The organism is Actinosynnema sp. ALI-1.44, from assembly GCF_001984155.1.
GTDB lineage: Bacteria > Actinomycetota > Actinomycetes > Mycobacteriales > Pseudonocardiaceae > Kibdelosporangium.
In genome coordinates, this window is the sequence record NZ_MTQO01000049.1 from 230687 (window position 1) to 461372 (window position 230686).

The window sequence follows — 230686 nt, forward strand, 5'->3', positions numbered from 1 at the left end:
GGACAAGGCTTTCAAACATCTGGACATCGACGGCAACGGTCACGTGGAGCGCGAGGATCTGATCGCGTTGGCCACCAGGATCATGGCGAATTTCGGCGAAGCACCCACCTCGACCAAGGGCGTCACGATGCTGGACGCCTTCGAGACCTTCTGGCAGGAACTGATCGCCGCCACCGACACCGACAGGGACGGTCGCATCGATCCCGAGGAGTGGCGGGCCGGGATGGTCGGGGCGTTCGTCACCGAGCGCGGGGGGTTCGAGCGGGGCCTGCGGCCGGCGGTGAACGCGGTATTGCAACTGGCCGACACCGATGGCGACGGCGTGATGGGCGTCGAAGAGTTCGTGGTGTTGCAGCGTGCGTTCGGCACCCCGGAGGCCGAGGCGCGAGACGCGTTCCGCATGCTCGATGCCGACGGCAACGGCCACCTGGATGTGGACGAACTGGCGAACGCGGCGCGGCAGTTCTACACGTCGGCCGACGACAACGCTGTCGGGAACTGGTTCTTCGGCCCGGTCGCCGTGCCCGCATGACGGCACGCACCGCGCTGCTGTTTCCCGGCCAGGGTGGCTACGCACCAGGGGCACTCGCCGCGCTGGCCGGGGAATCCCGACAGGTGCTGCCGGTGCTGCAAGCGGTCGACGAGGTGGCCGCAGAGTATGGCCATGACACGATTTCGTCGCTGCTGGTTGAGGAATCGGCGGATGCGGCCGATGAACTGGCCCGCAGTGATCCCGCCCGGCTGGATCTGGCGATCTTCGCCTGTTCGGTCGCGGTGCACCACGTGCTGCTGGACAGTGGCCGAACGGTTGACGTGCTTGTCGGGCACAGCCTCGGTGAGATCGCCGCGCTGACCGCCGCCGGGGTGTTCACGGTGGCGGACGGAGCGCGCGTGGTGGCCGAGCGGGCGGCGGCGTTCACCCGCAGGAAGCCGCCCGATGGCGGCATGATCAGCCTGGGCCTCGACGAGGCGAGGACCGCGCACCTGCTGGCCGCGCTGGCCACCTGGCGGGTCGAGATCGCCGCGGTCAACGCGCCGACGCAGACCGTGGTGTCCGGGCCGACCGACGAGTTGACGGCGGTCGAGGCGGCGACGGTGGCCGTGGGTATCCCGTCCCGCTGGCTGTCCGCGCCGTATCCGTTCCACAACGCGATGCTGGAGCCGGTCGCGGCCGCTTTCGCGCAGGCTGTGGCAGGAATTCCGGTGCGTCGGCCACGGACACGGGTGTATTCGCCCATCGCCCTGCGGCCCTACCGGGCCGACACCGATGTCCTGGCCGAACTGGTGTCGCACCTGGCCCGGCCGGTGCGCTTCGCCGAGGCGGTCCGGAGGTTGCACGCCGACGGTGTCACCGCCTTCGTGGAGTGCGGTGCGGGCCGAGTCCTCACCGGCCTCGTCACCCGTGGCCTGTCAGGGGTGGATACCGAATCCCCGCTCACCTCGAGCATGCCGCGGGCCCGATCGAGCGCGCAGCAACCCGCAGCGGTACCGGTGCAGCGTCCGGCCGCCGAGAAACCGACGGCGCCGGAATCTCCCGACAGCCGTACGGCGACCATGCCCGCGGGCGACGCGTTGCTCGAGACGCTGCGGCAGGAATACGCCGATGCGCTCGGCTACCCGGCCGAGGTGTTCGTCGACGAGGCCGACCTGGAGGCCGACCTCGGCGTGGATTCGCTGAAACAGGTCGAGATCTTCGCCAGGCTGCGCAAGCGGTTCGACCTGCCCGCACCGCCGGACGGCAGGCAGATCAGCGCCTACCGCACGCTTCCGGCGGTGGCCAACGGACTGCGGGAACTGGCGGCCGACACCCCGGCCACACGGTGACCGTGCCCGGGGACAACACCCAGTCGGTGGCCGTGGTCGGCATGGGGATGGTGGCGCCAGGGGCGAACTCGGTGCCGGAGTTCTGGGACCGGCTGGTCTCCGGTGAGCCCGCGTTCAGCGAGCCCGGGGAGCGGTACCGGGTTGCCGACTTCCACGCCACCGACCGCAGCGCGGTCGATCGCGGCTATGCCCGGAGCACCGGGGTGATCCACGAGCACGATGGCGTGCCCGAGACCGACTTCGAGGTGCGCTGGCTGCGACGGGCGCTGCGCGAGGCGGCCGCCACCACCACCAGTCGAGCAGGCGACCGGTTCGGCATGTTCGTCGGTGCCTGGGCGGATGGCAGCCAGCACCTGGAGGAGTCGATCGCGGTCAGCACGGCAGCCCGGGAGATCGGAGCCCGCACCGGGATGGATCCGTTGGAAGTGTGGGAGTTGCTTCGGCCGCACTACCGGTTCGCCGACCCGGTGCTCGACCGGCACCTCGCGCACATGGTCCCGCGGTTGGCCACCGAAGGCATCCTGCCAGCGGACACCGCGTGCCTGACCGTCGACACCGCGTGCGCCTCGTCGCTGTACGCGATCGACCTGGGTACCCACGCGCTGTTGGATGGCGAGGTGGACATCGCCTACTGCGGCGGTGTGCTCAGCCTGGGTCCCCGGATCCTGGTGCTGTTCAGCAAACTCGGTGGTCTGGCACCGCGCGGGCGGGTGCGCTGCTTCGACGCCGAGGCTGACGGCACCCTTTTCTCCGACGGCGCCGCGCTCGTCGCGTTGAAGAGGCTCGACCGCGCACTGGCCGATGGTGACAAGGTGCTGGCTGTGCTGGCTGGGTTCGGCGCCGCGGCCGACGGCAAGGGCAAGGCGATCTACGCACCGAATCCGGTCGGTCAGCGCCTGGCCATCCGAAGAGCACGTGCGGTCAACGACATCACGGCGAAGCAGGTCGACCTGGTCATCGCGCACGCCACCGGTACACCAGCCGGGGACGGCAGCGAACTGGGTGTGCTCGCGGGTGTCGCTGGTCCGCGACCCCTGCGGTGCGTGTCGAACAAGGCGGTGGTCGGCCACACCGGCTGGGCGGCGGGCGTGGTGTCGGTGATCCACGCCATCTTGTGCCTGCGCAACGACAGCGTGCCCGCACAGCCCGGGGTGACCGCGTTGCCCGCTCACTGCCGGGATCTACCGGTCACAGTGCCCGCAGAGCACACCCCGCTTCCCGGTCCGGCCAGGACGGTCGGGGTATCCGCGTTCGGTTTCGGTGGCACCAACGGACACCTGATCATCCAGGACGCCCCGACCGCGTCGAGCGGCCCGATCGCCGCGCCGCCCTCGGCCGACGAGGACATGGTGCTGGTGGCCTGGAGTGCCCACCTCCCAGGCCAACCCGACCGCACGCTGGTCGCCGCGCGGCTGGCGGCCGGATCCGCACCGGCGGAACAGGCGTGTTTCGGTGCCGACTATCCATCGCCGCCGTTCCACGAGGCGCGGTTGCCCGCTCGCACGATACGGGCCGTCGATCGCTGCCAGCTGATGGCGTTGTCCGTGGCCGGCCGGTTCGCCGCAGATAGTGGTCCACTATGGACTAATCGGGTTGATCGAACCGCGGTGATCGCCGCTCACACAGGGCCCACTCTCAGCTCGATGCAGGCCACCTCGCGCTGCTACGCGCACGGCATGGCGCGGATCTTCGCGGACACCCCACACCAGGACGCCTGCGCCGACTGGCTGCGCGCGCTGCGCGACGAGGTACCACCGACCAGCGAGGACACTCAACCGGGCACGATGGCCAACATCATCGCGTCCCGCATCGCCAACCTGCTCGACCTGCACGGACCGGCCATGCTCACCGACGCCGGGCCCGCAGGTGGCTTGGCCGCGCTCCACATGGCGCGCGGCCAACTGCTCCGACGGACGGTCGACCTCGCGCTGGTACTCGGCGTCAACGGCAACCCGCATCCCCTGATACCGCGCTTCGGAGTCGTCCCGGCCGAGGGCGCCTTTCTGCTGGCGCTGGCCCGTTCGAGCACGGCCAACGAGCAAGGCTGGCCGGTGCTGGCCCGGATCGACACCAGGCTGCGTCCTCGCGACGACGCCGCCGGCGAGGTGTGTCCTGTCGACGGGGAACCTCTCGACTACGGCGGCGCCACCGCGCTGATCCCGTTGCTGCGCGCAGTTTGTACCCACGCTGGCCCGTTGCGGATCCACGGCACCGAGCATGATCCGGAAGTCACGGTAACACCGGTCAGGCCTCGGCAGGCCGCACGGTGGCGGCACGTCCTGCGCCCGAGGTCCACGCCACTGGTCACGCTGACGGCCATCCCGCCGGGGTGTCTGGTCCTAGCGGGGTCCGCCGAGTTGGCCAACGCGTTGGCCGATCAAGTGCGTAGGCACGATGCGCGACTGCTGTGCACCGACCCGACCACTGCGGGTTCTGCGACAGTCGTACCCACTGTGGATGACAGTAGCCAGCTGCGTGGGCTGGTCGCCGACACCGACCACATCAGAGTGTTCGCCACTACCGAAGGCTGGGACTGGCCAGCGGTGCCGACCCGACCCACCGTGGCGCTGCGCGATCTGCTCTTCCTCGCGACCAAGCACAACAACCGCAGGCTGGCCGAAGGAAGTGTCGCGATCGGACTGATCGACCGCAACACACGTCCACATCCGCACACCGCACTGTTCACCGGCTTCATCAAGAGCCTGGCCTGGGAACTGCCCACCGCACGGGTACACGCGCTGATCACCGACAGCCCCGATATCGACGCGTTGGTCACCAACACCGCAGTTGTCCCCGCCGACGGTGTTCCGGTGACCCGGATCAGCGACGGCGTCCGGCACGGCCCGGTACTGGAACCGATCGAGGCTGCGGTAGGCCCCGCTGTACTCAATCCGGAATCCACAGTGCTGGCCATCGGCGGCGCGAGAGGAATCACCGCAGCCGCGGTCGCGGCGATCGCCCGCCGCCATCGGCCGCGGCTGTGGCTGGTCGGCAGTCTCGACCTGGACGTCTTTCCCGCCGACACGCTGCGGATGGACCCCGTCGTCCTGCGCGCCGGTCGCGCCGATTTCATCGCCGACCACCTGCGGAGCGGTCAAGGGTTGTCCGTCGCGCAGATCAACCACCGGTTTGAGCGACTGTTGTCAGCCAACGAAGCCTGGCACACACTGGCGCAACTGCGCGCACTGTGCGGCGACGACAGGGTCGACTACCTGTGCTGCGATATCACCGCCCCGGCCGCGACCGCCCGTATGGCAAAAGCTGTCCAGAGCGGACATGACCGGCTTGACCTGCTGCTCAACGGCGCGGGCCTGCACCGGTCCGGTTCGGTGGCCACCAAGAGTCTCGACTGGTTCCGTCGCGTGCAGCAAGTCAAGATCAACGGATACGTCAACCTCCGTGCCGCCTTCGCATCCAGCCTGCCGCGCCGATGGTGCAATTTCGGTTCGCTGGCAGGTTTCTCTGGATTGCCTGGCGAGACCGACTATGCAGCGGCCAACGAACTGCTCGCCCAATCCGCCCGGTGGGCACCGTCAGCCGAGTTCACCATCGAGTGGCCGCAATGGGCGCAGACCGGTATCGCGACCAGGTCGTTCCTGCCCGGATCCGAGCGGGCCGCCAGTTTCTCCTCGATCAGCAACGCCGAGGGCGAGGAGCACCTGTTCGCCGAGCTGGCTGCCGACCGCGACCCGGAGAACGCCGTGATCACCGTGCTCGGTGAGCGCGACGTGAACACCATCCACCGCCAGTTCTCCACTGCGGCTGACGCCCGACCGGTGTTGCCGTACCTGCGTTCCCCCGACAGCCGCACCGACGCCATCACCGTCTGGACCCTGACCCTCGACGGTGCGGACGACCCCGCACTGCGAGATCACCTCGTCGACGGCAGACCCACCTTGCCGGGCACCTTCGTCCTGGAGATCGCCGCTGAGGCGGCCCTGCAGGTGCTGCCAGGCCACCACATGTGTGCCCTTCGGAACGCCAAGTTCTCCGCGTTTCTGCGCACCCCGGCCGACCGCGCCAAGGACTACACCGTCCGCGCCTCACTGCTGCCCGGAACGGGCGAGCTTCGCACGGTACGAATCACCGTCACGTCCGACGTCATCCACAATGGACGGATTCTTCGCGCCGACCGTGAACACGCCAGCGTCGAAGTGGTATTGGCACCTACTGCGCAGCCGCCTGCCCTGCAACCGTTCGCGGGCACCCCGGAGCCGGTCCGACAAACCGACGATCCCTACTACTCGCCGGACTTCCCGGTGCACCTGCGTGGAATGTACCGCAACACCGTCGACTGCCGAACAGACTTCGCCCGCGCCCGCGCACGTTGGTGGGTGGCCCCCAATCTGATCCCCCCGGCCCAGCGCGGTGCGGTCCTGCCAGCACTCGTGCTGGACGCACTGATCCGTGTGCTCCGGCTGCCGGGCGACATGCCGCCCACCGCAGCGGTTCCCGACCGGATCGGTGAGATCCACGTGAACAAATCCGTATCGGACTACGCACTGGCCGTTGAGCACCCGGACGGGATCATTCTGCGCGCGGACACCGCCACCGCTGGCGGCACGGCCACAACCACCTCAGGAGACCAGATCGTCACCATCTCAGGTGTGCGTTTCGCCGAACTCGACCCGACCGCGAGCGTGCCCGCCCAGGTTCAGTCGCCGACGCCGGAGTCCGCCAACGCGTCCGCCGCGACGCGCAACTGATCGCACGCAGCGGCCAATCGCTGCCCTGGCAGGATGACGGCCAGCGTGGTCACTCCCACCTCGGCCAGCGCACGCATCCGTTCCGCGATCCGTTGCCGGGGGCCCAGCAGACACACGTCGTCGAGAAGCTGCAAAGGGACTGCGGCCAACGCGCCGTCGTAGTCCTGTGCGGCCAAGCAGTGCCGAACCAGCTCAGCTTCGGACTCGTAGCCCATCCTGGCCACCATGTCCCGGTAGAAGTTGGACGTCTCGCTTCCCATCGCCCCGAGATACCGCACGATGTACGGCCGGACCGAGTCCGCACACGTCCGCCAGTCCGGCCCGGTCACCAGCGGCGCGATCTGCACCACGTCGAAACCTGCCATGTCTAGCCCAGCGCGGCTTCGCCCTGCCGACACCCTGGCCAGGAACTTCGGCGTGTCCCGCAGGGTAAGGAGCAACCCCAGCCACCCGTCGGCGATCTCGCCGGCCAGCTCCAGGTTCTTCGGTCCCAACGCGGCCAGGTAGATCGGCACTCGCGTGCGCTCGGCTCGCACCGCCAACCCGAGCACGGCCCCATCCGGCGACGCCATCGAATAGTGCGCACCCCGGTGCTGGGTCGGCCGCCGGGTCAGCACCTTGCGCACCAGCTCGACGTACTCCCGAGTTCGTTCCAGTGGACGGGAAAACGGCACCCCGTACCACCCTTCCGAGACTCGCGGGCCGGATATCCCCAGTCCTAGCCGAAAACGGCCCCGCGACACAACATCCAACGACGCCGCGGTCATCGCGGTCATCGCCGGAGCCCGTGCCGGAATCTGCAGCACAGCACTGCCCAACTCCATCCGCGAGGTCCGCGCTGCCAACCAGGCCAACATCGACACCGCATCCGACCCGTAGGCTTCCGCGATCCAGACCACCGAACACCCCACGCGCTCGGCTTCAGCAGCCACCTGCCCGGCGTAATCGGGACTCCCGGAATACTCGTACCCCAGATGCAAGCTCAGTCGCACGCCTGGCTCCGTCCCACGGACATACAAGCCACTATGCGCCATCGACCACAGCTCCGCCATGACGCCGACTCCGCACCCCGGAACTTCACTCCATCAGGGAGCTGAGCTGCGTCCGAACGATGCCCAAGAAGGCCACTGATCAAGACGCGAGCCGATGGTAGCTCGGATTACTCGAGGGATTCGAGACCGCTCAGTCAAGTTGGTTCAGCTCCGACTGTGCCAAGGCCATGGAGGTGCACGCGGGCGACACGTCACCAGTGGCCAACCGCGCGAACGCGTCGCGCAGATAGCTCATCGCGGTGGCCAACGGTCCGCCGGGCTGTTGGGCCGCCCGCGCGGCGAGCTCGTTGCCGAAGGGAGCGGCGGCTCTGGTGAACGCGAGCAACACCGTGTTGACCGTTTCCGTCACCATTTCCGCTGTGTTTCTGCCCGAAGTCAGCTCGTTGGCGTCGGACTCGACGGTTTGCAGTCGCGGTAGCGCTTCGACGATTGCCTGCCGTAGAACTTGCACGGGGTCGGCTTCCCTCTCCTGAGCGGTCACGAGGCGCAGCTTAGGAGAAGTGGGTCATCGACTCGATCGGGGCACAAAGCAGAGTCAGTCCGGCACCAGCGGGTATTCCGGCGACCTTGTTCAGTACCTCGTCGTAGCGAGCGGACACCGTGTCCGTTTTCGCGCGTTCGGCCTTGGAGTTCTCGGTTCCAGGTGCAGGAATCGCGACTCCGCCTGCGTCTGTCCTGCCGATCCGGGGTAGCTTGTTCTCGACGCGGGTACTTACACAAGGTGACGGACAACGACCGGCTAGCCCCGTATCGAGCGAAACGCGACTTCTCGACGACCGCGGAACCGGCGGGCGGGCGACCTGCGCACGGGTCGAGCAGGTATGTGGTGCAGCGACACCGTGCACGCCGGACGCACTACGACTTCCGGCTCGAACTGGACGGCGTCCTGGTCAGCTGGGCAGTCCCCCGCGGACCGACCCTCGATCCGAAGGCCCGTCAGCTCGCCGTGCACGTCGAAGATCACCCGATCGAGTACTTCGACTTCGAAGGCGTGATCCCGAAGGGGCAATACGGCGGTGGCGACGTCACCGTCTGGGACTGGGGAACCTGGGAACCTGCGAAGACGAAGGATCCGCGTAAGGCGATCGCCAACGGTGAACTGCACTTCGACCTGCACGGCGACAAGCTCGCCGGGCGGTTCGTGCTGGTCCGCAGGGACGACGAGAAGAACTGGATCCTGATCCACAAGAACGACGAACACGCCCGACCCGGTTGGAACCCGGACGACCTGCCGAAATCGGTGAAGACCGGCCGAACGAACGACGAAGTGGCCCACGCGCCGGACGCACTGTGGCGAAGCGACGTCCCAGCCGAGGAAGCCGAGCAACTCCTTGTACCACAACCAGTCCGGTCATGGCCCGCGTTGACCGACGACGAGCTCGCGGCGCTCGACGAGATGAAGACGACCGGCCGATGGTCCATCCAGGGCCGCGAGGTGCGACTGACCAACCTGGACAAAGTCCTGGTCCCCGCCGATCCGCCCATCACGAAACGGGAACTGATCCGCTACTACGCGCTCATCGCCCCGTTCATGCTGCCCTACCTCGCCGAACGACCGGTGAACACCCACCGGTTCCCCGACGGGGTGGACCAGCCGGGATTCTGGCACAAGGAAGTACCCGGCCACGCCCCGGACTGGCTGACGCAATGGCACAACCAGGACGCCGACGACGGCGAAACCCAGTGCTACGCCATTCTCGACAGCATCCCCGCACTGGTCTGGATGGCCAACTTCGGCGGGATCGAACTGCACCCGTGGACCTCACGTCTGCCCCACGTGCACGAACCCAGCTGGGCACTGATCGACATCGACCCCGGCACCGGCACATCGTTCGACGACGTGCTCACCCTCGCCCGGCTGTACCGGACAGCCCTCGACCACCTCCGTGTCTCGGGCATGCCCAAAGTGACCGGCCAACGCGGCATCCAGATCTGGGTCCCCGTCCAGCCCGGCTACACCTTCGACGACACCCGCGACTGGGTGCGCAAGGTGTCCCGCGCCGTCGGCGCGACACTCCCGGACCTGGTCAGCTGGCAGTGGTACCGCAAGGACCGAGCCGGGCGCGCCCGCCTGGACTACACGCAGAACGCCATCAACAAGACACTTGTCGCACCCTTCAGCGTGCGTCCGTCCCGCCACGCACCGGTGTCGGTACCGATCAGCTGGGACGAACTGGACGACCCCGGCTTGCGTCCCGACCGGTGGACCATCCGCACCGTCCTCGACCGTGTCCGGCAGACCGGTGATCCACTTAGGCCTTTGCTCGAAACCGCACAGCGTCTACCGAAGCTGTAGGCGAAACGTAGGGTCGGCTCCGGTCGTGTCCGACGTGGCATTCCGGGTCCTTCTCGTCGCACTGTCGCCGCCAGGCCGGTAGCGTCCGGCGCCGAGATCGTCGTCGCTCCCATCCCCACCGGCACCGAGCGGCACAGGCGGCGGGCTGCGAAGGATCGATTAGCCGCTAGTGGCGATCGAGTGAGCGGGGAACGGCAGTACCGGCACCGAAGCGCCCGCGTTGACGGTGTACCGGTCGCCGGTGTAGTTCGTGCCGGAGTAAACCACCACCCACGATCCTCGTTTGTTCCAGATGGAGCGGACGGGACCGCCCGTATTGCCGGTGGAGTATCGCCACGCGTAGGTGTTGTCGGAATAGCCGGTTCCGCTCCAGCCGCAGACGACGTTCACGGCAGCGTCGCATTGGGAATGGGACATGGGACGGAGACCGGAGTTCTCCGACGCGGCGGTAGCCTGGCTCGTCAGTGACAGGCCGAGAACGGCGGCGATGGCTCCGATTTTGAGAGTCGAACGCAAGTTTTCTCCCCGGTTCATCGGTATGTAGGACAGGTTCCAGTCTGCCGGGCTCACCTGTGGTGTGTGCCCAGTCGTCGACCGGGCCGTGGCCCACGGTAACCACACGGCATTTCACCGCCTTTTCACCGGCCTTTCGCGGCACTGGTCTCAGTGGTCACGCATTGCGCGGAGTTCTCCGCCGGAGAGCACGCGGCATGGCTGCGCAGGTGTGCTCGAGCAAACGCCCAGCTGCCGTGCGCAGGGCCATGAAGGTGTGCCGCTTGTTCCAGATCGGGCAGAATGCCTGGATGCGCGACGCCTTCCAGGGAGCTGTGGCCCAACTCGGTACCGACCTCGCCGCCATGAGCGCGGCCGGTGCCGCCGCGATGCGGCACGCCACCCGGGCGCTGCTGGAGGCCGACCTACCGCTGGCCGAGCAGGTCCTCGCCGACGACGCCACCATCGATGCCCAACGCACCCAGTGCGAGGAACACGCCCACAGTCTGCTGGCCCTGCAAGCCCCGGTCGCCAGCGACCTGCGCGCGGTGCTCGCAGCGGTCTACTGCGCCGAAAAGATCGAGCGAATGGGCGACCTGGCCGCACACCTGGCCGACACCGCCCGCGTGGCCCACCCCAGCCATGCCGTCCCGGTTGACCTGCGGGACACGGTCGCCGAACTGGGCCGGCTCACCGCGAGCATGGCCGATCGGCTGACCACATCCATCACCGCTCCCGAGCCGGGGGTGTTCACCCAACTGGCCGACATCGACAGGACGGTCGACGACCTGCACGCCGGCGTCCTGACCCAGATCACCGACCCGGACTTTCCGCACGGTCCGCGGGCGGCGGCCACCCTCGCCCTGGTGACCCGGTTCTACGAACGGTTCGCCGACCAGGTCGTGTCCGTGGCCCGACGCCTTGACTTCGTCACCACCGGCGAGCTACCCACTTGACCCCGTGCGCTCCGTCGACGAACAGCACCGCGGCGCGCCGAACCTGTCCACAGTGGAGCCAGCCATGTCATCCGGTCGGGGGATCGCTACGCTGGCCGAGGTGGCGGGGCGCTGCCGACGATGGGGCGCCACTGGCGCAGGCTGTCGACGCACACGCCGGGAGCCCGGTAGTGCGGGTCAGCGGCCATGATCGCTTCCACTTCGGCCTGGTCGCCGCGGAACACCAGCAGCGCCCCCGAATCGTCCTGCCAGGGCTCGGCCATCACCAGTCGCCCCGCGGCGTGCAACTCAGTCAAGTGCTGCCGGTGCGCCACACGCGCGGCCAACCGGCGGGGATTCTCGTACTGCGGCGTGGTTGTCGCGCGCGACCAGCCAGTCAGCCACCACGACTGTGGTGTTGCCCGGTGCACAGCAAGGACTCGCCGAAGCGGTCGGAGCGACTCGCGTGTCGGTCCATCGCGCGCTGCGGGCACTGGCGGCCGAAGGCGTTGTCCACATCGAACCGGGCCTTGTGAGGATCCTTGCTCCCGAACTGCTGGCCCGCCGAGCCGAGCCCGATGCCGTAGGGCACGACGGGAAGGCGTGAACGGTGCCGATGGCAGGCGCTGGTCCCGGGTTTCGCCGAGTGCCCCGGCGGGTAACGAGCACCTTGACAGCGTCGGCAATGGAGGTGCTGGGTGGTCGACACGCTCGTCGTGCTGGGTGCTTCGGGTGATCTGGCGGGGCGGTACCTGCTCCCGGCCGCGGCACGGTTGCACGCGGCAGGCATGCTCGATGATCGGGTGACGATCGTGGGCGTGGATCGCGGCACGGCGGACGACGACTCGTTCAGAGCCGAGGCGGCCAAGCGGCTGGAGCACCACGCACCGGACCTCCCCGCGCCGGTGGTTGCCGAATTCGTCAGACGACTGCGATACCACCCCGCGGACGTGACCGACCCCGGCGATCTCGGGTCGGCGCTGGGCAGTCTGCGCGGACCGGCCGTGATCTACCTGGCGCTGCCCAATGCGATCTTCCTGGACACGCTCCGCGCACTGGCACACCATCCGCTGCCGGCGGGCAGCAGGCTCGTGGTGGAGAAGCCGTTCGGTGCCGACCTGGCGGACGCCCGACGGCTCAACGAGGCGATCCACTCCTGCTTCGACGAACGGGATGTCTTCCGCGTCGACCATTTCCTGGCCAAGCAGACCGTGTTGAACGTGCTCGGGCTGCGGTTCGCCAACCGGATCTTCGAACCGGTCTGGAACGCCCTGCACGTCAGCTCGGTGGACATCGTCTGGGACGAGACGCTCGCGCTCGAAAACCGCGCTGGCTACTACGATTCCGCGGGCGCGCTCAAGGACATGATCCAGAACCACCTGCTCCAACTGCTGGCGCTGGTCGCCATGGAACCGCCCACCAGCATGAGCGAGCGGGACCTGCGCAACGGAAAGGTCGACGTCCTGCGCGCGGTCAGGGCGCCCGACCCCGCCCGGATGGCCCAGCTCACCCGCCGAGCCCGATACACAGCCGGTCAGGTCGACGCCCGGGACGTTCCAGCGTACGCGGACGAGTCCGGTGTGGACCCCAGCAGGGAGACCGAGACGTTCGCGGAGGTCACGCTGTTCGTCGACAACTGGCGATGGGCCGGGGTGCCGTTCCGGCTGCGCAGCGGCAAGGCGCTGGGCCGTGACCACCGGGCGATCCTCGTCCACTTCAAACCCACGCCGCACCAGCCGTTCCCGGACACCGCACCGGCCGACGTACTGCGCTTCGCACTCGACCCGGACCGGGTCGAACTCGCCGTGAACCTCAACGGTGCCGGTGACCCGTTCGACCTGGAGCGCGCCGAACTGGCCGCCCGGTTCCCGGCCAACGACCTGCCCGCCTACTCGCGGCTGCTGGTGGAGGTACTGCGCGGCGACCAGACCCTGGCCATCCGCGCCGACGAGGCCGAGGAGTGCTGGCGGATCGTGGAGCCGATCCTCGACGCATGGGCGGCAGGCGCGGTCCCGCTCGAGACCTACCCCGCCGGTTCAGCCGGTCCAGCGTAGGCGCGGAATGAGCGAGACGCCCGCACTGCGTCCCGACGAGTGCGCCGACAGAAAGCTTGTTCTTCCCACTGCGGCAAAGCGGACTTTTCTCTGAGCCTCACGGTCGGCCCGGTTTGCGGTTGATCCATTTTTGCGGCATCTTTACGCGCGGTGCGCCGGGAAGTCTGGTCGGCACTTCGCTGCACGGTGGAGCGGAGTTGAGGCGAGGGGAGACTTCTACGTGGCGCTGGTGCTGGCGTTCGGCGTGGTGTTGTTGATCAGCGTGTCGCTGTCGGGAGTCGCCGCCAGAACCGTGCTGTCGACCGCGCTGATGTTCCTCGTCGCCGGTGCCCTGATCGGCCAGGGCGGTTTCGACCTCGTCCAGATCTCGCCGACCGGACCGCTGGTCACCGGTCTGGCTGACATCGCGTTGTTCACGGTGTTGTTCACCGACGGCCAGCGGGCCAGCCTGCCCGCGTTGAAGGAGGGCTGGCGGCTGTCGGGCCGCGCGTTGGGTCTGGCGATGCCGCTGACCATGATCGGCATCGCGATCCCCGGCCACTTCCTGGCCGGGCTGGACTGGCCGACCGCGCTGCTGCTCGGCGCGATCCTCTCCCCCACCGACCCCGTGTTCGCCTCCGCGATCGTCGGCCGCGACGACGTCCCGCTGCGCCTGCGCCGCCTGCTGAACGTCGAATCCGGGCTCAACGACGGACTCGCGCTCCCGTTCGTGCTCATCTTCCTGGCCACCGCCAATGGCCAGGAGTCCGACCTCGGCAAGGTCGGCATCGAGTTGGCGCTCGGCCTGGTCCTCGGCGTCGTCATCCCCGCCGTCGTCGCGCTGGCCTGGCGGCTGCGCGTCCTGACCGCCGAGCCGCGACTGCAGGCGCTCGGACCGTTGGCGATCGCGGTCGCGCTGTTCGCCGCCTGCCACCTGACCCACGCCAATCCCTATCTGGCCGCGTTCATCGCCGGGTCGACCCTGGCCACGCTGGACCGCACGGCTGCCGAGCACTTCGAGCCGCTCGGTGACCTGCTGTCCGAACTGACCAAATTCGGCGCGCTCCTGGTCTTCGGCGCCCTGATCACCCCGGAGCGGATCTCTCACCTGAGCCTGGGCGACTGGACTGTCGCCGTACTGGCCATCCTGCTCGTGCGCCCGGCGAGCATGCTCCTGTCGCTGGTGCGCACCCGCCTGCCCCAACGAGAACGGACCGCCGCGGCGTGGTTCGGCCCGAAGGGCTTCGCGTCCGTGGTCTACGGCCTGCTCGCCCTCCAGTCCGGTATCCCGGCCGGTGAACACGTCTTCGACCTCGTGGCCATCACCATCGCCGTGTCGATCGTGCTGCACTCCTCCACCGACGTCCCCGTCGCCAAGGCCCTGCGGGTGGAATGCCCCGACAACCTGCCGACCGGCGCGCGTCAAGACCACGACAGGAAATCGGCATGAGCTGCCCCACGGTCGTATTCTGCGGGTGTGCGAGCACGGGACATGGCCGAGGAGTACCCGGTCACCAGCCTGGACGCCGACGCGCTGGAAGCCGCTCGGCTGATGGGCGAGCACCGCATGCCCGGACTGGTGGTGACCGACACCGACGGCTGCCCGCACTCAGTGCTGGGCGCATCCCAGGTAGTGCGCTTCCTGGTGCCGAGCTACGTCCAGGACGACCCGGCACTGGCCGGGGTGATCGACGAGCAGTTCGCCGACAAGGTGGCCGACAAGCTCTCCGGACACATCGTGCGCGAGTTGCTTCCCAAGGACCGTCCGGAGTTGGCGGTCGCCGAGGCGGACGACACGGTCATCGAGGTGGCCGCGGTGATGGCCCGCATGCGCTGCCCGTTGGTCGCGGTCGTCGAGAACAAGCAGCTCATCGGCGTGATCACCGCATCCCGGTTGCTGGAGTTCGCCCTGGCACGCTGAGGAGCACGTGGTGATCGCCGTCGCGGTCACCGTGTTCGTGGTGGCCTACATCCTCATCGCGACCGAGAAGGTCCACCGCCTGATCGCCGCACTCGGCGGCGCCGCGGTGCTGATGGCCATCGGTGTCGTCGGCTCGCAAGACGCCTTCTACTCGCACGACACCGGCATCGACTGGGACGTCATCTTCCTGCTGCTCGGCATGATGATCATCGTCGGGGTGCTGCGCAGGACCGGCGTGTTCGAATACGTCGCGATCTGGGCCGCCAAGCGCGCGGGCGGGTCACCCCTCAGAGTCATGATCCTGCTGGTCCTGATCACCGCGATCGCCTCGGCGTTCCTGGACAACGTCACCACCGTGCTGCTGATCGCGCCGGTCACCCTGCTCGTGTGCGACCGGCTCGGGATCAGCCCGATCCCGTTCCTGATCGCCGAAGTGCTCGCCTCGAACATCGGCGGCGCGGCCACGTTGATCGGCGACCCGCCCAACATCATCATCGGCAGCCGGGCGGGCTTGTCGTTCAACGACTTCCTCGCCCACATGACGCCGATCATCGCCGTCGAGCTGATCGTGTTCACACTGATCCTGCCGTTGCTGTTCCGCGGCTCGTTCACGGCCGACCCCGACCGCGTCGCCAGTGTGATGGCGCTCAACGAGCGCGAAGCGATCCGCGACACCCGGCTGCTGGTCAAGTGCGGCGCGGTGCTCCTTGTGGTCTTCGTCGGCTTCGTCGGGCACTCGGCGTTCCACATCGAACCCTCCGTGGTCGCGCTGCTGGGCGCCGGGGTCTTGGTCCTGATCACGAACCTGCGACCACGTGACTTCATGGGCGGTGTCGAGTGGGAGACGCTGCTGTTCTTCGCCGGGTTGTTCATCATGGTGGGCGCACTGGTCAAAACCGGTGTCATCGGCACTCTCGCCACCTGGGCCGCCGATGCCACCGGCGGTGACGCGCTCGTGGCGGTGATGCTGATCCTCGGCGTGTCCGCCCTGCTGTCCGGGGTCATCGACAACATCCCCTACGTGGCCACCATGAGCCCACTCGTGCACCAACTGGCCGCGGGCATCAGCGACCCGACCCACTCCCAGGCATTGTGGTGGTCGTTGGCGCTCGGCGCGGACCTGGGCGGGAACATGACCGCCGTCGGCGCCAGCGCCAACGTCGTCGTACTGGGCATCGCCGCTCGTGCCGGATCCCCGATCAGCTTCTGGGAGTTCACCAAGAAAGGCTCGATCGTCACAGTGATCACGATCGCGGTCGCCGCTCCGTATCTCTGGTGGCGTTACTTCGCCTGACAGCGCCGTGTCAGGGCGCTGCGTTGTGGTCTGGCTCCGCGGCCAGCCACCCGAAGTGGCGAGCGGTGTTCGCCAGGATGTCCATCAGCTGTGGTGCGATACCGAACCGTTCGCGGTTGATCGTCAGGCTGTCCGCGAGGTCGCCATGCGAGGTGCGTTCGGTGGCCGCCTTCCAGTCCGCCAGCATCTCGAGCAGGTCGACGAGGGTCATGCCGTTGATCCCGTCGGCGAAGTGCTCTGGGTGATGACGGTTGTGCGCGTAATGGTGTCGCAGCCCCTCGCCCATCGCGTCGACCAGAGTCCGATACTCCACGCTGCCGTAGGTCGCGGTGCGCAGTTGCGGCACGACCTCGTCGTAGACTGCCCGCTCCGGCTCGCGGGTCTTGCTCAGGTCGTGTCGGACCGACCGGTCAAGCAACTCCTTGATCAGCTCGCCCATCAGCTCGGCGACTCGCAGGCTGTGCCGAAGAGTGTCTGGCGTGGAGTCGAACGACATGGTCATGTACCCCCTGGTGTGGGCCGCCCGTGATGTGATTGCCGACGGGCAGGATCGATCGTGCAGCCTGCACGCACCTAGGTACTCCTGAACAGCCGGTCCAGGTGCACGTCGATCGCGGCGAGCGCGTCCTGGGGCTCGATCACGTCGAGTTCGATCAGGGAGGTGAAACCGGTGAGGGCGAGGAGCAGGTTGATCTCGGTCGCCGGGTCGCAGCCGGGGTCGATGTGCCCGTCGGCGATCGCCTGGCGGACCAACTGCTCGACGAGGGCCCGCCCTTGGACGAGGCCGCGGCGCGCATGCTCGTGTACGGCCTTGTCGTGCAGCGCCTCCAGGACGTAGGCGGCGCTCATCCGGCTGGTCGCGCGGGCGTCGGCGTGCAGGGGAAGCATTTCTGCGAGCGTCAGTCGCAGCACCTCACGGGGGTGCGGACGGTCACCGAGCTTTTCGAGCCCCTGGTGTACCCGCAGCGAGGTCTGCTCGGACGCGAAATCCATGGCGAAGGAGAGCATCGCGGTCCGGGAGGCGAAGTAGTGCTGCAGCTGCCCGAGTGACATGCCCGCCTCCTGCGCCACCACGCGCATCGTCAGCTGTGTGACGCCGCGCTGCTCCACCACCCGCCACAGTGCGCGGGCGATCGCTTCGCGGCGTCCGCGGTGATCCACCTGTTTCGGCATCGCCGACCCTTCCCTCGTACCCCGGGACCGTTCCAATACAGTTGACATAATACACTTGACCTACAACTCTGTGGTCCACTCGAGGGAAGGAATCGTCATGTCCGAACAGCCGAAGGTACGGACCACGGAAGGCGTGGTGCAGGGGCGCTGGCAGCAGGGGCACGCGGTGTTCCGCGGCATCCCCTACGCCCAGCCTCCGGTCGGAGCGCTTCGCTTCGCCGCACCCGCGCCGCCGCATCGCTGGGAGGGGACGAGGCAGGCGGTCGAGTTCGGCCCCATGGTGCCGCTGTCCCTGCCGGTCGACGTGACCCCGCAGGGCACCGACTGGCTGACGCTCAACGTCGGCACTCCGGATCCCGGCGCGGCGGGCCTGCCGGTGCTGGTGTGGATCCCCGTGGGCGGCTACCTCTCGGCGGCGTCGAGCGACCCGATGTTCGACCCGGCAGCGCTGGCCGAGGCGGGCGTCGTCGTGGTGACCATCAACTGCCGCGTGGGCGCGGAGGGATTCGCGTTCCTCGACGACGCGCCGCCCAACCGCGGCTTCCTCGACCAGATCGCGGCGCTGGAGTGGGTGCAGCGCAACATCGCCGCTTTCGGAGGCGACCCCGGCCGGGTCACCGTGGGCGGGGTGTCCGCCGGGGCGGGCTCGGTCGCCGCCCTGCTGACGATGAAGTCCGCGCGCGGCCTGTTCCGGCGGGCCATCGCCCATTCGGTGCCGGGGCTGTACAGCACTCCCGCGCTGGCACGGCAGGTCACCGCCGTGTTCGCGGACCGGCTCGGCGCGGCGGCCCCCACCGCCGAGGCCCTGCGCGACATCGACCCATGGCACCTGGCCGCCGAGCTCACCTCCTTCAACGCCGGCCTCCACGCGCACCGGGAGAGCTGGGGACGCCTCACCCAGACCGGCACCGCGCTGTGCCCCGTCGTCGACGGCGAGGTCCTCGCGGAAACGCCTTGGCCCGCGCTGACCGGCGCGCGCGCGAGCGGGACCGAACTGCTCGTCGGCCACGCCCGGGACGAGTTCCGGTACTTCAGCGTCATGAGCGGACGGTACGGCACCTTCACCGAGGAGGACGCCCACGCAGCCCTGGAACTGCTCGCCCCGCAGCCGGACGGCGCGCGGGCCTACCGTGCCGCGTTCCCGCAGGCAGGCCCGGAGCAACTGGTGGAGACGGTGTACTCCGACGCCCTCTTCCGCATGCCGTCACAGAAGCTGGCCGAGGCGAACGCCGCAGCCGGCGGCACCTCGTACCTGTTCGAACTGTGCTGGGTCGCCCCGGTCCGCGGCGGCATCCTGGGCGCCTGCCACAGCCTCGACATGCCCTTGGCGTTCGGCACGCTGGACAGCCCTGTCGGCACCCAGCTCATCGGCGAAGAGCCCACTCCCGAGGCCGTCGCGCTCTCCCGCGAACTCCAGGAGACATGGGTCCGGTTCGTCACCACCGGCGACGCGGGCTGGTCCGCTCACCGGCCGGGCGGGCACCTCACCCGCGTCCTGGACACCGAGTCGAAGACTCTGCCCTACCCCGAACAGGAATCCCGCAAGATCTGGGAAGGCCACTCCCCCGCACCCTTCGGGACGCTGTGAAGTGGCATGCAGCCGGATCAGATGGTCCTCAGTGGACGGGAGGGTGGTAGGCGACGGTGGGGGCGAGCAGGGTGAGCAGGCCGAGTACGAGTGGCAGCAGGATGATCAGGTAGGTGAAGGTGAATCCGACGATGTCGCGGGCTTTGAGCGAGAGCACGCCCAGCAACGGGAGCATCCAGAACGGGTTGATCAGGTTCGGTAGCGCTTCGGCGGCGTTGTAGATCTGCACGGTCCAGCCGAGGCTGACGTGAGCGTCGTTGGCGGCCTGCATGACATACGGTGCTTCGATGACCCATTTCCCGCCGCCGGAGGGGATCAGGAAGCCCAACACGATGGAGTAGCCGCCGATGAGCAGCGGGAACAGCGCGGCGGATGTGGCTCCGGTGAACGCGGCCCCGAGGTGGTGGGACACGCTCTGCCCGGTGCTGTCGGTGGCTTTGGTCAGGATCGCCGCGATACCGGCGTAGAAGGGGAACTGGATGAGCACGCCGCCGGTGGCGGGAACGGCTTTGGTGACCGCGGCGAGGAAGCGGCGCGGGCGCCAGTGCAGCAGCAGGCCGAGCGTGAGGAACAGCAGGTTGTAGGTGTTGAGCCCGGAAATCGCGACGATCGGGTCCTTGCTGCCGAATTCCCGTACCGCCCAGCCGCCGACGAGCGCGACCACGACGATCGTGAGCAATGGGCTGTACTCCAGCCATTCCCCGGGCCGGGTGCGGGGCGGGTCCTGCTCGACGGGATCACGGGGGTCGACACCGAGATCGTCCGCTGTGCGGATGAGATCACCGCGTGGGGCGGAGAAGAACGCCACCGCGACGCAGACGGCCACGACGACGGCGGCCAGCAGCAGCGACTGCCAGCTGAAGATGGTCTCGCGGAACGGGATCACGCCGGTGACCGGCAGTAGTGAGGAGGGGATGCTGGCGCGGTTGGCCTGAAGCTGCGCGGCCGAGGAGCTGAGCCCGAGTGCCCAACTGCCGCCGAGGCCGAGGTAGGCGGCGGCCCCGGCGGCGCGGTAGTCCATCCGCAGTCCGGGGCGTTCGGCGAGGCGGCGGACCAGCAGTGCGCTGAAGATGAGGCTGAATCCCCAGTTGAACAGCGCGGAGACGAGGCTGAGTGCGGCGACCAGCGCGATCGCGCCGCGTCCGGTGCGGGGCCGCCGGGCGAGCCGGTCGATCACCCGCCGGATCGGCCCGGCGGTGGCGACGACGTAGCCGCCGATGGCGACCATGGCCATCTGCATGGTGAACGGGATCAGATCCCAGAACCCGCCGCCGAAGGCCGTGGCGACGCTCATCGGGGAAGCGCCGACCGCGACCGCGGCCACGGCGACCAGCGCCACGACGAGCAGGGCGAACACCAGTGTGTTCGGGAACCAGCGTTCGGACCAGTTCGCGGCGCGGACCGCCGTCCTGGCGAGGAAACCGGCTTTCGGCGCGGCGGAGGTGGGCTGGGACATGGCAGCTCCTTTGCTGCTCGGTGAGTTACGCGGCGGCGTTGGTACGCAGGACGTGTTCGGCGGCGGCGAGGTCGGCCAGGCCGCTGCCCACGGCTTTGAAGACGGTGATCTGGTCAGGATCGCGGCGTCCGGCGACCTCGTCGCGGCAGAGCTGGCTCAGGGTGCCCGCGATCGTCGCGGGATCGAAGGCCCCGGCTGAGACGGGCTGGACGAGGTCGCCGGATTCCGCCAGCGCGGTCGGGGTGTCTATGTACACGGTGGACAGTCGGAGGCAGTCGTCGTCGGCCTCGCGCATGTGCGGCCGGAAACTGCCGATGAGGTCGAGGTGGGTGCCGGGGCGCAGCCATTCGCCGCGGATGATCGGTGTGGTGGCCAGGGTGGCGCAGCTGATGATGTCGGCGCGCGCGGTCGCGGCGGCGAGATCCGTGACGACCTCGGTGCCGAGTCCGTTGGCGCGCAGGGTGTCCGCCAGCCGCTGCGCGGCCGCCGGGTCGGTGTCGTGGACCAGGACCGTGTGCAGGTCGAATCGGCTGCGGTAGGCGGCGGGGAGCATCCCGCCGATGTGCCCGGCGCCGACGACGAGCAGGACCTCGCTGTCGGGACGGGCGAGGTAGGTGGCGGCCAGTGCCGAGGTGGCTGTGGTGCGGCGGCGGGTCAGCTCGTCGCCGTCGAGCACGGCGAGGTGTTCACCGGTGGTGGCGCTGCTGAGGATGTAGGCCGAGGAGAGGGCGGGCCGTCCGAGCGCGTTGTTGCCCGGGAAGATCGTGACGAGCTTGACCCCGAGATACCCGCCGTCGCTCCAGGACGGCATGAGCAGCAGGGAGGCCCCGGAATTTTCGTCGAGGCTGTGGGTGTGCCGGTCGGGTGTGTGGGCGCCGCGGCGGAAACCCTCGCGCAGTGCGGGGATCAGCGCGTCGAAGGTCAGTGCTCGGGCGGTGTCGTCGGCGGTGATGGTGAGCAAGGTGGCTCCTCAGGCGTCGAGGGTCAGGTCGGTGAGTGGCACGGCTTGGCAGGTCAGGCAGGTGTTGTCGGCCAGGTCCTCGGGCGGGGCGGTCAGGTACGCGACCCGTCCGGCCAGCAGTGGCACGGCGCAGCTTTCGCACTGGCCGACCCGGCAGCCGCTGGGCAGGGTGATCCCGGCGCGACCGGCCAGGTCCAGCAGCGGGCCGTCGGCACGGCGCCAGCGCAGTGTCCGCCCCGATCGTCCGAAGTGGACGTCTGCTTCGGCGTCGGCGGGGAGGTCGACGGCCTGGGGAGCGGCGTGGAACTTCTCGGCGAAGATGTCGAATCGGGGAACGCCGCGCGCCATGAGTCCCGCGGTGAGTTCGGCGAGCATGGTTTCGGGGCCGCACAGGTAGAACCGGGCCCGGCTTCGGATCAGCTCGGCGTCGACGTGCTCGGCGCGGATCCGGCCGGGCACGACGTGTTCCCGATCGGCGTCGGACGGCCTGCTGTAGTGGTCGATGACGGTCAGGCGGTCGATCCGTTTCGCGAGGTCCCGGATCCGCGCGGCGAACGCGTGCGTCGTCGAATCGCGGTTTCCCTGGTGCAGGACGACCTTCGGCACGGTACCCCCGCGGGTGGCGAGTGTTTCCAGGTAGCCGAGGAACGGGGTGATCCCGATCCCGGCGGCCAGCAACACCACCGGGAACTCGATGTCGGTGGGGATCACGAACGGTCCGCCAGGGGCGGTGACCTCGACCCGGTCGCCCGCCTGTAGTCCATAGTGGACTGTGATGGAGAACTGGCCGCCGTCGACGCGGCGCACCGCAACGTGGTATTCGGCGTCGTCGCCGGGCTCGGCGGGCCCGGTCAGTGAGTAGCTCCGGGTGGTCCCACGGCCGTCGGTGAGCGTGATGTGCTGCCCCGGCCGGAATTCCGGCAGCGGCCCGCCTTCCGCCGGGGACAGCCGCAGTGCGCGGACGTCGGTGGTTTCCGCGGTGATGTCGGTGAGGACGAACTCGCGGCGTCCGCTCCAGCGTCCGTCCTGCACCGGCTGGACGTCGCAGGCGGTGGAGCGCAGCGGGACCGCGCCGCTGAGCGGGTCGTGGTCGGTGTCGTCGACGAGCAGGTTGTAGTTGGCGCCACCGGTCTGGCGCGGGTCGGAGCCGGGGAGTCCGAGGTCGGGTGCGGCCTGCCACCAGCCGTATTCGGCGACGACCACTCGCCGGTCCAGTGCGGGGTCGATCCTCGCCCGCATCCGCGCCGAGCCGTTGCGCGTGGAGATGGTCACCCACTGTCCGTCTTCGATACCGCGGTCGTCGGCGAGGTCCGCGGCGATCTCCGCCGTCGGTTCGGGAAAGCGCTTCCTGAGCGAGGTGATCCCGTGGTGCTGGCTGTGGCAGAAGTAGCCGTTCTTCGCGCAAGTCAGCAGGAGCGGGAAGCGCGAGTCCGGGTCGGGTCGCGGAGTGTGCTCAGGGACCGGTGGATAGCCGTGGTCGGCCAGGCGCTGCGAATACAGCTCGACACGGCGGGTGGGTGTGGCGAATCCGGTCACCGTGCCGTCCTTCGCGGTGTCGGCGTACTTGCGGTACCGGGTCTCGAGGGGAACACGGATCCCGCCGGGTTCGGCGCGCAGGTCCGCCGTGGTCAGCCCGAGCGGGGCGAGCACGTGGTCGCGGGCGGCTGTGAGGTCTCCGCCGAAGAAGTCCGCCCCCATGCCGAGGCGGGACGCGAGGTCGAACACGATCTCGGTGTCCGAACGCGCCCCACCGGCCGGGGCGACCATGCGTGGCCGGAACTGGACGTGTTCCTGCGCGCGCCCGGTGATCTCGAAGCCCACCTTGACCGCGTCGTGTTCCCACGGGCTGGTGACCGGCAGGACGATGTCGGCGAAGTCCGCGGTGGGATTGGCGAACAGGTCGAGGTGCACGAAGAACTCGAGGTCGCGCAGGGCCGCGGCGGTCCGATGTGGATCCGGCTGGGACAGCAGCATGTTGCCGCCGAAGCCGACCATCGCCCTGGTCCGGTACGGCTCGCCGGTCAGGATGGACCGGCACAGCGCCCGGGCGCTGACCCAGCCGTTGGCAGGCGGTCCCAGCGGGTGCTCGTCGAGCCCGAGCGCCTTCGCGCGCTGGGCGGGCGCGAGCTGGTCGGGCGCGGTGACGGCGTTGACCGGCAGCCGGGGCAGGACGACGTTGCCGCCGGGCGCGTCGAAACTCCCGGTCAGCGCGTACAGGGTGGCGATGGCCCGTTCGGTCTGGGTGGCGTTGGCGTGCTGGCCGATGCCGGTCCAGCCGTAATAGGAGACCGCCTTCGCCGACGTCAGCGCCTCGGCGAAGGCCACCAGCGCCGTCGTGTCGACTCCGGTGACGGCACTGGTTCGCTCCAGCGGCCACGCGGCGCAGGCGTCGGCGTACCGCTCGAACGCGGGGACGCAGTCCACCGTCCCGGACACCGTGCGGATCCGACGCCGTCCCCGCAGCGCGAAGTCTTCCGGGCGCGCGGCCGGGTAACGCGTGTCGTAGGGACGCGGCGACGCCGCCTGCTCGTCCCACACCACGTATCCGGCCAGCCCCGGTTCGAGTTCACTGGCCAGCAGGAAACGCCCGGTGTCGGCGTTGACCAGCAGGGGCGCGTTGGACCACGCACGCACAAAACCGGTGCCGAAGCCACCGCTGCGGAGGACCTGATCGGCCACACCCAACGCCAGCGCGGCGTCGGTACCCGGCAGCACACGCAGCCAGTGCTCGGCCTCGCGCGCCGCGGCCGAACGCCGGGGATCGACGACCGCCAGCGCGGCGCCGTTCGCCCTCGCCTCCGCCAATGCCGCCGACTGCGCGAGCCACGACTTCGCCGGGTTGTGGCCCCACAGCACGGCCAGGTCGGTGCCCGCGAAGTCCGGCACCGGCATCCCGCAGCCGAAGGTGAACGCGTGAGCGAAGTCCTTGTGCCAGTTGCAGTTCTCGGTCGAATAGCAGATGTTCGGGCTGCCGAAGAGCCGGACGAACCGTTCGATCCACGCGATCGAGTCCGACAGCGGCGTCCCGCTCGGCGAGGTCACGGCGAACGCGACGGCTTCCGGCCCGCTCTCGGCGGCGATGCGGCCGAGCCGTGCGGCGATCTCGTCGAGGGCCTCGTCCCAGCCGATGGCTTCCCACTTCGGGTCCGGATCGGACTTCGGTGTGGTGCGCCGCAGCGGGGTGGTCAGCCGCCGGGGGCTGTGCACGATCTCCGGCGCCGCTCGGCCCTTCGGGCACATCGCCGCCCCGGTCGGATGGTCGGGGTCCGGCCGGACGCCGACCATCGCGCCGTCCTCGACGGTGTAGATCGCGCCGCATCGCGAGCGGCACAGCGTGCAGTAGCCGCGTACCTCGGCCGTCATTGTTACTCCCGGGTAATCGGTCACCGGTAACCGAATACCGGTGACGTGTAAGATGCATCGCGGCAGCCGGGAAGTCAAGAACGGGTGAAGGGGGACCGCGTGGCCGAGCCCACCGTCGGCCTGCTGCGGCACGCCAGCCTGCGGGATCAGGTGCTGGAACTCGTCCGGCACGCGCTGGTGTCCGGCGAGATCCGCCCCGGCGACATCTACTCCGCGTCGGCGCTGGCCACGCGGCTGCAGGTGTCCAGCAGCCCCGTGCGGGAAGCGATGCTCACACTGGTCAACCAGGGCCTGATGGAGCCGGTGCGCAACCGCGGGTTCCGGGTGGTCCCGATGAGTGAGCAGGACCTCGACGAGGTCTACGAGATGCGGGTCCTGCTGGAGTTGCCCGGCACCCTCAAGGCCGCGGCTCGGATCACCGAAGCCGATCTCGATCGGTTGCGCGCTCTCGCCGCGGACATCGAGGACGCGGCGGAGGCGGGCGACGTCGTCCGCTTCCTCGATGCCGACCGGCGCTTCCACCTCGACCTGCTCGGCTGCGGCGGCAACAAACGCCTGGTCGACGCCGTCGCCACCCTGCGCGACCAGACCCGCCTTTACAACTTGGACAACCTCGCCGAACGTGGCGCGCTGGCCGATTCCGCGCGGGAGCACCGCGAGATCCTCGCCGCGATCGCCGACCGCGACACCGCACGCCTGGAGGAGCTGGTCCACGCCCATCTGCGCCACATCCGGGCCGACTGGGCAAAGACCGAGGGCTGATTGCGGACCGAGCCGGGCAACGGCCGAACAGATACTTGCATCACCTGTTGATGGTCATTTCAGCGCTGCCGGTTTCCGGCTCGGGGAACGGGTGGTCCGGGCGGTAGAGCCAGCCGGTTGTGAATGTTTCCTTCACCGTGACGGCCACCGGCCGGAATGTGGCCGGATCGACCGCACAGCTATGTCTGATTACTTCGTCGAAGAACCAGTCCGAAGTGATCAGCACGAGGACGCCTGGTGATTCACGCAGGGCCTGTTTCGTCGGCCGCGCTTCCAGTAGTCGGAACGTACGGTTTATCGCCGGTGCGGTCACGCCTCGATCATCGAACGCCACCTCGCCCGCGTGCAGGGCCATTCTCAGCCGAATATGTTCCTCGGCCGGGTGGGTTCTGTTGTGTTGCCGCAACGCGTCCGCCAGTGCGTACGGCAACGACTCGACCAACGGCCCCTTGGGGATCTGTGCCGGTACCAGGATCAGGGCCCCGTCGCCGCGGTCTTCGACCCGGCAGTCGGACCACGGCAGGCCGACGTCGTCGAAAGCGCGGCGCAACGCGCGGTCCAGCCCATCTCGAACAGCGAGCTGATGTGGTCTTGTGCGGCGTTGCGTGCCGAATTCCTCGACGTCCACCACGAGCACGGTCCGGTGGACTGCCACGCGCGTGCGTTTCATCTGTCCCCCAGGTTGTCAATGGTCGTTTTCACGCAGCAGTACAGCGGCGATGATCATCAGAAGGACACTTCCCGGCACCCAGGCGAACTGGTACCAGTAAAAGAACGGCACGTCACCGATTTGTGGTTGTTCGTGCGCGTACCAGGGTGGCCACAGTAGTGCGGCGAACGGCAGCACCAGGCAGACACCCGCGGCGACCCGCCTTGTTCGGCCGGCTCCTGCCATCGATTCCTCCTCAACGATGTCGGCTTGTAAGACAGTTGCTGACGGCGCTGATGTGGTTTACGGCAGAATTCGTGGTGATTTCGTGTCAACCAGACTGGCGGGAGCGCAACCTAAGTACGAGCAGGGGGTGCGCGATGACCGAACTGGCTACCGTGGTGACGTTCCTGGCCGTGCTCGGTGGAACGTCATTGCTCGCGGTCACCGCACGGCGGTTCCGGCCGGGCCCGGAACTGCCCACGCTGACCGGTTGGGCGCTGGCTGACCGGCGGCTCGGCGGTCCGATGACCTGGTTCCTGCTCGGTGGGACGATCTACACGGCGTACACCTTCGCGGCGGTGCCCGGGCTGGTGTACGGCGTCGGGGCGCTCGGGTTCTTCGCGTTGCCGTACACCGTTGTCGTGTGCCCGCTGGCCTTCGTGCTGCTACCGCGGTTATGGTCGGTGGCCCGTCGCCACGGGTACGTCACGGTCGCCGTCTTCGTCCGTGGTCGGTATGGCTCGCCGTCGCTGGCACTGGTGGTCGCGCTGACCGGCATTCTGGCCACCTTGCCCTATGTCGCTTTGCAGGTGCTGGGTATTCGTGCGGTGCTCGCCGCCGGTGGGTTGTACCCGCAGGGGCTCGCCGGTGACGTGGCGTTGGTGGCGGTGTTCGCGGTTCTGGCGGTCGCGACCTTCCGGCACGGGCTGCGGGCTCCGGCGGTCATCTCACTGGTCAAGGGAACAGCGATCTTCTGTTCCGTCCTGGCTGTGGTGTTCGTGGTGCTCGACCGGCTCGGCGGGCCCGGTCCGATGTTCCGCGACGCTGAGCGCGCACTGGTCGCGGGCGGTGTGCCGCAGGTGTCGCTGGTCCTCGACCCGAACCTGTACGGCGCGTTCGCCACGCTCGCGTTGGGTTCGGCGTTGGCGCTGTTGATGTATCCGCACGTGCTGACCGTGGCTTTCGCCGCGTCGGGGCCGGAGGCACTGCGCCGCGCGTCGATCGCCCTGCCTGCCTGGACCGCCGTGCTCGGCCTGTTCGGTCTGCTCGGTGTCGCGGCGCTGGCCATCGGTGTCGCCGCGCCCCCGGGCAACGCGGAGGCGGCCGTGCCGTTGTTGGTGCGGGAGTTGATGCCGACGGCACTGACTGGACTGGTGTTCGGGGCCCTCGCGGTGGGTGCTCTGGTCCCGGCGGCGGTGATGTCCATCGCCGCGGCCACGTCGTTCGTGCGCAACGTGTACGTCGAATACTTCCGTCCCACGGCGACACCCAAGCACCAGATGCGCGTCGCGCAGATGGTGTCCCTGACCGCGAAGGTCTTCGCGGTGGTGTTCGTCTTCGGGCTGCGCAACCAGGACGCCATCAACCTCCAGTTGCTCGGTGGTGTCTGGATCCTGCAGACCGTCCCCGCCGTGGCCGTCGGTCTGTTCACCCGTTGGCTGCACCACCGTGCGCTGCTCGCCGGGTGGGGCGTCGGCATGGTCGCCGGGACGTTCATGGTCGTCCAAGGCGGGTTCTCGCCGGTGGTGGGCGTCGCCCTCGCCGGATGGCAGATCCAGGCATACGCCGGACTGGCGGCACTGGCGCTCAACCTTCTGGTAGCCGTCGTGCTCACGCCATTGCTCGACCGGGCAGGCGCGGTGCGCGGCCCTGACCTGACCGAGCTGTCCGACAGCGGAAACGATCCGAGCGGGGGCAGCAGATGAGCCGAACCCCGGCGCAAGCCATTGTGGACATGACCGATCTCGACCGGGAAACAGCCCTGGCCAGGCTGTTCGACCTGCACTATCCGAACTTGCTGCGGCTCGCGGTGCTGCTCGGTGCCGACGACGCCGAGGACGTCGTCGCCGAGGCCTTCTACCAGCTGTACCGCAGGTGGTCACGACTGCGCACGCCCGAGGCCGCGGCCGGCTACCTGCGTTCCGTGGTCTGCAACCAGGTCCGGATGCGACTGCGGCACCTGCTGGTCGTCCGCAAACACGCGGAAGGAGTGATCGGCACCGCCGAGTCAGCCGAACACCTCGCCCTGCTCCGCGACGACCAGCGGGTGCTCGTCGAAGCACTGCACCAACTGTCCGCGCGACAACGAGAGGCGCTCGTCCTGAGGTACTGGCTCAGCCTCCGGGAACACGAGATCGCCGGGGCGATGGGGATAACACCCGGCGCGGTCAAGGCACACACCGCACGAGGCATCGCCAGGCTCAAGCGCATCATGGAGGTGCGACGGTGACCAACCGGCCAGCCAACACCGAAGACCGACTGCGCGAGACGCTCGACGCAGTCGCCAACGGCGTGCGACCCACGCCCGACGCCTACCGCCACGCCCGTCGCGAGTGGATTCGCCGGGAACGGCGGCGCCGCATCATCCTGGCCATCCTGGTGGCCCTCGTGTTCGCCGTCGCCGACGCGATCGGCCTGTGGGCCCTCAACCAGACGCCCGACACACCGACCATCTTCAACGACCCCATTCCGGTGCGACAGAACCAACCACCTCGCCCTTCGAACTGGCTGCCCCGCCCCTGACTCGGGCTGTCGGAATCCGCCTGCCCGGTAGGCCGAATGGATGATCCGCTCTCCTTCTCGCGGTCAACTCGGGACATCCGGTGACCCTGCGTACGGCGGTTTTCTTCCCTGTGATCCGACCGTACTGTCGCCCCGAATCAGCTGTTGCCAGAGGGCAATCGCCCTCGGTGACGAGTTATGGGAGGGCATGTGCGACGAAGAAGAGTCACCGCCGGGTTGGCGGTGATGGCGTTGGCGAGCCTCGGCATCGGGACGTTACCCGCGGCAGCGGCCCCCGCTCAGCCGCCGACCGGCAACGGGTTCGAGCAGACCACGCACGGCAAGGACGACCTGCCGAACGGGTGGGAGGCCAAGCGCCGGGCGCTGCGCCAGGAGGCTGTGGCCAAGGTGCTGTCGGGGGAGCTGACGACCGAGCAGCGCGGTACCAGCCGGGTGGCCAAGCTCGGCAGCCAACCCAACGCGCGTGGCGCGACGACCGGTGGCCGGACCGACCAGTACGTCGAACTGGCCAGGGAGAAGACGGACAAGATCTTCGTAGTCCTCGCCGAGTTCGGCAACGAACGGCACCCCGACTACCCGGACAAGGACACCAACCCGAACGTCGCCGGGCCCGCCCGGTTCGACGGGCCGCTGCGCAACCAGATCCCGGCGCCCAACCGCGCGGTCGACAACCGGACGATATGGCAGCCGGACTACTCCCGTGAGCACTACCAGCAGCTCTTCTTCGGCACTGGGCCGGGCGTGGAGTCGCTCAAGACGTTCTATGAGCGGCAGTCCTCCGGCCGGTACTCGGTCGACGGCACGGTCACGCCGTGGGTGAAGGTCAAGTACAACGAGGCCCGCTACGGCCGGTCCAACGGTTTCCCGTGCCCCGACAACACGTGCAGCAACTCGTACGAACTGGTCCGTGACGGGGTGAACCAGTGGGTGGCCGACCGGCTCGCCGCGGGGCAGACCCTCGAGCAGGTCAAGGCCGAACTGGCGCAGTTCGACACGTGGGATCGTTACGACCACGACAGCGACGGCGACTTCAACGAGCCTGACGGCTACATCGACCACTTCCAGATCGTGCACGCGGGCGGCGACCAGTCCGACCGCGACCCATGGCAGGGCGAGGACGCCATCTGGAGCCACCGGGCCTACGCCTTCCTCGGCGGGCCGGGCGGACCGGCGAACAACCTGCGGGGCGGCACACAGATCGGCCAGACCGGCATGTGGGTCGGCGACTACACCATGCAGCCGGAGAACGGCGGGCTCGGGGTGTTCGCCCACGAGTACGGCCACGACCTGGGTCTGCCCGACCACTACGACACAGTGGGTCCGGGCGGAGCGCAGGAGAACGGCGTCAACTGGTGGTCGCTGATGGGCCAGAGCCGCTTCTCCGCCCCGGGCGAACCGATCGGTGTCCGCGCCGCCGACCTGTCCGCGTGGGACAAGCTGCAGCTGGGCTGGCTGGACTACGAGACAGTCGTCGCCGGGCAGGACAAACGGGTCGAGTTGGGCCCGCACGAGTACAACTCGGCGAAGGCGCAGGGCCTGGTGGTCGTGTTGCCCGACAAGGTGAAGGTGCACCAGTACGGGGCGCCGTACGCCGGGAACCTGCAGTTCTGGAGCGAACGAGGCAACGACCTGGACAACACGATGACCAGGGACGTCGACCTGACCGGAAAGACGTCCGCGAGCCTGACCCTCAAGGGCCGGTACGACGTCGAGGCGGAGTACGACTACGTGTACTTCCAGTCGTCCACCGACGGCGGCAAGACCTGGCAGATGCTGGACGGCACCGTCGGCGGAGCCAAGTTCCCGCGGGACGGCTCCGGTCAGCCGGGGATCACCGGCAGCACCAACGACACCTGGGCCGACGTCGCCGTGCCGCTCGACTCGCTCGCCGGCAAGAAGGCCAAGGTCCGGATCCGCTACCTGACCGACGGCGCCGCGGCCCCACGCGGATTCTTCGCCGACGACATCAGCCTCACCGCGAACGGCACGCCGGTGTTCACCGACGGCGCGGAAGGCGACACGAGTGCCTGGGCGTTCAAGGGCTTCCGCACCGCCGGTACCCAGGAGACGCGGATCACCGACCAGTTCTACATCGCGAGCAACCGCACGTACACGTCATACGACAAGTACCTGCAGACCGGCCCGTACAACCTGGGGCGGCCCGCGACACCGAACCTGGCCGAGCACTTCCCGTACCAGGACGGCCTGCTCGTGTCCTACTGGGACACTTCGTACCTGGACAACAACACCACCGAACACCCGGGTGAAGGCCAGATCCTGCCGATCGACGCCAACCCGCAGCCGATCAACAACCTCCAGGGCCAGAAGTGGCCGCCCAGGATCGCGGGCTACGACGCGCCGTTCTCCCTGCAGAAGTCGGACTCGTTCACCCTCTTCGCGGGAGGCCGGGCGAGCTACATCCGTGGCGCCAACGCCCAGCCGTTGTTCGACGACACCAAGTCGTACTGGTCGGCCGAGCAGCCGACCGCTGGCGTGACACTGCCCGCAGTCGGCGTCGGTATCCGGGTGCTTTCCCAGCAGGGCACCTCGATGACCGTACGCGTGTTCAGCACCAAGTAATCCCGGCAGGCGCGAGCCCTGGGGTCAGGCGCGACCGGCGGCTCAGGGCTCGCGCTTCCACACCTGCCTTAGACTGGCGGCGACAGCCGGATCACCAGGGAGCAGAAGCGTGGGCGGAAAAGGGGCGCGCAGACCGACCCTGCTGGATGTCAGTCGCCTCGCGGGGACCTCCACAGCGGTCGTCAGCTACGTGCTCAACGGCGGACCTCGCCCGGTGGCGGACAAGACCAGGGCCAAGGTCGAAGAGGCCATCCGGATGCTCGGCTACCGGCGCAACCCGCTCGCCGGGGCGTTGAGCGGTGGCCGGTCCAACCTCGTCGGCCTGCTGGTGCCCGACACCGCGAACGCGTTCTTCGGCGAGCTTTCGCGTTGCGTCGAGGCGGAAGGGCGTCGCCGTGGCCTGCTCACGTTGCTGGGCAACACCGGCTACCACCCGTCACGCGCGGACGAGTACGGCGTGGCGTTCTCGGAGTTGCGCCCTCGCGGGATTTTCGTGACGACCGGTGAGGAACCACAGCAGGACGACGAAACACCGCGGGTGTACGTGCAATGGGCCGCTCCGGGATCCGCTTCGCCGAGCGTGGTCTTCAACGACTTCGATGGCGCGAAGCTCGTCGTCGAACACCTGCTCTGGCACGGCCATCGTGACATCGTCTGCGTCGCGGGCGAGATCGCCGTGGGCCCGGCGCATGGACGTGAGGGAGGATGGCGCCAGGCCATGGACGACGCTGGCCTGCCCACCGGGGGCAGGCTCATCCGGACTTCCTTCGACCGGGTCGAAGTGGGCCGGGCGGTGCGACAGGTTCTCCAGAGCGAGAACCGGCCCGACGCGATCTACGCCACGACCGACGAACAGGCACTCGTCACGATCCGCACGGCGATGAGCCTGGGACTGCGGGTGCCCGGCGATCTGGCGGTCGTGGGCTTCGACGGGATCCGCGAAGCCCGGCTCGGGAGTTTCCCGCTCACCACGGTCCGTCTCCCGCTCGAAGAACTCGCCGTTCGCGCCTTCGACGCACTGGACGAGCCGGATTCAGGGGCGTTGGTGGTCCTGGACGGCGCGCTCAGCATCGGCGTGACGTGCGGATGCGAGCCCGATGCGGCCGCGGGCACCTCGCGAGTGAGCGCGGCTTCGGGCGTGTGACCACGCCGGCCCCGCCGTGTTAACGACGGGGCCGACCACCTACTGCGCGGGCTCGTGCTCGTCCGATGCGTAGTTCGGGCTCAACGACAGGGCGCTGAACCGGAACGGGCGGTCGACGCGGTTGAAGCCGAGCGGACAGTGGCGGACGCCCGCCGGGATGTAGACCGAACCGCTCGTGGTGATCGTGTGCCGCACGCCTTCGATGTCGAGGTAGATCTCCGCACCGAGGTCGTCGACGTCGTTCGGGTCATTGCCGTGCCAGATCAGGACTTCGTCGTAGTCGTGCTCGTGCTCCTTGACCCACTGAACCGGAGCGTCGCACTCGTTGATCCACGTGTACGTCAAGTGGATCTTGCTCTCCGGGACCTGCTCCGAGCGCATCAGCGCGAGCGCCGGGCCCACGTTGTCCGGCTCGACGACACCGGCGGCGGCTCCTTCGTTCACGAGGTCGTCGATGCAGCTCTGCATCTTCCTCACGAACAGACGCTCATACGGACTGGTCATGGGCTTGTTCCTCCATGTGGTCTCCCTGGTGGCGATGAGCAGGTTAACAATGATCTAAGCGCTTAGATAGTCCTTTCGGGCCTCTTCCCTCGAGGCGAGCTTCGACGTACTCTGTGGCGAAAATCGGCCGAGACCCGGCTAGTGGGGACTTATCTAACGGCTTAGAACAGAACCACCCGTTCACCCGGAACTGGAGTTGCCCAGTGTTGCGCGATCCCCTTCACTCCGAACCCGCGGCCGGTCCAAGACGTCGCTCACTCACGCTGCTCAGCACCGTGCTCACCGCCGTGCTCGCCACTGGGGCCCTCGCGAGTTGCGCTCCCCCACCGCAAGCCACGAACAGCACGGGTGGCACGCTGCGCATCGCCGCCGCGACCGACGCGGGCGAGACCCTCAACCCGTATGCGAGCAACCAGAGTCCCACCCAGCAGCTGCGGAGCGCTCTCCTCTACGAGGGCCTCACCCACCTCGACCCCAAGGGCAAGGTGGAATGGCGCCTGGCAACGGACATGACTCCGAATCCCGACCGCAGCGAGTGGACGATCAAGCTTCGCCCCGGAGTCAGGTTCACCGACGGGAGCGAGTTCACCTCCGCCGATGTCGTGGCCAGCATCAAGTACCTGCGCGACCCGGCGCACGCCGCACAGGGGCTGGCGTTCATCGAACGGGTCAACCCGGACGCCGTCACGGCGGTGGACAAGTTGACCGTCCGGGTAGGACTGAGCAAGCCCTTCGCGCCGTTCAAGGAAATCTGGGCGAACGTCCTGCTGCCGATGACCAAGGCGGGCTCGGCACCGGCGAAACCGATCGGGACCGGGCCGTTCGCGGTCAGGTCCTTCACCGCCGGGCGTCAGTCCACACTGGAGCGATTCGGCGACTACTGGGGCGAGCGGCCCCAGCTCGACGCCGTCGACATCATCGAGTTCCAGAGCCAGCAGGCACAGGCCAACGCCCTGTTGTCCAACCAGGTCGACGTGGCATCGGGCGCGACCCCGACCATCGCGAAGTCCCTCGCGGGCCGCAACGACATCCAGGTGCTCGACAGCAAGGGCGATTTCACGCTGCGGATCGGCTTCAACACCACGATCGCACCCTTCGACGACGTCCGGGTACGCCAAGCGCTGCGGCTGCTGATCGACCGCGACCAGGTCGTGTCCAACGCGTTGGGCGGGTACGGCCGCGTGGCCAACGACCACGAAGGGGGCACGCCCCAGTGCGGTGACCCGGGTATCGCGCAACGCAAGCAGGACATCGAGCAGGCCAGGAAGCTGCTCGCCGAAGCGGGTCAGCCGAACCTGTCGTTCACCATCACGACCGACGGCCTGCTGCCCGGCATGCAGGAACTGGCTCAGGTGTTCGCCGAGAACGCGGCCAAGGCCGGTGTGAAGGTCACCGTCGACGTCCCGACGGTGCCGGAGTTCCTGTCCAAGTGGACCAAGTGGCCGGTGTTCATCGACTTCAACCCGATCCCCTACCTGCCGACCGTGATCGGATCGCTGCTGCCGGGACGCGTCGGGAACGCCACGCACTGGGACAACGCCGACTTCGTCCGGCTCTCCGACGAGCTCTTCGTGGCGCCTGAGCAGCAGCAGTGCTCGATCATGAACCGGATGCACCGGATCGAGCACGAACAGGGCGCGATGATCACACCCGCGTTCGTCAACGTGCTCCTGCCGCACCGCGGCAACGTCCGCGGGCTGGTGCCGGACGTCAACGGCCGCCCGCTCACCTTCCTGACGAACGTGACCGTCGCAGGCTGACCTGGAAGGGATGGCATGTCTCGCCTGGCAACACGGTTGGCAACCAATTCGAAACACGCGGCGGTCACGTGGCTGGTGCGCCGGGTCCTTCTCGGCGTGCTGATCCTGGTGCTGGTCTCGATGCTGCTCTTCCTCGTGACGCAGGTGTTGCCGGGAGACGTGGCGCGGATCATCCTCGGCAAGGACGCGACGGCCGAGCAGGTGGCCGACCTCCGCCTCCGGCTCGGTCTCGACCAGCCGCTCGTCGCCCAGTACTGGCACTGGCTCACCGGCGTGCTCACCGGCGAAATGGGCACATCCCTGGCGAACGGCGAGCCCGTGGCGGGCATCATCGGCCCGCGGGTGCTCAACTCGGTCACGCTCGGTCTCTTTTCGACGGTGCTGATCCTCCCGCTCGCGGTGGTCATCGGTGTCTTCAGCGCGCACAAGCGCGACAGCCCGTTGGACAGGGCATTCGTCGCGGTGTCGTCGCTTTTCACGGCACTGCCCGCGTTCGTCGTGGGAATGCTGCTGATCGCGTTCTTCGCCACCTCGGTGTTCGGCGTGCTCCCTGGGGTCTCGAACATCCCGCCGGGACACATGCCCTGGTGGTATCCGGCACAACTGGTCCTCCCGGTCGCCACGCTCACGCTCATGGGCGTGATGTATCTCGGCCGCCTGGTCCGGGCCTCGTTCATCGACGCGATGAACAGCGAGTACGTCCAGATGGCAGTCCTCAAGGGACTCAGTGGCCGCCGCATCCTGTTCCGGCACGCCCTTCCCAACGCGATCGCGGCGAGCCTCCCGGCCGCCAGCCTGGTCACTGCGGTGACCGTCACGGGCATCGTGGTGGTCGAGTACGTCTACTCGTATCCGGGCCTCGGCACGGCGGTGGTCAGCGCCGTGAACTCCCATGACCTGCCCGTGATGCAGGCGGGCATCCTCATCCTGGCAACCGCGTACTACCTCTTCAACCTGCTCGCCGATGTCCTCGCGGTGTTGGGAAAGCAGCGATGAGCACCCGGGAAGCCACGGTGCTCAGCCGCGCTCTGCGCACCGGACAGGCCCGGCTCGGCCTCACGCTGCTCGCGGTGGTCGCACTCGTGGTCGCGTTCGGACACTTCTTCGCCCGCTACGCCCCGGACGCCATCGTCGGGCGGCCCTTGGAGACGCCGAGCACGAGGTTCCTGCTCGGCACCGACATCCTCGGGCGTGACGTCCTGAGCCGCCTGCTCAACGGCGGGTTCGCCCTCTCCTGGATGGCGGTTCTCGCCGCGGGGCTCGGCGTGTTCCTCGGCTGCCTCGTCGGCCTCACCGCCGCGTACCGCGGCGGTGGCGTGGATGCGGTGCTCATGCGGGCCATGGACGTCCTGCTCAGTTTCCCGGAGATCATCTTCGTCCTGGTGTTCGTGTCCGTGCTCGGTCGTAGCACCCTGCTGACCGCTGTGCTCGTCGGCGTGGCGTTCGTGCCCGGTGTCTCGCGGGTGATGCGCGGCGCGGCGATCCCGGTGATCGGCAGCGAGCACGTGCTCTGGGCGAAGGCCAACGGGCTGCCGCCGAGGCAGATCCTGCTCCGGGAGGTGCTGCCCGGCGTGACCTCGCCGCTCATGGTGGAGACCGGCATGCGGCTGGTGTGGGCGGTGTCGGCGATCGCGTCGCTGAACTACCTCGGGTTCGGTATCGCGCCGCCCGCGGCGGACTGGGGCCGGATGGTCGGCGAGAACCAGGACGGCCTGCCGGTCGCTCCCCTGCCGGTCCTGGCGCCGATCGCGCTGATCCTCATGATGGCGCTTGGCGGCAACCTGATCGCCGAGTCCGTTGCCAGAGCGGTCGGCCACACCGAGGGAAAGGTCTGAAGTGCGCAAGGAAGTGGACATCTCCGGCATCACGGTCACCCTGGACGCCACGGGCAACGACATCGTCAGGGATGTGGGCTTCGAACTCGGCCGCGGCGAGGTCATGGGCGTGGTCGGCGAGTCGGGCTCCGGCAAAAGCACACTCGCCCTCGCCCTGCTCGGGTTCGCCAGGAAAGGCGCGACGATCACCGGCGGGCGGGTGGTCGTCGACGGCGTCGACCTGCTCGCCCTGCCGGAACGGGACTTGCGCCGCATGCGGGGAGCCAAAGTCGCCTACGTCCCTCAGGACCCGGCAACAGCACTGAACCCGAGCCTGAACCTCGCGACCCAACTGACCGAGGGACTGCGGCTGCCCAAGCGCGAGGCGCTGTCGCGCGTCCGCACGCTGCTCGACACTGTTCGATTGCCCAGTGACGACGCGTTCCTCAACCGCCGTCCTCGGCAGCTGTCCGGAGGACAACAGCAGCGCGTGGCCATCGCCATGGCGATCGCGGCCGGGCCGCGGCTGATCGTGTTGGACGAGCCGACCACCGGCCTCGACGTCTCCACTCAGGCGCACGTACTGCAACTGGTACGCGATCTGTGCCGCGACCACGACATGGCGGCGATCTACGTGTCCCACGACCTCGCCGTGGTGGCCGATGTCGCCGACCACGTGACCGTCATGTACGGCGGCGAGGTCGTCGAAAGCGGCAGCAACCACGGAGTACTCGCCCACGCCGCCCATCCGTACACCCGCGCCCTGCTGGGCGCCGTACCATCCCCGACCCACCGCCACCACCTCGTCGCGATCCCCGGGCACGCCCCCGGCCCCAACGAAAGCCGACACGGCTGCGTCTTCGCACCTCGATGCGACCACGCCACGGCGGAATGCACAACGACCCGTCCCCACCTCGCGCCTTCACCGGCAGGCACGCTGGCTCGTTGCCTGCGGATGGACGAGATGGCGTGGGCACCCCGGGATCTGCCGCCCACGAACGACTCTCACGTGACTTCCGACCACATCGCGTTCTCGGTTGCCGGGCTGAACGCGGGCCACGGCGGCAAGCAGGTCCTCTTCGACGTGTCCTTCGGTGTGGCACGGGGCGAATGCCTGGCCGTCGTCGGCGAGTCGGGCAGCGGCAAGACCACGATGTCGCGCTGCCTGGTGGGCCTGCACGAGGAACAACACGGCACCCTGACGTTCGAAGACCGCCCGATCCCAGCCACAGCGGGTCAACGAACGAAGCAGACCCGCCGCGAGATCCAGTACATCTTCCAGAACCCCTACGGCTCGCTCAACCGCCATCGCAGCGTGGAAGACAGTTTGGCCGTGCCACTCCAGCACCATTTCGGCACGACCAAGCGCGAGGCGAGGCAGCGCGTGCGTGCGGCACTCGAACGAGTCGAGATACCGGCGCGGTTCGCCGGGCACTACCCGGCCGAACTGTCCGGAGGGCAACGCCAGCGCGTCGCGATCGCACGTGCCCTGGTATGCGAGCCGAAACTGCTCATCTGCGACGAAGTGACGTCCGCGCTCGACGTGTCCGTACAGGCAGCTGTCGTGGAGCTGCTGCGTTCTCTGCTGGGCGACGGCCTGTCGATCATCTTCGTGACCCACGACCTCGCGGTGGTCCGGAGCATCGCCGACAGTGTCGTAGTGCTGAGCCAGGGTCAGGTCGTGGAATCAGGCACGACCGACTCCGTGCTCACCAACCCCTCGCACCACTACACCCGAAGCCTGATGGCCGCCACGCTCGAAGTCCACGCCGCGACGTAGCACCTTCCGCAGTCGGTCTGCGTTGCCCCGGACGTCGTACCGTGATGGGTCCGGTCGAACGAATCCTGGCGCAGGGCCCCGGGTCGGGCAAGATCGACCTCACCATCGAGGTCGACGGCAAGCTGTTCAAGGAAGCTCACGCCGACGGTTACGGTGTCGCCAATGCCAGCGGCAACATAGGCACACTGGGCAACTGACAGCCAGTACCAGTCGCGTACCCCGCGCAACGCCAGTCGATTCGGTCGCCGTGGACAAGTGAGGGACGGCATGGTGAGCGCCTTCCCCACGCGTTCACAGCGGCTGGATCACGTCTTCATGACCCTGTTCGTGCTCGCCCTGCTCGCGGCGACTGTCCTGATCGACAGCGGTTATTTTGCCCAGAACGCTGGGACATGGATGCGCAGTTCGGTCGGGATCGTCGGCGGGAGAACGAGAGTTCAGCGGGCGCGACCGATGTTTCGGTCCGCGTCGGAGCCGTGGAGCATGAGCGTGGTTTCCTCGATACGGCTGAAGCGTCCGTCGGGCGCGAAATCGCCGAAAACGTAGACCTCCGTGCGTACGGTCGATCCGTCCGTCTTGGTGACCTCGACGGTGTGGCGGTCGGCGTAGTGGGCGCCGTCGTACAGCTCGTCATGGACCTCGATGGACCCTGCGGCCACGATCGTGCGCAGGTGGGCGATGTGCTCGACAAACCCCTCGCGGTCATCCCACTCACCGTCGGTACGTTGGCGGTAGTCGGGGGTGAAGTGCCGGTCGACGGCCTCGTACAGGTCGAGATCGGGGCTGAACAGCAGGTCGGTGAGGGCGGCACGAATACCGGTCCGGTTCATGGTGGTCCTTCCCCAGCTCCAGTCGATATGCGTGCGCCGCGCACGCACTACTGGGAAGATAGCACATGATGCGTGCGCGGCGCACGGTCCACGGTAGTCTGCACAGATGCAGAACGAGGTAGGAGGCGAGATCGCCGACGCGCTGGGTGTGTTGCTCAGGCGCGCTACGCGGGTCCAGCTGTACAAGACGCTGACCGCCGACATGGGTGAAGCGCTGGACGAACTGACCTACCCGGTCCTGAGCGCGGTGGCCAGGATCGGCCCCCGGAGCGCAGCCGACCTGGCCTCGGAGGTGGGTCTCGATCGCTCCGGCGTCACCCGGCGCGCCTCCAGGCTGGAACAGGCCGGGCTGCTCTGCCGCGAACCCGACCCCCTCGACCGGCGAGCGACCCTGCTGGTCCTCACCGAGCACGGTGAACGCGCGGTGGACGAGCTACGCCGCCGTCTGGCCGCTCACATCGCCGCAAGCCTCACCACCTGGCCACCAGGCGAAGCTCAGGCCTTCGCCCGCGGCCTGCGCCGGTTCATCACCGAAGGCCCCTTTGCCTGAGCCGTCGAGCAGCCCTCAACGGCGGAAGCCTGTCGGCACTTGCACCTCCGGGCTCCCGTCGCAACCGCGAACCCCCACTCCAGTCCGACCGCCGCCGTTCGACCAGGAACTGGGCGAAAGCGGTGAACACCTTCCGGGTGTCGGCCAGCGCGCGGAAGGCGGCGACGTGGACGTAGGTGCTGTCGGCGATGCCTTATGGCGATGACGTCCGCTGGGTGGCGCTGGGAAACATACGGCGGCATCGAAGTCCAGGTGCCAGACGGCTGGGGCTACGGCATCACCCAATGGCCACCGTGTATCGAACAACCCCCGCGTCCCTACGTCGGACGGCCGGGCATGATCCCACTCGTCCACTGCGGGCAAATGGAAGTGCCGCCGCTGAACTCACGAGTCCCCTATCTATGGCTCGACTCACGACTCGACGCCGGAGACCACACCCACGACTGTGGATGGACACAGCACACACGGATCATCGGCGGGATCTCCATCACCGTGCTCGACGCCGATGCCACACTGCGGACCCGGGTGCTCGAGTCCGCCCGTCCGGTCCTCGACGACACCGACTGTCCCGCTTACCACGCGATCACCGACGGGCCAACGACACGACCCGCTGCCGGACACCACGGACTGACCGGGATCGGCGCAGTCGAGTCCGTCACGATCTGTCGCTACGCGTTCGGCGACCGCCCGGCGCAGCCGGCCAATCCGGTGTTGTCCCTGAGCCGGATCGGCGGCGACGCCAGCAGGCAACTGGTCCAAGCGATCCTGGCCGCGCCTGAGGGCAGCGGGCCGAACACACCGGGCAACTGCGCACCGCACACGATGTACGGCGACGAGGCGCTGGTCCTCACTGTTCGGGGCACCACACGCACGCAGGAAGTATTCGTCCGCTACAGCGGATGCGACGCTCACGGCTTTGACGATGGCCATACCCGTCGGCGACTCACCGCCGACGCGCTCCGGCCCCTGCTTTCCGGGCCGCACCAACCACAACACGGCCTGCAGCGCACAGTGGCCGAACTCCTGCAACCAAGAACCTGAACCGGTTTTCCGGCCGCGAAGCTGATGCGACGTGTTCGAGAAAAGCACGATGCCGCCCAGCGGCCGACACCCGTCGGACCTGTCCCGAATTGTTCGCGCACCCCGTCGGCAGTTCGGTAGTCACGCGACTACCGAATGGCGGAAGCCCCGGCATGGGGTGTAACGAGGATCAGGCACGCCCCGACTGTTGCCGCATGAGGCCGACCGAAGTTCGAGGTGGAGCTCAACCGATGGGCGTTCTGCATCCAGTCAGCGGCGGTGACGAGGTGCGGGAGATCACCGGACTGGGAAGCTGGCCGCGCACGCGGCGGGAATCGGCGCGAGCGGTTCGGGAAGTGCGCGGCGCACCTGAGCCCACCGACCTGGGCGGGGCGGTGTCCCCGCACCGCGAGACCAGCCCGGCTCGATCTCGACCGGACCATGCACTGAACCAGTGCGATGAGTGACGAGATCGACTTCTCGCGATCCCGCGCCATCCTGATCGGCACCTCGCACTACGAAGACGACTGGTTTCCTTCGCTGCCCGCGGCCGGGAACAGCCTCGAGTCGATGCGCGATCTGCTGGTGGCACGGGACCTGTGCGAGTGGCCGCCCGACCGGCTCACAGTGATGGAGAACCCGTCGGATTTCAGGCACCTGGCGCTGGAGTTGCGCAACCAAGCCCGGGAGACCGAAGATGTTCTCCTGTTCTACTTCGTCGGGCACGGAGTGCTTCTGCCCCGTGGTGAACTGTGCCTCGTCATGTCCGACACCCTCGGTTCCGACCCCGACCTCACCGGACTGGAGTACGACCGCGTCCGCGGACTGCTGCTCGACAGTCCCGCCCGTACGAAGATCGTGATACTGGACTGCTGCTACTCCGGTCGCGCCATCGAGGCACTGTCGGGCGACGACGTGGCAGGCCTGACGGAGACGCAAGGGATATACACGCTGACAGCGAGCCATCGCATTGCGCACGTGGTGCCCTTGGAGCAGCAGCGGGATCACTCCACCTCGTTCACGAACGAATTCGTGAAACTCGTTCGTGACGGAATCCCGGACGCCCCAGAACGCCTGTCCTTGGGCATGCTCTACATTTCCCTGCGTCGACGCCTGCAGCAGAAGGGGCTCCCCGAACCCAACCAGCGCAACACCGGCACAGCGGACACCTTCGCCTTCAGCCGGAACGCCGCTCTGCGCAAAACCGCTCCGCGCCGCCGGTTCGACCTCATCGGCGAGCCCGTCGTCCCGACCTGGTACAAGACAGCGGTGTTCTACGAGGTGCTCGTCAGCGCCTTCTTCGACTCCGACGGAGACGGCACAGGCGACCTGCGCGGGCTTTCATCCAGGATGGACTATCTACAATGGCTCGGCGTCGACTGCCTGTGGCTGCCGCCGTTCTACGCCTCACCGCTGCGCGACGCCGGATACGACGTCAGCGACTTCCGCGCGGTGTTGCCTGCGTTCGGCACCGTCGAAGACCTCGTCGACGTGGTGGACGCAGCCCACCGCCGCGGCATCCGGGTCGTCTGCGATCTGGTGCTCAACCACACAAGCGACGCACACCCATGGTTCCAGGCGTCCCGCGACGATCCGTCCGGCCCGTTCGGCGATTACTACGTCTGGAGCGACGACGACCGGATGTACCCCGAGGCCCGAGTCATCCACGCTGACACCGAGACGTCGAACTGGACCTACGACCCGGCCCGCGGCCAGTTCTACTGGCATCGGTTCTTCCAGCACCAGCCCGACCTCAACTACGCCAATCCCGAGGTCCAGGAAGCCATGCTGGACACGATGCGGTTCTGGCTGGATCTGGGCGTCGACGGGTTCCGTCTTTGCGCGGTGCCGTACCTTTTCGAGCAGGAGAGCACCAACTGCGAGAACCTGCCGCGCACACACGAGTTCCTCAAGCGGTGCCGCAAGGTCGTCGACGACGAGTACGAGGATCGTGTCCTCCTCGCCGAAGCCAACCAGTGGCCGTCCGACGCCGCGGAGTACTTCGGTGACCCCGTGGTTGGCGGCGACGAGTGCCACATGGCGTTCCACTCCCCGCTGATGCCACGCATCCTCATGTCCGTCCGCCGCGAGTCCCGGTTCCCGATATCGGAGATCCTCGCCCAGACGCCCTCAGCGCCGTCCAGCAGCCAATGGGCCATCTTCCTGCGCAACCGCGACGAGCTGACCCTTGAGCAGATGACCGACGAGGAACGCGACTACATGTACGCCGAGTACGCCACAGACCCCCGGATGAAAGCCAACATCGGCATCCGCCGCCGACTGGCGCCATTGCTGGAGAACGACCGCAGCCAGCTGCAGCTGTGCACCGCGATGCTACTCAGCCTCCCTGGTTCCCCCGTCCTGTACTACGGCGACGAAATCGGTATGGGCGACAACATCTGGCTCGGTGACCGCGACGGAGTGCGCACACCGATGCAGTGGACACCCGACCGCAACGCCGGTTTCTCACACTGCGACCCCAACCGGATCTCCATGCCAGTGATCGCCGACCCGGTGTACGGATACCAGGCGATCAACGTCGAATCACAGCTGTGCAACACGTCCTCGCTGCTGCACTGGACCCACCGGATGATCGAAGTGCGCAAGGCGCACCCCGCCTTCGGACTCGGCTACTTCCACGAGTTGGGCTCGTCGAACGCGAGCGTCCTCGCCTATCTTCGCTATCTCCCGGCCAATCCCGAGCACGGGTTCGAAGAGGACCTCATCGTCTGTGTGCACAACCTGTCGCGCTGGCCGCAACCAGTCGAGCTGGACCTGTCGGACTTCGTCGGCCGGATGCCCATTGAGCTGACCGGTGGGCGACGCTTCCCGAAGATCGGCGACCAGCCATACCAGCTCACCCTGCCGGGGTACGCTTTCCTCTGGTTCCAGCTCGCCGAGATCTCGACCGGCAGCCGTCCAGCTGACCACCCCGTCGGTACGTGATTTTCTGTCGCCTGCCCGGTATCGGTCGGACGTCATCGCTTGGGGTCTGGTCGGCGCTGTTCCGCGGGTCGCGGGAAGTAGTCGGCGAGACGGTGTCTTTGCCGCACACGTGGCGTAAGCACGGAAACATCCCGCTGTGAGTGCGGACATCGGTGTGCTGCGCGGTGATCCGACGCCTGATTGGATCGGGCTCGCCTGTTCACCGTCGCCGGAACAGGCACGCTACTGGACCACACGCAGCCCGTGTATCGACGGCTGGTCGATGCGTTCCCGGCTGGAGCTGTCGGCCTGCGGGGGCACACGTACCTCTGGTGGGGCAAAGAGCTGCCGAGCGGTCACCCGCAGCGTGGGCAGGCACCGGTAGGTGAAATCGCCGCCGTTCTCCTCGCCGCACGGCACAATCAGGTGTGCCTCGGTCAGGTCCTCCAGCAGTGACTCCGCGCTCCGTTCGTCGGTGCCCAGAATGGTCGACACCGTCTTGACCGAGAGGGTGGCCACGTCCACCGACGCGAAAACCCGGAAAGCCGCTTGTGCCTGCGGCGACATCGACCGGTAGGTGGCTTCTACCGGGGTGCGCAGGTTCATCGGGTCGGCTCGGCGGGTGCCGTCGCCGGAGAGTTCGTCGGCGATCAGCCGCAGGGCCCGACCGAGCCGCCAGTGTGGCCGGGCCCGCAACTTGCTGGCCACGGCTTGCAGGGCGGACGGCATGCCGTCACAGGCACGCACCAGCGCGGCCGCGGCGTCCCGGTCGGCGAGCACACGTTGCTGGCCGACCGTGCCGATCAGCAGTTGGACACCCTCCTCGACGGCCAGCGCACCCAGTTCCACCACGGTGCCCACGCCCGGATCGGACAGCCGCCGCCTGCTGCTGGCCAGCACGCCGTTGCCTTCACCGCCGGGCAGCACCATGGCCAACTGGTCGGCCGATGTCACGTCGTCCACCACGACCAGTGCACGCCGGTCAGCGGTGTGGGAACGGAACATCAGCCGCAACTCCTCCACTGAGGACGGCAGACGGCGCTCCGAAACCCCGAGCGCGCGGAGGAAGCCGGCGAGCACCGCGCCGCAGTCCACCGGCTCGCCGTTGGTCGGCAGGCGCGTGTAAAGCTGCCCGTCGGGGTACCTGGCGCGCGCCCGATACGCGGCGTGCGTACACAACGCGGACTTGCCGGAGCCAGGCGGACCAGTGACCACGACCACGGCCGGACTGCCGAGCCCCACCGGCGACAGCCCGTCAAGCACTTCCCGCATGGCGTCCTCACGCCCGATCAGCACGCCACCCTTCGGTGGCAGCTGGCAGGGTGGTTCTTGGCGTGGCTCGCCGTACACGGCCCCCACGCCGGCGGGCAGATCCAGGCAGCGGTCCGAGGTGAGCACCGCCCGGTGCAGCCGTTGCAACTCGCCCGCAGGGTCCAGGCCCAGCTCGCGTGCGAGCACGGTCCGCATCCGCTGGTAGGCGTACAGCGCCTCGGACCGGCGGCCGGAGCGGTACAGCGCCAGGATCAGCTTGCCCTGGAATCCCTCATGGGTGGGGTGTTCCGCGACCAGTCCGGTCAGCTCCCCCATCAACTCCTGGTGCCGGCCAAGCCGCAGGTCCGCCTCGATGCGCCGCTCCAGGGTGCACTTGCGCAGTTCGTCCAGCCGCAGCGTCTCCGCACTCAGGATGGGCCCGCAGGAGACGTCGACCAACGCCTGTCCCCGCCACAGCCCGACGGCCTTGGCCAGCGTCCTCGCCGCGTCGGCGACCTGGCCCGCTTCCAGGTCCCGGCGCCCCCGCTCTGCCAGAGCCTCGAAACAGTGCACGTCCAGCGCCTGGGGATCGATGGAGAGCATGTAGCCGCCGAACGAAGTGGACAGCGCGGGCTGCGCCTCCCATTCGCCCCCGCGGCCGGCACCGGACTTGTCCAGGTTGAGCAACTTGCGAAGCTGGTAGACGTATGTCTGCAAGGTCGTGGTCACGCTCGCCGGAGGATTGTCCTCCCAGAGTTCCTCGATGAACTTCTCGTTCCGAACGATCTTGTTCGCCTGCAATGTCAGCAATGCGAGAACTTGGCGCAATTTGGGTGCCGAGGGCGTCACATGCACGCCCTCGCGGGAAACCTCCAAGGAGCCGAGTAGTCCTACATGCATGACAAAACCCTCTCTTTTCGCGGCTCACCTGAGGACGATTCGATCGGGACCGGTTTGTGATCGGCCAATTCCCGCGCGCCGATGCTAACGGCGGTACATCGACGCTCGGTATATCGAGCGTTGACCGAGGATTGAGTTGACCGGAAAATTCCCGTGGCGTACTGCGGAAATCCGCGGTCCGCCCGCGATCGCGAACATGGGCACCACCGAACTCAGCCGGCCCGGTGGAGCCGGCGGTCGATCTCGATGATCGCACAGGACCAGGTGAAGCCCGCGCCGACCGCCATAAGCAGACATCGCTGTCCAGGGATGACCGCGCCCGACCGCACCAGGTGGTCGACGCTGGCGATGGGGTCACCGGCGCCGAGGTGCCCGACGGTCCGGTTCCACGACCACGTCGTCCGATCCAGGCCGATATCCAGGTGGCGCAGGTAGTTGGACTGCAGCCGACGCCTGCCGAAGTGCGGCAGCACGAACCAGTCGATCTCGGTGAGCTTGGTGCCGGCGAGGTCCAGCGCCGTTCGCAACGCCTCCCGCTGGCCCTCGGTGACGCGATTCACCGTGCGCGCCATACCGATCTCGGCGACGAACGCCGCCTTGTGCGCACCCAGGTCGACCGGCCGCGTGGTGACCCGAACACCAACGCCGTGCGCCGGGCCGGCGCGGTGCATGCCCTCCAGGTCCGGCCCGGACACCACGGCGAGACCGAGCAGCCGGGCAAAGCCGCCGCGAGTCGACACCACCAGCGCGGTGCCGCCGTCGGCGTAGACAGTGCCGGGATCGCTGCGCCACCGGTCGAACCCGGGCAGGCAGAACCGATCCGCGGTGGTGATCAGCGCCGCGCCCGCGTCCGGCGAGGTGGCCAGATACCGCCATGCCAGGTCAAGCGCGGCCATCCCGCCGTTGGACACCTGCCGCACCTCGATCGCCGGACAGGTGTTGCCGATGGTCCGGCGCTGCACGTAACCCGCGGCCGACCACAACTCGTTGCCCTGGTGGAACAGGGCAGCGTGCAACACGAGGCGAACGTCCTCGGCGTGGCACCCGGCGGCCGTACCACCGCCCGCGGCCATCCGGAACGCCTCCCCCGCGGCGCGCACCGCCATCTCGGCGGGTACCTCGTCGCCATCGGCGACCGTCACCGACAGCATCTCGCTGCGCCGCGCCAGTTCCGCGTCCACCAGGCCACCGCGTACCGCTTCTTCGACCGGCATCGGCGGCGGCAGCCACGTCCCGACGCCGGCGAGGAACAACTCCCCGCGGGGTGTCACCGCGGTGCTCACCCGGAGAGCCGATCCACCAGCCGACGCATGGACTCGCGGTCGGCGGCCCCGCCCGACGGCCGGGCGGGCAAGGCCGCGGCGACCTGGCTGCGGCCGCCCGCGACCGAGGGATGGCGCCGGGCCACCGTGGCCAGCCCCTGCCCGGGACCTGCCTCAACCAGAAGGTAGTCGCCGCCGGACAACAGGGCGTTCAACGCAGGCCAGAACAGCACTGGGGCGACCGGGTGGCTTGCCCAGAACCGCGGGTCACGCACCTCGTCCGCAGTCAGCGGTGCGGCGGTGTACCCCGAGTACACGGTGATCTGCGGTGCGCTCACGGTGATCCGCGCCAGCTCTGGCACGGCCTCATGTGCCATCGCGGCCAGCATGGGGCTGTGGAACGCGGTTCCGGTCGGCACCGACCGGCACACGTACCCGTCACCCCGCAGCGCGTCGGCCACCTTCTCCAGCGGCGTTGCCGGTCCTGCCAGGATCACCTGCCGTGGGGCGTTCACGGCACCGACCACCACGTCACCGGAGAGGTAGCCGGCCACCTCCCCGGCACTGGCCGCGACAGCCAGCATGCCGCCAGGGGGCGCCTTGACCAGCCGGGTCACCCGGTCCCACATCAGCGCAACGGCACTGGGCAAGGTGAAGACACCAGCCAGCACGGCCGCGGCGATCTCGCCCACGCTGTGACCGAGCAGCGCCGCGAACCGCACACCCACTCCGCGAAGCTGCACTCCCAGCGCGTGGTCCACCGCGAACAGCAGGATCTGCGAGCGCGTGACGTGGTCGATGCCGACGTTCGGCCGCTCGCTGAGCCAGTCGGCGCGTACCGCGGCGCCGTCCGCACCGAGCGCGTCGAGCGCGTCGAACACGGCGTCCATCGCCCCGGTGAAGGCGGTGAACGCCGGCTCGTGCCCGTAGAGGCCCGCGGCCATGCGAATGTGCTGTGCGCCCTGGCCTGGCAGCAGCAGCGCCACCGGCAGGTCACCCTCATCGGCAGTGCTCATCCCTTCCTCCCTTGGTCACCGCGGCTTACCGGCGTCGGCGTCGGGCACCGGCACGTCCAGCTTCTTGATGGACCACTGGGCGATCCGCAACGACATCGCGACCGCCTGGCTCGCGTGGACGACCATCGCGCGGTAGTAGTCGGCCAGCGCGTCAGGCAGGTCCCGCTCACCGCGGTCCACCTCGGTGAGCACGCGGCACAGCACGCTGGCGTCGCACACCGCCGTGTTGGCTCCGACCCCACCGGAAGGCGGCATGGTGTGCACGGCGTCGCCGAGGCCGACCAGGTTGCCCTGGTCCCATGGTTGGACGGGCATGGTGGCGCGCAGTGCGACCGCGAAGGTCATGTCCGGCTGGGCGTGCCGGACAACGCCGCGCAGACCTGGATGCCAGCCAGCGGTGCGCTCCAGCACCAACTCGCACAGCCGAGTGCCGCTCATCGCGAAGAATGTCTCGTCGTCGATGCCCAGGTCGGTGCGGTGCACGTTGAACACGGACATGTAGTAGTCGTCGACGTCGTCCATCGGCAGACCCGGCCACCACCGGGCGGCGGCCTCGTCAGGCCTGGTGCGGAAGATCATCGGCATCAAGCCGAGGTGGTACCCGTCCGAGCCGATCACGTAGCTGAACCGGTCGCGCAGCCCGGGGGGCACGTCCGCGGCCGTCACGGCAGCGCGCGAGATCCGGGAGAAGACCGTGCGCACGCCAAGATCGCGTGGCACGTCGCCGGGCCGCAACTGGGCCCGGATGCGTGAGTTCGTGCCATCCGCGGCGACCAGCACGTCGCCCACCGCACGGGTGCCGTCGGCGAAGTACGCGACCACCTGTCCATCGGCCCGCCGCTCGACGCGGGTGCACTGCCGTCCGAAGTGGACGGACTGATCGAGACCGGCGAGCAGCACCCGGCGCAGCGTGCCCCGGTCCACCGCGTCCACCTTCTCCGGCGCCTCACCGCGTGGGTCGGTGAATGTCGGCGCCCACTGCTCGACCAGGTTCTCGTCGTAGGCGACGAGCTGGCTGTCGTAGCGCACATTGGCCGTGGCCACCAGCAAGTCCCGCACTCGCGGTGGCAGGCAGTCCCGCAGCGCGCGCTCCCCCTCAGGACTGATCCGCAGCCGGTAGCCCTGCGACCGGCCGCGGGGCGAACTGTCCTGTTCGTACACCGTCACGTCCACGCCGGCCTGGCGCAACCCTTGGGCGAGGCACAGCCCACCGATGCCGCCGCCGATGACGACGACTCGTACCCTCCCCATGACGGTGTCCTTCCTCGGCTCAGCCTGCTCGGTGGGGACGCGACCGGCGCGCGGTCAGCTCGGCCAGCAACGACGTGGTGTGCTCGGCTGCGCGAAAGTCCGGGTCAGCCAGTACCTCGCGCAACAGGTCCCGGGTGGTCCGCACGCCAGGGCCACTGACGCGGAACTCCGCCAGCGCACGGTCCATCCTGGCCAGTGCCTGTCGGCGGTCCGGCGCCCAGGCGATCACCTTGGCCACCAGCGAGTCGTACTCCGCAGGCACCCGCCACCCCGGATAGCCGTGCGTGTCGACCCGGACGAACGGTCCCCCAGGCGGGACGAACTCGGTCAGCACGCCGGGGCAGGGCAGGAAGTCACGGTCCGCGTCCTCGACGTTCACCCGGCACTCGACCGCGACTCCCCGTGGCCGCACGTCGTCCTGGCCGAGGGACAACGGCCGGCCCGCGGCCACCTGGAGCTGTTCGCGGACCAGGTCCACACCGGTGACCATCTCGGTGACCGGGTGCTCCACCTGAATGCGGCAGTTGACCTCGATGAACGCGACGTCGTCGCCGTCGACCACGAACTCGAAAGTGCCGGCGCCGCTGTAGCCGACCGAGCGAGCACCGGCCACCGCGGCACCGGTGAGCCGGCCGAGCACCCCGGGCGCCAGTGCCGGGGCGGGGCTCTCCTCGATCAGCTTCTGGTAGCGGCGCTGCACCGAGCAGTCCCGCGCGCCGAGGTGAATGATGTTGCCGTGGTCGTCGGCGAGTACCTGCACCTCGATGTGCCGCGCTCCGGGCAGGAACCGCTCCGCGTACACCCGGTCGTCGGCGAACACCGCGCCAGCGGCCGCGCGAGTGGCCCGGAAGGCGGGCAGCAGCTGGTCGGCCTGCCACACCACCGACATGCCGCGGCCCCCACCGCCTGCCACCGCCTTGATGATCAAGGGCAGGCCGATCTCCCTCGCCACCGCGGCCAAGTCCCGCGCATCGGTCAGCGGCCGGGCGCTCCCCTGCGGAACGGGCAGCCCGGTCTCGGCCATCAGCCGACGGGCCGCCGCCTTGTCCCCGAGCCGGGCCATCACCTCCGGCCTCGGGCCGACGAACACCAGCCCGTTGCGGGCGCAGATCTCGGCGAAGTCCGGGTCCTCGGCGAGGAACCCATAGCCGGGGTGCACGGCCTCGGCGCCGGTGCGCAGCGCCACCTCGACGATCGCAGGCGGGTACAGGTAGCTCCGTTTCGGTGCGGCGGGGCCGATCTGCACGGCCTCGTCCGCGGCCAGCACCGCGGCGGAGTCGCGGTCGGCGGTGGAGTGCACCACCACCGTGCGGATGCCCATCTCGCGGCAGGTGCGCACCACTCGCAGGGCGATCTCACCCCGGTTGGCCACCAGCACGGTCCCGAACGGCCGATCCTCCGGTGTCGTCGCGTTCACCCCGTTCGCTCCGTCCGTGGTGGCCTCAGCCGGAGCAGCGGCTGGCCGTACTCCACTGGTTGCGCGTCGGCAACGAGCACGTCGACCACTTCGCCGTGCTGCTCGGCGAGGATCGGGTTCAACAGCTTCATCGCCTCGATGATGGCTACCTGTTGTCCCGGTTCCACCAGGTCGCCCGGGGCGACGAACGGGGTGGCCCCGGGTTCGGAAGCGCGGTAGAAGGTGCCGACCAGTGGCGCGGTGACGGTGTCCAGTTCCGGCTTCGATTCGGCGTCCGGCGCGGGGACGGCCGCGTCGACCGATGCCGTCGCGGGCCACTCGACGTCCAGACTGGCACAGCCGAACCGCACGCTGACCCGGCTGGGCCGCAGCGGTGCGGCGCGCACCACGTCGGCGACGCCCTGGCACAGCACCTGGATCGCGTCCTGCGCGCCGAGCTGGGCGACGGTGGCCTCCAGCGGGCCGGCTTCCACGCCATCACCCGAACCGCGGTACGCGCCGGTCACTCGCATGCCTGTCATGTGCGCACTCCCACCTTCAACGCTCAGTCGTGCCGAACCGACGAAACCTGGCTCTGCGGGCGGCCACCAGCTCGGTGCCTGGCCGGCCGAGCAGCTCTCGCAGTGCGCAGACCACGGCGTCCCTGGCCAGGCTGGTGGTCGCCGTGGGATCTCGGTGGGCCCCACCTCCCGGTTCCGGCACGACGCCGTCGACCACGCCCAGCCGGAGCAGCGACCGGGCATCGACCCGCAGCGCGGCCGCGGCGGCCGCGGCCGCACCGGGATCCCGCCAGAGGATCGCCGCGCAGCCCTCGGGGCTGATCACGGAGTAGATGGCGTGCTCGCAGATCAACACCCGGTCGGCCACAGCCAGTGCGAGAGCGCCACCGCTGCCGCCCTCCCCGGTGATCAGGCTGACCACCGGGACCGGCAGGCCGCCCAGCGTCCGCAGGCACTGCGCGATCGCGTGCGCCTGGCCGTGTTCCTCGGCGGTGCGGCCGGGGTAGGCGCCGGGTGTGTCCACCAAGGTGATCACCGGGATGCCCAGCTTGGCCGCCATGCGCATCAGCCGGATCGCCTTGCGGTAGCCCGCAGGCGAGGACATGCCGAAACCTCGGCGCACCAGTTCGGCGGTGCTGTTGCCCTTCTGGTGACCGATCACCATCACCGGCAGGCCGTCCAGCCGGGCCAGGCCGCCCACGATCGCCGGGCAGTCCTCGCCGAGCCGGTCACCGTGCAGCTCGACGAACCCGTCAGTCCACGCGGTGAGGAGGTCGAGGGTGCTGGGCCGGTCGAAGTGCCGCGACAGCCGGACGAGTCGGTCGATCGACTGTTGCGGGACCTGGTCCGGATCGCGCCACACCGGGTCGGCCCGGTCCCGGCCCCACCCGGTGGCCGGCCGGTCGCCGATGGCCAGCAACGCGGCCAGCGTGTGCGGCAGCTCGGCCCGCGGACACACCCCGTCGACCAGCCCGTGGTCGAGCAGGAACTCCGCGGTCTGGAAGCCGTCGGGCAGCCGCTGGCGGATCGTCTGCTCGATCACCCTGGCCCCGGCGAACCCCATCCTCGCGCCCGGTTCGGCGAGGATCACGTCCGAATGGGTCGCGTAGGACGCCGCCACCCCGCCGAAGGTCGGATCGGCCACCAGGGTCACGGTCAGCAGGCCGGCCTCGTCCAGCGCGCTCATCGCGTTGATGGTCTTGGGCAGCTGCATGAGGGAGAGCACACCCTCCTGCATGCGCGCCCCGCCCGAGGCAGTGACCACGAGCAGCGGTACCCGCTCGGCCAGCGCCGTCTCGGCCGCGGTGGCGATCGCCTCCCCGGCTGCGGTACCCAGACTGCCGCCGAGGAACCGGAAGTCCATGGCCGCGACAACGAGCCGCCTGCCGCGCGCCGTGCCCTGCGCGACGGCGACGGCGTCCGCCATGCCGGTCGCGCTGCGCGCCCGCTGCAGCCGCACCGCATACGGCACCAGGTCAGTGAACTCCAGTGGGTCGTGGACGGACGGCCCGGGGAGCACGGCGCGGGCAGACCCGGCGTCCAACAGCCGGTCGAGCCACTGCCGCGCGGTCAGCGGGCCGTGCCAGCCGCAGTCCGGGCAGACGCGGCCGAGCCGGTCGAAACGCTTGCGGTACAACAAGGACTGGCACTTGCGGCAGGCCAGCCAGTCGTCCGCGCCGCCGCCGACCGGGTCGGCCCGATCCACGGTACTGGTCATGCTAGTTCCGCCTCCCCGAGATTTCGACGCCTGGTCACCTTGAGCTGGCACCGTTCGTTTTGGTGCGTACCGGTGGCTGGTTCGCGCCACGTTCCCCTGAGGTGCGGTTGCTGCCACGTGGGCTGCCATGCCGGTCCGTCTACCGGGCCGGTGTGCGGTCGCCCGAATAGGCCGCCGTCACCTGGTAGACGCCGAATGGTCGGGGCAGGCTGGTGTCGCGGTAGGGGCGCAACAGCGCGGTGCTGTCCCGGTGATCCACACCGCGCTCCCACTTGTGGAACGCGGCGAGATCCCGCCAGTGGCTGACCACCACGAACCCGGTGGGATCCGGCACCGAGCGGAGCAGTTCGTTGCCGAGCAGCCCAGGTACTCCAGCCAGGTTGTGGCTGACCTGGTGGTACGCCGCCTCGATGCCGGTCACGTCCGCGGTGTCGTGGTACAGCAGCACCCGCACTTCGCCGATCATCGCGCGGCCTCCCACTCCTCGTGGGTGCGGCCGCCCGCTGCCCCGGGCAGGTGGGCCACCACGTGCATGGTCGTCATCGAGCCGCCGGAGCGGTACGGATGCAACTGCTGCCGGTGTTCCAGGTGACGCCTGCTGGTCTCGAACACGCGGAAACCGGCTTCGCTCACCCAGTCGCTGACGATGTAGTAGACGCCGTCCTCGTCGGCGCGCGACAGCCACTGGCCGAGGTTGGCCGGGTGCGAGGTGACCGACTCGCCGATGTCCAGCCACACCCGCTCGAACTCGGCCGCCATCCCGGGCTTGATCCGCATGCGCAGCATCACCCGGAACACGTTCCCGTTCGCCTCGGACATCAGCGCACTCCCCCGGCCACCGGCTCACTGGCATCCGCCACGGCCTCGATCTTGTCCCTGATCAGCCGCTGCTGCACCGGGGTGTTGCGGTCGAGCCGCTCGCGCATCGCCGCGTCGTCCACCGGCAGTCCTGGCTTCATCTCGAAGTCCTGCACCCAGCGCATGCGCACGCCCGCATCGGTCTGCAGGTACTCCCAGAAGATCCACATGTACTTGAACGGGCCGGTCTCCACCCTCTGCGAGCGGACCGTCCTTGTTCGCTCATCGGGCTTACGCGCCGACACCCAACTCCACACCGTGCCATCGGCGTCGGGGTGCAGCGTCAGCCGGAACAGGGTGGTGCCGTCGTCCCCGTGCTCCAGGATGGTGGCATCGGAGTACTCGCTGAACAGCGTCGGCCACGACTCGATGTCGTTGGTCATCCGCCAGACCAGGTCCATCGGGGCGGCTATGACGATCTCGTTGTCGGTGTGCTCCGCCATGTCAGTACGCCGCCTCGGCGAGCTTGCCGTTGACGTAGTCGACCGCCTTGCCCGGCGTGGTGATCCGCAGCGCGTCGTCGTCCGAAATGGACACTCCGAGGCGGCGCCGCACCTGGCCCGCCAACTCCATCACCGCCAGCGAGTCGTAGCCGAGTTCGGCGAACTCGACGTCGGCGATCTCGCCGTCCAGGTCGACTTCCGCGTCCACGCCGACGCTGGCGCGCATGATTTCCCGGAGGTCGTCCAGGGTGAACCCGTTCATCGTGATCCTCCTCGTTTCATGGCTTCTCGAGCACGAGAGCCGAGTTGAAGCCGCCGTGGCCCCTGGCCAGCACCAGCACCCGGCGCAGCCGCCGCTCCCGCAGCTGGCCGGTGACCAGGTCGATGTCACAGCCGGCGGCCAGGTCGTCCGGGCCGACGGTGTGCGGGATGACACCGTCGCGCATGGCGAGCAAGGCCGTGGCCACGTCCAGCGCGGAGCCGCCCGCGTAGAGCCGCCCGGTGAGGGTCTTGGGCGCGGTGACCGGAACGGCCTTCGGCCCGAACACCGCGCTGATCGCCTGCGCCTCGACGAGGTCGTGCTCCGGAACGCCTGCCGCGTCCGCGAACACCACGTCCACATCGGGTGGGGTGACGCCCGCGTCGGCCATGGCTCGCTCGATGGTGCGCCGCAGTACGGGCGGACGGGATGACCCGGGCGCGGGGTCCATCCCGGCGGCGTAACCGACCACCACGCCGTAGCCGGGATCGCGGCCCCGTGCGGCGGCGGATCCGCGGCTTTCCACGATCAGCACCGCGCCGCCCTCGCCAGGCAGGTAGCCGGACGCGTCCAGGCCGAACGGCAGGAACGCCCGTGCCGAATCGTCCACAGTAGACATATTGCCCGCGCTGATCTGCGCGACCAACGCGTACGGGCACAGCGGAGCGTCGGTGCCGCCGCTGACCACCACCCGGGTGCCGGTGCGGGTGAGGCGGCGCGCGTGGCCGACGGTGTCCAGGCCGCCGGCCTGTTCGCAGCAGAACACCCCGCACGGGCCGCGCATGCCGTGCCGAATCGCCACCTGTCCGGTGGTAGCCGCGTAGAACCACGCGATGGACTGATAGGCGCTGACCCAGTCGGGTCCGGTGCCCCACAGCCGCTGCATCTCCCGCTGGCCGAACTCGGCACCGCTGGACGACGCGGCGGTCACCACGCCCATCTCGTACTCCGGCAGGTCCGCCGGGTCGACGCCGGCGTCGGCCAACGCCTCGGCGGTGGCGGCCAGGCTGTGCTGGGTCCAGGCGTCGGTCTGCGGGATGAGCCGGCCGGGCACATGGTCCTTGGCGACGAATCCCGGTACCTGTCCGGCGAACCGCACCGGGTACGGCGACGGATCGAAGCGGTCGATGCGCACGATTCCCGACTTGCCTGCCAGCACGGCCTGCCAGTGTGCGTCCACGCCGACTCCCGTCGGTGCCACCACGCCGATTCCGGTGATCACAGGGCAGGCCGCCGCGTCACCCGTGCGGTTGTCTGTGCCCATCATGTCCACGCCTTCCGTACTCCGCACCGTCCATCGTCGGCCTGACAAGGCTCCCGTGAGCTGCTTGAACCCGTCTCGAACGCCCCTCGAAGGCGACGCCGAACGCGGGGTGGCCCCGAACACTCGCGACGTGGGACACGGGTCCACTGAGGACTGGGGCGTTCAGCGCAGCGTGAACGCGGCCGCGTTCACGACCAGAGCCAGCATGGCGAGCACCGTGCGCAGCGCGTGCCAGCGCCGCCACAGCCGCCGTGGATCGGACCAGCCCTCGGGAATGTCATCCGGGTCGAGGCACTTGATCCGGCGGTTGATCGGCACGTTGCGGAAGTGCGAGATCACCGACACACCGATCAGCAGCATCGCACCGGCCGCGAACAGCCACCGGCTGCCCGGCGAGAGCACCACCAGCACGAGATCGGCCAGCGTCGAGCCGAGCACGATGATCGGCATGGCCGGGTCCCAGTGCCTGCCGATCAGTTGGTGCGTGTACACGTATCGATCCACCGGCATCACCATCAAAGCCGGTAGCACGCTGAGCATCACGGCGAAGAGCACGCCGGTCACCACGCCGCTGCCGACCAGTGCCACCACGCCGAGCAGGCCGGTGATCATGGCCGCTGCTCGGCGACACCGGGTGCCTCGCTCACGGCAGAGCGACCTTCGCGATCAGGTCGAGCTGCCCGACGTCAGCGGTGCACGGGAAGAGCAGCAGCTCGTCGCAGCCCGCGGCGGCGTACCCGTCGATCGTCCCCCGCAGCCGTGCCTCGTCGGCGATCACCGCGCCGGCCAGGAACTGCGCTTTGGGGCCGAGATAGGAGTAGTAGTCCAGCAGGTACTGGGCGGCGCGCTGCCCGCGGTCATCACCGAGCGCGACGTAGGTCATCGCGGCCATCCGTGGCACGTCGGTGCGGCCCTCCTCGGCGAACACCGCCTTCGCCTTCGCCACCAGCTCGGGGTAGGCGGCGGCCGAACCTCCCGGGGAGATCCAGCCGATGCCGTGCCGCGCGGCCCGGCTCAGCGCCGCCGGGGAATGGCCGCCCACCCAGACCGGGATCTGCCCGTTGACGGGCCGGGGGCCGATGCCGGGCACCTCACCCTGGCCTGCCCACACCCGCTGGAGCTCCGTCAGGAGCTGGTCCAGCCGCCGGCCTCGAGTGTGGTACGGCACGCCGGTGGCCTGGAAGTCGTCCTCCCGGCCACCCGCGGCCACGCCGACGACCAGTCTCCCGCCGGAGAGCCGGTCCACGCTCGCCAGCTGCTTGCCCAGCTCGGCGACGCTGGGACGGTACCCGGCCAGCAGGATGGTGGTCGCCAGGGTGATCCGCTCGGTGGCCGCGGCCGCGGCCGCGAGCGCGACGATGCTGTCGTAGCTGTCGTAGACCAGTCGGTCGATCACGGCCAGCGTGTGGAACCCGTTGTGTTCGGCCCGGCGCGCGAACTCGACGAGCTGCCGACCGTCGGCGCCCGGGACGGTTGTCGGCAGGCCAACTCCGATGTCCATGTGATTCCTTCCGTGAGTCTGAGCTCGGCTCCGGCTACGCGTCCACCACGACAGCGGCGTCGTCGTCGCCGTGACCGACCAAGATCGCGGCGGCGTACCGTTGTGCGGCCAGCCGCACCAGTGGCAGGTCAAGGTGGTGCAGACCAGCCTCGCGGTCGGCCAGGGTCAAGTCCTTGTGCATCAGTGCGCTGCGAAACCCGGCCGGCTGGTACTCGCGGCGGCGCATGAACTCGGCACGGAAGGCGAGCACCGGCGACCGCCAACCGCTGGCGTCGAACACGTCCAGCACCAGCTCCCTGGTGAGCCCGGAGCTCTCGGCGAAGGCCACCGCCTCGGCGAGCCCGACCGTCTGCACCCCGAGCAGCAGGTTGAACGCCAGCTTGAGCGAGCTGGCCGCACCGACCGCACCGACGTGCCGGACCTGCTGACCGAGCGCGTCCAGCACGTCCCGTGCACTATCCACAGTGGACTCGTCCCCTGCGGTGAACACGCGGAGCCGACCCCGCGCGGCCATCTCCGGGTTGCCGAGCACACAGGCCTCCACCCTGCTCAGCCCGGCGTCGGCGAGCAGTGCGGCAGCCCGCCGGGAGAACTCGGGGGACACCGTGGAACTGTCCACCACCGGCTGTTCGGGACGCAGGGTGGTGGCCAGATCCTTGAGGAGCACCTCCGCCACCGCGTTCTCGTCGGCGAGGCTGAGCAGCACCACGTCCGCCTCCGCCGCGGCGCCCGCAGCCGAGTCCGCCACGCGGGCACCGGCCGCGGCCAGCGGTGCCGCCTTCGCCGCGGTGCGGTTGAACACGGTGACGTCGAACCCGGCGGCCAGCAAGGCCCTGGCCATGCCGGCACCCATCGCGCCCAGTCCGATGACGGCCGCCGACCGTTGCTTGGTCACGACCGGATTTCCGGGTGGGTGTCAACCGACATCTGCGAAACGCACCGCATGGCGGCATCCCGGAAGTACGCCTCGAACCCCTGCGGTGTACTGGTGTCCCGCTGCTGGGCCAGGTAAGGCGCCAGCTTCTCCTCGATGAGGTGCACGCCGCGCTGAGCACCGACGTGCCGCCCGACCGCGGCGAAGTCGCCTTCGTAGTGGATCACGCGAACCACCACGTCGTCCTTGATGAACACGGCGGTGCCGAGCAGCCTGCCGGCCGCGTCGCCGTTGTCGTCCCGGAACACCGGGGTGTCCATGCGCTGAAAGCCCGCGAAGATCTCGGCGATCTCGTCCTCGTGCCCGGGTAGCACCCGGTAGGTGACCGCGGCGTACGGCATCACACACCTCCGTCCACATTGAGCGTCACACCGGTGATGTAACGGGAGGTGTCACCGGCCAGGAACAGCACCGCACCCGCGACGTCCTCCGGTTGGCAGATCCGGCCGAGCGCGGTCATCCCGACGATTCGCTCGACGGCATGCGCGGGCAGGCCCGCTCCCGGTTCGGTTTCGGTCAGGCCGGGCGCGACGGCGTTCACCCGGATGCCGCGCGGCCCGACCTCCTTGCACAGCGCCCGGGTGAAGCCGATCAGCGCGGCCTTGGACGTGGTGTAGTGCACGCCGTTGGCCCGGCCGCGCAGCGCCACCGACGAGCCGATGTTCACCACCGACGAGCCGTTGGCCAGCAGCGGCAACACGGCCTGGGTGACGAGGAAGACGGTGGTGGTGTTGTGGTCCACCACGCGTTGCCACTCGGCGACGGCCAACCGCTCGAACGGCACCATGCCGTCCACGCCGACGTTGTTCACCAGCACGTCCAACCCGCCCAGCGCGGTGCGAGTCTCCTCGACCAGCGCGGCGACGTCCTCAGGCCTGGTGACATCGGCGGCGACCACCTTGTGCACCTGGCCCAACTCCTTCAGCCCGCGGCTGAGACTCGCGGCGGCTTCACTGTCCGCACGACCGCAGGTGACCACTTTCGCGCCGGCGCGGGCGAACGCCAGCACCGTGGCCCGCCCGATGCCCTTGGTGCCGCCGGTGACGAGCACCCGCTTGCCTGACAACCCCTGGTCCACGAAAAGCTCTCCCTTCATGTTGGGTGCACCGCTCAGCTGGAGACCGCCGACGTCGTGGAACCCTGCTTCGGTGCGCCAGTGCCGGACAGTGCGGTGGCAAGCCGTCGGCGGCCCACCGCGAACGCGGTGCCGACCAGCGTGGTCACGACGCCGAGGGCGAGGTAGTACACCGCCTCGGGCAACACCCGGACCAGTTGCACCATGCCGCTGCCGAGGCCACCGCCGAGCGCGGCGAACAGCCAGTACATGCCGAGCATGTGACCGATGAACCGCCTGGGCAGCACGGTGGCCGTGGCCGCGATGCTGACCGCGGCGATCACGACCTCGCCGACCGCGCCGGACAGGTAGACCACCAACAGCCACACCGGGGACACCCGGTCCCCGTCCGCGGCCAGCCGCGCGGCCAACGCCATCACCAGGAACCCCGCACCGACCAGGATCAGGCCGATGGCGAACTTCACCGGCACGCCGTGCCGACCGCCGATCCTGGGCAGCGCGCCCGCGATCAGCGGAGCGAGCATCAGGATGAACAGCGGGATCGCCGCCTGAAGCCAACTCGCCGGCACGCTGAACCCGAACACCTCGCGGCGCAGGTGGTCGCGGGCGAACAGGGTCAGCAGCGAGGCGCTGTGCGCGATGATCATCCAGAACAGGGTGGCACCGAGCAGCACTGCCAGGAACGCGCCGAGCCTGCGGCGGTCGGCCGTGCCCAGTTCCGGATGCCGGCGCAGTGCGAGGTAGGCGACGACCGGGGCGAGCACGCTCAGCAGCCCAGCCGCCACGATCGCGGTGCGCGGGCCGAGCGCCCCGGCCACACCAAGAACGGCCGACGTCCCGGCCAGCACCGCGAGCACCACCGCGACGCGGCGGCGGGCCCGGCGTGCCTCCACTGTCGTGAGTGGACGGGCGGCGTGGGCGCCGACCCCGTGGAACCGCGACGCGGCCACGGCCACCGTGGCCCCGGTGAGCAGGAGCGCCAGCGCGCACACGGCGAAGGCCAGACTCCAGCTCACCCGCTCGCCGAGGTAGCCGGCGGCCAACGGCGCGAGCAACGCGCTGAACTGGGTGGCCACGTACATCAGCGAGATACCGGCCTCGCGGCCGTGCTCGTCACCGAACATGACGTTGACCAGTGCCTGGTGGTTGGGTTTGAACAGCCCGCCGCCGAGGGCCAGCGCGATCAGCCCGATCACCGCGGCCCACCCGGCGGGAACGGTCAGCAACAGGAAACCCGCCACGCTGAGCGTGCAGCCGGTGAGCATGGCCGGCCGCTGGCCGAGCACCCGGTCGCCGACCCAGCCCCCCGGCAGGGACAGCACGAACATCAGCGCGATCCACGCACCGAACACCGAGGCGGCGTCGGCCGGGGCCAGACCGAGGCCACCGCGAGCCGTCGGTGCGGACACGTACAACACGAGGACGGCTTGCAGTCCGTAGAAGCCGAACCGCTCGAACAGGTCGGCCGAGAACAACGCGCGGTACCAGGCCGGCATCCGCCACATCGTCACCCGGTTCGCCGCCGGTGCATCCCCGGTCACGTCCGGTTCCCGGTGGCCCGGCCGAGCGCATCGACGAGCGCCTTGTCCTGGTCGTCGACCGGGCCAGGCGATCGCCAGGCGACGAACGCGTCGGGGCGGACCAGCACGGCTCCGTCCGGACCGACCCCGTATGCGCGGGCCCAGTCGCCGTTCTCGGGTGTCAGGTCGCCATCCTCGGCGACCACGTAGCTGCTGACCGGCGTGCCGAACTGTTTGCCCGCGCGCTCGGCGGCCTCCGGCCATCCGGTGCGGCGGCAGCCGGTGAGCAGCACGAAGTCGTCCCAGAACAGGTCGATCGTGGAGATGCGCTCGCCGTCGCGGCGTAGCCACAGGTGCGGTGCCCTGGTACCCGGCTGGCCGGTGAGGCGCAGCCTGGGGGTGAGCACCGGAACGTCCTCGTCGGAGTCGGTGATCGCCGCCGAGCGGTACCGGTAGCCGAGCGTGATGATGATGTCGTCGACCATGGCGGCGCGGGTCTGTTCGTCCGCATGGCCGTGCCGGATTCGGTTGCGCACCATGGCCTGCTCGGCCATGGCGGCGCCGACCCGTCGCCGCTCCGCGTCGTAGGTGTCCAGCAGCGGCTCGGCGACCGTGCCGTGGTATCTCCCGGCCAGCTTCCAGGCCAGGTTGTGCGCGTCGTGGATGCCGGTGTTGGCACCGAAACCGCCGGCAGGCGGGTGCACGTGCGCGGCATCGCCCGCCAGGAACACGCGGCCGACCCGGAACGTGTCCGCGACCAGTTGGGCGCCTTGCCACGGCACCTTCGCCAAGACCTCGACGTGCATGCCGGGCCGGCCGGCGGCGGTACGGATGATGTCCACGCAGCGCTCGTCGGTGAAGTCCGCGGGCGTCTCCCCCTTCTCCGGGAAGTACAACGGCGCAGCCAGCCACGGGTCGCAGCCGTGCAGCCGGGACAGACCCATCATGGTGCCGCGCGCCTCGGTGGCGTAGCACAGGATGAACTTGCGGCCCTTGAGCAGAGATTCCAGCTCGGGTGCGTGGAAGTAGATGCTCAGTGCGTCGAACACCGTGCCGCGGCCGGACCGTGACACGCCGAGCAACCGGCGCGTGGTGCTGCTCGCACCGTCCGCACCGACCAGGTAGTCGGCCCGCACAGTGGTCTGCTCCCCCGTCGGCAGGTGCTCCAGACGCGCGGTGACACCTTCGGCGTCCTGCTCGAACGACACCAGCCTGGTGCTGAACCTGACCTCGCTGCCACCCTGACGGGCCAGGTCGGCGAGCACCTTCTCGTAGCGGTCCTGGCCACAGCCCATCACGCGTTCCGGGCTGATTTCCGGGCCGTCGAGGGACGGCGCCTCCAGGGTGACCGCGTCGTCGATCTCGGCGAAGGTGCGGACCTGGATGATGCCGCCCTCGAAGTACGGATGCGAGTCGCCCATCTCCAGCGCCCGGATCTCCCGGCTGAAGCCGGCGGCGCGGAACAGTTCCATGGTACGGGCCTGCAGGCCGGGAGCACGCGGCAGCAGCGAGGTCTCGCCGCGCTTCTCCACCACCACGCAGCGCACCCCGAGGCGCCCGAGGAACACCGCTGCGGACAGACCGACCGGTCCGCAGCCCACGACCAGTACCGGAACCCTCACGTCAACCATGGCTGTTTCCTTGTCAGGTCTGCGCGCAACCGCGATGTGTCCGGGGTGCAGGTCTATCGGCGCGGCCTCGAGATTCCCTCGTGGCGGGCGCAGTTCGCCGTGGACTGCCCCGATCCAACCGGGTTCGAGCGTCCCTCCAAGGTGGGCGGGGATCGTGGCGGCACGCGTGCGCTTTCCCAAACCTTCGAGGAAAGGGATCAGAGGACATGACGACAACCGCTCCGGACGTCCGTTCGCCCGCCGGCATTCTCCGAATGGGCAACGCTTTCTGCGACGCGAAGGCGCTGCTCACCGCGGTGGAGCTGGACCTCTTCGGTGCACTGCACACGGGTCCCGCGACCGAGGAGGAGATCCGCGGGCGCCTTGGCCTGCACGGCCGGGGCCTTTCCGACTTCCTGCACCTGCTGACCGCCCTCGGCCTGCTGGCCAAGCAGGACGGCTGGTTCCGCAACACCGCGGCCGCCGACCAGTACCTGGTTCGCGACCAGCCGACGTACATCGGTGGCTTCCTGTTGCGCTCCAACCGAAACCTGTACCCGGCGTGGGGCAGGCTGTCCGACGCGCTGCGTACCGGCGCCAAGCAGTCCGGCGGGGACTTCGCGGACGTGACCAGCAACCCGGTGCTGCTGCGCCAGTTCATCGGCATGATGGACGCGCTGACCCAGCAGCTGGGCCCGTCGTTGATCGAGGCGTTCGCCTGGCCGGGCTACCGGTCGGTGCTCGACGTGGGCGGCTGCCGGGGCAACCTGGTCGGTCAGCTGGTCCAGGCCCACCCACACCTGGCCGGGCACGTCTTCGACCTGCCACCCATGAAGCCGTTCTTCGACGAGCACATGGCGCGGTCGGGCCAGTCCGCGACGGTGACCTTCCACGGCGGCGACTTCTTCGAGTGCGCCCTGCCGCCCGCGGAGGTGGTGATGCTCGGCCACGTGCTCCACGACTGGGACACCGAGCAGCGCGGTTACCTGGTGCGCAAGGCCTTCGACGCGATCAGCCCCGGCGGTGCGCTGCTGGTGTACGACCGGATGCTGGACGACGGCCCGAACGCGGTGGAGAACCTCGTCATCAGCCTGGACATGCTGCTGGTGACCGATGGTGGTTCGGAGTACCCGGCACAGGAGATCCACGCGCACGCGCGAGCCGCCGGTTTCCGTTCGTCCACAGAGCAACCGCTCGGCGACTACGACACGCTGGTCGTGTGCCACAAGGACTGACGGCATGGCGACGGCCGCGCAGAGTGGTCCGGTGCGGGGGCCACTCCACGCGGCCGTGCACCTTCAGTCGTCAGTCGCCGACGGCGTTCCTCGGCGCGGCGAGCTGGCTGACACAACGCAGCAGGCTGGCGTGGAAGGTGGCCACGAAGCCATCAGCGGTGCCGGAGTCGCGCGGCGAGTTGAGGTAGGGCGCGAGTCGGCGTTCCACCTCCTGCACACCAGGCTGGCCGGCCATGTATCGCGCCACCGCCTCCAGATCACCCTCGTACTCGATGAACCGGACCAGCAGGTCGTCCCTGATGAACACGGCAGTGGCCAGGATCCGGGCGGCGGGTCGCCCGGCGGCGCCGGGCACGACGGCCGACTTCGGTCGGCGGAAGTTGCCGAACACCTCGGCGACCTCGTCCTCATGGCCGCTTTTGATGTCATAGGTGATGGCCGCGAACGGCATCGAATCCTCCTGTGGTGATCGACGGTCACCGCACTGGCCAGGCGGCGTAACTGCGCATGCCGTACAGCAGCGGGCGCTGCCCTTCCTGCCGCGATGTCTGGTACACCTCACCGAACACGACCGTGTGGTCGCCGACCGGACAAGTACCGCTGACCTGGCAGTGCGCCACGGCGTGTGCGTGGTCGAGCAGGTGCGGACCGCCGGCGCCCGGTCCGGCGGCCCAGCGAACCCGGTCGAAGCGGTCGGCGGCGCCCGAGGCGAACAGCTCCGCGGCCGGCTGGGCGCCTTCGTGCAACAGGTTCACCGCGAAGGTGCTCTGTCTCAGGATGGCCGCCAGGGTCGGGCTGCCGACGCGCAGGCAGACCAGCAGTGTCGGCGGTTCCAGCGCCACACTGCACACCGACGAGCACGTCATGCCCCACGGTCGCCCGCTGGGGTCCTTGGCGGTGACGATGGAAACGCCAGTGGGAAAGCGCGACATGAACGAGCGGTAGTCGGCCAGGCTCGCCCCGGTGACCGAGTCGGAAGGCACGTTGGTCATCACCTTCACCTCCGCGGGCCGGGTCCGGCAGTTGCGCCCTGCCGCGCTGCCCGATGATCGATGAAGGACAGCGCCGGACCGGTGAGACTCGTGGTCACCAACGCCATGACGAGGCAGGCCAGAAACAGCAGCGGAGTCAGGATGCCTACGCTGAGCCCGATCTGCAGCACTACCACCTCGGTCAGGCCACGGGTGTTCAGCAGCACGCCGATCTCGGCGGCACTCCGGCGGGGGTGACCGGCCAGCCTGGCACCGGCGTAGCCGCCGCCGATCTTGCTCACCACGGCCAGAACGGTCACCACGAGCGTCGCCACCAGCGTCGCCAGCCACGGAGTGGTGCCGAGCGGCCGGGCGAACAGGGTCACTCCGGCGACCACGAAGTAGACCGCCACCAGCCATCGGCCGACGGTGTACACCCAGCGCACCGGCCGTGCCCACGGCTCGGCCGCGTCGCCCGTCGGGATCGCCAGGCCGACCAGGAACGCGCCGCACACCAGGTGAAGCCCCAACCGTTCCGCAAGGCTCGCCGCGCCCAGCGCGGCAGCGGCCAGCACCAGGGCCGTGCCGCCAGGCAACCACGCGAACACCCGGTTCGCGAGCCCGGTACGCAGCAGGCGGCGCAGTCCGAGCGCGGCGGCCACACCGGCCAGCAGGGTGATCAACGCGACGGCGGCACGGGTCAGACTGCCGGAGGTCAGGCCAACGGCCACGGCCAGCACCGGCCACGCCACCGCGTCGGTGAGCACGGCGGCGCTCAGCGCCACCCGGCCGGACGGTGTGCCGTTGATCCCCCGGTCGAGAAGGATCCGCGCCAGCACCGGCACCGCGGTGATGGCGAGCGCGACCCCCATCAGCAGCACGAACGCGGCCAGCGGGGCGGTTCCGCGCAGCGCCGGGTCGCCAGTCCAGGCGATCCCGCACGCGGCCAGCGTTCCGGCGGCGAACGCGGGCACCAGCGCGCCGAAGATCACCCAACCGAGCGAGCGGGTTCGCTTGCCCCGCACCGAGTCGCCCAGTTCGTGGGCCACTCCGACCAGGAACAGCGCCAGTCCCACTTGGCCGAGTGACCGCAGCCCGTCGACCACGGCGCCCGGTAGCAGCACCGTGAAACCCTCGCGGCCGACCAGTGCGATCAGCACGGGGGTGAGCAGCAGACCGATGGCGATCTCGGCCATGACGGCGGGCTGACGCGTGCACACCGCGGCCCGCCGCGCCAGGTACGCCAGCGAAAGCAGTGCGGCCACCGCCGCCACCACGTGCGCGATCAACACGAGCCGTAGCCTGGATGGCCGCGCTCGAGGTCGCATCGACGGAAACTCGGAGGCCGGACGACGCCCCTTGTTCACCCACTCGTGTTATATTCTGACAATTACTATTCTTACTATGATTACCGAGCGGCGGCCGACAGGAGGAACTGAGGATGCCGGACAGGACAGAGCGGCCTCCCCGGCGCTCGCCCCTGGCGATGGCCGTACTCCTGCTGCTCACTGACGAGCCGCTGCACCCCTACGGACTGCGGCAACGGATCCAGGAGTGGGACAAGGATCGCGTGATCAACGTCAGCCAGCGCAACGCCATCTACCAGACCATCGACCGGCTGGTGCGCAGCGGGTTGATCACCGTCCTGGAGACTACCCGGCAGGACAAACGGCCGGAACGCACCGTGTACCAAGCCACCGACGAGGGCGTGGCGATCGCCAAGCGGTGGCTGCGGGAGATGCTGGCCAGCCCGGTCCCCGAGTATCCGGAGTTCCCCGCCGCGCTGGCGTTCATCCAGGCATTGCCCGGCCAGACCGTGCTGGACGCGCTGGAGGCCCGCCTCGCGGCGCTGGAGGCGAACATCGTGAAGCTCGACAAGGAGGTCGCTGACCGGATCGCCGACATCCCCGGTGGGGTGGACCGGATCTACCTGGTGGAGATCGACTACCAGCAGGCCATGTGGCGGGCCGAGGTGACCTGGGTGCGACAGCTCATCGACGATCTGCGGTCAAGGAACCGTCGGCCGAAGAGTCGCTGACCGCCCTCGGCGGGGCGATCGAGTCGCGTTCGAGGGGGTTTCCACCCCGACTGGCCAGGCTGGGACGACGAGGGCCGGGCCCACGGCGTGGGCGGCGCCGGCAACGCACCCCAGGAGTCACCATGCGATCGGCATCCCCCACCGCGCCACACCACCGCGTCGCCGCCGTCGGCGGCGGCCCGTCGAACCTGAGCCTGGCCGCGCTGGCCGAGGACGTGGTACCGGGAAGTCTGGCGATCTACGAACGCCGGGGTGAGCCGGCCTGGCATCCCGGCCAGCTCACCCCGGGCAGCCGGCTGCAAACCACCTGGCTCAAGGACCTGGTCTCCCTCGCCGACCCGCGCAACCGGCTGTCCTTCCTCAACTACCTGGTCACCACGGGCCGCGTCTACGCCTTCCTGAATGCCCAGTTCGACGCCATCCCACGGCTGGAGTACGCGCGCTACCTGGCATGGGCCGCCACCGAACTCGGTACCGTCCACTATGGAATGGACATCACCGGCATCGACTTCGCCGACGGCCGGTTCGTGCTGGACACCGCCGACCGGACGGTGGCGACCGCGGACCACGTGGTGATCGGCCTGGGCACCCGCGCACACGTGCCACCGTGTCTGCGCGGGGCGGACCTGGACGGCGTGCTGCTGGCCGAGCAGATGGACGCCCATCTCACCGCCGCCCAGTCCGCCCCGTACGAGCAGGTGCTCGTGGTCGGTGGCGGGCAAACCGGTGCCGAGTGCGTGCTCAACCTGGTCTCCCGCGGATTCCGGGACATCCGCTGGCTCGGCCGCAGGCACTGGTTCGCGCCGTTGGACGACTCCCCGTCGGCCAACGACTTCTTCCGACCCACCTACTTGCGGTTCTTCCAGGGCCTGCCAAGCCAGACCCGGCAGCGCTACGTCGCCGAGCAGTCGTTGACAAGTGACGGCATCACCATGGCGACACTGCAGGAGCTGTACCGGGTGAACTACGAGGCGTTTCTGCGGGACGGGCGTTGCCCGGTGATGATGCTGCCCGGTCGCAACGTGGTGGAGGCGGCCAGCCGTCACGGCTCGGTCACCCTGTGGTGCGAGCGGGACTGGGGCGGCCGAGAACGGCACACCGCGCGGTACGTCATGCTGGCCACTGGCCGGGAACAGTGCCCGTTGCCGTTCACGCCCCGGCTGCGGGACCTGGTGGAGACCGACACGGACGGCGAGCCGGTGGTGGAGCAGGACTACTCGATCCGCTGGAAACACAGTCCGGAGCACCGGATCTTCGTCCAGAACCGGGCCCGGTTCAGCCACGGGCTCGCGGACCCGAACCTGAGCCTGCTCGCGGTGCGCAGCGCGGTGATCATCAACTCCTTGCTGGACCGCGACGTGTTCGTCATCCGTGATGATCAGGTGTCCACCGTCTGGACGTGATGATCAGGTCCGGTCAGAACCAACCGGACACTGTGGACGCCAGGTACGCGTCGGCGTCCGGCCGCTCGGGGCGCACCACGTGCCGCACCCAGGCGTCCCGCTCGTGTGCCATGGGCACCGCTTCCCAGATGCACGCCGTGGCGTGTCCCGGCGCCTCGACCGGAACAGTAAGCTCGGTCCATCCGGCCAACCAGGTTCTGGTGTGCAGGATGACCCGGTTCCGGCTCCACCAGCCGACCACGGCGTAGCAGCCGTCCTCGTCCTCGTGCACCACGTTGTACCCATAGGACAACGCATCACCGTAGGAATCGGGCAACGACAGGCACACCGTCAGCCTGCCGAAGTCGAACACCTCCGCCTGCGGGGTTTCCCGCAATGCCGAGATGCCGTATCGCTTCACCGTCCAGCCGTGGACCTGATCCGCGGGCAAGGTGGTGATGGAACGAGGAGCGTACCGCAGCGGACGCTCGCCGACCTGGGTGCCGTTGCTCATGACGCCGATGCTGACACGGAACCGCAAGACCATCAAGCGACGCTTGAGAAGCTTTCGAGTGCGACACCGAAACATTCGGACGGCACAAGCCGGGCACGTCCAGCCGGGAGGAGGAGCCATGTGGAAGCTCACCATGGGCGAAGCGCAGCTCAACGCCGAGTATGGGATCCACATTGGACGATGGTCCCAGTACGCGGGGCTGCACACGTTGCCGTTCGACGCGATGTGGTGCCGGGTACCGGCGAACTCGTTCACCACACCGGACCGCCACCCGGAGTTCGAGCTGGCCGTCGTGGTCGGCGGCGACGCGAAGTTCACTGTGGACGGTGATGTCGTTGCGGCGCCCGCCGGTACCGCGATGCTGCTGACCCCCGGCGAGGAGCACGTCATCCACGCGGGCACAGAGCCGGTCAGCATCCTGAGCATCTACTGGCTACCCGAGGAAAGTCCAGCCGCGCCGGACACATCAGACCGCGGAGAACCCCTGCGATGACCGCTGACACCGGCACCACGGTCGTGCTCTCTCCCCCGCCGACTCCCAACGGCCCACTGCATCTCGGTCACCTGGCCGGGCCCTACCTCGCCGCGGACGTCGCGGTGCGCGCAGCCCGCAGGCGCGGCGAACGTGTGCTCGCTGTGTGCGGGCTCGACGACCACCAGAACTACGTGCTGGCCCGCTCCCGGCAGTTGAACCGGAACGTGCACGAACTGAGGCACCATCACGCCGCACTCATCCGCGGCGTGTTCCACAACGCGCACTTGTCACACGACGTGTTCGTCGAGCCGCTGGCTGACCCCCGCTACCGGCGCACCGTCGCGCGGTTCGTCGACGAGCTGATGGCATCGGAGGCACTGGCGGTGACCGAATGGTCCACTCCGGCCTGCCCGAACTGCCCCGGCATACCGCACCACGCCTACGTTTCCGGCCGCTGCGGCCACTGCGGTGCGATCGCCAACGGCGGCACCTGCGAGGGTTGCGCCGGCTACCTGTCCGCCGCGGACCTGGTCGACCCGACATGTACCCGGTGCGGATCGCCTGCCACGGCGAGCACCACGGTGCGCGGCCCGGTGCTCCACCTTGAACACCACCGCGACGCGCTGACGACCGTGTGGTGCCGCGCCGCAGTCCCACCGCGAGTGCGCGAACTCGCCCGGCGGCTGCTGGCGGACCGGTTGCCCACAGTGCCGTTCAGCTACCCCACCGACTGGGGTATCCCGCTGCCGTCCTTCCCCGGCCACCGGATCGACGTCTGGGCCGAGATGGGGCTGGGCTACCTGCACGTCATCGGCAGCCGGATCAGCCCGGACGCGACCAGTGTGGCCGACCACGTGGCCGCCTGGCGCGACGTGGCGTCAGTGTGGGCGTTCCTCGGCATCGACAACGCCTTCTACTATCTCGCGCTGTTCCCCGCGCTGTTCGTGGCCGCCGGGCTGCCTGCCGACGTGATCGGCGGCCTGGTGGTCAACGAGTTCTACCGGCTCGACGGCGCCAAGTTCTCCACCAGCCGCGACCACGCGGTGTGGGCCCACGAGTTGCTCGCCGAACAGGACCCGCGCGCGGTGCGGGCATTCCTTGCCTGGGACCGGCCCGCTCCGCACGCCACCGACTTCACCCTGGACCGCTACCGCCGCGCGATCGCCGGCTGGTCCGCGCCGTCGGACCCCGCCGAGATCGACCCCGCCGAACTCGCCCGCGCCGAGCAGGCGCTCACCCTGCCGCACTTCGACCTCGCCCTCGCCGCCCGGTGCCTGCTGGGCGCGGGCCTGACCACCGACCCCACCGGCGCGCTGGCGCTGATCACCGGCGCGCCAGCGGGGTCCGCGCCCCAGGCCGCACCGACCCTCACCCGGTGACCGCCATGCGGATCTGTGTGATCGGCGCAGGCCTCGCCGGCGCGCTGCTGGCCTGGCGGCTGGCCCAGCAGGAGGTGCGCGTCACGCTCGTCACCGGGAACACCACGAACCAGGACGCCAGCCGGGCTTCCGCGGGGCTGGTCCGTGCCTTCGAACCGGATCGGCGCAACGCGGACCAGGCCGGACGTGGCCTGGCCGAGTTGCGGGCCAGCGCGGTGCTGTCCGGGTGGGCCTGCTACCGGGAGGCTGGCTCGCTGTACCTGCCCACCGCACCGATTCCGGTCGCGGCTCTCGCCGAGATCGACCACCGGCTGCCCGGGTCGGTGTCCCTTGTGGACGCCGCCGAGGTGGCCACCCGGTTCGGCCTGTCCCCTGTGGACGCCCCACCGGCGCTGCTGGAGCGGCACGCCGGATTCATCCACCCGGACCGGTTACGGCACAACGTGTGCGCCGACCTGCTCGCCCGCGGCGGCGAGGTACGACAGGCCACGGTCACCGGACTGCGCCAGGAACGCGGCGGCGGCTGGAGCTGTCGGGTGGCGGGCCGGTTCGCCCGCGCCGACACCATGGTGCTCGCCACGGGCGCGTGGACTCCCGCACTGTTGAGCACCACCGGCCTGGCCGGTGGCGGGCTGCGCGCCAAGGTGATCCAGTACGCCCGCTACCGCGTCCGGGACCACTCGCTGCCTGCCTTCGTCGACGAGCACACCGGCCTGTACGGCCGACCAGCCGGCCCCGGGGAACTGCTGCTCGGACTGCCCACCGAGCGGTGGAACGCCACTCCCGGCCAGGCGCACGCCTCGGCCACCGAGGAGCGCGCGGTCCGTGCTGCCGCCGCCCGCCGCCTGCCCGCAATGGCCACCGGCACACCGGTCGAGGTGACTGCCGCGGTGGACGCCTACGCCCCGGACGGCAGGCTGGTCCTGCGCCGCGTGCCCGGCGCGCCCGGTCGGCTGTTCACCTTCACCGGGGGCAGCGGAGGCGCCGCCAAGACCGCGTTGGCCGCCAGCGCCGATGCCGCGGGCGAACTGCTCGAGCGCCGTTCGCCTGACCAGCCGACACCGATGGCCGAGGGGACTCAGACGTGAACGTTCGCCGCGCACTGGACGCGATCTGCCCGGACCGGGTGGTCACCCCCGCACACCCGGCCTACGACGCCGTTCGGTTGCTGTTCAACGGGATGTACGACCGGCGCCCCCGGCTGATCTGCCTGCCGCGCGACGACCGGGAAGCGCGGGACGTCGTGCGGGTGGCGCGCGAGTCCGGCCTGCCCACCGCCGTGCGCGGCGGTGGGCACAACGTAGCGGGCGCCGGCTCGCTGGACGACGGCCTGGTCATCGACCTGCGCCTGCTCAACCACGTGGTGGTGGACCCGCGGGCCGGTCTCGCCAGGGTCGGCGGCGGCGCCACCTGGTCGGACTTCGACCTGGCCGCCGGCACCCACGGGCTGGCGTGCACCGGCGGCACCTTCGACACCACCGGCGTCGGCGGCCTGACCCTCGGCGGCGGCATCGGCCACCTGATGGGCCGCTGCGGCCTGGCCTGTGACAACGTGGTGTCCTACCGGATGGTCACCGCGGACGGCGAGCAGCTCGTGACCGACCGCGAGTCGGATCCGGAACTGGACTGGGCGCTGCGCGGTGCCGGGCACAACTTCGGCCTGGTCACGGATTTCGACTTCAGGCTGCACCCGATCGGCACCGTCTACGGCGGCTACGTCGCGTACCCCGGCGCCGCGATGAGTGTCGCGGTGCGCCTGTTCCGCGACCTCATGCTGGCAGCGCCGGATGAGCTGACCTGCACGCTGCTGCTGGAACGCTACGGGCCCACCCAGACTCCGGCCGCGGTGATGAGCGTCTGCTACTCCGGCAAGGACGCCGGGTACCGGGCGACTCTGGACAAGACGCTGCGCAGCGTGGGCGTGCTCGACTGGCAGGTCACCGACCGCAGCTACGTGTCCATGCAGGTCTGCCTCGGCCGCCTGCCTTTCGGGCTGCGCCACCACTGGAGTGCCCGGTGCGCCGACGACCTGCCCGACGAGCTGGCCGACCGGCTCGTCGAACGTTTCCACGCCGGAAGGATCACCGACCCGTTCAACGACACCATTCTGATCGAGCCGATCCACGGCGCGGTCCGCCGCGCGGCACCCGAGTCCAGCGCCGTGCCGTTCCGGGAAGCGCGGTTCAACGTCACCGGTATGGCCATCTGGAGCACCGCCGACGCCGACGCCGAGCAGGCCGCATGGGCGAAGTCGGTGGCGGAGGTGGTCGAGCCGCACGGCCGCTGGGGTGACGGCTACATCAACTACGTGGCCGAAGCACGAGCCGGCGCGGCCGGGCGGGCGGCCCGCACCTTCGGCGCCGGCTACGACCGGCTCCTCGCAGTGAAGCGGCGACTCGACCCGGACAACTTCTTCCGCTCGAACTACAACCTCGATCCCGCCACCGGCAACCTGGCTGCCGGCAACCTGACTGGGAAGTCCTGACATGGCAGCGCAACGGCACGGCACGGCGATCGACTACGACGGCCGCGCGTTCCGGTCCAGCGCGGCCGAGACCGCATCTGGCGACGACGTGCCCACCGGCCACTACCACCAGCACGAGGACCTCGTTTGGGCGGAGTTCTCCGGCGGCAAGGTGCGCACGGGCCGGCTGGTCGGCCGGTGTACCCCGGAGGGCGTGCTGCACCTGGTGTACGGCCAGGTGCTCGACGACGGCCGGATCGTGGCCGGGGAGTGCGTCAGCGTGCCGCAGGTGCTTCAGGACGGCCGGATCCGGCTGCGCGAGCAGTGGCACCGCGTGGACGGTTCCACTGGCGTGTCCTGGATCGAGGAGGTGCCGAGCTCTGCGCGGCACGGTCAGGCCAGCAGGTAGCGCTCCAACTCCCAGGCGCTGACCTGGCGGTGGTACTCGTCGAACTCGGCGCGCTTGACCGCGGCGTAGTAGTCGACGTAGTCCGGGTGCGCACTGCCTGGCACCTTTCCGAAGCCGGCGCGCAGCACGTCGTCACGCACCAGCTCGTCAACCGCGTGCGACAGGGTCGGCGGCAGTGGGCTCAGCCCGGTTCGGCCCGCACCGGCCTCCAGGTTGCCCACGACCGGCGGACCGGGATCCTCGCCGCGGTCGACACCGTCGAGACCGGCCGCCGCGATGCCGGCGATGGCCAGGTACGGGTTGGCCGCGGCGTCCACGCACCGCACCTCCACCCGGCCCGCAGCGGGCACACGGACCAGGTGAGTGCGGTTGTTGCCGCCGTAGCTGGCGTAGCCGGGCGCCCAACTCGATCCGGACGCGGTAGCCGAGCCCGCGCCGATCCGCTTGTAGGAGTTCACCGTCGGACAGGTCATCGCGAGCAGCCCCGGCGCATGACGCAGCAGCCCTCCGACAAACCCGTAGCCCATTGCCGACAGGCCAAGCCCTCGCTCGTCGGCGGGATCGGCGAACAGCGGGCTGTTTCCCTCCCACATGCTCATGTGCAGGTGCAGTCCGCTGCCGGTGAGGTGGGCGAACGGCTTGGGCATGAAGGTGGCGAGCAGCCCGGACCGCTGTGCGGCCATCCGCGCCAGCTGGCGGAACACCACCACCCGGTCCGCGGTGCGCAACGCGTCCGTGTACCCGAAATTGTGCTCGAACTGCCCGTTGGCGTCCTCGTGGTCGTTGGAGTAGTTGCCCCAGCCCAGTTCGTTCATCGCCCGGCTGAGCGTGGACAGGTGGTCGAACGCCCTGGTGGCGGCATTGGCGTCGTAACAGGGCGAGGTCGCCGTGTCGAGGTCGTCGGCCACCGCGACGACGCCGTCGGCGTTGCGGCGCACCAGAAAGTACTCCGGCTCCGCGCCCACTCGCAGTTCCCAGCCCCGTTCGGCCAGTGCGGCGAGTTGGTCGCGCAGTATCCATCGCGGCGCGTACGGCCACCGCCGCCCCTCGACGTACAGGTCACATTGCACCACGCCGAGCCCGTCCTGCAGGGGGATCAACTGGTAGGACGACACATCCGGGACGGCGACCACATCCGGGTCCGCCGGCGACTGGCCGAGTCCGTCGGCGGCGTGCCCGGCAAAGCCGAGCCCCTCCGTCACCAGCTGTTCCACTGTGGACACCGGGGCGAGTTTCGCGCATGCCTTCCCATGCAGGTTCACGAACATCACCAGCAGGAACTCCACGCCATCCCGTGCGATCGCGCCAGCCAGCTCAGCGAGGGTGTGCGGAGGTGCGGGTGGCGTGCTCGTCGACGCGTCCGCCTTCTGCTCGTCACCACGCCCGCCGTTGGGAGTCATCGAGGCCTCCTCGCTCTTGGCCGGTCTGTCCGATCCCACGGTGCCTGCGCCGCCTCACCGCGGACTCGAAACCGGGTCAACGGCACCCGTCGCCACTCGCGCACCAGCCGGCGTCGAGCCGCCGGTGCGACCGTCTCCGCCGAGTGCAACCGCGTAGTGGAGGCCTAAGTGGACGAACATCGGGTCGCGCTGATCACGGGCGCCAACCGGGGACTGGGTCGTGCTGTGGCCGCGGAACTGCACCTCCGCGGGCTGGCCGTGGTGGTCACCGCCCGGCGGGCGGCCGACGCCGCGCGGACCGCCGAAGAGCTGGGCTCGAACGTGCGGGCGCACCAGCTGGACGTGACCGACGAGGTCAGCGTGCGGCGCGCCCACGACGCCATCGGCCATGTCGACGTCCTGGTGTCCAATGCCGGTGTGCTGCTGGACGCGGGAACCGATCCGTTGTCGGTGCCGCTGGACCTGGTCCAGCGCACGGTCGCCGTCAACCTGCTCGGTTCGTGGCGGCTGGCGCAGGCGTTCGTGCCGGACATGGTCCGCCGGGGCTGGGGCCGGGTGGTGTTCGTCTCCAGCGCCACCGGGTCGTTCAGCGTCGGCCTGTTCTCCGGTGCGCCGGGCTACTCGGTGTCCAAGACCGCGCTCAACGGGCTGACCACCATGCTCGCCGCGAGCACTCAGGGCACCGGTGTACTGGTGAACGCGGTCAACCCGGGGCAGACGCGGACGAGGATGATGCCGGCGGCACTCCAGCGGCCGGAGGAAGCGGCGCGGGACATCGCGGACGCCGCCACCCTTCCCGACGACGGCCCGACGGGGATGTTCCTCCGCGGCGACCGCGCGATCGGCTGGTAGGCGGCCTGCCGGACCGGTTTCGGCGCGAATCGAGCCGCTCTCCAGCACTCCCGGCGACGATGCTCGCGCCACTTGGACCACGACTCGCAGGAGGCAGACCGTGCACCGCACGCTGATCGTGGCGAGGCTGAAGACCGACGACCCCGGCGAGATAGCCGAGGTGTTCGCCGAGTCGGACACGACGGAGCTACCGCACCTGGTGGGGGTGTCCCGGCGCACCCTGTTCACCTTCCACGACCTGTACTTCCACCTGGCCGAAGCGGACAGGGACATCAGCCCCGACCTGTACCGGGCCAGGCAACATCCGCTGTACCAGGACATCCACGAACGCCTGGCCACCCTGGTCACCCCGTACGACCCGAACTGGCAGGAACCCAAGGACGCCATGGCCACGCCTTTCTACGTGTGGTCCTCGCAGCAAGGGAGGCAACTGTGAACGCCCGCGTGTTCAAGGTGCACGCCGACGACGTGACACCCAACCGGCGTCGTGGCGGCGACCTGCGGGTCACCCTCAGCCCGAAGACAGCGCGGAGCACCTCCGGGTTCGGCGGCGTGATGTGGCTGGCTCCCGGCGAGGTGGTCACCGAGCACTACCACCCGTACTCGGAGGAGTTCGTCCACCTCATCACCGGTGACCTGACCATGACAGTGGACGGTGAGCGACTACACGTGCAGGCGGGCGAGTCGGTGCTGATCCCGATCGCGATGCGGCACCGGGTGGTCAACACCGGCGCGCGGACGGCACACCTCGTGTTCCACCTGTCCCCGCTGGCGCCGCGTCCCGAACTGGGCCACGTCGACATCGAGCCACCGGTGGCCTCGGCGGCGCCGCAGCCCGGCGTTGGCGGCCTCGGATGAGCCGCCGGGCCGCCATCACCGGCATCGGCGTGGTGTCCCCTGGAGCCATCGGCATCGCCGCGTACTGGGAACTGCTGTCCACGGGCCGGACCGCCACCCGGCGGATCACGCTGTACGACCCCAGCCCGTTCCGGTCCCAGATCGCCGCGGAGGTGGACTTCGACCCGCTGGCCCATCAGCTGTCCTCCCGGCAGGTCCGGCGGATGGACCGGGCGGCGCAGTTCGGCGTGGTGTGCACGCGCGAGGCGGTCACCGACAGCGGCCTGGACCTGGAAACGGTCGACCCGGGGCGGATCGGGGTCAGTATCGGCAGCGCGGTCGGGTGCACGGTCGGACTGGAGACCGAGTACGCCGTGGTGTCCGACGACGGCAGGCACTGGCTGGTCGACCACCACTATGCGGTGCCCCATCTGTACGGCCACATGGTGCCAAGCACGCTGACCGTCGAGGTGGCGTGGGAGGTGGCCGCGGAAGGCCCCACGGCGCTGATCTCCACCGGTTGCACCTCGGGGCTGGACGCGGTGGGACACGGTGCCCTCCTGATCGAGGAGGGGTCCGCGGACGTGGTGATCGCCGGAGCCACCGACGCACCGGTGTCCCCGATCAGTTCGGCCGCGTTCGACGCGATCAAAGCGACCTCGACGAACAACGCGGACCCCGAGCACGCCTCCCGGCCGTTCGACCGCGACCGGGACGGGTTCGTGCTCGGTGAGGGCGCGGCGGTCATGGTGCTCGAGGAGAGCGCCGCCGCACATCGCCGCGGCGCCCGCGTCTACGCCGAGATCGATGGCTATGCCAGCCGGAGCAATGCCTACCACATGACCGGGCTGAAGGCCGATGGCCGGGAGATGGCCGAAGCGATCCGGTGCGCGATGGACAGGGGCCGGATCGCCGCCTCGGACATCGACTACATCAACGCGCACGGCTCCGGCACCCAGCAGAACGACCGGCACGAGACCGCGGCGTTCAAGCGAAGCCTCGGCGAGCGCGCGTACCAGGTGCCGGTGAGCTCGATCAAGTCGATGATCGGTCACTCGCTGGGCGCGATCGGCGCGCTGGAGATCGCCGCGTGCGCGCTGGCGCTGGACCGCCAAGTCGTGCCGCCAACGGCCAATCTGCACAATCCCGATCCTGAACTGGATCTGGACTATGTACCGTGCGTCGCACGGGACCACGCCATGGACACCGTGCTCAGCGTGGGCAGCGGCTTCGGCGGCTTCCAGACCGCCCTGCTGCTCAGCCGCTCCAGCCGGAGATGATCGGCTGGGTGCGGCTGGCGAGTCGCGGTCACCTCGCTGGCAGGCGGACGTTCACCGGGCCGGGCCGGTGTAGGCGCCGATGTGGGGCGACCTGCGGGGGATGGGGTAGCCGAAGAAGTCAGTGCCGCCGTCGGCGGGCACCGGAATCCCGGCTGACAGCGCAGGCGACCCCCGGCGCAACTGATAGCCCTGCGCCGTGTGGCGCGCGGTCGCCGTGCCTGCCGCGACGAAGAGCGGATCACCGAACACCGAGTACAGCGCGCGCTGCGGCACCGTGGACACGTTATGGAACAGGTTGTTCGTGTAGCTGCCGTTCAGGTCGTTGATCGCAGAGCCGGCAGGCATACCCACGAACACGTTGTCGGTGAGCCGCGCCGTGACCGGGCTGAAGTTGTTCACCAGCCGTGCGCTTGTCGGTGCGTAGAAAGTGTTGCCGTAGATCTGGGTGTTCGGCGCGTCGCCGCAGAGCATGGAGATCACGCCGAGCGGTTGGGTGGCGCCCACGTCGTTCTGACTGATGTTGTAGCGGACCACGGTGTTCTCTGTCGTCGCATCCCGCTCGGCGCAGACCAACAGAAAACCGCCATTGTTGGCGTGACTGAAATTGTGCTCGAAGACGGTACCGCGGTCGCCGCCGTCCACCGAGAAGGCCATCGCGGTGCCCTTGCCGTTGGACACGTCGTTGCCCCGGAAAATCGTGCTGTCGGAGTTCCACGGGTAGGCACCGGAGTTGAAGTCGCCGGACCGTTCGTTGAATCCGTTCACCACGTTGTCCTGGATGACCGCACCGGAACCGTTGAAGACGGTAATTCCTTCGCCGCCGATATCGGTGAGGTGGTTTCCGTCGATGCGCACCCTGGTCATCGGCGCGTACCCGGTGCCTGGTCCGTTCGGGTAGGTCGGCCGCCGCTGCCAGGTGGAGATGATCCCGATGCCGACCCGGTCGACGTGCCTGACGGTGGTGTCACGCACCTCGACGCCGTCGAGGCCGGTGGGCACGGCCGAGCCGCCCGCGTAGAACACGATGCCCCCGCTGGTCACCGGGTAGCGGCAGTCGCAGCCGTTCACGTCGTGCACGTCCACCCCGGTGATCCGGTAGTCGTGACCGACTCCGTAGTCCTCGAGCAGCACGGCGATTCCCACCCGCTGCTGGCCTGCCGCCGGCACCGGCCCGGTGTTGGTGACGTCCAGGTCACGCAGTGTCCACCCCTGCACGTTGTGCAGGAGGATCGCCGCGGAAGCGCCCTGCCCGTCGATACGGGCCTTGCTCCCCCACCCGTAGGACGTCACGGTGATCGGTCTCGCGCTGGTGCCGGAGCCCCGCGGCGCCAGCGTGCCGACGCAGGTGGTGCCGGCGCGGAACGCGACGACATCACCTGGCCGGAACAGCAGGCTGTTGACCCGCCCGAGGGTCCGCCAAGGACGGCTCGGATCCAGCCCGGAGCCGGCGTCGTCACCTGTCGCGCAGTCCACGAAGTAGATGCGCTTCGCTGCCTCGGCCGCGACGGCCGGGCCGGAAACCATCAGCGCGGCCACCGCGCCGAGTGCCATCCACGCACTGCGCCGACCTGTCAGGCCGTGTGCGCGCGCACTTCTTGTCCTCACTATTCCTGCCTCCCCCTCGCACAGATCCACCCGAACTCCGGACGGGAGTTCATCGGATGTATCCCTATGCACCCTTTCCACCCCTTACGGGGTGCCGAGGATACTAGCGAGCGGGAAACGGGAAACAAAGCAGAAACGCTGTTTCTGCCACATCCTTCCCCAGAAAACATTTCGGCCACAGAATCGGAAAACGGCCAACACGAAGGACCGCAAGCCGCTACTCGAACATGATCTTCGCACGGTCAGGACAGCACAAAATATGATCTTCGCGTGGGATCATTTCACGAGTGACTGCCGTTCGCTCAGGAGATACCGCCGTCCACGTGAATGGTGGCGCCCGTGACGTACCGGGACAGGTCGCTTGCCAGCCACAGCACCGCGCCGGCGACCTCCTCCGGTGTCCCGAGCCGGTCCAGCGCGGTCATGCCCTGGTAGCGGGCGCGCATCGCCTCGGCTCGCTCGGCGGGCAGCTCGCGCCACGCCTCGGTCTCGATCATGCCGAGGGCCAGTACGTTGAACCGGATACCGCGCTTGCCGAACTCCTTGGCCAGCGATCGGTTCAGCCCGCACAGCGCCGCTTTGGTCGCGGTGTAGTGCGCCCGCAGCGGGACACCGACCTCAGTGGACTTGGACCCGATACTGATCACCGAGCCACGTTCGGACAGCAGCGGCAGTGCCAGCTGGATGGTGCGGAACACCGCCGTCAGGTTGGTGTCCACGACGCGCTGCCACTCAGCGAGCTCGAGGTCCTGATACGGCACATGGCTGATCGTCGCCGCGTTGTTGACCACCAGATCGAGGCTGTCGAACCGGTCGGTCACCTCCTGGAACAGCCCGTCCAACTGGGCCGGATCGGCGATGTCGGCGCGCAGCACGTGGTGGCCGCCACCGATTCCCTTCAGCTCTCGGTGCAGGGAGGCCACCCACTCACTGTCCTGGCGGTAGCAGGTGATCACGTCGACACCGGCGCGGGCCAGCGCGAGCACCACCCCGCGCCCCACACCCCGGGCGCCGCCGGTCACCAACGCCTTCGTGCCCTTCAGGCCGAGATCCATCGGTCCTCCCTCGTACGGGGACTTCGCGGAAGCCGTTCGCGCTCCCGCCTGGGTTCGGTGAGCCGCTCAACTCCGCCCGGCCTCCATCAGCAGCGCGATGGCCGCACAGTTGACGAACAGGGCGAGGACAGTCAGCGTCGTGCGCGCCCGGTTCCACGCCGCCCAGCGCGGCCGCGGATCCCATTGGGCGAAGTCAGCGGGCAGGTTGTCCGGGTCGAGCGTGCGCATCCACCGGTTCACGGGTGCGTTCACGACCAACGAGATGGTGATCGAGGCGAGAGTGAGCACCGCACCTGCCGCGTACAGACCGCGCGGCCCGGCCGCGGGTACCGCGACCAGCAGCACCAGATCACCGATCGCGGTGGCGGCCAGGCAGATCGGCATGAAGGGGTCGTAGCGGGTGGAGAAGAACGCATGTGCCTGCACGTATCGGTCCGGCGGCAGCGACGACAGCAGCGGCCAGCCACCAAGCAGCGTGCCCGTCAGCACACCCGCAGCGAGCCCATTGGTGAGCAACACGACCGAAACGACAGCAGCGACCATGGCGCACCTTCGGTTGGCTCCAGTTGGCGAGTCGGGAACGAGCGGAAGCCAACAGTTGCGCCATGCGCTTGAACGACGCTCGACCGCGGCTCAACCCGAGCGCAACGGACGCGCACTCCGCCGCCTCGCGGGGAATGAACAACCGCGCGATGTCTTACTAATCGAGACTCTCGTCATGAAGGCAACTCGAGACGCCGCGGCGGCCACAACGCCTATTGTGCGGCCTAATCCAGAGTGAGAAAGGTCTCCACCCCACCATCGACGCCGGTCGATATCTTAGGCGCCGTGGCAGGTATACGCCTTGGGACGAACAATACAATTGTCAAGCCCCCCTTTGGGGTTTTGTTCTGACGCATGACAGAAACAGGACATCGCCGTCCACTTCTTGCCATGACGACCAAACTGCGCGGCTTGGGTTCAGCGCGGGGCATTCGATCCGCGGGATCGCTCGTGAGTTGGGCGTGATCCCGGCACGATCAGTCGTGCGGTCGACGACAACGGTGGCCGTGCGGTCTATCGGGCGGTCGCCGCGGACCGGGCGTCGTGGCAGCGGGCCCGTCGGCCGAAGATCGCGAACCTGGCCGACCCGGGCGGGCGCTGCGCAAACCCCCCGGCGGCGGGCCCAGGCCGAGGCGGCCCGGCCACCGGCATGCGGATCTACTGCCGCGATCCGCACGCGCCCTGGCAACGCGGCACCAATGAGAACACCAACGATCTGCCGCGTCAGTACTTCCCAAAGGCACCGATCTGTCGGTCCATTCGCCGAGCATCTCACCCGCAGTCGCCGAACAGCTCAATAACCGCCTCCGCAAAAACCCTGAACTGGTTGACTCCCACAGAGAACTCAACCTGCTACTGTCCACATAAGAACTTGTGGCAACGACCACACGAATCCGCCAGTCCAGGTGGCACGCCTCCGGGTCACCGCTTCGGGAGCGGTGCTGTACACAACACCATGGGGGATTACGATGAGTTACGCATTTCAGGTACTCGGCCCATTCGGCATACAGCGGGATAACCGGGACCTCACTCCGGCGGCTCCCAAGCTGCGCACGCTCGCCGCGTTGCTGGTGTTCCGGGGCAACAGCCTCGTACAGGCGCCGGAAATAGTCGACGAACTCTGGGGTCATAGACCACCAAGTAGTGCGATTCCGACAATACGCACTTACGTTCACAAGCTTCGCAAAATACTCGGCGGCGACGATGGCGACACCAGCCAGAAGTTGCTGGTGACGGGTCCCAAAGGCTATCTGGCTCGCATCCCCGCGGGCACGGTGGACCTGCACTGGTTCGAGCAATTCACCAAGGACGGCACCGCAGCCCTGCAGCGCGGCGAGGCCAGACACGCGGCAACGGCGTGCGCCCGTGCGCTGGCGCTGTGGCGAGGACCCGCACTGGCCGGGGTCGAGACCGGCCAGCAGCTTTCGGCGCGGGTCGTCCGGCTGGAGGAGACCCGGCTGCGCGCACAGGAGACCAAGATCGAGGCCGATCTGCGGCTGGGCCAGCACCGGGAGGTGATCAGCGAGCTCAAGGAGCTGACCAGGACGCACGCCGTCCACGAGGTCTTCTACCGGCAGTTGATGATCGCCCTCCACCGCTGCGACCGGCGCGGAGAGGCGCTCGCGGAGTACGTCCGGTTCCGCAAGGTGATGAGCGAACAGCTCGGGCTGGAGCCGTCGCCGTCCATGAAGCGGCTGCACCATGCGCTGGTCACCAACCAACCCGGCCTCGTTACGACCCTGCCGTAGGCCCGCAACGCGCGGTCCGACCACCGCTCAGCGGACTTCGAGCCGCTCCCGAGCCACCGCGGGCTGGATGGGTGTGCCCGCCGCTCCGGGAAGGATGGGTCACGACATGCGAGTGCTGTTCACCACGTGGGCCTGGCCGTCACACCTCTACGCCCTGGTTCCACTGGCCTGGGCGTGCCGGAGCGCGGGCCACGAGGTGCTGGTGGCCAGTCAGCCCGCGCTCACGCAGGAGATCTCCCGCACGGGGCTTCCGGCCGCCACCGTCGGCACCGACGTCGACACGGTCGGCATGATCCGCGACTACCTCCTTCCGTCCACTGCAAACGAAACGGTGGCTGAGCCAGGACAGGGCAAGGGACCCCGCGCACTGCGGATGCTGCTCGCGCACGCCGAGTCCATGGCGGACGGTCTGGTGGCACTGGCCAGGCAATGGCGGCCCGACGTGGTGGTCTTCGAACCCACGGCGCTCGCCGGCCCGCTGGCCGCGGCCGCGGTGGGTGTGCCCGCGGTACGCCACCTCTACGGCACGGACCTGTTGCTGCGCGCCCGTCCACTGCTGCCATCAGCACTCGGGCCGCTGGCCGAACGCCATGGCGTGACCGACTTCGACCCGTTCGGCGTGTGCACGGTGGATCCAACTCCGCCCAGCCTGCAACTGCCCGCCGCCTACTCCCGCGTGCCGTTGCGATACGTCCCGTACAACGGCCAGGACAGCCGACCCGTCACCCAGCCGCCCTCCATCGGGCGGCCGAGGGTGTGCGTGACCTGGGGGCACACCATTGCCAAGCTGGCCCCGGCCCGCTACCTCGCCGGTGCGGTGGGCTCCGCGCTCGCGGGTACCGGTGTGGAGGTCGTTGTCGTGGCCAGCCGGGAGCAGCGCCCGATGCTCGGCGGGCTGCCCGACGAGACGCGGGTCATGGTGGGGGCTCCCCTGTACCGGGTGCTGCCGGGTTGCGACCTGGTGGTGGCGCACGGCGGGGCGGGCACGGTGCTCACCACGATGTGGGCCGGGCTGCCGATGCTGCTGGTGCCGCAACTGCCTGACCACCTGGGACACGCGGGCCGCGTGCTCAACGCGGGAGCCGGCGAGGTGCTCAGCCGGCCCGAGGCCACCAGCGAACGGATCCGGCTGGAAGTGGAGCGCCTGCTGACCGACGACACCCGGCGCAAGGCGGCAGCGGCGGTGCGCCGGGAGATGCACGAGCAGCCGACGCCCGCGGCCACAGTCGCCGTGCTGGAGACTGTGGCCGCGGGCGTCGGCTTGAGGCCTACCAGGTCACCTTGAGCGTCTGCGGAGCGCGGACCAGCCCTCCCCTGATCCACCGCACCCCGTCGACCGGGTCGGCCAGGGCCAGTGCGGGAAACCGGCGCAGCAGGGAGCCGATCGCCACCTGGAGCTCCATTCGCGCCAGCACCGATCCGAGGCAGCGGTGGGCCCCGAACCCGAAGGTCATGTGGCCGCTGTCCTCGCGCGTGATGTCCAGCCGGTCCGGCTGGTCGAACGCTGCCTCGTCGCGGTTGGCAGCGCTCATCATCGGCAGGACGTACTCGCCAGCCTGGACCAGCGTGCCACCCACCGTCACGTCCTCGGTGGCCACCCTGGGCAGGCCAGTACCGACACCGAGCGGGACGAAGCGCAGCAACTCCTCGACCGCGTGCGGCAACGACTCCGGGTGCGCCCGCAACTCGCGGAACAGCTCGTGCCGGGTCAGCAGCAGGTAGACGATGTTGGCGATCTGATCGGCGATGGCCTCATGACCTGCCACGAGCATGGTGACCGTGATGGCGAGCAGGTCGTCGTCGGTCGCCTGGCCCTTGCGCACCAGCGCGCCGAGCAGCCCCGGACCAGGCTCCGCGCGTTGCCCGCGCACCAACTCACGCAGGTACTCATACAGTTCCCTGCGCAAACCGTCGACCACTTCGTCGGTGAACTCCGCGAGTTTGGGAACCCAGAACGCGTCGGCCAGTGCGCGCAGTCGTGGCTGCCGCTCGGGCGGCACTCCGAGCAACTCGCAGATCACCAACACGGGCACGGTCAGCGCGAAGGACTCCACCAGTTCGACCGGCGGCCGCGCACGTTCCAACTCGTCCAGCAGCTCGTCGACGATCTCCTGGGTTCGCGGCCGGAGCCGTTCCACGCCGCGCACGGAGAACGCGCTCGCGAGCAACTGGCGCAGCCGCACGTGTTCCGGTCCGTCGCTGATCAGCAACACGTTGGCCTGCTGCACGAAGGGCACGATGCGTGGCTCGCCCGGCCCGACGGCCCTGGCGCGGCTGAACCTGCTGTCCGTGAGCACCGCCTTGACGTCCTCGTGGCGAGTGACCAGCCAGGTGGGCCGGCCGTAGGGCAGCACCGCTCGGCGCAGGCCGTCGACCTGGTGCAGGCCGTCGACCAAGGGGTCGAACCCCAGTCCTGGGACGCTCGGGGACGGGAACTTCATGGGTTCTTGAGCATCGAGCATCTCGCATCCTCCTTCGTGCCAACGGCATGGCGGCACGGGGCGTCTGAACGCACAGTGCCCAGCCCGGCTGGAACCGCGCTCGAACGGGAAGCAAGCACGGACGCCATACTTGAGATAGACATATTAAGACTGTTCATATAAGGTCCTACTATCCACCGAGTAGCGCCCACTCGAGCCCCCGTCCTCTTACCCAGGGAGTACCGGATCATGGCCAAGCCGTTCCACGTGATCGTGATTGGCGCAGGCACCGGCGGAATGTGCCTGGCGCACGGCCTCAAACAGGCGGGTATCAGCGTCGCGGTGTACGAGCGGGACCGCACCCGCTCCGACGGCCTGTACGGCTACCGGGTCGGCATCAACCCGGACGGCAGCCGCGCACTGCATCAGTGTCTGCCGCAGGACCTTTATGACACCTTCGTCGCCACCTGCGCGCGCGGTCCGCGGTACTTCAACATGCTCGACGAGCGCCTCAACGAAGTGCTCTCGCTGCGGTTGCGCGACGAAGCCGACGCGGTGAACAGCGAGAAGTCGGTCAGCCGGATGACGCTGCGGCAGGTGCTGCTCACCGGCGTCGAGGACATCGTGCACTTCGGCAAGACCTTCGAACGTTACGAGACCAACCCGGACGGTGCGGTCACCGCGTTCTTCGCCGACGGCACATCGGCCACCGGCGATCTGCTGGTCGCCGCGGACGGCACCCGCTCACGAGTGCGTAGGCAGTACCTGCCGCACGCCAAGGTCGTCTCCAGCGGCATCATCTCGGTCGGCGCCAAGGTCGCGCTGACCGAGCAGACCAGGGAGCTGTTGCCGCCCAAGATTCGCTACGGCATCTCCACGATCTTCGCGCCGAAGGGCTACTTCGGGATCCTCCACGTGATGGAGTTCCCGTGGGGCACCGACGGCAAGGTGAAGTCCGGCATCGGCGGCACCGACGCCGAGCTGATCGAGCAATGGCCGGGATTGCTCTACGACAACACTCACGACTACATCAACTGGGGCTTCGCCGCGTCGACGAAGCGCTTCGGCGAGGACGTGACGCGGTTGCGCGGTGAGGATCTGGTCGAGCGCGTACGGCAGATGACGCCCAACTGGGCCCCTGTGTTCCATACCCTGCTGGATCACACCGACCTCAGCACCGCCGTGGTGATCGATCAGGCCACATCAGAGCCGATTCCCGCTTGGACCACCACGAATGTCACGCTGCTCGGCGACGCCATCCACACCATGACACCGGGTCGCGGCGTCGGCGCCAACACGGCGCTGCGGGACGCCGCCCTGCTGACTCGCAGGCTGACCGACGCGAGGGACGGCAAACTGTCCCTGCTCGACGCGGTGCGCCGGTACGAGACCAGGATGATCGACTACGGGTTCAAGGCCGTTCTCGACTCGCGCAAGCAGCAGAGTGGCGACAACCCCGTGCACAAGCCGGTCATCGGCAGGCTCGTGCTGGCCGGCATGCGGACCGGGATGCGGGTGGCCAACCATCTGCCCCCTTTCAAGAAGAAGATGACCGACAACCTGTACCGCTACCGAGGCGCGGAGCGCGACGACGAGTAAGCGGGCGGGCCGGTGATCGAGCGCGGTTCGAGCGGCCGTCGACTCTCTCGCACCAGCATGAGCCGGACACCCTCCACCCCGCTGGGAGTGACTCATGCGAGAAGCGGATGCTGACCTGCCGGAAACCGAAGAGTTCCTGCCGCTGATCCTCGGGTTCGCGATCTCGCAGATCGCCGGGACGACCGCACGCCTCGGAGTGCCGGACCTCATCGGGAACTCCAGCCGGACCCTGGACGAGTTGGTGGGCGGCACCGGCGCCGACCACGACTGCCTGCGCAGGCTGCTGCGAGCCGCGGAAGCGGCCGGGCTGCTCGTCATCGGAGAGGACCGGTACCAGCTCACCAGACTGGGCCGCTTGTTCCGCGGTGACTCGCCGTGGAACGCGCGGGTGCACGACGCCATGCACAGCCATCCCGCCGTGTGGCAGGCATGGGGATCGCTCGAAGACGCCGTGCGCACCGGGAAGCCGTCGTTCGACCTGGTCAACGGCGCCGGCGTGTTCGACTACCTGGACACCGACAGCACGCTGGCCGGTCACTTCCACGAGACGATGGCCACCGGGACGGCGGTCCAGGTTCCGGCAATTCTGACGCACTTCGACTTCGGCCGGTTCGGCCATGTGGTGGACTGCGGTGGCGGCAACGGCACCTTCCTGTCCGCGATCCTGGCGGCCAACGAGGGTGTCCGGGGCACGCTGTTCAACTCGCCGGGTGCCCTGGCGCAGGCACAGGCCGTGCTCGCCGAGGCGGGAGTGGCAGACCGGTGCGAGATCGTCGCGGGCGACTTCTTCACCGCACTGCCGCCCGGTGGTGACGCGTACCTGCTCAAGAGCGTCATCCACGACTGGGACGACGAATCCTGCGTACGGATCCTGCGCAACTGCCGGGACGCCATGGCGCCGGGCGGCAGGATCGTGGTGTTCACCTCGGTGATGCCCGAACGGGACACCGTGACCCCGGCGGACGCCCTGGCTGTGGCGGTCCAGGACATCGAGATGATGGTGATGTGCCCCGGCTCGATCCGGACGGTCGCCGAGCACGAAGCGCTGTTCGCGCGCGCCGACCTGAAGCTCGCCGAGGTCACGCCCCTGCATTGCCCCTTCCTCTTCCACGCGCTCGAGGCGGTCGGACAACGATGAGCACACCCAGGACAACGGTGGCACTGCCCGAGATGAGCCAGATCCTGCCGCTGGTCTACGGCTTCACCATCTCCCAGATCGCAGGCACCACCGCCCGGCTCGGCGTCGCCGACCTGGTCCAGGAGTCGCCGAAAACGGCGGCAGAACTCACCGCAGCCGTCGGCGCCGACCCGAACTACTTCAGTCAACTGCTCCGGGCCGCCGTCGCCGTCGGCATGCTCACCCGCGACCAAGAAGGCCGCTACACGCTCACCCCAGTCGGCCGAATCTTCGGCACAGACTCACCATGGCAGGCAAAAGTACACGACGCCTGGCACACGCACCCGGCTGTGTGGCAAGCGTTCGGCGCACTGGAAGACGCCGTCCGCCAAGGCCGACCAGCCTTCGAAATCGTCCACAACACCAGCTTCTTCGACTACATCGACAGCAACGCCGAACTGGCCGCGCTCTTCCACAGCACAATGAGCACCAACACCCACGCCAACAACGCCACCATCGTCACCGGCTACGACTTCAGCCACTTCACCCACATCGTCGACATCGGCGGCGGCAACGGCGCACTGCTCTCAGCAATCCTCAACGCCCACAAACACCTACACGCCACACTGTTCGACACCACCAGCGGCGTACACGACGCACCAACCGTCCTCGCCGCAGCCGGAGTAACAGACCGCTGCGAGATCACCACCGGCGACTTCCGCAGATCCGTGCCCACCGGCGCCGACGCGTACCTGCTCAAGAACGTCATCCACGACTGGGACGACGAGTCCTGCGTGACGATCCTACGCAACTGCCGCAACGCCATGGCGCCGGGCGGCAGGATCGTGGTCTTCGGCTCGGTGATGCCCGAGCAGGAAACCGCGGACCCGGCCGACGCCCTGTCAGTGGCCATCCAGGACGTGGCGATCATGGCGATCTGTTCCGGCTCGACCCGATCGATCGCCGAGCACGAAGCGCTGTTCGCGCGCGCGGGCCTGAAGCTCGCCGAGGTCACGCCCCTGCACCACCAGTTCCTGTTCCACGCATTCGAGGCGGTCCCGGTCTGATCGGCGCCGGTGCCCAGAACTGTCAGGAGAATCGATGAGCGCACCCCAGACAACGGTGGCACTGCCCGAGATGAGCCAGATCCTGCCGCTGGTCTACGGCTTCACCATCTCCCAGATCGCAGGCACCACCGCCCGGCTCGGCGTCGCCGACCTGGTCCAGGAGTCGCCGAAAACGGCGGCAGAACTCACCGCAGCCGTCGGCGCCGACCCGAACTACTTCAGTCAACTGCTCCGGGCCGCCGTCGCCGTCGGCATGCTCACCCGCGACCAAGAAGGCCGCTACACGCTCACCCCAGTCGGCCGAATCTTCGGCACAGACTCACCATGGCAGGCAAAAGTACACGACGCCTGGCACACGCACCCGGCTGTGTGGCAAGCGTTCGGCGCACTGGAAGACGCCGTCCGCCAAGGCCGACCAGCCTTCGAAATCGTCCACAACACCAGCTTCTTCGACTACATCGACAACGACCCCGTACTGGCCGCGCTCTTCCACAGCACAATGAGCACCAACACCCACGCCAACAACGCCACCATCGTCACCGGCTACGACTTCAGCCACTTCACCCACATCGTCGACATCGGCGGCGGCAACGGCGCACTGCTCTCAGCAATCCTCAACGCCCACAAACACCTACACGCCACACTGTTCGACACCACCAGCGGCGTACACGACGCACCAACCGTCCTCGCCGCAGCCGGAGTAGCAGACCGCTGCGAGATCACCACCGGCGACTTCCTCGCCGCGGTCCCGCCCGGCGGGGACGCCTACGTACTGAAGAACATCCTGTGCGACTGGGACGACGAGTCCTGCGTGACGATCCTGCGCAACTGCCGGGAGGTCATGGCGCCGGGCGGGCGAGTGGTGATGCTCGGTTCCGTGGTCCCCGAGGACGGTGAGCCGGGCAGCGAGCCCGATCTGGCCTCCGCCGTGCAGGACGTGGCGATCATGGCCACGTTCCCCGGCGTGATCCGCACCCTGGCCCAGTTCCAGGGTCTGTTCGAGGCCGCGGGGTTGCGGCTCGGCGAGGTCACCCGGCTGCACGAGTCCTTCAACGTCCATGTGCTCGAGGCAGTCCCGGTCTGACGGCCTGAGTCAGCGCGGCGCCGTAGCCCCAACCCGGGGCGGCGGCGCCGTTTCTCATGTGGACGCCGGCAGGTCGAGCAACGGTCGAGCCGGTTCCGAGACGGTGTGGCCACCCTGAGGGCAACGACGACCACGAGGAGCCCCGCATGTGCGGAATCGCTGGTTGGGTGGATTTCGGCCGTGACCTCACCGGGGAGCGGCCGACCCTCGACGCCATGACCAACGCGCTGGCCAGCCGCGGCCCCGACGCCCGCGGCCTGTGGCTGGCCGGCCACGCCGGTCTCGGACACACCCGCAACTCGGTGATCGACCTGGCCGGCGGCATCCAGCCGATGGTGGCCGAGCAGGACGGCAAGCCGATCGCCGTGCTGAGCTACAGCGGCGAGGTGTACAACTTCCGCGAGTTGCGGACCGAACTGGAGGGTGCCGGGCACCGGTTCCGGACCCGCAGCGACACCGAGGTGGTGCTGCGGTCCTATTTGGAATGGGGCGCCGACTGCGGATCGCACCTGGAGGGGATGTTCGCCTTCGGCGTCTGGGACATCCGCCGCCAGGAGCTGGTGCTGGTCCGCGACCGGATGGGGATCAAGCCGCTGTTCTACACCCGGCTGCCGACGGGCGTGCTGTTCGGCTCCGAGCCGAAGGCGCTGCTGGCCCACCCGGCGGTTCGGCCGGCGGTGGACGCGGACGGCCTGCGCGAGGTGTTCTCCACAGCCAAGGTCCCCGGCCGGACGGTGTTCCGGGACATGCACCAGTTGCTGCCGGGCCACACACTCACGGTGAACGCAGACGGACTCACCCAGCGCGAGTACTGGACGCTGCGGGCCCGACCGCATACCGACGATCTGGACACCACCGTCGCGAAGATCCGCTCGATGCTGGCGGAGATCGTCACGAGGGAACTGGTCGCGGACGTGCCCTTGTGCACCACGCTCTCCGGCGGTATCGACTCCAGCACGGTCACCGCACTGGCGCAGCAGGCGCGCCTGGCAATGGGCGACGGACCGGTACGCACCATCACCGCGAACTTCGTCGGCTACGCCGAGAACTTCCGCCCCGACGACCAGCGGGACACGCCAGACGCGCCGTACGCTGCCGAACTGGCCCGGCATGTCGGCGCCGACCACACCGACATCGTGCTGGGCAGCGCCGACCTGATCGACCCCGCCGCCCGGCACGCGGCCATGGTGGCCCAGGACATGCCTACCATGCTGGGAGACATGGACACCTCGCTGTACCTGATGTTGAGGGCCACTCGCGAGCATTCCACCGTGGCGCTCACCGGGGAGACCGCGGACGAGATCTTCTGCGGGTTCAAGTGGTTGCACGACCCTGAACTGGTGGCCGCGGAGACCTTTCCCTGGGTGGCGTCGGAGAAGCGGCACCGAGGCTGTCGCAAGGGGCACGGCCGGGAACTGTTCGACCGCGGCTTCCTCGACAAACTGGACATGACTCGCTACTACGCGGACAACTACCAGCAGACGCTGGCGCAGACCCCGCACCAGGACGGCGAGAGTGTCGTCGACCACCGCATGCGCGAGCTGAGTTACTGCCACCTCACCCGCTGGCTGCCCATGTTGCTCGACCGCGGCGACCGGCTCGCCATGGCCTCCGGCCTGGAGACCAGGGTGCCGTTCTGCGACCACCGGCTGGTCGAGTACGTCTACAACACCCCGTGGGCACTCAAGACCTTCGACGGACGGGAGAAGAGCCTGCTGCGCGCCGCGGTGCGGGACCTGGTGCCCAAGTCCGTGCTGGACCGGCCGAAGAGCCCTTACCCGGTGACCCAGGACCCCGCCTACACGCATGCTCTGCACCGGGAACTGGCCGCCGTGCTCGCCGACCCGCAGTCGCCGGTGCTGCCGTTCCTCGACATCGAGGCGGCCCAGCAGACGGTGAAGGACACCTCCGGTGTGACGCACGAGTGGCACACCCGGTCCAGCACCGAGATGGCGCTCCAGTTCAACGCGTGGCTCAAGCACTACCACGTGGAGATCGCGCTCTGAGACCCTGCCGTGTACCGAAGTCCCCGTCGGCCATGGCCGACGGGGACTTCGGTACACGGCTCAGTCGTCCTCGGTGATCCGGATGGACTGGGTGGGGCAACCACGCACGGCCCGCCGGACGCTCTCGTGCAACTCCGGTGCCGGTTCGTGGTCGACAACGACGACGTGGCCGTCCTCGTCCTGGTCGAAGACCCCGGGCGCGCGGTACACACACAGGCTGCTGACCACACAGGTGGATCGGTCGGCATCGATCAGCATCGCGTTCACCTCCCCCGGCCTACCACTGGACCGGAACCTCGGTGAACCCGTTGATGAAGCCACCTTCCGCGCGGCGCAGTTGTGCGCCGGGCACAGCCAGGGTCAGGTTCGGCAACCGTGTCAGCAACCCCTCGTAGGTGACCTGCAGTTCCATTCGCGCCAAGGCGGCGCCGGCGCAGTAGTGGATGCCGGAGCCGAAGGACAGGTGGTTGTTCTCCTTGCGCCGGATGTCGATCGTGTACGGATCCGGGAACACCGATTCGTCCATGTTGGACTCCACGGAGAGCATCACGGTGGCCCCCTTGGGCACCACCGACCCGTCGGAGAGCTCGATGTCCTCAAGCGCGTACCGCAGAGATCCGATCGAGGACCCCATGACCTGGTAGCGCATCAGCTCCTCGACCGCGGACGGCACCAGGGACAAGTCGGCCTGGATCTCCTTCACGATGTGCGGGCGGTGCAGCAGCATGGCCATGCTGACGCCGATCTGCGTCGCCGTGGTGACGTAGCCCGCGATCAGCAGCGTCTGCACCCAGTGTCGCAACTGGTACGCCGACAGTGTGTTCTGGTCCTCGTCGCTGATCCTGACCAGATGGCTGGTCAGGTCCTCACCGGGGTGGTCGCGTTTCGCCTCGATCAGCTCGGTGAGGTAGGTGGACAGCCCGGTGCGGCAGCTCTCCACCTCTTCGGCGGGCAGCCTGGTGATGGACATGAAGCCGTTGACCATTCCGACGAACTTGTCCCGGTCCCGCGTGGGCACGCCGAGCAGGTGGCAGATCACCCTGATCGGCAAGGGGAACGCGTAGGCGCTGACCAGGTCGGCCGGACGGGGGCCAGCCGCCAGCTGGTCCATCAGGTCGTTGGCGATCTCCCACACTTTCGGCCGCAGCGACTCGATGCGCCTTGCGGTGAAGGCACGGGTGACCACACTGCGTTCCGCCAGGTAACGCGGCGGGTCCGAGTCGATGTTCGCGTCGCCGAACAGCTGGTTGTTGGCGGAGATCCGTGCCGAATCGGGGTGGCGCGCGGTGTTGCGGCTCAGCCGCGTGTCCGAGAACAGCGCTTTGACATCCGCACACCGGGTGACCAGCAGTGCGGTGTCCCCGCTTGGCAGGCAGACCTCCAGGATCGGTTGTTGCCGCAGATGCCGCCACTGTTCGGGAATCTCCAGCGGCGGGGTCCACGGGAACGGGTAGCTGACGGGCTTGGACAAGCTCACCGGGCGTGCACCTCATCTCGGTTCTGATGGCAGGACGCCGTGGGCGCACTCTGGCCGGCCGCACTGGCGCCGAACTCGAGAACCGCTCGAACGTGCCTGCCCACCAGCCGCCGTCGAGCGTTCCTCCATGCCGTCCCGTGATGGTCGAGGCCGACAAACCGGCGGCGACGACTGGAGGCGTGATGACGAGCACCGGACCGGACGTCCGTACTCCCGCGGGAATTCTGCGACTGGGCAACGCCTTCTGCGACGCGCAGGCCCTGCTGACCGCGGTCGAGCTGGACCTGTTCACCGTCCTGCACGCCGGCCCGGCCACCGAACAGGAGATCCAGGCCCGGCTGCGGCTGCACGGCCGTGGTCTGTCCGACTGGCTGCGTCTGCTCAGCGCGCTCGGCCTGGTTGAACACACCAACGGCCAGTACCGCAACACGCCCGGCGCTGACCGCTACCTGGTTCTCGGCCACGACGCCCCACTCAACGGATTTCTGCTCGGCGCCAAGTTCAGCAGCTACCCGGTGTGGGACAGTCTGGCCGACGCCCTGCGCACCGGCAAGCCACAAGCTCAGGGCACATTCGCGCAGATGGTGGACAACCCGGCGATGCTGGACCGGTTCGCCCGGATGATGGACGGGCTCACCGAGGTGCTCGGCGCCGAACTCATCCGGACGTTCGACTGGTCGGCGTACCACTCGGTGCTCGACGTCGGCGGCTGCCGCGGCAACCTGGTGGCGCAGTTGGTGACGGCGTACCCGAACCTCGATGGGCATGTGTTCGACCTGCCGCAGCTTGCCCCGCTGTGCGCGGAGTACGCGGACGAGGTGGGGATGACAGGCCGGGTTCACTTCCACCCCGGCGACTTCTTCGTCGACCCACTGCCCACCGCCGACGTAATCGTCCTCGGCCACATACTGCACGACTGGACGGCCGGCGAACGGGAGGCGCTGGTGCGCAAGGTGTACCCCGCGGTCAACCCCGGCGGTGCTCTGCTGGTGTACGACCGGATGCTGGCGGACGAGCCACGCAGTGTGGAGAACCTGGCCGCCAGCATCACCATGCTGCTGGTCACCGAGGGCGGCTCCGAGTACACCGTCACCGAACTGCGGCACCTGGTCGAAGCAGCCGGTTTCGGCGGCGTGACCAGCCAATCGCTGGACGTCTACGAAACGCTGGTGGTCGGCCGGAAAAGCGTGCGGCCCGCCGAGTGAACGACCACCCCGACGAAGGGAACGGTGACATGTTCCGTGCGGAACTCCGAAGGGTCGTCGACACGGCGGCTGCCCGAATCCTCAACCATCCCTACCACCGGGCGATGCGCGACGGTTCGCTGCCGGAACTGGTCTTCCTGCACTTCTTCTGGCAGGACTCGGCCTACCTGCTGCCGGGTTACGGCCGGGCGCTGTCCCGGTGTGCCGGGCTCGCCCCGGGGCACGACCACGCGCGGCGGCTGGCCGGTCTGGGGCTGATCTGCCTGGAGAACCGCGCCGACCAGACCACCCGGTTCGACGCCGCGGTGCACCGGCTCGGTCTGACCGTGGAGTCAAGGCAGGCTCCCCCGATCGCCCTGACCACGCTCGGCTACATCAGCTTCCTCACCTCGGCGGCGGTGACCTCACTGGCCGCCGGCCTCGGCGCGCTGCTGCCGTCGGCATGGCTCTACCAACTGGTCACCGACGACCTGCTGCGGCACCGGGTGCCCGGCTCCCGGTACGCCGAGTGGATCGAGTCGGTTCACCCAGGCGCGGAATACGGCTCGCTGGTCGAGGACTTCGTCGGCCTGGTGACTGAGGTGGGCGAGCGTGGCTGCGCCGAGGACCGCGAGACCCTGCTGGGCAACCTCGGCCACGCCACCCTTTTCGAATGGTCCTTTGTGGACGCCGCGTGGCGGCTGGACGTCCGTCCGCACGCGCCGGACGCCGCGTCCTGACCGTCGGCCGTGGCGGCCCAGGTCAACTGCCGCCCGCGGTGCGCACCACTTCACCGTTGACGTTGCCGTTGGCCTCCGAGCACAGGAACAGGATCACCCGGCCGACGTCCTCCGGCGTGCTCAGCCGGCCGCTGGGCGTCCGGTCAGCGCTGCGCTTGACGATCTCCGGGTCGACGTTCTGCAGGCTCTCGGTGAGAGTGCCGCCAGGGGCGACCACGTTGGCCAGCACGCCATCCCTTGTCCACATCAGGCCGCGGACGAAGCCGTGCAACGCCGACTTGGCGCCGCCGTAGATCTCCGAGCCGGGCATGCCCAGTTCGGCGGTCACCGAGGACAGCAGCACGATCCTGCCCCAGCCGCGCGCCCGCATGCCGCGCAACGCGCCCTGCACCGCCAGCATGTGTCCCTCGACGTTGGCACGCATCAGGGAGAACCACTCATCGGTGTTCAGATCCTCGAACGGCGGCAGCTGGCCGGGATCGACCCACACCCACGACTGGGCGTTCGCCACCAGTACGTCGACACCGCCCCACTTCTCCTCGACCGCGGCGACCGCGTCCCGAATCGAGGCCGGATCGGCCAGGTCGAGCGGTACCGCGTGCGCCCGGTCCTCGCCGCCCAGGTCCTCGACCAGCTTTTCGGCCACGTCAGCGCCGGAGTGATAGGTGATCGCCACGCGCGCACCCTCCGCCGCGAACAGCTGCGCGGTCGCCTTACCGATCCCCCGGGTGGCGCCGGTGATCATGACCCGCTTGTCCGCAAGCCCCAGATCCATGTCCCAACTCCTTGGTGTGCCGACCTTCGACTGGATCACCGATACCAGCCCGCTGAACTCCCGCAACGCCATTACTATGATTGTTCTTATTAAGTCTATCCCTTCTATGTCTAATTTCCTATCTCCGCGTCCCGGCTCCGGCGGGCGGTCCGGCCTCAGCACGCGTCGAGCCTGCGTCGAGCCTGACCGCGCACCGTTCTGGTCCCACGGAAGTTCCGGACAGGTGGGTTGCCGAGGCATCCGGAAGAGTCATGGAGCGCTGACAATGGATCACAAGGAACTCGCTGCCGGCATGGGCGCCGGACACCGCACCGAACTGCACGCGGTTCTGGAGTCACTCGGCGAGAGCGAAGCGGCGGCGGTGCGCTCCTGGCTGGGCGGCGGCGAAACGCCGGATCCACTGGCCCTGCTCGGCGAGCTCGCCCCGGTGCCGAGCGACCTGTCCCGGCCGGACGACGCCGATCCGCAGGCCATCCGCCGGATCGGGGTGATCGGCGGCGGCACGGCGGGATACCTCACCGCGCTGGCCCTGAAGGCGAAGCGACCGTGGCTGGACGTCACGCTCGTGGAGTCCAGGCAGATCCCGATCATCGGGGTGGGCGAGGCCACCGTCTCCTACCTGACCCTGTTCCTGCACCACTACCTCGACATCGACGCCGAGGAGCTGTACCGCTGCGTCCAGCCGACCTGGAAGCTGGGAATCAGGTTCGACTGGGGCCCGCATCCGGACGGGTTCATGGGACCGTTCGACTGGTCCGCGGACTCGGTCGGCCTGCTCGGCGCGCTGGCGGCCACCGGGAACATCAACGGCTCGACGCTGGGCTCGGCGATGATGGTCGCGGACAGGACGGCGGTCTTCGACGTCGACGGCCGTCCCGTCTCACTGATGAAGTACCTTCCGTTCGCCTACCACCTGGACAACGGTCGGTTCGTGTCGTTCCTGACCGACCTTGCCAGGCGACGAGGTGTGCACCACGTCGAGGCCACCCTCGCGGACGTCGTGGTCTCCGGCGCGGAGTGGGTGGACCACGTCCGCACCGACGACGGCCGGGAGCTGCGCTTCGACATGTACGTGGACTGCACCGGCTTTCGCTCCCGGCTACTCGGCCAGGCGCTGGGCACACCGTTCACCAGCTTCGCGAGCAGCCTGTTCACCGACTCGGCGGTCACCGGGAACATCGACCACGGCGGTCATCTCCGGCCCTACACCCAGGCAACCACCATGAACGCGGGCTGGTGCTGGCGCATCCCCACCCGCGAGAGCGACCACCGCGGCTACGTGTACTCCTCCGCCGCGATCTCCGACCAGGAGGCCGCCGACGAGTTCGCCCGCCGCTACCCCGGCGTCGACGGGCTGCGCCAGGTCCGGTTCCGCTCCGGCAGGCACGAGAAATCCTGGCGGGGCAACGTGATGGGCATCGGCAACGCCTACGGCTTCGTGGAACCGCTGGAGTCCACCGGCCTGCTGATGATCGCGGTCGCGGTGCACAGCCTGGTGTCCACGCTGCCCGGCTCCTGGTCTGAGCCCTCGCCGAGGGAACTGGTCAACGCCGGCCTCGGTCAGCAGTGGAACGCGATCCGGTGGCTGCTGGCCATCCACTACCGGTTCAACACACGGCTGGACACCCCGTTCTGGAAGGAGGTCCGCGCCACCGCGGACGTCTCCGGCTTCGACACGTTGCTGGAGGTGTACGCGGGCGGGGCGCCGCTGTCCCAGCGCCACGTGCTGGTGCAGGACGTGCTGAACCGGATCGCGCCCACGTTCTTCGGCCTGTTCGGCATCGACTACCTGCTGCTCGGCCAACAGGTCCCCACCAGGCGGATGCCGCTGGCAGAGCCGATCGAACGCTGGCACGCCCGCAAGCACGCCGCGGACGCCCTGGTGGCCGCCGCGCTGCCGCACCGCGAGGCGCTGGACGCCTTCGACGCCCATCCGGAGTTGAACAAGCAACTGCTGGAGGACACCGACAGCTGGGCAGGCCGATCCATCGCCAAGCGCGTCGGACTGCTCTGACGATCGGTTCGACACAAGGCATGCGCTCGTAGAGAAAGCCGTCAACATGAGGACTTCTCACAGAGCATGCCCCTATGGGTAGTCTTCAGCCTCTGCCCTGGTGCTCCGCCCGACACACCTGTACGACAGTAGGTACGGCAGGCGGCGGCAGTCGTCGCCCGTGAGCGGACCTGGAACCGGGGGCGAGGGCGTCATGAGCAGCACCTATGGTCAGCGCCAGGCCAGCCAGGAGCAACCGGCTCAAGCCTCGACGTCACGTGCCAACCCTGGCACGTCCACCGCGGTCGGTCCCGGTGCCGGTGCCGCGTCGGAAATCATGCGTCTCCAGACGTTCGCGGGCAATGGCGCCGTTACCCGGCTCATGGGTGCTTCGGCGAGCCGAGGTCGCGAATCCTCGTTGCTCGACGTGCTCTCGACCGCTGAGGGCGACGACGGCACCGGCGGTACCTTTCTCGACGCCGTGGATGCGGACGTCGCCGACGCCGGAGCTCTCGACGCGGTCGGGACCGCGGTGCCAGTCGACCTGCAGCAGATCCTGACCTCATGGACCCCGGGGCCGACGAGGTACGGGTTCCAGTTGAAGTTCCGCTGCGGCAGCAGTTCCGGGCAGGTGTCCGACCTGCAAGCGCAGGCACCGAACCTGAAGTGGCGCGAGTACGTCACATACAGCCGCAACGATTTCGCCCACCGCATCAACCCGCCGAACCCCACCATCCTGCCGCCCCCGCCGGGCGGGGTCAGCTTCGCGCCGTCCCGGACCACCGTCATCAGCCCCAACGTCATCGAGTTCATCGGTGTGACCGACACGCACTGGATGCCCACCTCCGCGGTGCGGGACACGGACTTCCAACCGGCCGGTCCCCGCCCGCTCCCCGGCATCATGGAGAGCTCGCAGCTCTACCAGTACACCACCGACAACAGCACGTGGACCACGTTCGCCGGGCCGTTCACGTTGCGCCGTGAACTCAACCAGACCGTCGGGCCGCCGTTGGAGGGACAGACCATGCCCTTGTACTTCGCCACCGACAAGGTCGGCATCCACTCCGTTACGGAGCCGTACAAACCGTGACCGGCCACATACATCCCGATTGGACGGACGTGCTCGACCGGCGCCTGCCCCCCGTGGACACGCGACCCACCCCGTCGGAAGCCAGCCAGTTGCTGCGCAGCCTGGGAATACGCTTGTGCTGTCTGGATGACACGAGCCGAGTCCTTGAGCCCGCGCCGGAGACCTACCGCACTGCCGAGGGGATACTGGAGGCGGTGGCCACGACGAATCCCGGGTATCAGTGGGACATCGTCGCGAACGGCTTGGTCAACGTGTTCCCCGTGCCATCCGTGCTCGACGAGCCAGTCCCGCCCTTGACCGTCGCGGGAACGGGCTTGTGGCGGGTGCTGGAGGAGCACGTCGCCATCCCGCGGTACAAGATCCAGCTGTTCATGGAGTTCCGCGACGACGACGGGCCACCGGTCCCCGCCGACCTCCCGGCCGGATCGGTACGTGCCGCGCTCAACACACTCATCGCACCGGTCGCCCAGACCGTCTGGCACGTGTCCGGTACCCCCGACGCCTGGTTCCTCACCGTATCGGCCATCGCATGAGCATGCGACTCGCTTTCGCCATGCTCGCGGACGCGGCTTCGGTGGCCGACGGCAAGCTCTACGTCCACGGTGGCGGCTGGAACCAGCTCACGGTCGACCGGCTGCCCACCGTCCACCCCAGCCTCGCCGTCGTGTTCGTCCTCGAGATGACCGCCTCCGACAACGACGAAGCCTTACCCCTCAGCGTTGAACTCGGATGTGAGTCCGGGCCGTTGGCAACCATGCAGGGCACGCTGCAGCCTGCGCTCGGGGACGGGACAGCGCCGCTCGGTCCGTTCATGCTCGCCCAAGCGGTGACGCTCACCCAGGTGCCGCTGCCCGTCGTCGGCGACTACCAGGTCCGGGTGGTGTGCGCGGGCACCGAGTTGGGTGCCGTCCAACTCTCCGTCGCACTCGCGACCGGGACAGCGCCACCCGACGGACACACCACATTGGACTGACTACGTGCCCTTGGAGCCGACCGCGCGCGGTTGCGTGGGCAAGGTTCGGGCGAGCAGCCCAGTGACAGCGAAGAAGACGGCCCAGCCGAACCAGCCGAGGTTCCCCGCTGCCAGTCCCAAGCCCACCAGCGGAGGCCCCACCACGGTCGCCACCGCGAATCCCAAGTTGTACGTGGCAAGATAGACCGGTCTTCGATCTTCCGGGCTGTGCGCCAATGCAAGGCCCATACTACCCGCCGATATGTAGAGCTCGGCAAAGGTCATCACCACGACGACGATGACGAGCACCGCGAGCGCCTGCGCGCTCGTACCGAAGGCAGACAACGGCATCGTGGCGGCGGCGACGGCGGCGAGTAGCCCACCGGTCATCATCATGCTGCGAGCTCGTGCCGGTCGTTCGGAGCCTGTGCTTATCCGTACCTGGAGAGTCACGACGAGGACGGTGTTGGCCAGGTGCACGAACCCCGCGCTCCACGCCGGGGCGTTCGAACGCTGAACGATCCACAACGGGAAGCCGACACCCAGCAGAATGGCGCTGAGAACAAGGGCGCCGTACATGGCGGTCACAAAAAGGAACTGGCTGTCCCGGCCAACGCCGGCACCGCCACGAACCGGCTGCCGGATCTCGCCGTGGCGCGGCAGCCCCTTGGACAGCAGCGCGCAACCCAGGAACATGAGCGCACACGTCACCATCACCGACCGGAACGCCCATTCCTCCGCCGCGGCGATGGCGGCTCCGGCGGGTAGCGCCCCGGCCGCCATTCCGGCGTTGCGCAGCATCCGGAGCCGAGCCAGGGCTTGGACCGCCACGGCCGAGTCGGCGCCGGCGACCGTCGCCGCCTGGACCAACGGCCCGGTGCCGCGGCTGAACAGGCCGACCAAGCCGACTGCGAGAAACGCCGTGACCAGATCCACGGCGCACGCCAGCGCCAGGTAACACAGTCCCCTCGCTGCGAAGTACGCGATCAACGAGCGGCGTAACCCGTACCACTGGGCGAACACGGCAAGCGGCAGGGCCGCCAGCACGGAGGCCGCTCCCGAAACGCCCAGCACCACGCCGATCTCGTGGTTGGAGATCCCCACGACGACGTTGAGGTACACAGCGGAGACGGCCAGGTACATGCCAAGACCGATCGCGTCCGCGAGGCCCACGCCGTAGAGGCGTGGCGGCGCGGCCCGTGCTGGCTCGGGTCGAGTCACGGGTGTTCCCGATCGGTGAGTACCAGCTCGTGCGCCCGGATCAAACAATCGTCGCCCACGACAACCGGACCGAGCACGGAGGCGCCGACGCCGACCCGTACCCGGGCGCCGATGACGGGATGACGTCGCGCCGGAGGGCCGGAGGCCTGCCACCACCCGCGCGAACCGAGAGTCACCTTGTGGTACAGCGTTACGTCGTCGCCGATGACGGTGCCCTCGCCGACGACCACGCCGAACCCGTGATCGATGAAGACGCGCCGGCCCAGTCGGGCACCGGGGCTGAGCTCCATCCCCGAGATCACCCGCCCCAGCCACGTCAACGACAGGGCGGTCACCCGATGCCCGCGGCCATGCAGCCGGTGCGCCAGCCGGTACACGGCCAGCGCCTGCCATGGGGCGTGCAACGCCGCCTCCCACCGATCACGCCGTGACGGGTCCCGCGCCACCACCACGTCGAGATCTTCCTTCAGTTGCCGCAGAAGGCCGAGCCGTTCGCCCCCGGGCGGCGTCGCGTGTGCCGTCCGGACGGGCCGTACTCCCCCGCTGTCACCGGCCGCTGCGGCGGGCTGCCGCGCCATGCTCACCGCCCGGTCCGGGACGCGTCTGCCCGTCCAGTCGGCTCGTCGGCCGGTGGTGGGACGTCGACAGGCTCCAGCTTGAAGCCGATGGCCCGCTCGACCGCGGCAGCTGTTGCGCGTGCGTGGTCAAGATCGGTGCCGCGAACCGTGAAGGTGCCCAGGTGTTGGGTACCGTGCCGGCTGATCCGTCGGCCTACCCCGAACCGCAGGCTCAGCTGGACCAGTTCGGGGAACCGCGCGCGTACCTCCTCTGGCGACGCCTGCGCGGCGACCAGCCACTCCCCGTACGGAATCGGGATGTACCGGAACCAGCTCGCCGCGGTGAACGCGCCACGCCCCGCCGAGCGCAGGTTCAGCGCCGCGCGCGCGATCGCAGCGGCGTAGTCGTAGTCCGCCGCCGCCATGAGCATGCCTGGGATAGGGCCGCCGGCGCGTGCGTTCACCTCGACGATCTTGGGCCCGGTCGCCGTCAGCGCGACCTCGGTGTGCGCCGCTCCTTCGGTCAGCCCGATCGCCCTGATGGCCTGGTCCGCGCACTCGACGACGGCGTCCGCCGCCTCCTTGCCGAGCCGGGTCGGCAACACCATTCCTTCCTCGATGTACCCGTGGGACAACCGGACCCGGTCGGTGACGGCCACGTGCTCGATCTCCCCGTCCAGCAGCAGCGACTCCACGCTGACATAGTCCGCGTACGGTGAGCCCGGCGCGCCCTCCACCGACATGCGTTCCTCGAGAACGAAAGCGTCCTCGTTCTGCAGGCGGGTGAGCGCGGTGTCCGTCGTCTTGCCGCGGCGGAGCAACTCGCACACCTCGCCGGCCGTGCGGGCCAGCGCCACCCCTTGACTGCCCGCGCCGAACGAGGGCTTGAAGACGGCCGGCAGGCCGACCGTGGCGACGGCCGCCGACACGTCGGCCTCCTCCCGGAGGAGGGCGAATCGCGGTGACGGCACGCCTCGGGCCGCCAGCGCCTGTCGTTGCCGTAGCTTGGATTGCGCCACCGCGACCGAAGCGGGTGAATTGCCCCGCAGCCCCAGCCGGTGCGCGATCTCGGCGTGCGGTCGCAACAAGCGTTCCGAGTAGGTGACGACGCCGTCCAGCGGTCGTCGGCGATGCAACTCGACAGCCGCGGAGACGACGCCGTCGAGGCTGTCGACCGTGCGGAATTCACCGCCTTGGCTGTGCCGCTCCCACTGCTCACGTACCGGCTGTGGGTCCACCCAGCCGGTGACGAAAGCGACGCTCACGGTCGACGTGACCCGCAACGCGGCGGCCAACGCCTGGCCGGCGGCCAGACCGCTGAGCCCGACGATGAGCAGCAGGTGCGCTCCGTCCTGCCGGTCCGGTCCGCCTGCCCGGCCGGTCACCGGACCTCACCAGCCGACGCCTCAAGGCGATTGATCCGGAACATCGTGCGCTGGAAGAGGTCGTCGGCGGTGAGCGTCGGGTACCTCGGTACCTCGTCCGTGCCGAGCGGGCGCAGCGGCGTCAACACCGTCCACGGCGCCGGGTGGCAGAACTGCACGATGCTCAGCCGCCCGCCGGTCTGCCCGGTGGAGGCGACCACCCGGTGCACCGCCGCCCTGGCCAGCCCGTTGGTCAGCCGGTCCAGCACCATGCCGACGTTGATCACGGCGTACCCGTCGGGAGCGTCGACGGGCATCCACTCACCGTTTTCACGGAGCACTTCGAGACCACCGGCGGTCGCCCTGGGCAGTGCCGTGATCAAGTCGAAGTCCTGGTGCTCCACCGCCCAGACCTGCCCGGGCGACGGCGCCTGGTCCATCGGTGGATACCAGCTCGCGCGGTTGACGACCGGACCGTCCTGCAGCATCTCGGCGAAGTAGCCGGGCCGAGCGCCCACGGCCTCGGTGATGGCCGCCATCACCTGCTGCTGGAACTGGACCATGCTGGCGTGGAGTTCCTTGAGGGGCGCTGCCATGCCGGGAACCAGCTGCTCCGGCAGCAGCGGTGGTGGATAGCGGGCCGGATAGCGTGTCAGCAACGGGTGACCGGCCGGCAGCTCGGCTCCCCAGTGGAAGAGCTCCTTCCAGTCGGGAACGGTGGCCTTCTCCGCCGTCTCGACCCCGGGCGGGGTGTAGCCGGACTGGCCATTGCTCCCCGGCACCACGCACTGCGCCTTCTGGTCCGCCGGCAGCTCGAAGAACTCGGTGAGCAAGGCGTACGCATCGTCCAACAAGGACTCCGGCACGGTGTGGCGCACCAGGAAGAACCCCTCCCGCAGCGCCGAGCGAACCCGCTGCCGGTCGACGCTTCCGGTGATTTCGATGTCTGTCAGCAAGGCACTGGCCTCCTCATCCTGTTGCGGGGCATTCGGTCGTGAATCCGGTCCGTGACGCGGTCGCGAAGGTGCGCAGCTCGTTCACGAGCGCGTCCATCCGTTCGCTGGTGAACCGGCTCGGGCGGCTGTCGATGAAGTCCGCCCCGGTGATCGCGAGATGGGTGGGCGCGGACCACCCGCCCAGTGCCCGGACGACCGACCGCAGTTGGTCGCAGGCACCGCCACCGCTGCGCGGCCCGCCGCCGTTGGCGACCAGGCCGACCGGCCGACCGGCGAAGGCGTCACCGAGCAGGTGGTCGACCGCGTTCTTGAGCAGTCCGCTGAACGAACCGTGGTACACCGGAGTGGCCAGGACGACGGCGGCCGCCGCGGCCACCCGCCGGCGCAGCGCCCAGGTCTGGCTGACCGGATCGGGATCGTCGTACTGCTCGACGTCGTGCAGCTCCCGGTACTCGACGGCCAGGTCCACCAGGTCGAACGACTCTCCCGCAGCCACCAGCCGGTCCCGCACCGCCAGCAAGGCGACCCGGGTGATGGAGTCTTTCGACGCGCTGCCAAGGATGCCGAGGATCATCGATTCCCCTCCGTGGGTTGGACGACGGTCGGATCAGGGGGTTCGATGTGACACCGGATGCCGGTTGACGCCAGCTCAAGCAGCCCGCTGACCTGCGCCCCGGTGTTCCCGGCGAAGACATAGGTGGCCAAGCCGGTGCCACGAAACGCCGACGGCGGCACTTCGTCGCCGACCACGGAGTTCATCTCCCGGTGCACCGCCAGATCGGCGACAGCGGAGTCGTCGTACGCCACGAGCCGCCCGCCTGGTGAGTAACGGACCAGCCAGCCGGCGTGGGGCGCCACCGGCTCGCCGACGATGCGCCGCGGATCGTCGCCGGCGTCGATCACCAGCTGCGCGTGTCGCAAGTCGACGCCACGGGTGGCCCGAAACGCCGGCACGATGCCCCCGCCGCCTGCCCGGCCGGCCAGCTCGCAAAAGACCAAGTGGGAGCCGGCGTCAAACGCCTCAAGGTGAACCACGCCAGCCTGGATGTCCCAAGCGGACACCACGCGATCAAGCAGTTCGCGGGCGTGCCCGCGCAGGCGGTCGTCATCGATGGTCTGGGACACCACCGACGCGCCGTAAGAGAAGTTCAACGCGTCTTGCCCGTAGCAACTTACCTCCCACGCGACCACACCGTTGTGCAGGATGGCGTCGACATGGCAGACGCGGCCGGGTTGAAACGCCTCGGCGAGCTGCGCACCGGGCATGAACTCCTGCCGCAGCCAGGCGTCGAGAGCGGCCCGGTCCCGGCATATCGTCACCCCTTGAGCGCCGGACCGGTCCCTGGGCTTCACCACAACGGCACCGTGGGCCTCCAGCAACCGGATCGCGTCGGCCGGTTCGTGCACCACCAAGCCGGGCGCGTGCGGAATTCCCGCGCACTGGGCGATGCGTTTCATCTCAGCCTTGTCCCGGACCTGCCGAACCCGCCGTGGCGACTGGCCTGCGACGCCCAACCGGGCGCGTAGGTGCGCTGTCGGCATCAGCAGATGTTCGGTCCCGCACGCGATGCGGTCGACGGGGTAAGTCGCGTGCACGGCCTCGGCCAGCGCGACCAGCGCGCCGTGGTCGAAGACGTCGGCGCGCACCAGCAAGTCGGGCTCGGCCATCTCAGCGTCACCAGTCACCGGACGTGAGGTGATGACGCTGACCCGGAACCGGTCGGTGGGCAGAACCGGTGCCCCGTGTTGAGTTGTCCACCCTGTGGCACCGAACCTGTCGACGATCAGGACGTGTGTGCGGTCCAGGGGTGTGTGCCGGAACCGTAGGCCGCGTTCGATTCGGGCAGTGCTCCTCTGGCACGCGTCCAGGCTGTCACCAGTGACCACATAGGCCAGTCGAGGCAGTTGGCCACGGTCGAGTGCGTCCTGGCTCAGGGCAGGCCTGTGGACGGTACCGGCTGCCAGTGTCGCATCGACGTAGCTGACGTCTGGGTCGGCGTACAGCTCGTCCGCGCGGGCTGTTTCGGCGACCCGGAAGGAGCCGACTTGCCCGGCGAGTTCCCGCAGGACCGCTGCGGGGTGCCGTGGCCGGGGCACCGACGGCCGGGTGCCCAGCGCGGCGGCCAGGGCGGCCGCCACGATACCTCCGGTCAGCCATCCGTCGCACAGGGCGCGGGTGTGGTCGTCGATTCCGGGGAGAACCGTCACGGGCCCAGTCCGGGTGGCCTCCCTCGCTACGTGACAACGGACGACGCCGGTTCGAACGTCGGCCCGTTCCGCCGCCCGGACCGCTTTGCGGGTCAAGGCGATCCGCTCGCCCTCGGGCAGACGGGCGGGAGCCTGTACGGTGCGGTCGCCTGGAACGTGCTCGCCCAGATCCTCCAGCAGCGCCCAGGGAATGAGAACGTCGCCGGCCGCGACAAGCACGACCACGTACCCGGGGCCCGGTGGTTGCCTCCGAACCTCGCCGGGCACCGCGACTTCCCGGTCACGGTCCCCGGCGAGGACTGCGCGCAGCTCCTCGGCGAGCGACACCAACCTGGGGGCGAAGTTCATCACCGCGTGAACCGGATCCGCGGCATGCAGTTCGCCGAGCGCCGTTTGGGCCTGCGTGCCGTCGGCGGGGCACGCCCATCGGCCGAGATACCGGTCCGCCCAATGTGCTTTGAGGTCGTCACCGGCCGCCGGTGCGCCGCACCAGAACACACTCACGTGCCGGGTGGACGCGCCCGCCGCGTCCAGGATCCGTTCGGCCGTGCCGTCTTCGTCCAGCAGCAAAAGCACGTGCCGACCGTGTTCTGTTCGCTCCTGCGGCACTGTCGGGACCACATCCTCGTCGGAGAGTTCCACCAGCACCCGGCTGGCGACCTCGGCCGCGGCGCCGATCGCCGCTTCGGCCGAGAACGCCTCGGTGAGCACGTAACCGATCCGGTCGAAGTTGTGTCGCAGCGGTCGTACCTGATCTCCTGGCCGTGCGATCACGTCACAACGAACCACCTCGGCCGGCACCGCCTCCGGCAGGTCGATCGACTGGACGGTCCCCGCACGCGAGGACCAGAAGTGCCGCAACGCCAATGTGCTGACCGGCTCGGACGGCGGCATGACCGGACGGTCGGTGGCGAGTGCCAGCAGGTCGAGCGTGACGGATCTGCCGAGCGCCAGGCTCATCTGCTCGCTCACCACGTGCCCCGCGACTCTGGCGTTGACCTCGATGAGCTCCGGCCCGGTGGCGGTGACCACGAGTTCGACGTGCAGGGCGGTGTTCTTGACACCGAGCGCCCGGACAAGGTCGACCACGAAGCGCCGGGCCGCGCCCATCCCTTCGAACCGCGCAGGGAAATGCCCTCCCAGTTCCGCGGTGATGCCAGGCGGGGTCGGCAGGCGCTCCGCGAAGCCGAGGACGAAGGGGTGGCCGTCCTGAACGAGTAGCTCCGCGCTCACCTGCCGCCCGAAGGCGTACTGCTCGACCAGTGCCGGTTCATCGGCGTCTCCGATGGCCGCGCTCAGATGCCTGCCCAGTTGCTGGGCGTTCCACGCGACACCTACCCCGATCGAGGCGTAGTTGCGCAGCGGCTTGACCACCACCGCGTAGCCGATCTCCGCTGCGGCAACCAATCCCTCCTCGGCGCTCCGGACCAGTCGCCAGCGCAGCGATCCGATCCCGGCCTCCGCCAAACGCCGTCGCACGGCGGCCTTGTCCCGGAGCAGCCGGACGGTCCGAAGTGACTCGTGCGGCACATCCAGATCCCGCGCCAGGCAGGTGGCCGCCACCACGTACTGGTCATGCACGCAGAGGACGCCGTCCACCGGGCTGGGCCCGAGCCGGCCGGTGAGCTGGACACCGAGGTCCTCCACGTCTTTGGTGGCGGGCAACTCGACCGTGCGCGCGGCCAGTTTGTGCCCATCGAAGCCGGGTTGGGTGGCGTAGCGCCGCAGGTCCTCGGTGACGAAGCTGACCTCGACGCCCGTCGCGGCGAGCGTTTCGATGTGGTGAAAGCCTTGCGGCACCGTGGTTTCCACCATGACGATGTGCACGGTCACTCCCTGCTGAAAGCCACGACGAGGTACTTGAGCCAGTAACCGTCCCGGTGACGGAAGTGGCGATCGATCTCGTCGCGGTTGGTGACGGTCATGCCCGCGGTGGCGAACAGCTCCACCAGGGCTTGCTCCGTGAGCCACCAGTTCAACCGTCCATCGGGTAGCGGGCGGGCCACCACTTCGGCCACCGGGCTGAGGAAGCAGCTCACCACCCACACACCGCCGGGGCGGAGCAGCGCCCGGCCGTGCCGGACCCAGGCCGACCATTCCTCGCGGCGCTGATGGTGCAGGCATCCGTTGTCCACGACGAGGTCCATCGAACTGTCCCGGAACGACAGGAAGTCGCCACGGCACATCCGGGCGCTGCCTCGTCGTGCCGCCGGTGCGTCCCACACGTCCAGCAGGTCCAGACCGATGACATCAGCCGCCAGCCGCTCGGCGAACTGCACCGTCTGGTGGCCCCGCCCGCAGCCGATGTCCAGCACCCTGCGCGGACCACCCGCCTCGGGCGGGGCGGATCGAACCACGAACTCCGTCACCCGGTCGTTGGTGTCGGCGCCGGTCCAGGAGTCTCGCTCGCTGCCGTACCAGTCGGCGAACGACCGGCTGACAGTCTCGCGATAGTCGGCGTAGTCATCTCGCATCCGCATGAGCCCATTCCTCCGCTGTTCCACGGGCTGCGATCAGCGCGACCGCTGCGGCAACTGGGGCCGCAGCGTCGACGACGGTCGACGCGGCGAGCCACGCACCCGCGCCGCTGCCGCACACCGCCACCCCGTGGGTTGCCCGCAGGTGTCGCATCGCCACCAGCGCCTCGGGATACGCCACAGTGCACAGCTCGATCCGGCTTTCGTGTGGCTCGAGAAGCGGCTGGCGCAGCCCGTGGCCGAGACCACCGGTGCCGCTCATCCTGGGCGCTTCACCGGGCGGAGCCGGGTCTCCGTAAGGAGCCTCCGCGGGGAACAAAGCCAGAATCCGGCAGTCGGGTTCGCAGGGCCACAGCGCCTGCGCGATACCGATCACGGACCCGCCGGAGCCGACCGCGGCGGCGAACGCCTCGGGCCGTACGCCCGCCTGCCGCAGTTGGTCGACCAGTTCGGCACCGGTATGTTCCCGGTGCATCGCGACGACGTCACGCGCGCAGTGCTGGAGCAGCAGTTCGCGGTTCTCCTCCGCGGCCACCCGTACCGCCGCCTCCATCGCGCCGAGGAAGCCGGTTCCCGGCAGGCCGGTGGAGACCTTCGCGCCCTGGGTGTGGAGCTGCCGACGTAGTCGCTGTGAGGCCCCGTGCGGCACCACGAGATGCAGGTCCAGGTGGAGTTCACCGCAGAACTCGGCCAAGGCCAAGGCCAGGCTGCCGCCGGAGTACTCGGTGAGGCGCACAGCACGGGTTCCGGCGCGGGCGACAACTCCGCACAGCAGCGCGTAGGCGGTACGAGCTTTCATCGAGCCGGTGGCGTTCGTGGCTTCCATCTTCAGCCATACCGTCCCTTTGCCTGCCCTGCTCGGCACCGGGATCACCGGCGTGGCGCCGACAGTCGGGCGCAGCGCGGCCAACTCCGGCAACACCGCGTGTGCCTGCCGCTCCACCTCAGCGAACGACGGACATGGCGGGCGCCCGGCGCGTTCCCGCAGCGCCCGCGCTATACCCGCTGGCGGCGCATCGGTCTGCACTCGGGGGCCCGTCACGGCCGCACGCTCGTGGCGAGACGGAAACCGACCGGATACAGGGGCCCGGGGAAGGCGCCATGGCGTCGCCGGGTCCGGGTCAGGTCTCCGAAACGGCAGAAACTGCCGCCACGAGCGACCCGGTAGGTCCCCATGGTTTCCACCAAGTGGTCGGCGACGTGCCGGCCACCGGGATACGGCGCATAGTCGTCCTGGACGTATTCCTCGACGTTGCCGGCCAGATCAAGCACGCCGAACGGGGAACGTCCACCAGGGAACGCCCCGACTGGCGAGGTGGTGTGCAGCCCGCTCTCCCGAGTGTTGGCGAGGGCAGGATCGAACGTGTCGCCCCAGGGGAACTCCAGACGATCCGGCCCGGCGGCCGCGTACTCCCACTCCGCCTCGGTCGGCAACCGCCACGGATGGCCGGTGCTCCCGCTCAGCCATTCGGCGAACGCGTCGGCGTCCGCCGCCGTGACCCCGGCGACGGGATGGTTCGACCGGTCCCACGGGAACGCTCCGAGGTACCAGGTCGTCGGCCGTGACTGTCCACCGGTGTCGGTCAGGAACTTCCAGTACTGTTCGTTGGTCACCGGATACGTACAGATCCAGAAGTCCGGCACGGACACCGTGTGGTCCGGTGTCTCCTTCTCGATCCAGTCCGCCACGACGCCCACATGTGACCACCGCGCCACGACCGCGGCGACTTCCTCCGGCGGCAGGCCCCGACGAATGTCGCCGCCGTCCACTGCCCGAGTGGCCGGGACCGGGGTCAACCGCGGATCACCCACCAGGCCGAGCACGCTCCCCGCCGCCAACCGCTCGCCCAGCGGCACCGACGGGTCCTCGACCCGCTGTGCGAGCGACGCTGGATCAGCAGACGCCAGCCGATGATCCGCCAGCCGCAGCAGGGCCGGGTCCGTCAATTCCGCGTACTCGCGAAAGTGCGGCGAGTACGGGACATCCGCCAGTCGCACGTCAACACCTCCGGTCGGGGTGGATGGTGTGGCCCGCGAGCCTCGCTTTTGCGTTGAGATAGCGGAAGTTCTCCTCGGTCACGTGCGGCCCGGTGGTGAGGATCTCCACGACCTCGATGCCATGTGCGCGGAGCTGGTTGACCTTGTCCGGGTTGTTGGTCAGCAGCCGCACTCGCGGGATTCCCAGGGCGATCAACATCTCCGCGGCGACGCGATAGTCGCGTTCGTCCGCTCCTCGTCCGATTTGGCGGTTCGCCTCGAATGTGTCGAAGCCGCTGTCCTGGAGGAGGTAGGTGTCCAGCTTGTTGTACAAGCCGATGCCGCGGCCTTCCTGTCTCAGATACAGGATCGCGCCGCCCTCGGCGGAGACCTGCCGCAGCGCCTCGTCGAGTTGGGGACCGCAGTCACACCGCTTGGAGCCGAACACGTCCCCTGTCAGACACTCGCTGTGGACCCGAACCAGCGGTGTCTTCACCATGGGACCGGGCACGACGCAAGCGACGTGTTCGCCGGCGTCGGAAAGCCCGGTGAACGTCACCAACTCGGCACGCAGGTCGACGGGTCGCTCCAGACTTATCCCGACTCGCGCCCGCACCGCCGCGACCGGTGCGGCGCTGACGGCACTACCTTTCCTACGCACGTTGCCCCCCGGAAAACGCCTGCGACGTTCGTCGACTGAGTACGAAGGAGCTCGGCGGAGGGTGTCTCATCGGACCGCCGCCGTGTCGGCTCGCACGAGGTCGGTGATGTGGTGTGACCAGAGCACTCCGACCTCGTCGGCACCGACCCTGCCCACCACGATGACGCGGCCGTCCCATCCCGCCACGGCTACTCGCTCGGCGTCGATCCGCGCCATGCACGACACACCCTGGGAGAATGTTTCGAGAACTCGTCCGGTGACCAGGCTGTCCGTCGAGTCGGCCCAGTTCAGCCGCCAGAGGTGGAGTCCGAAGTCGTACGAGCCCGCAAGCACCAGCGGCCGGTCCGGATCTCCCAGCAGACACACGCACTTGACCGACTCGTCAGCGCCGAGCAAGGTCACGGTGTTGCGGACTCGCCAGGTCCCCTCGTCATCACGGGCCACCTGTCCCACTTTGACTGTGTGATCTCGTGAAGCACTGGCGATCACCCTTCCGTCGAGGGAGGACACCGCGTTGACGAGGTTGCCGTGTTGCCAGAGAACCGCCCGTTTCCGGAACGACCCGGCCGTCACTGTCCGGTCGGTCGATGCCGACAGGAAATCGGCGCCGTCCAGGACGGCGAGCGACTTCACCGACCCGCTGTGCGCCGTCCACCGGTCTCGAACGGTCAGCGCGTCCGGATCCAGTGCGATGAGTTCGCCGTTGTAGGTGCCTGCGACGATCGTCCTTCCGGCGACGACCAGCGACGGCACCGGGGCGTCGAGCTGGTCGCTGCTCAGGACTTCGCCGTCAGCCGCTCGTATCACATGACCGGAGTAGGTTCCGGCGTAGACGTTCTCGCCGTCGGCGGCAAGCGAGAGGATCGGTCCTTCAGCGAGCTGCCGCGGAGAACCTCCGGGCCTTCCGCTCGCGGTGGCCCCGACGACAACTCCGGCGTCCGTCCCGACCAGAATTTCGGAGCCAGCGGTGACAAGCGCGTTCGGCCCGTAAGTAGCTGCCGGCGGGCCGGCGATCTCGACCGCTCCGTCGAGCCCGAGCAGATGCGGGCCGCCCCAGAAACTACCCACGGCCACCAATCCGGCCGCCGTGGCAACCGAGCGCGGCCACATCCGCGCGTCGTGGTAGCGGTGCAACCTTCGGCCCGCGATGTCGAACACGTGCACTGACCCGTCGTAGGCACCGACCACGAACGAAGCGTCGTCCTCGGCCCAGTCCACCGTGCGCGCGGCCGATGTGGACACCTCGATCGTGCGGATGTGCGTCAGGTCCGCCGTCAACAAGTCCACCGCGCCGTCGTCGCGGGCGACCGCGAGCATCGCACCGGAACGCGACCACGAGCAGCCTTCGATCGAGGAGGCGTAGTGCCGTGTTCGCGGCTCATCGGTCGTGTCCGGGACGATGGTCGCGACCATCCCGTCCTCACCGACGGTTGCCACCAGGCCGTGCCGGTTGACCGCGACCATCATGCAATGCGCCGCGTGCGAGCTGAGGTGCCGCAGAAGTGCACCGGCCGCTGCGTCCCACATCGTCGCGTGGCCATCCTCGGAAACGCAGATCAGCCGCTTGCCGTCGGGCATCCACGCCACCGAGTTGATGTCGTCGGTGTGGCGGGCGAGAACGTTGACCAGCGTGGCCGGGCCCTGGTCCGGCACCTGCCACAGCGCGACGGTCTTGTCCGCCGAAGCCGTCGCCAGCAGAGCAGGAGTGACCGGGTTCCACGCTGATCCGTTGACAAGGCGGCGGTGGCGCAGCCGATCCAGCGGGGCAGGGCGGGCAGGTTCGCTGGTGTCCCAGATCAACACTGACCCGTCGTACGAACACGTGGCCAGGCGTCGGCCATCAGACCGAAAGGCGATATGGGTGACGGGAGCGGAATGCCCCGCGGTATCCACGGGCAGGTTGATGGCGCGCACAATTGTTCTCCTCTCACGCACGCCCGCACCGCCGGAGCATGATCGAGTGCAGGGCGGCGAACACAACAACGATGGCAGCGCGACGTTCATACGTGGTTGACGAGAACTGCGCTGAACTTATGATCACCAAATCCGGGTGCCGCGACGCCATAGTAGCCAGGCAACCAGAAATACGCCAGAGAGGTTTCTCGACACAGAGAATACCGGCGCCTAATACAGCTGGCGACGGGCGACGCCCTGGTCACGCGGCCCAGTGGACCGGGCTGATTGGCATGCACTTCCAAGATATTCAACGTCATCCCGGATTCGATCACCGCTCGGCCGGACTCGGATTAGGGGTAGGCCCAGTGCCCTGCCGGTAGTAGCCTGGCAACGATTAGACAGCAGGCCGCAGTGTGATCATTCGACAGGCTCCACGATGTACCAGTCGATATGCTGCCGCAAGCTCAGCCGAGACGCCTGGGGGCGCATGACAGAACACTCGGATGCGTTTGTCGTGGAATTCTGGCGGTCTGCGACCTCGTTTACGCGCTTGTGTTGAAGTCCAGATAAAGCCACGTTTCCACGAATCGAAGCTCCCCACCCGTGGCGACGGTCATGCCTGTGTCGGCAAAGCCGATCCCGCTATGACAATCGACGGCGCCGCGCACCCAGTTCGCCCGTTCGGCTCGGGCCGAACGGCCGTTGACAGTGCGATGATCATCGGCGATAGTGCCTCACGCAAGGCCGATGATCTCGTGCGGGAGAGCACCCACGTCAACCCGGTGTGGGTCACCGAAGGAGCAACTCCTCTCCGACAAACTCTCAGGTCCCCGTACCGCACGGGCCAGGCGACTCTGGAAAGCAGGCGCTCGCCGCCTCACCGAAGGTGCAAGCCCCGACCGGGGGCGAAGCTCTCAGGTACCGATGACAGAGGGGGAGGCCGACCAACGCGTTGCAGTGTCGCGGCGCGGAGGAGGTCTCCGCGTGCGCCCTAGCCGAAGGGTGCCAGATGTTACGAAGATTCCTGTCCCTGACCGCCGCGGCCGTGCTGGCCGTGGGCCTCGCCGCGGTGCCGGCGCAGGCGAAACCGGACAACGTGGTCAGCGTCGTGCGGGTGACCGCGCCGACGAAAGCCTTGCAGGCCAAGCTGATCGGTCTGGACCTCGATCTGATGGACGCCGAGGGCACCTCGGTCAACATCATGCTGCACGGTGCCCGTGACGAGGCCAAGTTGCGGGGCGCCGGGTTCGCCCCGCAGATCCTGGTCGCCGATGTGACCGCCCGCAACCGTGCGGCCCGGCAGGCCGAGGAGGCACGGGCCCGGTCGCTCGCCGCGTCGCCGTTGCCCACCGGCCGCGTGTCCTACCGGACGCTGAGCGAGACCAACAACGAGCTGACGCGCCTGGCCAGGACGTATCCGGACCGGGTCAAACGGTTCGCACTGCCGAACCGGTCGCTGCTGGACCAGACCGTCTGGGGCCTGGAGGTCACCCACGACGTGCACGCCGACGACGGCAAGCCGGTGTTCCTGATGACCGGTCTGCACCACTCCCGGGAGTGGCCGACGGTCGAACTGACCATGGAGTTCGTCTGGGACGTACTGAAGAACGACCGCGTCGACCCGCGGATCACCTCGCTGCTGGACCGGGCCCGGCTGATCGTCGTGCCGATCGTCAACCCGGACGGGTTCGACATGTCCCGCAGCCTGATCCAGGAGCAGAAGCGCAAGAACTGCCGGGTGGCCGACGGGCACCGGCCGACCTGGGTGGAGTGCGCCGACCCGGCGAACTTCGACAAGGGCGTGGACCTCAACCGCAACTACGGCGCGTTCTGGGGCGGGCCCGGCGCGGGCACGAGCGGTCTCGCCAGCAACTACCGCGGCCAGGCTCCGTTCTCCGAGCCGGAGATCCGCAACATCCGGGAGCTGATCAGTTCCAAGCAGGTGACGGTCGCGATCAGCAACCACACGCCGGATGCCCGTGTGCTGCGCGTACCCAGTGCGCCCAACGAACCCCGCCCCGCCGACGAGGGCCCGTACGACGCGCTCGCCCAGGCGCTGGGTGCGGACATGAAGTGGCCGGCCGGGCCGTGGCCGGAGATCTACTACGTGGCCAGCGGCACGACCGAGGAGACCGCGTACTACTCGGCCGGGACGTTCGCGTTCACGTTCGAGCACACCCCTGGCGGCCGTGGGTTCCACCCGCCCTACCCGTTCGTGATCGACCAGTACTTCGGTACCGGCGCCTACCCGGGTTCCAGTGCCCGAGCGGCGTTCCTGACCGCGTTCGAGGCCGCGGCCGACCCGGCCAGGCACTCGGTCATCACCGGCAAGGCGCCACGCGGGGCGAAGCTGACCGTGCAGAAGAACTTCACGCTGGACACCTCGCCGGTGACCAACCCGGACGGCAGCACCGGCCTGATCACGCCCTTCCCGTACGGGTTGCGGTCCACGTCGAGTGTGGACCGGGACGGGAAGTTCGAGTGGCACGTCAACCCGTCGCTGCGGCCCAGCCAGTACCTGCAGAAGCACCTGAACGAGTCGTGGACGCTGACCTGTCACCGGCCCGGCGGGCGGACGACGCAGGTGCAGGTCACGGTGGCGCGTGGCGCGGTCGCCGAGGTCGATCTGAGCCGCTGCGGGCGGTGGTGACCCATATCGGGACAACGGAAAGTGGTGCGCCGGGCCGTGGTTTGGCCCGGCGCACGTCCTCGAGCACCGGATCGTCACTTCCCACGCCAGGCAATGGGGAAAATCTTCGTGGGGTGCCGGGGAGAATTCCGGGCTGCGCCGTACATCACCGCTGAGGGCAACAGTCAACGGTAGGGAGGGGCAGATGATTGTGCGGGATGGGATCGCACAGTGGGTGTCCACGGCGGCCAGCCCAGTTCCGGAGCATTGGTCGATAGTGGTCATGGACATCGTGGGGTCAGGTCGTTGGGACGATCGCACTCAGTTGTGCGCCCGCACCGCGCTGGAGAGGATCGTGCGGGCGGCCGTCCGGTCCGCAGGCATCCCGTGGCGCAAACTCGCGGTGGAGGACCGCGGCGACGGCATGATCCTGTTCGTTCCCGCCTCAACATCGAAGGCGGACCTCATTGACCCACTGATTCCGCGCCTGGCCGCCATACTGGGTGAGTACAACAGGGTGATCTGCGCCGCGTCGCGTATCCGGTTGCGGGTGGCGGTGCACGCGGGCGAAGTGCTGCGCAGTCCGTCCGGATGGGTCGGCACCGACATCAATCTGGCCTGTCGGCTGGTGAACAGTGAACCGCTGTATCGGGAGTTGACGCGGGTGCCACGGGCCGACGTGGTGCTTGTCGTGTCCGATGTGATCCATCAGGGCGTGATCCGCCACGGCTACCGCGGTATCACGCCGTCCGGCTATCGTGCCGTGCACGTGGTGTCCAAAGAGGTCGACACGCACGCCTGGGTGCACATTCCGGGCGTGCTGGCTCCGGCACGGCGGCGTTCTGTCGGCGGTCTGAGGATGTTGCTGGCCTGGCGGTGACATCGCCACCACCAGGCCAGCGTGCCATCGTTATCGTTGCCGTCGCCGGTGGACCGCGAGGGTTGAGCTGCCCCGGCCGGACAGCACGCCGTCGAGGCTGGGGTCGTAGTCCACCTTGCCCGTATCGGTGACCTGGAAGGTGAACTTCGAGCCGTCCGGCAGGTGCAACGCGTGCGTGCCGCGCACCAACCGGAAGGTCACCAGCTGTCCGCTCCCCCGCCAACCCACGCCGCTGACACCGAAGCTGGTGTGTCCCGAGTCCCGAGGGTCGAACGTGATGGGATGCCCGCGCACCGCCAGCGTGGCGCTTCCGATGCCGGTGAACGTGTCGTTCAGGGTCGACTTGTAGTCGACTCGGCCTTGCGCGGTCACCGTGAACGGGAACTGGATCCCGTTGTATGTCACGAAGGTATGGGCGCCGGGCAGCAGCTTGTACACCCGACGCGACTGCGGGGCCTTCCACCCAACACCACCAACAGTGTTGGTGACATAGTCCACATCGCTGGTATCCAACGTGACCGCGAAACCATGCACCGTCAGCGTCGTGGACCCAGTCCCCGAGAACAGGCCCTCCAGATCCGGCCGGTAACCCACCCGCCCCTCAGCAGACACCGTGAACGGAATGTTGATCCCGTTGTACGTACTCATCACATGCGCACCAGGCAACAACTTGAACACCCGACGCGACTGCGGAGCCTTCCACCCAACACCACCAACAGTGTTGGTGACATAGTCCACATCGCTGGTATCCAACGTGACCGCGAAACCATGCACCGTCAGCGTCGTGGACCCGGAACCGGTGAACAGACCCTCCAGATGTGCCTCGTAGGCGATGGCGCCTTGTGCGGTCAGGGTGAACGGGATGTTGATTCCGTTGTATGTGCTCACCAGGTTCGAACCGGGCAGCAGTTTGTAGGTGCGACGAGGTTGGGCGACCCTCCAGTTCACCCCACCGACCGTTGTGTTGACATAGTCGATGTCGGTCACGTCGAGAATGATCGAGAGCCCGTGTACCGCGAGCGTGCCGGTACCCGCGCCGGTGCGCAGACCGGGCAGGTCCGAGGCGTAATCCACCCGGCCCTGCGAGGTCACCGTGAAGGTGACGGAGGCTCGGTTGGCGACCACCACGTAGTGCGGTCCGGGCAACAGTTTGAAGGTGTGGTTGCGTTCGGTCGTCTGATGGGTACCGCCGACCCCGGTACTGCTGTAGTCCACGTCGGACACATCAAGGGTGACAGGAAACCCGTGTAGTGCCAGCGTATTGGTATCGGCACCGGTGAGTGGACCGTGCAGATCTGGGGCGTAGCGCACCCGACCTTGCGGCGTCACCGTGAAGCCGAACGAAGCCCGGTTGCTGACGACAAGGTAGTGCGCGCCAGGCAACAGCTTGAAGACGTGGTTGCGTTGGCTCGTTTGGTAGGCGCCGCCAATCCCCGCACTACTGTAGTCTACATCGGACTTGTCAAGCGAGATCGGCGTTCCGTGCACTGCCAGCGTGTTCGTTCCCTGTCCGGTGAACGTGCCTTCCATGGCTTGTTCGTACTCGACGGTGTTGGTTGCGGTGACGCGGAAGTCGAGCCTGTGGCCGAGCGCCGTGGTCAGGGAATGCGGACCTGGGGCCAGCGGCATCCGGTGAATCTGCTTGGTGCTCTGCCATCCCGTGCCGCCCGAGACGGCGAAACTGCTGTAGGCCACGTCCCTGGCGTCCACGGCAACATCTTGCTGTGTCGGCGGTTGCTGTACTGGTGGTTGCTGTACTGGTGGTTGCTGCGCCGGGGGCGGTGTGGCAGGAGTTGTTGTGGTGGTGTCGGGTGACGTCCCGTCCGCCGAGGTTGTGGAGTTCGTCGTAGTCGGCGGCGAGCTTGTCGTGGTTGTCGTCGTCGGTGTGGCCGCTGGCGGCTTCGGTGCCGGGCCGGGCATGGGGGCTGGGTTCGGGGACGGTGCGGTGGTCGTGGTCCTGGCCGGTGTCGTGGGAGGTGTACTCGCCGGACCCGCTGGCGCGGCACTGGGAGGCTGTGACGTGGGAGCGCTGGTGTCCGTCGGGCGGGTATCGCCCGGTGGTACGTGCGGTCGCTCCATGGCGATCGCAGGAGGCGGGGAGAACGGTGTGGACGCGGTCAGCAACCCGCAGATGCCCAGGACAGCCGCAGCCACTGTGCCGCCGATGGCTCGGATCACCATTGGATCGTGGGCGACCTGACTCACGGAGTTCACCAGTCGCGACCCGGTGAACCGTGCCAGCGTCGACCCCAAACCACCCACCGCCGGTGGCTTGGTCGCCACGTCGGATCCGGCGACTGCGGCGGCGACGGGCTCGGTGGCGGCCAGAGCGTTCCCGAGCGGGGTTGGAATTGACTGGCCTGCGTCCGCGCGGTTGAACATCGCGGCCACGGTGCGGCGTCGCTCGTCGTCGTCGGTCAGCACGACCAAGCCCGGGCCCAGGTTCCACAGGACGTACTTGCCTGCCGCGTCCGCTCGTGGGGCGCACTGAGCGCATGCGGCAGCGTGTTTCGCGACGACTCTGGACTGTTTGAGATCCAGGGCGAGTTCGCGGCCCGCTTGCTGTTGCTGGGCGGACAGGATCGTGTCGAGCAGTTGGTCGAGATCAGAGCAGGCACCGCGGCCTGACCGCGCGAGCACCAGGGCGCTGGCCGCCGTCGCGGTGGCCTTGCGGGCTCGGTGTAACTCCCGGTCGACACGGGCGGCGTGTTCGAGCGGCACATCCAGGGCAGCCGCCAGTTCCGCTGTGGTGACCCTGCGCTGCTGACGCAGATGCAGCTTGATGTGCGTGCCGATGACGCGACTGAGCTGAGGTGTGATGGCGGTGATCGCGACCCGGACGACGCTCCACAGTTCACGCTTGCCGAGAACCTCCGCCAGGTCATCGGGCAGTTCGGGAAGCTCGTCGTCGGCGAACCCAGGTCTGTCCAACTCCAACGCGGGACCGGCCGAGGAGGTGGCGGCCTGCTCCGGGATCTCGCTGTCGCTGTAGTGTCTCAGGTCCTCGTAGTGGCCCTTGAGCAGGTTGTGGGCGATGCCGATGAGCCACGCGGCCAGGTTGTTCGGATCATTTCCGTTGAGAATGGTGTCCAGCGCTTTGACGAAGACCTCATGGACGTAGTCATCGGCCTCTCCGGCGTTGCGCAGACGCCGCCGGAAATACGAGGTGAGCTGAACCTGGCACAGCTCGTACAACTGCGCTTGAGCGGGTTGTCGAATCGCCGCGTCGGCAGATCGCAACCGGTGAACGAGAGCGCCGTCATCGGTGGGTGTCATGGCCGTCCTCCCGGAAGGCAGCGGTGGGACCGTGTCGGGAGGTACGTGCGCTGACGCGGCGAGTTCTCCCCACTGTTCGGCAAGATTTATCGGCGCTGCTCATGCGGCTCCCTCGGCAAGAGGTTCGCAGGATGCCCCACACCGCTCATGAACGCGATAGCCCGGAAGGGGTGCATCCGACGAAATCCCGTACTTGTGCGCATTCGACGGAGAATGAGCCTGATGATTCGTATGCCGTATCATCGGATGACGTGTCCCGGCGAATCGACCTCTAGGCCGTTCGAGTGATGTCGTACCGGGATCGGGGAGACCTCCGCTCAAGTGTCCACGTGCTCGGCAGTTGGTCCACATCGAGCGAAGGGACTCACCGATGTCGATGCGTATCCGATGGTCCGGCTTGCTGGCCGGAGCCGCGATCTTGGCCGGCCTGACCGCCGGTCCCCAGCTCGCGCACGCGCAGTCCTCACTCCCCACCCCGGCGGAGCGGTGCGCGCGGAACAACACCCCTGATGTCACCCAGACGGTGACCCATTACGGCAACCAGGTAGGCGTGAGTTTTCCCAATGGCACGAACCCGCCCAACGGCGTCTTCCCTGGCGACGTCGTCAAGGTGACCATCACGGGAGCCGTGCGAATTGATCACTGGGGCAACACATATGGCCCCAGCGGAGCGACCGGTGGCCACGAACAATACTGGAAATCGCTGCAGGGCGTCAGCTGGCCGTTCCCCCAGTTGAACGCGTTCAGCTCGGTCGCCCGCTGGAACAACAACCCGGGAGGATGGGTGGGAAACCCGATGCGCACGATCAGTCTCGACCCGGCTTTCGGCGGATCTTGCACGTCGGCTCCGAATGTTCCGGTGCGCGTTCTCTACTACATCAACGACCCGGGAATCTCCGACAACGGCGGCCAGTGGACTATACGAACCGACGTGTACCGAGCCACAACCACCTGTGCGCCCGGGTTCTTCTACTCGGGAATCTACGGTTGTCTCCCCAGGCCATGGTGATCACACGGACGACTCTGGATTAGTCTTCGGCTGACGGGCGCCTTCCCCTGCCGATCACGAGAGCAGCCCTTGGTTGGTCATCTCTCTTCTCAGCGATGACAACCAAGGGCTGCGATGTTCCGTGCGCGCCACCCTGCCCACCTCGCACCCTGCTCGTGCAGCAATCGGTGGCCCGCGTCACAGGTTCGAGCTGTCACAGGAAGTGGGACGCCGGGATCTTCTTGCTCGTGCCGATGCGGCACAACGAGTAAGGCAAACCTGATCACCACTCGGAAAGAGACTCACTCATGCCCGTCACCACTGTCGACACCACGACCGCACTCGTACTCGTCGATCTGCAGAACCTGGTCGTCGGCCTGCCCACCAGGCCCTACACCGGCCGGGAGGTGGTGGCCCGCGCGGTCGAACTGGCTGATGCCTTTCGCGAGCACGGTGCTCCGGTTGTCCTGGTCCGGCTCACCGGCGGCGTGGACAGACCAGATGCGTCTCCGGGACGCACCGAGGTTCCGCGTCCGCCCGGTGCACTGCCCGCGGGCTGGGACGTCATCGTCGATGACCTAGCCGGTCACCCCGGCGACATCCTCGTGACCAAGCGCACCTGGAGCGCCTTCCACGGCACCGACCTCGATCTGCGACTGCGCCGCCGCGGTGTCACCCAGGTCGTGCTGGCCGGGATCACCACCAGCATCGGAGTGGAATCGACCGCCCGCGCCGCCTATGACCACGGCTACCACGTGACGCTGGTGACCGACGCCATCGCTGATCGGGATGAGGAGGTGCATCACCACAGCATGGAACGGATCTTCCCGCTTCTCGGCGAGCGCGGCTCCACGGCCGAGATCATCGATCTGCTGGCCAGGACTCGCGCCTCGTCCGCGGCGGGAACACGCTCCGGGTGACCTGGTGAACGAACAGCCACCCACCCGGTACTCGACCACCAAGGAGCGATCTCATGTCCTCGACCAAGCTGCCCTCCTCAGCTTGCCCGGAGCGGCCCCGGTTCTTCGGCCTGATGAAGGCCACCACGGTTTTCCTGGCCGCCGCGCTGCTCGTGCAGGGGATCACCGCCGGGCAGCTCCTGTCCACAGAGGACGGCAGGCAGTTGCACCATGCCACGGGTCCCCTCGTCACGGTCGCGATGGCCCTGCAGATCATCGCCGCGTTCCTCGTGTGGAAGGCGGGCCGCGGATCAGCGCGGTACCTTGTCGCCAGTGCGCTCATGATGGTGTTGGTCGCCGTCCAGTTCGTGGTCGGTGGGAGCGGGAACCTCGCCGTACACGTCCCTCTCGGCGTGGCACTCTTCGGCGGCGCCGCCGCCCTGGTGACGCAGGTGTGGCCCACCCGCCGGAATGACCCGGGTGAGAGCCAGGCCGACCTGCCCGGGGCCAACGAACTGGGTACGTAAGGTCGAGATCATCCACCGTGCACACCGTCGGCGTGGGCGACTACCCGCTACGAGGTCACTCTCAGAACCCGGCTGGCTCGCGCGGCGGGGATCATCATCGGGGTGCCGGTTTCCGGGTCCGGCACGATGCGGCAGGACAGGCCGAACACGTCGGTGATCAGGTCCGCGGTGACGATCTCGGCTGGGTCGCCTTGGGCGATCACCTCGCCGTCGCGCATCACCACGAGGTGCGTGGCGTAGCGGCAGGCGTGGTTGATGTCGTGCAGGACCAGGACCATGGTGTGGTTCTGGTGCTCGTGCAGGTCCGCGCAGAGGTCGAGGACGTCGATCTGGTGGGCGATGTCGAGGTACGTGGTCGGCTCGTCGAGCAGGAGGATCGACGTTTCCTGGGCGAGGACCATGGCCAGCCACACTCGTTGGCGTTGGCCGCCGGACAGCTCGTCGACCAGGCGGTTGGCCAGGCCGTCGACTCCGGTGCGTCGCATGGCCTCGACAACGGCTTGCTCGTCGCTTGTGGACCATTGACGCAAGAGGCGTTGATGGGGGTAACGACCGCGAGCGACGAGGTCGCCGACCGAGATACCACCCGGTGCCACGGATGACTGCGGCAACAGCCCGAGTCTTCTGGCGATCTCCTTCGTGGAGTAGGTCGAGATGGCCTCGCCGTCCAGGTAGACCGTTCCCGCTTTCGGTTTGATCATCCGGGCGAGTGCTTTGAGCAGGGTGGACTTGCCGCAGGCGTTCGGGCCGATGATGACGGTGAACGATCCGTCCGGGATGGACAGACCGAGGCCACTGGCCACCACCTGCTCGTCGTAGGCCAGGGTCAGCCCTTCCGCGCGTAACCTCACCGGCGCTGTCCTTTCCGCCATTCCCGAGCCAGCAACCACACCAGGTAGAACCCGCCGACCGCGCCCGTGGTCATGCCGACCGGCACCTGGATGGCGCCGAACATCTGTTGTCCAGCGACATCCGCGGCGGTCAACAGCACCGCTCCCATCAACGCGGACGGGAGCAGGCCGGGGCCGTCCGATCGGGTCAGCCGGTTCACGACCTGGGGTGCGGCCAGGGCGATGAAGCCGATCGGCCCGGCCGCCGCCGTCGCGACCGCGGTGAGGGCGACGCCGACGAGCACCAGGGTCAGCCGGGTTCGCTCGACAGGAACGCCCCGAGCTCGTGCCGTGTCGTCGCCCATTTCCAGCATGGACATCGGTCGTCCCAGCGACACGGCGTACGGCAGCAGCACGGCCAGCGCGATCCACACCGGAACGACGTGTTGCCAGCCCCGTCCGCCGAGGCTGCCCAGCAACCACAGCTGGGCGTTGCGGGCGTCCTCCAGTGAAGCGCGACTCAGCAGGTAGGTGTTCACCGACGCCAGTATCGAGCTCACCCCGATCCCGACCAGGATGAGCCGGAATCCCTGCACCCCGCGGCGGTAGGCCAGCAGGTAGACGATCACCGCCGACGCCAGCGCACCGGCGATCGCGCCGGTGGCGACGCTGACGTTCGAGTCCTTGTACACCAGGATCACCAGGATCGCGCCGGTGGCCGAGCCGGTGGTGAAGCCGATGACGTCGGGGCTTCCCAACGGATTTCGGGACACGCTCTGGAAGATCGCGCCCGACGCGCCGAGCGCGGCTCCTACGCCGATGCCGACCAACAGCCTGGGCAGCCGGAAGCGGTCCATGATCAGTTCGAGGCCGGGTGGCCCGTCGCCGAAGATTGTCCGGACCACGTCGGGGATGCTCGCCTCGTAGTCCCCGGTGGTCAACGCGAGAACGCTGGTCGCCACCAACGCGAGCAGCAGCAGGAAACCCACGAGCAGCGCGCGGGGATGTACTCGCAGCGAGATCCGTTCCGCGCGGGTCCGCACGACTCGACCGGTCAGCACGCTCATCACAGTTGTCCGATCCGGCGGCGGCGAGCGAGAGCGATGAACACCGGTGCGCCGATGAACGCCATCACGATCCCGGCCTGGAGTTCACCGGGTGATCCGACGACGCGACCGACCACGTCCGCGGCGAGCACGAGGATCGGCGCGAGGACCGCCGAGTACGGCAGCAGCCATCGGTGGTCCGGTCCGGTGATGGCGCGGGCGATGTGCGGGATCGTCAGCCCGACGAACGCGATCGGCCCGGCTGCGGCCGTCGCGGCCCCGCACAACAGTGTCACGGCGATCGCGCCGAGCACGCGGGTCTGCCCGAGGCGAGCACCGACCGCGCGTCCGGTTTCCTCGCCCAGTGCCAGTGCGTTCAACGAGCGGCCGAGCAGCAGGGCCAGCACGGCACCGGTCGCGATGAAGGGCCCGACCTGGAAGAAGACATCCATGCCACGACCGGACAGCGAACCGATCACCCAGTACCGGTAGCGGTCGAACGTCTGCGCGTCCAGCAGCAGGATGATCCCGACCACCGCGGTGAGGGCCGCGGTGATGGCGGCCCCGGCGAGCACCATCCGGTCCGGTGTGGCCTGCCGTCCGCTCGCGCCCAGCAGGTACACGACCACCGCGGTGACGGCCGCGCCGAGCAGCGCGAACCAGATGTACCCCGCGGGCGCGGTGATGCCCAGGATCGAGATGGCCACGACCACCGCCGTGGACGCGCCGATCTCGATACCGAGCAGGCCGGGATCGGCCAACGGGTTGCGCGTCAACGACTGCATCAGCGCTCCGGCGAGCCCGAGCGCGAGGCCCACGATCAGTCCCACCACCGTGCGGGGGAATCTCAGATCGCGGACGATGTACGCCTCTTCGCTGCCGTCGTCGACCCACACCACTCGCCACAGCGTGTCCAGGTCGATGTGCCGGGCGCCGACGGCGAGGCTCGCGACGCAGAGCGCGGCCAGCACGAGGAGCGCGACGATCAGACCGGTGGCGCGGAAGCCCGAGAGCCGAGGGCGAACGGCGGTGTCGGATTCCGGTGACATCCACCCACCCATGATCGCCGTTACTGAGGTTAGGCTAAAGATACCTTGCCCGGCTTGTTGATCGAAAGGGTGCGCGGTGTCCCAGGCTGTGCCCACCGGGCGATCGGTTCTGCGTCGGTCGATGTTCGCGCAACGCGGCCGGATTCTGGCCGCCAGCGCGCTGCTCGTCGCCCACCAGGCCGGTGAGGCGGCTGTGCCGGTCCTCATCGGAGTGGTCATCGACAAGGCGGTCGCGTCCGGCCAGACGAGCCGGCTGCTGTTCTGGCTCGCTGTGCTGGCGCTGGATTTCCTGGTGTTGTCGTTGTGCTGGCGGTTCGGCACCAGGATCGGCACGGTCGCGGGAGTTCAGGCGGACCGGCGGCTGCGGCTGGCGGTCACGACTCGTGCGCTGGCCGGTCCGATCGACATGCTGCCCGGTGCGGTGGTCAGCGTCGCCACGTCCGACGCCCGGCGGACCACGATGGTGAACTTCGTGTTGCCGCACGGCATCGCCGCCGCGGTCGGCGCGATCGTCGCGGGTACGGCGTTGTTGGCCGTGTCGATCCCACTGGGACTGCTGATCGTACTCGGTACTCCCCCGCTGTTGCTGCTGGTGCGGCTGATGAGCATGCCGTTGGAGCGGCGGAGTTCCGCTCAGCAGGAACGCGCGGCCGACGCGGCGGGGGTGGCCACCGACCTGGTGCGTGGCGTGCGGATCCTGAAGGGGATCGGCGCGGAACGGGCGGCGCTGGCCCGGTATCGGCGGATCAGCCGTGAGTCGTTGCGGGCGACCTTGCACACCACACGGGCCGAGGCCGGGTATTCGGCGGCGGTGATCGTGGTCAACGGTGTTTTCCTCGCGATCGTGGCGTTGGTGGGTGGGCGGCTGGCCGCGTCGGGGAGCATCACGGTGGGGCAACTGGTCTCCGCCGCGGGCCTCGCGGTGTTCCTGGTGGGCCCGTTGAACACGTTCGGTGAGATCACGGCCGCCCTGGCGGCGGGCCGGGCCTCGGCGGGGAGAATCGCCGAAACCGTCGGACAACCGGACATCGCGGCCGACAGTGTCGAAATCGCCATGGCAGAGGGCGAATTCGTCTGTGTGGTGACCGAGGAACCCGCGCCGCTGTTACGCGGTCTCGCCGCGCGCTCGGACGTCCTGGTTTCGCCGCATCACGCGGACCTGTTCGCAGGCACCATCATCGACAACGTCACCGCAGCGGCCGCGCCCCACATGAACGCCACCGAGGTCATGCGCGCCGCGGGGGTCGACCAGGTCGCCGATGCTCTGCCTGATGGCTTGCGGACAACGGTGACCGAACGTGGACGGTCGTTGTCCGGCGGACAACGGCAACGTGTCGCGTTGGCCAGGGCGTTGCTCGCCGACCCGCCAATCCTTGTCCTGCACGACCCGACCACAGCCGTCGACGCCGTGACCGAAGCGGAGATCGCACGTGGCATCAGAACGATCCGGGACGGCAGGACCACTGTGGTCATCACCACCAGCCCGGCTCTGCTCGCCGAGGCCGACCGAGTGCTGTTCGCCGGGACAAGCGGGACGCACGCGCACCTGATCCGCGACAACGCCGACTACCGTGCGGCGGTGTTGGCATGACGCTGTTGCCGATCAGTTCGCCGCGTGACACACGGCGTCTGATGCTGAAACTGGTCGCGAAGCACAAGCTGATGGCCGTCACTGCCATGGTGTGCCTGCTGGGCGCGGCCGGGTTGAGCCTGGTCACCGCGCCCCTGCTGGGGTCCATCGTGGATCTCGCGGTCGCTGGTGACGTCAGCGCGATCACCGACCGGGTGCTCCTGGTGGGCGGCGCGGCACTGGCACAGGGCATTCTCGCGTTCGGTGGTTTGACGTTGGTCGCCCGGCTCGGCGAGCGGGTCCTGGCAAGCCTGCGGGAGGACTTCGTCGCCCAGGTGCTGGATCTGCCGTTGGACCGGATCGAGGCGGGCGGGTCGGGTGACCTCACGTCCCGGGTGACCGAGGACGTCGCCATGATCAGCCAGGCGGTCCGCACCGCGTTGCCGGACTTCATCCAGTCAGCGTTGGTTCTCGGGCTCACCCTGGTGGGACTCGCCGCGCTGGATTGGCGGTTCGGCGTGGCGGCGCTGCTCGCTGTGCCCATCCAGGCCGCAACCGCCCGGTGGTACGTGCAGCGCTCGGGCCCGTTGTACACGGCCCGTCGCGTGGCTGCCGGTGGTGAACAACAGCAGTTGTTCGAGAGTGTCGGCGGCGCGGAGACGGTCCGGGCGTTCCGGCTCAACGACGAGCACGTCTCGTTGGTGGGCCGGAAAGTCGATGCGACGATCAAGCTGATCGTCGCGGTGACGAGAACGCAGACGCAGTTCTTCGGTCGTCTCAACGCGGCTGAACTGGTCGGGTTGTCCGCTGTCCTGGTCGCTGGTTTCCTTCTGGTTCAGGCAGGGTCGGTCACGATCGGTGCGGCCAGCGCGGCGGCGTTGTACTTCGCGAACCTGTTCGGGCCGATCAACTCGGTACTGTTCCTGTTGGACACGGTGCAGTCGGCGGCCGCGAGCCTGGCCAGGTTGCTCGGCGTGATCACCATGAGCGACCCCGTGGCGGAGTCGTCGGCGAAGTCGCTGGTCGACGGGTCGGTGAAAGCGGTCGGCCTGCGGCATTCGTACGTCGCCGATCACCCGGTTCTGCACGGTGTCGATCTGGACATCCCCGCGGGCAGCACGGTCGCGCTCGTCGGGGCGAGCGGCGGCGGCAAGACCACGCTGGCGAAGCTCCTCGCCGGTGTGCACGAGCCGACCAGCGGCACGGTCCACATCGGTGGCGTCGCGGTGTCCGACATGGACCGGCTGACTCTTCGGAAAGCCGTTGTGCTCGTCACCCAGGAGGTCCACGTGTTCGCGGGTCCCCTCGCGGACGACCTCCGGCTGGCCAAACCCGGGGCCGGAGAAGAGGAACTGCGGTCCGCGCTCGACGCGGTCGGCTGGCGCGGACCGGACCTGGACACGGTCGTCGGCGACGGCGGGCACGCGCTGACCGTGACGCAGGCACAACAAGTCGCTCTTGCCCGGCTGATCCTGGCCGATCCCCTGCTCGCGATTCTCGACGAAGCCACGGCCGAAGCGGGCAGTTCGGGCGCCAGGGTCCTGGAGTCCGCCGCGAAAGCCGCGCTGCGCGACCGCACCGGGATCGTTGTGGCGCACAGGCTGACGCAGGCCGCCGCGGCCGACTCGATCGTGGTGCTCGACCACGGCCGGATCGTCGAGCACGGCACGCACGCCGAACTCGTCGCGGCGGGTGGCCGGTATGCCCGGTTGTGGGCGGCGTGGTCGGCCCATCGCGGGTGACCCGGGCCGGTGCCGGATCACCCGACGCGATCAGGCTGACGCCTCCCCCATCGCCACCGCGATCTTCCGTGGCCCGGTGAACGGTTCACGGCCGTGCGCCACGGACATGTTGTCCACGAGCAGCAGGTCGTCACGCTGGTAGTCGAACCGCGTGGACGCGGACCGGTAGCACTGGCGGAGGTGGGCGACCACGTCGTCGGGGATGACGCCACCGTCGCCGTAGTACGAGTTCTGCGGGAACCCGTCCGGGCCGTAGATCTCGGCGATGCCTTCCCGCACGTCCTCCGGCAGGCTGCTCTCGTGGAAGATCACGACGTGGTTGAACCACACCGGCATCCCGCTCACCGGGTGTTTGTGCACCGCGTCGCGGACGGCTTCGGTCCGCAGCCCGTCGGTCCCGATCCACTTCGGAGTGATCCCGCCGCGGGCGCACTGCCGCTCCACTTCGGACCGGTCCTCGGTGGAGAACGCGGTCCACCAGCGCAGCCCGACGTCCTCGCCGAAGTTGCGCACGACCATCCACCGGCGGCGTTCGAACTCCGCACGCACCTCCGGGTCGATCAGTTCGTACACCTGGCGGACCGAAGCCAGCGGGGTCGCGCCCTGGGTGAGCGGCGGTTCGACGCAGTGGAAGAACAAGGTCAACGGCCACACAGCCTGGTACGACATCTCGTTGTGCAGCGGGATCTCCTGCTGCTGCGGGTAGGACGTGGACGTGTAGACCTTGCCCTTGATCACGCTGCGCGGTGAGGACTGCTCGGTGTAGGTCAGCGGCTCGCCGGAGAACGCCCGCACGGCGGCCTCCAACCCGTCCGCACCGCCGACGTCGAAGCCGCGCAGCAGGATCGCGCCGTGCTCGACGATCTGGGCGCGAAGCGTGTCCCTGTCGCGCCGAAGCCGGTCCACGGCCGGGCCGGAACCCTCGACGATGTGTGCGAGTGTCATCATCGGTCCTTTCCGGACGGTCAGGCCTTGCCCGCGGCGGCGGCGAGCTGGGGAACGATCTTGTCGACGGCGAACGGGATGCTCAGCGTGGACGGGAACGCCATCGACAACGCGTCGCCCACCTGGAGCGGCACGTAGGCGCCGCGCTTGACCGCCGCGAGGTTCTGGAACAGGCGGTCTCCCTCGACCTTCTTGCGCTCTTCCTCGTCACGGAACGAGAACAGCACGACATCCGCGTCGAGCAGCCGCGTGTTCTCCTGGGCCACCACCGCGCGACCGGCCGGGCCGGACTGCGGCAGGCTCGTCACCGAGTCCGCCAGCTTCATGCCGAGCTGCGAGATGAACTGCGCGGAGGCGTCGGTCGGCAGGATGACTGTGGCGAGCTGACCTTCGGCGTTGAGCAGGCTGAAGGTGAACGTCTTGCCGGCCAGTGCCTTCTCGTTCCGCTTCTTGGCCTCCGCGATCTTGGCTTCCGCGTCCGCGACCGCCTTCGTGGCCGCGTCGGACTTGCCGAGCGCGGTGCCGATCCGCTTCGCCCGCTGCTGCCAGGTGTCCTCGGCGACGTCCTTCTCGTAGGACAGGGTCGGTGCGATCGCGGACAGGTCCTTCCAGTCGTCGGCCAGGGTGTAGCTGTCGGTGGCCAGGATCAGATCGGGTTTCAGCGTCACGATCTTCTCGTACGGCAGGCTGTCCTCGTGGCTGAGCTGCTCCGGTGCCTTGGCCCCGGCGAGCTTGGCCTCCACCCACGGCGGCAGCCCGGACTTGTAGTTCGTCGCGGGTGTGACGGCGATGGGTACGACGCCCAGTGACACCGCCTCGTCGATGTCCCGCATGAAGCCGACGCTGATCACGCGTTGCGGGGCCGCGGGGATCACCGTCTTGCCCTCGGCGCCTTCGAGCGTCACCGGGAACCCGCCGCCGCCGGATGGCGCGGTGCCGGTCGGACCGGTCGCGCCGCCCGCGTTGTCGCTGCCGCCGCAGGCGGCGAGCCCGACGGTCGCCAGCCCCGCGGCCGATCCGGCCAGGAAAAGCCTGCGGGACAGAGCACGCTCGAAGATCTCGACCATGGGTGGCGCCTTTCTCATGAACTGTTCTTTCCGATCAGGGGTCCGATGGCCGGGAGCACGTCCTGGGCCAGCATGTTCTCGTGCCTGCAGGCGACCTGGTGCACGGTCAGGTCACCTGCCACATAGGGGGTCCAGCCAGCGGGGTCGGCGTCGCAGTCCACTGTGGCCTGGATGAACACCACGTCACCGCCGTAGCGGCCCAGCGGCGTGGCGGCATCCATCGCGGCGACCGCGGACAGGCTCGCACCGAGGTCGCGGATCTCGTCCTCGGTGAGCCCGTCGAGCATGCCGGTCGGCAGTTCCAGGTCGTCACTGGAATCGTCACCGTCGGATTCGAGCCCCGGGTACCCGTCGAGCAGGACCACTCCGGTGACCGTTCGGCCGGACTGTTCCAGCACGCAGGCGACCGCGTGGGCGATGACGGCGCCGAGCGACCAGCCGAGCAGGCGCACCGGGCCGTCGGGAACGGTCGACGTGATCAGCTTGGCGTAGGTCGCTGCGACGTCGCCCAGGCAACGCCCGGGGTGCCCGGTGGCTTGGATGCCGTACACCGGCTGGTCCGCGGCGAGGTACGGCAGGAGTCCGGTGTAGACCCAGCTCAGGCCGAGCGCGGGGTGGACGCAGAACAGCGGCGTGCCCGATGTGCCGGTTCTGAGCCGCAGTACCGGGTCGAGCGAGCGATCGTTCGTTCCTGCCAGCGCGGTGTTGAGGGTGGTGGCCAGTCCGGCGGGTGTCGGGGAGTCGAAGATCGCGCGGACCGGCAGTGAGACGTCCAGCGCCGCCCGGATCCTGGCAGCCAGCCGGGCGGCGAGCAGCGAGTGCCCGCCGAGACCGAAGAAGGAGTCGTCGACACCGATCTCCGGCACTCCGAGGATTTCGCTGAACGACTCGCACAGGACCTGCTCGACGCGGGTACGTGGTGGTCGCGAGGTTGTGGCGAAGTCAGGCGCGGGCAGCGCGCGCCGGTCGAGCTTTCCGTTCGGTGTCATCGGGAACGAGTCGAGCGGCATGATCGCGGACGGCACCATCGCGTCAGGCAGTCGCGATGCCAACTGGGAGCGCACATCGGCGTCCCCGACCACGTAGGCGACCAGTCGTCCTTCGCGGACCACCACGGCCGCCTGGCTGACCCCGGGCAGTCCGACGAGGACCGATTCGACCTCGCCCGGTTCGACCCGGTAGCCGCGGATCTTGACCTGGTCGTCGGTCCGGCCGAGGAACTCCAGTGTGCCGTCCCACCGCACCTGGTCCCCGGTGCGGTACATCCGCTCCCCTGGCCGGAACGGATCGGCGACGAACCGTGCGGACGTCTCCCCTGGCCTGTGTGCGTAGCCGCGAGCGACTCCCGGTCCGGAGACGTACAGCTCGCCCGGAACACCTGGCGGCACCGGTCGCAGCGCGGAATCCAGTACGTAGACACGGGTGTTGGCCAGCGGCTTGCCGATGTGCGGCGCTGTTCCCGGTCGGATCGCGGTCCAGGTCGCGTCCACTGTGCATTCCGTCGGGCCGTACATGTTGAACCCGGCTACGCGTTCACCCAGCGTGTCCCAGAGGTGTGCGCCCACGGCCTCAGCACCCACAGCCACAGCGGCCAGTGCGGTGTCCAGCAAGCCCTCTGCCACCAGGAGCTCCAGCAAAGACGGTGGCACGTCAACGAATTCGATCCCATACCGCCGCACATAATCCACAATGGCCCGCGGATCGCCCATCAACTCCGCGGGCAACACATGCATCTCATGCCCAGCCAACATCCACACCAACGGATCGAACGCACCATCGAACGCGAACGACAACACGTTCAACACCTTCATACGCCGACCAGCCGCCAACGGCTCGATCACCGCAGTCCGATGGGCCTCCGCCAGATTCACGACACCTCGATGGGTGACCACGACGCCCTTCGGTCGACCGGTCGAACCTGACGTGAACACCATGTACGCGGCCGAGTCGGGGAGAACATCGGGCAGCGGCGCACTCGACGTCCACGTCGCCGGGTTCATCGACACGGTCCCGCCGATCACGACCGCGGGGTTCGCCTGGTCCAGGACCATCGCGATCCGGTCGGCGGGGTGGGCCGGGTCGATCGGGACCGCGACGCCGCCTGCCTTCCAGATCGCCAGCATCGCCACGACGACGTCCGCCGAGCGCGGCACCGTCACCGCGACCGGCACCTCGGGGCCGACGCCGAGCCCGGCCAGGTGGGTGGCCAACCGGGTCGACATCCAGTCCAGCTCGGCGAACGACACCGTGACGTCCGCGCACACCAGGGCTTTGGCACCGGAGAGCGCACGAGCGAACAGGTCGACGACGGTCCCGGCGAACTCGGCCGTCGGCCCGGCGATGGGAGCGGCTTCCGTCAGGTGCAGTGCGCCCAGTGGCGTCTCGGAGGGGCTGTGGGCGATCCAATCCACGGTTCGGCTGACCAGGTCGGCGATACGCTCGGCGTCCGATGCCGGTAGACGGTGTTCCAGGACGAGTCTGAATGTCTCGCCCGGTTCGGCGGTCAGCGTGAGCGGGTAGTGGGTGGCGTCCTGCGTGTCGACGCCGGTGGTCCGCACGTCCATCGACGAACGGACCCGGCTGATCTCGTCCTGGTCGACCGGATAGGTCTCGACCACGACGAGGGTGTCGAACAGGTCTCCGACGCCCACGGTCGCCTGGATCTCGCCCAGACCCAGGTACTGGTGCTCGACGGTGGCGGCGTGGGCGTCGTGCAGGCGCCGCAGCAACGTGCCGATGGTGTCCCACGGGTCGAGCTCGACCCGGACCGGGATCGTGTTGATGAACAACCCGATCATGGTGTCCACACCAGGAAGGTCAGGCGGGCGACCGGAGGTGGTCGACCCGAACACCACGTCGCCGCGTCCGGTAACAACACCCAGGACCAGGCCCCAGACCGCGTACAGGATGGTGCTCAAGGTGACGCCGTGCCGTTGGGCCACTTCGAACAACCCCGTCGGGACGTCGATCTCGACGGTCCCCGGCGGCCCGGACTCGGCCGCGACCAGGGTCGGGCTGGTAACCCCGTCGAGGACTTCGGCCCAGGCGGCGATCGCCGCCGTCCGGTCCCGGCGGGCCAGCCAGGCCAGGAAATCCCGGTACGGCCGGACCCGGGGCAACGGGGAACCGGTGTACAGCGCGAACAGGTCACGCAACAGCAATGGGCCGGACCAGCCGTCGAGCAGGATGTGATGACTGGTGATCACCAGTTGGTGCTCGTCCGGCCCGGCGCGGACCAGCGTGAACCGGATCAGCGGGGGTTCGTCCATCACGAACGGCTCGTCGTCCGGCGCACTGTCCGTCTCGCGCCACGGCACTTCCACTTTCCGCAGAACCACCTGGACCGCCCCGGAACTGTCCTGGACGAACGCGGACCTGAGGTTGGCGTGCCGGTCGAGCAATGCCTGCGCGGCCGATCTCAACCGCTCCGCGTCCACCGGCCCGTCCAGGTCGATCACTGTCCTGACCGTGTACACGTCCCGGGGATCGTTCAGGGCGTGGAACAGCAGTCCTTCCTGCAGCGGCGCGAGCGGCAGGACTTCTTCGACGTTCGACCGGCTCACGCGCTGCCCCACTTCGCCTCGAACGCGTCCAGCCGGGTCTGGTCGATGGCCACCAGGGGCATGTCGGACGGGGTGTGCCCGCCGCCGTCGGTGGTGGCGAGCACCCGAAGCGCGGCGATCCACAAGTCCGCCACCTCCCGCACCTCGGACTCCGTGAAGAGCCCGGACGGAAACGACCACCGGGCCCGCAGCACCGGCCCGTGTGCGGTGTCCTCGGTCAATGCGGTGATCTCCAGGCTCGCCGGGGCAGCCGCCGCCGGGTCCGCGACTCCGGCGAGGTCGGCGAACTCGTTGTTCCCGCTGTACCGGCCGAGGTAGTTGAACGTGATCTGCGGGTGGACGCGCAGTCCTTTGTGGAGCTCGAGCAGCATGCCGTAGCCGATGCCGCGGTCGGGTGCGGCTCTCAGGCTTTCCTTGACTCGCTTGATCGCCGCGCCCGCGTCCGGCCCACCCGTGAACGCGTTGTCGAGGCCGCTCAGGTCGAGCAGGACAGGGTAGGCGGTGGTGAACCAGCCGACGGTTCGTGACAGGTCGGCTCCGGCGACGACCTGTTCCTCACGGCCGTGGCCCTCGAGTTCGACCAGGACGGTTGACCGGCCGCGCCACGACGCCACAGCCATTCCCAGTGCGGTCAGCAAGATGTCGTCGACGCCTGCGAAGAACGCTTCGGGAACGTCGGTCAGCACCGCGTGTGCGTCGGGAAGCTCGACCCTGACCGTGCGGAGGGTGGACATGAGGTCTCGACTCGCGTCGAACGCCCGCGCGCCGAGTGGCAGGTCCTCAGTGGCGACGACCGACTGCCAGGTGCCGAGTTCGGTGGTTCGCGCCGCGGCGGCCTGCTCCAAGCCGAGGGCCCACTGCCGGAACGAGGTTCCGACGGGCGCGATCGGCCGTCCGCCCCACGCATCGGTGAGGTCCTGCTGCAAGATCCGCCACGACACCGCGTCCACGACGAAGTGGTGCGCCATCAGCAGCACGTGTCCGGTGGCTGCCCACACCACTTGCAGTTGTATGCCGTTCTCGGGCGCGAGCCGGTCCGTGGCCGCGTCGAACTCGGCGCGGATGTCGTCGACCTGCCGCACGAGATCCGCCGCGGACACCGAACCGGGCGGCAGCACCTCGAACTGCTCGGCGGTGACCTTGGCGCGCAGCACGTCGTGGTGATCCAGCAGCGCGTCCACGGCTTTGACCAGGGATGGCAGGTCGAGATCCGCCGGTGCCTCGATCACGGCGGTCTGGGCGAACCGGCGGCGCAGGCCGTCGCGGTCGAGTACCGCGCGCATGATCGGGGTGAACGGCACCAGGCCGGTCGCGTCGCCGGTCAGCACCTCGGGCTGGTGTCGGTGTTCAGTGGCCTCGGCGAGGTCGGCGATGGTCCGGTTCTCGAACACGTCCCTGGCCGACATCCGCAGGCCCGCCGCCCGTGCCTTGGACACCAGGCGGATCGAGACGATGCTGTCACCGCCGAGGGCGAAGAACGAGTCGTCCGGTCCCACGTTCGCCAGGTTCAACACGTCGGCGACCAACTGGCAGACCAGGCCTTCCAGGTCCGTTCGCGGTGCGCGGCCGGACGATGTGGACAGCTCCGGCGCGGGCAACGCGCGCCGGTCGACCTTGCCGGAGGGCAGGAACGGGAACTTCTCGAGGACCTGGATGGTCGGCGGAACCATGTGCTCAGGCAGCCGGGCCGCCAGCCAGGTACGCAGCTCCGCCGCGGTCACGGCCGCCCGGGTCACGCAGTACCCGGCGAGTTGGGTGGCGCCGCTGGGGCTCTTCACCGTGACGACGACCGCTTGCCGGACGGCGTCGTGGTGGCCGAGCGCGGCCTCGATCTCCTGCAGCTCGACCCGCATGCCGCGGATCTTGACCTGGTGGTCGGCCCGGCCGAGGAACTCGAGGGTCCCGTCGGCGTTCCACTGGGCCAGGTCACCGGTGCGGTAGAGCCGTTGGCCCGGGGTCCACGGGTCGGCGACGAACCTCGCCGCCGTCTGTCGCGGGTCGCCGACGTAGCCCCGGCCCAGGGGCAGGCCACCGGCGTACAGCTCGCCCTGAACCCCGGCGGGCACCGGGTTGAGCGCGGTGTCGAGGACGTGGATGCGGGTGTTCGGGTTCGGCCGTCCGATGCTGATCCCGTGCCGGTCCTCGTCGCCGAGGTAGAACTGGTGGCTGACGCCGATGGTGGCTTCGGCGGGTCCGTACCCGTGGTACATGAACGCGTCGAGCTTCTGCCGGAACCGTTCGAACAGGTGCGGTGTGAGTGCTTCGCCGCCGCACCACACGTGCTTGAGGCTGTTCTTGACCGCGTCGACGCCGGGCAGTTGCAGCAGCATGTCCAGCATCGAGGAGACCAGGTAGGTGAAGCTGACCCGGTGCCGGGTGATCAGGTCGAGCAGGTAGTCGACGTCTCGTTCGCCGCCCGGTTTGGCGATCACCAGCTTGGCGCCGGTGACCAGCGGCAGGAAGATCTCGTTGATCGAGATGTCGAACTCGAGCGGTGCCTTGAACAGCGCCGCGTCGCCGGGTCCGAAGCCGAGCAGGTCCCGCTGCCACAGCATGCGGACCGCGATCGCCTGGTGGCAGATCATCGCGCCCTTCGGTGTCCCGGTCGACCCGGACGTGTAGATCACGTACGCCAGGCCGTCCGGGTACAGCCGCGGTCGCGGCGCTGTGCCCGTGCCCGTGAAGTCGGACAGTGTGAGGACGTCGAGATCCGGCACGCCGGACGCGGTGATGACGGCACGCAGCCGCGCGGTGCGGTGGATGTCGGCGATCCGCTGCGCGGGCCACGCCGGTTCCAGGGGGACGAAAGCGGCGCCGATGCGCTGGATGCCCAGGAGCGCGACGACCAGTTCGATCGACCGGTCCAGGTGGACACCGACGATGTCCTCCCGCGTGATGCCGTGCGCGGACAGCGTGACCGCGACTTGCTCGGCGCGGCGGTCGAGTTCGGCGTAGGTCAGTTCCTCGTCGGCGCAGACCACCGCGATGGCGTCCGGTGTCCGTCGCGCCTGGTCGGCGAACAGGCCGGGCAGCGTGACTTCGGCAACCGGTGTGGCCGTGTCGTTCCAGCCCTTGATCAGCTGGTGGCGTTCCGCCGGGTCGAGCACGTCCAGCCGAGCCATGGTCGTGTCCGGGTTCGCGGCAACGGCGGCGAGGACCTGGGACAGCCTGGTCACGAGCCGCTCGGCGCCGGACCGTTCGAACAGGGTGGCGTCGTAGTCGAGCGATCCGTCCAGGCTGCCGTCCGGCAGCGGGGCGAAGCCGAACGCGAGGTCGAACTTGGCTCCCGTGTCCACGTCGCCGGTGATCGGCGTGGCCTGCAGGCCGTCGAGACCCGAGCCGCCGCCGCCGTTGTCGTTGCGGTAGTCGACTGTGGTCTGGAACAGCGGGTGCCTGCCGACGGCCCGCTGCGGGTTGACCGCGTCGACCACTCTGTCGAACGGGGCGTCGGCGTTGGCGAACGCACCCAAGGCGGTTTCCCGGGTCCGGTCGAGGAGTTGCCGGAAGGTGGGGTTGCCGCTCAAGTCTGTTCGCAGCACGACGGTGTTGACGAAGAAGCCGACGAGGTCGCCGACCGCCTCGTCGGACCGCCCGGCGACGAGCGCGCCGAGCGGGACGTCATCACCGGCACCGAGTTTGTGCAGCAGCGCGGCGACAGCGGACTGGACCACCATGAAGTCCGTGGAACCGCTGTCCCGTCCCACCGCCCGCAACCCGCGCACCACCTCGGCGGGCACGGTGAACGTGACAGTTCCGCCACGTGTGCCCGCATCGGCGGTGCGGGGGTGGTCGGTGGGGAGCGAGATGGCTTCCGGCAGGTCCGCGAGAGTGCGTTTCCAGTAGGTGAGCTGCCGCGCCAGCAGGCTGTCCGCGTCTGTGGCGCTGCCCAGCATGTCCGCGTGCCACAGGGTGTAGTCCGCGTACTGGACGGGCAACGGTGGCCAGTCCGGCGTGGTGCCCTTGGTTCGTGCCACGTAGGCCGTGGCGAGGTCGTTGAGCAGAGGTTCGGTGGACCACTGGTCGCCCGCGATGTGGTGGATGACGAGGACGAGCGCGTGGTCGTCCGTGCCGAGGCGCAGCAGAGCCAGCCTGACCGGAATTTCTGTCGCCAGCTCGAACGGCTTGCCGACGACCGTTCGGACCTGGTCGAACAGCTCGTCCTCGCCGGTGTCGGTGACGGTCACCGGAACTTCAGGAGCGTCCAGGATGCGCTGGTACGGCGTGCCGTCGTCGTCCGGGAACACCGTTCGCAGGGTTTCGTGCCGAGCGACGACATCGCGCAACGCGCTGCGCAGCGCTGGGATGTCCAACGGTCCCCGCAGTCTGGTCGCGAAGGGGACGTTGTACAGGCCGGATGGGCCGTCGAGGCGGTAGAGGAACCAAAGCCGCAGCTGCGCCGGTGACAACGGCACGTGTTCGGGCCTCGGCCGGGCGATCAACGCGGGTCGTGTGGTGGTCCCCGCGGTGTCGACGCGTGCGGCCAGGTCGGCGACTGTGGGGGCTTCGAAGATCGCGCGGACCGGCAACTCCGCGCCGAGTTCGGTCCTGATCCGGGACACCAGCCGGGCGGCCAGCAACGAATGCCCACCGATCACGAAGAACCCGTCGTCCACGCCGACGCGGTCCAGGCCCAGCAGGTCGGCGAACAACCGGCACAGCTGGTACTCGGTCCTGGTGCCCGGTTGCCGGCCCGCTCCGGCCAGGTGCGGCTTGGGGAGCCGTCGTCGGTCGAGTTTTCCGTTGGGCAGGAGCGGAAACGCGTCCAGCGCGACCAAAGCCGACGGCACCAGGTGGTCGGGCAGTGTTCTTGCCAGGTCGGCTCGGAGGGTGTCCGGGTCCGCGTGGCCGACGAAGTAGCCGACGAGAAGGTTGTCCCTGGCGAGCACGACTGCTTGCCGCACGCCAGGCTGGTCACCGATCGCGGCTTCCACTTCGGCCGGTTCGACCCGGTAGCCGCGGACTTTGACCTGCTCGTCGGTCCGGCCGAGGAACTCGATCGTGCCGTGTGCGGTCCAGCGAACCAGGTCACCGGTCCGGTACATCCGACCGCCGGTGCCGAACGGATCCGCGACGAACCGCGTCGACGTCTCCGCCGGACGACCCGCGTACCCCCGCGCGACCCCAGGTCCTGCCACGTACAACTCACCGGGGACACCTGGTGGTACCAGGCGCAGACTCGCGTCCAGGACATAAGTCCGGGTGTTGGCGAGCGGCTTGCCGATGTGCGGCGGCACTCCCGGCTCGATCCGTGTCCAGGTCGCGTCGACCGTGCATTCGGTGGGGCCGTACATGTTCAGGCCGGTCACTCGCGAGCCCAGTTCGTCCCACAGCCGCGTGCCCACGGCTTCCGAGCCGACCACCGCGATGCTCAGACCGGTTTCCAGGAGACCTTCGGCGACGAGCAGTTCCATCAGCGATGGTGAGGCGTCGACGCAGTCGATCCCGTACCGCCGGACGTGGTCCACGATGCCTTTCGGATCGCCCATGAGTTCGTCGGGCAGCACGTGCATCTCGTGCCCGGCCAGCATCCAGACCAGCGAGTCGTAGGCGCCGTCGAACGCGAAAGACAACACGTTCAGAACCTTCAACTGCCGACCGTCGGCCAAGGGATCGATCACGGTGGCGCGGTGCGCCTCTGCCAGGTTGGCCAGACCGCGGTGGGTGACCACGACCCCCTTCGGGCGCCCCGTCGAGCCGGACGTGAACACCATGTACGCAGCCGAGTCCGGCATCGCCCGGGCCAGCGGCGCGGATCCGGTCCACGTTGCCGGAACGACTCCGACGACTTGGCCGTCAAACCCCGGCACGTCGTCATCCGCGACACACACGACAGGCGCGGCATCAGACAGGACCATGGCCACGCGTTCAGCCGGATAGCTCGGGTCGACCGGGACCATCACTCCCCCGGCCTTCCACACCGCCAGCATCGCCACGATCAGGTCCACCGAGCGCGGCAACACCACGGCCACCGCTGTCTCAGGACCGACACCGAGCGATGCCAGATGTCCGGCAAGGCGATCCGAGGCATCGTCCAGTTCGGCGAACGACAGTGTCACGTCTCCGCAGGACACCGCAGGGGCGTTCGGGACCCGAGCGGCGAACAATGCCGGAATGGTCTGATTCTGCGCGAGGACAGGGCCCTGCCAGTCTTGAACGAACGCCCGGTGTTCGTCCACACCCAACAGATCCACATCGGACAGTCGGCGGCCCGGGTTCGCGGCGAAGCTCTGGAAGAGGCGAACCAGCCGGGTCAGCATCGTCTCGACCGTCGAGCGGTCGAACAGGTCGGCGTCGTACTCCGCCGACGCGGCCAGTTCCGCCCCGACGGCGGTGAACGTCAGCGCGAGGTCGAATTTGGCGTCCGGGACGGTGTCCGGCTCGATGGGCGTCGTCCGGAGCCCGGCGAGCCCGGTCGTCCCCGTGGTGGGAGTCCAGTAGTCGACCAGGGTCTGGAACAGCGGGTGCCTGCCTGCCGCCCGGACCGGGTTGACTTCCTCGACCACCCGCTCGAACGGGACGTCGGCGTTCGAGTACGCGTCCAACGCTGCCCGTCGGACGCGATCGAGTACCTCTCGCAGGGTGGGGTCGTCCGACAGGTCCACCCGCACGACAATGGTGTTGACGAAGAAGCCGACGAGGTCGTGCAACGCTTGATCCGGGCGGCCTGCGACCAGTGCGCCCAGCGGGATGTCCGGACCAGCGCCCAGCTTGTGCAGCAGTGCGGCGGTCGCCGCGTGGACAAGCATCAGCTCGCTGGCCCCTGTTTCCGCGAGCAGCGCACGCAAGGCCCGCACCGTGTCCGCGGGGACGCTCGTGCGGACGCGACCGCCACCCGCTCGCGGCTCCGCGGGGCGAGACCGGTCGAAGGGCAGCGCGATGGCCTCGGGCAGGTCCGCCAGCGCGGTCGACCAGTGCCGAAGCTGCCGGGCGATGAGGCTGGACGGGTCCTTGTCCTCGCCGAGCAGGTCACGATGCCACAGCGTGTAGTCGGCGTATTGAATCGGCAACGGCACCCAGTCCGGCGCGGTTCCGGCCTTGCGTGCGGCGTAGGCGGTCGAGAGGTCGCGCAGCAGCGGCCCCATCGACCATTCGTCACCGGCGATGTGGTGCAGGGTCAGCAGCAGGTCATGGTCATCGGGCGCATGGCGGACGACCTGAACGCGCACCGGGATCTCGCGATCCAGGGTGAACGGCGCCGTGAACTCGCCGTCGACGATGAACGGCACGTCGACGTGGTCGAGAACGTGCTGACGAGGCGTACCGTCGACGTCTGGGAAGACCGTGCGCAGGCTTTCGTGACGTTGGACGACGTCGTTGACCGCTGCTCGCAGCGCGTCGATGTCCAACGGGCCGCTCAACTTGGCCGCGAACGGCAGGTTGTAGGTGCCCGACGGTCCGTTGAGTTTCTCCAGGAACCACAGTCGCTGTTGTGCCGCTGAAAGCGGCACGTGGTCCGGACGCTGGCGTTTCACGAGCGCCGGCGCCGGACCGGATTCGGCGTTGTCGAGGTGCGCGGCCAACTGGGCGACGGTCGGGTGGTCGAAGATCGCCCGGATCGACTGGTCCCCGCCGATCTCCTTGCGAACACGGGACAACAGGCGTGCCGCGAGCAGGGAGTGACCGCCGAGCGCGAAGAACGAGTCGTCCACGCCGACCTGGTCGAGTTCCAGCACGTCGGCGAACAGCCTGCGGAGCAAGTGCTCGGTGGGGGTCGCCGGGCCGCGGGACGCGGTTGGCACCTCGGGTTCCGGCAGGCCGCGACGATCGATCTTCCCGTTGGGAAGCACCGGGAACTCGTCGAGCAGGACGATCGCGGAGGGCACCAGCGCGTCCGGCAGCAGCCGGGACAGCGCGGCCCGTGGCTCGACCGGCGCGCCAGTCACGTAGCCGACGAGTTGGCCACGCCGCGCCACCACGACTGCCTGGGTGACGCCGGGAACGTCGCCGAGTACGGCTTCGACCTCGGCCGGTTCGACGCGGTATCCCCGGATCTTGAGCTGGTCGTCGGTCCGGCCGAGGAACTCGAGCGTGCCTCGCGTCGTCCAACGCACGAGGTCACCGGTCCGGTACAGCCGGTCCCCGGATCCGAACGGGTTGGCCACGAACCGCGACGCGGTCTCGCCGTGGCGCCCGTGGTAGCCACGGGCCAGGCTGGCGCCCGCCAGGTACAGCTCTCCGGGGACACCAGGCGGGACCAGGCTGAGCATAGCGTCCAGGACGTATGCCTGGGTGTTGGCGAGCGGTTCGCCGATGTGCGGTGCCACCCCTGGCTTGATCCGGGTCCAGGTCGCGTCGACCGTGCATTCCGTGGGGCCGTACATGTTGAACCCGTTGACGTGCTCGCCCAGTTCATCCCAGAGCCGTGTGCCCACGGCTTCCGCTCCGACGGCGACCGCGCTCAAGCCGGTCTCCAGCAAGCCTTCCGCCACCAGGAGTTCAAGCAAGGACGGTGGCACGTCGACGAAGTCGATCCCATACCGTCGCACGTAGTCCACAATGGCCTGTGGGTCGCCCATCATGTCAGCGGGCAGGACGTGCATCTCGTGCCCGGCCAACATCCACACCAACGGATCGAACGCACCGTCGAACGCGAACGACAACACATTCAGCACTTTCAGCCGCCGCCCGTCGGCCAGTGGTTCGATCACCGCGGTCCGATGTGACTCCGCCAGGTTCACCACACCTCGATGCGTGACCACGACACCCTTCGGCCGCCCAGTCGACCCCGACGTGAACACCATGTACGCGCCCGAATCCGGGCGAACGTCGGGCAGCGGCGCGGCCGACCTCCACGTCACCGGGTTCATCGACACGGTCCTGCCGATCACGACCGCGGGGTCCGCCTGGTCCAGGATCATCGCGATCCGCTCGGCCGGGTAGGCCGGGTCGACCGGAACCGCCACTCCCCCGGCTTTCCACACCGCCAGCAACGCCACGACGACGTCCACCGAGCGCGGCAGGACCACTCCGACCGCGACCTCCGGGCCGACACCCAGCGACGCCAGGTGCCTGGCGAGGCGGTCGGAGGCGCTGTCCAACTCGGCGAACGACAGCGTCACATCGCCACACGAGACGGCCGACTCGTGCCCGGCGGTGACCAGGTCGACGATCGTGGTGTCCACGAGTGTGGTCGGAGCGTTGAAACTGGCGAGCAGTGCGCGATCCGCGGCACTCACGGCGTCGATTGTGGACAGTGGTGCGGCCGGGCGGTCCGCGATGGCGGTGAGAGTGGTGAACACACGCGTGAGCAGTCGTTCGATCGCTGGACGGTCGAACAGGTCGGTGTGGTACTCCAGCTTGATCCGAAGCAGGTCGCCGTCCGGCATCAGCGTCAGGTCCAGCGGGTAGTGCGTATGGCCACGGGACCAGCCCACCTCCGCGCGCAGCCCGTCACTGCCGGTGAGCAGGTCCGCTGTGTCCAGCGGGAAGCTTTCGAGCACCATCAGCGTGTCGAACAACGGACCAGATACGGGCGTGACGTGCTGGATGTCGCTCAGCCCCAGGTACTGGTGATCCAGGACGGCGGTGTGGGCGTCATGCAGACGTGTCAGCAGATCTGCCACGGTGTCAGCTGGGTTCCAGCGCACCCGTACGGGAATCGTGTTGATGAAGAGCCCGACCATGGACTCGACACCGGTGATCTCCGAGGGCCGCCCCGAAACGGTCGTGCCGAACACGACATCCGTGCGTCCGGTCTGTTTGCCGAGCACGAGGCCCCAGGCGGCGTTCAGCAGGGTGTTCAGCGTGACACCGCATGTCCGCGCGGTCGCCAGCAGCTTGGCGGTGAGCTGGGCCGGGATGATGTCCACGATCGCGTCCGGCACCGCGCCTGTGCTGGCGGGCGCGCGGGGTGCGACCAGAGTTGGTTCGTCAACGCCATCGAGGACGCCGCTCCACGCCTGCAACGACACCGTACGGTCTTGGCGCGCAAGCCACGCCACGAAGTCCCGGTAGGGACGCGGTGCTTCGGGCACCGCGGTTGCGGCGTACAGCGCGAACAGGTCACGGACGACATACGGTGTCGACCAGCCGTCCAGGATCAGGTGGTGGTTGGTGACGACAAGCCGATGGTCGTGCTCGCTCAGCCGAACGAGCGTCAACCGCAGCAACGGCGGTGCCGTCAGGTCGAACCTCACCGCACGGTCGGCCTCGAGGAACTCCGTCAGCGCGTCAGTTCCGTCGAGATCGACCTCGGCCAGCCGCGGTTCCACGTCGGACAAGACGATCTGCGCGTCGTCGAATGCCGTACGCAACGCGGGATGCCGGTCCGTGACGGCCTTGGCCGCGGCCCGCAGCCGTGCCACGTCCAACGGTCCGGTCAAGGTGATCACGAGCTGGACCGAGTAGAAGTCCACTGCCTCGGTGTCGAACCTGGCGTGGAACAGCAGTCCTTCCTGTAGCGGCGTCAACGGCAGGACGTCGGCCAACGCCGGATACCGGGACTCCCAGTTCTCGATTTCCCCTTGAGTGGTGGAGATCAGGGGCAGATCGGACGGCGTGCGGCCGCCTTGGTCACGCTGGGCCGCGCTGGTGGTCAGCGCGTCTTTCCACAGCTCGGCGAGCCGGTGGATGTCGTGCTCGTCGAACAACGCGGCCGGGTAGCGGAACTGCATGCGCAGGCCGCTGTCGTCCGCGACGGTGTTCACGGCCAGCGCCGCCGCTGCGGGCAGAGCCGCGTCGGCAGCCGGGATCACACCGCCGAAGCCGAATCCGGAGGTCTCCGCGCGGCCCATGTAGTTGAACAGGATCTGCGGTTCGGGGAACTCGTCGAGCCCCTGTTGCAGCCCGTATCCGATTCCTCGGTCGGGCAGCGCGTTGAGGTGCTCCTTGACCTGTTTGATGTCCCCGCTGCCCGGCAGCCGGACCGGGTACTGGGTGGTGAACCAGCCGACCGTGCGGGACAGGTCCGCACCGGGGACCACCTGCTGCTCGCGGCCGTGGGCCTCGATCGTCACCAGGACGGACGGGTTTCCGCGCCAGGCGGCGACGGCTTGGCCGAAGGCGGCGAGCAGGACCTCGCTCGGGCCAGTTCGGAAGGCCGCGGGCACTGTCGTGAGTACTGGTTCGGCGATCTCGGCGGGCAGTGACGTGACCACTTCGACCACTGTGTCGCGGGTGTCCGTGGCGTAGTCGAGCCTGCGGGTCCCCAGCACGGGGTCAGGTCCGGCGAGGATCTCGTGCCACAGGGGGAATTCGGTCGTGCGGTCGACGCCGCGCACCTGCTCGGCCCACGCCCGGAACGACGTGCGGACAGCGGGTAGTTGCCCACCGGTGACGGCGGTGGCGAGATCTTCGGCGAGGATCGTGCACGAATAACCGTCAGTGGCGATGTGGTGGCAGGTCAGCACCAGCACCCCGTCGAGCCAGGTCAACTGGACCAGGCGCCCCGCAGCTCGGTCGAGCCGGTCGACCGCGGCGTGGTGTTCGCGGCGCAGCACGTCCTCGTCGTGCGGCCCTTCGACCCGGTGCACCAGGCTGTCCGCGTTCACGGCACCGACCGGCAGAACCTCCAAGTCGTGTCCCCGCATCCGTGCGCGGAGCATGTCGTGGTGATCCAGCAGTTCCTGCAGACCGCCGACGACCTGATCCCGAGTCAGATCCAACGGCACGGGCACGAGTACGGCCTGTGAGAACCGTTCGAAGGGCCCACCGCGCGCCAGAAACCTCCGCATGATCGGCGTCAGCCGGACCGGCCCGACACTGTCCGGCACATCCCTGACTTCGGGTTCGGCCGTCACGGTGTCCGCGACCGCCGCCAGTTCGGCGACGGTGCGCAGTTCGAAGACCTGGCGTGGCGAGAGTGTCAGACCTGCGGCGCGCGCACGGCCGACCAGCTGGATGGCGATGATGCTGTCGCCGCCGAGTTCGAAGAACGACTCGTCGGCACCGACCGACGCACGACCGAGCAGCTGCCCGAACAAGTCCGCGATGGCCCGTTCGGTATCGGTGCTGGGCGCGCGGCCGGTCGACGCGCCGACTTCGGGTTGCGGCAACGCCCGCCGGTCGAGTTTACCGTTGTGGGTCAGGGGAATGGCGTCGACGGGCACAAAGACGGACGGCACCATGTGGGCCGGGAGGACGGCGCCCAGGTGCTCGCGCAGGCCGTCGATCTGGCCGACCACGTACGCCACGAGCCGCGACGCACGGGCGACCACGGCGCATCCGGTCACACCGGGAGCCGCGGCGATCGCCGCCTCGACCTCACCCGGCTCGATCCGGAAACCACGGATCTTGAGCTGGTCGTCGGCGCGGCCGACGTAGTGCAGGGTGCCGTCGACCCAGCGGGCGAGATCACCACTGCGGTACAGCCGCTCGCCCCCGGCCCCGAGGGGATTCGCCACGAACCGGGTCGCGGTCAGCGCCGCCTTCCCCAGGTAGCCCCTGGCCAGCTGGGGGCCGCTGACGTAGATCTCGCCGACGACCCCGTCCGGCACCGGCCGCAGGCTGCTGTCGAGCACGTGCACGGCGAGCCCTGGCAGGCCGCGGCCGATTCCCGGGCCGTCGGCGAGGTCGTGCCGGGTGACGTGGACCGTGGTCTCGGTGATGCCGTACATGTTGATCAGCCGTGGACCGCCTCGCCACGCGGCGAGCCGGGACGCGTCCAGCGCCTCACCACCGAAAATGACGGCACGCAGGGAAAGTTCACGACGGGGTAGCTGGTAGAACGCGGACGGCGTCTGGTTGAGCACGGTCACGCCCCGGCGCGCCAGCAGCTCGGCGAAATCCTCGGGCGACCGGGAAACGTCGTGGGGCACAACGACGAGACGGCCGCCGTGCAGCAGTGGCCCCCACATCTCCCAGACGGAGAAGTCGAACGCGAACGAGTGGAACATCGTCCACACGTCATCAGGGCCGAAGTCGAACACCTGCTGCGCTGACGTCATCAGCGCGACCACAGCTCGATGCGAAACCACGACGCCCTTGGGTGTGCCGGTCGAGCCTGACGTGTAGATGACGTACGCGGTGTCGTCTTGTCGCGCCCGGACCGCGCGTCCTTGGCCGGTTTCACCGGGACGGACCACCGGCACGCCCAGGTCGTGCTCGGCGTCCGTGATGAGGGCGACGGGTGCGGCGTCCGAAAGCGTGAAGTGGATCCGTTCAGCCGGGTAGGCCTGATCCAGGGGCACGTAGCCCGCGCCTGCCTTGAGCACGGCCACTGCGGAAATGATCAGGTCGATCGAGCGCGGCACCATGATGGCGACGAGCGTGTCCGGCCCGGCTCCCAGCTCGGCCAGTCGTGCGGCCAGGGATTCCGCCCGTGCGTCCAGTTCCGCGTAGGTCACCGCGTGGTCGCCGAACTCGACGGCCGTCGCACGGGGTGTGCGGGCGGCTTGGGCCTCGAACAACTCGATCAGGGTGCAGTCTGGCAGTTCCGGCCCGGGTAGAGCCTTGTGCGGGTTGACGGGCACGCGACCCAGATCGGCGACCCGGGACAGCTGGGTCATTTCCGTGAGCACTGCGCGCAGCCGCGCCAGCAGGTCTTGTGCTCGCGTCGAGTCGACCACGTCCGGCCGGTACTTCAGGGTGACCTCGAACTTCCCGTTCGACGGCATCACCATCAGCGTCAACGGGTAGTGCGTCGAGATCGGCCGGGACACGGCAGTGGCGTGCAGTCCGCACGACGCCAAGGCGTTGTCGATCGCGTTGTGGTCGAACGGGAACGACTCGAACACGACCAGGCTGTCGAACAGCTCCCCCGTGCCCGTGCCCAGCGCGCGTTGCACTTCCGCCAAACCCACGTACTGGTGATCCAGCAGGTCGGCCTGCTCGGCCTGCAAGCGCCGCAGCAGTTGCCCGACGGTGTCGGCGGGCCGGACTTCCAGGCGTACCGGGATCGTGTTGATGAACAGGCCCACCATGGACTCGACACCCGGCAGATCGGCCGGCCGGCCGGACACGGTCGCGCCGAAGATCACCTCGTCGCGGCCGGTCAGCCGGGCGGCGAGCACGCCCCAGGCCGCCTGGACGACGGTGTTGAGCGTGACGCCGGTCGACCGTGCGAGGCCGGTCAGCGCCTCGGCCAGTTCGGCCGGAAGGTCCTCGACGCACTCGGCAGGCAGGACGGCGGGCGTGCCCTGCGCCCCGGCAACCAGCACCATGGGCTCCGTGACACCGCCCAACACGGCCCGCCACGCCGCCAGCGACGCTGGCCGGTCCTGAGTGGACAGCCAGGCCAGGTGATCGCCGTACGGACGAACGGGTGGCAGATCCTGGCCTGCGTAGAGCGCGAACAGGTCACGCATGAGCAGTGGCGTGGACCAGCCGTCCACCACGAGGTGGTGGTTGGTCAGCACGACACGGTGGCTTCCGTCGCGGAACTTCAGCACCATCGCGCGCACCAGCGGCGGCTGGTCGAGGTCGAACCGGGTGGTCCGGTCCGCGGCGATCAACTCGTCGACGTGGTCGGTGCCGGTGACCTCGATCTCGGTCCACGGCACGTCGACCGCACGCAGCACGACCTGAATCGGATCGCCGACATCCCGCACGAAACAGCTGCGCAGCGCGGAGTGCCGAGCCACCAGCGCCTGCACCGCGCCGCGCAGCCTGCGGAGGTCGAGCGGCCCGGTCAGGTCCAGGACCAACTGGGCGATGTAGACATCCGTGCCGTCCTCGTCGAGCACGGAGTGGAACAGCATCCCCTCCTGCAGTGGCGACAGCGGGAGGATGTCCTCGATCTCGCTCATGCGCGCTTCCACTTCGCTTCGAGGGCATCCAGTTGGCCTTGGCTCAACGACACCAGCGACACGTCCGAGGGCGTCCGTCCGCCCGTCCCTGGTCCTTGGGCGTGCCGCGCCAACCCACGAAGCGCGGCCACCCACCGTTCGGCCAAAGCCTCGACCGTGGCTTGGTCGAACACCCCGGACGCGTACATCCAGTGCGCGGTCAGAACGGGGCCTTGCGGGGTGTCCTCGGTGACCGCGTTGACCACCAGCCCAGCAGGCAACGCCATGTCGTCGTCGTAGGCCGCGCCCAGTCCGCCTTCCGCAACGGTCCAGTCCCCGCCCGCGGCGTCGAACCGGCCGAGGTAGTTGAAGCCGAGTTGTGGCTCGGGCAAACCTGCCAGTCGGGCCGCGGATTCCGGGTGCAGGTGGCGCAGGATGCCGAAGCCGATGCCGTTGTCCGGCAGCGATCGCAGGTGCTCCTTGACCTTTCTCACCGCCATGCCCGCCGCTGGGCCGCCGGAGAGGGCGTCGTCGATGTCCAGTGCGGAGGCGTCCAGCCGGACCGGATGCTGGCTGGTGAACCAGCCCAACGTCCGCGACAGGTCGGCGCCGGGCACCGCGGACTGTTCCCGTCCGTGCCGCTCCAACAGGACAAGCACAGATTCGCGTACGGCCAGACTCAGGGCGGCGAGCAGGACGTCATCGACACCGGCGAAGAACGCGGCAGGGACAGTGGTGAGCACGGCGTCGGTGACGTCTGGTTCGACGCGAACGGTGTGTGTTCGGACCGTGGCCCATGTATCGAGTCGCGGATCCGCCGCGCGCTGGCCCAGCATCACGTTCGGGCCTTCGAGGAGCTCACGCCAGAGTTCCAGCTCACCGGATCGGGTGGACGCTTTGTCCACCAGTCCTTTCGCCCAGCTGCGAAACGACGTCGGCACCGGAGCCAGCTCGCGGCCCGCGTACGCGTCAGCGAGGTCTTCGACGAACACCCGCCACGAGACGCCGTCGACGACCAAATGGTGCGCGACCACGAGCACCTGTGATTCGAACCAGACGACGCGCAGCACAGCACCGTCCGCAAGAGACAGTTCACTGGTCACCTTGTCCAGCTCTGCCTGGACATCGTCGCTGTCGGCGCGACGCACAACCGATGTGGCCGCGTCCTGGAACTCCAGCACACCGTCACGCACGCGGGCTCGGAGCGCGTCGTGCCTGTCGAGGATCGCCTGGATGGCCCGTTCCAGTCGGACGGGATCCACTGGAGACTGTCTGTTCAGGACGATCGACATGCGGTGCTTGTCACCCCATGGACCGCGCTCGGCGAACGCGCGCATGATCGGCGTCAACTCCACCCGGCCGGACCCGGCGGTGTCCGCCTGCACCTTCTCTTCGACCTGCGTCACGGTCGCGAGCTTTTCGACCGTGCGGTGGGCGAACACGTCTCGTGGGGTGATCTTCAGACCGGCTTGGCGAGCCCGGCGGACCAGTCGGATCGACACGATGCTGTCGCCGCCCAACTCGAAGAACGACTTGTCCACAGCCACCGTGTCGAGCTTCAGCACTTCGGCGAACAGCTCGGCCAAGGTGCGTTCGACGTCGTTCGCCGGGGCACGCCCGCCGCCCGCGTCCGGCAGTTCCGGCGTCGGGAGGGATCGGCGCTCGACCTTGCCCGATGGCGACAGCGGCAACGCGTCCAGCGTGACGAACACCGACGGCACCATGTGATCCGGCAGTTCCGCGGCCACATGTGCCCGCAGGTCCGGTCCGGTGCCGCCGGACAGCACGACGTATCCGGCCAGGTACACACCGCCGGGCCCATCGGTCCGCGCGACCACGACGGCCTGTGCGACGTCGGGGTGCCGCAGCAGGACCGACTCGATCTCTCCCGGTTCCACCCGGAACCCGCGGATCTTGACCTGGTCGTCGGTTCGGCCGAGGAACTCGATCGCGCCCGACGGCAGCCTGCGGACCCGGTCGCCGGTCCGGTACAGCCGTGCCCCGGCCGGTCCGGCCACGAACCGGGCCGCCGTCAGCCCCGGCCTGCGCAGGTACCCGCGCGCCAACTGCACTCCCCCGACGTACAGCTCCCCTGTCACACCGATCGGCACCGGTCGCAGCCGGTCGTCGAGCACGTGGCAGGTGGTGTTGCCGACGGGGAAACCCACCGGGACAGCGCCGTGGGGAATCTCGCCACGGATGTCGTGGAGCAGGCAGCCGACCGTGGTCTCCGTCGGACCGTATTCGTTGATCACGTCCATCGGGCCGTCGGCGTGCCACCCGGCCAGCGCCTCGCCTCTGAGCGCCTCGCCAGCGATGACCAGTGTCCGCTTGCCGCTGTCGGCGAACCGTACGGACGACAGCAGCGGCAGGTGGCTCGGCGTGATCTTGAGGAACGTCGCAGCGCCGACGGCTTCCGCGATCGCGTCCGGCGAGTCCGCGCACAGCTCCAGCGTGCCGCCCGCGATCAGCGTGCTGAACAGGGGTGTCACCGAGAAGTCGAACGAGATCGACGAGTGCATCAGGGTGTGTCCGGCCAGCCCGGCGAACCGGCTCAGCGACCACGCGAAGTGGTTGCTCAACGCGCGGTGCGACACCACGACGCCCTTCGGCACGCCAGTGGACCCCGACGTGTAGATGACGTATGCGGGATGGTCAAGCAGGAGCGGCGCCACCCGGTCCGCGTCGGAGATCGCGTCAGGCGCGTACTGCTCAAGCGACGCGTCCCGCAGGAAGGACGACGTCAGCAACATCCTGGGCTGGGCGTCACTGAGCATGAATTGAACGCGGTCGGCTGGATAGTCCGGATCCACCGGCACGTACGCTCCACCCGCCTTGGTCACGGCCAAGACGGCGACAACCATGTCGACCGACCGCGCAACGGAGAGGGCCACGGTCGATTCCGGGCCGATTCCCCGGGCGATCAGCAGCCGGGCGAGGCGGTTCGACCGCTCGTCCAGGTCGCGGTACGTCACCCGCTCCCCTCCTGCCAGTACGGCTGTCGCGTCAGGAGTGCGGGCCGCCTGGGCGGCGAACAGATCGGGCAGGAGCCGGGTCTCGGCGGGCACGGCCGTGTCGTTCCAACTCGGCGGGATGTCGGTGAGCAGGTCGACGTCCCCGACCGGCAGCTCCGGGTGGGCCACCACCGCGTCGAGCAACACGTCGAAATGCGCCAGCAACCGGCCGACCAGGTCGACCGAACCGGCAGCCGCCGGGTGGTTCGCTTCGACCGTGAGGTCGTCGCGGTCAGTCTCCACCGCGAGGGTGAGGTCGAACCGCGCGTCGTCGCCGGGCACGTGCCTGCGGACGGCGGTGAAACCCGCCACGCGGAACGGCTCCAGCACCGACGTCCGCAGCGACAGGACCACGTTGAACAGAGCCGCGCCACCGCGGGTGCGCTCGGGGTCCGCGACTCGGGCGACGTCGTCGAGGTCCGCGTCCTGGTGGGCATATCCGGCCAGGCAGACCTGCTTGGCGCGAGCCAGGAGCGTGCCGAACGTGTCGTTGCCGTCGACCTGCATCCGCAGCGCGATCGTGTTGCCGAGGTAGCCGATGATCTCGTCGCCGCCTTCGACGTCCCGGTTGACCACCGGTGCGCCGATGATCAGGTCACGGGAGCCGGTGTAGCGGTGCAGCAACGCCGTCACTGCGGCGAGCAGCACCATGAACGTGGACGCGCCTTCGCGCCGGGCGATCTCCCGGACTCGCTGCGCGGCACCGGGACGCATCGAGCGGGACTGGTCGTGGCCCCCGCCCACAGCGTTGCTGAGCGTGGGCAGGTCAAGCAGGTCCGGCAACGGATCCAGCGCGGCACGCCAGAAGTCCACACTGTCCGGCCTGGCCGGAGTCAACGCGACATCCGAGAACTGCCGTACCGGGGGCAGCGTGTTCTCTGGCCGCTCGTAGAGGGCCATGAGTTCACCGAAGAACACGGCGGATGTGCTGTCGTCCCAGGCGATGTGGTGTGCGACGACGACCAGCGTCGCGGTGTCCGGGCCGGTCGTGATCACACGCAGTCGTAGCGGCGAGCTCGTGGCCAGGTCGAACGGTTGGGCGGCGAGGTCACGGCACAGCGCGTCGGCGTCGCCCTCCTGACGGTCGACCGCGGGCGGTAGTTCCGGGTGAACAACTTGGACCACCTGGCCGTCCTCGCCCATCCGGTACGTCGTGCGCAGGATGTCGTGCCGTGCGACCACGGAGTTGACCGCGTTGACCAGACGCGAGTAGTCGAGCTCGCCACGCAGGTCGACCGCGATGCGGATGTTGTAGCCCACCGACTTCGGGTCGAGCTGCTGCAACGACCACATCCGGCGCTGTCCCGGCGACAGCGGGTACTCCGTCCGCCGTTCCGCCGTGCCCACTGTGTCCACAGTGGAGTCAGCGAGATCACGCTCGGCCAATGCGCGGCGCAGCAGGTCACGTCGCAGCGCGGCGACATCGGTCTCGTTGCTCACGGGTTCGCCCCCTTGGTCAACCCGTTCACCAGGTCTCGTTTGCTGATCTTGCCGACCGCGGTCAGCGGGAGTTCGTCGAGGACGACGAGCTTGTCCGGCTGTTTGAACCGAGCAAGCCCCTGTTCGGTCAGGTGCGCCTTGAGTTCCTTGAGCTTCGGTGGCCCCGCCTGCGTGGGCACGATGACCGCGCACACCAACTCACCGAGGGTGTCGTCCGGCAGGCCGACGGCGGCGGCCTGGGCGACGCCGGGATGAGTCAGCAGCAGGTCCTCCAGTTCACCGGCCGGGACCTTCTCACCGCCGCGGTTGATCACGTCCTTGATCCGGCCTTCGACCACCAGGTGCCCGCTGGGCAGCTGCCGGACCAGGTCACCAGTGCAGAAGAAACCGTCCGGGGTGAACGCCGTGGCGTTGTACTCGGTTGCCCGGTAGTAGCCGCGTAGCGTGTACGGGCCACGCGTGAGGAGCTCGCCGACCTCGCCCGGCGCGACGTCGTCGCCGTTGGCGTCGACCACCCGGACCTCGTCAGCCGGACTCAGCGGCCGTCCCTGGGTGGTCTGGACCAGGTCGGCCGAATCGTCGGGGCGGGTGTAGTTGAGCAGCCCCTCGGCCATGCCGAACACCTGCTGCACCCGGCATCCGAGCGTTTTGGGGATCTGCCGCGCGAGGTCGGCGTCCAGTTTCGCCCCGCCCACCTGCAGCAGCCGCAGGCTGGACTTGTCGGCCGCGGAGTACCCGGCCTCGTCGGCCCACATCCGCGCCAGCGGCGGCACCAGCGCGGTCACGGTGATCTTCTCTTGTTCCACCAGTGCGAAACCGACTTCCGCGCTCGGCGCGGGCGCCATCACCACGGTCGCGCCCACTCCCAGCGTGCCGAGGATGCCCGGGCACGCGAGCGGGAAGTTGTGCGCGATCGGCAACGTGACCAGGTAACGGTCGCTGTCGGTCAGCTCGCAGACGTCGGCGCTCGCCCGAGCGTTGTAGACGTAGTCGTCGTGCGTACGCGGGATCAGCTTCGGCCGACCCGTGGTACCGCCTGAGATCAGCAACACCGCGACCGAGGACGGGTCCACGACAGGCATGACCCTGTCCGGATCCCCGGCGAGGCTGGCGAAAGCGGTGTACGGGCCGGGATCGCCGACCACGAACACGTTCCGCACGTCGATCTCCGCCGCGAGTGTGCGGTAGTCGAATCCCTGGTGTACGTCGGGGATGACGTACCCGACGGCCTTCGACAGGGTCGCGAGGTGTGCGATCTCCGAGCGCCGGTGCGCGGGAAGCGCCATCACCGGAATGGCACCGATGCGCGCCATCGCGAAGAACAGCACGACGAACTCGGTGATGTTCGGCAGCTGCACGACAATCCGGTCACCGGGCCGGACACCACGGTCAAGCAGCCCGGCGGCGAGCACGTCGGCGCGCTGGTCCAGTTCGCGGTAACTGACCCGTTCCGGTCCGGACACCACGGCGGTCGACTCGCCGTACCACTTGGCCCAGTTCCGCGACAGCTGGCCGAAGGTCTCACCACACCAGTAACCCCGCGCACGGTACTCGGCCGCGGCTGTGGCAGGCCAGCCGACCACTCCGTCGATCAGTGCCCCTGTCACGAGTCCGCTCCCGCCCGCTGCCGGACCTCGTCGTCCGTCATGTCCTCGATCTGCCAGAACAACTCGGCCACGGCCTCAAGGCGGCCGGGTTTCTCCTGTGTTCGGACCAGGGTTTCGGCGAAACCCGCGATCGTCGGCGCGGCGAACAACGACCGGACCGAGATCGACCTGGTGTCCAAGGTGGACCTCAGCCGGGTGACGATCGCCGTCGCGAGCACCGAGTCCCCGCCGACCGCGAAGAACTCCGCATGGGAGCTGACCGAGTCGACACCCAGGACCGCACACCAGACGCGTTCGATGACTCGCTCCAACGGAGTCGCCGGTGCGGGCCCGGAGCCGCGTTCGACCGGCCCCACTGCTGCCGCGACCGCCTTGCGGTCGACTTTCCCATTGGGTGTCAGGGGAACACGCTCGAGCAGCACGATCCGTTCGGGCACCATGTGAGCCGGGACCGCGTTGCGCATCCGGTCCTTGATCGGGGCAGGGTCGGCGGTGACGACTCCCGCGCACAGCACACCACCGACGACCACCGCGACCGCGGCCGTGACGCCGGGATCGGCCAGCAGTGCTGCTTCCACTTCGCCCAACTCGATCCGGAAGCCGCGGATCTTGACCTGGTTGTCGCGCCGACCGAGGAACTCCAGCGTCGCGTCGCCGCGATAGCGAGCCATGTCGCCGGTCCGGTACCAGCGCAGACCGTCGTGCTCGACGAACCTGTCGGCGGTCCTGGCCGGATCGCCCCGGTAGCCGCGGGCCACGCCGTCGCCGCCGATCCACAGCTCACCGGCGACCCAGTCCGGGCAGTCCCGGCCGAGCGGATCCACCACCCGGCAACGCACTCCTCGCAACGGAGTCCCGTACGGCACCGCCCGCCAGTCGGCAGGCACCGGACGGTCCACTTCGCACACCGTCGAGTGGATCGCGGTCTCGGTCGTACCGCCGAGCCCGGCGAACCGGCACCCCGGCACCGCCTCGGCAAGCCTGTCCGGCAGGTCGACGCCCACCCAGTCGCCACCGAGCAGCACCGCGCGCAGTGACGTACCGAGCGCGACACCGGACGACAGCAGCATGTCCAGCAGTTGCGGCACACAGTTCAGGACCGTGACCCGGTGCTTCGCGACGAGTTCCGCCCACGTGGCCGCCTCGCGCCGGTCGTCGGTCACCATCACCACCGCACCGCCGACCGACAGCGGCGCGAACAGGTCGAACACCGACAGGTCGAAGTCCAAAGCGGACAGTCCGAGCGTCCGGTCGGCCGGACCGATGTCGAACCGGTCGACCAGATCGTCGATCGTGGCCATGGCCGCCCGGTGGGGCACCTCGACGCCCTTCGGCTCGCCCGTCGACCCGGACGTGAAGAGGATGTACGCCAGGTGTTCCTCGTCGGTGTCGACAGGCCCGGACAGCGGCGGCGCGGACGGCAACGGTCCTGGCCCGAGTGTGGACTTCAAGTCGGCCAGTGCCGCGATGCGCTCGGCGCGTGCCGTCGGCTGTCCCAACCCGATCGGCACGTAGACCGCGCCCGCGGCCAGCACTCCGAGCACCGCCGCCACCTGGTCCGGGCCTTTCGGCAGCGTGATGCCCACAGCCTCACCTGGCTTCACGCCTTGCGCCACCAGGGCTGCGGCGACACCCAGTGCTTGGTTGGCCAGCTCGCCATAAGTCAGCGTCGCACGGCCGATCACCGCCGGGTTGTTCGGCGTTTTCGCCGCTTGAGCGAAGAAACCGTCGTGCAGACGCCGGTGGCCGCGTGGCCCGTCGGTCGCGTTGGTCGCGTCGCGGAGTTCCCGTTGCCCGAGAGGCAGCAGTTCCGGCACCGGGTTCGCCCACGCCTCGGGATCGCGGGCGAGGCGTTTGACCAGCGCGGCGAACGCGTCGAACATCGCGTCCACGACACCGTCGGCGAACTCGTCGTCGCGGGAATCCCAGTTCACCAGCAGACCGCCGCCGAGCTCGGTCACCTGGGCGTCGAGCAGCACCTGCGGCCCCTGCGAGATGATCCACGCCGGCGTGCCGAACGTGTCCTGGACCGAGGAGTCGAACAGCTCGCCGAGGTTGAGCGCACTGGTGAACACGACCGGAGCGAGCACTTGCTCGCCGTGCAATCGGGTGAGATCCCGGAGCACCTCCACGCCGGAGTACTCGGCGTGCGCGGTGTCGCTGTGCATCCGGGTCTGCACGCGCCGGACGCGGTCGGCGAACGCCGCGGGCTCCGACAGGTCGACCTCCAGCAGCACCGAAGTGGTGAAGTCACCGACGATCCGGCCGACGTCCTCGTGCAGCGGTTCCCGGTCGAACAACGGAACGTTCAGCAGGAAGCGGGGTTCGGCGCTCCACGCCCCGATCGTCTCCGCGAACGCCGTCGCGACAGCCATCGCAGTGGTCAAGCCGTGTGCGCGGGCAGCGTCCGCCAGCGCCGTGCGCTCGTCCGCGGACAGGTGGACAGCGCGCCGCGCGACCCGGGGCGGGCGGTCGTCGGTTCGTGTCGCCCTGGGCAGGTCCGGTGCGCCGGGCAGCGTGGACAGCCTTTGCTGCCACCATTCCCGCGCCTGGGCGGCGGCGGCACGCCGGGACTCGGAGTGGGCCTCGCGGTATTGCCGGTAGCTGTAGCGCGGAGGCGGCAGATCCGCGTCCGGGGAGGCGTAGAACGCGGCGAGGTCGGCCAGCATGATCCGGTAGCTGACCGCGTCGGCGGCCACCATGTCGACGTCGACGTGCAGTCGGCTGCCGCCGTTCGGCAGCAGACTGAGCGTGGTGGCGAACACCTCGCCGTTCTCGATGTCGAGCATCTGGTGAGAATGGGTGTCCCGGGTCGCCGCGAGCCGCCTGGCACGTTCCTCTTCGGACACTTCGCGCAGGTCGTGCACGGTCAGGCCGCGCCAGCCGGACGTCGTGCCGATGCGCTGCGTCCCGTTGTCCGTCACGACGACGCGAAGCATGTCGTGCCGTTCGACCAAGCGCCCCAAGGCGTTCCGCAACCTGTTCTGGTCGACGTCGGATCCGTCGAACTCGACGTACAGGTGAGCCGCCACACCACCGAGACGCTGCCCCGCGCCGCGGCCGATCCAGTAAGCGTGCTGCAGCACGGCCAACGGAAACTCGTCACCGGCGGCCGGCGCCCCGGCCTCAACGACGTGGTCGGCGACGACGGCGGTGCGGCGTTCGGCCAGCAGTTTCTCCCACGCGCCGAGTGTCGGGTGCTCCGCCAGCTCGGCGAAGTTCACCTCGATCCCCGCCCGGCGCCACGTGCTGACGAGGGTCATCAGTGCGATCGACTCCAGCCCCAGCGCGAACAGGTCGGTGTCCGGGTCGATCGAGTCGGCGTCCTCCTCGGTCAGCTCGGCCGCGGTCCGGCGCAGCCCGGCCGCCGTGAGATCCGGCTGGTCACCCACGTTCAGCGCTCCTTGCTCCCGTGGGACGAGGAAACGCGAGATGCTCCGGAACTTCTCGCACGTCTCGACCCATTCACGTTCCGGTGTGGACATCCCGACGACACCGGCTCCGGCCCGCAGCCACGTCTGTCCGTCCTTGCTGAACACGGTCCGCAACACCAAAGCCGCGTCCAACGCGCCGTCGGAGTCGAGTGCCAGCACGGCGCCGCTGTAGAGCCCGCGAGGCTGCTCGAGCCGGGCGATCGTCTCGAGCGCGGCCCGTTTCGGCACGCCCGACGCCGTGATCGCCGGGAACAGCGCGGCGAAGGCGTGCCAGGCGTTCTTCCCCTCGGCGATCCGGCCGCTGACACGGGACGCGAGGTGCTGGACGCTTCCCCGTTCGCGCACCGTCATGAACTCCTCCACCCGCACGGAGTCCGGGCGGCACACAGCGAGCAGTTCGTCCTGCGCGAGACGCACCGAGATGGCGTGCTCGTAGATCTCCTTGGGATCGCCGAGCAGTTCCACCCGCTTGGCCAGATCCGCGACCGGGTCGCCGACGAGTTCACGCGTCCCGGCGAGCGGCTGCGTCGACACCCAGCCGTTCGCGGCGACCTCGACCACGGTCTCCGGGCTGAACCCGGCGGCTCGCAGACCGCCCATGTCCAGCAGGAACGACCGCGCCGGGGTGTTGCCGCGACGACCGGCCACGTACGTGGCCACCAGGTCGATCTCACCCGGCACCTGGACGACCCTGGACAGGATCGCCTTCTGTAATCGGCCAGCTTTGATGTCCTCGACGAGTTCGGCGACCGCGGCGATGTAGGACTCGTCCCGTTCCTGCGCACTCGCCAGTTCACCTGGTGGACGCGGCCAGATCCCACTGTCGACGTCGTCCGGTCCAGGGCTGACGTCGACCTCGTGCTGTGGTATCACCAGGTGCAGCAGGGTTTCCTCACCGACGCTGTCCCGGATGCCGTGCAGCAGCAGGGACAGCTCGAACGCGGCCCAGCCGTAGGCGTGCCACGAAGGCATCGGCAAGGCCTGTAGAAGTCGGGCGACCTGCTGGAGCGGGTCGTCGCCGACCGGTACCCGGCGCTGCGCGGACGACGTGGTGCACGTGATCTCGTGGCGGTTCATCCGCAGCTCGGCCCGCGCGCCGCTCGCGAATGTCCACTGTGGGCCGCGTTCGTACACGGCGAACGGCGGTTTCGCGTCGCGGGCCAGCGCCGCCGCGGTCAGCAGCGGTTCCGGTGCCGTACTCATGTCAGGTCCGCTGGCCTTGTTCCATCTGGGCGACCAGGCTCTTGGGCCGCATGTCGGTCCAGGTGCGTTCGACGTAGTCCAGGCAGGCGGCGCGCGTCGACTCGCCGTACACGACCGTCCAGCCCGCCGGGATCGCGGCGAAGCTGGGCCACAGGGAGTGCTGTCCCTCGTCGTTCACCAGCACGAGGAAGACGCCGTCCTCGTCGTCAAAGGGATTCGCGGCCATCGTGGCTGAGCCTCCACACTGTTTCCGGGCAGGGCTGATCGACCGGACCTGCGGACGGGACCGGCGAACGTCACTTCATTGAGGACACAGCGAAGAGGACCACACGTCGTCCATTGAGGACTCCGCGTGGCCGTGCGACCTCGGCTGCCATCCGACGAGGTTAGCCTAGCCTATCTTCTACAAATGTGTAGAGGTTGCGGGTCACAAGCCCCGAACAGACCAGTCAGCCGCTGGCCAGAGCCAGGAGTTCGAAGAGGTCGTACACGCACTCACCAGTCCAGATCAGGGTTCCCAGTGCGAGCGCGGCCGGGACGACGATCTGCCACCGCCGGACCTGCCCCGGCCCCAGCAGTGCCCGCACCCTGCCCGGCATGACCCCGGGTGCCGCGCTCACCGCGGTGAGCGGCCCCACCCCGTTGACGACGGCCGGACGAGCGGAGGCGGCCAGCGCGGCCAAGCCGATGGCCTTGGCGACCTTCCCGCGGTCACCCAGCTCTCGAGCAGCGTGTTCGTCGGCTGCCCGCTCAACCAGGAACTTGACCTTCCTCGCGACCGGGATCAGCGCCGGGTGGATCACCGCGGCCAGACTCGCGAGCCAGACCAGACGCTGGTGGTTGTGGGCCAGGTGGGCGCGTTCGTGGGCGATCACCGCGGCGTACTGGGTCTCGTCGAGCGCGTCCCGCATGCCACGGGTGACCACGATCCGGCCGGGCTTGCCCGGCAACGCGAAGGCGTCGACCCGCTGGTCCGGGACGATCACGACCTCACCGCCCGCCCCGAGCAGCTCAGCCTCCCGGTACGCGCTGCGCATCGCGCGAGAATGCCGTAACACCTGCCAGATCACGGCGGCCACGATGAACACCGTCCAGGCGAAGGAGAACCACGACACCCACGGCACATGGGCCGTGTCGTCCAGCACGACCTGGTACGACCAGTCACCGGCTCGCGCGATCGCCGGGATCTCGGCCAACGCCTTGAGTGCGAAGGAAAGCAGATTCAGCGCGCTCGACACGGCCGCGACGATCGCCGACCACGCGAAGGCCCGCGCCGCGAGGTCCGGCCGGAGCCGGTCCGCCAACAGCCATACGGCCAGCAACACCACGAGCGGAGCCGCCACGACCGACACGACAAAGTGGTCAAACACCGGAGCCTCCACCGGTCGGTAAGCTTGCCTCGTGACCGAGAGTGATTCGCCGAACCAGCGCCAACGACGCAAGCCCGGCGCCCTTTCGGCCGAGATCCTCGGCGTGCTGAGCGAGTCGGACGAAGCCCTCACCCCAGGGGAAATCCTGGAACTCCTGCCGGAGGGACTGTCCTACAGCGCTGTCGTCACGACGCTCACGCGCTTGTACGAGAAGGAAGTCGTCACCCGCGAACGCTCCGGCCGCGCCTACCGATACCGCGCGACGGGCGACCAAACAGCTCTGGTCGCCTGGCGGATGGGACGCATCCTCGACACCGAAGCCGACCACGCCTCGGTACTCACCCGCTTCGTCAGTGCGCTGAACGAACAAGATGAGCAACTCCTGCGCGACCTACTCAACAAGCAAGACGACTGAGTACAAACAACGCAGGCTAGCCTAGCCTTATCCTCCCAGCAAGGGCGCATTCGGATCAACCAGACACCCCACTCGCGCAACGAGGTGACAGGTCTCCGCATTACTTCTACAAGCCTGTAGAAGTAATGGAATGGACCCCGTGCCACCACGCGCTCCCACGGTGCCGTCGCCCCACATCTGCCTGGCGGACAGCAAGGACGTCATCGACCTGGCCACCCTCGGCCTACCCGCTCACCCCCTGCTGCGCAGGCTGGCGACACAGAAGAGGCGCCAGGACGCGTTCGCGACCGCGTTCGACACGCCAGGAGCGCATCCGGCAGGCCTTCCCGAACTCAGGGACGCGGTCGCGGACCACCTCACCCGCCAGGGCCTGCACACCACCGCGGGCCAGATCATGATCACGGCCGGGGCGGGTCATACCCTGGCGCTGCTGGCCGGACGAGTCGCACACCCCAGGGACCGCGTCGTGGTCGAAGACCCGACAAGTCCACAAGTCCTGGGCGCACTGCGGGCTCTGCAAATGACCGTGTCCGCCGTCAGACCGGTGACCGACGGCCATGACCAACTCACAAGACTGCTCGAACGCCGAAGAGTCCGGCTCGTCCACGTGATGCCGACACTCGGACCACGGGGACTGGTGCTGGATCACGAGTTCCGCAACAGACTCGCGTGGGCGATCGCCGACCGCGACGCGTTCGTCATCGACGACATCAGCAACGCTCCGCTGGCCTTCGCCACGCCACCACCCCCACTGGCCGCGTACACCGACGCGTCGAACGTGATCACCATGGGCTCGCTCGCGCCCCTGCACTGGGGCGAATTGACCGTCACATGGATCCGCGCCGCACCTATGGTGATCACGTCCCTCAGCGCAACCACGACAGGCGCCGCCGCCTCGACCTTCGAGCAACTCCTCGCATGCGAACTCCTGGCGCACGAGGATCAGATCCGAACCGAACGCGTCACGTGGCTGCGCGACCGCCTGACACACGCGTCGACCCTCTTGTCGACACACCTCCCCCAGTTCACCTGGCGCCCGCCGGAAGGGGGCGTGAGCCTCTGGATACGGCCGCCCGGAACGGGATTCGACACCGACGCTCTCGTTGGTCACGGTGTAGCACTGGTTCCCAGATCTGCGGTGTCGCCGCAATCGCTGCCAGGGCGCTTCGCCCTCGCCTACGCCCGCCCGCCCGACGTCCTCGATGAAGGCGTGCGCCGTCTCGCCGCCGCCTGGCGGCAGATCAACGAACAACGCCTATGAGGCGCTACCGGGCACTGGTAGTCCACCATTCTCCACTGGTCAGATCGATGACAGTTGGACGAATACCAAACACGAAATTCTGTCACAGATCGCCGGTGCCCACGCGTCGCACGTTAAACGCTTCGACCGTGTGATGCCGGTCTCATTTCCGACCGACGGAGACTCAGGGGATCAATGTCCCAAGATGGGATGTATGGGGTGACCGAATGGCGCCGTAGGCTCAGACGATCCGCAGGTCAAGCTCGACGAAAGATCGATAAACGTTCCTTCTGTCGTAATCCACCTGCCCCCTGTTGCCCGAAGGTCATTTATCGCGACGGCGGCCGAATAGAGCGCGGTTGTTGATACGTAAGCATTATCTGTAGACCGTTGGAGTGGCCTGTGTTCACAAGCCCGCACCCGTGTGCCAAACTAGGTCCCGCGAAATTGCGGTGCATCACCGAAACGATCGGATCACCAGCCGATCACGGGGTATGACCTGATCATTCATCTTCGATCGGCCGCACCGGGTGAGCATTGCGTTCGCCAATCAACCAACTACGCGCACGAACGAGACGGAGATCTCCATGACGAAGCGTTTCGCGTCCATTGCCGCACTCGTCGGTTTGGTGAGTGTTCTGCTGCTCGGCGCGAACTCGGCCCAGGCAAGCACGTCCACGAGCGACAGCGGCGCCGTCACTGTCCAGGCTGTGACCACCGCGGACCGGACTGGCGCTTTCGACTGCTTCAACACGCCCGTCAACATCATCACGTGCAATGACATCCTCAACGACGTCACCGTGATCATCAAGAACGTCCGCGTGCTCAACGACCTGGAACTGACGGTTCTCGAGAACTTCCTCAACGACCTCTCCATCGACGTCGGAAACGTCGAGGTGGTCAAGAACCTCATCGTGGTGTTCCTGAAAGACGTCCTGAACATCGACATCTCGCACAACGACATCGAAATCGACCTGTGACGACGGTCGATTCCGGCACCGGTTGAACAACCGGCACAGCTGACCACGGAGACGGGGCTCCCCAGGCGAGCCCCGTCTACCACCATCCCCATGTCGGTGTTGTGCCCATCCTCTCCGGACGGTAACGCAAGATCAGGGGCCCGCGAAAAGCACCGCGCGCGCATTTTTGCGAAACTGGAAGGCCCGGTCCATCATGGGGTATGAGCAACGAATTCGACGCTGTGCTGGCCACGATCGGGCCTCGGCTGCGTGAGTTGCGCCGCCGCAGCGGCGCCACTCTCACCGCCCTGTCAAGGATCACCGGTATCGCGATCAGCACTCTGTCCCGGCTGGAATCCGGACACCGCAAACCGGGCCTGGAACTACTGCTTCCGCTGGCCAAGGCCCACCAGGTGCCACTCGACGAACTCGTCGGCGCCCCAGACAGCGGTGACCCCCGCGTTTTTCCACGCCCCTTCAACCACAACGGCATGACCGTCATCCCGTTGACCCGCAACCCCGGCGGGCTGCAGGCGCACAAGCAGATCCTCCCGGCCGGGCTGACCGACCATCTCGAACCGGATCCACGCTCACACGAGGGATACCACTGGCTCTACGTGCTCAACGGACATTTGCGAGTGATACTCGGTGACCGGGATTTCATCCTCGCCGCAGGCGAGGTCGCCGAATTCGACACGCACCTCCCGCACTGGTTCGGCAACGCCGACACACGCTCCGTGGAATTCCTGAGCATCCTCGGACCGCAGGGCGAACGCTTCCACATCAAAGCCCGTTACCGACGCGAATGACATACCCAGCGCGACGTGCCCGGCGACCTGGGTCACGTGACCCAGCGGCGACGCAGCCAGAGACTGACGTAAACGAGCCCCACCAACACGGGCACCTCGATGAGCGGCCCTACCACTCCAGCCAAAGCTTGCCCGGACGCGACACCGAACACGCCGATGGCCACGGCGATGGCGAGTTCGAAGTTGTTGCCCGCCGCGGTGAACGCGAGTGTGGTCGTGCGCTGGTAGGACAGTCCGGATGCTTTGCCGAGCAGGTAGCTTCCGCCCCACATGACCGCGAAGTACACCAACAGAGGCAGCGCGATCCGCGTGACATCCAACGGCCGGGACGTGATGGTCTCGCCTTGCAGCGCGAACAGGATCACGATGGTGAACAGCAGCCCGTACAGGGCAACGGGGCCGATCTTGGGCAGGAACCTCGTCTCGTACCACTCCCGGCCACGTGCTTTCTCACCGAACCGGCGTGTCAGATATCCGGCGGCGAGGGGGATGCCGAGGAAGATCAGCACACTGCGGGCGATCTCCCACGCGGACACGTCGAACGCTGTCGTGTCCAGACCGAGCCAGCCGGGCAGCAGGTCGAGGTAGAACCAGCCCAGCACACCGAACATGACCACCTGGAAGACCGAGTTCACCGCCACCAGCACGGCCGCGGCTTCCCGGTCGCCGCAGGCGAGGTCGTTCCAGATGATCACCATCGCGATACACCGGGCAAGCCCGACGATGATCAGGCCGGCGCGGTACTCAGGCAGGTCCGGCAGCATCAGCCAGGCCAGCGCGAACATCAGCGCGGGCCCGATGACCCAGTTCAGCAGCAGCGACAGCCACATCGTGCGCTTGTCGCGGGTGACGGTGTCGAGCCGGTCGTACCGCACCTTCGCCAGCACCGGGTACATCATCAGCAGCAGGCCCAGCGCGATCGGCAACGAGACCTCGCCGATCGTCACCGCGTCCAGCACGCCCCGCAGGCTGGGCACGAGCGCACCGAGCACCAAGCCGACGGCCATGGCCAGGCCGATCCAGACCGGCAGCAGACGGTCCAAGAAGGACAGCTTGGGCAGGACGTCTGCTTCCGCGGTGGGGGTGGTCATCAGCAGGGCCTCCGGCTCTGAGAGTGGCTTCGCGCGCGCTCAGCGAGGGCCGTGAGGTGATCCGCCGCAGCTTGCAGGGCGCCGGGATTCAACCGGTAGTAGGTGAACCGCCCGCACGGCTCGGTCGTGACGAGCCCGGCCTGCCGCAACTGCCGCAAGTGGTTGGAGATGTTGGTCTGCTTCGCGCCGGTCTCCGCCACCAAGTGGCAGGTGCACAGCGCTTCGCCGGCCAGCAGCTCCACGATCCGGGCGCGCAGCGGGTCCGCCAGCAGCCGAATCACATCAGCCTCAACTGATATCATTCAGCGATGATAAGTCATCGGCGGGCGACAGAAAAGACACGGGTTACACAAGGAGTTACTCAGGTGACCACACCGCAGGTGCTGTTCGTCTGCGTGCACAACGCCGGACGCTCCCAGATGGCCGCCGCGCTGTTGCAGCACCACGGACTCGGCCGCATCGCCGTCCGCTCCGCGGGCTCCGAGCCCGCCGACCAGGTCAACCCGGCCGCGGTCGAGGCCCTGGCCGAGTGGGGATTGGACATCACCGCCGAGGTGCCGTCGAAGCTGACCACCGATGATGTCCAGGCGTCCGACGTGGTCATCACGATGGGCTGCGGGGACACCTGCCCCGTGTTTCCCGGCAGGCGTTACCTGGACTGGCAACTCGACGACCCCGCGGGCAAGGGCGTCGACGCGGTCCGTCCGATCCGCGACGAGATCGACCGCCGCGTGCGTGGGCTGGTCGCGGAGCTTCTGGATTAAATTCAGATACCAGAAAAAGGCAGCGGGCAGTCCTGCGTGGTCGCACACGCGATCAGGTCCTCGCACCCCGCTGTCAGTGCCGCGCGCAAGGTGTCGCGGATGACGGCGAGGTCTGCGAGCTTGGCCTCGACTTCGGCCAGCTTCGCCGCGGTACGCACGGCCAATCCGCCTGCCGGACAGGACGGACGGTGTCGGTGTCGGTGACGGCCGGTCTCCACCAGTTCGGCCACCTCGTCCAGGGTGAATCCCAGGCTCTGCGCGACCTTGATGACGCGCAACACAGTGACCGCTTCCGGCGGGTACACACGATGTCCGCCCGAGGTGCGCTCGGGCTCAGCCAGCAGACCTCGTCGTTCGTAGTACCTCAGCGTTTGGAGGTTCACGCCCGCTGCCTCTGCTACGGCGCCGCTGCGCAACCCAGTCACGACGTCGTCCCGGCCGACACGGATTTCGCGCGGGCGGCGAGTGCGGTCAGCACCTCGACGTGTGCCGGAGACACCGCCACCTCCAACGTCAGCACGCCCCCGGTCGCCGTCAGCGTGAATGTGAAGAACGAGCAGCACGCCGTCTCCTTCACGACCAACCTGGCCGCTGTCTCCGCCACATCCGCGGTCGGCACCAGTTCGAGCCTGAGCAGGCCGGGCTCGGGCTGCTCCACCTGGCGTACGGCCGAGGCGAACAAGTCGTCGAACTCCGCCTCCCGCAGCGGCTGCTCGGCTGTCGGCAGGGTGCACGACTCGGAGACCCACGAGGTGGGAGCCGCGGTGAGGTTCGACTCTTCGGTGCTCATCGCCTTAAGGTAAGCCTGTACCCGGGTACCGGATGCAACCCCGAACGGCAGATTCATCTGACAGGGGAACGGCGTTCGAGGAAGACGGTGTCGTGCCAGACGCCATCGAGTTGGGCGATGCGCTCGCGGATCCCGACCGTGCGATACCCGGCCGAGTGGTGCAGGCCGATGCTGGCGCGGTTCTCGGTGATGATCGACGCCTGTAACGTCCAGAGCCCGGCGGCGTCCGCGGCGTTGACCTGCTTGTGCAGCAGGGCTTTGCCGACCCCGCGACCCTGGTGGTCCTCGGCGACGTACACGGCTGACTCGGCGACTCCGGCGTAGCTGTCGCGTGTGGACACCGGGGCGACCGCGGTCCAGCCGACCACCTCGCCGTCGATCTCAGCGACCCAACGGTGCTCCGGCAGCCATTTCGCGTCCAGGCTGGCCCGGCTGGGCACGGTGGTCTCGAACGTCGCGAGCCCGGTGGCGATGCCTTCGCCGTAGATCCGCCGGACCGCTGGCCAGTCCCCCGGCTCCAGCGCGCGAACGGTGACATCGGCGGGGACCTCGTCAGGGCAGCACGGGCGTGGGGCGAGCATGCCCATCACGGCGTCGGCTGCGTGCGGCAGTCCGGCGCAGCAGGCCTCGTTGACAGTCACGATCGTGGCCGTGCCCTGCTTGACCAGATTCACGAAACCAACGTCAGCGAGCTTGCGCACGTGGTGCGAGGTGGTCGACTGGCTCGTGCCGAGGATCTCGGTCAACGCGCCCACGGTGATGCCGCTCGGGCTGGTCGCCACGGCGTGCAGCAGCCGCACCCGGACCGGCTCGGCAAGACACGCGAACCACTCCGCGTACGTGGCCGCTTCCTGACTGGGCAGGACCTGGGCTCGAGGCAGTGCGATCGACATGCGCCCAGTCTATCGACTCAGATCGATGGTTGCGTCCATCGATTCCAATCGATACTCTCGGCTGCGTCAATCGACCGTCATCGATGAACGAGGTGTCGACATGAACGACCTGCCTGTAGTCGTGGTGGGTGCCGGACCGGTCGGCCTCGCCGCCGCAGCCGAACTGGTGGAGCGAGGCCAGGCTGTCGTAGTCCTTGAACGCGGTGAGCAGGCGGGCGCGGCCGTGGCCCAATGGCACCATGTCCGGCTCTTCTCGAAGTGGTCGGAACTCGTGGCGCCCGCCGCACGACGTCTGCTGGAACCCCAGGGCTGGCAGGCGCCGGAGGGCTATCCGACCGGCGAGCAATGGGCCCGGCTGTACCTGCGCCCGTTGGCCGAGGCACTGGGCGAGCGAGTCCGGTTCAGCGCGGAGGTCACCGGTGTCGCCCGGCGCGGTCGTGACCGCGTAGTGGACGACGGACGCGACACCGAGCCACTGACCGTGCATGTCCGCATCAGCGACGGCCGCGAAGAGCGGATCACTGCGCGGGCCGTGGTCGACGCGTCCGGGACCTGGAGTCTGCCGAATCCGCTCGGTGGTGAGGGTCTGCCCGCCATCGGCGAGACCGCCGCGAGCGATCGGATCAGCTACCGCGTGCCGAATCTGACCGACACGGCGGTAGCCGCGCGATATGCAGGTAAGCACGTGGTGATCGCGGGCAGCGGGCACTCGGCGCTCACCGCGCTGGTCGCGTTCGCCGAACTCGCCAAGCGGGAGCCTTCGACCCGGATCACGTGGCTACTGCGCCGAGGCGCGGTCGGCGCCGCATTTGGCGGCGGTGACGCCGACCAACTCCCCGCACGGGGCGCACTGGGCCTGCGTGCCAAGGCCGCCGTCGATACCGGTCGCGTCACGGTGGTGACCGGATTCCGCACCGAGGCCGTCCAGCACGACGACGACGGCCGATTGACGCTGCAGTCATCGGAAGGACAGCGGCTGGACGCCGTCGACGAGGTCGTGGTCCTCGCCGGATTCCGTCCCGACCTGGCGTGGCTGTCGGAAGTACGACTCGACCTGGACGCCACACTGCAGGCCCCGGTCGCCTTGGCGCCCCTGATCGACCCGAACGTGCACTCCTGCGGCACCGTCTACCCGCACGGCGTCAACGAACTGTCCCACCCGGAACCGAACCTCTACCTCGCGGGCATGAAGAGCTACGGTCGCGCGCCTACCTTCCTGGCCATGACCGGCTACGAGCAGGTCCGCTCCATCGCCGCCGCCATCGCGGGCGACCGGCAATCCGCCGAACGCGTCGAACTGGTGCTACCGGAAACCGGCGTCTGCGGCGGGTCAGGGGTGTTTGACGTCTCCGCTGACGACACTTCGTCCGGCTGCTGCGGCGCGTTCAGCCAACCGGAGCCCCTGATGCTGTCGGCACCGCCAGCTCGTGCTTGCTAGGCCAGTACATTGTTGATCGCCTGGACCAACTCCTCGAGCTGTTGCGCGGTATGGGTTCCTTGTTTGCAGCGGCGGTGCAACACGGTGGCCTGGGAGCGGATGCCCTCGAACCGGCGCCGTATCTGGCGCAGTTCGTAATGGTCCCTAACGCCTCGGCGGGACAGACTCGTGACTTCCGTGTTGAACCGGCGGATCAGGTGGGAGACTTGGATGACCAGCCGCACGTCGGCCAGGTCGCGTTCGATGATCGCAGCGACTTCTTCCGCGCTCTTGTGCCGTTCCGGTTCCTGCGCGGCCTTCTTGGCGCGCGCGCCCGCTTCGACCAGCAAGGTCTCGCATTCCGCCAAGGGTGTTTCAGGGCTGCGGCACAGCAGTAAGCCCGCTATCGCGTACCAGTAGGCGACGGCGTAGCAGCGGTCATCAATCCGTTCCGCGGCCGCGTACTGCGCGCAGGCCTGCCGGTACTGGTTCTCGTCGAGCGCTGCCCGGCCCGCTTCCAGTTCCTCGGTGAACAGCCAGATCAGCAGGCTTTCCAGCGCTTCCGGCTCCAGCCGGGCCGCACCGGCCTGGTTCATCCGTTTGCGGCCCACGAAGCGCAGCAGCGCCCGGTCGGCGTGCCGTTCGTGCGCGTAGTTCCACAACAGTTCGACGTCCTCGAACTCACGCACCTCGGCCGGGCACTGCTCGAGGTACCGGATCGCGCCTTTCGGGTCACCGACGCGCAACCGCTCGCGCGCCTTGTCGATCTGCGGCCCGTACAGCAGCAATTGGATGCGCGCCCGCATACTGCGGAAAATCTCGGCGTTCTCCCCGGTTGCCGTCCGCAACGCGATGTCCAGGCTGGCCCGCGCGTCGGTGAACCGGCCCGACATCACCAACGCGCCCGCGTGGAAGTACCGCATCGGGAGACTGTCGGGCAACCGGTGCAGGTAGCGGTCGAGCAGGGTGAGCGCGTCAGCCAGGGCGTCATCGTCGATCAGGCTTTGGGCCTTGCCGCACACCGCGTCAGTGATCGTCTGCTCGCACTCCACGCGCGTGGTCGACACAGCCAGGGCTGTCTCGGCGTCGGTCGCGAGCTCCCGAGCGGTGTCGAGCAGGTCGAGGGCTCGCTCGAACTCGCCGATCGCGCAGACGCACACCGCCTTGAGACCGACCGCCACCGCGGCCGTCGCGTCGATCGCCAGCACCTGGTCGATCAGGGAGATTGCCGTGTGGTGTTTCCCTTGTGCGACCTTCTCCCGTGCCTGGTTCAGCAGTCGCTCGACGCGCGCGTTGGCGGTCAGCTCCCCCAGCTTGCCCAGCCCGGCGCCCAGCTTGTCCCCGTCACCGCCGATCCGCAGGCCTTCGCCGAGTTCCGGGGTCAGCCGGGCGGCCTCGCCGAGGTCGACCTTCGCCGCTGCGAACGCGGCCGGCCCGGTGACGTCGTCGGAGGAGACGATGTCCCGCAGCTTGCCCGCGTCGTGGCGCAGTGTCTCCAACGTCGGCTTGTCGACCGTGCCGAACTCCAAGCCGCGAATTTCGTCATCCGGCATGGCCTCGTCCTCATCATCCGTCGGATATGTCAGTCGTCGCTTTCCGGCACTTCGCCAAGGACCGCCGTGACCACAGCGCGGACCAACGCGGACTCGGTGACGTGGTCGAGTTCGGCGATCGCCCGCACTGCGCGGCGCAGGTCCACCCGGAACAAGTCGCCGTTGTGCGTGGCGTCCACGTCGCCGAGCGTGGGCTCGGGCAGCATGTCGAGGCAATCGGCCGGTGTCATGGCGCGCGGAGCCGGGCTGGTCATGTGATCACCTCTCGTAGTCGCCAAGGAGTCGATCGCCGAGCAGAACCAGCAGATCGGCTTCCTTCTGCTCCACGGACTGGGCGTGCTCGGACAGTTGCCTGCTGTCGGCTTCCAGGCGGCGCACCAGGTCCCGTGCGTCCGCCAGTTCGCTGCCGCCTGCCGACAGGAGCTGGTTCACCCGCTCACGCAACAGTTCGGAGCGGTCGTTCATCTCGGCGACAGTCGGCGCGACCACACGCACCCGCAGTATCTCCGGCCTGCTGTCCCAGTCGCGCACCCGGCGGTACTGCGACAACCTGCTCACCAGGTCGGCGCGGACCTGTTCGCGCACCGAACCGTCCTCGACGTAGCGATCGAGAACTTGCAGATACGCGTCGACCGCGTCGCGGCTTGCCCGGCTGCGACGGGCCTCGCGATTGAGGATGCCGAGCACCTCGGGGTCGCGGACGCCCAGCAGTTGGGCGCGCAGCAGGATCGCGGCGGCTTCCTCGCGGGTGCCGTCGCCCGCCGCCAGGTAGTACTTGAGCAGGCCCACCGTCAGGTAGAGGTCACTGAACTCGGGATCGCGTTCCCGAGCGGCGGCGAACCGGCCGAGAACCTCGGCCATCCGGCTGTCCACTTTGCTCGCGGCCTTCGGGTCGACCGCCCATTGCCGCAGTCGCGCCGCACCGCGCAGCAGGTGGACGTCCCGCAGCGTTCGATCCAGAGTGGACGGTTCGCTCGCCCCGTCGCGCATCGCGGCCAGCCGGTCGGCCACGCTCGCGGCGGACTCGGTGTCCGGCCAGGGCACCTCGGTCGGCTGGTCCGGATCGAGCCGCCGCGCCACCGAGGTCAGCAACTCGTCGACGCGGTCACCCGAGTCCGAGCGGTTCTCGATCCAGGCGGCGAGGGCCAAGCCCAGTTCAGCCGAGGCGGTCATCTGCTCGCGTTCCTCGGGCTCGGCGGCGAGCGCGGCCTGCTCGAGATCCTCGAAGTGTTTGCGCGCGGTGACGACATCCTTGTCGTACAGAGCTTGAGCGCCCAACGTGATGTGCTGGTTGCGCAGGTCGGCGGGGATGAGGTCGCGGAAGTCCCCCAACGTCTCGACGTCCGCGAACAGCGCCGACGCGACATCGACCCGCCCGTCTCGCAACGCTTCCATACCCCGTCGGAATTTGATCGCACCGTAGAGCTTGCGGGCGCGGCGAGTGAAACCTGATGTGCCCACGATGGCGGCCAGCACCGGCTCGGCGCCGTCGTAGTCGCGGCGTTCGTTGCGCAGATAGGCAAGCAGGTAGGCCACTTCCGGGTTGTTCGGATCTTCCCGGTTGAGCGTGCTGAGCTCGTGCTCGGCCTCGTCGAGCTTGTCCATTTGGAACAGTGCGAACGCGGCGAAGAACCGGGCTCGCGCCCGCTGCTTGTCGTTCAGCTTGTTCTCGATACTGGTCAAGGCGGGTACCGCGGCCGCATAATCCCCTGCGGCGACCAACGCCGACGCTGCCCGCAACGCCTGAGCATGCTTGCGCGGCACCAGGATCTTGCGTTGCACCACAAGGCCAAGGCCAATCAGCACCACCGTGGCGAGGATCGTCAGCAACACGGTGGAAATGCCGGAACTCTCGTCAGGAGCCGCCGTGGGCGCCGCGCCGGTCTGCCCCGGCGACTGTGGTTGAGCCGTTCCGCCCGGTGGCGCGGACGTTCCCGGCGGGGCGGACGTCCCCGGAGCCGTCGGTGGCGCGTTCCCGCCCGCGACCGCGAAGATGACGCTGATCGGACCGTTCGGCCCCGCGATCGTGCCGCGGTAGTCCCCGCCGGGCAGGGTGACACCGGCAGGCAGCGTGGCGGTGACGACCTGACCGGACTGCTGCTCTTCTCCCAACGCTGTCGCGGGCAGCGCTGACCCCACCGCCAACGACCCGGCCAGCACCAAGGCGGGCAGGCCGATCAGCGCATGTACTTGGCGAACCGATCGCGCCATTGGTCTGCCTCCCACTTCGTGAGCAACTGGTTGCGGGCCAACCGATCGATGCGACGGTTGGCCTCGGCGGCGGTGTGCCGCGCGTTGCCGGGATCATCCAGTCCGATCCAGCACTGCGCGTAGCCCAGCAGCGCATCGAGGTCGCTGGGGTTGGCCACCGTCGCGGCGTGGAACTGCGTCGCGGCTGACTGCCAGTCGCCGCGGCGCAGGTGGATCTCCGCGGCTCGCCGATGCCAGGACCCCGGGTCCTCCGGGTCGGCGGCGACTTTGAGATAGCGCAGCAACCGCTCCACGATCTCGTCCGCCGTCCGGCCGGTGGACTGCGCGAGCACGCCCTCGGCGACCAGACACCATTCACGGCGGAGATCCATCCGGTCGGGCTCGCGAGTCAGCGCCTGGTCGAGAACCCGCATGGCCGTGGCAGGCTCGGCGACTCGCATCTGCCCTGCCAGCCAGAGCGGTTCGGTCACGGCCGCGATGGCCGACCGCAGTTCCTGTGCGTCCCGTGGGCGGACGTCCGGTTTCAGGTGTCGGTAGCGGCGAATGGCGGCGAACAAGCGCTCGACCTGCGGCGTGGCGTGCAGGAACTCCGGGATGTCCGAGCCGATCACGGTCGACCGCAGGAGCACGCCCCTCGCCTGGGCCTCCAACTGGTGCTCATCGTCATCGGCGGCCAGCCGGGCCGGTTGACAACCGAGTACTTGCGCCGCGAGCGTGCCCAGCGCGTACGCGTCTTGGGCGCGGTCGTCGAACTGGGCGCCTCTGATCGTCTCGGGGGCGAGCGTCGCGACCACCGTGGCGTCGACGCCGAACAGGTCACACGGCGACGTGACGGTCATCGACGGACACGGCACCAGCCATGTGCGTGCCTCGCCCGGTCTCCCGACCACCACAACGCTGTGCAGCGTCATCCCCAGCGGATGCAGTGGGCTGCGCTGCCAGTGCGCCACTGCCTCGCAGACGTCGCCGAGCACAGCCAGGCGTTCCCACCAGTCCGCTGGTTTGCCGAGCCACTCCGCCAGTGAACGCCAGGCCGCGTGTACGGAGTACTCGACGTAGTAGCGCCCGTCGGACCAGCCCTCACTTGCGACGCCGAGCATCCGGTCATGCCCACGTTGCCGCAGTGTGGACAGTGCCTGCCGGAACCGGCCGTCGCAGAAACGCGGCTCGATGACCCGCACGATCCGGTCGTGCTCCCGTTCCCGGCTGGCCCGCCACAGCGTGCCTCGATCGGTGGCGCCGATCGAGGCCGCGAGGCGTACTCCTCGTAGTCCGTCCATCGGCTACCTGAGCTTGTGGAACACGTCGATGAGCTCGTCGCCGAGGTCCTCCACGTCCTCACTGCCGGCCTCCACCGCGGCTACGAACTTCGTGTAGGCGGCGGTCAGCGTCGCGCGGTCCTCAGCCTGCAACTGGCCGATCAGCTTGAACGACCGGCGTGCGAAGGACTTGAACTCGTCCGGCGTCGCCGCGGGCGGTGGTGGCAGCGCCGGGGCCGGCGGCGGCGTTGCCGGTGTGGCCGGTGTGGCCGCTCCGGGCGGCTTCGGCAGGCTGCCGACGGTCGGCGGCAGCGGAAGCCCGGCCGCCTGCTCGACCGGCCGCGCGGGCATGGCCTCGTTGAGCAGTTCGGCGCTGCGCTCGATCTGCGCGGCCGTGGCGCGCACGTCGCACTGCACCTGGGTCTGCCAGATCTGGTTGTCGTTGAGGCATTTCACGCCGACGCCGAGCAGCCCGTTGGAGTCGAGGTCGAAGGTCACCTCGAACTGGTAGTAACCTCGTTCCTTGGGTTCGGGCAGGACGATCGGCAGCTTGCCGATGAGGTCGTTCTCGAACGCGACGGGGTTCTCGCCCTGGAAGATCATCACGTCGATGTTGGTCGCGTTGCCGCCGTTGGTGAAGTCGCCGCGGGTCTGCCCGCCGGGAATCCGGCTGTCCTTGGGCAGAATCGGCACGAAGTCCGCGCGGTTGGCGAGGATGCCCAGCGTGTGGCTGGTGACGTCCTGCAGGAGGATCGCGCCCTCCGCGGCCGCCGACTGTTCCCCGTCCACCGGGCTGATCACGATGTCGGCTTCGGCGTAGCCGTCGCTTTCCGGGAACTGGCGGGCGATCATGCCCGCGCCCTTGGCGACGACCTCGTCCGGGCTGATGTCGCTGCGGACGTCCTTGACGTCCAGGCCGAGGTGTTCGGCCAGCATCGGGCGGATGCAGGCTATCCGGGTGGAGCCGCCGACGAGCAGCACCTGCTCGATCTCGTCGGCTTCGATTCCGTTGCTCTCGTTGGCCGAGGCGATCGCCAGGTCGAGGGATTCCAGCGACTGGTCGAGCAGGTCCTTGATCAGCGCCTCGAACACCACGCGGGTGAGCGGCAAGGTCACGCTCAGCGTCGGCGTCAGGTAGGGCAGGTTCAGCGTCGCCGCGGTCGCCACGGACAGTTCGCGCTTGCGCATCTCGGCCTCGCGCTTGATGCGCTGCCAGATCGCCGGGTCGCCGCTGAGGTCGGTGCCGTGCTTCTCCTTGATCTCGTTGAGCACCCAACCGGTGATCCGGTCGTCGAAGTCGCCGCCGCCCAGCCGCGGGTTGCCGCCGGTGCCCACGACGCTGACGTTGCCGGGACTGATCTGGATGATCGACACGTCGAAGGTGCCGCCGCCGAGGTCGTAGACGGCGTAGGTGTGGGTCTGCTCGTCCTCGACCTTGTCCGCGCCGAAGCACACCGCCGCGGCGGTCGGCTCGTTGAGCAACTGGTGGACGTTGAGCCGGGCCATCCTGGCCGCGTCGTGGGTGGCGCCGCGCTGAGGTTCCTTGAAGTACGCGGGCACGGTGATCACCGCGTCGTGGATGGGCTCACCGATGAAGTTCTCCGCCTGGCGCTTGAGTTCCATCAGGATGAAGGCGGAGATCTCCTGCGGGAGGTACTCGCGACCGCGGAAGGGCACCCGCTTGGGCTCGCCGGGATCGCCAGGTCCGGACGGCTCCCGCGAGTAGACGCCCATCTCCCGCTTGACCTCGATGATCGTGTTGCCGGGGTCGCTGACCAGGTTGTTCTGCGCGGGAGCACCGACGATCACCTGGTTCTCGGGGTCGAGCCCGACCACCGACGGCACCGTCTTCGTGCCGAACGCGCTCTCGATGATCCGGGTGTCCTTGCCGTCCCAGATGGACACTGCCGAGTACGTGGTGCCGAGGTCGATCCCGATCACCTTGTGGAATGGCATGCTCGCTCCTACTCGCTCACCGGGCCGGAAACAGCGGGGACGTCGGGCTCGGCGCTGCGATCCGGTGGGGTGCCCGCGTCGGCACGGCCGCCCTGGATCTCCACGGCGGCCGGAGTCAGCAACCGGCCGTCGAGCACGTAGCCGTGCTCGACGACCCGGACGACCGTGCGGGGAGCGGCGTCCGGGAACGGCGACTCGCTCACATCGAGCACACCGACGCACTTGTGCCAGGTCGGGTCGAACGCCACCGCACCGACGTCGACGGCGATCCGCACCGCGCCCATCCGGCTCAGCACCGACCGCAGCGTCGCCGCCAGGCCGCGCACATGGGTGGCCACCGTGTCGGGATCGGTGAAGTCGTCGGCGGCGATCATCGCCTCCATCGCGGCCAGCGGCGTGGTCAACTCGGTCACGAGGTCCTTGAGCGTGCGGTAGGCCAGCCCGCCCGCGACCTCCCCGCGCAGCGCGGCGACCTCTCGGCTGAGGTCGACGGACATCGCCTGCTGCGACTGGGCGAGCTGGTTCATCGACGCGACGACCGCGGTGTTGTCGTCGACGACCTCCTCCAACAACTTGGCGATGTGCTCCAAGCGCTGTTCGCTGTCGGTGCGTGTTTCCTGATCCATGTCCGCCTATCCGATCGGGCCGTCGAGAACTGAGTTGGGCGTCATGTCGGCGAAGAACTCTTCCCTGTCCAGATCGGACCGCGGTCGCACGGCGACGCCGCGAGCACGAAGGTGGGCGCTGATCGCCTCGTACAGCACTTCCACCCGGTCGGCGCGATCGGCGAAGATCCCGGCGGCGGCGTCCCGGACGGTGAAGAACCGCAGGTGGGCGTTGTCGCGGTCGTACTGGGCCCGTTTGGCGGGCCGGGCGAGCTCCTCCCCCGCGGTGTTCACCGTCTTCTGGCGCGCTTCCAGCTCCGCGCGCCGGGTCGGCTCGCGGCGTTGCCGCTCCCGCAGCTCGCGGACCAGCGTGTCGCGGGCTTGCCGGATCTCCGCCGCGGTGGCCGTCGGCGAGACGCCCAGGACGGTGTAGAACGACTCGGCACCCAGGTCGATCATGAACATCGCGCACCTACTCCTCGTCCTGCGGAAGTTCCGACTCCGCGGTCCGCAGCTGCTCCAACTGCCTGCCCAGCCGTGCCACGTCGTCGGCGAACTGGGCGCGTTCGGCCATGGCCATCGCCTCGGCCACGGCGGTGATCGCCGCGCGCAGGGCCAGTCGTGCCGCCGCGAGCGCTTTCGGGCCGTAGTCCCGCCGCAGTTCGTCGATCGCCTCGTTCACCCGGGCGGTCGCGGGCTCGGTCAGCTTCTCGATCTTCGCCCGCACCGCTGCCTCGGCCGCCGCCCCGCGGGTCGCGGCGAGTTTCGTCTCGGACTTGACCCGGTCCTCGTCGTCCAGAGCGAGGTCGATGGCGTCACTCAGCAGTTCGATCGCTTCCTGCGCGTGCGCCTCGCCGCCGAGCTGCAGCAGGACATCAGCCATCCCGCGCCGCAAGGCGCCGCTGCGCGGATACCGTTCCAGCGCGCTCCGGGCGGCGGCGATCGTGCGACGTGCGGCATCGGGAGTGCTCGGCGAACGGAGGTGCTCGGGAACGGCGGTCTGGGCGATCTCGTCGACCACGCCCACCAGGACCGGGCGCAGCGAGCGGGCTTCCTCGTCCGCGTCGGCGGCCTGCTGCTCCAGGGCCGCGATCGCCGCGGCGTAGCCTTCGTCCGGCCGCTCGGCGGCCACCAGCGTCCGGCACCACAGCACGGCGAACTCCAGCCTGCCGGGTACGAGCGCGACGCACTCGGCAAGCGCCGCCGCCCGCTGGTCCCACTCCGCCCGCGTACTCGCCTCGGGCTCGTCCCAGTGCACGGCCAGGCTGATCAGATCCCGCTCGAAGATCTCGACCAGGTCGTCATCCTCGCTGATCAACCCCCGCTCGACGCAGATCGGCGTCAGCACGGTCCACGGCAGGGTCAGCTGCCTGCGGGCCATTTCCGCGCCGAGGGCAAGGTGGCGGCCCGACTTCTTGTCGGCCAGCTCCCGGATCATGTTGCGCAGCAACAGTCCGCGCCGAAGCGCCTCGTCGGCGAGCCGCGCCGCCCGTGGCTTCTCCAGATCGTGGTAGACGTCGCGAGCCTGTTCCACGGGATCGCTCACGGCCGCGTGGGCCTCGTTCACCCGCTTGACGACCAGGTCGCGGAACACAGCCACGCCGGACCAGTCCTGTCCACGCAGGGTGCTGTCGACCGACTTGACGAACGCCTCGCGCGCGGCGTCGAGTTCCTCGGCGGTGGCGTTCGGCCGCACACCGAGCAGGTGCGTCGGTGCCCGGAAACTCAGCCGCTCGTTGAGGTAGTAGAGGTCCCACTCCCGCAGCCAGACCTCGACCGTCTCGACGTCGGCGACCCAGGCCGCGAGTTCGGCATCGCTCGGATACGGACTGCTGGAGGGCGCGCAGTGGCGCGACCGGCTTTGCTGGCTCAGCGCCAGGTGCAGCGTCCGCCGGTCGTCGAGCAACAGCGCGAGCTCGCCCGTTCCGGCCGCGTGCAGGTACATCAACTCGGTCAGTCGAGCCCACGCCGGACCGTAGTCGTCGACGGACTTCGTACGAGCGGCAAGCAGCGCCAGGTTCACCGCGGTCGGGACGCGGTGCGCGTCCAGCGCGGCGCACTCCCGCCACAGCAACTGGGCCTCGGCCAGCCGCTCGTCGGCCCACGCGGCGCGGGCCAGACCGTCCAGTACGGACAGCCGCAGCTCACGCACGCAGTCCAGGTCGGGATAGGCGTCCAGCAGCCGCACCATGTCGACCGGCGGCAGGCCGCTGCCGGGTCCATATCGCGAGTAATGCAGCCAGCACACCAGCTCGACGGGTAGCGCTTCGCTGTCGAGCCGCGCGACGGCCAACTTGACGAAGTCCTCCGGAGTCTCCGCCTCGGCCAACTCCAACGCGGCCTCGAGCAGTGCCACGGCCGGGTGATCGATCCCGGTCGGCCCCAGCTTGCGCACGTCGCGTGGGCTGTCACCGGCCACCAGCAGCATCACGCAGGCCACGGCGAACTCGGCGACGGCCGAGCCGTCACGTGCCCGTGTCTCGCCCGCCTTCAGATGGGCGGTGATCTGCCCGCGCTGCGGCTTCGCCCGCGCGAGTTGCTCGACCAGCGACACCTGCCAGACGTCCGGGGCGCTGCGGTTGGCGGCGCGGGTCTTGGCTTCGCGCGCCGGCTTGGCGTCCGGTTTGCCGTCGGTTCCCTGACGCCGCACCAGTTCGTCGAACGCGGCGACGGCAGCGGGAAGTTTGTCGGGCTCTCCGGAGTTGAGCGCGGTGAGCAGGGACTGCCCGATGTCGCGCTCCTCCTTGCCCAGTTCCAGCAGTGCCAGAGCGAGCAGCAGATGCAGGCGGCGGCTGCCGGGCGCCATGCGCAGCGCCTGCCGGTACTCCGCGAGCGCTGCCCGGTGCTTGCCCGCCTTGTGCAGGAGCCTGCCGAGGTGCAGGTTGAGCTTGGGCAGGAAGGGATCCTGGACGATCGCCGCCCGCAGCCGGGCGATGGCCTCGTCCCGGTCGACGTCGGGATCCACCGCCAGCCGGAACTCCGCTTCCGCGATCGCCAGCCGGACCTGTGGCGTCGGTTCCTGGTCGCGCAGTGCGGCCAGTGCGTCGAGCAGCGCATCCCGCGCTCGCACCATGCTCATTCGATGTCCTGGTACAACTCGACTTTGCCCGGCCTGCACACCGCGATCCAGCGCCCGTCCACCGAGATCGCGCCCGCCACCGCGTCCGGCCAGCGCATCCGCTCGGCGTCGCGACGCCAGTAGCCGCATCCACCGTCCACAGCAGACGTCAGATGGTGGTCGCCGACCGTGGCGAGCACCTCCACTCCCGGCGGAAACGCCGCGATGCACGCGTGCCGGTCCGCCTCGTCGACACGCCACACCTCCACCGACCGCGGCGGACCGGACGCGACCAGCAGCGTGCACTCCCCCGGCGAGGACCCCGGCACCAGCCGCATCCCGCCCGGCTTGGGCTCCGGCACACCGATCGCGCCGTCCACCCGCAGACTCGTGAGCGCGTCGTCGGTCAGGATCACCAGCCTGCTGCCCGCGTAGGCCACGTCCGCGGCCATCGCGATGCCCGGCATGTCCGAGACTCGCCGCCTGCCCGCGTAGATCGACAACCCACCGGCCAGGTCGGCGACTGCGAAGCGTTCGCCGTTGTCCGCCACCGCGATCCGGTGGACGCCCGCTTTGACCTCGAGCAGTTCCTCCTGGGTGCCGTCGTCGGAGAACCGCGACAGGCCGTGTTTCCACGAACCGGCGACCACGTCGTCACCGATCAGCCGCAGGTCTCCGATCGCTCCGTCGAGCTTGCCCGAGGCGACCAGCGCACCGTCGGCGAAGTAGCGCACGGTGCCGTCCCAGCCGCCAACCGCGATCCGGCCACGGCCGATGTCGACTCGGCGTACAGCGATCGATCCGGTGTCGCGCCACACCACGTCGGTGTCGTCGAGGATGACCAGGGTGTCGGTGCCCGACTCCCAGACAAGGACCAGGCCTTCGCCCAACGGCCACGCTTGCCTGGCGTCGACCGGATACGAGCCCACCAGGACCAAGCCCTGATCGACGGCGGGTGCCGCGCCCTGCGTGACGATGCCCTGCTGCTTGCGGTATGCCCGGTTGACCGATGCCAGGTTCGGCGTGGCGGGCAGGCGCAGGCAGGCAGCTTCGAGGATGGCGCACGCCCTGGGCGCCGTGGCGCATCCGGCGAGTTTGTCGAGCACGCCGCCCGGATCGGCCGCCAGCCCGGAGGTTTCGCCGTCGACAGCAAGGTATTCGCCGGTGAGCAGGTAGTGCAGGACCAGCCGCAGCGCGGCCACGTCCGACTTCGCGGTGAGGGGAGCGCCCGCACGCTGCTCGGGGCTGGCGAACAGGAACGAGTTGAGCCTGCCCTCCGCCGCGTCGGGCTCGCTGCCGATGCACAGCACGCGAACGGTCCCGAACGTCCCGACGATCACGTTGGCAGGTCTGAGGTCGCCGTGGAAGATCGGGGGCTCCGCGGCGTGGAAGGTGCACAGTGCCCGTGCCATACCCAGGCACAGCTCGTACGCCGCGCGCGGCGGCAGTGATCCGTCGTGGTACTCGGTGATGGCCTGCCCACTGACCCCGTCGACCACCGGCAGCACCAAGAACAGGCACTGCCGTTCGCCGTCGACGACCACCGTGCCAGCGTCGATCGGGGAGACGATGTTCATGTCGCTGAGCCGCCTGAACCGCTCGACTTCCGCGAAGAACGCGTCGTCGCGGTCCGCGGCGACGCCGACCAGGTTGATCGACACCGGCCGGTCGTGCACCGTGTCGTGGCCAGGATGCAGCGGACCATGGCTGTTGCGGCTCACGGGCCCGTCGGTGATCAGGTAGTCGGTGTCGGGTATGCGCCTGCCCGCGGCGGTTCGCGGCAGCCGGTCGAACACCTCGGCCAGCACGTCCGGCGCCTTGAGCTCCGGAAACGTCCACGCGGTCAGCTCACGCCACGCCGCGAGCGCGGTCACCAGCGACGAACGGGTGACCGCGAAACCGTCGATCTCATCGCGCACGGCGAAATTGCCCAATGACTGCATGGTCGCCAGGGCAGCGACGATCTCACCGGGCAGCTTGCCGGAGACGATCAACTGCCCGATGATCAGATCGAGCGTCGCGTTCGACGGCAGCTCACCGATCTCCCTGCGGTACAGGAACTTCGACAACGCTTCGTTCGCCCGCCGGATCTGGAACAGCGTGACGTCCGGCTCGGCGGACTGGAACGGCGCCTCGCACAGTTCGGCCAGGTTGTCCGGTTCCACCGGCATCGGCCGCTTGATCAGTTTGGTGATGCGTTGGAAGGTGCGGTCGTAATTGCGCTGGTCGGTCAGGTCGCTGACGGTCAGGTGCTTGACGTCGTCCGGCACGGCAAGCGTCATCGGCTTGAAACGCACCAAGATCGTGCGGGCCGTGTCGCCCGCGGGATCGCGATGAGAACTGTTACGCAGCTCGAACGTGGTCCACGGACGTCGCACATACTCGTCGGTCAGGCACGCGATTGTGTGCGTCGACTGCTTGATGGCGTCGGCGATCTGCTTCTTCAGCGCCGGACCACCGTGCATGTCCTGGTCGTAGAACCAGACCTTGAGGCCGTTGAGCTTCAACAGCTCAATGAATGGCGCCACGACATCACGGTCCGCACTGGCGTAGCTGACGAAAACGTCGTAATTGTCACGACTGTCGTCGTTGGTTGTCGCCAACTAGTCGATACCTCCAGACGAGCGACACGGCGCGCCATCCTTCGATCGAGCGTCGGCCTGACAATCGCAGAATGGGCGCTACTCGTTCGCGGTTCCACCGTAGTTCACCCGATCGGCGGCGGCACATAAGCCCACAATGATCAAATTCCGGGGCGACGACGCTGCTCACTCCTGATCGGTCGCACTGAGCTTGGCCATCCACCCCTCGTTCTGAATGGAGATCACCCGCTCGCATGCCAGCACGAACTGATCATCACCCATTTGGCTCGCACCGGTGGCGGCACGATGGGTGGCCAGCCGTTCCAGTTCGTCCGCGGTCCGGGTGAATTCGATCTGCTGGTACTCGTACCGCGCGGCGCCCGCGTGTGCCGCGACGGCAGTCGCGAGCGTGGTGAGAATCCCGATCCAGGCCGAAGTACTCGCAGATGGGAACACCACGACGGCAGCGGCGAGGGCGGCGCCGACGGCGCTGACCGTCACCTCCAGCAAGCGCGCGAACCGCACCCGGCGAGCCATCTCACGGGCTTTCGGACGGTAGTAGCCGGTGATCTGGTGCGCGACGCGGACCTCGGCATACGTATCGACATCCCGCACCCGCGGCAGCGGACGATCAACCGAATCGGTGCCAGTGGTGTGCTTGACGATATCCGCGGTGTCCGCCGTGAGAGCGTCAAGGCGTTCCAACGCGACCCGATCGCGGTCCTCGTTGTGAAACGGTGTGACACCGGCGAGATAGCAGTACACATCTGCCTTGATGCCCTCGGATACCGACCGCGCCCGTGTCCAATCCCGAACCACCTGCGGCGACGAGCCCAAACTCGCGAACGAAGCCAATGCGAGTACCACGGCCGCACACGCGGCGAGCACACGTCCCACTGTTGTTTGCTGATCCAGAACTTGCGATGACGCTGTGCCCAGCACTGCGCCCGCCATGATCAGCAACAGAGCGGCGACTCGCGAACGGGTGATTCTGGCTTTCAGCCGATCGGCCGACTGGGACCAAATGTTCTGTCGTTGCCACAGCAGGGTGACGGCAGTCGCCGAAAGTGTCATGCGCATATCTATACCGTCGTCGTGGCCGCGATGAGGTCGGCGTATCCCTGTTCGTTGCATTGGGTATATTCACCGAATGGCCCGACCACCGGTGACCGGCCAACGACACGATCAGGGTGCGCAAAAGCAAGCCGCTTCACCGGCGCTACGTGGCATCGGTCCCCGAGGATCCGCGGCGGCGAACCCAGCCGTCGAAGTCCAGAGGCCGCGGCACAGTCCCCAACGCGACCCGTGCGGCATCGGGTGCACGCACCTCCAGTCGGAATCGGGTGCACAGCAGATAGGCCAGCAGCACCAGCTGAACGCTCCCCAGCCCGGCGCCGATGCAAGCGGTAGGCGCCCACCCGAACGGCACGTAGTAGTGCCCACCAGGCGGACGGTGCTCCGCCCCAGCCGCCCACCGGTTCGGGTCGAACGTGTCCGGGTCGGACCAATGCCGCTCGTCGTGGTTGACCAGATAAGGGCTGACCAGGTAGTGCTGGCCCACTGTGAGCCGGTTGGCGCGAACCACCAGAGGCACCCGGGCGCTCCGGGTCATCAGCAGCGGCGCCGACCACATCCGCAGCACCTCTTTCACGAACTGGTGCGCTGTCGGCGCGGATCTGGTGCCAGTCCGGTACAACTGCTCGACGGAACCGGCCGCGAACTCCTCCATTAGCGTGGTTGCCCATTCGGGGCGTGTGGCCAGTTCGTACATCAGGCAACTGGCGGCCGCGCCCGGTGGCCCGGCGATCGCGGTCAGGACCGTCGTCACCGCCTCCAGCGCCCGGTCCGGGCCGAGCAACGGCAGCAACCGGTCCACGATGGGCTGCGTGAGGTCGACGCGGGTGCGCCCGCCCCGCGCCCGGCGGCGAATCTCTTGGCGCACAACCCGGCCGGTGTGCAACTGGGCGACGACCGCCTGCCACTTCTGCCTGCGGGACTGACCACCAGGGCCCGCGTCCAGCCGGGTCAGCTTCGCGATCGCGTCACGCCCGAGCCAAGCCCGCTCCGAAGAGGACAGTCCGTCGAGCACGACGGGAACCAAGGCGCGGAACATCACCTCGTGGGACAGCCACACGAAATCCACGTGCTGATCGCGGCGGTTGTCCAGTATCCGCGCCATGCGCCCGGCCAGTGCGCGCAACTGGCTCTCTCCGCTGAGCACCCGCATCTGGGACAGCCACAGCGAACGCACCTGCCGCCACGACACGGCCGGGCTGCGGCGGCCGAGGATCTGGTCGACAAACCGGTTCGGCAGCGTCAGATCGGCGAAGTTCTCGGCGTTGGCCTGGCTCGCCGCGTCGGCGTCGAACACCATCAGCCGCCCGTCGCCGTGCCAGAACACACCGCCGTGCTCGGCATTGGGCGCACGCAGGTTCGCCAGCAGATCCGGGTCTTCGCGACCGGTCATCATGTGCCTCCCCAAAGGTGGAGAGCGTGAGGCCACGCTCCCCACCGGCACCGATCAGATGTGGTGGTACACGTACCAGCGGTACTGGGAATCACTCTTGCGAATGTTGAGTGCCACCAGTGCGGCGTGGATGATCTTGGCCATGTTCACCTCCCTCCACCCGTGCGGGCACCGTTCGTGCACAGGGTGAAGTCCGGTGGTGCGAGCGCGGCCGCGATGTGCGGCCGGTGCCGGTGGGCGTCGACCCGCCACCGCTCGGCTGGTGGTAACAGCCGCAGGACGTCTTCGACCACCTGTACCGCCAAGCCTGCCGCCACGCAGGTGTGGGCGCCCCAGCCGAACGGGATGAACGCCTCCGCGCCGCCCCGCGGCACACCGGCCGACCACCGCGCTGGGCGGAACTCACCGGGGTCGGGCCAGAAGCGGCTGTCGCGGTGCACGAGATAGCTGCACACCACCACTTCGTCCGAGGTCGTGACCTCGGTTCCCACCAGACGGTGGGGTTCGACCGGGAAGCGGCCGAAGTTCCAGGCCACCGGCCACAGCCGCAACGCCTCACGCACCACACCGGCCAGGTCACCATCCGCTTCTGGTTCGGTGCCCAGCAGGTACACCGACCAGCCCAACAGGAAACCCGTCGAGCCCGTGACCGCGAACAGCAAGGACAGGAACACTTCCGCCAGCCGCACCAAATCCGTGCGCGAGGAACCGTCCGGTGTGGCGGCGGCGAGGACGTCCAGCAAGTCGGCCGGTTCCCGCACGCCCCGGGCGCGCCGCCGCGACAGCTCTCCGGCCAACGCACGGCGGACCCTGCCCCGCAGCACAGCCCGCGACAGCACCGACCGCCGGTCTCGCGCACCAGCCAGCACCGCATACCGGACCACCTGGTCGACGAGCAGGCGCAGTTCGCCCTCCGGCACCAGCACGTCACGGAAACAGCGGTACAGGAACAGGTTTCCCGCGTCCGGCCATCGGCTCTCCGGCCCGATCTCCCGCTCGACGGCCGCCGCCAGCCGGTCCGACTGGGCAATCCAGTGGTCGCGCACCAGGTTCCGCGCCGCACGACCGATCTCCTGCTGCGCCGAGCGCGGCCCGAGGATCCCCTTGCTGGTCTGGAAAAAGTCGGAATGCTCCCGGTACCGCGACCCGGTGTTGGCGAGAACCGCTTTCGCCTCAGCTGGTTCGGCCACGTAGAGCACGCCCGGCCGACGCCGGAAGACCGACCCGTGACGGGCACGAAGATCGGCGAGCGTCTCCAGTTCGTCCACGTGTTCGTCCCGCCTGACCGGTTTTCACGGACCACAGAAGCTTTGCGCTGTGTGTGCTGCCAGGGCAAGCCACCGAATGGCGGGCCTCTTCCGAGAAGTGTTGGAATCCGGTACTCCAACCGCCGGAAGGGTTTTCCGGCCCACCGGCCCGACAGGCAACGGTCAAGACTGCCACGGATCATTGGGCCCGCCGCATAACACTGTCGATGTGGACGCCCGGTGACGGATCGGGCAGTTCGACTGGGGGTTCGGTGGTGCCCGGTTCCGCGGTCCATGAGCAGATCGCCCAGTCTGTCGGCGATCTCCTGCACCTTCACGGCGTCGCGGGCGCGTAGTACCTGATCCAGTTCGGCGACCTGACCGTGCTCACCGACCCCGTCGAAGCCGCCCGCCGCCTCGTCCCCGACGTCCCGGTCAGGGTCATCAGCCCCGGAGAACCGCTGACCGTGGCCCCCTGACCTCACATGCGATCCACGGGCCACGTGCGGTATCGACGTTCCTGACTGTCAGCGATTGTCCGTGACCCTGTGGCCGGAGACAACGGGCAACACCTGTCGTGGCGGGCTTCTCTACCCGACTGTGGAGTCATGACAACACATGTGACCAGCGCCGCTCCACCTCGCATTGACGTCTCCTCCACACGCCCTGGTGACGATACGGGGATGGCGACGGAGACGAACTGTGCGTTCTGTGCCATCTCGGCCGGGCAGGGGCCAGGTGAGACTGTGGTCGTGCGGGAGTGGCCGGACGCGGTCGCGATCCGTCCTCGTAGTGGTGGGGTGGCCGGTGGCCACGTGTTGGTCCTGTCACGGGTACATGTCCCGGATGCCGGGGCGAATCCGGCCGTGACCGCGGCCGTGATGGTCCGTGCGGCTGAGGTGATGGCCGGATTCCCCGCCGCGAACTTGATCACGTCGAAGGGTGGCTGCGCGACTCAGACGGTCTTCCACCTCCATGTGCACGTGGTACCCCGGCAGGCCGACGACGGCCTGCCGCTGCCGTGGACCCCTCAGCAGCAGGCTCGTGCGGCCCGGAGGGCCTGCATGGGTGACGTATGAGCACACACCAACGGCTGCATCGTACACGCCGCGCTCTCGCGACTGCTCCGCTTGTGTTGTGTGGTCAACAAACCGGCGCGTGCAGCGCCATCGTCAACCGCGGCTGCAGTTCACGCACCATTCGATGCGACTGCCATCGGCCCAGCGTGCGCGCCAGCCGACGCAGGTCGTATCGGATGGTGGCCGAGTCGACAAGCTCGGCGATGTCCAGAACGTCCCCTGACAACGCGCAGGCATGATCGATCTCACCGGCCGCGGCGTGCGCCAGCGCCTGTCGGGCACCGAAGCGGGCGCGCGCACGCCGGGCTGTCCCCGGCAACCGGGCCATCTCCTGGTCGAGGGTTTCGGCCGCCTGCGCCGGGCGGCCGAGATCGTACAGGCACCATCCGGTCACCATCGGCCCGATGGCCGACACCGCGGTCGTCCCCAGTGCCATGCCGTCAGTTCCGTCGGCGGACGCGGCATCCAGGAGTTGCTCGGCGTGATCCAGCGTCGCACGGCAGCGGCGCTCGTCACCAGCCAGGGCATGTCCTTGCGCTTCGCGTAACGCGGCCATGCCGCGGATCCGGGCGGGCGCCTTCGTATCCGTCTGTGTCCGGTGCGCCAGCCCGATCGTCTGCGTCGCGTCTTCCTGGTAGAGAGCGATCAAAGCGTGTCGCACCCGGCTGTGCGCGGCGAGATCGACGTCGCCTGCCGCGATGGCCATGTCCACGGCGGTGTCCGTCCACCACATCGCAGCGCGGTCGTTGCCGGCTTCCTGGGTCATCCACCCCACGTACTCCGCGTACCGCGACGCCAACCGCAAGAACCGTGCTCGCATCGGCGGCCGTGCCACACCTGCGATGCCGCGCAGTGTGTGAGTCTGCGCGATCAACGCCGGGAGCACCACGGCCGGGCTCATGATCTGCCCGAACTGCCGGTGTTGCCTGAAACTCGCCTCGAAGGCGGCGACGGTCGTTTCCTGGCTTGCCGCCACGAACGCGCGGCTCTGGTCGAGTCCGAACGTGAGCATGGCCGCGCCGGGCGTCGGGACGTCCCCGCGCCGGGTCGGGCTGAACCTGGTAGAGCCGTCCGGCTCCAGATTCATCGTCCACACCTCCCCGATTCGTGCCTCGTCCCGGCCGGTCGTTCGAGCAGCGCGACGAGTTCGCCGCACGCCCCCAGCGCGGCGTCCCAACGAGTGCCGACAGCGACCATCCAGCGGCCAGTCGAGTCCGTCGTGACTGTTCTGCCACCATTCTGTACCGCTCGTCCACGCGTCCCCCACCCGTTGCCCGTTTCCCAGCCGCCAAGTCGACGGTCAACCCCTCCCACGGCTTCTCCTCGCTCGCGCATCCTGGACAGACATCGGCAGCGAGGAACAGAGACGGCCGTCAGAAGTGGTCAAGTAGGTCGCGGAACGCGTGCACGGTGAGGATTCGGTCATCTGATTCGTCCACCTCGTCGTGTTCCAGCACCCAGGTGTGCGGATGCGGGATGAACACGGCGTTCAGGCCGGCCGCGCGCGCGGGCCGGATGTCCGACCGCGGCGAGTTGCCGATCATCCACGTGTCGGCCACGTTCAACTGGTACTGGTCGATCAGGGTGTGATACGTGCCGATGTGTTTCTCGGCCACGATGTGGATCCCGGCGAACTTGTTCGCGATGGTGGACGAGTCGACCTTGCGCTGCTGCTCCTCCGCGTTGCCCTTGGTCAGCATCAGCAGCTCGTGCCGTTCGCCGAGCTTGTCGAGCGTCTCCGGCACATCGGGCATCAGCTCGATCTCGTAGTTGACCAACGCCGCGGCGAGCTGGTCGATGGTGGCGTGTTCCTCGTCGGTGGGCGGGCGTTCCTGGAGCTTCTCGAAACATTCCCGCAGGCTGAGCAACAGCATCTTCGTGCCGTAGCCGTGCGTCACCGCGTTGGCTCGTTCGATGTCGTCGAGCACCTGGCGGACTTCTGCCCGGCTCAGCGTCGGGTGATCCACCCACTCCAGGTAGTCCGCGATGACCCGCTCGAACAGGATGTTGTTCTCCCAGAGCGTGTCGTCCGCGTCGAAGATCAGGACCTGCCGCGACATCCCCATTGCGCCGACGTTAGCAAACACTCTCGAACAGCGCGCCGACCCGTGCGTCGTAGTCGCTGCTCACGCGGAACGCCTTCGCCGCCAGCGCGGTCCGGGATTCGACCGGGACTTCACCCCGGTTGAGCGCGGCGATCACGTCCGGGTAATCCGCCGGATCGGTCAACGGAATCACATGCGCGCAGTTCTTGGCGGCCGCCCGGAGCATCGCCGGGCCGCCGATGTCCACCGCGTCCTGGAAGTCGGCGAGGCTCGTGGCGCGGTCCGGCAACGCGCCGAAATTGCAGCACACCAAATGAATCCGGCGGATGTCGGCGGCCTGGAGCTCAGCGAGATCGGCCGGGGTGTCCCTGGCGAGGATCCCGGCCATCACGGACACCGTGAGGGCCTTCACCCGACCGCCGAGCAGCGCGGGGATCCGGGCGAGGTCCGAGATCCGGCCCACGTCCCGGCCGATCGCCCGGTGCGTGCCGTCGGACGCGGCGATCTCCCAGCCGAGCTCGAGCAATCCTCCCGCGAAATCGCCGATTCCCGTTTTGTCGCTGACGCTGAGGATGGCGATCACGCTGACCGTCGCTTTGCGATCGCGATCTCCACGACCTGCACGGCACGGCACCCGGCGTCCCTGTCGTCCACAATCCCTCCCCAGGGATCACTGCCGATCCGCGAATTCGTCCGCAGCCATCCCGGAATCACACAGGGCGAGCGGACCCATATTCCAAATCGACACTATCCGACCGCCGTAATGCGCTCAAGAGTATCGGCGGCCAGGAGCGATGTCGACCCCATCAGCCTAACTCCGACCACGGTGGGTGATGCCGATCATCGCAGTTGCGCCAACCGGGTCAACTGGTCCCGGAATCACCAGAGAATAGTCATGGTCGCGGGGCGTCACAGCTTTCGGGAGCTCTGCGCTGGAGGCTAGATTGACACGTGATCGCCGCGCAGTGCCGACAGGAGTGATCATGGACCGCTCATTCACTCGCGAGCAGGACGAGTTGCGCGACACGGTACGCCGCTTTCTCGCGGACAGGTCTCCGGAGGGTGCGGTACGTCACCTGATGGCGTCAGCGGACGGCTACGATCCGGCAGTCTGGAAGCAACTGACCGAGCAACTGGGCCTGACCGCCATCGCGATCCCAGAGCAGTACGGCGGTGCCGGGTACTCCTATGCCGAACTCGTGATCGTTTTCGAGGAAATGGGCCGGGCGCTACTCTGCGCACCCTACTTCGCGACTGTGGCCATGGCGGCGAACCTGCTTCTGGCAACACCGGATGAATCCGCGAAACGGGATTTCCTGCCGGTCATCGCCAACGGCTCAGTCATCGCCACCGTGGCGTTGGCCGAAGAACGGGGACGCTGGGGCGAGGCCGAAATCACCCTCGAAGCGACCAGCACAGCAGCGGGTTGGCGGCTGACCGGCGAAAAACACTACGTCGTGGACGGCCACACCGCGGACCTGGTGCTGGTGGTCGCCAGGGCGGCGACCGGCGTGTCGATCTTCGCGGTCTCCCGAGGCGACGGCGGCTACACGGCCACGCCGTCGGAAACCCTTGACCAGACCCGTAAACTCGCCCGCCTGTCCTTCGACGGCACACCGGCCCGCCTGGTCGGGGAAGTCGGCAAGGGCTGGCCCGCCGTGCGGCAGATGCTGGATCTCGCGGCCATCGCACTGGCCGCCGAGCAAGTCGGCGGCGCCCAGAAAGTACTGGAGATGTCGGTCGAATACGCCAAGATCCGCGTTCAGTTCGGCCGCCCGATCGGCAGCTTCCAGGCGATCAAGCACAAGTGCGCGGACATGCTCGTCGCCGTGGAATCGGCGAAGTCCGCAGCCTACTACGCAGGCTGGGCGGCCGCCGAGAACAGCCCGGAAACGGCGGTGGCGGCCAGCCTTGCCAAATCGTACTGCTCCGAGGCCTACTTCCAGGCCGCGGCGGAGAACATCCAGATCCACGGCGGCATAGGATTCACATGGGAGCACCCGGCCCACCTGTATTTCAAACGCGCGAAAAGCAGCGAGCTGCTGTTCGGCGACGCCGCCTACCATCGTGAGCAGTTGGCCAAGCGGATCGGCATCTGACTCGGAGGTGAGAGATGCTCGCCCAGTTCCGGCGAGAAATCCGCGAATGGATCCGGCGGACCGCGCACGACGGCGAATGGGAACGCAGTCTGCTGGCAGCGAACATGATCTGCCCAGGTTGGCCACCCGCCCACGGAGGTTCCGGCCTGAGCCCGGCCGAGGTGTTCGTTTTCGAAGAGGAATGCGCGAAGGCCTGCGTCCCCCTCATCCATCGCGGCGTCGGTGAGCACCTCGTCGGCCCCGCCATCCTGCAGCACGGAACCGCCGACCAGAAAGCACGGTTCCTCCCCCGGATCATCTCCGGCGCAGACCGCTATTGCCGAGCCTATTCCGAGCCCGACCACGGCTCCGACCTGGCATCGGCAACGACCCACGGTGCACGAACAGGCGACGACCTGGTGATCCACGGCCACAAGACCTGGGTCGCCGGAGCGGCCGAGGCGAACATGCTGTGCCTCCTGTGCGAAACCGGTGGAGAAGTCTGCCTCGTCCTGGTCCCGATGACCGGCGAGATCCAGATCCGGCCGACACCCGCGATGACTGGATCGCCCGAGTTCCACGAGGTGTTCCTGCACGGCGCCCGCGTCCCCCGCACCCACGTCATCGGCGGCGTAACCGGCAGCTGGCCCCCAGCCATGACGGCAGCGAACCCCAGCGGCCTGGCCGCGGCCAACGCGAAGTTCGAAGCAGAATTCTGGGAACTCGTCCGGGAAGCCCGCAAGACCGGCCGCGCCGACGACCCCGGCGTCCGTGAGCGCCTGGCCTGGGCCTACAGCAGAATCGCCTTGATCCGTGCCCACACCATGCGCCTGGTCACCGCGATGTCGGCGGGCGAGAACACCGTCGCCCTCCAAGCCACCGAACGCCTGCTCACCACCGAGTTCCGACGCCACTTCGGCGAGATCGCCATCGACATCGCCGGTCCAGCCACCACGGTCCAGCCCGACGAGCACTCGACCACCTGGCAAACCCTGTTCCTGTCCAGCCGAGCGGCCACCATCGACCCCCACACGAGCGAACTCCGCCGGACCGCGATAGCCGAAGAGATCCTGCACCTGCCCACATCCGAGTGACCGACCACCGCACTGTCACGACAGTCCACCAGGGACGCGACCGGCAGCCCGCTGCAAAGCCCGCCGCGTGAGCACCCGAGCCAAGTGCTGCCGGAAACCGGCACTCGCATGCGGCTCGTCCACCGGATCAGTGTTCCACGCGGCAAGCCCAGCCGCCTGCTCGATGCTCGCCCCTTGCCGCAGGGCAGCCTCCGTGACGCCAGCACGCACAGGCCGGTCACCCATGTTGATCAGCACGACCGATTCCCCGGCAACCGCAACACCGACCAATGCCCACTCCAGCGCCCGTCGCGTGAACTTCTCGAAACCCCAGTGCGTCTGCCGCGGCACCCGAACCGAAACGATCATCTCGCCGAGCCCCAAGGCCGTACGGCACCGACCGAGAAAGAAGTCCCGTGTGTGGACCCGCCGCGCTCCATCCGGCCCGTGAACCATCACGACCCCACCACAAGCCAGCACCGCCGCGGGAACATCCGCCGCGGGATCCGCATGCGCGAGCGACCCCCCGATCGTGCCCCGATGACGTACCTGCCTGTCCCCCACCGAACTCGCCGCTCGCGCAAGCAGCGGCGCGTGCTCTCGAATCACCGGGTCCACCACAAGGTCGCAGAACCGCGTGAGAGCACCGATTTCGACAGTGTCACCATCGAGCCGGACATAGCGGAGCTCAGCCAACGCGCCGACATCAACCAGGACGTCCGGGCTGACAACCCGCAGCTTCATCAACGGCAGCAGGGAATGCCCACCCGCCAGCAAGGCCGCGCCGGGCGAAGCGAGCAGCTCAAGGGCCTCAGCGACCGATCCGGGCCGCCGATAGTCGAAAGGCGCCGGAATCACGACCCGGCCGCCTCAACCGCGTCGACTATGTTCTGATACCCAGTGCAGCGACACAGGTTCCCCTTCAGCGCCAACCGAATCTCGTCCCGATCAGGCTTCGGGTTGTCACGGAGCAAGGACACCACCGCCATGATCATCCCCGGCGTGCAGAACCCGCACTGCGACCCGTGCCGCTCCCGGAACGCCCGCTGCACCGGATGAAGCTCACTCCCGGCGAGCCCTTCCAAGGTCACGACCATGTGCCCAGATGCCTGCGCGGCAAGAATCGTGCACGACTTCACCGACTCGCCGTCAAGCAACACAGTGCAAGCCCCACAAGCACTTGTGTCACAACCGACGTTCGTCGCGGTCAACCCCAGCGTGTCCCGCAGGTAGTGCACGAGCAAGGTGCGGTCTTCGACATCATGGCTGGTGACCGTGCCGTTGACCTCGATCGTCACCTTCATGAGATCGCCTGCCACACTCGCATCGGAGACGCGGGCATGTCCAGATGGTCGACCCCGAGGTGGCTCAGCGCGTCGATCACCGCGTTCTGCACGGCAGGCGCCGACCCGATCGTGCCCGACTCACCGATGCCTTTGACACCCAACGGGTTTCTCGTGGTCGGGGTGGCCATGTCGAGCAACTCGAAATCGGGCAGTTCCGAAGCGCCGACGCCCCAGCACCCGTCGACCAGGCTCCCATCCGGGTGATGACGAACCTCCTCGAACAACGCCTGCGCGATCCCCTGCGCCAAGCCGCCGTGCCGCTGCCCCACGCAGGTCTCCGGATTGATCACACGGCCGGCGTCATCCACCGCGACCATCCGCCGCAGCACAACCCGGCCCGTCTCGGTGTCGACCTCCACCACCGACAGGTGCGCACCGAACGAGTAAGTCGGCTCGGCGTCGTCGAACCAGACATCCGCGGCGAGTTCCTCCGCGGAACACAACTCCGCCCAGGTCAACCCACGAGACGAAGGTGCCCCACGAACCCGCCATACCCCGGCGGTGAGTTCCACATCCCCAGCCGCCGTCTCCAGCATGTCCGCCGCCCGGTCACGAGCTCGATCGACGACAAGATCGACAGCGCGAGACACGGCCGAACCGCCGTACTGCAGCGACCGCGAGCCGAAAGTCCCGGTACCCCTGGCGATCAGGTCAGTATCGCCGTGCCGCACGATCACCTGGTCAACACCCAGCCGGTGGGACACCAGCATGGTGAGCGTGCTCGCAAGTCCTTGCCCGTGCGGCGAACTACCGGTGTGCACGGTCGCCACCCCACCCCGGCCGACGACCACGCGAGCACCCTCACCGACGCCGCCACCACCGGTGACCTCCACATAGCAGCCGATTCCCAGTCCCAGAGCCACGACGTCACCGGCCGCACGGCGACGTTCCTGCTCGGCCCGCAACTCCCGATATCCGCCCGCGGCCAGCACCCGGTCAAGCGCGGTGTGGTAGTCACCGGAGTCGTAACACGCGCCAGTCGGCGTTGTGTACGGGAACGAACGGATGAAGTTGATCCGCCGGACCGCCACGGGATCCATACCGATCCGGGCCGCGAACAAGTCCATCGCCCGCTCAATGGCGGCGGTTGCCTCCGGCCGCCCCGCGCCCCGATAGGAAGCCACCGGCGTGGTGTTCGTCAACACAGCCCGTACACGGGCCTCCACCACGGGAATCCGGTAGGCCCCTGCGGCCATCAGGCAGGTGAACTTGGGCAGGAGCTTCGCCGCGGATCGCGGGTAGGCACCGGCGTCCTGCACCGCGTCGAGCCTGAAAGCGAGCACCGTACCGTCTCGGCGCCCGCCGATGGTGATCGTCTGCCGCTGACCCCGGCCATGGGTCATCGCGACGAGGTTCTCACTGCGTGTCTCGGTCCAGCGAATCGGACGGCCGAGCCGCCGGGCAGCCCAGCCGAGCACCACCACCTCGGGGTCGGCCCCCATCTTGGCACCGAAGGCGCCGCCCACATCCGGAGTGATCACCCGAACCGGAGCCCCGAGCGCGGCCGCGATCAGATCCCTTGCCGCGTGGGCGTTCTGAGTAGGCAGCCAGACAACCAGACGACCGGCGAGCCACACGCAAGCCGCCCCACGCACCTCCAGCGGCAAAGGCGCCAGCCGCTGGTTGACGATCGTGCGCGTGACCACCACTTCACAGCCCTCGAAACCCGCGCCGTCGAATGACGTGCCATGCACGCGCACGACATTGCTGCCGGTTTCAGGAAACAACAGAACCTCACCGGCCAGCGCTTGCTCGACGCCGATCACCGGCTCCAGCGGTTCGTAGCCGACCCGGACGACTGCGGCGGCGTCCGCGAGCCGATGACGATCATCGGCTACAACGAGCGCAACCGGCTCGCCCACGTACCGAACGACATCCCGCGCAAGCCAGGGCTGCACCACCGGCCCCCTGCCTGCCGGAGGGAGATCGAGATCAGCGGCGGTGAACACGTCGGCCCGGCAAGCGGACCCGTCGATCCCGGTGATCCGAGCGTGCGCCACCGGGCTGCGCACGAACGCGCCGTACCGGCAACCGGCCAATGCGGGATCCCGCACATCCTCGACGTACCGGCCACCAGAAGTGATCAGCGCCCAATCCTCGATACGAGCCAACTCTCCTCACCCACAATTCGCGTTTGCCTGTCGCATTGTCCGACGCGCGCCCACCGGGATACGGTGAACACCGGACGAAGGGAGCATCCGGCTTGACCGAGGGAAAATCGCCACTTCAGCCTGATGGCGGCTTGACAGCGATATCGTCCGGCGGGTCACGCTATTGGTCACGGTTCGTCCTGATCTATTGTTGCGGGATACTCGCGGCGACCAGTCTCGGCAAAATGGCGCCGATCTCCCCCACGCTCAGCGCCGAGTTGAAATTGTCGCTCGACGAGATGGCGCTGGTCACCTCGTCGACCACCGCGGTGGCGGCCCTGCTCGGCGTGCCGATCAGCCACCTGATCGGCAGGCTGAACCTCCGGCTGGCACTGCTCGGCGGCTGCGTGCTGATGGGCGTGGCCGGTTTCCTCGGCTCCCGCGCGGGCGGCTACGGATTCCTGCTCGGCACCAGGATGGTGGAAAGCCTGGGGTACGTCACCGTCGTGGTGGCCGCCCCGGTGCTGATCATCGCCATGGGCGAGGGCACCCGCCGGACCGCGGCGCTGGCCATCTGGGGCACGTTCCTCCCGGTCGGGCTGGCGGTGGGGTCGTTCGGCGGCGGCGTGGTCTCCGATGCCTTCGGCTGGCGCTGGTGGCTGGTGGCGAACGCCGTGGTGCTGGCACTGGCCGGGATCGCCGCGGTCCTGGTGCTCGGCCGCGCGGCGACCGGGCTGCCACCCGAACCGGCCGCCGCGCGGCCGGGCGGCCTGCGCAGGCTTGGCCGTCCGCTGCTGCTGGCCGGTGGCCTGGCCACAGTCAGCGGGACGATAGTCGCGATCGTGTCGCTGCTGCCGACCTACCTGCACGACACGCAGGGCCTGTCCATCGCGGCCGCGGGCACGATCACCGGCGCGGTGTCGTTCATCGGCGTCGCCGGGGGGTTCTACGGCAGTTGGCTGCTCAGCCGCGGCGTGCCCGCGCGCCGGGTGTTCCTCGCGACGCTGCTCATGCCCGTCGGTGCCGCCATCGTGTTCTTCGACCTCGACGGGGTCGTGGTCTGCATGGCGGGCGCGGTGCTCATCGCACTGGCGAACGAATTCGTCATCGCGGCGATCTTCGCGTCCATTCCGGATGTGGTCGCCGCGCCGTCCGACATCGGTCTGGCCAATGGGCTGCTTGCCCAAATCGGCAGTATCGGCGCGCTGTCCGGTCCGCCTTTGCTCAGCCTGGTGGTACTCGGCGCGGACGGCTGGTGGGCAATTGTGCCCGCCGCACTCGTGGTCTGCGCTCTCGGCACAATCGTATTGCGGGCCTCGCTTCACCGACCATTGCGGGGGTGATTCATGGACGTCCGATCCCTTCACGAAGAAGCCCAACACCACACCCACCGGTTCGTCGCCGGTATCCAGCCGTCGCACTGGGCCGACCCAACGCCGTGCCCGGACTGGAATGTCCGGCAATTGGTCGGCCACCTCGTGTCCGGAAATCTGTGGGTCCGGGAAATCGGCCTCGGCCGGACCATCGCCGAAGTCGGCGACAGCCTGGACGGGGACCTGCTCGGCGACGACCCGATCGGCGCGCACCGGGCGTCCGTGGCCGCCGCGGTCGAGGCCTTCGGCGCCACCGACGCGATGGAACGCCTGTGGCCGTTGTCGTACGGGCAACGGCCCGGCCGGGTTTACGCCCGGCAGCGGTTCATCGACGTCCTGGTCCACGGCTGGGACATCGCACGGGCCACCGGGCAGGACGACTGGCTGCCGGAGCGGCTCGTCGAGCCGTGCCTTTCCCTGATCGAACGACCTGAAGTCCGCACCGCCTGGGGCTTCGCGTCGGTCGACGCGCCCGCCGGGGCCGGCCCGCAGCAGCGTCTGCTCGCGCTGACCGGCCGATTGTCGTAGCCGGGCCACGGTCACCGCTCGTCGTCGAGTTCGGCCAGCACTTCGTCCTGGTGTTCGCCGAGCAGCGGCGGCCTGCGGTAGATCCCGGCCGGTGTCTCGGTGAAGCGGAGCGGGCAGTCGGCGTAGACCACCGGCCGTGCGTCACCGGCCTGCTCCACCGCGACCAGCATCCTCCTGGCGTGCACGTGCGGGTCGTCGAACAGGTCCGCCGCGTCGTTCACGGGCCCGACCGGGACCCGGCCACCCAGCGCCGCCACGATCTCGGCCGTCGTTCGCTGCGTCGTCCAGTCGGTCATCAGCTGCCGGACGAAGTCCGCGTTCGTCACGCGGTTCAGGTTCGCCCTGGTCCGTTCGTCGTCGATGAGGTCTTCCCGGCCCATCACCTGGCACAGCAGCTGCCAGTGTTTGCTCGTCGGGGCGGCGATCGCGCAGGTGCCGTCCCTGGTCGGGTAGATGTCAAAGGGCGCGAGCTGCGGGTGGCTGTTCCCGGACGGCCTGGTGACCACCCCGGTGTACGAATAGCGGTAGACCGCCGTCTCGCACAACGAGAGCACCGAGTCCATCATGGCCACGTCGACGAACTGGCCCACACCGGTCTCCCTGGCGTGGTGCAAGGCCGCGAGCAGACCGGCCGCCGCCAGGATCGCCGGGTAGAGGTCGCCGATGGTCGGCCCGGTCCGCATCGGCTCGGTCTCGGTCGGACCGGTCATGCTCAGCATGCCGCCCATCGCCTGCGCGACGATGTCGTAGGCGGGCCAGTCCAGATAGGGGCTCTTGCCGGTGCGCGGGTCACCGAAGCCCCGGATGGCCGCGTACACCATTCGAGGATTGCGAGCGTGCAACTCCTCGTACGCCAGGCCCAGCCGTTCCATCACGCCGGGCCGGAAGTTCTCCACGAGCACGTCCGCTCGATCCACCAGGCGCAGCACCGTGTCCCGACCGTCCGGAGTGGTCAGGTCGAGCACGATACCGCGCTTGTTGCGGTTGATGCTGCCGAACAGCCCGCCGATGCCGCGCTCGGTGTCGTCCTTGGTGAACGGGCCGCTGAACCGCGGCAGATCACCGCTCGGCGGCTCGATCTTGACCACGTCGGCGCCAAGGTCGGCGAGCAGCATGGTGCAGAACGGCCCGGACACCGCCCTGGTCAGGTCCACCACTCGCAGGCCGCGCAACGGGCCCGTCGGGTCCGGCCGCATCGGCGCGGCCCGCTCGTGGCTTCGCAGGTGCGAGGGTTCTTCGTGGCTAGCCAACGCGTTGTGTTCCTTCCCATGCGTTCACGGCCGGATCGCAGATGTAGCGGACCGGCCGGAACGTGACCGCTCCGGCCAGCGACACCACGGAGATCGGATGCGTCGGGGTCAGCCTCGGCTCACCCCACGCCGCCGCGTCGAAGGTGGTCAGCAGCGGACGACCACGGACCACCTCGGCCACCTCGTAAGTCCGTTCGACCTGGATGAGCCGCACCCCGTGCGGGGTGTGGGCCAGATGCATGGCGTCGGTGAACTGCAGGTCCCCGGCGGACAACACCTGCGGACCAAGCAGCCGCATGTCCAACACGGTCACGCCGTCCCGGCGGACCACGGCGGTCGTGCCGTGGTAGTGCCGCGACAGTTCGACCTCGCCGGGCAGGACCCGGAAACCCCACCGGTCCGCGAGCAGGTTCCCGACGTCCGTCTCGGACACGAAACACGACACGTGGAAGCCGCGGCTGCGCACCCCGCTGCGGCACACGATCCTGGTCTCCGCGAGCGTGAACGGGCCTGCGTCGCTCTCGCCGACCGTCAGCACGCTGACGGTGATGGCCGCCGGGTTCACCGGGTGCAGCGCGGGCGGCAGCACCGCCTGCCGCGGGGCGCTGCCGACCTCGTAGATCATCTGGATCAGCTCCGCGCCTCGGCACTCAAGCGGCTGGGTGGCCATGGCCGACACCACGGGCGCGCTGCCGGCCATGGCGACGGGGTCGGCTGTTCCGCTCAGCATCAATGCTTCTCCTCGGTGAAGTGCGGCATCACTTCTCGTGCGAACAGCCGCATGCTGTCGAGCACCTGCTCCTGCGGGATGACGTTGGCGGTGTTCAGCACGAAGTTGATGCCGTCGACACCGATCGACTCCCAGATCTTGATCGCCTCGACGATCCGGTCCGGCGCGCCGATCGCGACCCCGTCGGGCACCGGCCGCCGCTGGCCGGGGCTGTCGTCGCGGGCCGTCGCCACCACACCGGCCGCGAGGTTGCCCAGCGACTGGTACGCCCGCGTCGGGTAGACCTCCCGCGCCCACAACAGGTGGCTGTTGAGCAGGCCGAACTGGGTGAACATCGCTCCGCCGACCCGGCCGGCGGTGGCGTCGTCCTCGTGGCAGAACAGGTAGTTCTGGGTGGTGATCTGGTCGTTGACGTGGCCGACCGGCTCGCACTGCTGGATGCGCTTGCGGTACTCGGTGGTCCGCCGCTCCTGTTCGCGGAAGCTGGCCGCGGCCACCCCGAGGCACCCGATGCCGCGGTCGGCGGCGTCCCGCTCGGTTCCCGGCGAGGTCACCGTGACCCACAGCGGCGGGTGCGGCTGCTGCGTCGGCTTGGGCACCACCGGGCGTTCCGGGAACGAGAACGTCGTGCCCTGGTAGGCCACTCGCTCCTCGGTCCACAACCGGGGCAGCACGTGCACGAACTCGTCCCAGGACATCTTGGTCGAGTCCGGGTCGGCCAGGAACCCGCCGAGTTCGGTGAACGTCGCCGCCCGCGCCGTGCCGACGTCGAGCCTGCCGCCCGACAGGATGTCCAGCGCCGCGGCCCGTTCAGCGACCCGGATGGGATGGTTGATCTGCGGCACGCAGACCACCCCGCCGTGCGCGACGCGCAGCCTGGTCGTCGACATCGCGACAGCGGTGAGGAACACCTCCGGCGCAGAACAGTGCGAGTACTCCTGCAGGAAGTGGTGCTCGACCGCCCACGCGGTACCGAACCCGAGTTCGTCGGCGAGCCGGGCCTGTTCCAGCGCGTCCTGGTAGGCCTGGGTCTCGTCGGCGCGGGTCAGCGGCTGGGGGACGGACAGTTCGAAGAAGATCCCGAATTTCATCTCAAGACTCCTGGTGAACGCTCGGCGGCGGCACCCGCACGCCCGCTGCCATGATCAGCTCCGGCTGCTCGAGAGCAGTCATGTCGCGCAAGGGGTCGCCGCGCACCGCGAGCACATCCGCGCGGCGGCCCGGTTCGAGCACGCCGGTGTCGGCGAGGCCGAGGTGCTCGGCCGCGCCGGACGTGGCGGCGATCAGCGCGCGCCGCGGCGACAGCCCGATCCCGGCCGCGCCGACCAGCGCGGCCAAGTCCGCCGGGTAGTCCCCGAAACCCCGTTCCGGCACCCCCGCGTCCGATCCGGCGACCATCGGCACCCCCGCGGCGAGCAGCTTGCGGAACACCTCGCGGATGGACGTCTGCTTGTCGTGCACCCTCTTCGCGACCGGTGCGGGTCCCTCTCGGTCGCGGCGCAACGCACCGCTGACGGTCGGGACGAACGCCACTGCGTTCTCGGCCATCAGATCCGCCGTCGCGGGGTCGTAGCCGACACCTTCCGGCGTCTCGAACAGACAGTGCTCCACGGTGTCCACATCGCACTCGGCGGCCCACCGGATGCTCTGCGGATCGTAGGCGTGCACGGCGACCGGCATCCGCAACCGCCTGCTTTCCGCCACACAGGCCCGCAGCTCGTCCCGGCTGAACTGCGGCGCCAGCGGATTCGTGCCGGGGGTGAGGTTGCCGCCGCTGAGCATCAGCTTGATCCAGTCCGCGCCGTCCCGCACCTGGCGGCGGATGGCGACCCGGATGTCCATGGCGGAGTCGCACTCGTGCGCGAACCAGTGGCAATGACCGCCGGTGACCGTGATCGGCTGCCCGCTCGTGACCACCCGCGGCCCGGGGATGCGACCGTCGGCCACCGCGTCCCGGACGGTGAACCCGACCTCGTTGACGATCCCCAGATCCCGGACGGTGGTGACGCCGGACTCCACGGCCAGCCGCAGGTTTCGCACAGCGCGCACGGTCAGCGCCGCGATCCCGGTCCGCGCGTCCTTGAGGTAGTCGCGGACCGGCCGGGACGAACCGGACAGCGCCAGGTGGACGTGACCGTTGATCAGCCCGGGTAACACGGTGGTGCCCGGCAAGTCGATCCTCGGCAGCGCCGTCATCGAGTCGCCGAGTTCGGCGACGCGGCCCACCGCGCCGATCCGGTCACCTTCGATCAGCACGAACCCGTCCTGCAGCGGGTGTGCCGCCCGGCCGTCCCACACGCGGTCCGCGACGATCAACCTGCGGTCCGACGTGGCCTCCGGACGGCGCTGCGGGACGCGGGCGTTGGTGATCGTCGCCCCGTTCTCCATCACGTGGCACCGGCGAGGTCGGCGAGCACCGACGGTCCGGACAGGTGGATCGTGTCGGCCCGGTCCGGACCCACGCTCACGGCGGTTATCCGGACACCGAGCAGGGACTGCAGGAACTCGACGTACCGCAGTGCCTCGCCGGGCAGCGCACCGGCACCCCGCGCCGCGACCCGTGGCCAGTCCTGATCGGGCCAGCCCGGGAGGCTGCGCACGACAGGGGTCAACGCCGCGACTTGCTTGAGCCGCACCGGATAGGAGGCCACTTCCCGGCCGTCTATCTCATAGCCGGACACCACACGCACCTCGGGCAGGCCCGCCAGCACATCCAGATTGGTCAGGCACAGCTCGGTGATGCCTTCCGTCTCGATCGCACGGCGTGCCAGTGGTACGTCGAACCAGCCCACCCGGCGACGGCGGCCGGTGACCGTGCCCCATTCCTTGCCCCGGGTGATCAGGTGCTCGGCCACATCGCCGGTGAGCTCGCCGACCAGTGGGCCGCCACCGACCTGCACCATGTACGCCTTGGCCACACCCAGCACGCTGAAGTCGTGCGCGGGTGAGGTGCCGGTGCCGACGGTGACGCCACCGGCACCGCAGTACCCGCTCGTCACATAGGGATACGTGCCCTGCTCGAGATCGAGGTTGAAGCTCTGGGCGCCTTCGTAGATGATGTGCCGTCCCTCGGCTCGCTTCTCCCGCAGCCACGCCGGCACGTCACACAGCCACGGCTCCAGTTCACGGCCCGCCGCGCCGTACTGCTCCACCAGCCTCGCCACGTCCTCCTCGACCGTGGTCGTGGGTAGCTCACGCTCGTAAACATGGTGCAGCAGAGCCCTTTTCAACGGCACCAGCCGCGAAAGCCTGGCCTCAAGGAGGGTTTCGTCGAGCAGGTCGACCATCCGCAGCCCGATCCGGCCGACCTTGTCCTCCCGGCACGGGCCGACACCGCGGTTGGTGGTCCCGATCCGACCGGTGCCGGTGACGAATCCGGTCGCCGCGGACGTCGCGACCTCCGCGCCACGCCACGCTTCCTCGGCGCCGTCCTGGTCGATGTGGTACGGGAACACGACGTGCGCGGTCTCGCTGATCCACAACCGGGGGTCGAGCCCGGCCGCCCGCAACTCGGCGAGCTCGGCCAGCAACGAGACCGGCTCGATCACGCACCCGCTGCCCAGCACGCCGACACAACCCTGCAGCACGCCGGACGGCAACTGCACGAACCGGTACTCGCGGCCGTCCACCACGACCGTGTGCCCGGTGTTCGGACCGGCCTGGTACCGCACGACCGCGTACGCGCCGCGGCTGGCGATGTCGGTGAACTTGCCCTTGCCCTCGTCCCCGGCCTGACAGCCGACGATGATCACGTCCATGCCCGGTTACCTCCCAGCCGGGGTGATCGACGCCAGCCGGTCCATCACCTTGTCCAGATCCCGCGCACCCCAGATCCGGGTGCCGGTCCACAGTTCGCACAGCGACCGGTACATCTCACCGGCCAGCTCCACCAGTTCACGCGGCAGCGGGTCCGGTGCGGGCCAGGTCTCCCTCGGCCGTCCACTTCGGACCCAGTCTTCGACCTGGCCCTGCAGCCCGGTGTCGGCGTAGTGGTCGCGCATCACCTGTTTGCCGACGTGGTGACCGTCGAGCAGCAGCCGGGCCTCGTCCGGTGTCCCGGCGTGGTCGACGAGGACGAGTTCGCCGCTGTCGTCGCGACCGAACTCCACCTTCCCGTCCGCGTGCACGAGCCCGAGGTGCTCGGCGTGCGCGGTGATCACCTCGTCGACGAGCCGGGTCACCGCTTCGAGCCGGGTGAGCTGGTCGTCGGAAAGACCGCCGACGGCCCCGGCCTCGGGCCGGGTGATGAACCGGTCGATCTCCTCCAGTTTCGTGGTGTACTCGATGACGGGCCTCGACAACACCGTGCCGGGGCCGGGTGCGGCGTCCAGGCCGATGTCCGCCGGGGTCAGCCTGCCGAGTTCGATCCGCCGCAGCACCGAGGACCCCGGCGGGATGGTGTTGCGGAAGATGACCTGCAGCGGCACGAGGTGGTTGACGTCATCCGGGCGCAACGGCCGGACGGCCGGATCCAGCCTGCGCAGCAACGTGAACTCCATGCCACGCGGCGGCCGGAAGCCGAGGTAGTGGCTGCGCACCCCCTCGGCCGCGAGCATCTCGAAGTTGAACACCGCGATCCGGCAACTGCTTTCGCCCTTGCCGGGGATCGCGTCGGGCAGTTTGCCGAAGTGGAAGATCGAGTAGTCGTCGGTGAACTCGAACACCCCCGCGCCGGCGCGGTCACCGGTTGGCTCCCGCAGCACGCGCAGGTTCTTGGTGGAGAAGCTCTTCGGCAAAACTGCTCCCTTTCAGTCGATGACGACGCCGCCGTCCAGCACGGGCACCCAGTCGATGCCTGCCGGGACGTTGCGCGCGCCGCTGAACCAGAAGTCCCGCACGACGTCCTGCTCACGGAGCTTTTCCAGCCACCGCACCGCTGCCTGCGGCCGACGGGTGAACGCGTAGCACATCGGCCCTTCGGAACTCATCGCGATGCCGTCGATCTCGTCGCGGGCCCGGACCTCGGACAGCAGGTACCGGACCTGGTCGGACTGCATCTCGATCTGCCGTTGCTTGAAGTAGCTCCGGTAGGTCAGGAAATCCAGGAACTCGCAGAACGCCTGGTAGTCCGCTTCGGCGACCGAGGTCGCCAGGTTCATCAGCACCGCGTGCGCGGTCCGCCTGGCCTCCTCGGCCGGGATGGGCAGCGTGCGGTGGAAGAACTCGCGCTCGACCTCGCCGTGCATCTGGTTGCCGTTCGGGATGATCACCAGGATCGGCCACGGCGGGAACGGCGTGGAGATCAGCACCGGTGGCCTCCTGCCGCCACCGGCGTACCGGGTGGGCACCAGGTAGCGTTTGGGATCCTCGCCGAAGTCGTCCGGGTTGCGGTGCCCGCCGTCCACGAGGAACCCGCCGCGCTCGATCAGGTTGGGACTGGCCCCGGACGTCCCGGCCCGCCCGGCGGCCTTGGCGATCTCGGCACCGTCGATCTGCCTGCCCGCCAGTACCGCGTACGCGCGGCCAACGGCGACAGCGGTGGTCGTTCCCGACCCGAACCCGGTGTGCGGGGGCAGGCCCTTGCGGATGATCACCTTGGCAGGCGGCCCTTCCCACATCTCCCGCAGCCGTTGCAGGAGCCGTAGAACGGCATCCCGGTGCGCCGAGCCGTTCTCATCGGCCTCGAACTCGAGGTCCTCACCGGGCACCAGCAGCGCCTCGAAGCCGGGCGATCGCAACGCCATCGACGCCATGCCGTTGCGGCGGCCGGTTTCCCCGTTGAGGTCGATCAGGGTGAAACTGACGCGGCACCCGGTCCGGACGCGCACTCCCCATTCCGCCGCGTCCACTACGACTTCTCCGTTCCCTGCTCGGTGATCGGGCCGGCGAACACCAGTTCCTCGTAGGTGTCGGCGGTGTCGATCAGCTTCCAGCGGCGCATCCAGGCGTGCGCGCGCTCGAACTCGGCCCGCGTGTAGGGCTCAGGCTGGACATACCGCAGCCTCGGCAGGTGGAAGTCGTCCTGCCCGATCTCGCCCGCGAACACGTCGGGCAGCGCGTCGATGAGGTAGTGCAGGTACCGGCGCTTGTCCGCGTTGATGTCCGTCACCGCGCGGCCGATCGCCCTGTTGCACAAGGCGTACGTCTCCGCGGTGAAGTCCGGTGAGGACAGTTCGAGACCGGCGTAGTGGGTCTCGATGACCTTCTGGAAACCCTGCTTCTCGGCGAGCGTGATCCACGGCTCGGCCAGCGCGACCGCCGCGGCCTCACCTCGCTGGACCGCGCGGTAGCCCTCCAGCGTGTGGTAGCCGACGACGTTGATCTCGTCCGGCTCCAGGAAGCCCTCCAGCATCTGGATGGCCGCGTAGTGGTTGCCGTTGTGGTAGCTGACCGCGATCGGCGCGCCTGCCAGGGTCTGCGGGTAGACGTACTTCGACCCGGGCGCCGACAGCAGGGCCATCACGGCCACCGACGACCGCTTGCCCAGGATCTTCGCGCCGCGTTTGCTGTCGGCGGCGCGCCGGATCTGTCCCCACTCGCACGCCCGGTAGACGTCGACCTGTCCCTCCTCGAACGGGACGTGGTTGCGAATGGAGTCGACCAGCCGGTGGTCGTCGACCGGTTTGGCCAGGCGCTGGTCGGCGCGGTTCTCCACGAATTCGACCCGCACGTCCTCGTCGGCGAAGTACCCGTGCTCGTCGGCGACGAGCCAGGGCAGCGCGAAGATCGCGGACGGGCCGATTCCCTCGGTGCGAACGATCGTTGTCATACGGATGACCTCCTTCCTGGTCACAGCGGGACGCGAGACTGCCCCACCCGAAGTACCCGGTTTGCCTGTGCGTTGCCGATCGAGAGGCTCTCGGCGTGCGGCAGGCCGGACAGCAGGCCGTAGAGAAACCCCCCGGCGAACGCGTCTCCGGCGCCGATGGAACTGCGCACGGGCAACTGGTCCGCGGTCACGACGTGTCGGCTGTCCGGCGCGTACAGCACCGCCCCGCGATTTCCCATCGTCACCACGGCCAGCACGTCGCGCCGGCTCAGCCCGGTCGCTTCGGCGTCCATCGAACCGCTTTCCGACAGGGCCTTGTATTCGTTCTCGTTGCCGAGCACGACGTCGACACCGTCGGCGAGGATCGCCTTGAACCTGTGCCTGTTGGCCGCGACCACCGTCTTGTCCGACAGGGCCATGATCCGCCTGATGCCCAGCCCGGCCGCTCGCCGCGAGGCCAGCCGGGCCACTTCCATTCCGTCCTCGGACGCCAGGAGATACCCCTCGATCAGCACGCCGTCGCAGTCCGGGCGGCCCGCGAAGTACCTTTCCGCGTCCGCCCGCAGCGTGCGCAGCCGCCACGGTTCGCCCTGCCAGATCAGGAACGCGCGCTCGCCGTCCGGCAGCAGGAACGCCAGGCAGCGTCCGGCCATCCCGGTCGGCTGACGGCCGAGTGGCAGTTCGACCCCGCGGTCGAGCAGGTCCCGGCTGATCGCTTCGGCGAGGTCGTCCGCCATCGACGTCGTGACGAGTGCGGCACGCCCGCCGCAGCCGGCGAAGGCGACACAGGTGTTCGCCGCGCTGCCACCGGCCGAGACCCGACCGCCACCCAGTGCGGCCATCGCCTCGTCCAGTTCGGCGCGATCGCGGAACACAGCGGTGCCCGGAGCGACTCCCCAGCGCTCACAGGTCCCTGGTCGCACCGCGATGACGATGTCGGCGAGCGGATCGCCGAGCGCGGCCAGATGTGGCCGCCGGGTCACGTCAGACAAGCTTGGGGATCACCTCTTCCGTGAACAACAGGAACGACCGGTGGCTCAGCGGCGCGCACATCAGGTAGTGCAGGCCGATTTCCTCCCGCAGTCGCCTGATCTGCTCGACCACCCGTTCGGGACTGCCGTGGATGATGACGTCCTGGACGTACCGTTCCTGCGGTGAACGGGTGTCCTGCGCCTTTTCCTCGGCACTGGCGAGGCGGATCTTCTTCGACAGACCGCGGCGCCTGGGGTCGCGCATCGACGAAACGGTCCACTCGGCGCCCTGGGCCGCGACCTCGATGGCCTCGGCGTCCGTCGGCGCGACCGCGACGAGCCTGGCCATCGGCGTGACCCGGTCGTCGGCGGAATGGCCGGCGGCTCGCAGCCCACGCCGGTAAGCCGCGTACTTCACACCGATGTCCGCGTGGCTGGAGTGCGGGTCCATCAGGATGGAGTGCCCCGCCTTCGCCGACCACTCGATCGCGTCCAGCGACGAGGCGGCCAGCCACACCGGCGGATGCGGTCGCTGCACCGGTTTGGGCAGCACCTCGACGTTGTCGAACGAGTGGAACTCGCCCTGGTAGCTGAGCCGGTCGGTCTGCCACGCCCGGAGCACGATGTCGACGTTCTCCCGGAACCTCGCGTAGCTGCTCGGCAGGTCGAGGCCGAACACCCCGAACTCCTGGGGATCGTTTCCCCGGCCCGCGCCCCAGTTGACCCGCCCGTCCGACAGCACGTCCAGCAGCGCGATCTCCTCGGCCAGCCGGAGCGGGTGGTACATCGGCGCCAGCGTCACCGCGGTTCCGATCCGCAACCGTTCGGTGCGGGCCGCGATGTGCGTGCCCATCATGCTCACCGACGGTGAGACGGAGTGGCTGGTGAAGTGGTGTTCGGCCAGCCACACGGCCTCGTAACCGCCGGAGGACTCCATGATGTCGATGCGCTCGAACGCCCGCCGGTAGACCTCCGGGATGCTCCGGCGCCGTCCCGGCCACGAGAAGAACTGCAGAACGCCGAACTGAAGCCGCGGGGCCATCGCCGATCACCCCAGCTTCGCGGTGCGGTCGTAGGTGATCTCGGGATCCGTCAGCACGTTCACCAGGTACGGCCGGTCGGACGCGAACGCCCGCTCCAGCGCCGGTCTGATGTCCCCCGGCCGTCGCACCACTTCCCCGGCACCGCCGAGCGCTTCGACGACCTGGTCGTACCGGCAGCCAGGCCGCAGGTCGGCGGCCACATCCGAGCCGTAGAGCTTGCGCATGGGATGCTTCTCCAGCCCCCAGATCCCGTTGTTGCCCATGACCATCGCCACCGGCAGCCGGTGCCGGACCAGGGTGTCGACGTCCATCGCGGAGAACCCGAACGAACCGTCGCCCAGCAGCAACGCGATCTGCTTGCCCGGATGCCGCAGCCGGGCGGCGATCGCGTAGCCGATGCCACTGCCGAGGCAGCCGAACGGCCCGGCGTCCAGCCAGCAGCCGGGCACGTGGGAATCCAGGTACCGGCCGGCGTAGGACACGAAATCCCCGCCGTCCCCGATGATGATCGCGTCGCGGTCGAGGACCTGCTTGAGCTCGCCGATGATCCTGGCCGGGTGGATCGGCTCGCTGTCCGCCTCGAGTTCGGCCCGGTCCGTGGCGCGCTTGGCGTGCTCCTGATCGCGCAACTGGCTGATCCACTGCTCGTGGTCGCGCCGGTCTCCGTGCCACGCGGCCATTCCGGCCAGGATCCCCGACAGGTCCCCCGCTGGGGAGGAGTCCGCGTCCACCTTGGCCGACCGCTGGCTCGGGTCGTTCACGATGTGCACAACCGTCGCGGAACCGAAACGACCGAACGACAACCTGAAGTCAAGAGGAGTTCCGACCACGGCAACGACATCGGCTTGCTTGAGCGCGCTTCTGGTGCGTGCGAAGGCCAGTTCGTGGTCGGCGGGAAGACAGCCGCGGCCCATGCCGTTGGCGAACACCGGCACGCGCAACGACTCGGCGACGCGGCGCAACGCATCCCACGCACCGCCCCACCAGACGTCACCACCCGCGACGAGGACCGGCCGTTCGGCGCACGCGATGAGCCCGGCGGCTCGCTCGATCGCCGCCCCGTCGACCGCCTGCTGCTCGGAAACCCCGACGCGCGGAGGATCCGCCGCGCTCCGCTGGTGCAGCACGTCGATCGGGAAGTCGAGGAACACCGGCCCCCGGTGCGGGGTCGTCGCGACCCTGATCGCCTCCTGCACCTCGCTCGTGATCCGACCGGGCTCGGTGACGGTCCGGGCGAGCTTGGTCAGCGACTGGACGATGGGCACGTGGTCGAGTTCCTGCAACGACCCCGCGCCCCAACGCTTCTGGGCCGCCCGGCCGCCGAGCACCACCAGCGGGGACCCGGTGAACTGGGCGGTGGCGATGCCGCTGATGCCGTTGGTGACACCCGGCCCCGCGGTCAGCACCGCGACACCCGGGCCACGGCTGAGCTTGGCGTATCCCTCGGCAGCGAACACCGCAGTCTGTTCGTGCCGGACGTCGACGATGCGCAGACCGGCGTTCGCGGCGGCATGCAGAAACGAGAAGATGTGGCCGCCGGACAACGTGAAGATGGTGTCCACACCGGCCGCCCGCAGGACCGCGATCGCGTGGTCACCGCCTTCGCCGTCCAGCGCGACGGCCGTGCTGATGGTGCCCGAACTCATCGTTCCTCCCGGTCAGGCTCCTACTTCGTAGAGATGCCCCGGTTGCATGTCGAGACCGTTCATGACCTGCCACAGGCAGGACAACGCCTTCAAGACGTTCCTTGCCTGATAGGGCGCCAGTTCGCCGATGCGTTCGTCGGCCAGCCGCCGCACGGCCTCGTAGGCGGCCACCAGCTCGGCTTCGGTGTCGGTGATCTCTCTGCCCAGACAGTTCCTCACAAGGGCGCTCCCGTTCCGATGACCGTCCGTTCGTCGCGAACCCGGCGCGCTTTGAGTTCGAATCGGGGCAGCGTTCCGGGTTCGACCGCCCGGACATCGATACGCAGCCCTTCGGTCGCCTTCGCCAGCTCGGTCGCCAGTTCCGGCAGAACCTTCCGGTCGCCGGGATCGGTGAGTTCGACGAGCACCTCGATCTCGTCCCGGATTCCCTCGGCGGTGTAGAGGTGGACCTGGAACTCGTCGACGACCGGGTACTCCCGCACGATCGCCTCGATCGCCCGCGGGTAGACGTTGGTGCCGCGGACGAGTTTCATGTCGTCCACCCGGCCGTGGATGCCGCCGTGGTAGATGTCCCACGTCCGGCCGCACGAGCAGTCACTGCCCGGCACACGCGTCACCAGATCGCCCGTCCGGTAGCGCAGCAGCGGGATGAACCCGCGGCCGAAGGAAGTCACCACGCGCTCGCCCAGAGTGCCGTACGGCACAGGCGATCCCGTGTCCGGATCGATCACCTCTTCGAGGAAGTGATCCTCGATGACGTGCGTGCCACCGGGTTGTGCCGCGCACTCGAACATCATGATGGTGCCGAGTTCGGTCATCCCCGCGGTGTCCGCCGCCTTGGCGCCCCACTCGGACTCGAGCAGCCGCTTGGTCGCCGGGATGGATCCGGCCGGTTCGCCGGAGAGAACGATCCGCTCGACCGGACCCGCGGGCAGATCGATCCCGAGCCGCCTGGCCTCCTGCGCCAGGCGGAGCGCGTAAGTGGGTGTCGAGCACACGACCGTGGCGCCGAGTTCGACGATCTGCCGCAGCCGCATCTCGGTGGTCAGGCTGCCGCCGGGAAGCACGAGGCAGCCGATCTTCTCGCACGCGTAGTGGGCGCCCCAGAACCCGATGAAGCTCCCGTAACCGAACGCGACGAAAACCCGGTCCGCCGGTCGCACCCCGAATCCCCAGAACGCGTAGCACCACATCTCAGCGATCCACTCCCAGTCCTTCATGCTGTCCAGCACGCGGATCGGGGTCCGGCCGGTGGTGCCCGAGGTGAGGTGGTGGCGGATCGCGCTTTCCGGTGGCGCCGCGAGCAAGTCGCCGTACGGTGGCGCGGCGCACTGCGACTCCATCCACGCATCCCTTGTCAAGAACGGAATCTTGGAGATGTCCGCAAGGGATTCCAGGGAGTTCGGCGTGACGCCCGCGGAGCGCAACAGCTCTGCCTGCAGTCCGTTGCCAGTCAGCGCCCAGCCGACGGCGGCCCTGAGCTTGACCAGCTGCAGCGCCTCGATCTGTGGCCTTGGCATGGTTTCGTGCAGTGGGTGCCAGTACTCGTATTCGTCCATTGACGTCTTTCGATTGACCTATGTGGACTGTGTACCAACCTTGAGCTCACGGAACGGTATGTCCTTGTCGGCTTCGGGTTCTCTTGGCAGGCCAAGGACTCGCTCACCGATCAGGTTGCGCTGGATCTCGTCGGTGCCGCCCGCGATGGACAGCGACTGCACTGAAAGAGCCATCTGCTGGAACGCGCCGCGCTCCACTGTCTCGTTGCCCACGAGCATGCCTTCGGCGCCCAGCAGCGACAGGCTGACATCCCTGGCGTGCCGCCCGAGTTCCGAGGCGACGAGCTTGCCGATCGACGCCTCCGGGCCTGGCCGGTGGCCTTGGCGTGCGGCCTCGCGCAGCCGCTGGATCCGCAGCCGGTTGGTCTCCGCGATCGCGTACATCGTCATCAGGCGTTGGCGCACCACAGGGTCGGCGCAACGGTTCAGCCGTTGAGCGAGTTCGATCACCGCCGTCGGAGTCCGGGTGCCCCGGGTGACCGGCTGGCCCCGCTCGGCCCGCGCGGCCCGCTCGACCAGCTCACGGATCGGACGGCCGAGCATTCCGCAGCGGCGACCGGGAAGCGCGGCCCGCGCCGGCCGCAGGACGCCGGCTCCACCGACCTCTTCCCGTTCGTAGGCCAGGCTTGCCCTGGCCAGCGGCCACCCCTGGCCGCACTCGCCGATCAGGTTCTCCGCCGGGACGAAGACATCGGACAGGAAGACTTCGTTGAAGCTGGCCCGGCCGTTCATCTGCCGGATCGGCCGGACCTCGATGCCGGGCTGGTCCAGATCGGCGACGAAGTAGCTGATGCCTTGGTGTTTCGGCACGTCCGCGTCGGTCCTGGCCAGCACGAGCCCGCGGTCGGCGTGCTCGGCCTCCCTGGACCACAGCTTCTGCCCGGTCAGCCGCCAGCCGCCGGGCACGGGCACGGCACGCAGCTGCAGGCTGGCGAGATCCGAGCCCGCGCCCGGTTCGCTGAACAGCTGGCACCACGACTCCTCACCCGCCGCCAGCGCGGGCACCCAGCGTCGACGTTGTTCGTCGGTTCCGTATGCGAGCAGTACCGGTCCGCCGACCATTTGCCCGACGCCGCCGGGAGGCCCGAGAGCACCCGCCGCGTCCAGCTCTCCGGCGATGATTCTCACTTCTTTACGATGCAGACCACGGCCGCCCATACCCGTCGGCCACGCCGGAAAAGCGAACCCGGCGGCGGCCAATTCCCGCCACCAATCACCCAGCAGCAGGTCGTCCCGCCAATGGGCCGACAACCATTCTCTCACCTCGGTGCGGAGTTCACGCATGGCGTCACGCGCGTCGCCCACTCAGCGACCACCCCCCTGAGCCGGCCAATGATCGGATATACCCACCGTAAACGAACGAACGACGCTGCGCAATGGCGACTAAAAACGATCTTCCACGCCCGACGCAAAATTCGAAACTCCGTTATGGATCTCTCATCGTGTCCATATTGAATTGTCGCATCGGGACGACCAACTGATCATAGTCCGAGATCAGCGCACCCGCGGTCCCGGACGATGAAAAGATCGACAGCCCGTGGGGCAACCGCCACAACCGCTACCACCACGGCCCTCCCGGAAGGCATCGTTGCCCAGGGCCGGACAGATGCGTTAACATTGGGAAATTCACCGGACCAACCACCGTAACCGGGTATACGCCTACACCGGGCGGTATATTCTGTTAATGATCGTCATCCGGTCGGCCCATTAGCCGAACCGGCCACTCCGACCAACCACGTGAGCCGACCGAGCGAAGGGAACGCAATTGGCACTACCCTGAGTAGTCGCCACATTCCGTGTCCGACGATCGGACGGTATCCGCTGATACCCTTCGGTGACACCCGGGCGAATTCGCCGGATGCCCGGTGCTATCTTCCCAGTCATGCATGAGATCTCACCGTCGGCCGAGCTGACTCCCGGGCAGATGGACAGCCAGTGGCCGGAGATCGAGCACCTCGGGGTGCGCGCGACCGTGTGCTATATCCGGCGCAACGGAAAGATACTTCTCCAACTGAAAGCGGACCACAAATTCGGCGGCGGGCGCTGGAACGGTCCGGGCGGCAAACTCGAACCCGGCGAGGACCCGCACACCGCCATCGTCCGCGAAGTACGGGAGGAGACCGGCCTGGTCATCGCCGATCCGGTCTTCCACGGCGTGATCGCCCTGTCCTTCGGCGTGCCGGAGACCTATCGCCTGACCGCACACGTCTTCACCACCGACACCTTCAGCGGCAGCCCGCAGGGCGGCGCGGAGGGCAGGCTGCGCTGGTTCGCCGAGGACAAGATGCCCTACCACCAGATGTGGGTCGACAACCGCTACTGGTTGCCGATCGTGCTCGACGGCGGCCACGTGCGGGCGTTGTGCGTCTTCGACGGGATCGACGGCCACACCATGCTCGACTGCCGGCTCGCCACCCGGCTGACCCCATGATCCTGCGTATCGGGAGGTCATAGTGCCCGACGGGCCTGTAAGCGCCATGCGGCTCAAGTACGGCCTCAATCCGCAACAAGCCTGGGCTGAGGCCACGACGGCCGACGGCAGCCCCTTGCCCTTCTCGGTACTCAACGGCACGCCGTCGGTCATCAACCTGCTGGACGCCTTGCAGGGCTGGCAACTCGTGACGGCCGTGAGCGAGGCGCTCGGTCTCGTGGCCGCCGCGTCGATGAAGCATGTCTCCCCCGCGGGCGTGGCCGTCGCGGGCGAACTCGACGACGCGACACTGGCCACGTTCGGTTCGGGCAGCACGACATCCGAGGTGGCCGCGGCCTACATCCGGGCCAGGGACTGCGATCCGCGTTCGTCCTACGGCGACATGGTGGCCCTGTCCCATCCGGTCGACCTGCCCGCCGCGCGACTGCTGGCCCGTGTCGTGTCGGACGGCGTCATCGCGCCGGGATACGAGCCTGGGGTGGCCGAGATCCTCGCCCGCAAGAAGCGCGGTGCCTTCCTCGTGCTCGCAATGGATCCGGGTTACCGGCCGGGTGAGCGGGAAGCCCGGGACGTCTTCGGTGTCCGGATCACCCAGGACAGCGACCCGCTGCGGATATCCGGCGAGACGTTCCCCGCCCTGTCCGCCGACGCCATCCTCGGCCTGCTGACCGTTCGCCACACCACGTCCAACTCCGTCGCGTACGTCCAGGATGGCCGCACCATCGGGATCGGCGCGGGCCAGCAGTCCCGGGTGGACTCCGTGCGGCTGGCGGGCGAGAAGGCCGACCGGTGGCGGCTGCGCCGGCATCCCAGGATCGCCGGAGCGCAGTTCCCCGCCGGTATGTCCCTACAGCAGCAGGTCAACGCCCGGATGGCGCTGGTCGAGGGACAGCTCGCGGCTGATCTGCCGATCGAACCGCTTTCCCCCGGCGAAGCGGAGAAGTGGCTCGCTGCCGCGCCGCCGTGCACCCTCGTGTCGGACGGGTACCTCCCGTTCCGGGACAATGTGGACGTCGCGGCACAGCACAGCGTCGGCTGCATCGTCGAAGGTGGCGGATCCCGGCGCAGCGGGGAGGTCGACGAGGCCTGCCGGGAACACGGCATCGAAGTGGTCCGCACCGGACTGCGGCTGTTCCACCACTGATGGACAGCCGGCTGTTCGACAACGTGCGGATCGACACGTTGGCCCAGCGGAGAACCCTGAAGTGGGGCAAGCACGGGGTGGCCACGCTGGGTGCGTGGGTGGCCGAGATGGACTTCGACCTCGCGCCTGCCATCCGGCATGCCTTGCACGAGGCCGTGGAGCGCGGCGAAACCGGATATCCGTTGCGGGACATCCGCACCGGCGTGCCTGAGGCGTGCGCTGACTGGCTGGCGACGACGCTCGCGTGGCAGGTGCCCGCCGAGCAGATCTTCCTGATCCCGGACGTGGTCACGGGTCTCGGTCTCGGCATCGAGTTCTACTCCGTGCCGGGGTCCGCCGTCGTCGTCCCCACCCCGGCGTACCCGCCGTTCTTCGAGGTCGTCGCGGCCGCCGGGCGTCAGCTGGTGGAAATACCGATGACCCAGGGCAACGCACTGGATCTCGACAGGATCGACGCGGCGCTGGCCGCGGGCGCGGGCACCCTCCTGTTATGCAACCCGCACAACCCGCTGGGGCACGTGTTCTCCAGGACGGAGTTGCTGGAGCTGTGCGACATCGTGACAGCCCGTTCGGCACGGGTGATCGCCGACGAGGTGCACGGCCCGCTCACCTACCCGGGCGCGCGTTACATTCCGTACGCCTCAGTGTCTCCCGCCGCGGCAGCACACACCCTGACGTTGATATCCGCGTCCAAAGCGTGGAATGTCGCTGGACTCAAGTGCTGTCAGGTGATTCTGACCAACGCGCCCGACGTCAAACGGTGGCGCGAGATTCCCTTCCACGCCCGGCACGGCGCGAGCACGCTCGGCATCGTCGCGAACCTCGCCGCCTACACAGCAGGTGACCCGTGGCGGCAGGGCCTGATCGCGTATCTGGACGGCAACCGCCATTACCTGGCCGACACACTGCCGCAGGTGCTGCCCGGCGTGGGCCTGCGGCCACCGGACGCGACGTACCTGGCCTGGCTGGACTGCCGGCAGCTCGGCATGGATCACCCGGCCGGGTATTTCCTGCGGCACGCCGGAGTGGCATTGAGTGACGGGGCGGTGTTCGGCGCACCCGGCCGTGGTTTTGCCCGGCTCAATTTCGCGACATCGCGCGCGATCCTGACGAGGATCGTCGACGCGATGGCCGAAAGCGCGCACATCAAGCAGTAGCGCGAATTCCAGCCGAATCGACCGTGAGGAACTCCCCGGAGATCCCAGGGGAGTGCACGAGCAATTCGGCGACGTCGACCACACAGGCCGGATCTCCGGCGTCCGCCGAAAACACGGCGTTGACGGTCACCCCGGTTCCGGAAAGCTCACTCGCGACCGACCGCACCAGCCCGGCGGTCGCATTCCGGGCAAACGTGCCGCACTCCGATGACATGATCACGATCCGCCCCCAGCCACGCCCGGCCATCCCCGGCACGGCCCGCCGGATGCACCGGAACGGCACCCCGAGACCAGCGTCCAGCAGCAGGTCCCACTCCGTGTCGGCGGTGGCGAGCAACGGGCCGGCGACAGCGCGGGCAACCCGGACGAACAGAATGTCCACGACCCCCATCCGCCGCTCGACCGCGTGGAAAACATCATCGACCTCGGCCGGTGAGGCGATATCGGACTGAATACGAAGCAGCCGACCGAAATCTCCGCTCTGTTGATCAAGATTCGGCGCAGCCAGCGCGACCGAGTGCCCGGCGTCCACCATTCGGCCTACCGCGATCAACCCGATCTCGAAGTGGCTTTCAGCAACGAGACAGTTTCTCACGACCACAACCCGAGCGTGCCACAAACCCAGCCACGGCCCAACCCCTTTCAGGCTGGTTCACCGGCCGCCACCAGAGCGGCGTTTCGGTTCGCGGAGCGTGGCGCGGCTCAGCCACGAGAAGCGCCTTATACCGCCGGATGGGACAGCGGTTGCCAGTCGATGTCGACGTTCATGCCCTGTGGGCCTGGCGGCGGAGTGCCCGGACCTCGCGCCTGGCCGCGCGTGCCGCCCCGCGCCTGCCCAGCGTCTTGAGGTGGATCGCTTGCCAGGCCAGCGATTCCGCCAGTGCTTCGAGGTTCGCGTCCGGCCCGGCCAGCAGTTCTCGGCCGATGCCGATGGCCTCCTCGGTGGCGGCCAGTGCTTCGGCGTGCCTGCCGAGACGGGCCAGCCGGATGCCCAGGTTCGTCAGGCACATCGCCAGCAGCGGCCGGTCCAGGTCGCGGTAGCGGTCGACGGCCTCCCGCGTGGCTTCGAGTGACTCTTCGGGGCGGTCGAGATCGTGCAGCCGGATGCCGAGATTGTTCAGGGACAGCGCGAGATCGGCCGGATGCGTGGCGGCGAGCTCGCGGCCGATGGCCACCGACTCCTCGGTGGGCGCCAGGCCTTCGGCGTGCCTGCCGAGCGCGGCGAAGCGCCGTCCGAGGTTGTTCAGCGACGAGGCCAGCAGCGGCAGATTGGCGTCCGGCGCGGACACAGCAAGGCTCCGGCGGACCCTGACCGCTTCCGCGCTGGGCGCCAGCGCCTCGGCGTCCCGGCCCAGTTGTGCCAGCACCAGGCCGAGGTTGTGCAGGGCGCTGGCGAGCAGCGCGGCGTCGCCGACTTCGCGTGCCTGGGCGACGGCTTCCCGGATGGCGGCGAGACCCTCCTCCCGACGGCCCGCTTCGGCCAGCGCGAGGCCCCGGTCGTTGAGCAGCGCCGCGCGGGTCCACGCCTGTCCGGCACCGGCCCGGTCGCGCCCGGTCACCGGGCCGCCTTGTCCACTGAGGACGGCATTACTTCGTGTGCTGGGCGGAGTCGTGCATGGAGTCCCGGTTCGCCGGCTGCCTCTTGGTCAGCAGGAACCCGGCTGCGACGACGATCACGGCGATAGCCGCGGTCGCGCCGATGTTGAGTCGTTGATCCTCCTGGGTGGCCATGTAGACCAGGATCACCGGGATCACGATGACCACAGCCCAGGTGAGGTACGGGTAGAGCCACATCCGCACCCGCAACTCGGTACCCGCCCGCGTCAGCTTGGCGCGCAGCCGCAGCTGGGAGATCGCGATGACCAGGTAGACCAACAGCGCCACGGCACCCGAGGTGGCCAGCAACACCCCGAACACGTCCTCGGGGAAGAGGTAGTTGGCGATCACAGCGAGAAATCCGACGACAGTGGACGCCAGTACCGCGACCCGGGGCACTCCCTGCGCGGTGGTGCGCATGACCGCGGCCGGGGCCTGCTTGCGCCTGCCCAGCGAGTAGATCATCCGGGAGGCGGTGTAAAGCGCGGAGTTCAGGCAGCTCGCCACCGCGACCAGGACGACGATGTCGACGATCACCTTCGCGCCCGGGATGCCGAGTGCTTCCAGTGCCGTCTGGTACGAACCGCTCTTGGCCAGCCCCGGGTCGTTCCACGGCACGATGGCGACGACCAGGAAGATCGACGCCAGGTAGAACAGGCCGATCCGCCAGATCACCGAGCGCGTGGCCTTCCCGATCTTCTCGACCGGGTTCTCCGACTCCGCCGCCGCGATCGTCACGATCTCGGTGCCCATGAAGCTGAACATCGTCACCAGCACCGCCGCGACCACGGCGCTGAGCCCGTTCGGCATGAACCCGCCGGTGTCCCACAGGTGCGCGATCCCGCTGTGCGGAGTGCCGAACACCCCGAACACCGCGAGCAGGCCGACCACGATGAACGCGATGATCGCGATGACCTTCAGCAGCGCGAACCAGAACTCGAACTCGCCGTAGTTGGCCACGCTGAACAGGTTGGTGACGGTCAGGACAAGGGTCACAGCGAGCGCCCAGATCCACTGCGGCGCTCCTGTCCAGCTCTCCAGGATGGCAGCGGCCGCGGTTGCCTCGACGGGGATCACGAGCACCCAGAACCACCAGTACAACCATCCCACCGTGAACCCGGCCCAGGGCCCGATGGCACGGTCGGCGTAGGTCGAGAACGAACCGGTGTCGGGATTCGCGGCGGCCATCTCACCCAGCATCCGCATCACGACCACCACGAGCAGACCGGCGAACGCGTAGGCGAGCAGCACGCCCGGCCCGGCCTCGTTGATCGCCGTGCCCGAGCCCACGAACAAACCGGCACCGATCACACCGGCGATGCTGATCATGGTGACGTGCCGGTTCTTCAGCCCCGCCGACAACCCGTCCGCAGCTGCCATGTCCTCCCCCAACCTCAACACTGAGCGATCAACAAGCCGGCGGAATCGTGAGACCGCGACCTCGCAGCATGATCAGATCGCACCCTACACGTGCAGGGTCAGCGATGTCCGACGCCGCCAGGCGGGACACAATTTTCCGACGAAGGACGTGCCGGGGCAACGCACGATCCACGTTCCCGTTGCGGGTCATCCACATTGGACATCCGGGCCCATCGTGGCCCGATCCGGTGCATCAGGCGCTTCTTGACAGAGCGTTTCATCAGACAATACGTTCCTCTCGTCAGATGAAACGCTCTTCGGCAAGGAGGCCGCGCGGATGGCTCTGGACACCGCCTACATGCTCCGTCGGGCGGGCGCCGCGCACCGCCACGTGACCGCGGTGGACGACGGCGTCACGGCGCGCACGTTCGCCGCGCTCCTCGACCGGGCCGAGCGGCTGGCCAATGCCATGGACGGGTTCGGCGTTCCGCCTGGCGCGAGCGTGGGGATTCTGTCCGACAACCGCACCGAGGCCGTCGAGGTCGACTGCGCGATCGCGCTCGGCCGCCGGGTCCGGGTCGCGCTCAACGCCCGCCTGCACCTGGAGGACTTCCGTTACGTCGCCGAGGACGCGAACCTGCGGCTGCTGTTCTTCGCGCCGCGCTTCGCCGCCGCCGCGCATGCGCTGGCTGTCGAGTTCGGGCTGATCGCGGTCCCGTTCGAGGCGGATCCCGACTTCGCTCACTCCTACGAAGCGCTCGTCGCGGGGGCACCGGCGACATCCGTGGTGCGCGACGGTGATCCCGAGGGCGCCGCCTGGATCTCCTACACGTCCGGGACGACCGGGCGGCCCAAAGGCGTCGTGCTCTCCCATCGGGCGTTGCGCGAGGTGGCGCTGAACCTGCTGTTGGAACTCGCCCCGGTCCAAGAGGGCGAGCGGATCCTGCTCACCCAGGCCGTCTCGCACGCGTCCGGCTATTTCGTGCTGCCGTATCTGATCAGCGGTGCGGGGGTGCACGTCATGCCGAAGTTCGACCCCGACGAGGTGTGGCACCGCTCCCGCGAGGAGTGCTTCCGCACACTCAAGGCGGTGCCCGCGATGCTCGAACCGCTGCTGGACGCCGCGCGGGACGAGTGGGGCTTCGAGACGATCGTCTACGGGGCGTCGAGCGTGGCGCTGCCGGTGCTGGAACGGGCGCTCGACCGGTTCGGCCCGACGCTCGTGCAGGACTACGGCCAGTCCGAGGCACCTATGACGATCACGTGCCTGAGCAGGACCGATCACCTCGACGCGCAGGCCCGTCAGTCCGCGGGGCGGCCATGGCGGTCGGTGGCCGTCGAGGTGCGCACCGACGACGGACGTGTGGCGCCGCCAGGTGAGATCGGCGAGGTGTACGTGCAGGGCTCGCACATGATGACCGGCTACCACCGCAATCCCGAGGCCACGGCCGCGGTGCTCGTCGACGGCTGGCTGCGCACCAAGGACCTGGCCCGCACCGACGAGCGTGGCTTCGTGCACCTCCAGGGCCGCAGCGACGAGATGATCAACTCGGGTGGTTACAACATCGCGCCTCGTGAGGTCGAGAACGAACTGGCCGCGCACGCCGCGGTGAGCGAGGCCGTGGTGCTCGGCCTGCCGGACCCGCGCTGGGGCGACGCCGTCACGGCTGTCGTGCGGTTAAGGCATGAGCAGGCCGTGTCGAGCCAGGAACTGATCGACTTCGTCCGGCCCCGCCTGGGCATCCGCACCCCGCGCCGCCTGGAGATCTGGGACGCCATCCCGCGCACGACCTACGGGAAGGTCGACCGGGTCGAGCTGCGCAACAAGCTGACCGACGGAGGCCCCGAATGACCAGCGACGACATCGAGGTGATCGGGGTGGGCATGCACCCTTTCGGCCGTTTCACCGGCCACTCGCTGAAGGACCTCAACCGCGTCGCGTGCGTGTCGGCGCTGGTTGACGCGGGCCTCGGTGTGCAGGACGTCGACGCCGTGTACGCCGCGAACGCGATGGCCGGGCTGTTGCAGGGCCAGGAGATGATCCGCGGCCAGTCGGTGATGCGGGAGATCGGCATCGAGCGCATACCCGTCACGAACGTCGAGAACGCGTGCGCGAGTGGGTCCACCGCGCTGCGCCAGGCCGTACTCGCCATTCGCGCGGGCTCGGCGGACGTCGTGCTGGTCGCGGGCGTGGAGAAGATGTTCGTCGAGGACCGGGGCCGGACGCTCGCGGCGCTGGAGTCGGCGGGGGACCTCGACGTGGTTTCGGGAATCGGGCTGCAGTTCACCGCCGTCTACGGGATGCGGCTGCGCAGGCTCGTCGCCGCGGGCCGGCTGACTGTGGACGACCTGGTCGCCGTGTCTGTGAAAAGCCACGCCAACGGCGCGCTCAACCCGTACGCGCAGCACCGCAAGATCGTCAGTCCCGAGGAAGTGCTGGGCTCGCGGCCCATCGCCGACCCGCTGACGCTGCTGATGTGCAGTTCCATCTGCGACGGCGCGGCGGCGGTTGTGCTGGCTCGGCGCGGTGTGATCCCGTCGGCGGGGCGGCCGACTGTCCGGGTACGGGCGTCGCAGGCCGCGACCGGGTACACGACCACCGGTAATGAGCCGTCGTTGACAGAGACGTGCGCGACCGCGGCGTACGCGGAGGCGGGCCTCGGTCCCGAGGACGTCGACGTCGCCGAGGTGCACGACGCCATGGCGCCCGCTGAGCTCATCGCCTACGAGCATCTCGGCTTCTGCGGCCCCGGTGGCGCGGGCGCGCTGCTCGGCAGCGGCGCCACCCAGATCGACGGTTCCCGCCCGGTCAACCCGAGCGGTGGGCTGTCCTCGCGCGGGCACGCCGTGGGCGCCACCGGGCTGGCGCAGGTCGCGGAGCTGACGTGGCAGCTGCGCGGTGAGGCCACGGGGCGACAGACCCACCAGCCGCGTATCGGCCTTGCCCACAACAACGGTGGCTGGCTGGAGGGCGAGTCAGCGGTGTCGTGCGTGCACCTGCTGGAGAGGACAGATCCATGGGACTGAACGCCGCGCTCACCGTGCCGACGACCGCGCAACGGCCGCGCGACAACGGGCACGCGCTCGTCGGCAGCCGCTGTGGACAGTGTGGGGCAGTGTCGTTCCCGGCGCGCGCGGTCTGCCACCGCTGTGGGACGCCCGCGCCCGCCGAACACACCTTCGCTACGACAGGCGTGCTGCTCACGTACACGACCGTGCACGTCCCCCGGCCAGGGCTGCCCGCGCCGTACACGCTCGGCCAGGTCGCACTCGACGACACCGGACCGACGGTGTTCGGCCAGGTCAGAATGAACGGAGCAGAACCAGCGGCAGGGATGGCGGTGCGCGTGCGGATCGGCGCGGATGGCGAGACGCCGCGCTACTGGTTCGAGCCTGACCGTTTCGCTGGTTGATACGGTGGGCTCACGCGACAAAACGGTCGCGCCGCCACGTCGCAGAGGTGTCCAGTGACTGAAACCCCCGACGGCTCCACGGTCCGCGCGGTCAGCAGGGCGATCGACATCCTGTTCGCCCTCGGCCACAGCACGCTCACGCTCCGCGACGCGGCCGAGGTCGTCTCGCTGTCCAAACCGACCACATACCGCCTGCTCAGCACGTTGCGCGCCAAAGGAATGGTCGTACAGGACCAGGCCAGCGGGCACTACGGGCTGGGGCCCGGCTGCCTGCACCTGATGTCGTCGATCTCCAACGGCAACGCGGGCTTCATCTTCGAGGCCACCGACGCACTGGAGGAGCTGCGGGACGTGACGGCCGAGACCGTCGCGGTGCACGTGCGGGCGGGACGGTCCCGCATCTGCGTCAAGGAGTTCCCCAGTCCGCACCTGATCCGCTACATCGCCGGAGAGGGCGTCTCCGAAGGCATCCACACCGGTTCCGCGGGCAAGACACTGCTCGCGTTCATGCCGGAGGCGGAGCGCGAACACCTGCTCAAGGACCTCCCGCTCGACCCCACGACGCCGAACACGATCACCGACCTCGACACCCTGCGCGCCGAACTGGCGAGCATCGCGGCCGCGGGCGTCGCGTACAGCCACGGCGAACGGGCGGTGGGCGCGGTCGGCGTCACCGCGCCGATCACGGACGCGAACGGTGTCGCGCTCGCGGCGCTGAGCGTCATCGGCCCGGAAGGCCGTCTCGACGACGAACGGATCGCCGAGGTCGAACGGCACGTCCGGGACGTCGCGGCCCGGATCTCGGCGACGGTGTCGGGAGCGCCGGGACCGGGCTGAGCACAACGAAGCATGGAGGCAGCGGGCCAGTGCAACACGAGCACGTCAGCACGGCGAACGACGGCAAGGTGCCCATCCGGGCGCGCTACGACGACTCGCCGACCACCGCTGAGCCCGCGCTGAAGGCGTGGAGCGACAGCAGGATCGCCACGCCCGGCCCGTTCCGTCCGCGCTTCATGGTCTACTCCGGCCTCGGCTCCCCCACCATGACGGCGGAGCGGCTCGCCGTGCTGCAGGAAGTGGGCGCGGAGTCGTTCCTGCTGGCCGCCGACCTGCCGTCGCAACTCGGCTTCGATCCCGACCACGAACTGGCGCACGCCCAGGTCGGCCGGGCCGGGGTGTCGTGCGCGACGCTGGCGGACTTCGCCACGATCTGCGCCCGGCTCGACCTCGCCGCGGCCGACAGCGTCGGGATGCTGCAGAACTCGCTCGGGCACGTCGCGCTGGGGATGGTCCACAGTGTCCTGTCCGATCGCGACGCACGCCACGTCAAGCTCGTGATGCAGAACGACCCGCTCAAGGAGTTCACCGCACGCGGCACCGAGATCCACACGCCCGCGCAGGCGCTGCGGATCGCCGCCGACTGCGTCGCGTTCGCGATCGACGAAGACATGCCCGGCGCGGCGCTCACCGTCTGCTCCAACCACTACGACGTCGCGGGCGCGGGTCCGCTGCTGGCCGTGGCTTTCGCGTTCGGCAACGCCATCGCGTACATGGACGAACTGGTGGGCCGTGGTTACGAGCCCGCGGCCATCGCCGGGAAGCTGATGTTCTTCCTCAACGAGCGCAGTGACCTGTTCGTCGAGGCGTCGGTGTTCCGCACGGCTCGGATCCTGTGGAGCGAGATCCTGCGCGACCGTTACGGCATTCCTGTCGCCGAGCAGCCCGTCGCGCGGCTGATGGGTTACGCGCACGGCCTCGAATCGGCCGAGGAACCGCTGGTCAACATCCCACGCGTGACGCTCAGCGTGCTTGGTTCCATGCTCGGTGGCGTCGACTACCTCTGCGCCACCGGCTACGACGAGGCGTTGCGTATCCCGTCCGCCGATGCCGCCGCGCTCGCGGTGCGCACGATGCAGGTCGTCGCGTACGAACACGGCACGCTGACGACGATCGACCCGCTCGCGGGCAGCGCCAAACTGCGCGCCGTCGACGAGCACGTGATGAGCAAGGTCCGTGCCGAACTCGACCGGCTCGCCGAGGCTGGTGGGCCGTTGGAAGCCATTGAGAACGGCTACATCGCGGGCCGGATCGACGACAACCGTGGTGCCCGTCAGGAGCAGCTGCGCACGGGAGAGCGGCTCATGGTCGGTCACGGCGTGTTCGACGCGAAGGCCCGCGCCGGCTGGTTCGCGGGCAAGAGCTCGGGTGAGATCGACTTCGCCGAGGTCGAGCGGGACGCTGTCGCGCGGGTCACCGAGCACAGGCGTCGCCGTGACGCCGGGCTCGTCGACCGTGCCCTCGAAGCGGTCGAGGCAGCGGCCGCGGGCACGGAGAACCTGGTCCGGCCCAGCATCGAGGCGCTGCGCGCGGGCGCCACGTCCGCCGAGATCGTCGCTGCCACCAGGGAAGGCTTCGAGGGATGAAACGCGTCGTGTTGGCGAAACTCGGGCTCGACGGCCACGACGTCGGCGTCCGGCTCATCGGCAAGCACCTCGTCGACGCCGGGTTCGAGGTTGTGTACCTGGGGAAACGCGTCTCCACGGCGACGATCGTGCAGGTCGCCGTCCAGGAGGACGCCGACGCCGTCGGGCTCAGCTGCCTCAGCGGCGGACTCGGCCATTTCGCCGCGCTCACGGTGCAAGGGCTGCGCCGCGAGGGGTGCGACGTCCCCGTCCTCACCGGAGGCATCGACGAGCCCGTCGAAATCGACCGGATGCTGGCCGCGGGCGTGCACCTGCACTTCGGGCCCGGCGCGTCGATGACGGAGATCGTGACCGCCTTCGAGGAGGCGACCACCCAGCCGTGACCCCCCGTTCGCGCGTGGGGGTGTGCAACCAATGTGGCCTTCGTTGCGTTTCGCGCAACGAAGGCCACATTGGTTGCACCGTCTTGACCGGGGTGACGGGGGCGGGTAGACAGTGCATGTCACACAGTGATTCGCGCGTTTCATTGCACGAAACAGTGAGGTTTCGGGTGAACGGTCGGCGACGGTGACGGAAGGAGCGGGCAATGGCGCTGGCGCAGGATCCGACACAGGCGAGGTTGGCCAAGGTCGCGGTGACGGCACTGTCGGCATCGAGCATCGAGAACTACGACTTCTTCATCTACGGCACGGCGGCGGCGCTGGTCTTCCCCCAGCTCTTCTTCCCCGAACAGACCGCGCTGACCGGTGCGCTGCTCAGCTTCGCGACCTTCGCGGTCGGTTTCATCGCCCGGCCGCTCGGCGGCATGCTGTTCGGCCACATCGGTGACGTGCGCGGCCGCAAGACGGCCCTGATCGGCGCACTGGTCGGGATGGGGCTCGCGTCGACGCTCATCGGTCTGCTGCCGACGCACGCGGCGATCGGGGTCGCGGCGCCGATCCTGCTGGTCCTGCTGCGCTTCATGCAGGGCATCGCGGTCGGCGGGCAGCTCGGCGGAGTCGTCCTGCTCGCGATGGAGAACGCGCCGCCCCGGCGACGCGGCTTCTTCACGAGCTTCGCCCAGGCAGGCGCGCCGGGCGGCATCATCCTCGGCAACCTCGCCTTCATCGCGGCGATCCAGTTCACCTCACCCGAGGCGTTCGTGTCGTGGGGCTGGCGCGTTCCCTTCCTCGCCAGCGCGGCGCTGATCTGGCTGGCCATCCACCTGCAACTGCGGCTCGAGGACACCGACGCGTTCCGACGGCACCAGCAGACGAAGACGCAGGCCGTGGACCCGGCGCCGAAGGACGGCCGCTCCCCCGTGCTGCGCGCCTTCCGCGTGCACTACAAGGAGATCGGGCTCGTCGCGGCCGCCTACATCGGCATCAACGTCACCTACTACCTGTTCATGACGTTCGCGGTCTCCTACAGCACGAACAAGGAGATCCTTGGCCTGTCGAAGAACACCATCCTGGTCGCCGTGCTCGTCGCGGCGGGCGTGCAACTGCTGGTGCTCCCCCTGTCCGGCGCCATCTCCGACCGCGTCGGCAGACGCACGATGCTGCTGGCGGGTTCGGGGATGCTCTGCGCCTTCTCGTTCGCCTTCTGGCCACTGCTGAACACGAAGTCGACCTTCCTGATCCTGGTGGCGTTCATCGTCGGTCTGGGCCTGATGCACACCACCATGTACGGCCCGCAGGGCGCGTTCTTCGCCGAGTCGTTCACCACCGGACTGCGGTACTCCGGCGTCTCGCTGGGCGTTCAGCTCGGGGCCGTCCTGGGTGGCGCGTTCGCCCCGCTCATCGCCACGTCGCTGTACGCGGCGACCCAGTCATCGGTTTCCGTGGCCGTGTACATGGCTGTCGTCTGCGCGATCACGTTCGTGGCGGTGATGTTCATGCCGGAAACCCACCTCAAGGACATCGACGAGGCCGCTGAATGCGCAGTACCGGCCGAACCCGCCAAAGCGAGCGGACCGGCCTGATGCATCTCGACGAAGGAGAAGACAGCATGGCGATGCCAACCCGGCATCTCGGTGCGCTCGACGTCGGCGCCCAAGGACTCGGCTGCATGGGCATGAGCGACTTCTACGGCAGCAGCGACGAGGCCGAGTCGATCGCGACCGTGCGCCGCGCGCTCGACCTCGGCGTCACGCTCCTGGACACCTCCGACATGTACGGCTACGGCGCCAACGAAGAGCTGGTCGGGCGGGCGATCGCCGGTCGTCGCGACGACGTCGTCCTGGCCACCAAGTTCGGTGTCGTCCGCGCGCAGGACGACTCGATGGCGCGTTCGTTGCGCGGCGACGACGCGTACGTCCGGCAGGCGTGCGACGCGTCGCTGCGCCGCCTCGGCGTCGACCACATCGACCTCTACCAGCAGCACCGGCTCGATCCCGCCGTCCCCATCGAGGAAACGGTCGCAGCGCTGTCGGATCTGGTCGAAGCCGGAAAGGTGCGCCACATCGGGCTGTCGGAGGCGTCCCCGGAGACGATCCGCCGGGCACACGCCGTGCACCCGATCACGTCGGTCCAGTCCGAGTGGTCGCTGTGGTCGCGCACGATCGAGGACGACGTCGTGCCGCTCTGCCGCGAGCTCGGTATCGGGATCATGCCGTACTCACCGCTGGGCCGGGGCATCCTCACCGGTCGCTACCGCTCGACCGACGACTTCGAGGAAGGCGACTTCCGGCGCACGTCGCAGCCGCGCTTCGCCGCCGGGAACCTGGAACGCAACCTGGAGTTCGTCCGAGCGCTCGGAGAACTCGCCCGAGAACGGGGCGTCATGCCAGGTCAGCTCGCCCTGGCGTGGGTGCACAGCCACGGCGACGACGTGGTGCCGATTCCCGGCGCGAAGCGGCGGAGCGAACTGGAGGAGAACGTCGCGGCCCTCGCCGTCCCGCTGTCCGCCGCCGACGTGGCAGCGATCGAGCAGGCGGTGCCCGCCGACCAGATCGTCGGCGAGCGGTACTCCCCCGACCGCATGTCCCTCCTCGAATAACCCCTCCTCACGAGATATGGCTGGGAAGTCGGTGATGATGTGATGGGCTGGTGACATGCGCTTCGCAGACCGTGTGGTGATCGTGACCGGTGGCGGTGGCTCCGGGCTGGGTGGAGCGCTGGTGCGCCGCTTCGCCGCTGAGGGCGCCGCCGTCGTGGTGGCCGACCTCGACCAGGAGGCCGCCGACCAGGCCGCCGCCGACGTTCAACAGCAGGGCGGCCGGGCGTTGGCCGTACGGACCGACGTCCGCAGCGACGACGACGTCCGCGTGATGGCCGACGCCGCCAAAGCGACCTACGGGCGAATCGACGTCCTGGTCAACAACGCCTTCACGTCGAATCCGGCCTCGATTCTCGACACCCGGATCGAGGACTGGAACCGCGACATCGACGTCGTGCTGACCGGCGCCTTCCGGTGCTCCCAGCAGGTGCTCCCGACGATGATCGAGCAGCGGCACGGTGTGATCATCAGCGTTTCGTCGGTGAACGCGCACACCCACGTCGGCGCCGCCGCCTACAGCGCCGCGAAAGCGGGCGTGGAAGCGCTGACCCGCAACCTGGCGGTCGAGTTCGCCCCCTTCGGGATCCGGGCGAACGCGCTCGTTCCCGGCACCTTCCGCACCGACGTCTGGAAGGAACGGCAGAAGATCGTCCCCGACCTCCTCGACCGGATCAGCACCTGGTACCCGCTCGGCCAGGTCGGCGAGCCCGACGACATCGCGTCCGCGGCACTGTTCCTCGCCTCCGACGAGGCGTCGTTCATCACCGGCAGCCTGCTGCCCGTCGACGGCGGGCTGCTGGCGGGCAACCCGCTGTTCGCGCGGGACGTACACCCGGAGAACCACCGATGAAAGACGATGTGCGCGTGTCGCTCGTGCAGTTCAGTTCGACACCGCTGGACAGCACGGGCAACGCCAAACGGATGGCGGCGTTCGTCGATCAGGAAGCTCGCGAGCACGGGGCCGAACTGGTCGTCTTCCCCGAGCTCAGCACAACCGGCTACGTCCGCTCCGCACGTGACGACGCCTACGCCGAACTCCTCTACGCGGCGTCGGAGCCCGTGCCCGGCCCGACCACGGAGGTGCTGGGTGAGGCGGCCCGCCGCGCTGGCGCGCACGTCGTGGTCGGATTGTCACAGCGGCACCCGTACGTGCCCGAGGTGCTGTTCAACAGCGCCGTGCTGATCGGCCCGTCGGGCGACGTGCTCGGCGTGCAGCACAAGGTGCACCCGTGCCGCGACGAGAAGGAGTACTACGTCCCCGGCGACGAGATCGCGGTGTTCCCCACCTCGCTCGGCACACTCGCCCTCAACGTCTGCTACGACGTCCGCTTCCCCGAGATGGCGCGCGTGCAGACCCTCGCGGGCGCCGAGATCGTCGTCTCGCTGTGGGCGTCGGCTGTGCAGCCGGGCAAGGTCCCGTCCGACAGCATCGTCGCGCGCTGCGCGACCAGGGCGATGGAGAACGCCGTGTTCTTCCTTGGCTGCAACCGCACCGGCATCGACGATGACAACCTGCACTTCTACGGGCGCAGCGCGGTCGCGGGTCCCAGCGGCGACGTGCTGGCCAGTTCGGACAACGACCGGGAGAACGCGGTCCGTGCCGTGCTGCGCGGTGCCGACCTCCGGGCTCAGCGCCGCTATCTGACCATCTTCCGCGACCGCA

189 protein-coding genes, 4 pseudogenes and 2 riboswitches (2 of these 195 cut by a window edge) are annotated in these 230686 nt (G+C 68.7%); of the genes and pseudogenes, 84 read left to right on the forward strand and 109 right to left on the reverse strand.

Annotated elements, in window-relative coordinates:
• The 3 genes in view from ALI144C_RS31025 to ALI144C_RS31035 are tightly spaced (at most 2 nt apart) and all read left to right on the forward strand, a layout consistent with a single transcriptional unit that may run on beyond the window.
• A protein-coding gene (locus tag ALI144C_RS31025) for an EF-hand domain-containing protein (protein ID WP_076990727.1) crosses the window boundary here: on the forward strand, window positions 1-532 show its 3' portion. The gene continues 29 nt to the left of window position 1, outside the view; 532 of the gene's 561 nt are visible here — the last part of the coding sequence; the start codon falls outside the window, past its left edge; its stop codon occupies window positions 530-532.
• Window positions 529-1824 (forward strand): acyltransferase domain-containing protein, encoded by a 1296-nt coding sequence (locus tag ALI144C_RS31030; RefSeq protein ID WP_083753540.1) that lies wholly within the window; start codon window positions 529-531, stop codon window positions 1822-1824. Before ALI144C_RS31025 ends, ALI144C_RS31030 begins: the two co-directional genes overlap by 4 nt.
• A gap of 2 nt (window positions 1825-1826) precedes the next feature.
• Window positions 1827-6530 carry an SDR family NAD(P)-dependent oxidoreductase gene (locus ALI144C_RS31035; protein ID WP_143230976.1) on the forward strand — a complete coding sequence of 1568 codons (4704 nt, stop codon included), beginning with the start codon at window positions 1827-1829 and terminating at the stop codon, window positions 6528-6530.
• On the opposite strand, the gene ALI144C_RS31040 is transcribed toward ALI144C_RS31035, so the two are convergent.
• Both ALI144C_RS31040 and ALI144C_RS31045 read right to left on the reverse strand, forming a co-directional pair.
• Window positions 6479-7522 carry an LLM class flavin-dependent oxidoreductase gene (locus ALI144C_RS31040; protein ID WP_076990993.1) on the reverse strand — a complete coding sequence of 348 codons (1044 nt, stop codon included), beginning with the start codon at window positions 7520-7522 and terminating at the stop codon, window positions 6479-6481. The genes ALI144C_RS31035 and ALI144C_RS31040 overlap by 52 nt on opposite strands.
• Window positions 7523-7712: 190 nt before the next feature.
• The gene (locus tag ALI144C_RS31045; RefSeq protein WP_076990729.1) at window positions 7713-8063 is read right to left on the reverse strand and encodes a hypothetical protein; all 351 of its coding nucleotides are present in this window, start codon (window positions 8061-8063) and stop codon (window positions 7713-7715) included.
• Window positions 8064-8303: 240 nt separating this feature from the next.
• Between ALI144C_RS31045 and ligD the strand changes: the two genes are divergently transcribed.
• Window positions 8304-9878 (forward strand): non-homologous end-joining DNA ligase, encoded by a 1575-nt coding sequence (ligD, locus tag ALI144C_RS31050; RefSeq protein WP_076990730.1) that lies wholly within the window; start codon window positions 8304-8306, stop codon window positions 9876-9878.
• Between the two features lie 159 nt (window positions 9879-10037).
• Here the strand turns inward: ligD and ALI144C_RS31055 are convergent, their stop codons facing one another.
• On the reverse strand, window positions 10038-10448 hold the full coding sequence (locus tag ALI144C_RS31055) for a peptidase inhibitor family I36 protein (protein WP_076990731.1): 411 nt from the start codon (window positions 10446-10448) through the stop codon (window positions 10038-10040).
• A gap of 233 nt (window positions 10449-10681) precedes the next feature.
• Here ALI144C_RS31055 and ALI144C_RS31060 point away from each other — a divergent pair, with 233 nt between their 5' ends.
• Window positions 10682-11326 carry a phosphate signaling complex PhoU family protein gene (locus ALI144C_RS31060; RefSeq protein ID WP_076990994.1) on the forward strand — a complete coding sequence of 215 codons (645 nt, stop codon included), beginning with the start codon at window positions 10682-10684 and terminating at the stop codon, window positions 11324-11326.
• Between the two features lie 86 nt (window positions 11327-11412).
• Here the strand turns inward: ALI144C_RS31060 and ALI144C_RS31065 are convergent, their stop codons facing one another.
• Entirely contained in the window at window positions 11413-11622 is a 210-nt protein-coding gene (locus ALI144C_RS31065) for a hypothetical protein (protein ID WP_237774398.1), read from the reverse strand.
• Window positions 11623-11678: 56 nt separating this feature from the next.
• On the opposite strand from ALI144C_RS31065, the pseudogene ALI144C_RS31070 reads away from it, so the two are divergent.
• The 5 genes and pseudogenes from ALI144C_RS31070 to ALI144C_RS31090 form a co-directional block, all read left to right on the forward strand.
• A pseudogene (locus tag ALI144C_RS31070) lies at window positions 11679-11912 on the forward strand (helix-turn-helix domain-containing protein); the annotation flags it as partial.
• A 91-nt stretch (window positions 11913-12003) separates the two neighbouring features.
• Window positions 12004-13359, forward strand: a complete 1356-nt coding sequence (locus ALI144C_RS31075) for a glucose-6-phosphate dehydrogenase (protein ID WP_076990732.1) — start codon at window positions 12004-12006, stop codon at window positions 13357-13359.
• Window positions 13360-13579: 220 nt separating this feature from the next.
• On the forward strand, window positions 13580-14788 hold the full coding sequence (locus ALI144C_RS31080; protein ID WP_076990733.1) for a cation:proton antiporter: 1209 nt from the start codon (window positions 13580-13582) through the stop codon (window positions 14786-14788).
• Between the two features lie 27 nt (window positions 14789-14815).
• Window positions 14816-15259 carry a CBS domain-containing protein gene (locus tag ALI144C_RS31085; RefSeq protein WP_076990734.1) on the forward strand — a complete coding sequence of 148 codons (444 nt, stop codon included), beginning with the start codon at window positions 14816-14818 and terminating at the stop codon, window positions 15257-15259.
• A 10-nt stretch (window positions 15260-15269) separates the two neighbouring features.
• Window positions 15270-16553 (forward strand): SLC13 family permease, encoded by a 1284-nt coding sequence (locus tag ALI144C_RS31090; RefSeq protein ID WP_076990996.1) that lies wholly within the window; start codon window positions 15270-15272, stop codon window positions 16551-16553.
• A gap of 10 nt (window positions 16554-16563) precedes the next feature.
• On the opposite strand, the gene ALI144C_RS31095 is transcribed toward ALI144C_RS31090, so the two are convergent.
• Complete coding sequence (locus ALI144C_RS31095; RefSeq protein ID WP_237774399.1) at window positions 16564-17055, reverse strand: DUF5662 family protein; 492 nt, start codon at window positions 17053-17055, stop codon at window positions 16564-16566.
• Window positions 17056-17126: 71 nt separating this feature from the next.
• On the reverse strand, window positions 17127-17726 hold the full coding sequence (locus tag ALI144C_RS31100) for a TetR/AcrR family transcriptional regulator (RefSeq protein WP_076990735.1): 600 nt from the start codon (window positions 17724-17726) through the stop codon (window positions 17127-17129).
• 97 nt (window positions 17727-17823) lie between these two features.
• On the opposite strand from ALI144C_RS31100, the gene ALI144C_RS31105 reads away from it, so the two are divergent.
• Entirely contained in the window at window positions 17824-19314 is a 1491-nt protein-coding gene (locus ALI144C_RS31105; RefSeq protein ID WP_076990736.1) for a carboxylesterase/lipase family protein, read from the forward strand.
• Window positions 19315-19342: 28 nt separating this feature from the next.
• Here ALI144C_RS31105 and ALI144C_RS31110 read toward each other — a convergent pair whose 3' ends face one another.
• The 3 genes from ALI144C_RS31110 to ALI144C_RS31120 are packed head-to-tail and all read right to left on the reverse strand — an operon-like array spanning window position 19343 to window position 25094.
• Complete coding sequence (locus ALI144C_RS31110) at window positions 19343-20770, reverse strand: TIGR00366 family protein (RefSeq protein ID WP_076990737.1); 1428 nt, start codon at window positions 20768-20770, stop codon at window positions 19343-19345.
• 25 nt (window positions 20771-20795) lie between these two features.
• Complete coding sequence (locus ALI144C_RS31115) at window positions 20796-21731, reverse strand: ornithine cyclodeaminase family protein (protein WP_076990738.1); 936 nt, start codon at window positions 21729-21731, stop codon at window positions 20796-20798.
• 9 nt (window positions 21732-21740) lie between these two features.
• A complete protein-coding gene (locus tag ALI144C_RS31120; protein ID WP_076990739.1) occupies window positions 21741-25094 on the reverse strand; it encodes a molybdopterin-dependent oxidoreductase in 3354 nt (1117 codons plus the stop codon).
• Between the two features lie 99 nt (window positions 25095-25193).
• On the opposite strand from ALI144C_RS31120, the gene ALI144C_RS31125 reads away from it, so the two are divergent.
• The gene (locus ALI144C_RS31125; protein ID WP_193441239.1) at window positions 25194-25856 is read left to right on the forward strand and encodes a GntR family transcriptional regulator; all 663 of its coding nucleotides are present in this window, start codon (window positions 25194-25196) and stop codon (window positions 25854-25856) included.
• 40 nt (window positions 25857-25896) lie between these two features.
• Here ALI144C_RS31125 and ALI144C_RS31130 read toward each other — a convergent pair whose 3' ends face one another.
• Both ALI144C_RS31130 and ALI144C_RS31135 read right to left on the reverse strand, forming a co-directional pair.
• Complete coding sequence (locus ALI144C_RS31130; protein WP_076990740.1) at window positions 25897-26526, reverse strand: hypothetical protein; 630 nt, start codon at window positions 26524-26526, stop codon at window positions 25897-25899.
• 15 nt (window positions 26527-26541) lie between these two features.
• The gene (locus tag ALI144C_RS31135; protein WP_076990741.1) at window positions 26542-26751 is read right to left on the reverse strand and encodes a DUF3311 domain-containing protein; all 210 of its coding nucleotides are present in this window, start codon (window positions 26749-26751) and stop codon (window positions 26542-26544) included.
• Window positions 26752-26885: 134 nt separating this feature from the next.
• Between ALI144C_RS31135 and ALI144C_RS31140 the strand changes: the two genes are divergently transcribed.
• From ALI144C_RS31140 to ALI144C_RS31160, 5 genes are all read left to right on the forward strand, one after another.
• Window positions 26886-28433: a sodium:solute symporter family protein gene (locus tag ALI144C_RS31140; RefSeq protein ID WP_076990742.1), complete on the forward strand. Its 1548-nt coding sequence runs from the start codon at window positions 26886-26888 to the stop codon at window positions 28431-28433.
• Entirely contained in the window at window positions 28430-28957 is a 528-nt protein-coding gene (locus ALI144C_RS31145) for an RNA polymerase sigma factor (protein ID WP_076990743.1), read from the forward strand. The genes ALI144C_RS31140 and ALI144C_RS31145 overlap by 4 nt, the downstream gene beginning before the upstream one ends.
• A complete protein-coding gene (locus ALI144C_RS31150) occupies window positions 28954-29250 on the forward strand; it encodes a hypothetical protein (RefSeq protein WP_076990744.1) in 297 nt (98 codons plus the stop codon). Before ALI144C_RS31145 ends, ALI144C_RS31150 begins: the two co-directional genes overlap by 4 nt.
• A gap of 189 nt (window positions 29251-29439) precedes the next feature.
• Window positions 29440-31830: an immune inhibitor A domain-containing protein gene (locus ALI144C_RS31155; RefSeq protein WP_237774400.1), complete on the forward strand. Its 2391-nt coding sequence runs from the start codon at window positions 29440-29442 to the stop codon at window positions 31828-31830.
• A gap of 109 nt (window positions 31831-31939) precedes the next feature.
• Complete coding sequence (locus ALI144C_RS31160) at window positions 31940-32974, forward strand: LacI family DNA-binding transcriptional regulator (RefSeq protein WP_076990746.1); 1035 nt, start codon at window positions 31940-31942, stop codon at window positions 32972-32974.
• A 39-nt stretch (window positions 32975-33013) separates the two neighbouring features.
• Here ALI144C_RS31160 and ALI144C_RS31165 read toward each other — a convergent pair whose 3' ends face one another.
• Window positions 33014-33442: a hypothetical protein gene (locus ALI144C_RS31165; RefSeq protein ID WP_237774424.1), complete on the reverse strand. Its 429-nt coding sequence runs from the start codon at window positions 33440-33442 to the stop codon at window positions 33014-33016.
• A 311-nt stretch (window positions 33443-33753) separates the two neighbouring features.
• Here ALI144C_RS31165 and ALI144C_RS31170 point away from each other — a divergent pair, with 311 nt between their 5' ends.
• Genes ALI144C_RS31170 through ALI144C_RS55815 form a run of 5 tightly spaced genes read left to right on the forward strand, consistent with a single transcriptional unit; the run spans window position 33754 to window position 39029 of the window.
• Entirely contained in the window at window positions 33754-35238 is a 1485-nt protein-coding gene (locus tag ALI144C_RS31170) for an ABC transporter substrate-binding protein (protein WP_237774401.1), read from the forward strand.
• Window positions 35239-35274: 36 nt separating this feature from the next.
• Window positions 35275-36234: an ABC transporter permease gene (locus ALI144C_RS31175; protein ID WP_237774402.1), complete on the forward strand. Its 960-nt coding sequence runs from the start codon at window positions 35275-35277 to the stop codon at window positions 36232-36234.
• Entirely contained in the window at window positions 36231-37073 is an 843-nt protein-coding gene (locus ALI144C_RS31180) for an ABC transporter permease (RefSeq protein WP_076990750.1), read from the forward strand. Before ALI144C_RS31175 ends, ALI144C_RS31180 begins: the two co-directional genes overlap by 4 nt.
• Before the next feature lies 1 nt (window position 37074).
• Complete coding sequence (locus tag ALI144C_RS31185; RefSeq protein WP_143230978.1) at window positions 37075-38832, forward strand: ABC transporter ATP-binding protein; 1758 nt, start codon at window positions 37075-37077, stop codon at window positions 38830-38832.
• Between the two features lie 44 nt (window positions 38833-38876).
• Entirely contained in the window at window positions 38877-39029 is a 153-nt protein-coding gene (locus ALI144C_RS55815; RefSeq protein WP_168211385.1) for a hypothetical protein, read from the forward strand.
• A gap of 240 nt (window positions 39030-39269) precedes the next feature.
• Here the strand turns inward: ALI144C_RS55815 and ALI144C_RS31190 are convergent, their stop codons facing one another.
• Window positions 39270-39710: a nuclear transport factor 2 family protein gene (locus tag ALI144C_RS31190; protein ID WP_202819096.1), complete on the reverse strand. Its 441-nt coding sequence runs from the start codon at window positions 39708-39710 to the stop codon at window positions 39270-39272.
• A gap of 58 nt (window positions 39711-39768) precedes the next feature.
• Here ALI144C_RS31190 and ALI144C_RS31195 point away from each other — a divergent pair, with 58 nt between their 5' ends.
• From ALI144C_RS31195 to treS, 4 genes and pseudogenes are all read left to right on the forward strand, one after another.
• Window positions 39769-40212: a MarR family winged helix-turn-helix transcriptional regulator gene (locus tag ALI144C_RS31195; RefSeq protein ID WP_076990753.1), complete on the forward strand. Its 444-nt coding sequence runs from the start codon at window positions 39769-39771 to the stop codon at window positions 40210-40212.
• A 201-nt stretch (window positions 40213-40413) separates the two neighbouring features.
• Entirely contained in the window at window positions 40414-41253 is an 840-nt protein-coding gene (locus ALI144C_RS31200) for a hypothetical protein (RefSeq protein ID WP_143230979.1), read from the forward strand.
• A gap of 438 nt (window positions 41254-41691) precedes the next feature.
• Window positions 41692-42342: pseudogene (locus ALI144C_RS57875) on the forward strand (caspase family protein); the annotation flags it as partial.
• Window positions 42343-42426: 84 nt separating this feature from the next.
• Complete coding sequence (gene treS, locus ALI144C_RS31210) at window positions 42427-44178, forward strand: maltose alpha-D-glucosyltransferase (protein ID WP_237774425.1); 1752 nt, start codon at window positions 42427-42429, stop codon at window positions 44176-44178.
• Between the two features lie 222 nt (window positions 44179-44400).
• On the opposite strand, the gene ALI144C_RS31215 is transcribed toward treS, so the two are convergent.
• From ALI144C_RS31215 to ALI144C_RS31305, 19 genes are all read right to left on the reverse strand, one after another.
• The gene (locus ALI144C_RS31215; protein WP_083753542.1) at window positions 44401-46308 is read right to left on the reverse strand and encodes an AfsR/SARP family transcriptional regulator; all 1908 of its coding nucleotides are present in this window, start codon (window positions 46306-46308) and stop codon (window positions 44401-44403) included.
• A 212-nt stretch (window positions 46309-46520) separates the two neighbouring features.
• A complete protein-coding gene (locus ALI144C_RS31220) occupies window positions 46521-47591 on the reverse strand; it encodes a ketoacyl-ACP synthase III family protein (protein ID WP_237774403.1) in 1071 nt (356 codons plus the stop codon).
• Window positions 47588-48586: an acyltransferase domain-containing protein gene (locus ALI144C_RS31225; protein ID WP_076990756.1), complete on the reverse strand. Its 999-nt coding sequence runs from the start codon at window positions 48584-48586 to the stop codon at window positions 47588-47590. Before ALI144C_RS31225 ends, ALI144C_RS31220 begins: the two co-directional genes overlap by 4 nt.
• Window positions 48587-48601: 15 nt before the next feature.
• Entirely contained in the window at window positions 48602-49837 is a 1236-nt protein-coding gene (locus tag ALI144C_RS31230; protein WP_076990757.1) for an FAD-dependent oxidoreductase, read from the reverse strand.
• A 19-nt stretch (window positions 49838-49856) separates the two neighbouring features.
• The gene (locus ALI144C_RS31235) at window positions 49857-51254 is read right to left on the reverse strand and encodes an acetyl-CoA carboxylase biotin carboxylase subunit (RefSeq protein ID WP_076990758.1); all 1398 of its coding nucleotides are present in this window, start codon (window positions 51252-51254) and stop codon (window positions 49857-49859) included.
• Window positions 51251-51775 carry an acetyl-CoA carboxylase biotin carboxyl carrier protein gene (locus tag ALI144C_RS31240; RefSeq protein ID WP_143230980.1) on the reverse strand — a complete coding sequence of 175 codons (525 nt, stop codon included), beginning with the start codon at window positions 51773-51775 and terminating at the stop codon, window positions 51251-51253. The genes ALI144C_RS31235 and ALI144C_RS31240 overlap by 4 nt, the downstream gene beginning before the upstream one ends.
• 16 nt (window positions 51776-51791) lie before the next feature.
• Window positions 51792-53471, reverse strand: a complete 1680-nt coding sequence (gene accA, locus ALI144C_RS31245) for an acetyl-CoA carboxylase carboxyltransferase subunit alpha/beta (protein ID WP_076990759.1) — start codon at window positions 53469-53471, stop codon at window positions 51792-51794.
• Between the two features lie 139 nt (window positions 53472-53610).
• Complete coding sequence (locus ALI144C_RS31250) at window positions 53611-53937, reverse strand: antibiotic biosynthesis monooxygenase family protein (protein ID WP_076990760.1); 327 nt, start codon at window positions 53935-53937, stop codon at window positions 53611-53613.
• Complete coding sequence (locus ALI144C_RS31255) at window positions 53934-54290, reverse strand: antibiotic biosynthesis monooxygenase family protein (RefSeq protein ID WP_076990761.1); 357 nt, start codon at window positions 54288-54290, stop codon at window positions 53934-53936. Before ALI144C_RS31255 ends, ALI144C_RS31250 begins: the two co-directional genes overlap by 4 nt.
• Entirely contained in the window at window positions 54290-54772 is a 483-nt protein-coding gene (locus ALI144C_RS31260) for an SRPBCC family protein (protein ID WP_076990762.1), read from the reverse strand. The genes ALI144C_RS31255 and ALI144C_RS31260 overlap by 1 nt, the downstream gene beginning before the upstream one ends.
• A 1-nt stretch (window position 54773) precedes the next feature.
• The gene (locus tag ALI144C_RS31265) at window positions 54774-55034 is read right to left on the reverse strand and encodes an acyl carrier protein (RefSeq protein WP_076990763.1); all 261 of its coding nucleotides are present in this window, start codon (window positions 55032-55034) and stop codon (window positions 54774-54776) included.
• 16 nt (window positions 55035-55050) lie between these two features.
• A complete protein-coding gene (locus ALI144C_RS31270) occupies window positions 55051-56298 on the reverse strand; it encodes a ketosynthase chain-length factor (RefSeq protein WP_330359626.1) in 1248 nt (415 codons plus the stop codon).
• Between the two features lie 159 nt (window positions 56299-56457).
• Window positions 56458-56907, reverse strand: coding sequence for an anthrone oxygenase family protein (locus tag ALI144C_RS31275; protein WP_076990764.1), 450 nt, complete (start codon window positions 56905-56907; stop codon window positions 56458-56460).
• Between the two features lie 31 nt (window positions 56908-56938).
• The gene (locus tag ALI144C_RS31280) at window positions 56939-57796 is read right to left on the reverse strand and encodes an LLM class flavin-dependent oxidoreductase (protein WP_237774404.1); all 858 of its coding nucleotides are present in this window, start codon (window positions 57794-57796) and stop codon (window positions 56939-56941) included.
• 34 nt (window positions 57797-57830) lie between these two features.
• Complete coding sequence (locus ALI144C_RS31285; protein ID WP_076990765.1) at window positions 57831-58691, reverse strand: NAD(P)-dependent oxidoreductase; 861 nt, start codon at window positions 58689-58691, stop codon at window positions 57831-57833.
• Entirely contained in the window at window positions 58688-59071 is a 384-nt protein-coding gene (locus ALI144C_RS31290; RefSeq protein WP_076990766.1) for a SchA/CurD-like domain-containing protein, read from the reverse strand. The genes ALI144C_RS31285 and ALI144C_RS31290 overlap by 4 nt, the downstream gene beginning before the upstream one ends.
• On the reverse strand, window positions 59071-59826 hold the full coding sequence (locus ALI144C_RS31295; protein ID WP_076990767.1) for an SDR family NAD(P)-dependent oxidoreductase: 756 nt from the start codon (window positions 59824-59826) through the stop codon (window positions 59071-59073). The genes ALI144C_RS31290 and ALI144C_RS31295 overlap by 1 nt, the downstream gene beginning before the upstream one ends.
• 14 nt (window positions 59827-59840) lie before the next feature.
• Window positions 59841-61346, reverse strand: a complete 1506-nt coding sequence (locus tag ALI144C_RS31300) for a peptide MFS transporter (protein WP_076990768.1) — start codon at window positions 61344-61346, stop codon at window positions 59841-59843.
• Window positions 61343-62956, reverse strand: a complete 1614-nt coding sequence (locus tag ALI144C_RS31305) for an FAD-dependent monooxygenase (RefSeq protein ID WP_076990769.1) — start codon at window positions 62954-62956, stop codon at window positions 61343-61345. The genes ALI144C_RS31300 and ALI144C_RS31305 overlap by 4 nt, the downstream gene beginning before the upstream one ends.
• A 206-nt stretch (window positions 62957-63162) precedes the next feature.
• On the opposite strand from ALI144C_RS31305, the gene ALI144C_RS31310 reads away from it, so the two are divergent.
• Entirely contained in the window at window positions 63163-64170 is a 1008-nt protein-coding gene (locus ALI144C_RS31310) for a methyltransferase (RefSeq protein ID WP_076990770.1), read from the forward strand.
• A gap of 70 nt (window positions 64171-64240) precedes the next feature.
• Here ALI144C_RS31310 and ALI144C_RS31315 read toward each other — a convergent pair whose 3' ends face one another.
• Genes ALI144C_RS31315 through ALI144C_RS31325 form a run of 3 tightly spaced genes read right to left on the reverse strand, consistent with a single transcriptional unit; the run spans window position 64241 to window position 66433 of the window.
• Window positions 64241-64621 (reverse strand): SchA/CurD-like domain-containing protein, encoded by a 381-nt coding sequence (locus ALI144C_RS31315; RefSeq protein WP_076990771.1) that lies wholly within the window; start codon window positions 64619-64621, stop codon window positions 64241-64243.
• 25 nt (window positions 64622-64646) lie between these two features.
• Complete coding sequence (locus ALI144C_RS31320) at window positions 64647-65162, reverse strand: flavin reductase family protein (RefSeq protein ID WP_076991003.1); 516 nt, start codon at window positions 65160-65162, stop codon at window positions 64647-64649.
• Between the two features lie 5 nt (window positions 65163-65167).
• A complete protein-coding gene (locus tag ALI144C_RS31325; protein WP_237774405.1) occupies window positions 65168-66433 on the reverse strand; it encodes a cation:proton antiporter in 1266 nt (421 codons plus the stop codon).
• Window positions 66434-66582: 149 nt separating this feature from the next.
• Here ALI144C_RS31325 and ALI144C_RS31330 point away from each other — a divergent pair, with 149 nt between their 5' ends.
• Together ALI144C_RS31330 and ALI144C_RS31335 are read left to right on the forward strand one after the other, a co-directional pair.
• Entirely contained in the window at window positions 66583-67179 is a 597-nt protein-coding gene (locus ALI144C_RS31330) for a PadR family transcriptional regulator (RefSeq protein WP_076990773.1), read from the forward strand.
• 122 nt (window positions 67180-67301) lie between these two features.
• Window positions 67302-68582, forward strand: a complete 1281-nt coding sequence (locus tag ALI144C_RS31335; RefSeq protein ID WP_076990774.1) for a lysine N(6)-hydroxylase/L-ornithine N(5)-oxygenase family protein — start codon at window positions 67302-67304, stop codon at window positions 68580-68582.
• A gap of 13 nt (window positions 68583-68595) precedes the next feature.
• On the opposite strand, the gene ALI144C_RS31340 is transcribed toward ALI144C_RS31335, so the two are convergent.
• Window positions 68596-69075 (reverse strand): hypothetical protein, encoded by a 480-nt coding sequence (locus ALI144C_RS31340; RefSeq protein WP_083753544.1) that lies wholly within the window; start codon window positions 69073-69075, stop codon window positions 68596-68598.
• Window positions 69076-69193: 118 nt separating this feature from the next.
• Here ALI144C_RS31340 and ALI144C_RS31345 point away from each other — a divergent pair, with 118 nt between their 5' ends.
• Genes ALI144C_RS31345 through ALI144C_RS31365 form a run of 5 tightly spaced genes read left to right on the forward strand, consistent with a single transcriptional unit; the run spans window position 69194 to window position 73802 of the window.
• Complete coding sequence (locus tag ALI144C_RS31345) at window positions 69194-69568, forward strand: AraC family ligand binding domain-containing protein (RefSeq protein WP_076990776.1); 375 nt, start codon at window positions 69194-69196, stop codon at window positions 69566-69568.
• Window positions 69565-70929: a class I tRNA ligase family protein gene (locus ALI144C_RS31350; RefSeq protein WP_076990777.1), complete on the forward strand. Its 1365-nt coding sequence runs from the start codon at window positions 69565-69567 to the stop codon at window positions 70927-70929. Before ALI144C_RS31345 ends, ALI144C_RS31350 begins: the two co-directional genes overlap by 4 nt.
• Before the next feature lie 5 nt (window positions 70930-70934).
• Window positions 70935-72017 carry an NAD(P)/FAD-dependent oxidoreductase gene (locus ALI144C_RS31355; RefSeq protein WP_076991004.1) on the forward strand — a complete coding sequence of 361 codons (1083 nt, stop codon included), beginning with the start codon at window positions 70935-70937 and terminating at the stop codon, window positions 72015-72017.
• Window positions 72014-73414 (forward strand): FAD-binding oxidoreductase, encoded by a 1401-nt coding sequence (locus ALI144C_RS31360; protein ID WP_083753547.1) that lies wholly within the window; start codon window positions 72014-72016, stop codon window positions 73412-73414. Before ALI144C_RS31355 ends, ALI144C_RS31360 begins: the two co-directional genes overlap by 4 nt.
• Window position 73415: 1 nt before the next feature.
• Window positions 73416-73802, forward strand: a complete 387-nt coding sequence (locus tag ALI144C_RS31365) for a hypothetical protein (RefSeq protein ID WP_076990778.1) — start codon at window positions 73416-73418, stop codon at window positions 73800-73802.
• Here ALI144C_RS31365 and glnT read toward each other — a convergent pair.
• A complete protein-coding gene (gene glnT / locus ALI144C_RS31370; RefSeq protein WP_083753548.1) occupies window positions 73787-75202 on the reverse strand; it encodes a type III glutamate--ammonia ligase in 1416 nt (471 codons plus the stop codon). The genes ALI144C_RS31365 and glnT overlap by 16 nt on opposite strands.
• A 168-nt stretch (window positions 75203-75370) precedes the next feature.
• Here glnT and ALI144C_RS31375 point away from each other — a divergent pair, with 168 nt between their 5' ends.
• From ALI144C_RS31375 to ALI144C_RS31390, 4 genes are all read left to right on the forward strand, one after another.
• Window positions 75371-76054: an SDR family NAD(P)-dependent oxidoreductase gene (locus tag ALI144C_RS31375; RefSeq protein WP_076990779.1), complete on the forward strand. Its 684-nt coding sequence runs from the start codon at window positions 75371-75373 to the stop codon at window positions 76052-76054.
• Window positions 76055-76154: 100 nt separating this feature from the next.
• Window positions 76155-76490 carry a TcmI family type II polyketide cyclase gene (locus tag ALI144C_RS31380; protein ID WP_076990780.1) on the forward strand — a complete coding sequence of 112 codons (336 nt, stop codon included), beginning with the start codon at window positions 76155-76157 and terminating at the stop codon, window positions 76488-76490.
• Complete coding sequence (locus ALI144C_RS31385) at window positions 76487-76912, forward strand: cupin domain-containing protein (RefSeq protein ID WP_076990781.1); 426 nt, start codon at window positions 76487-76489, stop codon at window positions 76910-76912. Before ALI144C_RS31380 ends, ALI144C_RS31385 begins: the two co-directional genes overlap by 4 nt.
• Window positions 76909-78171, forward strand: a complete 1263-nt coding sequence (locus tag ALI144C_RS31390; protein ID WP_076990782.1) for a beta-ketoacyl-[acyl-carrier-protein] synthase family protein — start codon at window positions 76909-76911, stop codon at window positions 78169-78171. Before ALI144C_RS31385 ends, ALI144C_RS31390 begins: the two co-directional genes overlap by 4 nt.
• A gap of 51 nt (window positions 78172-78222) precedes the next feature.
• On the opposite strand, the gene ALI144C_RS31395 is transcribed toward ALI144C_RS31390, so the two are convergent.
• From ALI144C_RS31395 to ALI144C_RS31405, 3 genes are all read right to left on the reverse strand, one after another.
• Window positions 78223-79722: a right-handed parallel beta-helix repeat-containing protein gene (locus ALI144C_RS31395; RefSeq protein ID WP_076990783.1), complete on the reverse strand. Its 1500-nt coding sequence runs from the start codon at window positions 79720-79722 to the stop codon at window positions 78223-78225.
• Window positions 79723-80078: 356 nt separating this feature from the next.
• Complete coding sequence (locus ALI144C_RS31400) at window positions 80079-80831, reverse strand: SDR family NAD(P)-dependent oxidoreductase (protein WP_076990784.1); 753 nt, start codon at window positions 80829-80831, stop codon at window positions 80079-80081.
• Window positions 80832-80897: 66 nt separating this feature from the next.
• On the reverse strand, window positions 80898-81374 hold the full coding sequence (locus ALI144C_RS31405; protein WP_076990785.1) for a DUF1772 domain-containing protein: 477 nt from the start codon (window positions 81372-81374) through the stop codon (window positions 80898-80900).
• A gap of 643 nt (window positions 81375-82017) precedes the next feature.
• On the opposite strand from ALI144C_RS31405, the pseudogene ALI144C_RS57885 reads away from it, so the two are divergent.
• The 3 genes and pseudogenes from ALI144C_RS57885 to ALI144C_RS31420 form a co-directional block, all read left to right on the forward strand.
• Window positions 82018-82241, forward strand: a pseudogene (locus ALI144C_RS57885) (IS30 family transposase); the annotation flags it as partial.
• 101 nt (window positions 82242-82342) lie between these two features.
• Entirely contained in the window at window positions 82343-83122 is a 780-nt protein-coding gene (locus ALI144C_RS31415; RefSeq protein ID WP_076990786.1) for an AfsR/SARP family transcriptional regulator, read from the forward strand.
• A 106-nt stretch (window positions 83123-83228) separates the two neighbouring features.
• Window positions 83229-84407 (forward strand): nucleotide disphospho-sugar-binding domain-containing protein, encoded by a 1179-nt coding sequence (locus ALI144C_RS31420; protein WP_076990787.1) that lies wholly within the window; start codon window positions 83229-83231, stop codon window positions 84405-84407.
• Here ALI144C_RS31420 and ALI144C_RS31425 read toward each other — a convergent pair.
• Complete coding sequence (locus ALI144C_RS31425) at window positions 84391-85584, reverse strand: cytochrome P450 (protein ID WP_076990788.1); 1194 nt, start codon at window positions 85582-85584, stop codon at window positions 84391-84393. The genes ALI144C_RS31420 and ALI144C_RS31425 overlap by 17 nt on opposite strands.
• Window positions 85585-85791: 207 nt before the next feature.
• Here ALI144C_RS31425 and ALI144C_RS31430 point away from each other — a divergent pair, with 207 nt between their 5' ends.
• From ALI144C_RS31430 to asnB, 5 genes are all read left to right on the forward strand, one after another.
• The gene (locus ALI144C_RS31430) at window positions 85792-87141 is read left to right on the forward strand and encodes an FAD-dependent oxidoreductase (RefSeq protein ID WP_076990789.1); all 1350 of its coding nucleotides are present in this window, start codon (window positions 85792-85794) and stop codon (window positions 87139-87141) included.
• A gap of 94 nt (window positions 87142-87235) precedes the next feature.
• A complete protein-coding gene (locus tag ALI144C_RS31435; protein ID WP_076990790.1) occupies window positions 87236-88279 on the forward strand; it encodes a methyltransferase in 1044 nt (347 codons plus the stop codon).
• Window positions 88276-89325: a methyltransferase gene (locus ALI144C_RS31440; protein WP_083753549.1), complete on the forward strand. Its 1050-nt coding sequence runs from the start codon at window positions 88276-88278 to the stop codon at window positions 89323-89325. The genes ALI144C_RS31435 and ALI144C_RS31440 overlap by 4 nt, the downstream gene beginning before the upstream one ends.
• A 34-nt stretch (window positions 89326-89359) precedes the next feature.
• Window positions 89360-90409: a methyltransferase gene (locus tag ALI144C_RS31445; RefSeq protein ID WP_083753550.1), complete on the forward strand. Its 1050-nt coding sequence runs from the start codon at window positions 89360-89362 to the stop codon at window positions 90407-90409.
• 146 nt (window positions 90410-90555) lie between these two features.
• On the forward strand, window positions 90556-92415 hold the full coding sequence (gene asnB, locus ALI144C_RS31450) for an asparagine synthase (glutamine-hydrolyzing) (protein ID WP_076990793.1): 1860 nt from the start codon (window positions 90556-90558) through the stop codon (window positions 92413-92415).
• Between the two features lie 60 nt (window positions 92416-92475).
• Here the strand turns inward: asnB and ALI144C_RS31455 are convergent, their stop codons facing one another.
• Window positions 92476-92673, reverse strand: a complete 198-nt coding sequence (locus tag ALI144C_RS31455; protein ID WP_076991007.1) for a ferredoxin — start codon at window positions 92671-92673, stop codon at window positions 92476-92478.
• 19 nt (window positions 92674-92692) lie between these two features.
• Entirely contained in the window at window positions 92693-93892 is a 1200-nt protein-coding gene (locus ALI144C_RS31460; RefSeq protein WP_076990794.1) for a cytochrome P450, read from the reverse strand.
• Between the two features lie 182 nt (window positions 93893-94074).
• On the opposite strand from ALI144C_RS31460, the gene ALI144C_RS31465 reads away from it, so the two are divergent.
• Window positions 94075-95097, forward strand: coding sequence for a methyltransferase (locus ALI144C_RS31465; protein ID WP_076991008.1), 1023 nt, complete (start codon window positions 94075-94077; stop codon window positions 95095-95097).
• A gap of 29 nt (window positions 95098-95126) precedes the next feature.
• The gene (locus ALI144C_RS31470; protein ID WP_143230981.1) at window positions 95127-95816 is read left to right on the forward strand and encodes a TenA family protein; all 690 of its coding nucleotides are present in this window, start codon (window positions 95127-95129) and stop codon (window positions 95814-95816) included.
• A gap of 22 nt (window positions 95817-95838) precedes the next feature.
• Here the strand turns inward: ALI144C_RS31470 and ALI144C_RS31475 are convergent, their stop codons facing one another.
• Window positions 95839-96591: an SDR family NAD(P)-dependent oxidoreductase gene (locus ALI144C_RS31475; protein ID WP_076991009.1), complete on the reverse strand. Its 753-nt coding sequence runs from the start codon at window positions 96589-96591 to the stop codon at window positions 95839-95841.
• A 265-nt stretch (window positions 96592-96856) separates the two neighbouring features.
• Here ALI144C_RS31475 and ALI144C_RS31480 point away from each other — a divergent pair, with 265 nt between their 5' ends.
• The 4 genes from ALI144C_RS31480 (at window position 96857) to ALI144C_RS31495 (ending at window position 100647) form a co-directional block, all read left to right on the forward strand.
• On the forward strand, window positions 96857-98605 hold the full coding sequence (locus tag ALI144C_RS31480; protein WP_076990796.1) for a tryptophan halogenase family protein: 1749 nt from the start codon (window positions 96857-96859) through the stop codon (window positions 98603-98605).
• Between the two features lie 193 nt (window positions 98606-98798).
• Window positions 98799-99674, forward strand: coding sequence for a hypothetical protein (locus ALI144C_RS55820; protein ID WP_076990797.1), 876 nt, complete (start codon window positions 98799-98801; stop codon window positions 99672-99674).
• Window positions 99671-100207, forward strand: coding sequence for a hypothetical protein (locus ALI144C_RS31490; protein WP_076990798.1), 537 nt, complete (start codon window positions 99671-99673; stop codon window positions 100205-100207). The genes ALI144C_RS55820 and ALI144C_RS31490 overlap by 4 nt, the downstream gene beginning before the upstream one ends.
• Complete coding sequence (locus tag ALI144C_RS31495; RefSeq protein WP_143230985.1) at window positions 100204-100647, forward strand: DUF6941 family protein; 444 nt, start codon at window positions 100204-100206, stop codon at window positions 100645-100647. Before ALI144C_RS31490 ends, ALI144C_RS31495 begins: the two co-directional genes overlap by 4 nt.
• On the opposite strand, the gene ALI144C_RS31500 is transcribed toward ALI144C_RS31495, so the two are convergent.
• From ALI144C_RS31500 to ALI144C_RS31550, 11 genes are all read right to left on the reverse strand, one after another.
• Window positions 100648-101847, reverse strand: coding sequence for an MFS transporter (locus ALI144C_RS31500; RefSeq protein ID WP_143230986.1), 1200 nt, complete (start codon window positions 101845-101847; stop codon window positions 100648-100650).
• A complete protein-coding gene (locus ALI144C_RS31505; RefSeq protein WP_202819097.1) occupies window positions 101844-102431 on the reverse strand; it encodes a serine O-acetyltransferase in 588 nt (195 codons plus the stop codon). The genes ALI144C_RS31500 and ALI144C_RS31505 overlap by 4 nt, the downstream gene beginning before the upstream one ends.
• Complete coding sequence (locus ALI144C_RS31510) at window positions 102428-103789, reverse strand: ATP-grasp domain-containing protein (protein WP_076990802.1); 1362 nt, start codon at window positions 103787-103789, stop codon at window positions 102428-102430. Before ALI144C_RS31510 ends, ALI144C_RS31505 begins: the two co-directional genes overlap by 4 nt.
• Window positions 103786-104724 carry an isopenicillin N synthase family dioxygenase gene (locus tag ALI144C_RS31515; protein WP_076990803.1) on the reverse strand — a complete coding sequence of 313 codons (939 nt, stop codon included), beginning with the start codon at window positions 104722-104724 and terminating at the stop codon, window positions 103786-103788. Before ALI144C_RS31515 ends, ALI144C_RS31510 begins: the two co-directional genes overlap by 4 nt.
• Before the next feature lie 13 nt (window positions 104725-104737).
• Window positions 104738-105298, reverse strand: a complete 561-nt coding sequence (locus tag ALI144C_RS31520; protein ID WP_076990804.1) for an NADPH-dependent FMN reductase — start codon at window positions 105296-105298, stop codon at window positions 104738-104740.
• Complete coding sequence (locus ALI144C_RS31525; RefSeq protein ID WP_143230987.1) at window positions 105295-108759, reverse strand: ATP-grasp domain-containing protein; 3465 nt, start codon at window positions 108757-108759, stop codon at window positions 105295-105297. Before ALI144C_RS31525 ends, ALI144C_RS31520 begins: the two co-directional genes overlap by 4 nt.
• A gap of 2 nt (window positions 108760-108761) precedes the next feature.
• Entirely contained in the window at window positions 108762-109412 is a 651-nt protein-coding gene (locus ALI144C_RS31530; RefSeq protein WP_076990806.1) for a class I SAM-dependent methyltransferase, read from the reverse strand.
• Window positions 109396-110451, reverse strand: a complete 1056-nt coding sequence (locus ALI144C_RS31535; protein ID WP_083753552.1) for a PLP-dependent lyase/thiolase — start codon at window positions 110449-110451, stop codon at window positions 109396-109398. Before ALI144C_RS31535 ends, ALI144C_RS31530 begins: the two co-directional genes overlap by 17 nt.
• Complete coding sequence (locus tag ALI144C_RS31540) at window positions 110448-111407, reverse strand: formylglycine-generating enzyme family protein (RefSeq protein ID WP_076990808.1); 960 nt, start codon at window positions 111405-111407, stop codon at window positions 110448-110450. The genes ALI144C_RS31535 and ALI144C_RS31540 overlap by 4 nt, the downstream gene beginning before the upstream one ends.
• A 1-nt stretch (window position 111408) precedes the next feature.
• Window positions 111409-112047, reverse strand: coding sequence for a GTP cyclohydrolase II (locus ALI144C_RS31545; protein WP_076990809.1), 639 nt, complete (start codon window positions 112045-112047; stop codon window positions 111409-111411).
• A gap of 66 nt (window positions 112048-112113) precedes the next feature.
• On the reverse strand, window positions 112114-114051 hold the full coding sequence (locus ALI144C_RS31550; protein WP_269086712.1) for a WD40 repeat domain-containing protein: 1938 nt from the start codon (window positions 114049-114051) through the stop codon (window positions 112114-112116).
• A 640-nt stretch (window positions 114052-114691) separates the two neighbouring features.
• Window positions 114692-114791, forward strand: a riboswitch (glycine riboswitch).
• Window positions 114792-114884, forward strand: a riboswitch (glycine riboswitch).
• A 68-nt stretch (window positions 114885-114952) separates the two neighbouring features.
• On the opposite strand from ALI144C_RS31550, the gene ALI144C_RS31555 reads away from it, so the two are divergent.
• Both ALI144C_RS31555 and ALI144C_RS31560 read left to right on the forward strand, forming a co-directional pair.
• Window positions 114953-116593 (forward strand): M14 family zinc carboxypeptidase, encoded by a 1641-nt coding sequence (locus tag ALI144C_RS31555; RefSeq protein WP_076990811.1) that lies wholly within the window; start codon window positions 114953-114955, stop codon window positions 116591-116593.
• Between the two features lie 382 nt (window positions 116594-116975).
• Entirely contained in the window at window positions 116976-117452 is a 477-nt protein-coding gene (locus tag ALI144C_RS31560) for a hypothetical protein (RefSeq protein ID WP_237774407.1), read from the forward strand.
• Between the two features lie 30 nt (window positions 117453-117482).
• Here ALI144C_RS31560 and ALI144C_RS57890 read toward each other — a convergent pair whose 3' ends face one another.
• On the reverse strand, window positions 117483-119162 hold the full coding sequence (locus ALI144C_RS57890; RefSeq protein ID WP_237774408.1) for a hypothetical protein: 1680 nt from the start codon (window positions 119160-119162) through the stop codon (window positions 117483-117485).
• A gap of 73 nt (window positions 119163-119235) precedes the next feature.
• Here ALI144C_RS57890 and ALI144C_RS57895 point away from each other — a divergent pair, with 73 nt between their 5' ends.
• On the forward strand, window positions 119236-119652 hold the full coding sequence (locus ALI144C_RS57895; protein WP_237774409.1) for a hypothetical protein: 417 nt from the start codon (window positions 119236-119238) through the stop codon (window positions 119650-119652).
• An 860-nt stretch (window positions 119653-120512) separates the two neighbouring features.
• Here ALI144C_RS57895 and ALI144C_RS59190 read toward each other — a convergent pair.
• A pseudogene (locus ALI144C_RS59190) lies at window positions 120513-120728 on the reverse strand (RNA polymerase sigma factor); the annotation flags it as partial.
• A 370-nt stretch (window positions 120729-121098) separates the two neighbouring features.
• Between ALI144C_RS59190 and ALI144C_RS31570 the strand changes: the two are divergent.
• The 3 genes from ALI144C_RS31570 to ALI144C_RS31580 all read left to right on the forward strand — a co-directional run bounded on the left by ALI144C_RS31570 (window position 121099) and on the right by ALI144C_RS31580 (window position 123142).
• Window positions 121099-121737: a hypothetical protein gene (locus ALI144C_RS31570; protein WP_076990813.1), complete on the forward strand. Its 639-nt coding sequence runs from the start codon at window positions 121099-121101 to the stop codon at window positions 121735-121737.
• Between the two features lie 287 nt (window positions 121738-122024).
• Entirely contained in the window at window positions 122025-122636 is a 612-nt protein-coding gene (locus tag ALI144C_RS31575; RefSeq protein WP_076990814.1) for an isochorismatase family protein, read from the forward strand.
• Window positions 122637-122689: 53 nt separating this feature from the next.
• On the forward strand, window positions 122690-123142 hold the full coding sequence (locus ALI144C_RS31580) for a hypothetical protein (protein WP_076990815.1): 453 nt from the start codon (window positions 122690-122692) through the stop codon (window positions 123140-123142).
• 47 nt (window positions 123143-123189) lie between these two features.
• On the opposite strand, the gene ALI144C_RS31585 is transcribed toward ALI144C_RS31580, so the two are convergent.
• From ALI144C_RS31585 to ALI144C_RS31595, 3 genes are read right to left on the reverse strand one after another with little or no spacing between them, the layout of a single operon-like run.
• Entirely contained in the window at window positions 123190-124014 is an 825-nt protein-coding gene (locus tag ALI144C_RS31585; protein WP_076990816.1) for an ABC transporter ATP-binding protein, read from the reverse strand.
• The gene (locus tag ALI144C_RS31590) at window positions 123990-125039 is read right to left on the reverse strand and encodes a FecCD family ABC transporter permease (protein ID WP_076990817.1); all 1050 of its coding nucleotides are present in this window, start codon (window positions 125037-125039) and stop codon (window positions 123990-123992) included. Before ALI144C_RS31590 ends, ALI144C_RS31585 begins: the two co-directional genes overlap by 25 nt.
• The gene (locus ALI144C_RS31595; protein WP_202819098.1) at window positions 125039-126067 is read right to left on the reverse strand and encodes a FecCD family ABC transporter permease; all 1029 of its coding nucleotides are present in this window, start codon (window positions 126065-126067) and stop codon (window positions 125039-125041) included. Before ALI144C_RS31595 ends, ALI144C_RS31590 begins: the two co-directional genes overlap by 1 nt.
• 121 nt (window positions 126068-126188) lie before the next feature.
• Here ALI144C_RS31595 and ALI144C_RS31600 point away from each other — a divergent pair, with 121 nt between their 5' ends.
• Complete coding sequence (locus ALI144C_RS31600) at window positions 126189-127658, forward strand: ABC transporter transmembrane domain-containing protein (protein ID WP_076991011.1); 1470 nt, start codon at window positions 126189-126191, stop codon at window positions 127656-127658.
• Complete coding sequence (locus tag ALI144C_RS31605) at window positions 127655-129379, forward strand: ABC transporter ATP-binding protein (protein WP_076990819.1); 1725 nt, start codon at window positions 127655-127657, stop codon at window positions 129377-129379. The genes ALI144C_RS31600 and ALI144C_RS31605 overlap by 4 nt, the downstream gene beginning before the upstream one ends.
• A gap of 30 nt (window positions 129380-129409) precedes the next feature.
• Here ALI144C_RS31605 and ALI144C_RS31610 read toward each other — a convergent pair whose 3' ends face one another.
• The 9 genes from ALI144C_RS31610 to ALI144C_RS31650 all read right to left on the reverse strand — a co-directional run bounded on the left by ALI144C_RS31610 (window position 129410) and on the right by ALI144C_RS31650 (window position 161685).
• Window positions 129410-130324, reverse strand: coding sequence for a TauD/TfdA family dioxygenase (locus tag ALI144C_RS31610; protein ID WP_083753592.1), 915 nt, complete (start codon window positions 130322-130324; stop codon window positions 129410-129412).
• A 20-nt stretch (window positions 130325-130344) separates the two neighbouring features.
• Window positions 130345-131409, reverse strand: coding sequence for an ABC transporter substrate-binding protein (locus ALI144C_RS31615; protein WP_143230989.1), 1065 nt, complete (start codon window positions 131407-131409; stop codon window positions 130345-130347).
• Window positions 131406-134954 (reverse strand): non-ribosomal peptide synthetase, encoded by a 3549-nt coding sequence (locus tag ALI144C_RS31620; protein WP_168211387.1) that lies wholly within the window; start codon window positions 134952-134954, stop codon window positions 131406-131408. Before ALI144C_RS31620 ends, ALI144C_RS31615 begins: the two co-directional genes overlap by 4 nt.
• A complete protein-coding gene (locus ALI144C_RS31625) occupies window positions 134951-149638 on the reverse strand; it encodes a non-ribosomal peptide synthetase (protein ID WP_076990823.1) in 14688 nt (4895 codons plus the stop codon). The genes ALI144C_RS31620 and ALI144C_RS31625 overlap by 4 nt, the downstream gene beginning before the upstream one ends.
• On the reverse strand, window positions 149635-154071 hold the full coding sequence (locus tag ALI144C_RS31630) for a non-ribosomal peptide synthetase (RefSeq protein WP_076990824.1): 4437 nt from the start codon (window positions 154069-154071) through the stop codon (window positions 149635-149637). The genes ALI144C_RS31625 and ALI144C_RS31630 overlap by 4 nt, the downstream gene beginning before the upstream one ends.
• Window positions 154068-155678: a (2,3-dihydroxybenzoyl)adenylate synthase gene (locus ALI144C_RS31635; RefSeq protein ID WP_076990825.1), complete on the reverse strand. Its 1611-nt coding sequence runs from the start codon at window positions 155676-155678 to the stop codon at window positions 154068-154070. Before ALI144C_RS31635 ends, ALI144C_RS31630 begins: the two co-directional genes overlap by 4 nt.
• A complete protein-coding gene (locus tag ALI144C_RS31640; protein WP_076990826.1) occupies window positions 155675-160315 on the reverse strand; it encodes a salicylate synthase in 4641 nt (1546 codons plus the stop codon). Before ALI144C_RS31640 ends, ALI144C_RS31635 begins: the two co-directional genes overlap by 4 nt.
• A gap of 1 nt (window position 160316) precedes the next feature.
• Complete coding sequence (locus ALI144C_RS31645; RefSeq protein WP_076990827.1) at window positions 160317-160541, reverse strand: MbtH family protein; 225 nt, start codon at window positions 160539-160541, stop codon at window positions 160317-160319.
• Between the two features lie 223 nt (window positions 160542-160764).
• Window positions 160765-161685 carry a M56 family metallopeptidase gene (locus ALI144C_RS31650; RefSeq protein WP_076990828.1) on the reverse strand — a complete coding sequence of 307 codons (921 nt, stop codon included), beginning with the start codon at window positions 161683-161685 and terminating at the stop codon, window positions 160765-160767.
• 31 nt (window positions 161686-161716) lie between these two features.
• Between ALI144C_RS31650 and ALI144C_RS31655 the strand changes: the two genes are divergently transcribed.
• The 4 genes from ALI144C_RS31655 to ALI144C_RS31670 all read left to right on the forward strand — a co-directional run bounded on the left by ALI144C_RS31655 (window position 161717) and on the right by ALI144C_RS31670 (window position 165108).
• Window positions 161717-162100, forward strand: a complete 384-nt coding sequence (locus ALI144C_RS31655; RefSeq protein ID WP_076990829.1) for a BlaI/MecI/CopY family transcriptional regulator — start codon at window positions 161717-161719, stop codon at window positions 162098-162100.
• A 139-nt stretch (window positions 162101-162239) separates the two neighbouring features.
• The gene (locus ALI144C_RS31660; RefSeq protein ID WP_168211388.1) at window positions 162240-163361 is read left to right on the forward strand and encodes an aminotransferase class I/II-fold pyridoxal phosphate-dependent enzyme; all 1122 of its coding nucleotides are present in this window, start codon (window positions 162240-162242) and stop codon (window positions 163359-163361) included.
• Between the two features lie 566 nt (window positions 163362-163927).
• On the forward strand, window positions 163928-164320 hold the full coding sequence (locus tag ALI144C_RS31665; RefSeq protein WP_076990831.1) for a hypothetical protein: 393 nt from the start codon (window positions 163928-163930) through the stop codon (window positions 164318-164320).
• A 200-nt stretch (window positions 164321-164520) separates the two neighbouring features.
• Window positions 164521-165108, forward strand: a complete 588-nt coding sequence (locus tag ALI144C_RS31670) for a helix-turn-helix domain-containing protein (RefSeq protein ID WP_076990832.1) — start codon at window positions 164521-164523, stop codon at window positions 165106-165108.
• 32 nt (window positions 165109-165140) lie between these two features.
• On the opposite strand, the gene arsB is transcribed toward ALI144C_RS31670, so the two are convergent.
• Window positions 165141-166199, reverse strand: a complete 1059-nt coding sequence (gene arsB, locus ALI144C_RS31675; RefSeq protein ID WP_076990833.1) for an ACR3 family arsenite efflux transporter — start codon at window positions 166197-166199, stop codon at window positions 165141-165143.
• Window positions 166199-166501 carry an ArsR/SmtB family transcription factor gene (locus ALI144C_RS31680; RefSeq protein ID WP_076990834.1) on the reverse strand — a complete coding sequence of 101 codons (303 nt, stop codon included), beginning with the start codon at window positions 166499-166501 and terminating at the stop codon, window positions 166199-166201. Before ALI144C_RS31680 ends, arsB begins: the two co-directional genes overlap by 1 nt.
• A 63-nt stretch (window positions 166502-166564) precedes the next feature.
• Between ALI144C_RS31680 and ALI144C_RS31685 the strand changes: the two genes are divergently transcribed.
• Complete coding sequence (locus tag ALI144C_RS31685; RefSeq protein WP_076990835.1) at window positions 166565-166963, forward strand: arsenate reductase ArsC; 399 nt, start codon at window positions 166565-166567, stop codon at window positions 166961-166963.
• Window positions 166964-166965: 2 nt separating this feature from the next.
• Here ALI144C_RS31685 and ALI144C_RS31690 read toward each other — a convergent pair whose 3' ends face one another.
• Genes ALI144C_RS31690 through ALI144C_RS31700 form a run of 3 tightly spaced genes read right to left on the reverse strand, consistent with a single transcriptional unit; the run spans window position 166966 to window position 168646 of the window.
• Window positions 166966-167388: a MerR family transcriptional regulator gene (locus ALI144C_RS31690; RefSeq protein WP_076990836.1), complete on the reverse strand. Its 423-nt coding sequence runs from the start codon at window positions 167386-167388 to the stop codon at window positions 166966-166968.
• Complete coding sequence (locus tag ALI144C_RS31695) at window positions 167385-167753, reverse strand: hypothetical protein (protein ID WP_076990837.1); 369 nt, start codon at window positions 167751-167753, stop codon at window positions 167385-167387. Before ALI144C_RS31695 ends, ALI144C_RS31690 begins: the two co-directional genes overlap by 4 nt.
• 53 nt (window positions 167754-167806) lie before the next feature.
• A complete protein-coding gene (locus ALI144C_RS31700; protein ID WP_076990838.1) occupies window positions 167807-168646 on the reverse strand; it encodes a helix-turn-helix domain-containing GNAT family N-acetyltransferase in 840 nt (279 codons plus the stop codon).
• A gap of 100 nt (window positions 168647-168746) precedes the next feature.
• Here ALI144C_RS31700 and ALI144C_RS31705 point away from each other — a divergent pair, with 100 nt between their 5' ends.
• Entirely contained in the window at window positions 168747-170084 is a 1338-nt protein-coding gene (locus ALI144C_RS31705) for an FAD-dependent oxidoreductase (RefSeq protein WP_076990839.1), read from the forward strand.
• Here ALI144C_RS31705 and ALI144C_RS31710 read toward each other — a convergent pair.
• The 12 genes from ALI144C_RS31710 to ALI144C_RS31765 all read right to left on the reverse strand — a co-directional run bounded on the left by ALI144C_RS31710 (window position 170081) and on the right by ALI144C_RS31765 (window position 187022).
• Window positions 170081-171616: a tetratricopeptide repeat protein gene (locus tag ALI144C_RS31710; protein ID WP_076990840.1), complete on the reverse strand. Its 1536-nt coding sequence runs from the start codon at window positions 171614-171616 to the stop codon at window positions 170081-170083. The two genes, ALI144C_RS31705 and ALI144C_RS31710, sit on opposite strands and share 4 nt — an antisense overlap.
• A gap of 29 nt (window positions 171617-171645) precedes the next feature.
• On the reverse strand, window positions 171646-171870 hold the full coding sequence (locus ALI144C_RS31715; protein WP_076990841.1) for a hypothetical protein: 225 nt from the start codon (window positions 171868-171870) through the stop codon (window positions 171646-171648).
• Window positions 171871-171874: 4 nt separating this feature from the next.
• A complete protein-coding gene (locus ALI144C_RS31720) occupies window positions 171875-173827 on the reverse strand; it encodes a tetratricopeptide repeat protein (protein WP_076990842.1) in 1953 nt (650 codons plus the stop codon).
• Complete coding sequence (locus ALI144C_RS31725; RefSeq protein WP_076990843.1) at window positions 173794-175107, reverse strand: tetratricopeptide repeat protein; 1314 nt, start codon at window positions 175105-175107, stop codon at window positions 173794-173796. Before ALI144C_RS31725 ends, ALI144C_RS31720 begins: the two co-directional genes overlap by 34 nt.
• A 3-nt stretch (window positions 175108-175110) precedes the next feature.
• Complete coding sequence (locus tag ALI144C_RS31730; RefSeq protein WP_076990844.1) at window positions 175111-177042, reverse strand: Hsp70 family protein; 1932 nt, start codon at window positions 177040-177042, stop codon at window positions 175111-175113.
• Window positions 177043-177050: 8 nt separating this feature from the next.
• Complete coding sequence (locus ALI144C_RS31735) at window positions 177051-177668, reverse strand: nucleotide exchange factor GrpE (protein WP_076990845.1); 618 nt, start codon at window positions 177666-177668, stop codon at window positions 177051-177053.
• 6 nt (window positions 177669-177674) lie between these two features.
• Entirely contained in the window at window positions 177675-178112 is a 438-nt protein-coding gene (locus ALI144C_RS31740; protein ID WP_076990846.1) for a DnaJ domain-containing protein, read from the reverse strand.
• Window positions 178113-178119: 7 nt separating this feature from the next.
• Complete coding sequence (locus tag ALI144C_RS31745) at window positions 178120-180726, reverse strand: tetratricopeptide repeat protein (protein WP_143230990.1); 2607 nt, start codon at window positions 180724-180726, stop codon at window positions 178120-178122.
• Complete coding sequence (locus tag ALI144C_RS31750) at window positions 180723-183308, reverse strand: TIR domain-containing protein (protein ID WP_076990848.1); 2586 nt, start codon at window positions 183306-183308, stop codon at window positions 180723-180725. Before ALI144C_RS31750 ends, ALI144C_RS31745 begins: the two co-directional genes overlap by 4 nt.
• 165 nt (window positions 183309-183473) lie before the next feature.
• Entirely contained in the window at window positions 183474-184421 is a 948-nt protein-coding gene (locus ALI144C_RS31755) for a DUF4231 domain-containing protein (RefSeq protein ID WP_083753557.1), read from the reverse strand.
• 85 nt (window positions 184422-184506) lie between these two features.
• The gene (locus tag ALI144C_RS31760; protein ID WP_083753593.1) at window positions 184507-185754 is read right to left on the reverse strand and encodes a cytochrome P450; all 1248 of its coding nucleotides are present in this window, start codon (window positions 185752-185754) and stop codon (window positions 184507-184509) included.
• Between the two features lie 146 nt (window positions 185755-185900).
• Entirely contained in the window at window positions 185901-187022 is a 1122-nt protein-coding gene (locus ALI144C_RS31765; RefSeq protein WP_143230991.1) for a cytochrome P450, read from the reverse strand.
• A 662-nt stretch (window positions 187023-187684) separates the two neighbouring features.
• Here ALI144C_RS31765 and ALI144C_RS31770 point away from each other — a divergent pair.
• Window positions 187685-188080, forward strand: coding sequence for an HIT family protein (locus ALI144C_RS31770; RefSeq protein ID WP_083753558.1), 396 nt, complete (start codon window positions 187685-187687; stop codon window positions 188078-188080).
• Between the two features lie 64 nt (window positions 188081-188144).
• On the opposite strand, the gene ALI144C_RS31775 is transcribed toward ALI144C_RS31770, so the two are convergent.
• From ALI144C_RS31775 to ALI144C_RS31785, 3 genes are all read right to left on the reverse strand, one after another.
• Window positions 188145-189167 carry a hypothetical protein gene (locus tag ALI144C_RS31775; protein ID WP_076990851.1) on the reverse strand — a complete coding sequence of 341 codons (1023 nt, stop codon included), beginning with the start codon at window positions 189165-189167 and terminating at the stop codon, window positions 188145-188147.
• Between the two features lie 286 nt (window positions 189168-189453).
• A complete protein-coding gene (locus ALI144C_RS31780) occupies window positions 189454-190146 on the reverse strand; it encodes an HAD family hydrolase (protein WP_076990852.1) in 693 nt (230 codons plus the stop codon).
• 10 nt (window positions 190147-190156) lie between these two features.
• The gene (locus ALI144C_RS31785) at window positions 190157-190708 is read right to left on the reverse strand and encodes a phosphoribosylaminoimidazolecarboxamide formyltransferase (protein ID WP_076990853.1); all 552 of its coding nucleotides are present in this window, start codon (window positions 190706-190708) and stop codon (window positions 190157-190159) included.
• A 400-nt stretch (window positions 190709-191108) separates the two neighbouring features.
• Between ALI144C_RS31785 and ALI144C_RS31790 the strand changes: the two genes are divergently transcribed.
• Window positions 191109-192224, forward strand: coding sequence for an acyl-CoA dehydrogenase family protein (locus tag ALI144C_RS31790; protein ID WP_076991014.1), 1116 nt, complete (start codon window positions 191109-191111; stop codon window positions 192222-192224).
• A 14-nt stretch (window positions 192225-192238) separates the two neighbouring features.
• On the forward strand, window positions 192239-193297 hold the full coding sequence (locus tag ALI144C_RS31795) for an acyl-CoA dehydrogenase family protein (RefSeq protein ID WP_076990854.1): 1059 nt from the start codon (window positions 192239-192241) through the stop codon (window positions 193295-193297).
• A 15-nt stretch (window positions 193298-193312) separates the two neighbouring features.
• Here the strand turns inward: ALI144C_RS31795 and ALI144C_RS31800 are convergent, their stop codons facing one another.
• Genes ALI144C_RS31800 through ALI144C_RS31810 form a run of 3 tightly spaced genes read right to left on the reverse strand, consistent with a single transcriptional unit; the run spans window position 193313 to window position 196733 of the window.
• Window positions 193313-194134 carry an FAD binding domain-containing protein gene (locus ALI144C_RS31800; protein WP_076990855.1) on the reverse strand — a complete coding sequence of 274 codons (822 nt, stop codon included), beginning with the start codon at window positions 194132-194134 and terminating at the stop codon, window positions 193313-193315.
• The gene (locus tag ALI144C_RS31805) at window positions 194131-194580 is read right to left on the reverse strand and encodes a (2Fe-2S)-binding protein (protein ID WP_076991015.1); all 450 of its coding nucleotides are present in this window, start codon (window positions 194578-194580) and stop codon (window positions 194131-194133) included. Before ALI144C_RS31805 ends, ALI144C_RS31800 begins: the two co-directional genes overlap by 4 nt.
• A complete protein-coding gene (locus ALI144C_RS31810; protein ID WP_076990856.1) occupies window positions 194577-196733 on the reverse strand; it encodes a xanthine dehydrogenase family protein molybdopterin-binding subunit in 2157 nt (718 codons plus the stop codon). Before ALI144C_RS31810 ends, ALI144C_RS31805 begins: the two co-directional genes overlap by 4 nt.
• Before the next feature lie 131 nt (window positions 196734-196864).
• Between ALI144C_RS31810 and ALI144C_RS31815 the strand changes: the two genes are divergently transcribed.
• Both ALI144C_RS31815 and ALI144C_RS31820 read left to right on the forward strand, forming a co-directional pair.
• Window positions 196865-198055 (forward strand): MFS transporter, encoded by a 1191-nt coding sequence (locus ALI144C_RS31815; RefSeq protein ID WP_076990857.1) that lies wholly within the window; start codon window positions 196865-196867, stop codon window positions 198053-198055.
• Between the two features lie 3 nt (window positions 198056-198058).
• Entirely contained in the window at window positions 198059-198613 is a 555-nt protein-coding gene (locus tag ALI144C_RS31820; protein ID WP_076990858.1) for a TIGR03086 family metal-binding protein, read from the forward strand.
• 11 nt (window positions 198614-198624) lie between these two features.
• Here ALI144C_RS31820 and ALI144C_RS31825 read toward each other — a convergent pair whose 3' ends face one another.
• From ALI144C_RS31825 to ALI144C_RS31890, 14 genes are read right to left on the reverse strand one after another with little or no spacing between them, the layout of a single operon-like run.
• Complete coding sequence (locus ALI144C_RS31825; RefSeq protein WP_237774411.1) at window positions 198625-199863, reverse strand: CaiB/BaiF CoA transferase family protein; 1239 nt, start codon at window positions 199861-199863, stop codon at window positions 198625-198627.
• A complete protein-coding gene (locus ALI144C_RS31830) occupies window positions 199856-200593 on the reverse strand; it encodes an acetoacetate decarboxylase family protein (RefSeq protein WP_076990860.1) in 738 nt (245 codons plus the stop codon). Before ALI144C_RS31830 ends, ALI144C_RS31825 begins: the two co-directional genes overlap by 8 nt.
• Entirely contained in the window at window positions 200593-201684 is a 1092-nt protein-coding gene (locus ALI144C_RS31835) for an LLM class flavin-dependent oxidoreductase (protein WP_076990861.1), read from the reverse strand. The genes ALI144C_RS31830 and ALI144C_RS31835 overlap by 1 nt, the downstream gene beginning before the upstream one ends.
• 1 nt (window position 201685) lies before the next feature.
• Window positions 201686-202981: an amidohydrolase family protein gene (locus ALI144C_RS31840; protein WP_083753560.1), complete on the reverse strand. Its 1296-nt coding sequence runs from the start codon at window positions 202979-202981 to the stop codon at window positions 201686-201688.
• Complete coding sequence (locus tag ALI144C_RS31845) at window positions 202981-204351, reverse strand: adenylosuccinate synthase (RefSeq protein ID WP_076990862.1); 1371 nt, start codon at window positions 204349-204351, stop codon at window positions 202981-202983. The genes ALI144C_RS31840 and ALI144C_RS31845 overlap by 1 nt, the downstream gene beginning before the upstream one ends.
• Window positions 204352-204357: 6 nt before the next feature.
• Complete coding sequence (locus ALI144C_RS31850; protein WP_076990863.1) at window positions 204358-205329, reverse strand: phosphoribosylaminoimidazolesuccinocarboxamide synthase; 972 nt, start codon at window positions 205327-205329, stop codon at window positions 204358-204360.
• 12 nt (window positions 205330-205341) lie between these two features.
• Complete coding sequence (locus tag ALI144C_RS31855; RefSeq protein ID WP_168211390.1) at window positions 205342-206382, reverse strand: beta-ribofuranosylaminobenzene 5'-phosphate synthase family protein; 1041 nt, start codon at window positions 206380-206382, stop codon at window positions 205342-205344.
• Window positions 206382-207302, reverse strand: a complete 921-nt coding sequence (locus ALI144C_RS31860) for an ABC transporter substrate-binding protein (RefSeq protein WP_076990864.1) — start codon at window positions 207300-207302, stop codon at window positions 206382-206384. The genes ALI144C_RS31855 and ALI144C_RS31860 overlap by 1 nt, the downstream gene beginning before the upstream one ends.
• Window positions 207303-207322: 20 nt before the next feature.
• Window positions 207323-208285, reverse strand: a complete 963-nt coding sequence (locus tag ALI144C_RS31865; protein ID WP_076990865.1) for a carbohydrate kinase family protein — start codon at window positions 208283-208285, stop codon at window positions 207323-207325.
• 1 nt (window position 208286) lies between these two features.
• Window positions 208287-209315 (reverse strand): LLM class flavin-dependent oxidoreductase, encoded by a 1029-nt coding sequence (locus tag ALI144C_RS31870; protein WP_076990866.1) that lies wholly within the window; start codon window positions 209313-209315, stop codon window positions 208287-208289.
• A 6-nt stretch (window positions 209316-209321) separates the two neighbouring features.
• Complete coding sequence (locus ALI144C_RS31875; RefSeq protein WP_076990867.1) at window positions 209322-210962, reverse strand: acetolactate synthase; 1641 nt, start codon at window positions 210960-210962, stop codon at window positions 209322-209324.
• Window positions 210963-210974: 12 nt separating this feature from the next.
• Window positions 210975-211181 carry a hypothetical protein gene (locus ALI144C_RS31880; RefSeq protein WP_076990868.1) on the reverse strand — a complete coding sequence of 69 codons (207 nt, stop codon included), beginning with the start codon at window positions 211179-211181 and terminating at the stop codon, window positions 210975-210977.
• Complete coding sequence (locus tag ALI144C_RS31885; RefSeq protein ID WP_202819100.1) at window positions 211178-212482, reverse strand: phenylacetate--CoA ligase family protein; 1305 nt, start codon at window positions 212480-212482, stop codon at window positions 211178-211180. Before ALI144C_RS31885 ends, ALI144C_RS31880 begins: the two co-directional genes overlap by 4 nt.
• Window positions 212483-212539: 57 nt before the next feature.
• Window positions 212540-213826 (reverse strand): acyl-CoA dehydrogenase family protein, encoded by a 1287-nt coding sequence (locus ALI144C_RS31890; protein ID WP_083753562.1) that lies wholly within the window; start codon window positions 213824-213826, stop codon window positions 212540-212542.
• Window positions 213827-214403: 577 nt separating this feature from the next.
• On the opposite strand from ALI144C_RS31890, the gene ALI144C_RS31895 reads away from it, so the two are divergent.
• The 3 genes from ALI144C_RS31895 to ALI144C_RS31905 are packed head-to-tail and all read left to right on the forward strand — an operon-like array spanning window position 214404 to window position 217253.
• Window positions 214404-214952 carry an NUDIX domain-containing protein gene (locus tag ALI144C_RS31895; RefSeq protein ID WP_168211391.1) on the forward strand — a complete coding sequence of 183 codons (549 nt, stop codon included), beginning with the start codon at window positions 214404-214406 and terminating at the stop codon, window positions 214950-214952.
• 22 nt (window positions 214953-214974) lie between these two features.
• Window positions 214975-216096, forward strand: a complete 1122-nt coding sequence (locus tag ALI144C_RS31900; protein WP_202819101.1) for a 5-aminoimidazole-4-carboxamide ribonucleotide transformylase — start codon at window positions 214975-214977, stop codon at window positions 216094-216096.
• Window positions 216096-217253 (forward strand): MalY/PatB family protein, encoded by a 1158-nt coding sequence (locus tag ALI144C_RS31905; RefSeq protein ID WP_076990871.1) that lies wholly within the window; start codon window positions 216096-216098, stop codon window positions 217251-217253. Before ALI144C_RS31900 ends, ALI144C_RS31905 begins: the two co-directional genes overlap by 1 nt.
• Here ALI144C_RS31905 and ALI144C_RS31910 read toward each other — a convergent pair.
• The 3 genes from ALI144C_RS31910 to gabP all read right to left on the reverse strand — a co-directional run bounded on the left by ALI144C_RS31910 (window position 217243) and on the right by gabP (window position 220229).
• Complete coding sequence (locus tag ALI144C_RS31910; protein ID WP_330359627.1) at window positions 217243-217854, reverse strand: SDR family oxidoreductase; 612 nt, start codon at window positions 217852-217854, stop codon at window positions 217243-217245. The genes ALI144C_RS31905 and ALI144C_RS31910 overlap by 11 nt on opposite strands.
• A gap of 163 nt (window positions 217855-218017) precedes the next feature.
• On the reverse strand, window positions 218018-218812 hold the full coding sequence (locus ALI144C_RS31915; protein ID WP_076990873.1) for a tetratricopeptide repeat protein: 795 nt from the start codon (window positions 218810-218812) through the stop codon (window positions 218018-218020).
• 28 nt (window positions 218813-218840) lie between these two features.
• Window positions 218841-220229 carry a GABA permease gene (gene gabP, locus ALI144C_RS31920; protein ID WP_076990874.1) on the reverse strand — a complete coding sequence of 463 codons (1389 nt, stop codon included), beginning with the start codon at window positions 220227-220229 and terminating at the stop codon, window positions 218841-218843.
• Between the two features lie 316 nt (window positions 220230-220545).
• On the opposite strand from gabP, the gene ALI144C_RS31925 reads away from it, so the two are divergent.
• The 10 genes from ALI144C_RS31925 to ALI144C_RS31970 all read left to right on the forward strand — a co-directional run.
• Window positions 220546-222060 (forward strand): AMP-binding protein, encoded by a 1515-nt coding sequence (locus ALI144C_RS31925; protein WP_076990875.1) that lies wholly within the window; start codon window positions 220546-220548, stop codon window positions 222058-222060.
• A complete protein-coding gene (locus ALI144C_RS31930) occupies window positions 222057-223235 on the forward strand; it encodes a thiolase C-terminal domain-containing protein (protein ID WP_076990876.1) in 1179 nt (392 codons plus the stop codon). The genes ALI144C_RS31925 and ALI144C_RS31930 overlap by 4 nt, the downstream gene beginning before the upstream one ends.
• Complete coding sequence (locus tag ALI144C_RS31935; RefSeq protein ID WP_076990877.1) at window positions 223226-223621, forward strand: Zn-ribbon domain-containing OB-fold protein; 396 nt, start codon at window positions 223226-223228, stop codon at window positions 223619-223621. Before ALI144C_RS31930 ends, ALI144C_RS31935 begins: the two co-directional genes overlap by 10 nt.
• A 54-nt stretch (window positions 223622-223675) precedes the next feature.
• Window positions 223676-224458, forward strand: coding sequence for an IclR family transcriptional regulator (locus ALI144C_RS31940; protein WP_076990878.1), 783 nt, complete (start codon window positions 223676-223678; stop codon window positions 224456-224458).
• Window positions 224459-224487: 29 nt separating this feature from the next.
• The gene (locus tag ALI144C_RS31945) at window positions 224488-226044 is read left to right on the forward strand and encodes a methylmalonyl-CoA mutase family protein (protein ID WP_076990879.1); all 1557 of its coding nucleotides are present in this window, start codon (window positions 224488-224490) and stop codon (window positions 226042-226044) included.
• Window positions 226041-226427 carry a cobalamin B12-binding domain-containing protein gene (locus tag ALI144C_RS31950; RefSeq protein ID WP_076990880.1) on the forward strand — a complete coding sequence of 129 codons (387 nt, stop codon included), beginning with the start codon at window positions 226041-226043 and terminating at the stop codon, window positions 226425-226427. The genes ALI144C_RS31945 and ALI144C_RS31950 overlap by 4 nt, the downstream gene beginning before the upstream one ends.
• Window positions 226428-226630: 203 nt before the next feature.
• Window positions 226631-228007, forward strand: coding sequence for an MFS transporter (locus ALI144C_RS31955; RefSeq protein WP_076990881.1), 1377 nt, complete (start codon window positions 226631-226633; stop codon window positions 228005-228007).
• Between the two features lie 32 nt (window positions 228008-228039).
• Window positions 228040-229023, forward strand: a complete 984-nt coding sequence (locus ALI144C_RS31960; protein ID WP_202819116.1) for an aldo/keto reductase — start codon at window positions 228040-228042, stop codon at window positions 229021-229023.
• A 55-nt stretch (window positions 229024-229078) separates the two neighbouring features.
• Window positions 229079-229873, forward strand: coding sequence for an SDR family NAD(P)-dependent oxidoreductase (locus ALI144C_RS31965; RefSeq protein ID WP_076990882.1), 795 nt, complete (start codon window positions 229079-229081; stop codon window positions 229871-229873).
• Window positions 229870-230686: the 5' portion of a carbon-nitrogen hydrolase family protein gene (locus tag ALI144C_RS31970; protein WP_076990883.1), read on the forward strand. It continues 68 nt past the right edge of the window; the window shows 817 of its 885 coding nt (coding positions 1-817); its start codon is at window positions 229870-229872; its stop codon lies beyond the right edge, outside the window. The genes ALI144C_RS31965 and ALI144C_RS31970 overlap by 4 nt, the downstream gene beginning before the upstream one ends.

Coding starts and splice junctions, on each gene's coding strand:
- ALI144C_RS31030 (WP_083753540.1), top strand. CDS start 529: ATGACGGCACGCACCGCGCTGCTGTTTCCCGGCCAGGGTGGCTACGCA.
- ALI144C_RS31060 (WP_076990994.1), top strand. CDS start 10,682: ATGCGCGACGCCTTCCAGGGAGCTGTGGCCCAACTCGGTACCGACCTC.
- ALI144C_RS31095 (WP_237774399.1), bottom strand. CDS start 17,055: ATGACCATGTCGTTCGACTCCACGCCAGACACTCTTCGGCACAGCCTG.
- ALI144C_RS31100 (WP_076990735.1), bottom strand. CDS start 17,726: ATGCCGAAACAGGTGGATCACCGCGGACGCCGCGAAGCGATCGCCCGC.
- ALI144C_RS31105 (WP_076990736.1), top strand. CDS start 17,824: ATGTCCGAACAGCCGAAGGTACGGACCACGGAAGGCGTGGTGCAGGGG.
- ALI144C_RS31110 (WP_076990737.1), bottom strand. CDS start 20,770: ATGTCCCAGCCCACCTCCGCCGCGCCGAAAGCCGGTTTCCTCGCCAGG.
- ALI144C_RS31120 (WP_076990739.1), bottom strand. CDS start 25,094: ATGACGGCCGAGGTACGCGGCTACTGCACGCTGTGCCGCTCGCGATGC.
- ALI144C_RS31130 (WP_076990740.1), bottom strand. CDS start 26,526: ATGAAACGCACGCGCGTGGCAGTCCACCGGACCGTGCTCGTGGTGGAC.
- ALI144C_RS31135 (WP_076990741.1), bottom strand. CDS start 26,751: ATGGCAGGAGCCGGCCGAACAAGGCGGGTCGCCGCGGGTGTCTGCCTG.
- ALI144C_RS31140 (WP_076990742.1), top strand. CDS start 26,886: ATGACCGAACTGGCTACCGTGGTGACGTTCCTGGCCGTGCTCGGTGGA.
- ALI144C_RS31145 (WP_076990743.1), top strand. CDS start 28,430: ATGAGCCGAACCCCGGCGCAAGCCATTGTGGACATGACCGATCTCGAC.
- ALI144C_RS31165 (WP_237774424.1), bottom strand. CDS start 33,442: ATGCAGAGCTGCATCGACGACCTCGTGAACGAAGGAGCCGCCGCCGGT.
- ALI144C_RS31180 (WP_076990750.1), top strand. CDS start 36,231: ATGAGCACCCGGGAAGCCACGGTGCTCAGCCGCGCTCTGCGCACCGGA.
- ALI144C_RS55815 (WP_168211385.1), top strand. CDS start 38,877: ATGGGTCCGGTCGAACGAATCCTGGCGCAGGGCCCCGGGTCGGGCAAG.
- ALI144C_RS31195 (WP_076990753.1), top strand. CDS start 39,769: ATGCAGAACGAGGTAGGAGGCGAGATCGCCGACGCGCTGGGTGTGTTG.
- ALI144C_RS31200 (WP_143230979.1), top strand. CDS start 40,414: ATGACGTCCGCTGGGTGGCGCTGGGAAACATACGGCGGCATCGAAGTC.
- ALI144C_RS31215 (WP_083753542.1), bottom strand. CDS start 46,308: ATGCATGTAGGACTACTCGGCTCCTTGGAGGTTTCCCGCGAGGGCGTG.
- ALI144C_RS31225 (WP_076990756.1), bottom strand. CDS start 48,586: ATGAGCACTGCCGATGAGGGTGACCTGCCGGTGGCGCTGCTGCTGCCA.
- ALI144C_RS31230 (WP_076990757.1), bottom strand. CDS start 49,837: ATGGGGAGGGTACGAGTCGTCGTCATCGGCGGCGGCATCGGTGGGCTG.
- ALI144C_RS31240 (WP_143230980.1), bottom strand. CDS start 51,775: ATGACAGGCATGCGAGTGACCGGCGCGTACCGCGGTTCGGGTGATGGC.
- accA (WP_076990759.1), bottom strand. CDS start 53,471: ATGACCAGTACCGTGGATCGGGCCGACCCGGTCGGCGGCGGCGCGGAC.
- ALI144C_RS31250 (WP_076990760.1), bottom strand. CDS start 53,937: ATGATCGGCGAAGTGCGGGTGCTGCTGTACCACGACACCGCGGACGTG.
- ALI144C_RS31255 (WP_076990761.1), bottom strand. CDS start 54,290: ATGTCCGAGGCGAACGGGAACGTGTTCCGGGTGATGCTGCGCATGCGG.
- ALI144C_RS31260 (WP_076990762.1), bottom strand. CDS start 54,772: ATGGCGGAGCACACCGACAACGAGATCGTCATAGCCGCCCCGATGGAC.
- ALI144C_RS31265 (WP_076990763.1), bottom strand. CDS start 55,034: ATGAACGGGTTCACCCTGGACGACCTCCGGGAAATCATGCGCGCCAGC.
- ALI144C_RS31270 (WP_330359626.1), bottom strand. CDS start 56,298: ATGATGGGCACAGACAACCGCACGGGTGACGCGGCGGCCTGCCCTGTG.
- ALI144C_RS31275 (WP_076990764.1), bottom strand. CDS start 56,907: ATGATCACCGGCCTGCTCGGCGTGGTGGCACTGGTCGGCAGCGGCGTG.
- ALI144C_RS31280 (WP_237774404.1), bottom strand. CDS start 57,796: ATGGACATCGGAGTTGGCCTGCCGACAACCGTCCCGGGCGCCGACGGT.
- ALI144C_RS31290 (WP_076990766.1), bottom strand. CDS start 59,071: ATGCCGTACGCCGCGGTCACCTACCGGGTGCTACCCGGGCACGAGGAC.
- ALI144C_RS31295 (WP_076990767.1), bottom strand. CDS start 59,826: ATGAAGGGAGAGCTTTTCGTGGACCAGGGGTTGTCAGGCAAGCGGGTG.
- ALI144C_RS31305 (WP_076990769.1), bottom strand. CDS start 62,956: ATGGTTGACGTGAGGGTTCCGGTACTGGTCGTGGGCTGCGGACCGGTC.
- ALI144C_RS31310 (WP_076990770.1), top strand. CDS start 63,163: ATGACGACAACCGCTCCGGACGTCCGTTCGCCCGCCGGCATTCTCCGA.
- ALI144C_RS31315 (WP_076990771.1), bottom strand. CDS start 64,621: ATGCCGTTCGCGGCCATCACCTATGACATCAAAAGCGGCCATGAGGAC.
- ALI144C_RS31320 (WP_076991003.1), bottom strand. CDS start 65,162: ATGACCAACGTGCCTTCCGACTCGGTCACCGGGGCGAGCCTGGCCGAC.
- ALI144C_RS31330 (WP_076990773.1), top strand. CDS start 66,583: ATGCCGGACAGGACAGAGCGGCCTCCCCGGCGCTCGCCCCTGGCGATG.
- ALI144C_RS31335 (WP_076990774.1), top strand. CDS start 67,302: ATGCGATCGGCATCCCCCACCGCGCCACACCACCGCGTCGCCGCCGTC.
- ALI144C_RS31340 (WP_083753544.1), bottom strand. CDS start 69,075: ATGAGCAACGGCACCCAGGTCGGCGAGCGTCCGCTGCGGTACGCTCCT.
- ALI144C_RS31345 (WP_076990776.1), top strand. CDS start 69,194: ATGTGGAAGCTCACCATGGGCGAAGCGCAGCTCAACGCCGAGTATGGG.
- ALI144C_RS31350 (WP_076990777.1), top strand. CDS start 69,565: ATGACCGCTGACACCGGCACCACGGTCGTGCTCTCTCCCCCGCCGACT.
- ALI144C_RS31355 (WP_076991004.1), top strand. CDS start 70,935: ATGCGGATCTGTGTGATCGGCGCAGGCCTCGCCGGCGCGCTGCTGGCC.
- ALI144C_RS31365 (WP_076990778.1), top strand. CDS start 73,416: ATGGCAGCGCAACGGCACGGCACGGCGATCGACTACGACGGCCGCGCG.
- glnT (WP_083753548.1), bottom strand. CDS start 75,202: ATGACTCCCAACGGCGGGCGTGGTGACGAGCAGAAGGCGGACGCGTCG.
- ALI144C_RS31390 (WP_076990782.1), top strand. CDS start 76,909: ATGAGCCGCCGGGCCGCCATCACCGGCATCGGCGTGGTGTCCCCTGGA.
- ALI144C_RS31395 (WP_076990783.1), bottom strand. CDS start 79,722: ATGGCACTCGGCGCGGTGGCCGCGCTGATGGTTTCCGGCCCGGCCGTC.
- ALI144C_RS31400 (WP_076990784.1), bottom strand. CDS start 80,831: ATGGATCTCGGCCTGAAGGGCACGAAGGCGTTGGTGACCGGCGGCGCC.
- ALI144C_RS31405 (WP_076990785.1), bottom strand. CDS start 81,374: ATGGTCGCTGCTGTCGTTTCGGTCGTGTTGCTCACCAATGGGCTCGCT.
- ALI144C_RS31415 (WP_076990786.1), top strand. CDS start 82,343: ATGAGTTACGCATTTCAGGTACTCGGCCCATTCGGCATACAGCGGGAT.
- ALI144C_RS31420 (WP_076990787.1), top strand. CDS start 83,229: ATGCGAGTGCTGTTCACCACGTGGGCCTGGCCGTCACACCTCTACGCC.
- ALI144C_RS31425 (WP_076990788.1), bottom strand. CDS start 85,584: ATGCTCGATGCTCAAGAACCCATGAAGTTCCCGTCCCCGAGCGTCCCA.
- ALI144C_RS31430 (WP_076990789.1), top strand. CDS start 85,792: ATGGCCAAGCCGTTCCACGTGATCGTGATTGGCGCAGGCACCGGCGGA.
- ALI144C_RS31435 (WP_076990790.1), top strand. CDS start 87,236: ATGCGAGAAGCGGATGCTGACCTGCCGGAAACCGAAGAGTTCCTGCCG.
- ALI144C_RS31440 (WP_083753549.1), top strand. CDS start 88,276: ATGAGCACACCCAGGACAACGGTGGCACTGCCCGAGATGAGCCAGATC.
- ALI144C_RS31445 (WP_083753550.1), top strand. CDS start 89,360: ATGAGCGCACCCCAGACAACGGTGGCACTGCCCGAGATGAGCCAGATC.
- asnB (WP_076990793.1), top strand. CDS start 90,556: ATGTGCGGAATCGCTGGTTGGGTGGATTTCGGCCGTGACCTCACCGGG.
- ALI144C_RS31455 (WP_076991007.1), bottom strand. CDS start 92,673: ATGCTGATCGATGCCGACCGATCCACCTGTGTGGTCAGCAGCCTGTGT.
- ALI144C_RS31465 (WP_076991008.1), top strand. CDS start 94,075: ATGACGAGCACCGGACCGGACGTCCGTACTCCCGCGGGAATTCTGCGA.
- ALI144C_RS31470 (WP_143230981.1), top strand. CDS start 95,127: ATGTTCCGTGCGGAACTCCGAAGGGTCGTCGACACGGCGGCTGCCCGA.
- ALI144C_RS31475 (WP_076991009.1), bottom strand. CDS start 96,591: ATGGATCTGGGGCTTGCGGACAAGCGGGTCATGATCACCGGCGCCACC.
- ALI144C_RS31480 (WP_076990796.1), top strand. CDS start 96,857: ATGGATCACAAGGAACTCGCTGCCGGCATGGGCGCCGGACACCGCACC.
- ALI144C_RS55820 (WP_076990797.1), top strand. CDS start 98,799: ATGAGCAGCACCTATGGTCAGCGCCAGGCCAGCCAGGAGCAACCGGCT.
- ALI144C_RS31495 (WP_143230985.1), top strand. CDS start 100,204: ATGAGCATGCGACTCGCTTTCGCCATGCTCGCGGACGCGGCTTCGGTG.
- ALI144C_RS31520 (WP_076990804.1), bottom strand. CDS start 105,298: ATGATCCTCGGCATCCTTGGCAGCGCGTCGAAAGACTCCATCACCCGG.
- ALI144C_RS31530 (WP_076990806.1), bottom strand. CDS start 109,412: ATGCGGATGCGAGATGACTACGCCGACTATCGCGAGACTGTCAGCCGG.
- ALI144C_RS31550 (WP_269086712.1), bottom strand. CDS start 114,051: ATGAACGTCGCGCTGCCATCGTTGTTGTGTTCGCCGCCCTGCACTCGA.
- ALI144C_RS31555 (WP_076990811.1), top strand. CDS start 114,953: ATGTTACGAAGATTCCTGTCCCTGACCGCCGCGGCCGTGCTGGCCGTG.
- ALI144C_RS31570 (WP_076990813.1), top strand. CDS start 121,099: ATGTCGATGCGTATCCGATGGTCCGGCTTGCTGGCCGGAGCCGCGATC.
- ALI144C_RS31575 (WP_076990814.1), top strand. CDS start 122,025: ATGCCCGTCACCACTGTCGACACCACGACCGCACTCGTACTCGTCGAT.
- ALI144C_RS31580 (WP_076990815.1), top strand. CDS start 122,690: ATGTCCTCGACCAAGCTGCCCTCCTCAGCTTGCCCGGAGCGGCCCCGG.
- ALI144C_RS31585 (WP_076990816.1), bottom strand. CDS start 124,014: ATGGCGGAAAGGACAGCGCCGGTGAGGTTACGCGCGGAAGGGCTGACC.
- ALI144C_RS31590 (WP_076990817.1), bottom strand. CDS start 125,039: ATGAGCGTGCTGACCGGTCGAGTCGTGCGGACCCGCGCGGAACGGATC.
- ALI144C_RS31595 (WP_202819098.1), bottom strand. CDS start 126,067: ATGTCACCGGAATCCGACACCGCCGTTCGCCCTCGGCTCTCGGGCTTC.
- ALI144C_RS31600 (WP_076991011.1), top strand. CDS start 126,189: ATGTTCGCGCAACGCGGCCGGATTCTGGCCGCCAGCGCGCTGCTCGTC.
- ALI144C_RS31605 (WP_076990819.1), top strand. CDS start 127,655: ATGACGCTGTTGCCGATCAGTTCGCCGCGTGACACACGGCGTCTGATG.
- ALI144C_RS31610 (WP_083753592.1), bottom strand. CDS start 130,324: ATGACACTCGCACACATCGTCGAGGGTTCCGGCCCGGCCGTGGACCGG.
- ALI144C_RS31615 (WP_143230989.1), bottom strand. CDS start 131,409: ATGAGAAAGGCGCCACCCATGGTCGAGATCTTCGAGCGTGCTCTGTCC.
- ALI144C_RS31625 (WP_076990823.1), bottom strand. CDS start 149,638: ATGAGCGAGATCGAGGACATCCTCCCGCTGTCGCCACTGCAGGAGGGG.
- ALI144C_RS31640 (WP_076990826.1), bottom strand. CDS start 160,315: ATGAGTACGGCACCGGAACCGCTGCTGACCGCGGCGGCGCTGGCCCGC.
- ALI144C_RS31645 (WP_076990827.1), bottom strand. CDS start 160,541: ATGGCCGCGAATCCCTTTGACGACGAGGACGGCGTCTTCCTCGTGCTG.
- ALI144C_RS31665 (WP_076990831.1), top strand. CDS start 163,928: ATGACGAAGCGTTTCGCGTCCATTGCCGCACTCGTCGGTTTGGTGAGT.
- ALI144C_RS31670 (WP_076990832.1), top strand. CDS start 164,521: ATGAGCAACGAATTCGACGCTGTGCTGGCCACGATCGGGCCTCGGCTG.
- arsB (WP_076990833.1), bottom strand. CDS start 166,199: ATGACCACCCCCACCGCGGAAGCAGACGTCCTGCCCAAGCTGTCCTTC.
- ALI144C_RS31680 (WP_076990834.1), bottom strand. CDS start 166,501: ATGATATCAGTTGAGGCTGATGTGATTCGGCTGCTGGCGGACCCGCTG.
- ALI144C_RS31695 (WP_076990837.1), bottom strand. CDS start 167,753: ATGAGCACCGAAGAGTCGAACCTCACCGCGGCTCCCACCTCGTGGGTC.
- ALI144C_RS31700 (WP_076990838.1), bottom strand. CDS start 168,646: ATGTCGATCGCACTGCCTCGAGCCCAGGTCCTGCCCAGTCAGGAAGCG.
- ALI144C_RS31705 (WP_076990839.1), top strand. CDS start 168,747: ATGAACGACCTGCCTGTAGTCGTGGTGGGTGCCGGACCGGTCGGCCTC.
- ALI144C_RS31710 (WP_076990840.1), bottom strand. CDS start 171,616: ATGCCGGATGACGAAATTCGCGGCTTGGAGTTCGGCACGGTCGACAAG.
- ALI144C_RS31715 (WP_076990841.1), bottom strand. CDS start 171,870: ATGACCAGCCCGGCTCCGCGCGCCATGACACCGGCCGATTGCCTCGAC.
- ALI144C_RS31720 (WP_076990842.1), bottom strand. CDS start 173,827: ATGGCGCGATCGGTTCGCCAAGTACATGCGCTGATCGGCCTGCCCGCC.
- ALI144C_RS31725 (WP_076990843.1), bottom strand. CDS start 175,107: ATGGACGGACTACGAGGAGTACGCCTCGCGGCCTCGATCGGCGCCACC.
- ALI144C_RS31730 (WP_076990844.1), bottom strand. CDS start 177,042: ATGCCATTCCACAAGGTGATCGGGATCGACCTCGGCACCACGTACTCG.
- ALI144C_RS31735 (WP_076990845.1), bottom strand. CDS start 177,668: ATGGATCAGGAAACACGCACCGACAGCGAACAGCGCTTGGAGCACATC.
- ALI144C_RS31740 (WP_076990846.1), bottom strand. CDS start 178,112: ATGTTCATGATCGACCTGGGTGCCGAGTCGTTCTACACCGTCCTGGGC.
- ALI144C_RS31745 (WP_143230990.1), bottom strand. CDS start 180,726: ATGAGCATGGTGCGAGCGCGGGATGCGCTGCTCGACGCACTGGCCGCA.
- ALI144C_RS31755 (WP_083753557.1), bottom strand. CDS start 184,421: ATGCAACGAACAGGGATACGCCGACCTCATCGCGGCCACGACGACGGT.
- ALI144C_RS31760 (WP_083753593.1), bottom strand. CDS start 185,754: ATGACCGGTCGCGAAGACCCGGATCTGCTGGCGAACCTGCGTGCGCCC.
- ALI144C_RS31770 (WP_083753558.1), top strand. CDS start 187,685: ATGGCGACGGAGACGAACTGTGCGTTCTGTGCCATCTCGGCCGGGCAG.
- ALI144C_RS31775 (WP_076990851.1), bottom strand. CDS start 189,167: ATGAATCTGGAGCCGGACGGCTCTACCAGGTTCAGCCCGACCCGGCGC.
- ALI144C_RS31780 (WP_076990852.1), bottom strand. CDS start 190,146: ATGGGGATGTCGCGGCAGGTCCTGATCTTCGACGCGGACGACACGCTC.
- ALI144C_RS31790 (WP_076991014.1), top strand. CDS start 191,109: ATGGACCGCTCATTCACTCGCGAGCAGGACGAGTTGCGCGACACGGTA.
- ALI144C_RS31795 (WP_076990854.1), top strand. CDS start 192,239: ATGCTCGCCCAGTTCCGGCGAGAAATCCGCGAATGGATCCGGCGGACC.
- ALI144C_RS31805 (WP_076991015.1), bottom strand. CDS start 194,580: ATGAAGGTGACGATCGAGGTCAACGGCACGGTCACCAGCCATGATGTC.
- ALI144C_RS31820 (WP_076990858.1), top strand. CDS start 198,059: ATGGACGTCCGATCCCTTCACGAAGAAGCCCAACACCACACCCACCGG.
- ALI144C_RS31830 (WP_076990860.1), bottom strand. CDS start 200,593: ATGCTGAGCGGAACAGCCGACCCCGTCGCCATGGCCGGCAGCGCGCCC.
- ALI144C_RS31835 (WP_076990861.1), bottom strand. CDS start 201,684: ATGAAATTCGGGATCTTCTTCGAACTGTCCGTCCCCCAGCCGCTGACC.
- ALI144C_RS31840 (WP_083753560.1), bottom strand. CDS start 202,981: ATGGAGAACGGGGCGACGATCACCAACGCCCGCGTCCCGCAGCGCCGT.
- ALI144C_RS31845 (WP_076990862.1), bottom strand. CDS start 204,351: ATGGACGTGATCATCGTCGGCTGTCAGGCCGGGGACGAGGGCAAGGGC.
- ALI144C_RS31860 (WP_076990864.1), bottom strand. CDS start 207,302: ATGACAACGATCGTTCGCACCGAGGGAATCGGCCCGTCCGCGATCTTC.
- ALI144C_RS31870 (WP_076990866.1), bottom strand. CDS start 209,315: ATGGCCCCGCGGCTTCAGTTCGGCGTTCTGCAGTTCTTCTCGTGGCCG.
- ALI144C_RS31875 (WP_076990867.1), bottom strand. CDS start 210,962: ATGAGTTCGGGCACCATCAGCACGGCCGTCGCGCTGGACGGCGAAGGC.
- ALI144C_RS31885 (WP_202819100.1), bottom strand. CDS start 212,482: ATGCCAAGGCCACAGATCGAGGCGCTGCAGCTGGTCAAGCTCAGGGCC.
- ALI144C_RS31895 (WP_168211391.1), top strand. CDS start 214,404: ATGCATGAGATCTCACCGTCGGCCGAGCTGACTCCCGGGCAGATGGAC.
- ALI144C_RS31905 (WP_076990871.1), top strand. CDS start 216,096: ATGGACAGCCGGCTGTTCGACAACGTGCGGATCGACACGTTGGCCCAG.
- gabP (WP_076990874.1), bottom strand. CDS start 220,229: ATGGCAGCTGCGGACGGGTTGTCGGCGGGGCTGAAGAACCGGCACGTC.
- ALI144C_RS31925 (WP_076990875.1), top strand. CDS start 220,546: ATGGCTCTGGACACCGCCTACATGCTCCGTCGGGCGGGCGCCGCGCAC.
- ALI144C_RS31930 (WP_076990876.1), top strand. CDS start 222,057: ATGACCAGCGACGACATCGAGGTGATCGGGGTGGGCATGCACCCTTTC.
- ALI144C_RS31935 (WP_076990877.1), top strand. CDS start 223,226: ATGGGACTGAACGCCGCGCTCACCGTGCCGACGACCGCGCAACGGCCG.
- ALI144C_RS31950 (WP_076990880.1), top strand. CDS start 226,041: ATGAAACGCGTCGTGTTGGCGAAACTCGGGCTCGACGGCCACGACGTC.
- ALI144C_RS31955 (WP_076990881.1), top strand. CDS start 226,631: ATGGCGCTGGCGCAGGATCCGACACAGGCGAGGTTGGCCAAGGTCGCG.
- ALI144C_RS31960 (WP_202819116.1), top strand. CDS start 228,040: ATGCCAACCCGGCATCTCGGTGCGCTCGACGTCGGCGCCCAAGGACTC.
- ALI144C_RS31965 (WP_076990882.1), top strand. CDS start 229,079: ATGCGCTTCGCAGACCGTGTGGTGATCGTGACCGGTGGCGGTGGCTCC.